The 228,162-nt window shown below is 68.5% G+C and carries 211 protein-coding genes and 2 pseudogenes (2 of these 213 running past the window's edge); 86 read left to right on the forward strand and 127 right to left on the reverse strand.

Features of this window, described 5'->3' with window-relative positions:
• Both ACIGEP_RS06380 and ACIGEP_RS06385 read left to right on the forward strand, forming a co-directional pair.
• Window positions 1-604, forward strand: the 3' portion of a protein-coding gene (locus ACIGEP_RS06380; protein ID WP_396660756.1) for an ABC transporter ATP-binding protein. It extends 206 nt beyond the left edge of the window; the window shows 604 of its 810 coding nt (coding positions 207-810); its start codon lies off the left edge, out of view; it ends in the stop codon at window positions 602-604.
• 19 nt (window positions 605-623) lie between these two features.
• Window positions 624-1,529, forward strand: a complete 906-nt coding sequence (locus ACIGEP_RS06385; RefSeq protein ID WP_396660757.1) for a siderophore-interacting protein — start codon at window positions 624-626, stop codon at window positions 1,527-1,529.
• Window positions 1,530-1,588: 59 nt separating this feature from the next.
• On the opposite strand, the gene ACIGEP_RS06390 is transcribed toward ACIGEP_RS06385, so the two are convergent.
• Genes ACIGEP_RS06390 through sufB form a run of 5 tightly spaced genes read right to left on the reverse strand, consistent with a single transcriptional unit; the run spans window position 1,589 to window position 5,655 of the window.
• The gene (locus tag ACIGEP_RS06390) at window positions 1,589-1,918 is read right to left on the reverse strand and encodes a metal-sulfur cluster assembly factor (RefSeq protein ID WP_064002279.1); all 330 of its coding nucleotides are present in this window, start codon (window positions 1,916-1,918) and stop codon (window positions 1,589-1,591) included.
• 9 nt (window positions 1,919-1,927) lie between these two features.
• Window positions 1,928-2,698 carry a Fe-S cluster assembly ATPase SufC gene (gene sufC, locus ACIGEP_RS06395; RefSeq protein ID WP_396660758.1) on the reverse strand — a complete coding sequence of 257 codons (771 nt, stop codon included), beginning with the start codon at window positions 2,696-2,698 and terminating at the stop codon, window positions 1,928-1,930.
• Window positions 2,699-2,714: 16 nt separating this feature from the next.
• On the reverse strand, window positions 2,715-3,044 hold the full coding sequence (locus ACIGEP_RS06400) for a non-heme iron oxygenase ferredoxin subunit (protein ID WP_396660759.1): 330 nt from the start codon (window positions 3,042-3,044) through the stop codon (window positions 2,715-2,717).
• Window positions 3,041-4,237, reverse strand: coding sequence for a Fe-S cluster assembly protein SufD (gene sufD / locus ACIGEP_RS06405; protein WP_396660760.1), 1,197 nt, complete (start codon window positions 4,235-4,237; stop codon window positions 3,041-3,043). The genes ACIGEP_RS06400 and sufD overlap by 4 nt, the downstream gene beginning before the upstream one ends.
• Complete coding sequence (gene sufB / locus ACIGEP_RS06410) at window positions 4,237-5,655, reverse strand: Fe-S cluster assembly protein SufB (protein ID WP_091352920.1); 1,419 nt, start codon at window positions 5,653-5,655, stop codon at window positions 4,237-4,239. The genes sufD and sufB overlap by 1 nt, the downstream gene beginning before the upstream one ends.
• 221 nt (window positions 5,656-5,876) lie before the next feature.
• On the opposite strand from sufB, the gene ACIGEP_RS06415 reads away from it, so the two are divergent.
• The gene (locus tag ACIGEP_RS06415; protein ID WP_396660761.1) at window positions 5,877-6,794 is read left to right on the forward strand and encodes a heme A synthase; all 918 of its coding nucleotides are present in this window, start codon (window positions 5,877-5,879) and stop codon (window positions 6,792-6,794) included.
• 85 nt (window positions 6,795-6,879) lie between these two features.
• A complete protein-coding gene (locus ACIGEP_RS06420) occupies window positions 6,880-7,290 on the forward strand; it encodes a dinucleotide-utilizing enzyme (protein ID WP_396660762.1) in 411 nt (136 codons plus the stop codon).
• Between the two features lie 22 nt (window positions 7,291-7,312).
• Here ACIGEP_RS06420 and ACIGEP_RS06425 read toward each other — a convergent pair whose 3' ends face one another.
• The gene (locus ACIGEP_RS06425) at window positions 7,313-8,239 is read right to left on the reverse strand and encodes a heme o synthase (protein WP_396660763.1); all 927 of its coding nucleotides are present in this window, start codon (window positions 8,237-8,239) and stop codon (window positions 7,313-7,315) included.
• Window positions 8,240-8,460: 221 nt separating this feature from the next.
• Here ACIGEP_RS06425 and tkt point away from each other — a divergent pair, with 221 nt between their 5' ends.
• From tkt to pgl, 5 genes are read left to right on the forward strand one after another with little or no spacing between them, the layout of a single operon-like run.
• On the forward strand, window positions 8,461-10,542 hold the full coding sequence (gene tkt, locus ACIGEP_RS06430; protein ID WP_396660764.1) for a transketolase: 2,082 nt from the start codon (window positions 8,461-8,463) through the stop codon (window positions 10,540-10,542).
• A complete protein-coding gene (gene tal, locus ACIGEP_RS06435) occupies window positions 10,539-11,651 on the forward strand; it encodes a transaldolase (protein WP_396660765.1) in 1,113 nt (370 codons plus the stop codon). Before tkt ends, tal begins: the two co-directional genes overlap by 4 nt.
• Before the next feature lie 3 nt (window positions 11,652-11,654).
• On the forward strand, window positions 11,655-13,202 hold the full coding sequence (zwf, locus tag ACIGEP_RS06440; RefSeq protein ID WP_396660766.1) for a glucose-6-phosphate dehydrogenase: 1,548 nt from the start codon (window positions 11,655-11,657) through the stop codon (window positions 13,200-13,202).
• Window positions 13,199-14,131 carry a glucose-6-phosphate dehydrogenase assembly protein OpcA gene (locus tag ACIGEP_RS06445; RefSeq protein ID WP_396660767.1) on the forward strand — a complete coding sequence of 311 codons (933 nt, stop codon included), beginning with the start codon at window positions 13,199-13,201 and terminating at the stop codon, window positions 14,129-14,131. Before zwf ends, ACIGEP_RS06445 begins: the two co-directional genes overlap by 4 nt.
• 7 nt (window positions 14,132-14,138) lie before the next feature.
• Entirely contained in the window at window positions 14,139-14,918 is a 780-nt protein-coding gene (pgl, locus tag ACIGEP_RS06450) for a 6-phosphogluconolactonase (RefSeq protein WP_396660768.1), read from the forward strand.
• 36 nt (window positions 14,919-14,954) lie between these two features.
• Here the strand turns inward: pgl and ACIGEP_RS06455 are convergent, their stop codons facing one another.
• The 11 genes from ACIGEP_RS06455 to ACIGEP_RS06505 all read right to left on the reverse strand — a co-directional run bounded on the left by ACIGEP_RS06455 (window position 14,955) and on the right by ACIGEP_RS06505 (window position 26,784).
• Window positions 14,955-15,311 (reverse strand): RNA polymerase-binding protein RbpA, encoded by a 357-nt coding sequence (locus ACIGEP_RS06455; protein ID WP_064002292.1) that lies wholly within the window; start codon window positions 15,309-15,311, stop codon window positions 14,955-14,957.
• The gene (gene secG / locus ACIGEP_RS06460; protein WP_251580534.1) at window positions 15,311-15,559 is read right to left on the reverse strand and encodes a preprotein translocase subunit SecG; all 249 of its coding nucleotides are present in this window, start codon (window positions 15,557-15,559) and stop codon (window positions 15,311-15,313) included. Before secG ends, ACIGEP_RS06455 begins: the two co-directional genes overlap by 1 nt.
• Before the next feature lie 97 nt (window positions 15,560-15,656).
• Window positions 15,657-16,448 carry a triose-phosphate isomerase gene (gene tpiA / locus ACIGEP_RS06465; RefSeq protein WP_396660769.1) on the reverse strand — a complete coding sequence of 264 codons (792 nt, stop codon included), beginning with the start codon at window positions 16,446-16,448 and terminating at the stop codon, window positions 15,657-15,659.
• Entirely contained in the window at window positions 16,436-17,653 is a 1,218-nt protein-coding gene (locus ACIGEP_RS06470) for a phosphoglycerate kinase (protein ID WP_396660770.1), read from the reverse strand. The genes tpiA and ACIGEP_RS06470 overlap by 13 nt, the downstream gene beginning before the upstream one ends.
• Window positions 17,654-17,655: 2 nt before the next feature.
• Window positions 17,656-18,666 (reverse strand): type I glyceraldehyde-3-phosphate dehydrogenase, encoded by a 1,011-nt coding sequence (gene gap, locus ACIGEP_RS06475; RefSeq protein ID WP_064002296.1) that lies wholly within the window; start codon window positions 18,664-18,666, stop codon window positions 17,656-17,658.
• A 137-nt stretch (window positions 18,667-18,803) separates the two neighbouring features.
• A complete protein-coding gene (locus tag ACIGEP_RS06480) occupies window positions 18,804-19,430 on the reverse strand; it encodes a superoxide dismutase (RefSeq protein WP_065570773.1) in 627 nt (208 codons plus the stop codon).
• A 113-nt stretch (window positions 19,431-19,543) separates the two neighbouring features.
• On the reverse strand, window positions 19,544-20,521 hold the full coding sequence (whiA, locus tag ACIGEP_RS06485) for a DNA-binding protein WhiA (protein WP_396660771.1): 978 nt from the start codon (window positions 20,519-20,521) through the stop codon (window positions 19,544-19,546).
• 55 nt (window positions 20,522-20,576) lie between these two features.
• Window positions 20,577-21,449 carry an RNase adapter RapZ gene (rapZ, locus tag ACIGEP_RS06490; RefSeq protein WP_396661026.1) on the reverse strand — a complete coding sequence of 291 codons (873 nt, stop codon included), beginning with the start codon at window positions 21,447-21,449 and terminating at the stop codon, window positions 20,577-20,579.
• A 33-nt stretch (window positions 21,450-21,482) separates the two neighbouring features.
• The gene (uvrC, locus tag ACIGEP_RS06495; RefSeq protein ID WP_396660772.1) at window positions 21,483-23,402 is read right to left on the reverse strand and encodes an excinuclease ABC subunit UvrC; all 1,920 of its coding nucleotides are present in this window, start codon (window positions 23,400-23,402) and stop codon (window positions 21,483-21,485) included.
• Window position 23,403: 1 nt separating this feature from the next.
• A complete protein-coding gene (gene uvrA, locus ACIGEP_RS06500; RefSeq protein ID WP_396660773.1) occupies window positions 23,404-26,289 on the reverse strand; it encodes an excinuclease ABC subunit UvrA in 2,886 nt (961 codons plus the stop codon).
• A gap of 54 nt (window positions 26,290-26,343) precedes the next feature.
• A complete protein-coding gene (locus tag ACIGEP_RS06505) occupies window positions 26,344-26,784 on the reverse strand; it encodes a MarR family winged helix-turn-helix transcriptional regulator (protein WP_396660774.1) in 441 nt (146 codons plus the stop codon).
• A 40-nt stretch (window positions 26,785-26,824) separates the two neighbouring features.
• Here ACIGEP_RS06505 and ACIGEP_RS06510 point away from each other — a divergent pair, with 40 nt between their 5' ends.
• The gene (locus ACIGEP_RS06510) at window positions 26,825-27,061 is read left to right on the forward strand and encodes a hypothetical protein (RefSeq protein WP_396660775.1); all 237 of its coding nucleotides are present in this window, start codon (window positions 26,825-26,827) and stop codon (window positions 27,059-27,061) included.
• A 6-nt stretch (window positions 27,062-27,067) separates the two neighbouring features.
• Here the strand turns inward: ACIGEP_RS06510 and uvrB are convergent, their stop codons facing one another.
• The 6 genes from uvrB to ACIGEP_RS06540 form a co-directional block, all read right to left on the reverse strand.
• Window positions 27,068-29,149: an excinuclease ABC subunit UvrB gene (gene uvrB / locus ACIGEP_RS06515; RefSeq protein WP_396660776.1), complete on the reverse strand. Its 2,082-nt coding sequence runs from the start codon at window positions 29,147-29,149 to the stop codon at window positions 27,068-27,070.
• A gap of 59 nt (window positions 29,150-29,208) precedes the next feature.
• Window positions 29,209-29,805, reverse strand: a complete 597-nt coding sequence (gene coaE, locus ACIGEP_RS06520) for a dephospho-CoA kinase (protein ID WP_396660777.1) — start codon at window positions 29,803-29,805, stop codon at window positions 29,209-29,211.
• Between the two features lie 21 nt (window positions 29,806-29,826).
• Entirely contained in the window at window positions 29,827-31,014 is a 1,188-nt protein-coding gene (locus ACIGEP_RS06525) for a diguanylate cyclase (protein WP_396660778.1), read from the reverse strand.
• Complete coding sequence (locus ACIGEP_RS06530) at window positions 31,011-32,645, reverse strand: sensor histidine kinase (RefSeq protein WP_396661027.1); 1,635 nt, start codon at window positions 32,643-32,645, stop codon at window positions 31,011-31,013. The genes ACIGEP_RS06525 and ACIGEP_RS06530 overlap by 4 nt, the downstream gene beginning before the upstream one ends.
• 178 nt (window positions 32,646-32,823) lie before the next feature.
• Window positions 32,824-34,275: a 30S ribosomal protein S1 gene (gene rpsA, locus ACIGEP_RS06535; RefSeq protein ID WP_064002307.1), complete on the reverse strand. Its 1,452-nt coding sequence runs from the start codon at window positions 34,273-34,275 to the stop codon at window positions 32,824-32,826.
• Window positions 34,276-34,422: 147 nt separating this feature from the next.
• Window positions 34,423-34,740 carry a YchJ family protein gene (locus ACIGEP_RS06540; RefSeq protein WP_396661028.1) on the reverse strand — a complete coding sequence of 106 codons (318 nt, stop codon included), beginning with the start codon at window positions 34,738-34,740 and terminating at the stop codon, window positions 34,423-34,425.
• Window positions 34,741-34,954: 214 nt separating this feature from the next.
• On the opposite strand from ACIGEP_RS06540, the gene ACIGEP_RS06545 reads away from it, so the two are divergent.
• Both ACIGEP_RS06545 and ACIGEP_RS06550 read left to right on the forward strand, forming a co-directional pair.
• Window positions 34,955-35,467 (forward strand): hypothetical protein, encoded by a 513-nt coding sequence (locus tag ACIGEP_RS06545; RefSeq protein WP_396660779.1) that lies wholly within the window; start codon window positions 34,955-34,957, stop codon window positions 35,465-35,467.
• An 899-nt stretch (window positions 35,468-36,366) separates the two neighbouring features.
• Complete coding sequence (locus tag ACIGEP_RS06550; RefSeq protein ID WP_396661029.1) at window positions 36,367-37,284, forward strand: 5'-3' exonuclease H3TH domain-containing protein; 918 nt, start codon at window positions 36,367-36,369, stop codon at window positions 37,282-37,284.
• Between the two features lies 1 nt (window position 37,285).
• Here the strand turns inward: ACIGEP_RS06550 and ACIGEP_RS06555 are convergent, their stop codons facing one another.
• Window positions 37,286-38,278 (reverse strand): PHP domain-containing protein, encoded by a 993-nt coding sequence (locus ACIGEP_RS06555; protein ID WP_396660780.1) that lies wholly within the window; start codon window positions 38,276-38,278, stop codon window positions 37,286-37,288.
• A 7-nt stretch (window positions 38,279-38,285) separates the two neighbouring features.
• The gene (gene trpD, locus ACIGEP_RS06560) at window positions 38,286-39,338 is read right to left on the reverse strand and encodes an anthranilate phosphoribosyltransferase (protein WP_396660781.1); all 1,053 of its coding nucleotides are present in this window, start codon (window positions 39,336-39,338) and stop codon (window positions 38,286-38,288) included.
• Window positions 39,339-39,460: 122 nt separating this feature from the next.
• Here trpD and ACIGEP_RS06565 point away from each other — a divergent pair, with 122 nt between their 5' ends.
• The 5 genes from ACIGEP_RS06565 (at window position 39,461) to ACIGEP_RS06585 (ending at window position 44,373) form a co-directional block, all read left to right on the forward strand.
• Window positions 39,461-40,105: a heme-copper oxidase subunit III gene (locus ACIGEP_RS06565; RefSeq protein WP_064002312.1), complete on the forward strand. Its 645-nt coding sequence runs from the start codon at window positions 39,461-39,463 to the stop codon at window positions 40,103-40,105.
• Window positions 40,106-40,129: 24 nt separating this feature from the next.
• Window positions 40,130-40,930, forward strand: a complete 801-nt coding sequence (locus tag ACIGEP_RS06570; protein WP_396660782.1) for a c-type cytochrome — start codon at window positions 40,130-40,132, stop codon at window positions 40,928-40,930.
• A gap of 40 nt (window positions 40,931-40,970) precedes the next feature.
• Window positions 40,971-42,047 carry a Rieske 2Fe-2S domain-containing protein gene (locus ACIGEP_RS06575; RefSeq protein WP_396660783.1) on the forward strand — a complete coding sequence of 359 codons (1,077 nt, stop codon included), beginning with the start codon at window positions 40,971-40,973 and terminating at the stop codon, window positions 42,045-42,047.
• Entirely contained in the window at window positions 42,044-43,867 is a 1,824-nt protein-coding gene (locus ACIGEP_RS06580; RefSeq protein WP_396660784.1) for a cytochrome bc complex cytochrome b subunit, read from the forward strand. The genes ACIGEP_RS06575 and ACIGEP_RS06580 overlap by 4 nt, the downstream gene beginning before the upstream one ends.
• Window positions 43,868-43,947: 80 nt before the next feature.
• Window positions 43,948-44,373 carry a rhodanese-like domain-containing protein gene (locus ACIGEP_RS06585; protein WP_396660785.1) on the forward strand — a complete coding sequence of 142 codons (426 nt, stop codon included), beginning with the start codon at window positions 43,948-43,950 and terminating at the stop codon, window positions 44,371-44,373.
• A 16-nt stretch (window positions 44,374-44,389) separates the two neighbouring features.
• Here ACIGEP_RS06585 and ACIGEP_RS06590 read toward each other — a convergent pair whose 3' ends face one another.
• The 6 genes from ACIGEP_RS06590 to ACIGEP_RS06615 form a co-directional block, all read right to left on the reverse strand.
• Window positions 44,390-45,187 carry a PP2C family protein-serine/threonine phosphatase gene (locus tag ACIGEP_RS06590; protein WP_396660786.1) on the reverse strand — a complete coding sequence of 266 codons (798 nt, stop codon included), beginning with the start codon at window positions 45,185-45,187 and terminating at the stop codon, window positions 44,390-44,392.
• Between the two features lie 6 nt (window positions 45,188-45,193).
• Window positions 45,194-45,628: a cytochrome c oxidase subunit 4 gene (locus tag ACIGEP_RS06595; RefSeq protein ID WP_251580509.1), complete on the reverse strand. Its 435-nt coding sequence runs from the start codon at window positions 45,626-45,628 to the stop codon at window positions 45,194-45,196.
• Window positions 45,629-47,371, reverse strand: a complete 1,743-nt coding sequence (gene ctaD / locus ACIGEP_RS06600; protein ID WP_396660787.1) for a cytochrome c oxidase subunit I — start codon at window positions 47,369-47,371, stop codon at window positions 45,629-45,631.
• Window positions 47,371-48,270, reverse strand: a complete 900-nt coding sequence (gene coxB, locus ACIGEP_RS06605) for a cytochrome c oxidase subunit II (RefSeq protein ID WP_396660788.1) — start codon at window positions 48,268-48,270, stop codon at window positions 47,371-47,373. Before coxB ends, ctaD begins: the two co-directional genes overlap by 1 nt.
• 114 nt (window positions 48,271-48,384) lie before the next feature.
• On the reverse strand, window positions 48,385-48,750 hold the full coding sequence (gene erpA / locus ACIGEP_RS06610; RefSeq protein WP_396660789.1) for an iron-sulfur cluster insertion protein ErpA: 366 nt from the start codon (window positions 48,748-48,750) through the stop codon (window positions 48,385-48,387).
• 117 nt (window positions 48,751-48,867) lie between these two features.
• Window positions 48,868-50,259, reverse strand: a complete 1,392-nt coding sequence (locus ACIGEP_RS06615) for a dipeptidase (protein WP_396660790.1) — start codon at window positions 50,257-50,259, stop codon at window positions 48,868-48,870.
• Between the two features lie 52 nt (window positions 50,260-50,311).
• On the opposite strand from ACIGEP_RS06615, the gene ACIGEP_RS06620 reads away from it, so the two are divergent.
• A complete protein-coding gene (locus ACIGEP_RS06620; RefSeq protein WP_396660791.1) occupies window positions 50,312-50,872 on the forward strand; it encodes a DUF3043 domain-containing protein in 561 nt (186 codons plus the stop codon).
• Between the two features lie 69 nt (window positions 50,873-50,941).
• Here the strand turns inward: ACIGEP_RS06620 and ACIGEP_RS06625 are convergent, their stop codons facing one another.
• From ACIGEP_RS06625 to dnaE, 5 genes are all read right to left on the reverse strand, one after another.
• On the reverse strand, window positions 50,942-51,961 hold the full coding sequence (locus ACIGEP_RS06625; protein WP_396660792.1) for a quinone-dependent dihydroorotate dehydrogenase: 1,020 nt from the start codon (window positions 51,959-51,961) through the stop codon (window positions 50,942-50,944).
• 37 nt (window positions 51,962-51,998) lie between these two features.
• Window positions 51,999-52,472 (reverse strand): transcriptional regulator NrdR, encoded by a 474-nt coding sequence (gene nrdR, locus ACIGEP_RS06630; protein WP_396660793.1) that lies wholly within the window; start codon window positions 52,470-52,472, stop codon window positions 51,999-52,001.
• Between the two features lie 13 nt (window positions 52,473-52,485).
• Window positions 52,486-53,787: a histidinol dehydrogenase gene (hisD, locus tag ACIGEP_RS06635; protein ID WP_396660794.1), complete on the reverse strand. Its 1,302-nt coding sequence runs from the start codon at window positions 53,785-53,787 to the stop codon at window positions 52,486-52,488.
• A 20-nt stretch (window positions 53,788-53,807) separates the two neighbouring features.
• Entirely contained in the window at window positions 53,808-54,971 is a 1,164-nt protein-coding gene (locus tag ACIGEP_RS06640) for a hypothetical protein (RefSeq protein WP_396660795.1), read from the reverse strand.
• Between the two features lie 65 nt (window positions 54,972-55,036).
• The gene (dnaE, locus tag ACIGEP_RS06645; RefSeq protein WP_396660797.1) at window positions 55,037-58,555 is read right to left on the reverse strand and encodes a DNA polymerase III subunit alpha; all 3,519 of its coding nucleotides are present in this window, start codon (window positions 58,553-58,555) and stop codon (window positions 55,037-55,039) included.
• A gap of 48 nt (window positions 58,556-58,603) precedes the next feature.
• On the opposite strand from dnaE, the gene ACIGEP_RS06650 reads away from it, so the two are divergent.
• On the forward strand, window positions 58,604-59,077 hold the full coding sequence (locus ACIGEP_RS06650; RefSeq protein ID WP_396660798.1) for an NUDIX hydrolase: 474 nt from the start codon (window positions 58,604-58,606) through the stop codon (window positions 59,075-59,077).
• Window positions 59,078-59,080: 3 nt separating this feature from the next.
• On the opposite strand, the gene ACIGEP_RS06655 is transcribed toward ACIGEP_RS06650, so the two are convergent.
• The 20 genes from ACIGEP_RS06655 to ACIGEP_RS06750 all read right to left on the reverse strand — a co-directional run bounded on the left by ACIGEP_RS06655 (window position 59,081) and on the right by ACIGEP_RS06750 (window position 78,080).
• Window positions 59,081-59,650 (reverse strand): GNAT family N-acetyltransferase, encoded by a 570-nt coding sequence (locus tag ACIGEP_RS06655; protein WP_396660799.1) that lies wholly within the window; start codon window positions 59,648-59,650, stop codon window positions 59,081-59,083.
• Window positions 59,651-59,722: 72 nt separating this feature from the next.
• Window positions 59,723-60,646, reverse strand: coding sequence for an RluA family pseudouridine synthase (locus tag ACIGEP_RS06660; RefSeq protein ID WP_396660800.1), 924 nt, complete (start codon window positions 60,644-60,646; stop codon window positions 59,723-59,725).
• Window positions 60,633-61,238, reverse strand: a complete 606-nt coding sequence (gene lspA, locus ACIGEP_RS06665) for a signal peptidase II (RefSeq protein WP_396660801.1) — start codon at window positions 61,236-61,238, stop codon at window positions 60,633-60,635. The genes ACIGEP_RS06660 and lspA overlap by 14 nt, the downstream gene beginning before the upstream one ends.
• Window positions 61,239-61,249: 11 nt before the next feature.
• Window positions 61,250-61,852, reverse strand: coding sequence for a DivIVA domain-containing protein (locus tag ACIGEP_RS06670; protein ID WP_396660802.1), 603 nt, complete (start codon window positions 61,850-61,852; stop codon window positions 61,250-61,252).
• A 114-nt stretch (window positions 61,853-61,966) separates the two neighbouring features.
• Complete coding sequence (locus ACIGEP_RS06675; RefSeq protein ID WP_396660803.1) at window positions 61,967-62,269, reverse strand: YggT family protein; 303 nt, start codon at window positions 62,267-62,269, stop codon at window positions 61,967-61,969.
• A gap of 4 nt (window positions 62,270-62,273) precedes the next feature.
• Window positions 62,274-62,720: a cell division protein SepF gene (locus ACIGEP_RS06680; protein WP_396660804.1), complete on the reverse strand. Its 447-nt coding sequence runs from the start codon at window positions 62,718-62,720 to the stop codon at window positions 62,274-62,276.
• A gap of 32 nt (window positions 62,721-62,752) precedes the next feature.
• The gene (locus ACIGEP_RS06685; protein ID WP_396660805.1) at window positions 62,753-63,439 is read right to left on the reverse strand and encodes a YggS family pyridoxal phosphate-dependent enzyme; all 687 of its coding nucleotides are present in this window, start codon (window positions 63,437-63,439) and stop codon (window positions 62,753-62,755) included.
• A gap of 6 nt (window positions 63,440-63,445) precedes the next feature.
• Complete coding sequence (gene ftsZ, locus ACIGEP_RS06690) at window positions 63,446-64,606, reverse strand: cell division protein FtsZ (RefSeq protein ID WP_396660806.1); 1,161 nt, start codon at window positions 64,604-64,606, stop codon at window positions 63,446-63,448.
• Window positions 64,607-64,764: 158 nt separating this feature from the next.
• The gene (locus ACIGEP_RS06695; RefSeq protein WP_396660807.1) at window positions 64,765-65,769 is read right to left on the reverse strand and encodes a cell division protein FtsQ/DivIB; all 1,005 of its coding nucleotides are present in this window, start codon (window positions 65,767-65,769) and stop codon (window positions 64,765-64,767) included.
• A gap of 2 nt (window positions 65,770-65,771) precedes the next feature.
• Window positions 65,772-67,166: a UDP-N-acetylmuramate--L-alanine ligase gene (gene murC / locus ACIGEP_RS06700; RefSeq protein ID WP_396660808.1), complete on the reverse strand. Its 1,395-nt coding sequence runs from the start codon at window positions 67,164-67,166 to the stop codon at window positions 65,772-65,774.
• A 66-nt stretch (window positions 67,167-67,232) separates the two neighbouring features.
• Window positions 67,233-68,306: a UDP-N-acetylglucosamine--N-acetylmuramyl-(pentapeptide) pyrophosphoryl-undecaprenol N-acetylglucosamine transferase gene (locus ACIGEP_RS06705; protein WP_396660809.1), complete on the reverse strand. Its 1,074-nt coding sequence runs from the start codon at window positions 68,304-68,306 to the stop codon at window positions 67,233-67,235.
• A gap of 10 nt (window positions 68,307-68,316) precedes the next feature.
• A complete protein-coding gene (gene ftsW, locus ACIGEP_RS06710) occupies window positions 68,317-69,531 on the reverse strand; it encodes a putative lipid II flippase FtsW (protein WP_396660810.1) in 1,215 nt (404 codons plus the stop codon).
• A complete protein-coding gene (murD, locus tag ACIGEP_RS06715; protein WP_396660811.1) occupies window positions 69,488-71,029 on the reverse strand; it encodes a UDP-N-acetylmuramoyl-L-alanine--D-glutamate ligase in 1,542 nt (513 codons plus the stop codon). Before murD ends, ftsW begins: the two co-directional genes overlap by 44 nt.
• Window positions 71,026-72,135 carry a phospho-N-acetylmuramoyl-pentapeptide-transferase gene (gene mraY / locus ACIGEP_RS06720; protein WP_396660812.1) on the reverse strand — a complete coding sequence of 370 codons (1,110 nt, stop codon included), beginning with the start codon at window positions 72,133-72,135 and terminating at the stop codon, window positions 71,026-71,028. Before mraY ends, murD begins: the two co-directional genes overlap by 4 nt.
• Window positions 72,132-73,544: a UDP-N-acetylmuramoyl-tripeptide--D-alanyl-D-alanine ligase gene (gene murF, locus ACIGEP_RS06725; RefSeq protein WP_396660813.1), complete on the reverse strand. Its 1,413-nt coding sequence runs from the start codon at window positions 73,542-73,544 to the stop codon at window positions 72,132-72,134. The genes mraY and murF overlap by 4 nt, the downstream gene beginning before the upstream one ends.
• A 28-nt stretch (window positions 73,545-73,572) precedes the next feature.
• The gene (locus tag ACIGEP_RS06730) at window positions 73,573-75,384 is read right to left on the reverse strand and encodes a peptidoglycan D,D-transpeptidase FtsI family protein (protein WP_396660814.1); all 1,812 of its coding nucleotides are present in this window, start codon (window positions 75,382-75,384) and stop codon (window positions 73,573-73,575) included.
• Window positions 75,385-75,388: 4 nt separating this feature from the next.
• Window positions 75,389-75,991, reverse strand: a complete 603-nt coding sequence (locus ACIGEP_RS06735; RefSeq protein ID WP_396660815.1) for a hypothetical protein — start codon at window positions 75,989-75,991, stop codon at window positions 75,389-75,391.
• On the reverse strand, window positions 75,988-76,947 hold the full coding sequence (rsmH, locus tag ACIGEP_RS06740; protein ID WP_396660816.1) for a 16S rRNA (cytosine(1402)-N(4))-methyltransferase RsmH: 960 nt from the start codon (window positions 76,945-76,947) through the stop codon (window positions 75,988-75,990). Before rsmH ends, ACIGEP_RS06735 begins: the two co-directional genes overlap by 4 nt.
• Window positions 76,948-77,052: 105 nt before the next feature.
• A complete protein-coding gene (gene mraZ, locus ACIGEP_RS06745; protein ID WP_396660817.1) occupies window positions 77,053-77,484 on the reverse strand; it encodes a division/cell wall cluster transcriptional repressor MraZ in 432 nt (143 codons plus the stop codon).
• 218 nt (window positions 77,485-77,702) lie between these two features.
• Entirely contained in the window at window positions 77,703-78,080 is a 378-nt protein-coding gene (locus ACIGEP_RS06750; protein WP_396660818.1) for a DUF3040 domain-containing protein, read from the reverse strand.
• Window positions 78,081-78,140: 60 nt separating this feature from the next.
• On the opposite strand from ACIGEP_RS06750, the gene ACIGEP_RS06755 reads away from it, so the two are divergent.
• Window positions 78,141-79,238, forward strand: coding sequence for a polyprenyl synthetase family protein (locus ACIGEP_RS06755; protein ID WP_396660819.1), 1,098 nt, complete (start codon window positions 78,141-78,143; stop codon window positions 79,236-79,238).
• A gap of 21 nt (window positions 79,239-79,259) precedes the next feature.
• Here the strand turns inward: ACIGEP_RS06755 and ACIGEP_RS06760 are convergent, their stop codons facing one another.
• Window positions 79,260-79,586 (reverse strand): Rv2175c family DNA-binding protein, encoded by a 327-nt coding sequence (locus ACIGEP_RS06760; RefSeq protein WP_396660820.1) that lies wholly within the window; start codon window positions 79,584-79,586, stop codon window positions 79,260-79,262.
• Between the two features lie 156 nt (window positions 79,587-79,742).
• Between ACIGEP_RS06760 and ACIGEP_RS06765 the strand changes: the two genes are divergently transcribed.
• Together ACIGEP_RS06765 and pknB are read left to right on the forward strand one after the other, a co-directional pair.
• The gene (locus ACIGEP_RS06765; protein WP_396660821.1) at window positions 79,743-80,945 is read left to right on the forward strand and encodes a LysM peptidoglycan-binding domain-containing protein; all 1,203 of its coding nucleotides are present in this window, start codon (window positions 79,743-79,745) and stop codon (window positions 80,943-80,945) included.
• A 73-nt stretch (window positions 80,946-81,018) separates the two neighbouring features.
• Window positions 81,019-82,977, forward strand: coding sequence for a Stk1 family PASTA domain-containing Ser/Thr kinase (gene pknB, locus ACIGEP_RS06770; RefSeq protein ID WP_396660822.1), 1,959 nt, complete (start codon window positions 81,019-81,021; stop codon window positions 82,975-82,977).
• A gap of 66 nt (window positions 82,978-83,043) precedes the next feature.
• On the opposite strand, the gene ACIGEP_RS06775 is transcribed toward pknB, so the two are convergent.
• From ACIGEP_RS06775 to ACIGEP_RS06785, 3 genes are all read right to left on the reverse strand, one after another.
• The gene (locus ACIGEP_RS06775; RefSeq protein WP_396660823.1) at window positions 83,044-84,372 is read right to left on the reverse strand and encodes a class II 3-deoxy-7-phosphoheptulonate synthase; all 1,329 of its coding nucleotides are present in this window, start codon (window positions 84,370-84,372) and stop codon (window positions 83,044-83,046) included.
• A gap of 71 nt (window positions 84,373-84,443) precedes the next feature.
• Window positions 84,444-85,133: a lysophospholipid acyltransferase family protein gene (locus ACIGEP_RS06780; protein WP_396660824.1), complete on the reverse strand. Its 690-nt coding sequence runs from the start codon at window positions 85,131-85,133 to the stop codon at window positions 84,444-84,446.
• Window position 85,134: 1 nt separating this feature from the next.
• Entirely contained in the window at window positions 85,135-86,070 is a 936-nt protein-coding gene (locus ACIGEP_RS06785) for an ROK family glucokinase (protein ID WP_396660825.1), read from the reverse strand.
• 144 nt (window positions 86,071-86,214) lie between these two features.
• Here ACIGEP_RS06785 and ACIGEP_RS06790 point away from each other — a divergent pair, with 144 nt between their 5' ends.
• Complete coding sequence (locus tag ACIGEP_RS06790; RefSeq protein WP_396660826.1) at window positions 86,215-88,050, forward strand: AMP-dependent synthetase/ligase; 1,836 nt, start codon at window positions 86,215-86,217, stop codon at window positions 88,048-88,050.
• Window positions 88,051-88,102: 52 nt separating this feature from the next.
• On the opposite strand, the gene ACIGEP_RS06795 is transcribed toward ACIGEP_RS06790, so the two are convergent.
• The 3 genes from ACIGEP_RS06795 to ACIGEP_RS06805 are packed head-to-tail and all read right to left on the reverse strand — an operon-like array spanning window position 88,103 to window position 93,443.
• A complete protein-coding gene (locus ACIGEP_RS06795) occupies window positions 88,103-88,597 on the reverse strand; it encodes a peptide deformylase (RefSeq protein WP_396660827.1) in 495 nt (164 codons plus the stop codon).
• On the reverse strand, window positions 88,597-89,982 hold the full coding sequence (locus ACIGEP_RS06800) for a MinD/ParA family protein (protein ID WP_396660828.1): 1,386 nt from the start codon (window positions 89,980-89,982) through the stop codon (window positions 88,597-88,599). Before ACIGEP_RS06800 ends, ACIGEP_RS06795 begins: the two co-directional genes overlap by 1 nt.
• Before the next feature lie 53 nt (window positions 89,983-90,035).
• On the reverse strand, window positions 90,036-93,443 hold the full coding sequence (locus ACIGEP_RS06805; protein WP_396660829.1) for a pyruvate carboxylase: 3,408 nt from the start codon (window positions 93,441-93,443) through the stop codon (window positions 90,036-90,038).
• 97 nt (window positions 93,444-93,540) lie between these two features.
• Between ACIGEP_RS06805 and ACIGEP_RS06810 the strand changes: the two genes are divergently transcribed.
• Window positions 93,541-94,353 (forward strand): ParA family protein, encoded by an 813-nt coding sequence (locus ACIGEP_RS06810; protein ID WP_396660830.1) that lies wholly within the window; start codon window positions 93,541-93,543, stop codon window positions 94,351-94,353.
• Between the two features lie 57 nt (window positions 94,354-94,410).
• Here ACIGEP_RS06810 and ACIGEP_RS06815 read toward each other — a convergent pair whose 3' ends face one another.
• The 3 genes from ACIGEP_RS06815 to ACIGEP_RS06825 all read right to left on the reverse strand — a co-directional run bounded on the left by ACIGEP_RS06815 (window position 94,411) and on the right by ACIGEP_RS06825 (window position 96,219).
• Window positions 94,411-94,956, reverse strand: a complete 546-nt coding sequence (locus tag ACIGEP_RS06815; RefSeq protein ID WP_396660831.1) for a MerR family transcriptional regulator — start codon at window positions 94,954-94,956, stop codon at window positions 94,411-94,413.
• A 97-nt stretch (window positions 94,957-95,053) separates the two neighbouring features.
• On the reverse strand, window positions 95,054-95,686 hold the full coding sequence (locus tag ACIGEP_RS06820) for a MerR family transcriptional regulator (protein WP_396660832.1): 633 nt from the start codon (window positions 95,684-95,686) through the stop codon (window positions 95,054-95,056).
• Window positions 95,687-95,730: 44 nt separating this feature from the next.
• A complete protein-coding gene (locus ACIGEP_RS06825; protein ID WP_396660833.1) occupies window positions 95,731-96,219 on the reverse strand; it encodes an FHA domain-containing protein in 489 nt (162 codons plus the stop codon).
• A 138-nt stretch (window positions 96,220-96,357) separates the two neighbouring features.
• Here ACIGEP_RS06825 and ACIGEP_RS06830 point away from each other — a divergent pair, with 138 nt between their 5' ends.
• Both ACIGEP_RS06830 and lpdA read left to right on the forward strand, forming a co-directional pair.
• Window positions 96,358-96,933, forward strand: a complete 576-nt coding sequence (locus tag ACIGEP_RS06830; RefSeq protein WP_396660834.1) for a copper resistance protein CopC — start codon at window positions 96,358-96,360, stop codon at window positions 96,931-96,933.
• Window positions 96,934-96,962: 29 nt separating this feature from the next.
• Window positions 96,963-98,363 (forward strand): dihydrolipoyl dehydrogenase, encoded by a 1,401-nt coding sequence (gene lpdA / locus ACIGEP_RS06835; RefSeq protein ID WP_396660835.1) that lies wholly within the window; start codon window positions 96,963-96,965, stop codon window positions 98,361-98,363.
• Window positions 98,364-98,475: 112 nt separating this feature from the next.
• Here lpdA and ACIGEP_RS06840 read toward each other — a convergent pair whose 3' ends face one another.
• The 8 genes from ACIGEP_RS06840 to ACIGEP_RS06875 all read right to left on the reverse strand — a co-directional run bounded on the left by ACIGEP_RS06840 (window position 98,476) and on the right by ACIGEP_RS06875 (window position 105,926).
• Window positions 98,476-99,105 (reverse strand): CYTH domain-containing protein, encoded by a 630-nt coding sequence (locus tag ACIGEP_RS06840; protein WP_396660836.1) that lies wholly within the window; start codon window positions 99,103-99,105, stop codon window positions 98,476-98,478.
• A complete protein-coding gene (locus ACIGEP_RS06845) occupies window positions 99,095-99,337 on the reverse strand; it encodes a response regulator (RefSeq protein WP_396660837.1) in 243 nt (80 codons plus the stop codon). Before ACIGEP_RS06845 ends, ACIGEP_RS06840 begins: the two co-directional genes overlap by 11 nt.
• 88 nt (window positions 99,338-99,425) lie before the next feature.
• The gene (locus ACIGEP_RS06850) at window positions 99,426-101,942 is read right to left on the reverse strand and encodes a glycogen/starch/alpha-glucan phosphorylase (RefSeq protein WP_396660838.1); all 2,517 of its coding nucleotides are present in this window, start codon (window positions 101,940-101,942) and stop codon (window positions 99,426-99,428) included.
• 57 nt (window positions 101,943-101,999) lie between these two features.
• Window positions 102,000-103,016, reverse strand: a complete 1,017-nt coding sequence (locus ACIGEP_RS06855; protein ID WP_396660839.1) for a YihY/virulence factor BrkB family protein — start codon at window positions 103,014-103,016, stop codon at window positions 102,000-102,002.
• A gap of 73 nt (window positions 103,017-103,089) precedes the next feature.
• Window positions 103,090-103,611, reverse strand: coding sequence for a prepilin peptidase (locus ACIGEP_RS06860; protein WP_396660840.1), 522 nt, complete (start codon window positions 103,609-103,611; stop codon window positions 103,090-103,092).
• A gap of 4 nt (window positions 103,612-103,615) precedes the next feature.
• Window positions 103,616-103,912: a DUF1905 domain-containing protein gene (locus ACIGEP_RS06865; RefSeq protein WP_396660841.1), complete on the reverse strand. Its 297-nt coding sequence runs from the start codon at window positions 103,910-103,912 to the stop codon at window positions 103,616-103,618.
• 54 nt (window positions 103,913-103,966) lie between these two features.
• Entirely contained in the window at window positions 103,967-104,953 is a 987-nt protein-coding gene (locus tag ACIGEP_RS06870; protein ID WP_396660842.1) for an aldo/keto reductase, read from the reverse strand.
• Between the two features lie 10 nt (window positions 104,954-104,963).
• Window positions 104,964-105,926 carry a LysR family transcriptional regulator gene (locus ACIGEP_RS06875; RefSeq protein ID WP_396660843.1) on the reverse strand — a complete coding sequence of 321 codons (963 nt, stop codon included), beginning with the start codon at window positions 105,924-105,926 and terminating at the stop codon, window positions 104,964-104,966.
• A gap of 80 nt (window positions 105,927-106,006) precedes the next feature.
• Here ACIGEP_RS06875 and ACIGEP_RS06880 point away from each other — a divergent pair, with 80 nt between their 5' ends.
• Window positions 106,007-107,047, forward strand: a complete 1,041-nt coding sequence (locus tag ACIGEP_RS06880) for an aminotransferase class V-fold PLP-dependent enzyme (RefSeq protein WP_396660844.1) — start codon at window positions 106,007-106,009, stop codon at window positions 107,045-107,047.
• Between the two features lie 5 nt (window positions 107,048-107,052).
• Here ACIGEP_RS06880 and ACIGEP_RS06885 read toward each other — a convergent pair whose 3' ends face one another.
• Window positions 107,053-108,720 (reverse strand): cation:proton antiporter, encoded by a 1,668-nt coding sequence (locus ACIGEP_RS06885; RefSeq protein ID WP_396660845.1) that lies wholly within the window; start codon window positions 108,718-108,720, stop codon window positions 107,053-107,055.
• A 36-nt stretch (window positions 108,721-108,756) separates the two neighbouring features.
• Window positions 108,757-109,170, reverse strand: coding sequence for a hypothetical protein (locus ACIGEP_RS06890; protein WP_396660846.1), 414 nt, complete (start codon window positions 109,168-109,170; stop codon window positions 108,757-108,759).
• Window positions 109,171-109,286: 116 nt separating this feature from the next.
• On the opposite strand from ACIGEP_RS06890, the gene ACIGEP_RS06895 reads away from it, so the two are divergent.
• Window positions 109,287-110,309 carry an NADPH:quinone reductase gene (locus ACIGEP_RS06895; protein WP_396660847.1) on the forward strand — a complete coding sequence of 341 codons (1,023 nt, stop codon included), beginning with the start codon at window positions 109,287-109,289 and terminating at the stop codon, window positions 110,307-110,309.
• Between the two features lie 30 nt (window positions 110,310-110,339).
• On the opposite strand, the gene ACIGEP_RS06900 is transcribed toward ACIGEP_RS06895, so the two are convergent.
• Entirely contained in the window at window positions 110,340-111,593 is a 1,254-nt protein-coding gene (locus tag ACIGEP_RS06900) for an MFS transporter (protein WP_396660848.1), read from the reverse strand.
• Between the two features lie 105 nt (window positions 111,594-111,698).
• Here ACIGEP_RS06900 and ACIGEP_RS06905 point away from each other — a divergent pair, with 105 nt between their 5' ends.
• Together ACIGEP_RS06905 and ACIGEP_RS06910 are read left to right on the forward strand one after the other, a co-directional pair.
• A complete protein-coding gene (locus ACIGEP_RS06905; RefSeq protein WP_396660849.1) occupies window positions 111,699-112,877 on the forward strand; it encodes a mandelate racemase/muconate lactonizing enzyme family protein in 1,179 nt (392 codons plus the stop codon).
• A gap of 9 nt (window positions 112,878-112,886) precedes the next feature.
• Window positions 112,887-113,651, forward strand: coding sequence for a FadR/GntR family transcriptional regulator (locus ACIGEP_RS06910; protein ID WP_396660850.1), 765 nt, complete (start codon window positions 112,887-112,889; stop codon window positions 113,649-113,651).
• A gap of 21 nt (window positions 113,652-113,672) precedes the next feature.
• On the opposite strand, the gene ACIGEP_RS06915 is transcribed toward ACIGEP_RS06910, so the two are convergent.
• The 10 genes from ACIGEP_RS06915 to mobF form a co-directional block, all read right to left on the reverse strand.
• Window positions 113,673-114,017, reverse strand: coding sequence for an L-rhamnose mutarotase (locus tag ACIGEP_RS06915; protein ID WP_396660851.1), 345 nt, complete (start codon window positions 114,015-114,017; stop codon window positions 113,673-113,675).
• On the reverse strand, window positions 114,014-114,934 hold the full coding sequence (locus tag ACIGEP_RS06920) for a carbohydrate ABC transporter permease (RefSeq protein ID WP_396660852.1): 921 nt from the start codon (window positions 114,932-114,934) through the stop codon (window positions 114,014-114,016). Before ACIGEP_RS06920 ends, ACIGEP_RS06915 begins: the two co-directional genes overlap by 4 nt.
• A complete protein-coding gene (locus tag ACIGEP_RS06925; protein WP_396660853.1) occupies window positions 114,921-115,766 on the reverse strand; it encodes a carbohydrate ABC transporter permease in 846 nt (281 codons plus the stop codon). Before ACIGEP_RS06925 ends, ACIGEP_RS06920 begins: the two co-directional genes overlap by 14 nt.
• A 155-nt stretch (window positions 115,767-115,921) precedes the next feature.
• Window positions 115,922-117,295, reverse strand: a complete 1,374-nt coding sequence (locus ACIGEP_RS06930) for an ABC transporter substrate-binding protein (protein WP_396660854.1) — start codon at window positions 117,293-117,295, stop codon at window positions 115,922-115,924.
• Between the two features lie 525 nt (window positions 117,296-117,820).
• A complete protein-coding gene (locus tag ACIGEP_RS06935) occupies window positions 117,821-121,777 on the reverse strand; it encodes a hypothetical protein (RefSeq protein ID WP_396660855.1) in 3,957 nt (1,318 codons plus the stop codon).
• 89 nt (window positions 121,778-121,866) lie between these two features.
• Window positions 121,867-122,952 (reverse strand): BsuBI/PstI family type II restriction endonuclease, encoded by a 1,086-nt coding sequence (locus ACIGEP_RS06940; RefSeq protein WP_396660856.1) that lies wholly within the window; start codon window positions 122,950-122,952, stop codon window positions 121,867-121,869.
• Window positions 122,953-122,957: 5 nt separating this feature from the next.
• Window positions 122,958-124,706 carry an Eco57I restriction-modification methylase domain-containing protein gene (locus ACIGEP_RS06945; protein ID WP_396660857.1) on the reverse strand — a complete coding sequence of 583 codons (1,749 nt, stop codon included), beginning with the start codon at window positions 124,704-124,706 and terminating at the stop codon, window positions 122,958-122,960.
• Window positions 124,707-124,987: 281 nt separating this feature from the next.
• Complete coding sequence (locus ACIGEP_RS06950; protein WP_396660858.1) at window positions 124,988-126,451, reverse strand: helix-turn-helix domain-containing protein; 1,464 nt, start codon at window positions 126,449-126,451, stop codon at window positions 124,988-124,990.
• Window positions 126,452-126,946: 495 nt separating this feature from the next.
• Window positions 126,947-127,315 carry a sulfate permease gene (locus tag ACIGEP_RS06955; RefSeq protein WP_396660859.1) on the reverse strand — a complete coding sequence of 123 codons (369 nt, stop codon included), beginning with the start codon at window positions 127,313-127,315 and terminating at the stop codon, window positions 126,947-126,949.
• A gap of 180 nt (window positions 127,316-127,495) precedes the next feature.
• A complete protein-coding gene (mobF, locus tag ACIGEP_RS06960) occupies window positions 127,496-131,008 on the reverse strand; it encodes a MobF family relaxase (protein ID WP_396660860.1) in 3,513 nt (1,170 codons plus the stop codon).
• Between the two features lie 121 nt (window positions 131,009-131,129).
• On the opposite strand from mobF, the gene ACIGEP_RS06965 reads away from it, so the two are divergent.
• Complete coding sequence (locus tag ACIGEP_RS06965) at window positions 131,130-134,177, forward strand: hypothetical protein (protein WP_396660862.1); 3,048 nt, start codon at window positions 131,130-131,132, stop codon at window positions 134,175-134,177.
• A 75-nt stretch (window positions 134,178-134,252) separates the two neighbouring features.
• On the opposite strand, the gene ACIGEP_RS06970 is transcribed toward ACIGEP_RS06965, so the two are convergent.
• Together ACIGEP_RS06970 and ACIGEP_RS06975 are read right to left on the reverse strand one after the other, a co-directional pair.
• On the reverse strand, window positions 134,253-135,074 hold the full coding sequence (locus ACIGEP_RS06970; protein WP_396660863.1) for an SDR family NAD(P)-dependent oxidoreductase: 822 nt from the start codon (window positions 135,072-135,074) through the stop codon (window positions 134,253-134,255).
• Window positions 135,075-135,172: 98 nt separating this feature from the next.
• Window positions 135,173-136,132, reverse strand: a complete 960-nt coding sequence (locus tag ACIGEP_RS06975; RefSeq protein ID WP_396660864.1) for a helix-turn-helix transcriptional regulator — start codon at window positions 136,130-136,132, stop codon at window positions 135,173-135,175.
• A 105-nt stretch (window positions 136,133-136,237) separates the two neighbouring features.
• On the opposite strand from ACIGEP_RS06975, the gene ACIGEP_RS06980 reads away from it, so the two are divergent.
• From ACIGEP_RS06980 to ACIGEP_RS06995, 4 genes are all read left to right on the forward strand, one after another.
• Entirely contained in the window at window positions 136,238-136,696 is a 459-nt protein-coding gene (locus ACIGEP_RS06980; RefSeq protein WP_396660865.1) for an EVE domain-containing protein, read from the forward strand.
• 43 nt (window positions 136,697-136,739) lie between these two features.
• On the forward strand, window positions 136,740-137,087 hold the full coding sequence (locus ACIGEP_RS06985; protein ID WP_396660866.1) for an antibiotic biosynthesis monooxygenase: 348 nt from the start codon (window positions 136,740-136,742) through the stop codon (window positions 137,085-137,087).
• Window positions 137,088-137,164: 77 nt separating this feature from the next.
• A complete protein-coding gene (locus ACIGEP_RS06990) occupies window positions 137,165-139,684 on the forward strand; it encodes an excinuclease ABC subunit UvrA (protein ID WP_396660867.1) in 2,520 nt (839 codons plus the stop codon).
• A 91-nt stretch (window positions 139,685-139,775) separates the two neighbouring features.
• On the forward strand, window positions 139,776-140,429 hold the full coding sequence (locus ACIGEP_RS06995; RefSeq protein ID WP_396660868.1) for an enoyl-CoA hydratase/isomerase family protein: 654 nt from the start codon (window positions 139,776-139,778) through the stop codon (window positions 140,427-140,429).
• Window positions 140,430-140,446: 17 nt separating this feature from the next.
• Here the strand turns inward: ACIGEP_RS06995 and ACIGEP_RS07000 are convergent, their stop codons facing one another.
• Window positions 140,447-141,238 carry an ABC transporter permease gene (locus ACIGEP_RS07000; protein ID WP_396660870.1) on the reverse strand — a complete coding sequence of 264 codons (792 nt, stop codon included), beginning with the start codon at window positions 141,236-141,238 and terminating at the stop codon, window positions 140,447-140,449.
• 52 nt (window positions 141,239-141,290) lie between these two features.
• On the opposite strand from ACIGEP_RS07000, the gene ACIGEP_RS07005 reads away from it, so the two are divergent.
• Window positions 141,291-141,944, forward strand: coding sequence for an NAD(P)H-binding protein (locus ACIGEP_RS07005; RefSeq protein ID WP_396660871.1), 654 nt, complete (start codon window positions 141,291-141,293; stop codon window positions 141,942-141,944).
• A gap of 33 nt (window positions 141,945-141,977) precedes the next feature.
• Here ACIGEP_RS07005 and ACIGEP_RS07010 read toward each other — a convergent pair whose 3' ends face one another.
• Window positions 141,978-142,448 (reverse strand): winged helix-turn-helix transcriptional regulator, encoded by a 471-nt coding sequence (locus ACIGEP_RS07010; RefSeq protein WP_396660872.1) that lies wholly within the window; start codon window positions 142,446-142,448, stop codon window positions 141,978-141,980.
• 62 nt (window positions 142,449-142,510) lie between these two features.
• Here ACIGEP_RS07010 and ACIGEP_RS07015 point away from each other — a divergent pair, with 62 nt between their 5' ends.
• Window positions 142,511-143,059 (forward strand): acyl-CoA thioesterase, encoded by a 549-nt coding sequence (locus ACIGEP_RS07015; protein WP_396660873.1) that lies wholly within the window; start codon window positions 142,511-142,513, stop codon window positions 143,057-143,059.
• 119 nt (window positions 143,060-143,178) lie between these two features.
• On the forward strand, window positions 143,179-144,951 hold the full coding sequence (locus ACIGEP_RS07020) for a PQQ-dependent sugar dehydrogenase (RefSeq protein ID WP_396660874.1): 1,773 nt from the start codon (window positions 143,179-143,181) through the stop codon (window positions 144,949-144,951).
• Window positions 144,952-145,170: 219 nt separating this feature from the next.
• Here ACIGEP_RS07020 and ACIGEP_RS07025 read toward each other — a convergent pair.
• Together ACIGEP_RS07025 and ACIGEP_RS07030 are read right to left on the reverse strand one after the other, a co-directional pair.
• Window positions 145,171-145,338, reverse strand: a pseudogene (locus ACIGEP_RS07025) (transcriptional regulator); the annotation flags it as partial.
• Window positions 145,335-145,892: a MarR family winged helix-turn-helix transcriptional regulator gene (locus ACIGEP_RS07030; RefSeq protein WP_396660875.1), complete on the reverse strand. Its 558-nt coding sequence runs from the start codon at window positions 145,890-145,892 to the stop codon at window positions 145,335-145,337. The gene ACIGEP_RS07030 and the pseudogene ACIGEP_RS07025, both read right to left, overlap by 4 nt.
• Window positions 145,893-145,973: 81 nt before the next feature.
• Here ACIGEP_RS07030 and ACIGEP_RS07035 point away from each other — a divergent pair, with 81 nt between their 5' ends.
• Together ACIGEP_RS07035 and ACIGEP_RS07040 are read left to right on the forward strand one after the other, a co-directional pair.
• Window positions 145,974-148,304 (forward strand): family 78 glycoside hydrolase catalytic domain, encoded by a 2,331-nt coding sequence (locus ACIGEP_RS07035; RefSeq protein ID WP_396660876.1) that lies wholly within the window; start codon window positions 145,974-145,976, stop codon window positions 148,302-148,304.
• 1 nt (window position 148,305) lies between these two features.
• On the forward strand, window positions 148,306-149,244 hold the full coding sequence (locus ACIGEP_RS07040) for an alpha/beta hydrolase (protein ID WP_396660877.1): 939 nt from the start codon (window positions 148,306-148,308) through the stop codon (window positions 149,242-149,244).
• A gap of 78 nt (window positions 149,245-149,322) precedes the next feature.
• Here the strand turns inward: ACIGEP_RS07040 and ACIGEP_RS07045 are convergent, their stop codons facing one another.
• A complete protein-coding gene (locus ACIGEP_RS07045; protein WP_396660878.1) occupies window positions 149,323-151,803 on the reverse strand; it encodes an alpha-L-rhamnosidase N-terminal domain-containing protein in 2,481 nt (826 codons plus the stop codon).
• 21 nt (window positions 151,804-151,824) lie between these two features.
• The gene (locus ACIGEP_RS07050) at window positions 151,825-153,066 is read right to left on the reverse strand and encodes an MFS transporter (protein WP_396660879.1); all 1,242 of its coding nucleotides are present in this window, start codon (window positions 153,064-153,066) and stop codon (window positions 151,825-151,827) included.
• A gap of 306 nt (window positions 153,067-153,372) precedes the next feature.
• Between ACIGEP_RS07050 and ACIGEP_RS07055 the strand changes: the two genes are divergently transcribed.
• Both ACIGEP_RS07055 and ACIGEP_RS07060 read left to right on the forward strand, forming a co-directional pair.
• Entirely contained in the window at window positions 153,373-153,963 is a 591-nt protein-coding gene (locus ACIGEP_RS07055) for a TetR/AcrR family transcriptional regulator (protein WP_396660880.1), read from the forward strand.
• 98 nt (window positions 153,964-154,061) lie between these two features.
• Complete coding sequence (locus ACIGEP_RS07060) at window positions 154,062-155,267, forward strand: alpha/beta hydrolase fold domain-containing protein (protein WP_396660881.1); 1,206 nt, start codon at window positions 154,062-154,064, stop codon at window positions 155,265-155,267.
• A 533-nt stretch (window positions 155,268-155,800) separates the two neighbouring features.
• Here ACIGEP_RS07060 and ACIGEP_RS07065 read toward each other — a convergent pair.
• On the reverse strand, window positions 155,801-156,697 hold the full coding sequence (locus ACIGEP_RS07065; protein ID WP_396660882.1) for a helix-turn-helix transcriptional regulator: 897 nt from the start codon (window positions 156,695-156,697) through the stop codon (window positions 155,801-155,803).
• Window positions 156,698-156,864: 167 nt separating this feature from the next.
• Here ACIGEP_RS07065 and ACIGEP_RS07070 point away from each other — a divergent pair, with 167 nt between their 5' ends.
• From ACIGEP_RS07070 to ACIGEP_RS07085, 4 genes are read left to right on the forward strand one after another with little or no spacing between them, the layout of a single operon-like run.
• The gene (locus ACIGEP_RS07070; protein WP_396660883.1) at window positions 156,865-157,860 is read left to right on the forward strand and encodes an aldo/keto reductase; all 996 of its coding nucleotides are present in this window, start codon (window positions 156,865-156,867) and stop codon (window positions 157,858-157,860) included.
• A gap of 28 nt (window positions 157,861-157,888) precedes the next feature.
• A complete protein-coding gene (locus tag ACIGEP_RS07075) occupies window positions 157,889-158,635 on the forward strand; it encodes an SDR family NAD(P)-dependent oxidoreductase (protein ID WP_396660884.1) in 747 nt (248 codons plus the stop codon).
• A 21-nt stretch (window positions 158,636-158,656) separates the two neighbouring features.
• On the forward strand, window positions 158,657-159,322 hold the full coding sequence (locus ACIGEP_RS07080; RefSeq protein ID WP_396660885.1) for an SDR family NAD(P)-dependent oxidoreductase: 666 nt from the start codon (window positions 158,657-158,659) through the stop codon (window positions 159,320-159,322).
• A gap of 29 nt (window positions 159,323-159,351) precedes the next feature.
• Window positions 159,352-160,176: an SDR family NAD(P)-dependent oxidoreductase gene (locus tag ACIGEP_RS07085; RefSeq protein ID WP_396660886.1), complete on the forward strand. Its 825-nt coding sequence runs from the start codon at window positions 159,352-159,354 to the stop codon at window positions 160,174-160,176.
• Between the two features lie 72 nt (window positions 160,177-160,248).
• Here the strand turns inward: ACIGEP_RS07085 and ACIGEP_RS07090 are convergent, their stop codons facing one another.
• Window positions 160,249-161,184: an NADP-dependent oxidoreductase gene (locus ACIGEP_RS07090; protein ID WP_396660887.1), complete on the reverse strand. Its 936-nt coding sequence runs from the start codon at window positions 161,182-161,184 to the stop codon at window positions 160,249-160,251.
• Between the two features lie 108 nt (window positions 161,185-161,292).
• Between ACIGEP_RS07090 and ACIGEP_RS07095 the strand changes: the two genes are divergently transcribed.
• Window positions 161,293-161,994 carry a TetR/AcrR family transcriptional regulator gene (locus tag ACIGEP_RS07095; RefSeq protein ID WP_396660888.1) on the forward strand — a complete coding sequence of 234 codons (702 nt, stop codon included), beginning with the start codon at window positions 161,293-161,295 and terminating at the stop codon, window positions 161,992-161,994.
• On the opposite strand, the gene ACIGEP_RS07100 is transcribed toward ACIGEP_RS07095, so the two are convergent.
• Window positions 161,892-163,328, reverse strand: coding sequence for an MFS transporter (locus ACIGEP_RS07100; protein WP_396660889.1), 1,437 nt, complete (start codon window positions 163,326-163,328; stop codon window positions 161,892-161,894). The genes ACIGEP_RS07095 and ACIGEP_RS07100 overlap by 103 nt on opposite strands.
• A gap of 195 nt (window positions 163,329-163,523) precedes the next feature.
• Between ACIGEP_RS07100 and ACIGEP_RS07105 the strand changes: the two genes are divergently transcribed.
• Window positions 163,524-165,059, forward strand: a complete 1,536-nt coding sequence (locus tag ACIGEP_RS07105) for an MFS transporter (protein WP_396660890.1) — start codon at window positions 163,524-163,526, stop codon at window positions 165,057-165,059.
• Window positions 165,060-165,081: 22 nt separating this feature from the next.
• Here the strand turns inward: ACIGEP_RS07105 and ACIGEP_RS07110 are convergent, their stop codons facing one another.
• The 5 genes from ACIGEP_RS07110 to ACIGEP_RS07130 form a co-directional block, all read right to left on the reverse strand.
• Window positions 165,082-165,726, reverse strand: coding sequence for a ferredoxin--NADP reductase (locus tag ACIGEP_RS07110; RefSeq protein WP_396660891.1), 645 nt, complete (start codon window positions 165,724-165,726; stop codon window positions 165,082-165,084).
• 15 nt (window positions 165,727-165,741) lie between these two features.
• On the reverse strand, window positions 165,742-166,326 hold the full coding sequence (locus ACIGEP_RS07115) for a TetR/AcrR family transcriptional regulator (protein ID WP_396660892.1): 585 nt from the start codon (window positions 166,324-166,326) through the stop codon (window positions 165,742-165,744).
• Window positions 166,323-167,012: a DsbA family protein gene (locus tag ACIGEP_RS07120; RefSeq protein ID WP_396660893.1), complete on the reverse strand. Its 690-nt coding sequence runs from the start codon at window positions 167,010-167,012 to the stop codon at window positions 166,323-166,325. The genes ACIGEP_RS07115 and ACIGEP_RS07120 overlap by 4 nt, the downstream gene beginning before the upstream one ends.
• Window positions 167,012-167,143, reverse strand: a complete 132-nt coding sequence (locus ACIGEP_RS07125) for a hypothetical protein (RefSeq protein WP_396660894.1) — start codon at window positions 167,141-167,143, stop codon at window positions 167,012-167,014. The genes ACIGEP_RS07120 and ACIGEP_RS07125 overlap by 1 nt, the downstream gene beginning before the upstream one ends.
• A gap of 68 nt (window positions 167,144-167,211) precedes the next feature.
• On the reverse strand, window positions 167,212-167,772 hold the full coding sequence (locus ACIGEP_RS07130; protein WP_396660895.1) for a TetR/AcrR family transcriptional regulator: 561 nt from the start codon (window positions 167,770-167,772) through the stop codon (window positions 167,212-167,214).
• Between the two features lie 86 nt (window positions 167,773-167,858).
• On the opposite strand from ACIGEP_RS07130, the gene ACIGEP_RS07135 reads away from it, so the two are divergent.
• The gene (locus ACIGEP_RS07135) at window positions 167,859-168,242 is read left to right on the forward strand and encodes a hypothetical protein (RefSeq protein WP_396660896.1); all 384 of its coding nucleotides are present in this window, start codon (window positions 167,859-167,861) and stop codon (window positions 168,240-168,242) included.
• Window positions 168,239-169,231, forward strand: a complete 993-nt coding sequence (locus ACIGEP_RS07140; protein WP_396660897.1) for a heme A synthase — start codon at window positions 168,239-168,241, stop codon at window positions 169,229-169,231. Before ACIGEP_RS07135 ends, ACIGEP_RS07140 begins: the two co-directional genes overlap by 4 nt.
• Window positions 169,232-169,241: 10 nt before the next feature.
• On the opposite strand, the gene ACIGEP_RS07145 is transcribed toward ACIGEP_RS07140, so the two are convergent.
• The 4 genes and pseudogenes from ACIGEP_RS07145 to ACIGEP_RS07160 all read right to left on the reverse strand — a co-directional run bounded on the left by ACIGEP_RS07145 (window position 169,242) and on the right by ACIGEP_RS07160 (window position 171,342).
• A complete protein-coding gene (locus ACIGEP_RS07145; RefSeq protein WP_396660898.1) occupies window positions 169,242-169,589 on the reverse strand; it encodes a DUF3817 domain-containing protein in 348 nt (115 codons plus the stop codon).
• A gap of 41 nt (window positions 169,590-169,630) precedes the next feature.
• Window positions 169,631-170,104: a pentapeptide repeat-containing protein gene (locus ACIGEP_RS07150; RefSeq protein ID WP_396661031.1), complete on the reverse strand. Its 474-nt coding sequence runs from the start codon at window positions 170,102-170,104 to the stop codon at window positions 169,631-169,633.
• Window positions 170,105-170,267: 163 nt separating this feature from the next.
• Window positions 170,268-170,669: pseudogene (locus tag ACIGEP_RS07155) on the reverse strand (CarD family transcriptional regulator); the annotation flags it as partial.
• 265 nt (window positions 170,670-170,934) lie between these two features.
• On the reverse strand, window positions 170,935-171,342 hold the full coding sequence (locus ACIGEP_RS07160) for a winged helix-turn-helix transcriptional regulator (protein ID WP_396660899.1): 408 nt from the start codon (window positions 171,340-171,342) through the stop codon (window positions 170,935-170,937).
• 92 nt (window positions 171,343-171,434) lie between these two features.
• On the opposite strand from ACIGEP_RS07160, the gene ACIGEP_RS07165 reads away from it, so the two are divergent.
• Entirely contained in the window at window positions 171,435-172,076 is a 642-nt protein-coding gene (locus ACIGEP_RS07165; protein WP_396660900.1) for an NAD(P)-dependent oxidoreductase, read from the forward strand.
• A 184-nt stretch (window positions 172,077-172,260) separates the two neighbouring features.
• On the opposite strand, the gene ACIGEP_RS07170 is transcribed toward ACIGEP_RS07165, so the two are convergent.
• The 4 genes from ACIGEP_RS07170 to ACIGEP_RS07185 all read right to left on the reverse strand — a co-directional run bounded on the left by ACIGEP_RS07170 (window position 172,261) and on the right by ACIGEP_RS07185 (window position 176,626).
• Window positions 172,261-173,037 carry a FadR/GntR family transcriptional regulator gene (locus tag ACIGEP_RS07170; protein WP_396660901.1) on the reverse strand — a complete coding sequence of 259 codons (777 nt, stop codon included), beginning with the start codon at window positions 173,035-173,037 and terminating at the stop codon, window positions 172,261-172,263.
• Between the two features lie 142 nt (window positions 173,038-173,179).
• Entirely contained in the window at window positions 173,180-173,509 is a 330-nt protein-coding gene (locus ACIGEP_RS07175) for a YciI family protein (protein ID WP_396660902.1), read from the reverse strand.
• 44 nt (window positions 173,510-173,553) lie between these two features.
• On the reverse strand, window positions 173,554-174,909 hold the full coding sequence (locus tag ACIGEP_RS07180; protein WP_396660903.1) for an aldehyde dehydrogenase family protein: 1,356 nt from the start codon (window positions 174,907-174,909) through the stop codon (window positions 173,554-173,556).
• 61 nt (window positions 174,910-174,970) lie between these two features.
• Window positions 174,971-176,626 (reverse strand): FAD-dependent monooxygenase, encoded by a 1,656-nt coding sequence (locus ACIGEP_RS07185; protein ID WP_396660904.1) that lies wholly within the window; start codon window positions 176,624-176,626, stop codon window positions 174,971-174,973.
• A 173-nt stretch (window positions 176,627-176,799) separates the two neighbouring features.
• On the opposite strand from ACIGEP_RS07185, the gene ACIGEP_RS07190 reads away from it, so the two are divergent.
• Genes ACIGEP_RS07190 through ACIGEP_RS07200 form a run of 3 tightly spaced genes read left to right on the forward strand, consistent with a single transcriptional unit; the run spans window position 176,800 to window position 179,304 of the window.
• On the forward strand, window positions 176,800-177,669 hold the full coding sequence (locus ACIGEP_RS07190; protein ID WP_396660905.1) for a fumarylacetoacetate hydrolase family protein: 870 nt from the start codon (window positions 176,800-176,802) through the stop codon (window positions 177,667-177,669).
• 48 nt (window positions 177,670-177,717) lie between these two features.
• Window positions 177,718-178,512 carry a coniferyl-alcohol dehydrogenase gene (locus ACIGEP_RS07195; protein WP_396660906.1) on the forward strand — a complete coding sequence of 265 codons (795 nt, stop codon included), beginning with the start codon at window positions 177,718-177,720 and terminating at the stop codon, window positions 178,510-178,512.
• 3 nt (window positions 178,513-178,515) lie between these two features.
• Entirely contained in the window at window positions 178,516-179,304 is a 789-nt protein-coding gene (locus ACIGEP_RS07200) for an N-acyl homoserine lactonase family protein (RefSeq protein ID WP_396660907.1), read from the forward strand.
• 73 nt (window positions 179,305-179,377) lie between these two features.
• On the opposite strand, the gene ACIGEP_RS07205 is transcribed toward ACIGEP_RS07200, so the two are convergent.
• The 13 genes from ACIGEP_RS07205 to ACIGEP_RS07265 all read right to left on the reverse strand — a co-directional run bounded on the left by ACIGEP_RS07205 (window position 179,378) and on the right by ACIGEP_RS07265 (window position 193,163).
• The gene (locus ACIGEP_RS07205; RefSeq protein WP_396660908.1) at window positions 179,378-180,208 is read right to left on the reverse strand and encodes an SDR family NAD(P)-dependent oxidoreductase; all 831 of its coding nucleotides are present in this window, start codon (window positions 180,206-180,208) and stop codon (window positions 179,378-179,380) included.
• Window positions 180,209-180,233: 25 nt separating this feature from the next.
• The gene (locus ACIGEP_RS07210; RefSeq protein ID WP_396660909.1) at window positions 180,234-180,818 is read right to left on the reverse strand and encodes a hypothetical protein; all 585 of its coding nucleotides are present in this window, start codon (window positions 180,816-180,818) and stop codon (window positions 180,234-180,236) included.
• On the reverse strand, window positions 180,815-181,585 hold the full coding sequence (locus ACIGEP_RS07215) for an SDR family NAD(P)-dependent oxidoreductase (protein ID WP_396660910.1): 771 nt from the start codon (window positions 181,583-181,585) through the stop codon (window positions 180,815-180,817). The genes ACIGEP_RS07210 and ACIGEP_RS07215 overlap by 4 nt, the downstream gene beginning before the upstream one ends.
• Before the next feature lie 49 nt (window positions 181,586-181,634).
• The gene (locus tag ACIGEP_RS07220) at window positions 181,635-182,399 is read right to left on the reverse strand and encodes an SDR family NAD(P)-dependent oxidoreductase (protein WP_396660911.1); all 765 of its coding nucleotides are present in this window, start codon (window positions 182,397-182,399) and stop codon (window positions 181,635-181,637) included.
• Window positions 182,400-182,627: 228 nt separating this feature from the next.
• Window positions 182,628-183,971 carry an MFS transporter gene (locus ACIGEP_RS07225; protein WP_396660912.1) on the reverse strand — a complete coding sequence of 448 codons (1,344 nt, stop codon included), beginning with the start codon at window positions 183,969-183,971 and terminating at the stop codon, window positions 182,628-182,630.
• Between the two features lie 44 nt (window positions 183,972-184,015).
• The gene (locus tag ACIGEP_RS07230) at window positions 184,016-185,440 is read right to left on the reverse strand and encodes an FAD-binding protein (protein WP_396660913.1); all 1,425 of its coding nucleotides are present in this window, start codon (window positions 185,438-185,440) and stop codon (window positions 184,016-184,018) included.
• Window positions 185,437-185,709: a hypothetical protein gene (locus tag ACIGEP_RS07235; protein ID WP_396660914.1), complete on the reverse strand. Its 273-nt coding sequence runs from the start codon at window positions 185,707-185,709 to the stop codon at window positions 185,437-185,439. The genes ACIGEP_RS07230 and ACIGEP_RS07235 overlap by 4 nt, the downstream gene beginning before the upstream one ends.
• Before the next feature lie 466 nt (window positions 185,710-186,175).
• The gene (locus tag ACIGEP_RS07240) at window positions 186,176-186,988 is read right to left on the reverse strand and encodes an SDR family NAD(P)-dependent oxidoreductase (protein WP_396660915.1); all 813 of its coding nucleotides are present in this window, start codon (window positions 186,986-186,988) and stop codon (window positions 186,176-186,178) included.
• Between the two features lie 381 nt (window positions 186,989-187,369).
• Entirely contained in the window at window positions 187,370-188,134 is a 765-nt protein-coding gene (locus ACIGEP_RS07245) for an SDR family NAD(P)-dependent oxidoreductase (protein WP_396660916.1), read from the reverse strand.
• A 139-nt stretch (window positions 188,135-188,273) separates the two neighbouring features.
• Window positions 188,274-189,101, reverse strand: coding sequence for an SDR family NAD(P)-dependent oxidoreductase (locus tag ACIGEP_RS07250; protein WP_396660917.1), 828 nt, complete (start codon window positions 189,099-189,101; stop codon window positions 188,274-188,276).
• A gap of 99 nt (window positions 189,102-189,200) precedes the next feature.
• Window positions 189,201-190,538: an MFS transporter gene (locus ACIGEP_RS07255; protein WP_396660918.1), complete on the reverse strand. Its 1,338-nt coding sequence runs from the start codon at window positions 190,536-190,538 to the stop codon at window positions 189,201-189,203.
• Entirely contained in the window at window positions 190,535-191,947 is a 1,413-nt protein-coding gene (locus ACIGEP_RS07260; protein WP_396660919.1) for an FAD-binding protein, read from the reverse strand. The genes ACIGEP_RS07255 and ACIGEP_RS07260 overlap by 4 nt, the downstream gene beginning before the upstream one ends.
• 217 nt (window positions 191,948-192,164) lie before the next feature.
• Window positions 192,165-193,163, reverse strand: a complete 999-nt coding sequence (locus ACIGEP_RS07265) for a cupin domain-containing protein (RefSeq protein WP_396660920.1) — start codon at window positions 193,161-193,163, stop codon at window positions 192,165-192,167.
• A 54-nt stretch (window positions 193,164-193,217) separates the two neighbouring features.
• Between ACIGEP_RS07265 and ACIGEP_RS07270 the strand changes: the two genes are divergently transcribed.
• Together ACIGEP_RS07270 and ACIGEP_RS07275 are read left to right on the forward strand one after the other, a co-directional pair.
• Window positions 193,218-194,045: an IclR family transcriptional regulator gene (locus ACIGEP_RS07270; protein ID WP_396660921.1), complete on the forward strand. Its 828-nt coding sequence runs from the start codon at window positions 193,218-193,220 to the stop codon at window positions 194,043-194,045.
• A 427-nt stretch (window positions 194,046-194,472) separates the two neighbouring features.
• Complete coding sequence (locus ACIGEP_RS07275; protein ID WP_396660922.1) at window positions 194,473-195,846, forward strand: FAD-dependent oxidoreductase; 1,374 nt, start codon at window positions 194,473-194,475, stop codon at window positions 195,844-195,846.
• Between the two features lie 42 nt (window positions 195,847-195,888).
• Here the strand turns inward: ACIGEP_RS07275 and ACIGEP_RS07280 are convergent, their stop codons facing one another.
• Window positions 195,889-196,374 (reverse strand): hypothetical protein, encoded by a 486-nt coding sequence (locus ACIGEP_RS07280; RefSeq protein ID WP_396660923.1) that lies wholly within the window; start codon window positions 196,372-196,374, stop codon window positions 195,889-195,891.
• Window positions 196,375-196,545: 171 nt separating this feature from the next.
• Window positions 196,546-197,145: a TetR/AcrR family transcriptional regulator gene (locus tag ACIGEP_RS07285; protein ID WP_396660924.1), complete on the reverse strand. Its 600-nt coding sequence runs from the start codon at window positions 197,143-197,145 to the stop codon at window positions 196,546-196,548.
• A gap of 166 nt (window positions 197,146-197,311) precedes the next feature.
• Between ACIGEP_RS07285 and ACIGEP_RS07290 the strand changes: the two genes are divergently transcribed.
• From ACIGEP_RS07290 to ACIGEP_RS07345, 12 genes are all read left to right on the forward strand, one after another.
• Window positions 197,312-197,584 (forward strand): YciI family protein, encoded by a 273-nt coding sequence (locus ACIGEP_RS07290; protein ID WP_396660925.1) that lies wholly within the window; start codon window positions 197,312-197,314, stop codon window positions 197,582-197,584.
• A 43-nt stretch (window positions 197,585-197,627) separates the two neighbouring features.
• On the forward strand, window positions 197,628-198,941 hold the full coding sequence (locus ACIGEP_RS07295; protein WP_396660926.1) for an NtaA/DmoA family FMN-dependent monooxygenase: 1,314 nt from the start codon (window positions 197,628-197,630) through the stop codon (window positions 198,939-198,941).
• Between the two features lie 23 nt (window positions 198,942-198,964).
• Entirely contained in the window at window positions 198,965-200,947 is a 1,983-nt protein-coding gene (locus tag ACIGEP_RS07300; RefSeq protein ID WP_396660927.1) for a primary-amine oxidase, read from the forward strand.
• 86 nt (window positions 200,948-201,033) lie between these two features.
• Complete coding sequence (locus ACIGEP_RS07305; protein WP_396660928.1) at window positions 201,034-201,531, forward strand: flavin reductase family protein; 498 nt, start codon at window positions 201,034-201,036, stop codon at window positions 201,529-201,531.
• A gap of 20 nt (window positions 201,532-201,551) precedes the next feature.
• On the forward strand, window positions 201,552-202,991 hold the full coding sequence (locus ACIGEP_RS07310) for an MFS transporter (protein WP_396660929.1): 1,440 nt from the start codon (window positions 201,552-201,554) through the stop codon (window positions 202,989-202,991).
• On the forward strand, window positions 202,988-203,602 hold the full coding sequence (locus ACIGEP_RS07315; RefSeq protein WP_396660930.1) for a DUF5134 domain-containing protein: 615 nt from the start codon (window positions 202,988-202,990) through the stop codon (window positions 203,600-203,602). The genes ACIGEP_RS07310 and ACIGEP_RS07315 overlap by 4 nt, the downstream gene beginning before the upstream one ends.
• Window positions 203,603-203,736: 134 nt before the next feature.
• Entirely contained in the window at window positions 203,737-205,146 is a 1,410-nt protein-coding gene (locus ACIGEP_RS07320; protein WP_396660931.1) for an APC family permease, read from the forward strand.
• 91 nt (window positions 205,147-205,237) lie between these two features.
• Window positions 205,238-205,756 carry an NADPH-dependent FMN reductase gene (locus ACIGEP_RS07325; RefSeq protein ID WP_396660932.1) on the forward strand — a complete coding sequence of 173 codons (519 nt, stop codon included), beginning with the start codon at window positions 205,238-205,240 and terminating at the stop codon, window positions 205,754-205,756.
• 186 nt (window positions 205,757-205,942) lie between these two features.
• Window positions 205,943-206,878 carry a helix-turn-helix domain-containing protein gene (locus ACIGEP_RS07330; protein WP_396660933.1) on the forward strand — a complete coding sequence of 312 codons (936 nt, stop codon included), beginning with the start codon at window positions 205,943-205,945 and terminating at the stop codon, window positions 206,876-206,878.
• A gap of 209 nt (window positions 206,879-207,087) precedes the next feature.
• Window positions 207,088-208,182 carry a DNA-methyltransferase gene (locus ACIGEP_RS07335; protein ID WP_396660934.1) on the forward strand — a complete coding sequence of 365 codons (1,095 nt, stop codon included), beginning with the start codon at window positions 207,088-207,090 and terminating at the stop codon, window positions 208,180-208,182.
• Window positions 208,183-208,315: 133 nt separating this feature from the next.
• The gene (locus ACIGEP_RS07340; RefSeq protein ID WP_396660935.1) at window positions 208,316-209,458 is read left to right on the forward strand and encodes a hypothetical protein; all 1,143 of its coding nucleotides are present in this window, start codon (window positions 208,316-208,318) and stop codon (window positions 209,456-209,458) included.
• A gap of 43 nt (window positions 209,459-209,501) precedes the next feature.
• The gene (locus ACIGEP_RS07345) at window positions 209,502-210,680 is read left to right on the forward strand and encodes a hypothetical protein (RefSeq protein ID WP_396660936.1); all 1,179 of its coding nucleotides are present in this window, start codon (window positions 209,502-209,504) and stop codon (window positions 210,678-210,680) included.
• Between the two features lie 5 nt (window positions 210,681-210,685).
• Here the strand turns inward: ACIGEP_RS07345 and ACIGEP_RS07350 are convergent, their stop codons facing one another.
• On the reverse strand, window positions 210,686-210,967 hold the full coding sequence (locus tag ACIGEP_RS07350; protein WP_396660937.1) for a helix-turn-helix domain-containing protein: 282 nt from the start codon (window positions 210,965-210,967) through the stop codon (window positions 210,686-210,688).
• Between the two features lie 233 nt (window positions 210,968-211,200).
• Between ACIGEP_RS07350 and ACIGEP_RS07355 the strand changes: the two genes are divergently transcribed.
• The 18 genes from ACIGEP_RS07355 to ACIGEP_RS07440 form a co-directional block, all read left to right on the forward strand.
• Window positions 211,201-212,061, forward strand: coding sequence for a hypothetical protein (locus ACIGEP_RS07355; protein ID WP_396660938.1), 861 nt, complete (start codon window positions 211,201-211,203; stop codon window positions 212,059-212,061).
• Window positions 212,062-212,321: 260 nt separating this feature from the next.
• Complete coding sequence (locus ACIGEP_RS07360) at window positions 212,322-213,203, forward strand: bifunctional DNA primase/polymerase (RefSeq protein ID WP_396660939.1); 882 nt, start codon at window positions 212,322-212,324, stop codon at window positions 213,201-213,203.
• On the forward strand, window positions 213,200-213,916 hold the full coding sequence (locus ACIGEP_RS07365; protein WP_396660940.1) for a DUF2637 domain-containing protein: 717 nt from the start codon (window positions 213,200-213,202) through the stop codon (window positions 213,914-213,916). Before ACIGEP_RS07360 ends, ACIGEP_RS07365 begins: the two co-directional genes overlap by 4 nt.
• On the forward strand, window positions 213,913-214,347 hold the full coding sequence (locus ACIGEP_RS07370) for a hypothetical protein (protein WP_396660941.1): 435 nt from the start codon (window positions 213,913-213,915) through the stop codon (window positions 214,345-214,347). Before ACIGEP_RS07365 ends, ACIGEP_RS07370 begins: the two co-directional genes overlap by 4 nt.
• 248 nt (window positions 214,348-214,595) lie before the next feature.
• Complete coding sequence (locus tag ACIGEP_RS07375; RefSeq protein WP_396660942.1) at window positions 214,596-215,420, forward strand: hypothetical protein; 825 nt, start codon at window positions 214,596-214,598, stop codon at window positions 215,418-215,420.
• A gap of 6 nt (window positions 215,421-215,426) precedes the next feature.
• On the forward strand, window positions 215,427-216,500 hold the full coding sequence (locus ACIGEP_RS07380) for a ParB N-terminal domain-containing protein (RefSeq protein WP_396660943.1): 1,074 nt from the start codon (window positions 215,427-215,429) through the stop codon (window positions 216,498-216,500).
• Window positions 216,487-216,939, forward strand: a complete 453-nt coding sequence (locus ACIGEP_RS07385; RefSeq protein ID WP_396660944.1) for a hypothetical protein — start codon at window positions 216,487-216,489, stop codon at window positions 216,937-216,939. Before ACIGEP_RS07380 ends, ACIGEP_RS07385 begins: the two co-directional genes overlap by 14 nt.
• A gap of 57 nt (window positions 216,940-216,996) precedes the next feature.
• Window positions 216,997-217,695 carry a hypothetical protein gene (locus tag ACIGEP_RS07390; RefSeq protein ID WP_396660945.1) on the forward strand — a complete coding sequence of 233 codons (699 nt, stop codon included), beginning with the start codon at window positions 216,997-216,999 and terminating at the stop codon, window positions 217,693-217,695.
• A gap of 16 nt (window positions 217,696-217,711) precedes the next feature.
• Window positions 217,712-218,884, forward strand: a complete 1,173-nt coding sequence (locus ACIGEP_RS07395; protein WP_396660946.1) for a M23 family metallopeptidase — start codon at window positions 217,712-217,714, stop codon at window positions 218,882-218,884.
• Window positions 218,885-218,952: 68 nt separating this feature from the next.
• Window positions 218,953-219,219: a DUF6112 family protein gene (locus ACIGEP_RS07400; protein ID WP_219869363.1), complete on the forward strand. Its 267-nt coding sequence runs from the start codon at window positions 218,953-218,955 to the stop codon at window positions 219,217-219,219.
• A 7-nt stretch (window positions 219,220-219,226) separates the two neighbouring features.
• A complete protein-coding gene (locus ACIGEP_RS07405; RefSeq protein WP_396660947.1) occupies window positions 219,227-220,066 on the forward strand; it encodes a hypothetical protein in 840 nt (279 codons plus the stop codon).
• An 81-nt stretch (window positions 220,067-220,147) separates the two neighbouring features.
• On the forward strand, window positions 220,148-220,471 hold the full coding sequence (locus ACIGEP_RS07410; protein ID WP_214390145.1) for a DUF6112 family protein: 324 nt from the start codon (window positions 220,148-220,150) through the stop codon (window positions 220,469-220,471).
• 36 nt (window positions 220,472-220,507) lie between these two features.
• Window positions 220,508-222,148 carry a conjugal transfer protein TrbL gene (locus tag ACIGEP_RS07415; RefSeq protein ID WP_396660948.1) on the forward strand — a complete coding sequence of 547 codons (1,641 nt, stop codon included), beginning with the start codon at window positions 220,508-220,510 and terminating at the stop codon, window positions 222,146-222,148.
• Between the two features lie 177 nt (window positions 222,149-222,325).
• Entirely contained in the window at window positions 222,326-223,774 is a 1,449-nt protein-coding gene (locus ACIGEP_RS07420) for an SCO6880 family protein (RefSeq protein WP_396660949.1), read from the forward strand.
• Window positions 223,775-223,822: 48 nt separating this feature from the next.
• A complete protein-coding gene (locus ACIGEP_RS07425; RefSeq protein WP_396660950.1) occupies window positions 223,823-225,355 on the forward strand; it encodes an ATP-binding protein in 1,533 nt (510 codons plus the stop codon).
• Window positions 225,352-225,849, forward strand: a complete 498-nt coding sequence (locus ACIGEP_RS07430) for a hypothetical protein (protein ID WP_396660951.1) — start codon at window positions 225,352-225,354, stop codon at window positions 225,847-225,849. Before ACIGEP_RS07425 ends, ACIGEP_RS07430 begins: the two co-directional genes overlap by 4 nt.
• Before the next feature lie 58 nt (window positions 225,850-225,907).
• Complete coding sequence (locus ACIGEP_RS07435; protein ID WP_396660952.1) at window positions 225,908-227,668, forward strand: TraM recognition domain-containing protein; 1,761 nt, start codon at window positions 225,908-225,910, stop codon at window positions 227,666-227,668.
• A 77-nt stretch (window positions 227,669-227,745) separates the two neighbouring features.
• Window positions 227,746-228,162, forward strand: partial view of a single-stranded DNA-binding protein gene (locus tag ACIGEP_RS07440; protein ID WP_396660953.1) — the 5' portion only. 87 nt of this gene lie beyond the right edge of the window; 417 of the gene's 504 nt are visible here — the first part of the coding sequence; it begins with the start codon at window positions 227,746-227,748; the stop codon falls past the right edge of the window.

Consider the following 228,162-nt stretch of genomic DNA (forward strand, 5'->3'; position numbering starts at 1 on the left):
CATCCACAAGCTGCCCACCAAGCAGGTGGCCCGCGATCTGGGCCTGCTCCCCCAGTCCCCCATCGCACCGGAGGGCATCGTCGTCTCCGACCTCGTCGGTCGCGGCCGTACCCCGCACCACGGCCCCCTCTCCCGGTGGAGCCGCGCGGATGACGAGGCCGTCGCCGCGGCGCTGGACGCGACGGACACCGCGGCCCTGGCGGACCGCGCCGTCGACGAACTCTCGGGCGGCCAACGCCAGCGCGTCTGGATCGCCATGGCGCTGGCGCAGCAGACGGACGTCCTCCTCCTCGACGAACCCACGACGTTCCTGGACGTCAGCCACCAGGTCGACGTGCTCGACCTCCTGACCGATCTCAACCGGCGCGGGGGAACGACGATCGTCATGGTCCTGCACGACCTCAACCTCGCGGCGCGGTACGCCGACCACCTCGTCGCGATGGCCGGCGGTCGACTGTACGCCGCCGGCGACCCGGGTGAGATCCTCACCGCCGAGACCGTCAAGGACGTGTTCGGCATGGACAGCCGCGTCATCCCCGATCCGCTCACCGGCCGGCCGATGGTCCTCCCCATCGGCCGCCACCACGTCCCCGCCGGCGTCTGACCGCACGAAAGCCGAGACCATGTCCCTCAGCACGATGAACTTCTTCCGCGCCCCTGTCGCCGCGGTCACCGACCTGACCCCGAGCTTCCGCCGGTTCACGTTCCGCGACGACTCCCTGGGCGCCTACGGAGACCCCGGCTTCGACCAGCGGGTCAAGATCATGTTCCCGACGCCGACCGCGTCGCTGGCGTCGATGCCGACGGATGCCGACTGGTACGACCGCTGGCGTGCCATGCCCGAGGCGGAGCGCCCGGTCATGCGGACGTACACGACGCGCGCCGTCCGGGGCGCGGCGGGCGAAGTCGACATCGACATGGTGGCGCACGATGTGTTGGGACCGGCTTCGGCCTGGATCGCGGACGCGGAAGTCGGCGACGAGGTCCTGATCCTCGCGCCCACGACCGAGCACACGGGCGTCAGCTACGGCATCGACTTCGTGCCGCCCGCCCGCACCGACGCGATCCTGCTGGCCGGCGACGAAACCGCCGCGCCGGCGATCGCACGGATCCTCGAGCAGCTCCCCGCCGACGCGCGCGGTGTGGTCGTCCTCGAGTTGCCCCACCCGAGCGACGCGGCCTACGTGCCCTCGCACCCCGGCTTCGAGCTCATCATCGAGGCGCGGGACGGAGAGGACCGTCGGCACACCCACCTCGTCGCCGCCGTCGCCGATGTCGCCCGACGCCTCGCTCCCGGCGGAATCGGGGCCGAGGTCGAGGAGATCGACGTCGACCACGACATCCTCTGGGAGGTCCCCCGCACGGCGAAGGGAGGCGCAGCCTTGAAGAGCGCCCCGCTCTACGCCTGGCTGGCGGGCGAGGCATCCGCCATCAAGGCCCTCCGCCGTCACCTCGTCAGCGAGGTCGGGGTCGACCGCCGCGCCGTCGCGTTCATGGGCTACTGGCGTCTCGGCCGTTCGGAGAACTGAGACCGGCACGCGAGAAGGGGCGGTGCGACCAGGTCGCACCGCCCCTTTTCGTCGTGGGGTCAGATCGAGAAGCCGAGGGCGCGCATCATGTCGCGACCGTCGTCGGTGATCCGCTCGGGACCCCACGGCGGCATCCACACCCAGTTGATCCGGAACCGATCGACGACCCCGTCGAGCGCCTGACCGGTCTGCTCCTCGAGCACGTCGGTCAGGGGGCAGCCGGCGGAGGTCAGGGTCATGTGGATGACGAGAGCGTCGTTCTCGTCATCCCAACCGAGGTCGTAGATGAGACCCAGGTCGACGACATTGACGCCGAGCTCCGGGTCCATGACGTCCTTGAGGGCCTCGGTGACCTCGTCGTACTTCTCGGGTGCGAGCGTCTCGGTCATGCGACGATCCTAGGCCTGCTCGCCGCCGACGGGGGCGAGGAAACGGTCGTATCCCTCGTCCTCGAGGCGGGCTGCGAGTTCGGGGCCACCCTCTTCCGCGACGCGGCCGTTCACCAGCACGTGCACGAAATCGGGCTGGATGTAGCGGAGGATGCGCGTGTAGTGCGTGATGAGCAGCACACCCATGTCGCTCTGCTCCTTGGCGCGGTTGACGCCCTCCGACACGATCTTCAGCGCATCCACGTCGAGGCCGGAGTCGGTCTCGTCGAGGATGGCGAGCTTGGGCCTCAGGAGCTCGAGCTGGAGGATCTCGTGGCGCTTCTTCTCGCCGCCGGAGAAGCCCTCGTTGACGTTGCGGGCGGCGAACTTCGGGTCCATGCGCAGGTTCTGCATGGCGCCCTTCACGTCTTTGGTCCAGGAGCGGATCGACGGCGCTTCGCCGTCGATGGCGGTCTTGGCCGTACGCAGGAAGTTCGTGACCGTGACACCGGGGATCTCGACCGGGTACTGCATCGCCAGGAACAGACCGGCGCGCGCACGCTCGTCGACCGACATCGCGAGGACGTCCTCTCCGTCGAGCGTGATCGTACCGCCGGTGACCGTGTACTTCGGGTGGCCGGCGATCGTGTACGCCAGGGTCGACTTGCCGGAGCCGTTCGGGCCCATGATGGCGTGGGTCTCTCCGGTGCGCACCGTGAGGGTCACACCGTTGAGGATGGGGGTCTCGCCGGCTTCCGTCTCGACCGTCACGTGCAGGTCGCGGATCTCGAGGACAGACATGTGTCAGCTACTTCCTTCAGTTCACTTCTTTGGTCACGGCGGGATCGATGAGGATGTCGTCCCCGTCGATCGTGACCGCGTAGACGGGCACCGGCTCGTAGGCCGGCAGGTTCAGAGGGCGACCGGTGCGCAGCGAGAACGCCGAGCCGTGGGCCCAGCACTCCAGCGATTCGCCCTCGACGAAGCCGTCCGCGAGCGAGATGTCGCCGTGCGTGCAGGTGTCTCCGATCGCGTGCACCTCGCCCTGGCCGTCCAGGACCACCGCGATGGGCACCCCGTCGACCTCGACCCGGACGGCGGTGTCTTGCGTCAGGTCGCTGAGCCGCAGCGCCTTCTGCGCGGTCATGCGTCGCTCCCGCCGGCCAGCTCCGCCTCGATCGCCGCGATGAACTCGTCCTCGAGGGCGGGGATGCCGATCTTCTGAACGATCTCGGCGAGGAAGCCGAGGACGACCAGGCGTCGTGCCTGCTCCTCGTCGATGCCACGGGCCTGCAGATAGAACAGCTGCTCGTCGTCGAACCGACCGGTCGCACTCGCGTGACCGGCGCCGACGATGTCGCCGGTCTCGATCTCGAGGTTCGGGATGGAGTCCGCGCGCGCGCCATCGGTGAGGACCAGGTTGCGGTTCGCCTCGTACGAGTCGGTGCCGACGGCATCCGGTCCGATGAGGACGTCGCCGATCCAGACGGTCCGGGCTGAGGCGCCCTGCAGCGCACTCTTGTAGAGCACGTCGCCGTTCGTGTGCGCGCCCTTGTGGTGCAGGTAGACCTGGCTCTCGAGGTGCTGACCCGCGTCGGCGAAGGACAGCCCGTACAGGCGACCCTGCGCGCCGTCACCGGCGAGCTCGACCGACGGGTTGACACGCACGAGGCCGCCGCCGAGGCTCACGACGATGTGCGTGAGCGACGCGTCGCGGTCGACGCGAGCCTGGTGGGCCGCGAGGTGCACGGCGTCGTCGTCCCACCGCTGGACGGACACGACGGTCAGCGCCGCGCCGTCGCGCACGATGATCTCGACGTTCTGCGCCTGCGACGCCGATCCCTCGTGACGCAGGACGACGGTCCCGCGGGAGTTCGGCTGCGCCTCGATGACGACGTGCGCGTGCGCGACGCCCCCGCGACCGGTGAGGGTCACGACGACCGGCTCGTCGAGCTCGGTGTCGGCGGGGATGCGGATCAGCGGCGCCTCGGGCTCTTGCGCCCACGCGATGGCGCTGACGACGTCCTCCGGGCGGAACACTTCGCCCCGCGGCGCCTCGTCCTTCTGCAGGCGGCGGTGCTCCACGGCATCCGGCCCCGACACCTCGACGCCGATGACGTCATGAGGGGCTTCCTCGTCCGCGAGCAGCGGGACGAGGCGGTCGAGGGGCGTGTGCTTCCAGTTGACCTCGCGCCCGGTGGGCGTGCCGAAGTCGGCGGGGTCGAAGGACCACGGCCGCTCCGACCGCGTCTGCACCGGGACGGTGTGCTCGGTCAGCTTCGCCGCAGGGTCGATGTGGCCCTTCGCGTCGGATGCGGGGGCCTGAGTCGCTGTCGTCATCAGCCGACGGATCCTTCCATGCCCATTTCGATGAGCTTGTTCAGCTCGAGGGCGTACTCCATGGGCAGTTCGCGGGCGATCGGCTCGATGAAGCCGCGCACAATCATCGCCATGGCCTCGTCCTCGGGCATCCCGCGGCTCATGAGGTAGAACAGCTGCTCCTCGCTGACCTTGGAGACGGTGGCCTCGTGGCCGAGCTGGACGTCGTCGACACGGATGTCGATGGCGGGATACGTGTCGGACCGCGAGATGGTGTCGACCAGCAGCGCGTCACAGCGGACCGTGTTGGCCGAGTGGTGTGCGTTCGCGTCGACGCGGACCTCGCCGCGGTAGCCGGCGCGGCCGCCGCCACGGGCGATGGACTTGGAGACGATCGACGACTGCGTGTACGGCGCCATATGGATCATCTTGGCGCCGGCGTCCTGGTGCTGACCGGGGCCGGCGAAAGCGACGGACAGGGTCTCGCCCTTCGCGTGCTCGCCCATCAGGTAGATCGACGGGTACTTCATCGTGACCTTCGAGCCGATGTTGCCGTCGACCCATTCCATGGTCGCGCCCTCGTGGGCGACGGCACGCTTGGTGACGAGGTTGTAGACGTTGTTCGACCAGTTCTGGATCGTCGTGTAGCGCACGCGGGCGTTCTTCTTCACGATGATCTCGACGACGGCCGAGTGCAGCGAGTCGCTCTTGTAGATCGGCGCCGTGCAGCCCTCGATGTAGTGGACGTAGCTGTCCTCGTCCGCGATGATCAGGGTCCGCTCGAACTGGCCCATGTTCTCGGTGTTGATGCGGAAGTAGGCCTGCAGCGGGATCTCGACGTGTACGCCCTTCGGGACGTAGACGAACGAGCCGCCCGACCACACCGCGGTGTTCAGCGCGGCGAACTTGTTGTCGCCGGCGGGGATGACGGTGCCGAAGTACTCCTCGAAGAACTCCGGGTGCTCACGGAGTGCCGTGTCGGTGTCCATGAAGATGACACCCTGCTGCTCCAGGTCCTCGCGGATCTGGTGGTACACGACCTCGGACTCGTACTGAGCAGCGACACCGGCGACGAGGCGCTGACGCTCCGCCTCGGGGATGCCGAGCTTCTCGTACGTGTTGCGGATCTCCTCGGGGAGGTCCTCCCACGTCTGCGCCTGCTTCTCGGTGGAGCGCACGAAGTACTTGATGTTGTCGAAGTCGATGCCCGAGAGGTCTGCGCCCCACGTCGGCATGGGCTTGCGCCCGAACAGCTGATACCCCTTGAGACGGGTCTTCAGCATCCACTCGGGCTCGCTCTTGAGGGCGGAGATCCCGCGGACGACGTCCTCGTTGATTCCTCGCTGAGCGACGGCACCGGCGGCATCCGCGTCGTGCCAGCCGAACTCGTACACCCCCAGGCCTTCGAGTTCGGGACGGTCGATGAGCACATCCGACATGAATTTCCTCCTCACGGGCGGCAACGGTGTCATCCGTTCCGGCATTCCCTCCCGTGAGAGGAGTGCACGAGGGGGATGCCGCTGCTGGCCGCTCTGACGACGCGATACCGCGCCTAGAATCGTTGTGCGGGCTGCGATGGGGATCGCGCTCGCCGACAGCTTCATTCTACAGGCACGGCCATCCCCCGCGGCGTGCCGGCCCTCGCCCGGAGGCGACCCCCATGCTGATCACCGCGTCGACACCGACCGCCCCGCCCACGACCCGGGTCCCGCGCCTCCTTCGCGTCGTCGCGTGGCTGTCGTTCCTCGCCGAGACCCTCATCATCGGAACGGGCGGCGCCGTCCGCCTGACCGGGTCCGGTCTCGGCTGCCCGACGTGGCCGACCTGCACGGCGGACTCGCTCGTGGCGACTCCCGAGATGGGGATCCACGGCGTCATCGAGTTCGGCAACCGCACGCTGACCGGCCTCGTCGGCATCCTGGCGCTCGCCGTCGTCGTCCTGGTCTGGCGGATGCGGCGGACACGCCGCGACCTCTTCGTCCTCGCCCTGATCGTGCTGGGCGGCGTGATCGCGCAGGCGATCGTCGGCGGCATCACGGTCCTCACCGGCCTGAACCCCTTCATCGTGGGATTCCACTACGTGGTGTCACTCGTACTCGTGTGCGTCTGCGCCGCTTTCCTCGTCCGCCTCGGTGAGCCTGCCGGCCCCCGCGCGCGCGCCGTTCCCGCGTGGTACGCACGACTGACCCACCTGACGACGGGCGTCCTCGCCCTCACGATCGCGTTCGGCGTGCTCACGACCGGCGCCGGCCCTCACTCGGGTGACGCCGCAGCCGGGCGCAACGGCTTCAACGCCGAGATCCTCGAGCACGTGCACGCCTGGCCCGGGTACGCCCTGCTCGCGCTGACGGTGACCCTCGCCGTGACGGCGTGGCGCCGGAGCCTGCGCCCCCGCCGGTGGGTGACCGTCCTGCTGGCCGTCGAAGCCGTGCAGATCGCCGTCGGGCTCTACCAGGCGCGCAACGGCCTGCCCGAACTCGCCGTCGGCATCCATATGGTGCTCGCCGCCCTCACGGCCGCCGCGATGACCGTGGTCGTCCTGCGACTGAAGGCGCCGGCGCACACCGAAATCTCATAGGCGGCACATCGGTCGCGTCAGGGTGGGCCAGCAACAGTGGCCCGGGTCGTCCGAGACCGGACGGCCTCGACCCCGAGGAGATTCGATGAACACCCGCCCCCGCCTGACCCGCAGCATCCCATTCTGGCTGCTCGTGGCCGGCTCGCTCGCATCCGGAGCCGCCGGCGGCGTCGTCCTCATGGACAAGCTCGCGAAGATGGAGACGGCGCTGACCGCCGGCACCGCGACCGGAGTGGACGTCTACGTCGGCCAGATCTGGGCGGTCCTCGGCGCGATCCTCGTCGGCGTCGGTGCGATCGGCCTGCTGCTCGCGTTCACGCTCGGCGCACTCCGCGCGTTCGCCGTGACGCCGGCTTCCCAGGTCGCCGCGCCCGAGGAGCACGACGCCGACGAGACCACGCCGGAAGACACCGTGACGCAGGACTCTCCGGCATCGTCCGTGGAGGACCCGTCCGGCACGACGCCGCAGCCCGTCCTCGACGGCGCCGCACGCTGATCGCAGCGGTCGGCCCGTTGCGTCAGAAGGGCAGCAGCGGGTCGATCGCGATCGCGACGAACAGCAGCGTCAGGTACGTGATCGATGCGTGGAAGACGCGCATCGGTCGGACCTTCTCGCCGCGGACCGCACGTGCGTAGAGGACGTGCGACTCGTAGATGAACCATCCGCCCAGCACCAGGGCGGATGCGGTGTAGACGAGACCCATGGGTGCGACGGGGATCAGCAGCAGCGAGCTCGCCACCGTGGCCCACGCGTACAGGATGACCTGGAGCCCCACCTGGGCGCCGTTGCGGGTCGCCCCGAGCATCGGGACATCGACCTCGGCGTAGTCGCCCTTGTACTTCATCGAGAGCGGCCAGTAGTGCGGCGGCGTCCAGAGGAAGACCAGCAGGAAGAGGACGAACGGAGTCCACGACAGCGACTCCGTGACCGCCGACCACCCGATGATGACCGGGAAGCAGCCCGCGATGCCGCCCCACACGATGTTCTGCTCGGTGCGGCGCTTCAGCAGCATCGTGTAGATCACGACGTAGAAGAAGATGGCGCCCGCGCTGAGGGCTGCGGCCACCCAGTTGGTGAACACCCACAGCCAGGCCGTCGAGGCGATCGCCAGCGCCCACGAGAAGATGAGCGCACCGCGCGGCGTGACCTCGCCCGTGACGAGAGGACGCTTCTCGGTCCGCTTCATGTGCGCGTCGATGTCGCGATCGAGATACATGTTGAAGGATGCCGCAGACCCCGCGCTCATGGCACCGCCGACGACCGTGGCGAGGATCAGCCACAGGTTGGGCAGTCCGTCGGCCGCGAGGAACATCACCGGGATGGTCGTGACCAGCAGAAGCTCGAGAACGCGCGGCTTCGTCAGCTGGACGTAGGCGCGGAGGGTGCGGCCGAACGACTGTCGAGCGGGCGCGGATGCGCGCGCGCCAGTGTCCGTGAGTGCCATCGCCCCTGCCGTCTTGGTCGTCCGGACGAGTCTACGCCATGACCCGCTGGCCGGTTTCTGCGGGCCTGTCCGCCGCTTCGCTCAGAGCGCACGTCACACAGCGACGACCCGGCCTCGGCGGGGGGCTCAGGTCGATATGCTGAAAATCCCGGCGCCGGGCACCCCTCCTCCTTCCTGAAGAGCGGACGTCCGCGCGGACTCACCGACGAAAGGCTTTTCAGGTGTCAGAGCTGGTTTGGGACGAGATCGATCGGCGTGCGGTGGACACCGCGCGCGTACTGGCGGCGGACGCCGTCGAGAAGGTCGGCAACGGCCATCCCGGCACTGCCATGAGCCTCGCGCCCGCGGCCTACCTGCTGTACCAGCGGGTGCTCCGTCACGACCCGACCGACACCCACTGGCTCGGTCGCGATCGATTCATCCTCTCGGCGGGCCACTCGTCGCTCACCCAGTACGTCCAGCTCTACCTCGGCGGGTTCGGACTCGAGCTCGACGACCTCCAGGCTCTCCGCACCTGGGGGTCGCTGACCCCGGGTCACCCCGAGTACGGACACACCAAGGGCGTCGAGATCACCACCGGTCCCCTGGGTCAGGGCCTCGCCTCCGCCGTCGGCTTCGCCTACGCCGCCCGTTACGAGCGCGGCCTGTTCGACCCTGAGGCCGAGGCGGGCACGTCCCCGTTCGACCACCATGTCTTCGTGATCGCGGGCGACGGCGACCTGCAGGAGGGTGTGACCGCCGAAGCCGGTTCGCTCGCCGGCCACCAGCAGCTCGGCAATCTGATCGCGCTCTACGACTCGAACCAGATCTCGATCGAGGACGACACGAACGTCGCGTTCACCGAGGACGTGCAGAAGCGCTACGAGGCGTACGGCTGGCAGGTCCAGACGGTCGACTGGAAGAAGACGGGCGAATACGTCGAAGACGTGGCCGCCCTGTACGCGGCCATCGAGGCGGCCAAGGCCGAGACGGCAAAGCCCTCGCTGATCATCCTGAAGACGATCATCGGGTGGCCCGCTCCGGGCAAGCAGAACACCGGCAAGATCCACGGGTCCGCGCTCGGCGCCGACGAGCTGGCCGCCACCAAGAAGGTCCTGGGCTTCGACCCGGAGCAGAGCTTCGTCGTGGCCGACGACGTGATCGCTCACACGCGCGCTCTCGCCGATCGCGCGGCCACCGAGCGCGCGGCCTGGCAGGAGTCCTTCGACGCGTGGGCCGCCGCCAACCCGGAGCGCAAGGCGCTGCTGGACCGCCTCGAGGCCGCGGCACTCCCCGACGGCATCGCCGACGCCCTCCCGGTCTTCGAGCCCGGTAAGGACGTCTCGACGCGCGCCGCCTCGGGCCTGGTCATCAACGCCCTCGCCGCCGAACTGCCGGAGCTGTGGGGCGGTTCTGCCGACCTCGCCGAGTCCAACCTGACCACGATCAAGGATGCCAAGAGCTTCATCCCGGCCGAGTGGTCGACCCACGAGTGGTCGGGCGACCCTTATGGTCGCGTGCTGCACTTCGGCATCCGCGAACACGCCATGGGCGCGATCGTCAACGGCATCAAGCTGCACGGGCCCACGCGTCCGTTCGGCGGGACGTTCCTGATCTTCAGCGACTACATGCGTCCCGCGGTTCGACTGGCCGCCCTCATGAACATCCCCTCGGTGTTCGTGTGGACCCACGACTCCGTCGCCCTCGGTGAGGACGGCCCGACGCACCAGCCGATCGAGCAGCTCGCGACGCTGCGCCTCATCCCGAACTTCACGGTCGTCCGTCCCGCGGACGCGAACGAGACGGCCGCGGCCTGGCTCGAGATCCTGCGCCGTCAGGGCGGACCGACCGGCATCGCGCTGACCCGGCAGAACATCGCGGTCTTCCCGCGAGGCGAGAACGGCTACGCCACGACCGAAGGGGTCGCGAAGGGTGCCTACACGCTGCTCGACGCGCCGGAGGGCCAGCCTGACGTGATCCTCATCGCGACGGGCTCCGAGGTGCAGCTGGCGGTCGCCGCTCGTGAGACGCTCGCAGCCGAGGGGATCGGCGCGCGCGTCGTGTCCGCCCCGAGCCTCGAGTGGTTCGCGGAGCAGGATGCCGCCTACCGCGAGTCCGTCCTCCCCGCGACCGTGAAGGCGCGCGTCTCCGTCGAGGCAGGCGCCACCGGTCTGTGGCGCGGTGTCGTCGGCGACACCGGCCGCACGGTCGGCATCGACCACTTCGGCGCCTCCGCCGACTACAAGACCCTGTTCGAGAAGTTCGGCGTCACCGCCGATGCGGTCGTCGAGGCGGCCCGCGCAACCGTCAAGGAGAACGCATGAGCACCCCCACTGAGGACCTGTCCGGCGCCGGCGTCAGCATCTGGCTCGACGACCTCTCGCGATCGCGGATCGACACCGGCAACCTCGCGCAGCTGATCGAGACCCGCGACATCGTCGGGGTCACGACGAACCCGTCGATCTTCCAGGCCGCCATCGGCAACAAGGAGGACGACTCGTACGACGCACCGCTGCAGGCCCTTGCGAAGCAGGGTGCCGACGTCGACACGGCGATCTTCGAGATCACGACGACCGACGTTCGCGACGCGGCGGACATCTTCCGTCCCGTCTTCGACCGCACGAACGGCGTCGACGGACGCGTTTCGATCGAGGTGTCGCCCGACCTCGCCCACGACACCGAGGCGACGGTCGCACAGGCGAAGGAGCTGTGGGCGAAGGTCGACCGACCGAACACGCTCATCAAGATCCCCGCGACGCTCGCCGGGCTCCCGGCCATCAGCGCCGTGCTGGCGGAAGGCATCTCGGTCAACGTGACCCTGATCTTCAGCCTCGAGCGCTACGCCGCGGTCATCGACGCCTACCTCGAGGGTGTGCGGCGGGCGAAGGAGAACGGGCACGACATCGCCACGATCCACTCGGTGGCGTCCTTCTTCGTCTCGCGCGTGGACACCGAGGTCGACAAGCGCCTCGAGGCGATCGGCACGAACGCCGCTGCCGCGCTGAAGGGTAAGGCGGGGATCGCCAACGCCCGACTCGCCTACGAGCTGTTCGAGCAGCGGTTCGCCGAGTCGGCCGCCCTCGAGCTCATCGCGGCCGGCGCCAACGTCCAGCGTCCCCTGTGGGCCTCGACCGGCGTCAAGGATCCCGCCCTCCCCGACACCCTGTACGTGACCGAGCTGGTCGCACCCGGCACCGTGAACACGATGCCCGAGAAGACGCTCGAGGCGACGTTCGACCACGCGAAGATCACGGGCGACACCGTGGCCGGCGCGTACGAGGACGCCCACCGGGTCTTCGACGAACTCGCCGCAGCCGGCGTCGACCTGGTCGACGTGACGCAGGTCCTCGAAGACGAAGGCGTTGAGAAGTTCATCGTCTCCTGGCACGACCTGCAGGGCACGGTGCGCACGGCCCTCGACAGCGCACGCTGACCGATGGTTGCTGAGATCTCGCGGGGGAACAACCCCCTCCGCGACCCCGATGATCGCCGCCTGAACCGCATCGCCGGACCCAGCGCTCTCGTGATCTTCGGCGTGACGGGTGACCTGTCGCGCAAGAAGCTCATGCCGGCGGTCTACGACTTGGCCAACCGCGGGCTGCTCCCCCCGGGCTTCGCGCTCGTCGGGTTCGCTCGACGCGACTGGGAGGACCAGGACTTCGCGAAGGTCGTCTACGAGGCCGTGCGCCAGCACGCGCGCACGCCGTTCCGCGAGGAGACCTGGAATCAGCTGCTTCAGGGCATCCGGTTCGTGCAGGGCGAGTTCGACGACGCGGCATCCTTTGCGCGCCTGCGCGAGACGGTCGAACGTCTCGACACCGAGCGCGGCACCATGGGCAACCACGCCTTCTACCTGTCGATCCCGCCGAAGGACTTCCCGATCGTCGCGCGCCAGCTGCGTGACTCCGGGCTGGTCGACGAGACGGCCGACGGAGACACCTGGCGGCGCGTCGTCATCGAGAAGCCGTTCGGCAGCGATCTGCAGACCGCGCGCGAGCTGAACGAGGCCCTCGAAGTGGCTTTCCCCGCCGACGCGATCTTCCGGATCGACCACTACCTCGGCAAGGAAACGGTCCAGAACATCCTGGCCCTGCGCTTCGCCAACGAGCTCTACGAGCCGCTCTGGAACGCGAACTACGTCGACCACGTGCAGATCACGATGGCCGAGGACATCGGCGTCGGCGGCCGCGCGGGGTACTACGACGGCATCGGCGCGGCGCGGGACGTCATCCAGAACCACCTGTTGCAGCTCCTGGCATTGACCGCCATGGAGGAGCCGATCTCGCTGGACGCGGAGCACCTCCGCGCCGAGAAGGAGAAGGTGCTCGCCGCGGTCACGCTTCCCGATGACCTGTCCACCGCGACCGCGCGCGGACAGTACGCCGGCGGGTGGCAGGGCGGCGAGGAGGTCACCGGCTTCCTCGACGAGGACGGCATGGATCCGCAGTCGCGCACCGAGACGTACGCGGCGCTCAAGCTCGAGATCGCGACGCGCCGGTGGAACGGCGTGCCGTTCTACCTGCGCACCGGCAAGCGCCTCGGCCGCCGCGTCACCGAGATCGCCGTCGTCTTCAAGCACACGCCTCCCCTGCTGTTCCTGCGCTCGCAGGCCCTGCAGCTCGGGCAGAACGCCCTCGTGATCCGCATCCAGCCCGACGAGGGCGTGACGCTGCGCTTCGGCTCCAAGGTGCCGGGCGCAGGCAACGAGGTGCGCGACGTCACGATGGACTTCGGTTACGGCCACGCGTTCACGGAGTCGAGCCCGGAGGCCTACGAGCGCCTCATCCTCGACGTCCTGCTGGGCGACCCGCCGCTGTTCCCCCGCCATGAGGAGGTCGAGCTGTCCTGGCGCATCCTCGACCCCGTCGAGGAGTTCTGGGCGACGCAGGACGAGCCGCTCGAGCAGTACTCCCCCGGTTCCTGGGGTCCCCCGTCCGCCGATGAGCTCTTGGCCCGCGACGGCCGCGTCTGGAGGCGCCCATGATCGTCGATCTGCCCGACACCACGGTCTCCACGATCGCGAAGAAGCTCGTGAGTGTGCGCGAGGAAGGCGGCGCGGTCGCCCTCGGACGCGTCCTCACGCTCGTCATCGTCTCGACGGGCGGTTTCGACGAGGAGGCGATCGACGCCGCCAACGCGGCATCGCGCGAGCACCCGATGCGTGTCATCGTCCTCGTCGTCCAGCCCGACTCCCCGACCGGCCTCGACGCGCAGATCCGCGTGGGCGGTGACGCCGGTGCGAGTGAGGTCGTCGTCCTGCGTGCCCGCGGCGCCGCCGCCGGCAACCAGGAGAGCCTCGTCAACGGTCTGCTCCTCCCCGACGCGCCCGTCGTGGCCTGGTGGCCGGACGAGCCGCCCGCCGCCCCCGCGCACTCCGACATCGGTCGCATGGCGCAACGACGGATCACGGATGCTTCGACGAAGCCGTTCGCGAAGGACCGCCTGGCTCAGCTCGGCTCCGCCTACGCCCCGGGCGACACCGACCTCGCCTGGACCAGGCTGACCCACTGGCGCGAGCAGCTCGCCGCCGTCCTGGACCAGCCTCCGTACGAGCCGGTCACGGCCGTGACCGTCGTCGGCGCCGGCAGTTCGCCCTCCACCGGCCTGCTGGCCGCGTGGCTGCGGATGAAGCTCGACGTGACCGTCGACTGGCATTACACGGATGAACAGGAGTGGGCCCACGGCATCCGCTCGGTCACCCTCTCGCGGGAGTCCGGCGACATCGTCCTCGAGCGCTCCAGCGCCAGCGACGCGACCCTCACCCAGCCGGGACAGCCGACGCACGACATCGTCCTGCCGCGGCGATCCCTGCGCGAATGCCTCGCAGAGGAGCTGCGCCGTCTCGATCCCGACCTCTTGTATGGTCGAGTCATCACCGAAGGGTGGGAGCTCCTCGACCCTCCCACGAGGTAGGAGTCGCATGTCGGAGTTCCGCGCGGAGAAGCGCGTCGTCGTCCGTCCGGACGCGCAGACGCTGGCCGAGGGGATCGCGAAGCGCTTCTTCCAGCGGGTGTCCTCCCGTTCCTCCGAGGGCAAGACGACGCACATCCTCCTGACCGGCGGCAACGCGGGCACCGCGGTCCTGCACGCCGCCGGTGAGAGCGAGCGTCGGCACGACGTCGACTGGTCGAACGTCCACTTCTGGTGGGGGGACGAGCGCTTCGTCGCCTCGGGCGACCCCGATCGGAACGAGACGGCGGCCCGCGCGGCGTTCCTCGACCACATCGACGTCCCCGCCGCGAACATCCACCCGATCGTCGCCTCCGATGCGGGGCGCAGCCACGACGACGCGGCAGCCGAATACGCGGCGGAGCTGGCGGCCTACTCAGCCGACGACCAGGCCTGGCCGCGGTTCACCCTGGCCTTCCTCGGCGTCGGACCCGACGGACACATCGCGTCGCTGTTCCCGGATCGCAGCGAGATCGCCGACACCGAGCACACCGTCCTCCCGGTGCGCCACTCCCCCGTGCCGCCGTCGGAGCGCATCACCCTCACCCGCAAGGTGATCAATTCGTCGCGCCGGGTGTGGCTCGTCCTCCCAGGTACGGACAAGGCGTCCGCGCTGGGTCTTGCCCTGGCCGGTGCCAGCTACCACTCCGTTCCTGCGGCCGGTGCCAAGGGGCGTAAGCAGACGGTGTTCTTCGTCGACGAGGCCGCCGCGCAGGGCGTGCCCGAGGAACTGATCGACCCCGAGTTCTGAGCGAACCCGGGGTCGTATCGGTGTTCGGAGCGGCGATCAGTCCTGACCGCGGCGCTCCCGAAGCTGCTTGAGAGCGTCGTCGAGGATCGATTCCGCCTCTTCGTCGGTGCGGCGCTCCTTCACGTACGCGAGGTGCGTCTTGTACGGCTCGGTCTTGGCCAGCGCCGGCGGGTTCGCCTTGTCGCGACCGGCGGGAAGGCCGGAGTGCGGCGAATCGATCGTCTCGGGGATCTCCTCCTCCGAGATGCCGGCGGCGAAGTAGCGCACCGTCTCGTTGCCGAGCGCATCCCAGTACGAGACGGCCACGCGGTCGGCGTGGTGCCCGTGGTCCTGCTCCCCCATGGGTCCGGCACCCACGCGGGTGCCTCGGATCGCGTTGCCCCCGGTCGCCATCAGATGCTCTGGAACTTGGTGATGAGGCCCAGCGCGACGATGGCGACGAACCAGATGAGCGCGAGCACCACCGTGAAACGGTTGAGGTTGCGCTCAGCGAGGCCGGAGGACCCCATGGCCGAGCTCATGCCGCCGCCGAACATGTCGGAGAGGCCGCCGCCGCGTCCCTTGTGCAGGAGGATCAGGAGCGTGAGCAGGAGGCTGGTGAGTCCCAGCAGCACCTGCAGCACAAGCTGGAGGATGTCCACAGTCGTTGTAAGCCTTTCGGGTCGCCGAGTCGCTCAGCGCTCGGACGAGTATACCGGCTGAACGGTGCGACGCCGTGAGGCGCCGCACCGTTCACGATCACACGCCGACGTGCTTCTGGTACCGGATGATGGCGGCGAACTCGTCGGCCAGGAGGCTCGCGCCTCCGACGAGGGCACCGTCGACATCGGGCTCGCGCATGAAGCTCGCGATGTTGCCGGACTTCACCGATCCGCCGTAGAGGATGCGGGTGCGCTCGGCCACTGCGTCGCCGAGGCTCTCGGCGATCACGCTGCGGAGCGCGGCGCACACCTCTTGCGCCTGCTCGGGCGAGGCCACCTGGCCGGTGCCGATCGCCCAGACCGGCTCGTAGGCGACCACGACGTCGGCGTCCGAGGACACGCCCTCGAGCGCCGCGCGCAGCTGCGAGACAGAAACGGCCGTCGGGCCGGACGCCTCGCGCTGCTCGAGCGTCTCACCGACGCAGATCACCGGGACGAGCCCGTGCCGCAGGGCGGCCTGAACCTTCGCGGCGACGACCTCGTCGGTCTCGCCGTGATACTCGCGCCGCTCGGAGTGCCCGATGAGGACGTAGTCGACGTCCAGCTTCTTCAGGAACGCACCCGAGACCTCGCCGGTGTAGGCGCCCGAGTCCTTCGTCGACACGTCCTGCGCACCGAGCGCGAACGGGATCTTGTCGGCGTCGATGAGCGTCTGCACCGTGCGGATGTCGGTGAACGGCGGGAAGACCGCGACCTCGACCGAGTCGGTCTCGTGTGCGGCATCCTTCAACGTCCAGTGCAGCTTCTGGACGAACGCGACCGCCTGCAGGTGGTCGAGGTTCATCTTCCAGTTGCCGGCAATGAGCGGCTTGCGGGTCACGCTTCCCATCCGAGGATCTCCAATCCGGGCAGCTTCTTGCCCTCGAGGAACTCGAGGCTGGCTCCACCACCGGTGGAGATGTGGCCGAATCGGTCGTCGTCGAAACCGAGCTGGCGAACGGCCGCGGCGGAGTCGCCGCCGCCGACCACCGACAGACCGTCGACCTCGGTCAGCGCCTGCGCGACCGTCTTCGTCCCCTCGGCGAACGCCGCCATCTCGAACACGCCCATCGGGCCGTTCCAGAAGACGGTCTTCGCGCCGCGGATCGCGTCGGCGAAGAGTTCCGCCGTCTTCGGTCCGATGTCGAGGCCCATGCCGTCGGCTCCGAAGGCGGTGTCCTCGAGGGCGTCGGCGGATGCCACGACGTGATCGGCGTCGGCGGCGAAAGCGGCGGCCATCACGGCGTCGACGGGGAGCACGAGCTCGACGCCGCGTTCGCGCGCCGTCTCCATGTACCCGCGGACCGTGTCGAGCTGATCGGCTTCGAGAAGGCTCTTGCCGACCTTGTGGCCCTGAGCGGCGAGGAAGGTGAAGAGCATGCCCCCACCGACGAGGATCTTGTCCACGCGCGGCAGCAGGTGCCCGATGACACCGAGCTTGTCGCTGACCTTCGAACCGCCCAGGACGACCGCGTACGGACGCTCGGGACGCTCGGTGAGGCGGTCGAGGACGTCGACCTCCTTCTCGATCAGCAGACCGGCGGCGGAGGGCAGCAGCTCCGCGAGGTCGTAGACCGACGCCTGCTTGCGGTGAACGACACCGAACCCGTCCGAGACGAGCGCGTCGCCGAGCGATGCGAGCTCCTCGGCGAAGGCTCGGCGTGCAGCGTCGTCCTTGGCGGTCTCCCCCGCGTTGAAGCGGAGGTTCTCGAGGACGGCGACCTGGCCGTCGGCGAGGTTCGCCACGGTGTCGCGGGCCGCGTCGCCGACGGTGTCGGTCGCGAAAGCGACGTCCTTATCGAGCAACTCGGACAAGCGCGTCGCCACGGGGGCGAGGCTGTACTTCGCGTCCGGAGCGCCGTCGGGCCGGCCGAGGTGGGAGACCGCGATGACGCGGGCACCCTGCTCGATCAGCGCCGACAGCGTCGGCAATGCCGCACGCACGCGGCCATCGTCCGTGATGACGCCGTCCTTCAGGGGGACGTTGAAGTCGACACGGACGATGACGCGCTTGCCTGCGAGCGAACCCAGCGAATCGAGGGTGCGCAGAGCCATCGTCAGAGCTTGCTGGCGACGAGCTCGGTGAGGTCGACGAGACGGTTCGAGTAGCCCCACTCGTTGTCGTACCACGACGAGATCTTGACCAGGTTGCCCGACACGTTGGTCTGGCCGGCGTCGAAGACCGAGGAGTGCGGGTCGAGCTGGATGTCGCTCGAGACGATCGCGTCGGTGTTGTACTTCAGGTAACCGACGAGCTCGCCCTCGGCCGCGGCCTTCTCGAACGCGGCGTTGATGACCTCGGCGGTCAGGCCCTCCGTCGGGGTGACGACCGTCAGGTCGACGATCGAGCCGGTGGGGACGGGCACGCGGTAGGACGAACCGCTCAGCTTGCCGTTGAGCTCGGGCAGGACGAGGCCGATGGCCTTGGCGGCGCCGGTCGCGGCGGGCACGATGTTGATCGCGGCGGCGCGGGCGCGGTGCAGGTCGCCGTGGGGGCCGTCCTGGAGGTTCTGGTCCGCGGTGTACGCGTGCGCGGTCATCATGAAGCCGCGCTCGATGCCGAAGTTGTCGTTGAAGACCTTGGCGATCGGGGCGAGGCAGTTGGTGGTGCAGGACGCGTTCGAGATGACGTGCATCGTCTCGGAGTCGTAGGTGCCGTCGTTGACACCCATCACGAACGTGCCGTCGACGTCGGTGCCGGGTGCCGAGATGATGACCTTCTTGGCGCCACCGTCGATGTGCTTCTTGGCGTCGGCGGCCTTGGTGAAACGGCCGGTCGACTCGATGACGATGTCGACGCCCAGCTCGCCCCAGGGGAGGTTGGCGGGGTCGCGCTCTTCGAAGACCTTGATGGTCTTGCCGTTCACGGTGATCGAGTCCTCGGTGTACGAGACCTCGGCGTCCAGGCGACCTCCGACCGAGTCGTACTTGAGGAGATGAGCGAGGCTCTTGTTGTCGGTGAGGTCGTTCACCGCCACGATCTCCAGGTCAGCTCCCTGCGCGAGCGCCGCGCGGAGGAAGTTGCGTCCGATACGGCCGAAGCCGTTGATGCCGATCTTGACAGACACGTTGTCTCCCGTTTTTCTTCGCGCACGCCCCATGGACGGGGTCGACCCGCGATGTGCTGGAAATGAGGGAGGATGCCGGGGCTCGGCCCCCGTTGCCGGGAGGAGCCCGGCATCCTCACCTGTGAACGACCCTACTACTAGAGCAGGCCCGCCGTCTTCTCGCGAGCGGCGTCGAGACGCTGTGCGACGTTCTGCCAGTTGGCGATGTTCCACGCGGCCTTGACGTAGTCGGCCTTGACGTTCAGGTAGTCGAGGTAGAAGGCGTGCTCCCACATGTCGAGCTGGAAGATCGGCACGGTGCCCTGCGCCGTGTTCGACTGCTGGTCGAACAGCTGCTGGATGATCAGCTGCTGGCCGATCGGGTCCCAGCTGAGCACGGCCCAGCCGGATCCCTGGATGCCGGTGGCTGCCGCCGTGAAGTGCGCCTGGAACTTGTCGAAGCCGCCGAAGAACTCGTCGATCGCTGCGCGCAGCTCGCCCTCGGGCTCGCCGCCGCCGCCCTGCGAGGCGGGGGCCAGGTTGGTCCAGAAGATGGAGTGGTTGACGTGTCCGCCGAGGTTGAACGCGAGGTCCTTCTCGAGCTTGTTCACGTTCGCGAGGTTGCCGGTCTCCCGTGCCTCCGCGAGCTGCTCGAGGGCGGTGTTCGCTCCGGTGACGTACGCCTGGTGGTGCTTCGAGTGGTGAAGCTCCATGATCTTGCCGCTGATGCTCGGTTCGAGCGCGGAGTAGTCGTACGGGAGCTCAGGCAGCGTGTACTTCGCCATGTCCTCTTCCTTCTGTCGGTGCCGCGCACACGGCGCGGCCGGTCGGATTCATCCTATTGAGGGCCAACCCGCCGGGCACCCGGTTGCTTCCCGCGAAGAGGGGATGTATCCCGTCAGTCCTCGAGACCGGCGGGGACGGCGGACTCCGTATCGGGGACACCGTCCTGCGCGGCCTTCTTGTCGGCCATGGCGAGCAGTCGACGGATGCGGCCGGCGACGGCATCCTTCGTCAGCGGCGGGTCGGCGTGATGGCCGAGTTCGTCGAGGCTGGCGTCGCGGTGCGCGAGTCGGAGGTCGCCCGCCTGCTTGAGATGTGGCGGAACGGTGTCGCCGAGGATCTCGAGCGCACGCTCGACGCGGGCGCAGGCGGCGACGGCGGCCTGAGCGGAGCGTCGGAGGTTGGCGTCGTCGAAGTTGACGAGACGGTTGACCCCGGCGCGGACCTCGCGGCGCTGACGCATCTCCTCCCACGCGGCGGCGGTCTTCTGGGCCCCCATCATGAGGAGCGTGGCGCGGATCGCCTCACCGTCGCGGACGACGACGCGCGGCACCCCCCGGACCTCCCGCGCCTTGGCGGCGATGCCCAGTCGGTGCGCGGCACCCACCAGGGCCATCGCGGCCTCCCCCGAGGGGCAGGCGACTTCCAGAGCGGCGGACCGACCCGGGTCCGACAGCGTGCCGGCCGCGAGGAACGCGCCGCGCCAGACGGCCGCGAGATCGGGACGGGCGCCGGTCGTGAGCTTGTTCGGTAGTCCGCGGACCGGGCGTCGACGGTTGTCGAGCAGTCCGGTCTGACGAGCGAGGGTCTCGCCGCCCTCGATGACGCGCACCGCGACGAGGTTCGCCGCACGGGCACCTGAGGACTGCACGTGCGCCAGCTCGGGACGAACGCCGTAGATCTCCACGAGGTCGCGGGCCACGCGGCGGGCGAGCAGATCGGTCTCGACTTCGGCCTCGACGGCGACGCGGCCGGCGATGGAATGGAGCCCGCCCGAGAAACGGAGGATCGTGGTGAGCTCTGCGACGCGGGCGGTCGGCCGCGGGTCACGCACCGAGGTGAGTTCCGTCTTCACGTCAGCAGTCAGCGGCACGGCGATCCTTCGGTGGGGGCGAGGGGGACAAAGGATCAGCTTACTCGCGCACCGGTCACTCGCGACCCAGGTCACGGTGCGTGACCCGCACCGCCACACCCGGTTCGGCGGCCAGCCGCTCCGCGAGTTCGAACGACGTGACGACGGATCGATGCTTGCCGCCGGTGCAGCCGATCGCGATCACCGAGTGCCGCTTGTTCTCACGTTGATACCCCTGGAGGACGGGATGGAGCGCGCTGGCGTACGCATCGATGAACTCGCGCGCACCCTCCTGCTCGAGCACGAACTCCCGAACGGCGTCGTCCTCCCCCGTCAGCGCCCGCAGCGTCGGCTCCCAATACGGATTCGGCAGGAACCGCATGTCGGCGACCAGGTCGACGTCCGGCGGCAGACCGTACTTGAACCCGAAGCTCATGACGGTGACCGTGTGGTGCGCGTCTCCGTCGTCGCTGAACAGGTCGACGATGCGATTCGCGAGCTGATGGATGTTGAGACCGCTCGTGTCGACGATGACATCGGCCGCCTCGCGGATGGCGGCGACCCGCTCGCGCTCGCGACGGATGCCGTCAAGGATCGTCCCCTCGCCCTGCAGGGGGTGCGGGCGCCGGACGGCTTCGAACCGGCGGACGAGTACATCGTCGGATGCATCGAGGAAGAGGACCCGCAGCTGTCGTCCGTCTCGCAGCGAACGCGTCACAGACGGGAGTTCGCCGAACAGCTGCCGGCCTCGGACGTCGACGACGGCCGCGACCTTCGGCAGCGCGTCGGCGGCGAGCGCGGTGAGATCGAGCAGGTGCGACAGCATCTGCGGAGGCAGGTTGTCGACGACGTACCAGTCCAGGTCCTCGAGAGCGTTTGCCGCCGTCGTGCGCCCGGCTCCGGACATGCCGGTGACGATCAGGACCTCGCCCGCCGCCTGGCCGTCCATCCGCACCCCGCCTTCCACGCGTGTCATCCCACCCTAACCACCGGAGGGCACGCCATCCGAACCGGCGGCGAGATGCGCATGTATCGTGGCCGCGAGCCGGGGACCGATGCCCGGGAGCTCCTGGATCTCCTCGGGGGTCGCCTGCTTCAAGCGGCTTACCGAGCCGAAGTGGCGCAGCAGCGCCTTGATGCGACTCGCCCCGAGGCCGGGAACCTCCGACAGCACGGTGGTGATGTCGCGACCGCGCTTCTTGCGCTGATGCGTGATGGCGAAACGGTGCGCCTCGTCGCGCAGACGCTGCAGCAGGTACAGCGCCTCAGAGGTGCGCGGGAGGATCACCGGGAAGTCGTCATCCGGAAGCCACACCTCTTCGAGCCGCTTCGCGATGCCGCACAGGGCGATCTCCCCGTGACCGGCATCGCGCAGCGCCCGCGCGGCGGCCTGCACCTGCGGCTGCCCGCCGTCGACGAGGAGCAACTGAGGGCGATAGGCGAAGCGCGGGCGCTTGCGTGTGGCATCCACTTCGCCGTCGGCCGTGGGGTCGATCGCCTCCTGCTCGGCCTCGTCCCGGTCGATGTGCGCGAGCCGCCGGGTGAGCACCTGGTACATCGAGTCGGTGTCATCGGTGGTCTCGGCGACCGAGAACGAACGGTACTGGTCCTTCCGCGGCAGACCGTCCTCGAACACGACCATCGAGGCGACGACGCCGGTCCCACCGAGGTGCGAGATGTCGAAGCACTCGATGCGCAGCGGCGCCTCGGTCATCCCGAGGGCCTCCTGCAGATCGGTCAGCGCCTTCGTGCGGGCCGTGTAGTCGCTGGTGCGGCGCGTCTTGTGCAGCATCAGCGCCTGCTGCGCGTTGAGAGTCGCGGTGCGCATCAGGTCGGCCTTCTGCCCTCGCTGCGCCACCTGCAGCGTCACCTTCTTGCCGCGCCGCGACTGCAGCCACTGCTCCAGCTCGGCGGCATCGTCGGGAAGGGTCGGCACGAGCACCTGTCGCGGGATGTCCTCGGCGGATGCGGCACCGTAGGCGCGCTGCAGGATCTGATCGACGAGCTCGGGTCCGGAGATGTCGAGTTCCTTGTCGATCGTCGTGGCGCGAACGCCGCGGACGCGGCCGCCGCGCACGACAAAGTGCTGCACGGCGGCGGAGAGTTCGTCCTCCGCGACGCCGAACAGGTCGGCATCCGTGTCCTCGCTCAGCACGAGGGCGCTGCGGTTGAGGACGGCGTCGAGGGCCTGCAGCTTGTCGCGGTACGACGCGGCCGCTTCGTAGTCCATCGCGGCGGCCGCCTCGCGCATCCGCGCCTCGAGACGCTTCGTGAACCGCTTGTCGCTGCCCGACATGAACGCGATGAAGTCCTCGACGATCGCGCGATGCTCCGCGATGGTGACCTTCATCGAGCACGGTCCGCCGCACCGGCCGATCTGACCCGGAAAGCAGGGCCGGCCCGTCGACATCGCCTTCTTGTAGGACGAGTCGCTGCAGGTGCGGATCGGGAACACCTTGATGAGCTGATCGATCGTGTCGTGGACGGCCCAGACCTTCGGATAGGGGCCGAAGTACTTCGCGCCGCGAATGCGGCGATTGCGCGTCACGATGACCCGTGGAGCTTCGTCGGCGAGCGTCACCGCCATGTACGGGTACGACTTGTCGTCCTTGTACCGGACGTTGAAGGGCGGCGAGTACTCCTGGATCCAGGTGTACTCCAGCTGCAGCGAGTCGATGTCGGTCTTCACGACGGTCCACTCGACCTTCGCCGCCGTCGTGACCATGCGCCGCGTGCGCTCGTGCAGCGTGTGCAGGGGCGCGAAGTAGTTCGACAGTCGAGCGCGCAGGTTCTTGGCTTTGCCGACGTAGAGGATCCGCCCGTCGGCGTCCAGGAACCGGTAGACCCCCGGATCCGTGGGTATCTCCCCCGGCTTCGGCTTATACGGCAGAGCGGATGCCACGTCAGCCCGCCTTGCGCGCGGGAGTCACTTCCAGGATCTCGGCGAGGAACTGACCGGTGTGGCTCTCCGACACGGAGGCGACCTGCTCCGGGGTGCCCGTCGCCACGATCGTCCCCCCGCCCGAGCCGCCCTCGGGTCCCAGGTCGATGACCCAGTCGGCGGACTTGATCACGTCGAGGTTGTGCTCGATGACGAGCACCGAGTTGCCCTTGTCGACGAGGCTGTTCAGGACCTCGAGCAGACGCTGCACGTCTTCGAAGTGCAGACCTGTCGTCGGCTCGTCGAGGACGTAGATGGTGCGTCCGTTCGAGCGACGCTGGAGCTCGGTGGCGAGCTTCACCCGCTGCGCCTCACCGCCCGAGAGGGTCGTGGCCGACTGCCCGAGGCGGACGTAGCCGAGACCGACGTCGACGAGCGTCTTGAGGTACCGGTGGATCGCCTGGATCGGCTCGAAGAACTCGGCCGCCTCGGAGATCGGCATATCGAGCACCTCGGCGATGTTCTTGCCCTTGTAGTGCACCATGAGGGTGTCGCGGTTGTATCGCTGGCCGTGGCAGACCTCGCAGTCGACGTAGACGTCGGGCAGGAAGTTCATCTCGATCTTGATCGTGCCGTCGCCCGAGCACGCCTCGCAGCGACCGCCCTTCACGTTGAAGCTGAAGCGACCGGGCTGGTAGCCGCGCGCCTTGGCTTCGGTCGTCTCGGCGAAGAGCGAACGGATGCGGTCGAACACGCCCGTGTACGTGGCGGGGTTGGAGCGCGGTGTGCGACCGATGGGGGCCTGATCGACGTGCACGACCTTGTCGAGGTGCTCGAGCCCGGTGACCCGCGTGTGCTTGCCGGCGACCCGCCGGGCGCCGTTGAGCTTCGTGGCGAGGACTTCGTAGAGGATGCCGTTCACGAGCGACGACTTGCCGGAGCCGCTCACCCCGGTGACGGCCGTGAGGACGCCGAGGGGGAAGTCGACCGTCACGTTCTGCAGGTTGTTCGCGCGCGCACCGACGACGCGCAGCTGACGGTTCTTGTCGATCTTCCGCCGCTTCTTCGGCATCTGGATCGCGCGGCGCCCGCTCAGGTAGGCACCGGTGATCGACTCCTCGTCGGTCAGCAGCTGCTCGACGGGCCCCGAGTGCACGACGTTTCCGCCTTCGACGCCGGCTCGCGGCCCGATGTCGACGATCCAGTCGGCGGCGTGGATGGTCTCCTCGTCATGCTCGACGACCACGAGCGTGTTGCCGAGGTTCTTGAGACGCACGAGCGTCTCGATGAGCCGACGGTTGTCGCGCTGGTGCAGTCCGATCGAAGGTTCGTCGAGGACGTAGAGGACGCCGGTCAGCCCCGACCCGATCTGGGTCGCGAGACGGATGCGCTGGGCTTCGCCGCCCGAGAGCGAGCCCGCTGCCCGGCTGAGGCTGAGGTAGTTGAGGCCGACCTGGATCAGGAAGTCCAGTCGCGCCCGGATCTCGCGGAGCACAGCGGCGGCGATCGTCGCCTCGCGGTCGGTCAGCGAGAGCTGCGCGAAGAACCGCTGCGCCTCGCCGAGGCTCAGACGAGACGCATCCGCGATGGAATGGCCGTGCACGAGGACCGAGAGCACCTCGGGCTTGAGGCGGTCGCCGTTGCACACCGGGCAGGGCACCTCGCGCAGGAACTCCGACCACCGCTGACGCTGCGTGTCGGTCTCGGCCTGCGTGAACTGGCGCTCGATGTAGGGGATGACACCCTCGAAGCCCGACGCGTACCGCATCTCACGGCCGTAGCGGTTCTTCCACTTGACCGTGACCTTGTAGTTCTCCCCCGAGAGGACAGCGTCCTGCACGTCCGTCGGGAGGTCCTTCCAGGGGGTGTCGAGCGAAAAGCCCAGGTCGTCCGCGAGACCGACGAGGAGCCGCTCGTAGTACTGGAACAACCCCTTGCCCTGCGTCGTCCACGGGACGATGACGCCTTCGGCGATCGAGAGCTCCTCGTCGCCGAGCAGCAGCTCGGTGTCGACGGACATCCGGGTTCCGAGTCCCGAGCAGGCGGGGCAGGCGCCGAAGGGCGCGTTGAACGAGAACGTGCGGGGCTCGATCTCCGTCAGCGTGAGCGCGTGACCGTTGGGGCAGGCGAGCTTCTCGCTGTAGCTCTGCCAGGCGTCCTCCCCCTCTTCATCGACGAAGTTGACCTGCAGGATGCCGCCGGCGAGCCCCAGCGCCGTCTCCACGGAATCGGTGACACGGCTCAGGATGTCGGGGTTCGCCACGAGGCGGTCCACGACGACGGCGATGTCGTGCTTGTAGCTCTTCTTCAGCGTCGGCGGTTCCGCCAGCTGGACCGACTCCCCATCGACGATCGCGCGGGCGTACCCCTTCGCCGAGAGCTCCTTGAAGAGGTCGACGAACTCGCCCTTCTTCTGCGACACGACGGGGGCGACGATCTGGTAGCGCGTCCGCTCCGGGAGCTCCATGAGCTGATCCGCGATCTGCTGCACCGTCTGCCGCTGGATCTTCTCGCCGCATTCCGGGCAGTGGGGGACGCCGACGCGCGCCCACAGCAGACGCATGTAGTCGTTGATCTCGGTGATCGTGCCCACCGTCGAGCGAGGGTTGCGGTTCGTGGACTTCTGGTCGATCGACACCGCCGGGCTGAGGCCCTCGATGAAGTCGACGTCGGGGCGGTCCACCTGTCCGAGGAACTGGCGGGCGTACGAGCTGAGCGACTCGATGTATCGGCGCTGGCCCTCGGCGAAGATCGTGTCGAACGCGAGGCTCGACTTCCCGGAGCCGGACAGTCCGGTGAACACGACGAGCGAGTCCCGGGGGATCTCGAGGTCGACGTTCTTCAGGTTGTGGACGCGCGCGCCGCGGACACTGAGTTTGGAGGCGTGGGGAACGGGGACGATGGGCACCGGTCAATCCTAGGTTGGGCCACCGACACCGGCTCCGTCCTTCGCTCCCGGCGATCAGCCCTCGAGCGCCGGGCGGCTCCCCGCGAAGGGCTGAAGGCCCTCGCGCAACCGTTCGACGTCCGCGACCCCCAGCCCGACGCGTGCCATGATCTGCCGCGGCACGTCCAGGGCGCGCTCTCGAAGCGCCGTGCCTTCGTCGGTCAACGCGATGTCGAGCACACGCTCGTCCGCGGGGCGCCGGCGCCGGACGACCCGCCCCTGCGCCTCGAGCCGCTTGATGGTCGGCGACAGAGTGGCGGGCTCGACGGCGAGGGCGGTCGCCAGCTCGGAGAGTGACTGCGGCGCCCTCTCCCACAGCGCGAGCATCACGAGGTACTGCGGGTGCGTGAGGCCGAGGGGTTCGAGGACGGGTCGATAGATCGAGACGACGTTGCGCGCGGCGGTCACGATGGCGAAGCAGAGCTGGCTCTCCAGCTTCAGGATGTCCTCGTCCACTCACACCCTCCTTGTCCTAATAGTTAGTACACTAATCATTATGGATGCCGAACAGGAGTCACGTCTCCCGCTGCGGGAACGGATCCGCGCCGCCGGCGGGTTCTACCGCTGGTGGAACAGCCGACTCATCCGGTACGCGGGTCCCGCGTCGGTCGGCCCCTACGAGACCGAGCCCGAGCCGATCCGAAGCGAGCGGGCATGCCCACTGTGCGGCCACCCGATGTCGACGCACACCTTCGACCGCTCGGGCGAGCGCCCGCTGATGCACTGCCCCTGACCGGCGTCAGGCGTGACCGGCCCGTTCCATGGCCCGCAGCTCCTTCTTGAGGTCCTGCACCTCGTCGCGCAGGCGCCCGGCGAGCTCGAACTTCAGTTCGTCGGCTGCCGCGAGCATCTGACGCGTGAGGTCTTCGATCGTCGCCTCGAGCTGGTTCGCCCCCTCGGCCGCGATCCCCTCTCGCCGCAACTGCGGAGTCGGGCTCTTGCCCTTGCCGGACTTGGTCTTTCCCTTGCTCCGGCTGTCCATCATGTCGCGCGTGTCGCTCGCTTCGCGAGCGAGGGCATCCGTGATGTCCGCGATCTTCTTGCGCAGCGGCTGCGGATCGATGCCGTTCTCGAGGTTGTAGGCGATCTGCTTCTCACGACGCCGCTCGGTCTCCTCGATGGCAGCCGCCATCGAATCGGTGATCTTGTCGGCGTACATGTGGACCTGGCCCGAGACGTTTCGCGCCGCACGGCCGATGGTCTGGATGAGGGACGTCCCCGACCGCAGGAAGCCCTCCTTGTCGGCATCCAGGATCGCGACGAGGGACACTTCGGGAAGGTCGAGACCCTCCCGGAGCAGGTTGATGCCCACCAGCACGTCGTACACTCCCTGGCGCAGCTCGGTCAGCAGCTCCACCCGTCGGAGGGTGTCGACATCGGAGTGGAGGTAGCGCACGCGCACGCCGTGCTCGCCGAGGAAGTCGGTGAGCTCCTCGGCCATCTTCTTCGTCAGTGTCGTCACGAGGACGCGTTCGTCCTTCTGGACACGGATGCGGATCTCCTCGAGCAGATCGTCGATCTGCCCCTTCGACGGCTTGACGATGATCTCGGGGTCGATGAGGCCCGTCGGACGGATGATCTGCTCGACGATCCCGTCGGCGATACCCATCTCGTAGCGCCCCGGCGTCGCCGACAGGTACACCGTCTGCCCGATCCGCTGCTTGAACTCGTCGAACCGGAGCGGACGGTTGTCCATCGCGCTCGGCAGCCGGAAGCCATGGTCGACCAGCGTGCGCTTGCGGGAGGCATCCCCCTCGTACATCGCGCCGATCTGCGGAACCGTGACGTGCGACTCGTCGATGACCAGCAGGAAGTCGTCGGGGAAGAAGTCGAGGAGGGTGTGCGGCGCCTCGCCCGGCATCCGTCCATCGAGGTGACGGGAGTAGTTCTCGATGCCCGAGCAGAATCCGAGCTGCTGCAGCATCTCGAGATCGAACGACGTGCGCATGCGCAGTCGCTGGGCCTCGAGCAGCTTGCCCTGCGACTCGAACTCCTTGAGGCGCTCCTCGAGCTCGTGCTCGATCGTGCCGATCGCACGCTGGACCGTCTCCGTACCGGCGACGTAGTGGGATGCCGGGAAGATCGGCACGCTCTCGAGCTTCTGGACCACGTCGCCGGTGAGCGGGTGCAGCATGTACAGCGCCTCGATCTCGTCGCCGAAGAGCTCGATGCGCACCGCGTACTCCTCGTACACCGGGATGATCTCGATCGTGTCGCCGCGGACGCGGAAGTTGCCGCGCGAGAAGTCGACGTCGTTGCGGTTGTACTGCATCGCGATGAACTTGCGGATGAGCGCGTCGCGGTCGTACCGCTCCCCCACCTGCAGGGCGACCATGGCGCGCAGGTACTCCTCGGGCGCGCCGAGACCGTAGATGCAGGACACGGTGGAGACGACGACCACATCACGACGGCTCAGCAACGAGTTGGTCGTGGAGTGACGCAACCGCTCCACCTCGGCGTTGATGGACGAGTCCTTCTCGATGAAGGTGTCCGTCTGCGGGACGTACGCCTCGGGCTGGTAGTAGTCGTAGTAGCTGACGAAGTACTCGACCGCGTTGTGGGGCATGAGGTCGCGGAACTCGTTCGCGAGCTGCGCCGCGAGCGTCTTGTTGTGCGCGAGCACGAGGGTGGGACGCTGCACCTGCTCGATGAGCCAGGCGGTCGTCGCCGACTTGCCGGTACCCGTCGCACCGAGCAGAACGACATCGGTCTCGCCCGCGTTGATGCGGGCGGCGAGGTCGGCGATCGCCTGCGGCTGGTCACCGCTCGGGACGTACTCGCTGACGACCTCGAACGGTCGGACGGATCGGGTGGTCTGCATGATTCCAGCGTAGGCGTGGCCTCCGACACCGGCTCCGGCGTTCGCCGTCGGCGTGGGTCTCAGACGGTCAGTCGGCGCCAGAGCGCGTCCACCTGCGCGACCGTCTCCTCCATCGTGCCCGACGTGTCGATGACGACGTCGGCGATCGCGAGCCGGCGCGCATCGTCCACCTGCGACGCGATGCGGGCGTCGGCCTCGGCGGGGCTCATGCCCCGGAGCGACACGAGCCGCTCCCGACGCAGCTCGACGGGCGCATGCGCGACGACGACGAGCTCCCAGGGGTCCTCCGCCCGAGCCTCCAGCAGCAGGGGGACGTCGTAGACGACGATCGCATCGGGGTCGGCTGCCTGCGCGGCGGCGAAGCGCGCGGCGGACTCGACACGGACCGCGGGGTGGACGATCGCGTTCAGACGACGCACGGCATCTTCGTCGCCGAAGACCCGCGCCGCCAGCCGGGGGCGATCAAGTTCGCCCGCCTCCGTGAGCACGTCGTCACCGAACGTGGCCGCGATGTCGTCGAGCACCGGGGATCCCGGCTGCTGCACCTCGCGGACGATGCCATCCGCGTCGACGACCACCGCGCCGTGCTCGGCGAGTCGGCGTGAGATCGTGGACTTCCCGGAGGCGATGCCGCCGGTCAATGCGATGAGTGTCACCCTCCGAGGATGCCACGGGCATTACTCGCGAGCCGGTCCGCCGTCCTCGATACCGCCGAACAGCACCGACGCCTCGAGGCTGCGCGAGGCACGCACCGCGGCGGCGCGCGCGGCGTTGAGGAGGGTCTCTGGCTCGTACCCCACCGTCTCGGTCAGCGCGACACCGATACCCACGATCGGCAGCAGCCCTGTCGGGTTGCCGGCGAGATCATCGATGCATCCGCGGTAGATGGCCGCCGCCTGCCGTCGGGCTTCCGCCGCCGTGCTGGACACGACGCACACCGACAGCGTCGCGTCGCCGTCCTCCCCGACGAACGCCGAGGCGGGCGCGTGGCGGCGCACGGAACGGCGCCACTGCGCCGCGAGCTCGTCCGCGGCATCCGACCCGAATGCCGCCGCCATCTCCTCCATGCCGTCGATGCCCACGACGACGACGCTGAGCAGCTCCTGGCGCCAGCTCGCCCGTTCGGCGACGTCACGGAGAGCGTCACGGTACGTCCCGGTCAGCATCACGCCGTCGGCCGCGACACCGTTCTCGCTCAACCATTCGAACCGGTGCGTCGCACTCTTGGTCGAGCGCAGGATCGAGGTCACGACGACGGCGACCATGGTCAGCACGACGGTCGCGATGTTGGCCGAGACCGACCCGAACCACGCCGTGAAGAACTCGCCGTCGGGGCCGTCAACGAGGAACGCGACCAGCCGGGCGGCGTAGTAGACGGCTGCGGCGAGGAGCACGAGGGCGAACAGGCGCGCGTTGCCGACCCGCCCCATCGGACGCCGCAGCGCCTCCACTCCCCCCGCAGCGAACAGCCCGACGATGGTGACGACCATCACCGGCCACCCGCCCCAGCTGCCGTCGACGGGGACGCGGATCACGGCGGCGAGGAACGTCGCGACCGCGAGGACAGCGACGGTCACGGAGGACCATGTGATGGGGCGGTCGTTGAAACGTCGGTTCCCCAGCCAGATGAAGGCGGGGGTCAGCGCGAACGACGCGTTCCCGATCGCGATCGCGACAGCTCCCCCGATGCCCGACGCCCACGAGATGTACGCGAAGGTCGTCGCGGTGCCGCACAGGTAGCCGACGGCCCAGAGGCGCCCCGCGCCCGTGTCGCGGCGACGAAGCGTCTCCACGACGAAGATCCCCGCGGCCGTCAGCGCGACGATGGCCGTCATGACGGTCACCGAGAAGAGGTCCATGATCATCGCTCGTCGTCCCCCGACCCAGCGCGCGCGCCACCGTCGCTCGCCGTCTGCGACGTGGCGGGCAGCCGCACCATGAAGGTCGTCCCCAACCCGAGCGTCGAGGTCACCGTGATGTCGCCGCCGTGCGCCCGCACGATCTCGCGACTGATCGCGAGTCCGAGCCCGGTGCCCGGCACCCCGCTCTCGGCACGGAAGAACCGCTCGAAGACGCGCTCCTGATCCTCGGAAGAGAGCCCGATCCCGCTGTCGCGGACGAGGAACCAGGAGTGCCGGCCGTCGGTCGACGAGCCCACCGAGATCGTGCCGCCGTCGCGGTTGAACTTGATCGCGTTGCTCAGCAGGTTGTCGGCGACCTGTCGGACCCGCGCGGCGTCGATGTACGCCGGTGTCTGCAGCAGATCGCTGGTGTCGATCCGGATCGCCCGCTCGCGTGCCACGGGTCCGAGATCGGATGCCGCGGCCGCCACCACCTCGGCGAGATCGGTCTCCTGCGGCGAGACGGTGACCTCGACTGACATCCGCGACGCCGTCGAGGCGGCGAGGATGCCCGACACGATCCCGAGGAGGCGTTCGCTGTTGCGGTAGGCGACGTCGACCTGGCGCGCGACAGCCGGGGGGAGGTCGTCGTTGTCGAGGACGAGCTCGAGATACCCGATGATCGACGTCAACGGCGTCCGCAGCTCGTGGGAGACCGATGCGACGAGGCTGTCCCGGGCTTTGAGGGCGGTGCGCTCCTCGGTGACGTCGCGGGCGACCAGGACGATGCCGGCGGGCCGGCCGTCGGCATCCTTCATCCGCCGGGCGGTCAGGCTGATCGCGGCGCGTCGCGAGTCGGAGACGGGGAACCAGACGACCAGGTCGCTGAAGACGTCGCCCCGGAGGATCCGGGCGAGCGGTCGCTCATCGGGAGAGAGAGGTGTCTCGCCGTCGGCGGCGTAGATCTCCTGTGTGGCGCCGATACGCCCGAAGCTCGGGATGCGCTGCTGGAACTTGCCGAGGGCGTCGTTGACGAAGGTGATCTCGCCGTCGGCGCCGACACGGAGCACCCCGAAGTCGACCGTGTCGAGGACCTCGGTGAGCAGCTGCTCCTGCCGACTGGCGTGCCGCAGGGCGGCCGCCAGGCGGATGTTCTGCTTGTCGAGCAGGCTGCGCTGCGCTTCGAAACGACGCGTGCCGTTGTAGGTGGTGACCCCGATCGCGATGACCACGGCGGGCAGGACGATGATCCCCCACGTGAACTCGAACGAGGGGGCCAAGGCGAGCGCGATCCAGTAGGAGCTGATCGATCCCACGCAGGCGACGATCAGCCAGACCCGCCCCAGGCTCGAGAGCCACATCGTGGGGAACGCCCAGAGCAGAGCGATCCCGGGCACGTCGGAGGTCCGCATCAGTCCGATCGCGACGATGTCCACCAGCGGGACGACCGCGACCCAGGACGGCGGGATGCGGGACCACGGAACGGCCAGGCTGGCGAGCGCGGCGATCACGACCAGCACGACACCGGCCGCGAAGGAGGAGGCCTGTGCGATCCATCCGCCGGGGAAGCCGGAGAGAAAGATGCCCGCGACGATCGCCGTCAGCAGGATCTGATTGTTCGCGACGACGCGATCGCGCAGCTCCGTCAAAGGCACACGCGGGCGGGGCGCCCAGCCGGCGCCGGGTGTGGGCGCATTGTCGGAGGAAGCCTCTCCTTGATCCGCGTGTGCCACACGAGAACGTTACCGGCCCGGGGTCGGCGCGGCATCCACCCGGAAACGACCGAGGGGCCGGAGCACACGGCTCCGACCCCTCGGTGGTGTGGGTTGTCGATCAGCGACCGGACAGCTTCTCGCGGAGAGCAGCCAGCGCCTCGTCGTCGGCGAGGGTGCCGGCACCGCTCGAGACCTCGGACGAGAAGGAGGACGAACCCGAGTCGGCCGGGGCAGCAGCCTCGGCCTCGAGGGCCTTGGCGACAGCGGCCTTGTGAGCCTCCCAGCGCCCCTGAGCAGCGGCGTACTCGGCCTCCCAGGCGAGGCGGGCCTCGTCGAAGCCTTCCTTCCATTGGTTGGTCTCGGGGTCGAAGCCCTCGGGGTACTTGTACTCGCCGTTCTCGTCGTACTCGGTGACCATGCCGTAGAGGGCCGGGTCGAACTCGGTGCCGTTGGGGTCGACCGACTCGTTGGCCTGCTTCAGCGACAGCGAGATGCGGCGGCGCTCGAGGTCGATGTCGATGATCTTGACGAAGACCTCTTCACCGACGGAGACGACCTGCTCGGCGAGCTCGACGTGCTTGCCCGACAGCTCGGAGATGTGCACGAGGCCCTCGATGCCGTCGGCCACGCGGACGAACGCACCGAAGGGGACGAGCTTGGTGACCTTGCCCGGAGCGACCTGACCGATCGCGTGGGTGCGGGCGAAGACCTGCCACGGGTCCTCCTGCGTCGCCTTCAGCGACAGCGAGACGCGCTCGCGGTCCAGGTCGACCTCGAGGATCTCGACGGTGACCTCCTGGCCGACCTCGACGACCTCGGATGCGTGCTCGATGTGCTTCCACGAGAGCTCCGAGACGTGGACGAGACCGTCGACGCCACCGAGGTCGACGAACGCACCGAAGTTGACGATCGACGAGACGGTGCCCTTGCGGACCTGACCCTTGTGGAGGTTGTTGAGGAAGTTCGAGCGCGACTCCGACTGGGTCTGCTCGAGCAGCGCACGGCGCGAGAGCACCACGTTGTTGCGGTTCTTGTCGAGCTCGAGGATCTTCGCCTCGATCTCCTGGCCGAGGTACGGCGTCAGGTCGCGGACGCGGCGCAGCTCGATGAGCGACGCGGGGAGGAAGCCGCGGAGGCCGATGTCGACGATGAGACCACCCTTGACGACCTCGATGACGGAGCCGGTGACGACACCGTCGTTCTCCTTGATCTTCTCGACGTCTCCCCAGGCACGCTCGTACTGCGCGCGCTTCTTGGAGAGGATCAGGCGGCCTTCCTTGTCCTCCTTCTGGAGGACGAGGGCCTCGACCTGGTCGCCGACGTTGACGACCTCGTTGGGGTCGACGTCGTGCTTGATCGAGAGCTCACGCGAGGGGATGACACCCTCGGTCTTGTAGCCGACGTCGAGGAGCACCTCGTCGCGGTCGATCTTCACGACGGTGCCTTCGATGAGGTCTCCGTCGTTGAAGAACTTCAGGGTCTTCTCGACCGCGGCCAGGAAGTCCTCAGCAGATCCGATGTCGTTGATGGCGACCTGCTTGGTGGCCGGGGCGGTCGTTGCGTTAGTCATGTAGGGGGTTGTCCTTGGATGGTGTTGTGTTCGGGCCACGGAGCCAGTCCGCACGAGGACGTGCGGCAGCCGATCGCGGCAGGGTGGTTGTTCGTGCGATGTCACGCGGGCGCGGCACAAGGGCCACGCGTGTGACACTCCAGGGTATCAGAGAGCGTCTGCGTAGTACCAGCGGCCCGCGCGCCTGAGGAAGCGGCTGTCCTCCTCGAGGGTCCCGAGCTCCCCCGTGGCCGCATCCCGCCATCGGGCACGGAACGCGACCCGACCGGACCGGCCGTCGGACGCCTCCTCGGAACTGAGCACCTCGAGACCGAGCCAGGTGGTTCCGGCATCCACCGACACATCATCGGGACGCGTCGCGGGGAACCAGGTGTCGGCGAGGTGCCGGGCGTCCCCCAACGCGAAAGCCGTGTACCGGGACCGCATGAGATCCTCGGGCGTCTCGGCGGGGACTCCGTCGAGGATCGGCCCGCAGCACGCGGCGAACCCGCGCCGGCCGCACGGGCAGGGCGCGTCCGGCGCGGGGCGACGCCCTCGATGAGCGGATGCCGCAGCCCCGAACGACATGTTCCCTCCCCCGCCGCGTGATCGACGCCAATGAGCCTACGCGCTGTGGAGAACCCGCCGAGGGCGCCGCCTCGGTCACTACCGTGGTCGCATGACCGCTCGACGTTCCGCAGTGCTGCTGGCGACGACCGTGCTCGCGGCGACCCTCACGGCGTGCACGCCTGCGAGCGCGCCGACGCCGACACCCACCCCGACCGGGTTCGCGTCGGAGGAGGAGGCGTTCGCCGCCGCCGAGGCGACCTACCGCGCCTACGTCGACGCCCTGAACCAGGTCGACCTCAGCGACCCCGCGACCTTCGAGCCCGTCTACGCGCTGACAACAGGCGAAGCAAATGCAACCGAGCGAAAGGGGCTTAGCGACTATCACGCGAATGGATTGAGCGTGTCAGGTGAGACCGAGATCACACTCCTGCAGGGTTCCGCTTGGAAACCCGAAACTGATCAGGTCCTGCTGGATACGTGCATCGATGTGTCACGAATCGATGTCGTCGATTCCAACGGGATATCGCAGGTCTCGCCCGACCGCCCCGACGTACAGACGCTGCGCGTGACGCTGACCGGCTCAAGCGGAGACGACCTCAAGATAGAAGCGATCGACTCCCGTGACGGGGGGCCAGATTGCTAGCGCTGATGCTGGCAGCAGCGATTTCTACATTTGCCGCTGCCAGCCCCGGAGCGAGCAGTTGCGGTCACCAAAGCTGGACCAGCGACTGTCACGCCGTTAGCAACGGCTCCTCAGTCTCGATCGGCGCCACCCGCACCGAAACCACGACCCCGCGCTCACCTTCGCGCGACACCGACTCCGGCGGCGGAACGAACGCCCCGATCCTGACGCCTCCTCCCCGGCGCGACCCGAACGCCTTCTACCCGGGCGGCCGCACCCGCGAGCAGTGGCTGGACGACTGCGCCTTCGACCTCGCCTGCGCGGCCCCGATCACCGCACCGGGCACCGCTCCGCTGCCCGGCGCCGAGCAGGCGGATCAGGAACCCTCAGAGCCCGACCCCGCGCCCGCGGCACCCGACCCGACGACGGCCACCATCGACGACGTCGCGCGGTTCGCACCCGCACCGCCGGGTGTCGTCGGCGAGCCCGACGGGTTCGGGGTGGCGGGCATGCCGACCAACTTCGTCGTCGCGGCCACCGAGCACACGGTCGACGGCGAGATCTTCGACGTCCCCATGACCGTCCGGTTCACCCCCGTGTCGTTCCTCTTCGACTACGGCGACGGCACCACCCGGGAGACCCGGAATCCGGGGCGGTCGTGGCGGGAGCTCGGCGTCCCGCAGTTCACCGCTACCGACACGAGCCACAGCTACGGCGCACCCGGCGAGTACAGCGCCGACGTCACGATCCGTTACGTCGCAGAGGCCGACGCGGGCGGCGGATGGTTCGCGATCCCCGGGTCCTCGAGATCGACACCCCGTCGACCCTCATCCGGGTGGTGGACGTCGACACGGCCCTCGTGCAGCGCACGTGCGACGAGGACCCGAGCGGCCCGGGGTGCTGAGTGCGAGGATGAGCGCGTGACCGGACGCCTCATGCTGCTCGACTCCGCCAGCCTCTACTTCCGCGCCTTCTACGGCGTGCCCGACACCGTCAAGGCGCCCGATGGGCGGCCGGTCAACGCCGTGCGAGGGTTCCTCGACATGATCGCGAAGCTCGTCGCCACCTACGAGCCGTCCCATCTCGTCGCCTGCTGGGACGACGACTGGCGTCCGCAGTGGCGTGTCGACCTCATCCCGTCGTACAAGGCCCACCGCGTCGCGCAGGAGGTGGAGTCCGCGCCGGATGTGGAAGAGGTCCCCGATCCCCTCGAGATCCAGGTGCCCGTGATCCGCGAGGCGCTCGGCACCCTCGGCATCCCGGTCATCGGGGCCGCGGAGCACGAGGCCGACGACGTGATCGGCACCCTGGCCACGACCAGCACGATCCCCGTCGACGTCGTCACCGGTGACCGCGACCTGTTCCAGCTCGTCGACGATGCGCGCGGTGTGCGCGTCGTCTACACCGGCCGCGGCATGAGCAAACTCGAAGAACTCACCGACGCCGTCATCGTCAGCAAATACGGCATCCTTCCGTCGCAGTACGCGGACTTCGCCGCGATGCGCGGGGATGCCTCCGACGGCCTCCCAGGGGTAGCGGGCGTCGGCGAGAAGACGGCGGCCACACTCCTGGCCACCCACGGCGACCTGGCCGGCATCCGTCGGGCAGCCGACGCCGGCGAAGGGATGAGCGCCGGGGTCAGGACGAAGATCCTCGCCGCCAGCGACTACCTGGACGTCGCCCCGCGTGTGGTCGAGGTCGTCCGCACGCTCGATCTGCCGCAGGTCGATGCCCGGATCGTCGCTTCCGACGAGACCGCCGTCGCGCAGCTCGCCGAAAAGTGGTCGCTCGGTTCCTCCGCGACCAGGGCGGCCGCAGCGCTGTCCGCCCGGGCCTGACTCAGCGCGACGCCTTCCACTCCCGGAGACGCGTCAGCGGCCACGTCGTGATGATCCGGTCCGGGGGAACCCCCGCTCTTTCCGCACGCACCGCACCGTGATCGAGCAGCGACAACTGGCCGGGAGCGTGCGCATCGGAGTCGATCGAGAACAGGCATCCGACCTCGATCGCAAGGGCGAGCAGGTCGTCGGGGGGATCCTCGCGTTCCGGTCGTGAGTTGATCTCCACCGCGGTGCCGTGGGCGGCGCACGCCTCGAAGACCGCACGAGCATCGAAGGTCGACGGCGGGCGGGTCCCCCGTGATCCCGAGACGAGCCGCCCGGTGACGTGCCCGAGCACGTCCACGCGAGGATCGGATGCCGCTGCCACCAGCCGTCGCGTCATCGGGCCCCGTTCCATGCGCAGCGCCGAGTGAGCCGACGCCACCACGACGTCGAGGGAACGCAGGAGCGCGTCCTCCTGATCCAGCGACCCGTCGTCGAGGATGTCGACTTCGATTCCACTCAACAGGGTGAACGTCTCGTCACTGAACCCGGGGATCAGCGTCAGCTGCTCGCGCAGGCGATCCGCCGACAGCCCGCGGGCGACACGGAGGCGCGGCGAATGATCGGTCAATGCGAGGTACTCGTGGCCGAGGGCGCGAGCCGCCTCCACCATCAGGTCGATCGAGGTCAGACCGTCCGACCACTCGGAGTGTGCGTGCAGGTCTCCGCGCAACCGGGCCCGCAGCGCGGACTCCTCAGGAGGTAAGACGCGCTCCCGGAGGTCTGCGAGGTAGGCGGGCACTCGACCCGACATCGCGTCGCTGATCACGGCGAAGGTGGACTCGCCGATCCCCTTCCGCGCGCGGAGGCGAGGCAGGTCGGCCCGCTCGTCCGAAGTCAGGCCCGCGAGCGTCTGAGCAGCGGTGCGGAAGGCCTTCGACTTGTACCGCGAGGCGCGATCGCGCTCGAGGAGCTCCGCGATCTCCGTCAGCGCCTCAATGGGATCCACGGCTGCCTCAACGAGCGGATGCGGCGACCCAGGCGTCCAGCTTGGCCGCCGCAGCGCCCGAGTCGACGGCGGCCTCGGCCTCGGCGTACGCCTCGCCGAGTCGCTCCACGAAGGACCGCTGCAGCTGACCGGCATCCCGGAATAGGCGGTACGACACGATGCCGGCGGCGGCGTTCAGGAGGACGATGTCGCGCACCGGCCCCGCCTCCCCCTGCAGGACGCGGCGGACCACGGCCGCGTTGTGGTCAGCGTCGCCGCCGAGGAGGTCGGCGATCTCCGCGCGCGGGATGCCGAGGTCACGAGGATCGAGGTCATGCTCACGGACATCGCCTCGGCTGATCTCCCACACCCGGCTGTGACCGGTCGTCGTCAGTTCATCCATGCCGTCGTCTCCACGGAAGACGAGCGCCGTCGCGCCACGCGTCTGGAAGACGCCGGTGATGAGCGGCACACGGTCGAGATGCGCCACGCCCACCGCGTTCGCTTCGGCCCGCGCCGGATTGCACAGCGGGCCCAGGAAGTTGAACACGGTCGGGATGCCGAGCTCGGACCGCGTCGGGCCCGCGTGGCGGAACCCCGGGTGGAACGCCGACGCGAAGGCGAAGGTGATCCCCACCTCGTCCAATACCTCGGCGACCCGCTGGGGTGAGCTCGCGAGGTCGACGCCGAGCGCCGCCAGCACGTCCGACGACCCCGACTTCGAACTCGCGGCGCGGTTGCCGTGCTTCACGACCGGGATGCCGGTGGCCGCCACGACCACCGAGGCAGTCGTCGAGACGTTCACAGTCCCGTAACGATCGCCGCCCGTGCCGACGATGTCGAGCACGTCGGCCGGCACCGGAAGGGGCACCGCCGCCTCCAGGATGGCGTCGCGGAACCCGACGACCTCGTCGACCGTCTCGCCCTTCGCGCGCAATGCGACGAGGAACCCCGCGAGCTGAGAAGGGGTCGCGTCGCCCTGCATCACCTGGCGCATCGCCCACGTGGACTCGGACACGCTGAGGTCCTGACCGGAGAGCACCGAGGTGAGGATTTCGGGCCAGGTGTACATGTCCGCCATGCCTCCCGATCCTACTCAGCACTCTGTCAGGCGACTCGCGGCCCGCGCATCGCAGGATCCGATGCCGGAGAAAGGGACGAGTACCTTCAGGAATGCGAAACCCTCCCCCAACATCGGCCATAATGGGGAGCGTGACGACCACTCCCGCGACATACAACCAGGCACTGCGTTCGGTGAAACGACCGGACCCGGTGGCCGTCGGCACGATCGTGTGGCTCGGCAGCGAAGTCATGTTCTTCGCTGGCCTCTTCGCCATCTACTTCACGATCCGCAACACCTCGCCGGAGCTGTGGGCCGCCCGCACCGAGCTGCTGAACATCCCGTTCGCCGCGGTGAACACCCTCATCCTGGTGCTGTCGTCATTCACGGCGCAGGCCGGCGTCTTCGCCGCCGAGCGCTTCCAGCCCTACCGCCGCGGTTCCCTCTGGAACTTCCGCCAGTGGGGCATGGTCGAGTGGTTCTACGTGACCTTCATCATGGGCGCCGTCTTCGTGTCGGGTCAGGTGTGGGAGTACGCCACCCTCATCGCCGAGGGCATGCCCATCAGCGCCGACTCGTACGCGTCGGCCTTCTACCTGACGACCGGCTTCCACGCCCTGCACGTGACGGGTGGCCTCATCGCCTTCCTGCTCATCATCGGGCGCGCCTTCGCCGTCAAGAACTTCGGCCGCAAGGAGATGACCTCCGCGATCGTCGTGTCGTACTACTGGCACTTCGTCGACGTGGTGTGGATCATCCTCTTCGCCGTCATCTACTTCATCCGGTAATACAGAGCGGAGCTGAGTTCCTCAATGGCATCCAAGACCCCGCGTCGGCAGACGGGCCGTCGCAGCAAGTGGGCGGCCGCCGCTCTGATCGGCATCGGCCTGCTGCTCACGGGTGGCATCTACGCAGGTGCGTCCGCCGCCATGGCGTCGACCACGTCCACGGAGTCCTCGGGCACGCTCACCGTCGAGGACGGCAAGAAGCTGTTCCAGGCGAACTGCGCAACGTGCCACGGTCTCGACCTGGAAGGAACGGCCGACGGCCCCTCGCTCTACGGCGTGGGCGAACTGTCGGTCGAGTTCCAGGTCGCCACCGGCCGCATGCCCCTGCAGGCCCAGGGGCCGCAGGCTCCCCAGAAGGCCCCGCAGTTCACCGAGGACCAGATCAAGGCGATGGCTGCCTGGGTGCAGTCGGTCGCTCCCGGCCCGACGTACCCGGACGAGCGGATCCTCGACGGTGAGGGCAACCTCACCGAGGGCGCCGAGCTCTTCCGCATCAACTGCGCGATGTGCCACAACGTCGCCGCCGCCGGTGGCGCTCTCACCGAGGGCAAGTACGCTCCGGCGCTCACCAAGACCAGCCCGCTGCACATCTACGCAGCCATGGTCACCGGCCCGCAGAACATGCCGGTCTTCAACGACATGACGATCACGCCCGACGAGAAGCGCGACATCATCTCGTCCCTGATGTACCTCCAGAAGAGCGAGCCGGTGGGCGGCTTCACGCTCGGATCGCTCGGTCCGGTCTCCGAGGGTCTGTTCATCTGGATCTTCGGCATCGGCACGCTGATCGGCATCGCGGTGTGGATCACCGCGAAGTCCAACTGACCCACCACTGACGCACAGAATTTCACGGACGAGGAGCACAATGTCACACGAGGAAGAGCCGCAGGCGCTCGAGAAGGCTCCTCAGCCTTCGTCGGGTCTCGTCGTCGCGGTCGCCGACCCCGTGCAGAACCCCGGTCTGCCGCCGCACCGCGAGCGCGTGACCGACAAGGACCCGGCGGCCATGGCTCGCGCGGTCCGCACCGTCTACACGCTGTTCTACATCTCGCTCGCCGCCAGCCTCTGGGCCGTCGCGGCCTACATGCTGTTCCCCATCGAGAGCGGCGCCTTCGGCGACATCCGCGCGAACAACCTGTTCATCGGCCTCGGCATCGGCTTCGCGCTGCTCACGATCGGCATCGCCGCGATCCACTGGTCGAAGGCGATCATGCCCGACAAGGAGCACATCGAGCAGCGCCACTCGACCCGCGGCAAGGAGTCGACCCGCGAAGCGGCCGTCGACGTCTTCCGCGAGGCGAACGAGGAGTCCGGCTTCGGTCGCCGTACGGCGATCCGTGGCGGTCTCATCGCTGCCCTGGTCGCCTCGATCGTCCCGGGCGTGACGCTGTTCCGCGGCCTGGCGCCCCACGCCTCTGAGGAGCACCCGCTCGCCGGCGACCCCGTCGCTCTGCTGAAGCACACGATGTGGAAGGAGGGCGAGCGCCTCGCGCACGACCCGTCCGGGCTCCCCATTCGTGCCGCCGACGTCGCGCTCGGTTCCGCTGTCCACGTCATCCCGGAGTCCCTCAAGGACGTCGACCACCTGGATGGATACCTCGAGGAGAAGGCCAAGGCCATCGTCCTCCTGATGCGGTTGCTCCCCGAGCAGCTGCCCGCCGAGTACAACCGCCTCGACTGGTCGTATGACGGGATCGTCGCGTACTCGAAGGTCTGCACGCACGTCGGATGCCCCGTCGCGCTGTACGAGCAGCAGACCCACCATCTGCTCTGCCCCTGCCACCAGTCGCAGTTCGACGTGTCGCGCGGCGCCGAAGTCATCTTCGGTCCGGCCGCCCGCCCGCTCCCCCAGCTGCCCATCACGGTCGACGCAGACGGATACCTGATCGCCAAGAGCGACTTCGAAGAGCCCGTCGGGCCGAGTTTCTGGGAGCGTCATTGAGCACCGTGACTGAATCCTCGTCATCCACCGCGGTGGCCAAGCCGGCTGACAAGCCGCTCGGCGGCCGCTTCATCGGCGCCACCGCCAACTACATCGACGAGCGGACCAGCATCTCCGGCCTCGTCAAGGAGATCGGTCGCAAGATCTTCCCCGACCACTGGTCGTTCATGCTCGGCGAGATCGCACTGTGGAGCTTCGTCGTCGTGTTCCTGTCGGGCTCGTTCCTGACGTTCTTCTTCGAGGCGTCGATGGCGCCCACGCACTACAACGGTGCGTACGCCCCGCTCCGCGGCATCGAGATGTCCGCCGCTCTCGAGTCGACGCTGAACATCTCGTTCGATCTCCGCGGCGGTCTCCTCGTCCGCCAGCTGCACCACTGGGCCGCACTGCTGTTCATCGCAGCGATCGGCGTGCACATGCTGCGCGTGTTCTTCACGGGTGCGTTCCGCAAGCCGCGCGAGCTCAACTGGGTGATCGGCTTCGTCCTGTTCATCCTCGCCATGGCGCTCGGGTTCACCGGCTACTCCCTCCCCGACGACCTGCTCTCGGGCAACGGTCTCCGCATCATCGACGGCATGATCAAGGGTCTGCCGCTGATCGGCACCTGGACCTCGTACCTTCTGTTCGGCGGCGAGTTCCCGGGCATGGCGATCGTCGGCCGTCTGTACACGCTGCACATCCTGCTGCTGCCGCTGATCCTCATCGCCCTGATCGCAGCCCACCTGATGCTGATGATCATCAACAAGCACACGCAGTTCGCCGGCCCGGGCCGCACGAACGACAACGTCGTGGGCTACCCGATGGTCCCGATCTACATGTCGAAGATGGGCGGCTTCCTGTTCATCACGTTCGGTGTGCTCGTCCTCATCGCATCGATGTTCACGATCAACCCGATCTGGAACTACGGACCGTACGACCCCTCCCCCGTCTCCGCCGGCACCCAGCCCGACTGGTACATCGGATTCGCGGACGGTGCCCTGCGTCTGGCGCCGTCGAACCTCGACCTGGTCCTGTTCGACCACACCTTCTCGTTCGGCATCCTGCTGCCGGTCGCCGTGCTCGGTCTGTTCATCGTCCTGGTGGCGGTCTACCCGTTCATCGAGGCGTGGGTCACGGGTGACAAGCGCGAGCACCACATCGCTCAGCGCCCGCGTCACGCGCCGACCCGCACGGCCATCGGTGTCGCCGGTGTCATCTTCTACGCCGTCCTCTGGGCCGCCGCGTCGTCGGACATCATCGCCACGCACTTCCACCTGACGATGGAAGGGGTGATCCACTCCCTCCAGGCGCTGCTGTTCGTCGGTCCGATCGTCGGCTACTTCGTGACGAAGCGGATCGCCATCGCACTGCAGAAGAAGGACCGCGAGATCGCGCTCCACGGCTACGAGTCGGGCCGTATCGTCCGACTCCCCGGCGGCGAGTACATCGAGGTCCACCAGCCGGTCGACGCGTACGAGCGGGTGAAGCTGATCGACTTCGAGGTCCACGAACCGCTGGTGGTCCGTCCCAACGACAACGGTCGTATCCCGTGGCACCAGAACGTCCGCGCCTCGCTGTCGCGCTGGTTCTTCGAGGATCGGCTCTCGCCGGTGACGCAGACCGAGTTGAATGCGGCGATCGCTCACCAGCACCACGCGCTCGATCACATCGCGCATGAGGAGCAGGAGGAGATCCGCGGCGCTCACGAGCGTGCCGGCGTCCCCCACGCTCCGCTGCACCCGATCGACGACGGTCACAACCCTGAGACCGCGAATCGCCCGTCGAACATCATCGTGATCGACGATGCGCCGCGAAAGAAGGACGACGACTCGAAGAGCTGATCGCTGATCTGGCAGTATTGCGGCGGGGTCTGACCGAACGGTCGGGCCCCGCAGCATTCGTGCTCCCGTAGCGTCGAGGAATGACCACATCCCCCGCTGAGACGCTCACCTACTTCCAGTCGAAGCTCCGGCACGAGACGGACCCCAGTGACGTATACGCCGCTCAGAAGGCCGGGGACGCCTTCGTGCTCGTCGACGTCCGCAACCGCGAAGCGTGGGACCAGGGCCACGCCCAGGGCGCCCTTCACATGCCGTACCGGGAGATCGCGACCCGCGCACCGCAGGAGATCCCGACGGATACGCCCGTCGTCGTGTACTGCTGGAGCCCCGGCTGCAACGGCGGCGCCCGTGGCGCGGTCGAGTTCGCGCGGCTCGGCTACACGGTCCGCGAGATGATCGGCGGGTACGAGTACTGGGCCCGCGAAGGGATGCCGGTGGATGCGGCATCCGGCCCACTCCCCCGCGTGTTCGATCCACTCGTCATGCCGGTTCGCGCAGAGGCGTGAGTCGTCACCGGAGCGTTCAGGCGATCGCCAGACCCGCTTCGATGACCTCGGTCCAGCGAGAGGCCGCCGCCCCCGCGATCAACGGCACGGCAGCGACGTCAGGCTGTTCGTCCAGCACGTCGCACACCACCGCCGTGACGTTGTCGCGGGATCCCGCCGCGAGTGCGAGATCCACCACGGCGTGCGCCGCGCGGACCGGATCCGTCACGCCGCGCACGATCTCTGCGAGAGCATCCTCGGGCACGTAGTCGGTGACGCCGTCGCTGCAGAGGAACCAGCGGTCGCCGACGCGAGCATCGCGGGTCTCCACGCGGATGACGTCTTCGTCATTGCCGCCCAGGGACGCGGTGATGATGTTCCGACGGGGGTGCGTCCCGGCATCTTCGGGGCGGCCGAGCCCGCGGTCGACCAGCGCCTGCACAAACGAATCGTCGCGCGTCTGGCGTACCAGGACGCCGTCCCGCAGCAGGTAGGCGCGGGAATCACCGGTGTGCGCGACGACGAGCGCCTCATCCGCGGTCAGCCACACGCCGGTCAGCGTACTCGCCATCCCCGCGAGTGCGGCATCGCGGCGGATGTGTGCACCGATGTCCCAGTTCGCGGCTTTCAGTCGCTCGACGAGTTCCGCCGCGGATGTGAGTGCACCACGCACGGTGATCAGCTTGTGGATGATCGCAGCCGCGGCGAGATCACCGGAGGGACCACCGCCGACGCCGTCCGCCACAGCTGCGGCGAACGGCGATGCGAAGGCGGCATCCTGGTTGACGTCCCGGTAGCCCCCGACGTCCGAACGGACGCCTGCGTGGATGCGCATGGAGGATCAGCGGGCGAAGTAGCCCCGGTAGTACTCGTAGACCCAGCCGACGATGGCGACGACGAAGATGCCGAGCCCGATCGGGATCATGAACTCACCGACGGCCAAGCCGATGAACGCGACGGCTGCCGAACCGGCGAGCACGAGCGGCCACCACGACCACGGCGAGAACTCGCCCATCTCGGGGTCGCCGTCGTCGATGTCGGCCGTGAGCGAATCCTCGGGGAGGACACCGCCCTGGGCCTTCTCGACACGGCTCGTGTAGAACGCGATCATCGCGCCCATCGCGGTCACGAAGACCAGCGCCACAGAGCCGACCCACTCGATCCGGTTGAACACGGGGAGCTGGGGGTGGGCGATGATGTTCCACGCCACGTAGACGACGGCGACGAGGCCGAAGAAGGCGGTCAGGATCCACCAGAGGTTGACGTTGGTCTTCACTTACTTGACCTCACCGTTCGTCAGATCGACCACCGGGGCGTCGGGTGCGTCCTTGGCGGGACCCACACCGACGGGGATGCCGGCTTCGGGGTGGTTCAGGTCGAACGCGGGCCGCTCGCTGCGGATGCGCGGAATCGACGTGAAGTTATGGCGCGGCGGCGGGCAGCTGGTCGCCCATTCGAGCGAGCCGCCGTAACCCCACGGGTCGTTCACGGTGACGCGCGGCGCCGTGCGGGCCGTGATCCAGACGTTCAGCAGGAACGGGACCATGGAGGCGGCCAGGATCATCGATCCGATGGTGGACACCTGGTTCTGCCAGGTCCAGCCGTCCTGCATCGCGTAGTCCGCGTAGCGTCGCGGCATGCCGTCGGCGCCGAGCCAGTGCTGGATGAGGAACGTCATGTGGAAGCCGATGAACAGCAGCCAGAAGTGCACGAGGCCGAGGCGCTCGTTCAGCATCTTGCCCGTCCACTTCGGCCACCAGAAGTAGAAGCCGGCGAACATCGCGAACACCACGGTTCCGAAGACGACGTAGTGGAAGTGCGCCACGACGAAGTACGAGTCCGAGACGTGGAAGTCCAGCGGCGGCGACGAGAGGATGATGCCGGTCAGACCACCGAAGACGAACGAGACCAGGAAGCCCAGCGCGAAGACCATGGGCGTCTCGAACGTGATGGAACCCCGCCACATCGTGCCGATCCAGTTGAAGATCTTCACGCCCGTCGGAACGGCGATGAGCATCGTCATGAGTGCAAAGAACGGCAGAAGGACCGCACCCGTCACGTACATGTGGTGCGCCCAGACCGACACCGAGAGGGCGGCGATCGCGATAGTCGCGTAGACGAGCGTCTTGTACCCGAAGATCGGCTTGCGGCTGAACACCGGGAAGATCTCGGAGACGATGCCGAAGAACGGCAGCGCGATGATGTACACCTCGGGGTGACCGAAGAACCAGAACAGGTGCTGCCAGAGCAGGACACCGCCGTTGGCCGGGTCGTAGACGTGGGCACCCAGGATGCGGTCTGCTGCTGCCGCGAAGATCGCCGCCGCGAGCACCGGGAACGCCATCAGGATCAGGATGCTGGTGACCAGCGTGTTCCAGCTGAAGATCGGCATGCGCCACATCGTCATGCCCGGCGCGCGCATCGTCATGATCGTGGTGATGAAGTTGACGCCACCGAGGATGGTGCCGAAACCACTCATGCCGAGACCCAGCATCCAGAGGTCGCCGCCGGCACCCGGGCTGAAGCTCTCACTCGCCAGCGGCTGGTAGGCGAACCATCCGAACGCGGCCGCGCCCTGGGGGGTGAGGAAGCCGGCGACCGCGATGGTGGAGCCGAACGTGAAAAGCCAGAACGCGAAGGCGTTCAGACGCGGGAACGCGACGTCGGGTGCACCGATCTGGAGTGGAAGCAGCGCGTTGGCGAAGCCGGCGAACAGCGGCGTCGCGAACATCAGCAGCATGATCGTGCCGTGCATCGTGAACAGCTGGTTGTACTGCTCCTTGGTCGGCACGACCTGCATGCCCGGCTCGAAGAGCTCGGCGCGGATGATCAGCGCCATGACGCCGCCGAGCATGAAGAAGAGCACCGAGGCGATGAGGTACATGTACCCGATCGTCTTGTGGTCGGTGGACGTGATCCACTTCACCACGATGTTGCCCTTGTGCTCGACGCGCGAGCGACTCAGCAAGGCTGCCTGGCGCGGAGGAAGGGTCTGGGCCGGAGGCGTGATGGTGGCCATCAGTTGTTCTCTCCCTCAGCGGCAGGAGCGCCGGTGCCCGGTGCGTTCTGCTGACGGTCAAGGACGTCATCGATGTCGCCGGTCTGACCCTTGGCCTCGAGCGACGCGATGTATGTCTCGTATTCGGACTCGGAGACGACCTTCACGTTGAAGAGCATCATCGAGTGGTACTGGCCGCAGAGCTCGGCGCACTTGCCGACGTACTCGCCCTCCTTGGTGGGGACGAACGACCAGTAGTTGTCACGACCCGGGTACATGTCCTTCTTGTAGAGGAAGTCCACGATCCAGAACGAGTGGATGACGTCGCGCGACTCGAGCTGCAGCGTCACCTCCTTGTTGACAGGGAGCACCAGCTCGGGGAGCTCGTTGGTGATGTTGCCCTGCGCATCGGTCTGAGCCTGGACACCCATCGTCCAGACGGACTCCTCGGTGTCGTTGCAGTCCGAGCCGTTGTACTGGAAGTCCCACGCCCACTGCTTGCCGATCGCGGTGATGCAGACGTCGGGGTTCTCGTGCTGCGTCTCGATGATCGTCTGGTCACGAGCAGTGAAGGCGAAGAAGCCCAGGACGAGGATGACCGGCGCGATCGTGAAGAACATCTCGATCGGCATGTTGTAGCGCAGCTGCACGGGCAGACCCGACTGACCCTTGCGACGCCGGTAGGCGATCGCCGCCCAGCCCATGAGGGCCCAGGTGATGACGCCGACGGCGAGGACGACGATCCACGACGTGGTCCAGAGGCCGGCGATCATCGACGTGTGGTTCGTCGCCTGGCCGCCCTCCTCGTCGAAGCCGGGGAGGAAGCCGTTCGCTGTCGTGGGGCTGCAGCCCGCCAGCGCGACCGCGGAGGCGATCGTGAGCGGGAGAGCTACCCAACGGAGTCGGCGATTGACGCGCACGGTGCACCTTTCGGGGACATGAAGGTCAGACTCATGCCAGTCTAGGGCAACCTCTTACGGAGTTCCGGCCATCCGCTCAGGATGCCGGCGCCGACCGAGGGAACCCGGGATGGATCAGTGGAAGCTGTCGCCGCAGGCGCAGCTGCCGGCGGCGTTGGGGTTGTCGATCGTGAAGCCCTGCTCCGAGATCGTGTCCTTGAAGTCGATCTTCGCGCCGTCGAGGTACGGGACGGACATGTCGTCGACGATGACCTCGACGCCGTCGAAGTCGACCGTCTTGTCGCCGTCGAGGTAGCGCTCGTCGAAGTAGAGCTGGTAGATCAGACCCGAGCACCCGCCGGGCTGGACGGCGACGCGCAGGCGCAGGTCGTCGCGGTTCTCCTGCGACAGCAGGCTCTTCACCTTCTCGGCCGCGGCCTCGGTGAGGGCGACGCCGTGGTCGGGAACGGTCTCGGTGGTCTGCGTGGCGATGTCGGTCATGACTCTCCCCATGGTCGGGCCGCCAGTGCTCTTGAGGAACGGGGGCGGCGTGCTCTCTCGATTCTACGTCCCGGCGCGCCCGTCGGCCCGGCGACTCGGGTGGATCGTCGCTGCGGATCAGTCGGATGCATCGAGCGCCGCGAGCAGCAGCGCCTCGGACACCAGCGCCTTGCGGAACGTCTCGACGTGCAGGGACTCATTGGGACTGTGCGCGCGGGCGTGCGGATCCTCGACGCCCGTCACGAGGATCTCGGCGCCCGGGAACTCGCGCACCAGATCGGCGATGAAGGGGATCGAGCCGCCCACGCCGATGTCGATCGGGCTGCGCCCGTAGCCGCTCTCGAGCGCCGCCCGCGCGGCCTCGACGGCTGGTCCGGACGTGTCGACCAGGAAGGGGTTGCCGAAGTCGACGTCACGGAAGGTCAGCCGCGCTCCGAACGGTGCCCGGCTACGGAGGTGGGCCTCGATCGCGGCGAACGCATCGGCGGCGGCCTGGCCGGGGGCGACACGGGTGCTGATGACGACGGAGACCTTCGGCGACAGCGTGTTCGACGCGTTCCGCACGCTCGGCGCATCGATGCCCGTGATGGTGATCGACGGCTTGTTCCAGATGCGGCTGAGGATCTCGTCGCGGCCGATCGGCGATACACCCTCGGGGAGGCCCGCCTCGCTCCGCAGGGTCTCCTCCGAGTACGGCGGCGTGGCCGCATCCCGTGACTCGAGCCCGTCGACGGCGACCGCACCGTCCTCATCCCACAGCGTCGCCAGCAGGGTGACCGCAGCGAGCATCGCATCCGGCACGGCGCCGCCGAACATGCCGGAGTGCGACGCGTGATCGAGCGTTTCGATGTCGAGGGTGAAGCGGACGTTGCCGCGCAGAGACACCGTCAGCGCCGGCGTCTCGGAGTCCCAGTTGCCCGAGTCCGCAACCACGATGACGTCGGCGCGCAACGCCTCGGCGTTGTCGCTCAGGAACTGCGCGAACGACGCCGACCCGGCCTCCTCCTCGCCCTCGAAGAACAGGTTCACCCCGAGGTCGAAGTCCGAACCGACCGCCTCGACCAGCGCACGGAGCGCGCCGATGTGAGCCATGATGCCCGCCTTGTCGTCGGCCGCGCCGCGACCGTAGATGCGGCCGTTCCGCAGGGTCGGCTCGAAGGGCGGGGACTCCCACAGCGAGTCGTCGCCGACCGGCTGCACATCGTGATGCGCGTAGAGCAGGATCGTCGGCCGACCGCTGCGCGCGGGGCGCGTGGCCAGCACCGCCGGCATCCCCTCCTGCCCCGTCTCGGGGATCACCGCGGTCCGGATCTCCACACGCTCAAAGATCCCCAGCCCATCGACGAGCGCCTTGACCGCTTCGGCGCTGCGCTGCACCTCGGCCCGGTCGAACCCGGGGAAGGCGATGGAGGGGATGCGGACGAGCGAGCCGAGGTCGGCGAGGGCGGCGGGGACCTGGGTGAGGGCCGCCTCCCGCACCGCGGAAGACCGGGTGGTGTCGGAAGTCATGCGGGTAATCTTATGTCGCACGCCTTTTTCGCCGATTCCGAGGAACCGCCCCGTGGCAAAGACACCGCCCCCCGCCGACACCGCCCCCGACGCCCCCACCGGCGCCGGGAAGAACCGCCCGACGCCCACGCGCGCCGAGCAGGAAGCGGCGCGCAAGCGGCCCCTCGTGGCGAACACGAAGGAAGCTCGGGCCCGCGCGAAGGCGGAGCTCGCTGCGCAGCGCGATAAGGCACGCATCGGCATGGCCAACGGGGACGAGCGGTATCTGACACCGCGCGACCGTGGTCCGCAGCGACGCTTCGCGCGCGACTATACGGACGCCGGGTGGCACTTCGGCGAGCTCGTCATGCCGCTGCTCGTCATCGTGATCCTGTTCGCGCTCGTTCCGAACACCGCGATCGTCTTTTACGCGTACGTCGGACTCTGGGCGTACCTGCTCTTCGTCGTCGCCGACATGATCATGCTCTCGCGCAAGGTGAAGAAGCTCGCCGCCGCGAAGTGGGGCGACCGCCGCGAGAAGGGCCTCGGTTGGTACGCGGCGATGCGCTCGGTGCAGATGCGCTTCATGCGTCTGCCGAAGCCGCAGGTCAAGCGCGGCCAGTACCCGAGCTGATCGTTCGAGAACGACGACGGCCCCGCACCTCCAGGTGCGGGGCCGTTCTCGTTGCGCGGAGACCAGAACTCAGCGCACCAGGCCGCGGTTGACCTCTCGGGCCCAGAGCGGTCCGCGGTAGATGAAGGCGCTGTACCCCTGGACGAGGTCCGCCCCGGCGGCGAGACGCTCGCGGACGTCCGCCGCGGTCTCCACTCCCCCGGCGGCGATCACGCAGAAATCGGCGGGCACCGCAGCGCGCACCCGGCGGAGCACCTCGAGCGAGCGCTCCCTGAGCGGGGCACCGGAGAGACCTCCGGCGCCCATGGCCTCGACCCGTGCGGCATCCGTCGTCAGCCCGGTCCGGGCGATGGTCGTGTTCGTGGCCACGATGCCGGCCAACCCGGTGTCGACGGCCAGGGCGGCGATGCCGTCGATCTCGTCGTCGGTGAGATCGGGGGCGATCTTCACGAGGAGGGGGGTCGCACCTGCGGCATCCTTCACCGCGGTCAGCAGGGGACGCAGCGTTTCGGCGGCCTGGAGGCCGCGCAGCCCGGGAGTGTTCGGGGACGACACGTTCACGACGAGGTAGTCCGCCACGGGGGCCACCAGGCGGGTGCTCGCGACGTAGTCCGCCGTGACGTCGGCGACGTCCACGACCCGGGACTTGCCGATGTTCGCGCCGAGGACGGGGCGGTGTGCGCGGCGCCGCATGCGCGCAAGACGGCCCGCCACGACCGCCGCGCCGTCGTTGTTGAAGCCCATACGGTTGATCAGCGCGCGATCGGCCGGGAGGCGGAACAGCCGCGGTCGCGGATTGCCGTCCTGCGGGATCGCGGTTACCGTGCCCACCTCGGTGTGGCCGAACCCGAGCGCGTGCAGGCCGAGGGCACCGACCGCATTCTTGTCGAAGCCGGCGGCGACGCCGAAGGGCGAGTCGAACACGAGGCCGAGCGCCTCCGTGCGCAACTGCGGCGCCGGTCGCGTGAGGGCCCGCGCGATCCACGAGAACGGCGGCGCCGCGGCGAGGCGGATGACGACCATGCCGAGATGGTGTGCCGTCTCGGGGTCCAGTCGGCGGAGGACGAGGTCGAAGAGGAGTCGATACATCGGCTCCCAGCCTAGGGCGACGGCGCGGATGCCGCGGTCAGACCTCGTCGCGCGCGACGCGCTCCGCGTGGTCCGCGCGCAGCAGCGCGATCGCCTCGTCGAAGTCGTCGAGCGTCTCGAACGCCTGGTACACGCTCGCGAACCGCAGGTAGGCGATCTCGTCGAGTTCGCGAAGGGGTCCGAGGATCGCGAGACCGATCTCGTTCGTGTCGATCTGGGAGACGCCGGTCTGACGGACGGCCTCTTCGACGGCTTGGGCGAGCATGGCGAGGTCCGCCTCGGTGACGGGACGCCCCTGGCACGCCTTGCGCACCCCGGACATGACCTTCTCGCGACTGAACGACTCGATCACACCGGACCGCTTGATGACGTTCAGGCTCGCCGTCTCGATCGTGGAGAATCGGCCGCCGCACTCGGGGCACTGTCGGCGACGACGGATGCTGAGCCCGTCATCGCTCGTGCGCGAGTCGATGACACGGGAATCGGAGTGACGGCAGAACGGGCAGTGCATGGCGGCATCCAGCCTACGCGTCGAAGCGGGCCGTCACGGCCTCGCCGTGCGCCGGCAGGACCTCGGCACCCGCGAGTGTCACGATGTCGTCGTGCACCGCCCGGAGGGCATCGCGGTCGTAGGTGATGACCTGCTGCGGTCGGAGGAAGGTGGATGCCGAGAGGCCGGACGCGTAGCGCGCCTGACCGCCCGTCGGCAGCACGTGATTGCTGCCCGCGAGGTAGTCGCCGAGACTCACCGGCGTCCAGGCGCCGACGAAGACGGCGCCGGCGTTGACGTAGTGCTCGGGGCGCGGATCGCGCAGGTGAAGCTCGAGGTGCTCGGGGGCGTAGGCGTTGCTGAACGCCGTCGCGGTGGGGATGTCGTCGACGAGGACGACGGCGGACTGCGGACCGGAGAGCGCCTGGGCGACGCGGTCGGCGTGGTGCGTCGCAGCCGCGCGACGTTCCACCTCGACGACGACTGCCTCGGCGAGGGCGGGCGCATCCGTCACGAGGACGGCGGCGGCCTGTTCATCGTGCTCGGCCTGACTCACCAGATCGGCGGCGACCAGCCGCGCATCGGCGGAGTCGTCAGCGACGATGAGGATCTCGGTCGCGCCCGCCTCAGAGTCGGTGCCGACCATGCCCGCCACGACGCGCTTGGCGAGAGCGACGAAGTTGTTGCCCGGACCCGAGATCACGTCGACCGGATCGAGAGCGAGCCCGGGGACGCCGTGGGCGTAGGCACCGATCGCGCCCGCGCCTCCCATCGCGTACACCTCGGTGATCCCGAGGAGACGAGCCGCGGCGAGGATGACCGGGTGGACCCGGCCGCCGTGGTCCCGCTGCGGCGGAGAGGCGAGGGCGACCTGCGAGACGCCGGCGACCTGCGCGGGCACGACGTTCATGACCACGCTCGAGGGATAGACGGCCTTACCGCCGGGCACGTAGACACCCGCCCGGCGCACCGGTCGCCAGTGCTGCTCGACCCGGGCACCGGGACCGATCTCGGTGACGACGGGAGCCGGCACCTGAGCCGCCGACGCGCGGCGCACCCGATCGATCGCGTTCTCGAGCGCACGGCGGATCGCGGGATCGAGCGACGTCAGCGCCTCGTCGAGGTGCGCATCGGGGACGCGGATCTCGTGATCTTCCACGCCGTCGAAACGCGCAGCCTGCTCACGGAGGGAGACCTCTCCCCTGGCGGCGACGTCCGCGACGACGGCCGCGGCCGTGACCAGAGCCTCGTCGCGTGCGGCGGTGGCCCGGGGAACGGCGGCGAGGAGGTCGGCCGGGGTGACGGCGCGACCACGGAGGTCGATCGTGCGGAGCATCCCTCCAGGGTACCGGCGGGTCAGCCCCGGGTGACACCCGAGACGTCCGTCAGGTAGCCGATCCGGCCGTCCTCGTGGCGCACGACGAAAGAGTCGCCGCGGTCCTCGATGACGAGCGCCCACGCGGTCGGCCCGATGCGGAACACGGGGGTGCCGCTCTCGTCCACCACGTCACGCTCGACCGGCGCGAGAGCCCAGAACGCCTGGTGCGCCGACGCCGGGGCGGGCGCGGGCTCGTCATCCTCGATGGGGTCGCCCAGCGGTGCCGGGTCGGGGTCGACCGACGGTGCCGCCATCGTGAAGCGGGCGTCGGAGATCGGGCGCGCCACGACCGGACGGGCACCCCGCGCGACGCGGTGCGAGACGGTCTCACGGCGGTGCAGGAAGTCCTCGTGGAACGGCGGGATGAAGGGGGCGACGACGGTGAGGGCGACACCGGCGGCCATCAGAAGGACCTCGACCCACACGACCCAGCTGCTCAGCCACACGCCGGTGGCCGCGCCGCGGGCGATGTTGGTCCAGAGCCAGCTCAGCCAGATCACCGCCGACACCGAGAAGGCGACCGAGGCGAACTGGTCGATCCCCAAGGAGCCGACCCGTCGGATGCCGTCGGGCGAGAAGCGGCGCAGCACGATGAGGAAGACCGCGACAGTCGGTGCGCCGATGGCGAGGATCCAGTCGATGCCGGAGGTCCAGACGCTCGAACCGCCGAGGAGCTGCGTGTACGGGTTGTCGGCGTACAGCGGGAAGAACGAGAAGAGGAAGGCGAGGAGCCAGACGCCCACCAGCGACACCTCGCGCAGCGAGAACGGTCCGATGCCGTACTGCGGCGGGACGTGCCCGGACTCCGCGTGGTCCGCGACGTCAGTGGTCGCGGCGCCCTCGGCGGGGATGGCTGCTGCAGCCTCAGGTGCGGGGGCGGCCGCGTCGACCGCGGGCGTGTTCTGGGGCTCGATCGCAGCGTTCTCCGCGCCGGCGACCGACGTCTCGGCGTCCGTGGCGGGCGCAGGGGCCCGCTCCTCGGACGCGGCATCCGACGAGAAGTCGTACGCCTCTGTCTCGTTGTCGGCGGACGAGGTGTCGTACACCGCCGTCTCGGGCGCGCGGACGACGGTGATGTCGAGGTCCTCGACAGGGCTGCCGTTCTCTTCGGGCGTCTCGGGGGTCGGCTTCTGGTCGGTCACGATGCTCCTTCCGCACAGCGCCGAGGGGCGCCGCCTGCGATCCTACCCCGCGCGGTGTCAAGGACTCAGCCCAGACACTGGGGTCCCAGCAGACCCTTCAACTCGCCGTAGAGATCCACCGTCACCCCCACCTGCGCCGGGACCTCGAAGACCTTCGCGACGCCGCCACGGTGGAGCTTCAGCGTCACTTCCGTGTCCCCCGGATGCCGCTCCAGCACTGCGGCGAGCTGGCCGATCGTGGTCTCCGTCGCCCGGTGCTCGGGAAGCAGGAGGACGAGCGGCCCGGCGGCATCGACCGACCCGAGGTCGGGCACGAAGGCGGACTGACCGTGCAGGTTGCGACCGTCATCACGCTGCGACACCCGCCCCCGGACGACGAGGATCGAGTCGGCCTGCAGCATCGACTGGAACTCGGTGTACGTCTTGCCCATGAACATGACGGTCACCTCACCGTCGAAGTCCTCGACCGTGATCATGCCGTAGGGGTTGCCGCTCTGCTTCGCGACGCGATGCTGCACGCTCGTGACGAGCCCCGCGATCGTGACGATGTCGCCGTCCGAGATGTCCTCGGACACGAGCAGGTCGTGAATGGACGTGGAGGCGTGCTTGGCGAGCGGGATCTCGAGCCCGGCGAGCGGGTGATCCGACACGTAGAGGCCGAGCATCTCGCGTTCGAAGGCGAGTTTGTCCTTCTTCGTCCACTCGGGACGCTCGGGGACGCGGGCGACCTGCTGCGGCTCGTCGTCGCCCCACAGGCTGTCGAAGTCGAACCCGACCTCGCCGTTGGCCTCACGCCGTTTGTCGAGCACCGCCTGTTCGGTCGCGTCCTCGTGGATCTCCATGAGCGCGCGCCGCGTCGAACCGAGCGAGTCGAACGCACCCGCTTTGATCAGGGACTCGACCGTCCGCTTGTTGGCGACGTGCGCGGGGACTTTCGCGAGGAAGTCGTGGAAGCTCGTGTACGGCCCGTCGGCGCGTGCGGCGACGATCCCGTCGACCACGTTGCTGCCGACGTTGCGGACCGCCCCGAGGCCGAAGCGGATGTCCTCGCCGACGGCGGCGAAGTAGCGGATCGACTCGCCCACGTCGGGCGGGAGCACGCGGATGCCCATCCGTCGGCATTCGTTCAGATACACCGCCATCTTGTCTTTCGAGTCGCCGACGCTGGTGAGGAGCGCGGCCATGTACTCGGCGGGATAGTGGGCCTTGAGGTATGCCGTCCAGTAGGACACGAGACCGTACGCGGCGGAGTGGGCTTTGTTGAACGCGTAGTCGGAGAACGGCAGCAGGATGTCCCACAGGGCCTTGATGGCGCCTTCGCCGAAGCCTCGCTCCTTCATGCCGCCTGAGAAGCCCTCGTACTGCTTGTCGAGCTCGGACTTCTTCTTCTTACCCATCGCACGACGCAGGATGTCTGCTTGACCGAGCGAGAAGCCGGCCACCTTCTGCGCGATCGCCATGACCTGCTCCTGATAGATGATCAGGCCGTAAGTCGTGTCGAGGATCTCGCGCAGCGGCTCCTCGAGCTCGGGATGGATCGGTGTGATCGGCTGCACGCCGTTCTTGCGCAGGGCGTAGTTCGTGTGGGAGTTCGCCCCCATGGGGCCCGGTCGGTACAGCGCGATGACGGCCGAGATGTCCTCGAAGTTGTCGGGCTTCATGAGGCGCAGGAGCGACCGCATCGGTCCGCCGTCGAGCTGGAACACGCCGAGGGTGTCGCCGCGGCTGAGCAGGTCGTACGCCGGTCGGTCGTCGAGCGCGAGGTGCTCGAGGTCGAGCTCCTCCCCGCGGTTGGACCGGATGTTGTCGAGGGCATCCGAGATGATCGTGAGGTTGCGCAGCCCCAGGAAGTCCATCTTGATGAGCCCGAGGGTCTCGCACGACGGGTAGTCGAACTGCGTGACGATCTGGCCGTCCTGCTCGCGCCGCATGATCGGGATGATGTCGATCAACGGCTCGCTCGACATGATGACGCCGGCCGCGTGGACGCCCCACTGCCGCTTCAGGCCCTCGAGACCGATCGCACGGTCGAAGACCGTCTTCGCCTCGGGGTCCGTGTCGATGAGCGAGCGGAACTCGCTCGCCTCTTTGTACCGCGGATGCTTCGGGTCGAACATGCCGCCGAGCTCCATGTCCTTGCCCATGACGGGCGGCGGCATCGCCTTGGTGAGGCGCTCGCCCATGGAGAAGGGGAATCCGAGCACGCGGCCGGCATCCTTCAGCGCCTGCTTGGACTTGATGGTGCCGTAGGTGACGATCTGCGCGACGCGCTCGGAGCCGTACTTCTCGGTCACGTAGTCGATGACCTCGCCGCGGCGACGGTCGTCGAAGTCGACGTCGAAGTCGGGCATCGACACACGGTCGGGGTTGAGGAACCGCTCGAAGATGAGGCCGTGCTCGAGCGGGTCGAGGTCGGTGATGCGCATGGCATACGCGACCATTGACCCCGCACCCGAACCGCGTCCAGGACCCACGCGGATGCCGTTGTCCTTGGCCCAGTTGATGAAGTCGGCGACGACGAGGAAGTAGCCGGGGAAGCCCATCTGGAGGATGATGCCGGTCTCGTACTCGGCCTGCTTGCGGACGCGGTCGGGGATGCCGTCCGGGTAGCGGTAGTGCAGGCCCGCCTCGACCTCCTTGATGAGCCAGCTGTCCTCGGTCTCGCCGTCCGGCACGGGGAAACGCGGCATGTAGTTCGCAGAGGTGTTGAACTCGACCTCGCAGCGCTCCGCGATGAGGAGCGTGTTGTCGCAGGCCTCGGGGTGGTCGCGGAAGAGCTGACGCATCTCCTGCGCCGTCTTGATGTAGTACCCGTCGCCGTCGAACTTGAAGCGGTTCGGGTCGTCGAGCGTCGAGCCCGACTGAACGCAGAGAAGGGCGGCGTGGGCGTCGGCCTCGTGCTGGTGCGTGTAGTGCGAGTCGTTGGTCGCGACGAGCGGGATGCCGAGGTCCTTCGACAGGCGGATGAGGTCGGTCATCACGCGACGCTCGATCGACAGACCGTGGTCCATGATCTCGGCGAAGTAGTTCTCCTTGCCGAAGATGTCCTGGAACTCCGCCGCCGCGGCGCGCGCCGCTTCGTACTGTCCGAGACGCAGACGGGTCTGCACCTCACCGGAGGGGCAGCCCGTCGTGGCGATCAGGCCCTTGCCGTAGGTCTGCAGCAGGTCGCGGTCCATGCGCGGCTTGAAGTAGTAGCCCTCGATGCTCGAGAGCGAGCTGAGGCGGAAGAGGTTGTGCATGCCCTCCGTGCTCTGGCTCCACATCGTCATGTGGGTGTAGGCGCCCGAGCCGGACACGTCGTCGCTCTTCTGATCGGGTGACCCCCAGGCGACGCGCGACTTGTCGCTGCGGTGCGTCCCCGGGGTGACGTAGGCCTCGAGCCCGATGATCGGCTTGACGCCGGCGGACTGGGCCGCGCGGTAGAACTCGAAGGCGGCGAACGTGTTGCCGTGGTCGGTGACGGCGATCGCCGGCATCCCGTAGTCGGCCGCCGCCTGCGTCATCGCGCCGATCTTCGCGGCCCCGTCGAGCATCGAGTATTCGCTGTGCACGTGCAGATGGACGAAGGAGTCGGATGCCACGGGTCGAGTCTACGTTCCGGGTCCGACACCGGACCTAGGCTGGTCGGCATGGCTACTCCCGAGTTCGTCCTCGCCCTGCGCGAGAAGATCGGCACCTCCCCACTGCCTCTCGTGGGGGTCACCGCGATCGTCTTCCGGGACGAGAAGGTGCTCATCGGACGGCGCGCGGACAACGGTTCGTGGCAGCCGGTGTCGGGCATCGTCGACCCGGGCGAGGAGCCCGCCGATGCGGCCGTCCGCGAGTGCCGCGAGGAGGCGGGCGTCGTGGTCCGGGCGACCCGCCTCGCCGCCGTCCAGCAGATCCCGCGCATCGTCTACGCGAACGGCGACGAGGTCGACTACCTCGACCTCGTCTTCCGCTGCGACTGGGTCTCGGGCGAGCCGCATCCCGCCGACGGCGAACTCACCGAGGTCGGGTGGTTCGGGCTCGGCGAACTGATCGACGTCGATCAGACCCACGTCCGCAAGATCGCCCTCGCCATCGCAGAGGACGACCCGGCGAGCTTCGCGGGCGGCCGCTGATCCTCAGCGCAGATCGAGGCGCATCAGGACACGGGGGAATCCGTTCAGCACCGAGTCGGTGTCGGCGGCCTTCTCGAAACCGGCGCGCTCGAACAGACCCCGGGTGCCGACGTACGCCATCGTGAGATCGACCTTCTCGCCTCGATTGTCGACCGGGTAACCCTCGATCGCGGGCGCGCCCTCGGATCGGGCGAAGTCGACGGCTCCCGCGAGCAGCGCGTGGGAGATCCCCTCGCCCCGGTGACCGGGCCGGACGCGGATGCACCAGACCGACCAGACGTCGAGGTCGTCGACGTGCGGGATCCGCCGGTTCGTCGCGAAGGAGGTGTCGGCCCGGCGATGGACCGCCGCCCATCCGACGACGTCGTCACCGTCGTAGGCGAGGACACCCGGCGGACCCTCGGCCACGAGCTCTCGCACGCGGGCACCGCGCGCAGGGCCGGACAGCGACCGGTGCTCGGGGCCGGGGAGCCGATAGCTCAGACACCAGCAGACGTTGGCGTCGGGACGCTTCGGCCCCACCATCGTCGCGACGTCGTCGAAGGAGGTGGCGGGGCGGACGTCGATGGTCATGACAGCAGGATGCCGCCTACCGCCGACGCCCGCACCACTCTCTCGTCCTGGTCGAGATTCCGACCGAACGGCTCACGATTGGTCGCGCAGCATCTCCAGGGCATGCGCAAGATCCGCCGGGTACTCGGACCGGAACGTCGACCAGTCCCCCGTCCCCGGATGCGCGAACGAGAGCTCCCGGGCGTGCAGCCACTGCCGGGTGAGTCCCAGATGCCGTGCGAGTGTGGGGTCGCCGCCGTAGAGGGGGTCGCCGACGCACGGATGCCGGTGCGCGGCCATGTGCACGCGGATCTGGTGCGTGCGCCCGGTCTCGAGGTGCACTTCGAGCAGGGAGGCCCGAGGGAACGCCTCGAGCGTCTCGTAGTGCGTCACCGAATCCTTGCCGTCGGGCGTCACGGCGAACTTCCACGAGTGGTGGGGATGCCGCCCGATCGGTGCATCGATCGTCCCGACCAGAGGATCCGGGTGCCCCTGGACGACCGTGTGATAGATCTTGTCGACCTCGCGCTCCTTGAACGCCCGCTTCAGCGCGGTGTAGGAACGCTCGGTCTTGGCCACCGCCATCAGCCCGCTCGTGCCGACGTCGAGGCGGTGGACGACACCCTGCCGCTCGGGGGCGCCGGACGTGGCGATGCGGAAGCCCGCGGCCGCGAGAGCGCCGACCACGGTCGGACCCTCCCAGCCCAGCGAGGGGTGCGCCGCGACACCTGCGGGTTTGTCCACGACGACGATCTCGTCGTCATCGTGCACGATGCCGAGGTCGGGAACCGCGATGGGGACGATCTCGGGGCCGCGCTTGTCCTCCCAGTCCACCTGCAACCAGGCGCCGGCGACGAGCTTGTCGGACTTGCCGACGGCGCGTCCGTCGAGTTCGACGCCTCCGGTTTCAGCCACCTCCGCCGCGAACGTCCGCGAGAAGCCGAGGAGCTTGGCGAGGGCGGCATCCACCCGCGTCCCGTCGAGGCCGTCGGGGACGGGAAGGCTACGGCTGGGCATGCGGATCGGCGGATGCCGCCGGGGCCTCGTCGTCGGCGGTCGCCGCGGCATCCTTCTCCCGTGATCCGTCGAAGCGGATGCCGAGCAGGACGAGGATGGCGACGGCGAGCATCATCGTGACGATGAAGGAGTCGGCGACGTTGTAGATCGCCGACGGGAACCCGAGCCAGAGCCACGGCGTGTGGATGAAGTCGACGACGTGTCCGACCAGGAAACCGGGAGCCCGGAACAGGCGGTCGCCGAGGTTTCCGAGGATGCCGCCGAGCAGCAGTCCGAGGACGATCGCCCACGCACGCGACCGCACCCGCGTCACCGCGAGGACGATGATCGTCACCGCGGCGGCAGCGAGAACGAGGGTGAAGACCCAGGTGACGCCCTCGCCGAGGGAGAATGCGGCTCCCGGGTTGAAGGTCAGATAGAGCTGGAGGAAGTCCCCGAGCACCGGTACCGCCTGCCGCTCGGGCAGGTTCTCGAGGGCGAGGAACTTGGTGAACTGATCAGCGGCCAGCACCAGCACCGCGAGGATCGCGATGGTGGTGCCGGCCGCTGCGGCGCGCAGTGTCGTCCGCGACGCGGACGTTCGGCTCGACAACGTGCGAGTGGTCAGGACGCGGGGATGGGCGTCGAGCCCGAGGTACCGGCGACGTCGAGGTCGCGCAGCTTCTCCTCGATGAAGCTGCGGAGCTGGACGCGGTAGTCGCGCTCGAACTGACGCAGCTCGCTGATGCGGCCCTCGAGGGTGCCGCGCTCGCTCTCGAGGCGGGAGATCTCGTCGCGGGCCTTCGAGCGGGCCTCGTTGAGGATGGCGTCGGCCTCGGCCTGCGCCTCGGAGATGAGCTTCTCCTTCTGCGCCTTGCCCTCGGCGACGTGCTCGTCGTGGAGACGCTGCGCGAGCTCGATGATGCCGGCGGATGCCGCGGCGGGGGCGGCTGCGCCGGCGGCGGGCGCCTCGGCGGCAGGCTCGGCCGGAGCCGGGGTCTCTTCGACGGCGTCTTCCTGAGGGGCGGGTGCGGCCTCGGGGGCGGGGGTCTCACCGGACTCGTACGCCGCGAGCTTCGCCTTCAGTTCCTCGTTCTCGGCGATGGTCTTGCGCCATTCGACGACGATCTCGTCGAGGAAGTCGTCGACCTCATCGGGGTCGAAACCCTCCTTGAAACGAACATGCTGGAACTGCTTGGTGACGACGTCTTCGGGAGTCAAAGGCATGTGTCTTTCCTCTTTCGGGGCTCAGGAAGCGGGCCGGTCAATGAAGACCCGCGAGGCGCGAGCCGTACCCCGACAGCATAGTCCGCGGCCGTCGTGGGTGCGACGACGGGGCCGTCACACGCGGCTGAGAACCTGCGTGACGGACAGCAGCACGAAGCAGCACAGCATCGTGATGGGGAAGGCGAGATCCAGTGCGACGGGGCCGATGCGCAGCGGCGGGATGAACCGCCGGAAGAACTTCAGCGGCGGATCGGTCACGGTGAACACGACTTCGGCGAAAACGAGCCAGCCGCCGCGCGGACGCCACTCACGGTTGAACATCGGGATGTACTCCAGCACCAGCCGTGCCAGGAGGAACAGCACGTAGATGAGCAGGAGCGCGTTGAGGATCCCGGCGATGAGGCCGACGACCGACACGACGTCAGTGGGTGAAGGGCGTGGAGTCGGCGTCGCCCTGAGCGATCGCCCCCTCGCCGGAGACGGCGACGTTCTCAGGCGACAGGAGGAAGACCTTGCTCGTCACGCGCTCGATGCGGCCGTACAGCCCCAGCGAGAGTCCGCTGGCGAAGTCGATGAGACGGCGGGCGTCGGCATCGCTCATCTGCGACAGGTTGATGATGATCGGGATACCGTCGCGGAAGTTCTCGGCGATCATCTGGGCGTCGCGGTACTGCTTCGGGTGCACCGTGACGATCTCGCTGACGGTGGCCGGAGCGGGCTGACGGACGACGGCGGGACGGTGGATGGGGGTCACCGGAGCGGTCTTGTTCTCGACCTGCATCTCGCGGCGGGGAGCCGGCTCCTCGTAAACCTCTTCCTCATCGGCGAGGCCCAGGTACACCATGGTCTTCTTGAGCGGGTTCGACATCGCATCCTCCGTATTGCTCGTCTGTGTTGAGGCTAACCGTGCACGGGCCTCGGGCCCGTGATTGCCGATCCGATCCGCAGGTGTGTCGCACCCGCAGCGATCGCCTCGGCGAAGTCGCCGGTCATCCCGGCGGAAATCCAGTCGGCATCGGGCACCACACGACGCACGCGCGCCGCGTGGTCGGCGAGCCGCGCGAAGGCCGCGGCGGGCGCCTCGTCGAGGGGCGCGACGGCCATGACGCCTCTCAGCCGCAGCGTCGGGCAGGATGCCGCGACGTGCTCCGCCAGCTCTTCGACACCCTCGGGCCGAACGCCCCCGCGACCGGGGTCGTCGGTCAGGTTGATCTGGATGAGGACGTCCAGGACGCCCTCCTCCCCTTCGGGGGCGGCGGCATGGAGCGCGTCGGCGAGCCGCGAACGATCGAGCGAATGCACGGCATCGGCATCCCGTCGTACGGCTTTCGCCTTGTTCGTCTGGGCCTGACCGATGAAGTGCCAGCGCAGCGGCGATCCCGTGTACGCGGTGCGCTTCGCGCTGAGTTCCTGCTGCCGGTTCTCGCCGACATCGGCGACACCGAGGGCAGCGAGATCCTGCACGAGTTCCACAGGGTGGAACTTCGTCACGACGATGCGGGTGATCGTCGCGGGATCGCGACCCGCCGACCGAGCGGCATCAGAGATGCGCGCATCGATGTCGGCGAGCCGCGAACGCAGATCCACGAGGGGTTACTTCAGGAAGTCGGGGATGTCGAGGTCGTCATCGCCGAACGCCGAGTCGTAGTCGCTCGACGACGAGGCAGGGGTCGACACAGACACCGACTCGCGACCGCTGTTCTCGGCCGCTGCGAGGTCACGGGCGACCGTGTCGGCGGGCAGCGGCGGCAGGACCGGAGCGGATGCCGGACGCGATGCCGTGATCGGCTCCACCTTCACCTGCGGCTCGCCGCCGTCGAAACCGGCGGCGATCACGGTCACACGCACCTCGTCACCGAGGGTGTCGTCGATGACGGTACCGAAGATGATGTTGGCCTCGGGGTGCGCGGCCTCCTTGACGAGCTGCGCGGCGTCGTTGATCTCGAAGATGCCGAGGTTCGAGCCACCCTGGATCGACAGCAGCACGCCGTGCGCGCCCTCGATCGACGCCTCGAGCAGGGGCGACTCGACGGCGAGCTCCGCGGCCTTGATGGCGCGATCCGCGCCGCGAGCGGATCCGATGCCCATGAGGGCCGAGCCGGCGCCCTGCATGACGGACTTGACGTCGGCGAAGTCGAGGTTGATGAGACCGGGCGTCGTGATGAGGTCGGTGATGCCCTGCACACCGGCCAGGAGAACCTGGTCGGCCGTGGCGAAGGCCTCGATCATCGAGATGCCGCGGTCGCTGATCTCGAGCAGACGGTCGTTCGGCACCACGATGAGGGTGTCGACCTCTTCCTTGAGCTTCGAGACGCCGGACTCGGCCTGGGTCTGACGACGGCGACCCTCGAACGAGAACGGCTTCGTCACGACACCGATCGTCAGCGCGCCGATCGACTTCGCGATCCGGGCGACCACGGGTGCGCCACCGGTTCCGGTGCCACCGCCCTCGCCCGCCGTGACGAAGACCATGTCGGCGCCCGCGAGCGCCTCCTCGATCTCCTCGGCGTGGTCCTCCGCGGCGCGTCGACCCACCTCGGGGTCGGCGCCGGCGCCGAGACCACGCGTGAGCTCGCGGCCCACGTCGAGCTTGATGTCGGCGTCGCTCATCAGCAGCGCCTGGGCGTCCGTGTTGACGGCGATGAACTCGACGCCGCGAAGGCCGAGCTCGATCATGCGGTTGACGGCGTTGACACCGCCACCGCCCACGCCAACGACCTTGATCACAGCAAGGTAGTTCTGGTTCTGGCTCACGCCGGCCTCCGTATCGTCCTGAACCTCGAGTGCAAACCTTCAACCTCAACCAGAGGTTTAAAGAATTGCCGAGTATGCAATTCCTGATTCCGAAGGTAAGCGGCACGGCGACGCGCGGGCGCAGCGTCGTGGGCGTGTCGCGCGATCTGACACCGGGGTCAGCGGATGACGACCGCGCCGGGCGAGGAGATGTCGTACTCCTCGACCTCGGAGGGCGGCTTGGCCGCCATCGCGGCCGTGAGCACGCGCGCCTTCTCCACCGGGTCGTCGGAGCTCCCCCACACGACCTCCGCCCCGTCGATCGTGAGGGTCACATCGTCGGGCGTCGTGGCGGCCATCGCGGTCACCTGGTTCCGCAGGCCCTCGGGGAGCGAGCGGTACACGGCGCCGACCGCGCGGAACGCGCGCGATCCGACACCGCCGGACGCCTCGATCACCGGATAGCCCTTCGGCGCCTCCTCGGAGGTCGACAGGACGACCCCGGCGGCATCGACGAGCGAGAAGCCTCCGCGGGTCGAGACCACACCGACCGGGGTGCGTTCGATGATCCGCACCACCAGGTCTTGGGGCGGGCGAGCCTCGATCGAATAACTCTCCACGAGCGGGAAACCCACGAGAGCCGCCTTCACCGCGCTGGAATCGACGAGCGCCAGCGGAGTCCCCTTCTCCCCCGCCAAGGCCGCCGCCACCGCGTCGGGGTCGAGGCGATCCGTCCCCAGGACCGTGATGCGGGAGACGGCGAAGAGGGGGCTGTAGGCGGTTGCCACCGCCCCCAACCCGACGATCAGGACGGCGGCGAGAGAGGCGATCCAGACGTAGCGACGCCGGCGCTGACGCACGGTGAACCGTCGCACCTCGCGACGCAGGGCCCGGCGGCGGGCGCGCGCCGCCGCCCAGACGTCCCGCACGCCGAGAGGGCGCCCGCCGGCATCCGGAGCCTTCTGCTCAGGCGGGTCGTCGTGGGCGGCGACCGCCGGCGCGAACGGGACGAGACGGCCCGGACGAGACGGCTCGATGACCTCGGTGATCTGTTCCGGCGACGGGTCCCGGTCTTGTGCAAACGGTTCCACGCGAGGCGGATCGACCGGCGACGGGTCGACGGGAGGTGCCTCCGGAGCGGATCGACGTTCCGGCGGCGTCGGCAGGGGGGACGGCCGCCGCATCCTCAGTCCTGTCCGAGCGCGTCGAGGACCTGCGGGATGATGCGGTACACGTCGCCGCAGCCGAGGGTGATGACGTAGTCACCGGGGCGCGCGACGGAAGCCGTGTACTCGGCGGCCTGCTGCCAGTCCGCGACGAAGCGGACGCGGTCCGGATCGGTGAACGCGCCGCTGACCAGGGCGCCGGTGACGCCCGGGACGGGGTCCTCACGGGCGCCGTACACGTCCAGGACGACGGTGTGGTCGGCGCGCGACTCGAGGACGTCGGCGAACTCGCGGTACATGGCCTGCGTGCGCGAGTAGGTGTGGGGCTGATGGACGGCGATGATGCGTCCGTCGCCGACGACCGTGCGTGCCGCCGCCAGAGCGGCGTCGACCTCGGTCGGGTGGTGCGCGTAGTCGTCGTATACCGCCACCCCGGCTCGGACGCCGTGGAGTTCGAACCGACGGATGGTGCCGCCGAACTGCTCGACGGCGCGCAGCGCCGGCTCGAGCTCGTATCCGAGGGTGAGGAGGACGGCGACCGCACCGGCGGCGTTGACGGCGTTGTGCGCGCCCGGAACGCTGAGCGCACCGGACGCCGACTGCCCGCCGTGATGGAGCGTGAAGGAGACCGGCCCGTCGGTGACGATGTCGCCGACACGGACGTCTGCCTCCGCAGCCGCTCCGAACGTCACGACGTTGCCGTGCGAGAGCGATGCGGCGACCTCGCGGGCTCCCGGATCGTCGGCGGAGATGACGACGGCCTGCGAGGCGGCATCCGCAAAACGGACGAAGCCCTCGTAGAACGCCTCGCGCGATCCCCAGTGGTCGAGGTGGTCGGGATCGACGTTGGTGATCAGCGCCACGGCGGTGTCGTAGAGCAGGAAGGACCCGTCCGACTCGTCGGCCTCGATGACGAACAGGTCATCCGAACCGGTGCCGCTCGAGACGCCCAGGGAGGCGATGACGCCGCCGTTGACGAATGTCGGGTCGGCGCCGATCGCGCGGAGGCCGGTGACGATCATGCCGGTCGAGGTGGTCTTGCCGTGCGCGCCGGCGACGCTCACCAGGCGGCGACCGCCGACGAGCCAGTGCAGCGCCTGCGACCGGTGCAGAACGGGCACGCCCCGTTCCTTCGCCAAGAGGTATTCGGGATTCTCGGGCCAGATCGCTCCGGTGAACACCACGGCATCGACGTCATCCGGCAGATTCGCGGCGTCGTGCCCGACGTGGACCTCCGCTCCGCGCGCCGCGAGCGCCTGCATCGCCGCGCTGTCGGATCGGTCCGAGCCCGAGACGCGGATGCCGCGATCGAGGAACATGCCGGCGAGGCCCGACATCCCGGAACCGCCGATCCCGATGAAGTGGGCGGCGGTGATGTCCGCGGGGATGGGGAGCGTGAGATCGGGGCGAATCATGGCCCGACAAGTCTAGGTCGGGCAGACTGCGAGGTCGCTGCGGCGCGCTGGCCCGTCGCTGCCTGCTCAGCGGGCGAGAGCGCGGTCGATCAGGCGGATGACGTTCTCGCTTCCCGAGCGGGTGCCGACCTGTGCGGCGGCCGCGCGCATGCGCTCGAGTGCGGATCCGTCCGTCAGGAGGGGGACGACGCTCGAGCGGATGCGGTCGCCGGCCAGTTCCGCATCGGGGATGATCACGGCCGCCCCGGCCGCGACCGCCGACGCCGCGTTCAAGGCCTGCTCCCCGTTGCCCACCGCATAGGGCACGTAGACGGCCGGGAGTCCGAGCGCGCTGAGCTCGCTGACCGTCGCCGCGCCGGATCGCGAGACGACGGCGTCGGCGAGGGCGAAGGCGAGGTCCATACGGTCGATGTAGGGCACGATCCGGTAGGCCGGGTCGCCGGGGTCGGCGATGTCGTTGCGCTCCCCCGCGGCGTGCAGAATCTGCCAGCCCGCGCCGACGATGTCCTGCCACGCGTCGGCGAACGCTCGGTTGAGCCGGACGGCGCCGAGCGATCCGCCGAACACGAGCAGGACGGGGCGGGCGGGGTCCAGTCCGAACTCCGCCGCCGCAGGGGCTCGGAGGGCTGCCCGGTCGAGGTTGACGATCTCGGGGCGCAGCGGCATCCCGACGACCTCGGCACCGCGCAGCGGGGTTCCCTCGAAGGCGACACCGGATGCCGCGGCTCCGCGCGCGCCCAGGATGTTGGCGAGTCCCGGCTTGGCGTTCGCCTCGTGCACGACGACCGGGATGTGCGCGCGGCGCGCGGCGACGTAGGCGGGAGCCGAGGCGTACCCGCCGAATCCGACGACGACGTCGACCGAGCGCTGGCGGATGTGGCTGCGGACCTGACGCACCGCGCGCGCGAACCGCGCCGGGAACCGGAGCGCCGCGGCATCCGGTCGACGCGGGAACGGGACCTTGTCGACGACCAGCAGCTCGTATCCGCGCTGCGGGACCAGCCGGGCCTCCAAGCCCTCGCGGGTGCCGAGGACGAGGACCGTGGCGCCCGGGTCGCGGGCGATCAGCGCATCGGCGACAGCGAGCAGCGGATTGACGTGGCCCGCGGTGCCCCCGCCGGCCAAGAGGTAGGTGGTCACCGGATCGAGCCTACCGGCGGGTCGGAGCGGTGACCGGCGCCGAGGTGGGGAGCGTCCGCGCGAAGGCGAGGAGCACACCGCAGGCCATCAGCACCGAGACGAGGGAGGTTCCTCCCTGCGACATGAAGGGCAGTGGAACGCCGAGCACCGGGAACACGCGCAGCACGACGCCGATGTTGATGAGGGCCTGTCCGACGACCCAGACGGTGATGCCGCCCGCCGCGATGCGGATGAAGGGGTCGTGGGTCTTGCGGATCACGTGGAAGGCGCCGACGGCGAACAGCGTGAACAGCGCGAGGACGACGACGCATCCGATGAGGCCGAGTTCCTCGCCGACGATGGCGAAGATGTAGTCGTGGGATGCCGCGGGCAGCCACGCGTACTTCTCGCGCGAGTTGCCGAGCCCGAGACCGAAGACGCCACCGCTCGCCAGACCCCAGATCCCGTGCAGCGGCTGGTAGCAGGAGGTCAGGTAGTCGTCGATGCAGTTCGGGTTCAGGAAGCTCGCGATGCGCGCCATGCGGTTGGCGCTCGTGAGGGCCAGCACCGCCACGACCACGACGGCGACCACCACGGGGATGATGAACACCCGCAGCTTCACGCCGGAGAAGAACAGAGCGCCGAGCAGGATCAGGACGAGGATCATGGCGGTGCCGAGGTCCCGACCCGCGACGACGGATCCGATGACGATGGCACCGACGGGGACGACGGGGATGAACACGTGGCGCCACAACCCGAGCAGCGTGTGCTTGCGGTAGAGCACGTAACCGAGCCACAGCGCGAAGGCAAGTTTGAGGAACTCCGATGGCTGCGCCTGGACACCGGCGATGGAGATCCAGTTGCGGTTGCCGTCGAACTCGTATCCGAGCGGCGTGAAGACGAGGAGCTGGAACGCCAGCGCCACACCGAGTGCGAGCCACGAAATGCGCTTCCAGAACGTCACCGGCAGTCGGCTGAAGACGAACATGAGAGGCACGCCGAGGATGGCGAACATCGCCTGGCGCATGACGGTCTGGAACGGCCCGCCCTCACCCGAGGTCGCCATCGTCGCCGACAGCACCATGACGAGTCCGAAGATCGTGAGGATCAGCGCCGTCGAGGCGATGAGCAAGAACTCGCTCGGGACCGGGGCGAATACCTTGCCGAGGGCGACGCGCGCCGTGAAGGCGGACGAGCCGCGGTCAGCCGGATCCGACGGGGCCGGACGGTCGGTCGTGGTCGTCACCGGCGTCCTTTCCCCTCCGTGCGTTCACCGCGTCGGCGAAGCGCCGGCCGCGATCCGAGTACGAGGCGAACTGGTCGAAGGATGCCGCGGCCGGAGCGAGGAGGACCACGTCTCCGTCCTGCGCGACGCCCGCCGCCAGCGCGACGACCTCGGTCATGACGTCCTCAGTCTGAGCGTGGTCGACCTCGAACAGCGGCACCGTCGGCGCGTGTCGCGCGAATGCCGCGACGATCGCGGACCGGTCGACGCCGATGACGATCGCCGCCTTCACGGCGGGACCGCGTGCGGCGACGAGCTCGTCGATGTCGACGCCCTTCAGCTGGCCCCCGAGGACCCAGACCGCCCCGGGGTACGCCTGGAGAGAGGATGCCGCGGCGTGCGGGTTCGTCGCCTTGGAGTCATCGACCCATGTCACGCCCTCGGCCACGGCGACGACCTCGATCCGGTGGGGATCCAGGCGGAAGCCGCGGAGGGCGTCGCGGATCGCCGCCGGCGGCACATCGAGCGAGCGGGCGAGCGCGGCGGCCGCGAGGATGTTGGCGACGACGTGCGGCGCTGTCAGCCCCGCCTGCGCGAGCTCTTCCAGGGTGGTGAGTTCGAGGGCGTTCGTCCTCCGCTCCTCGAGGAAGGCACGGTCCACGAGGATTCCGTCCACGACGCCGAGATCGCTCGGCCCCGGCACCCCCAGATCGAAGCCGATCGCGCGGCATCCCTCGACGACCTCGGCGTCCTCGACCATCTCGCGCGTCGCGACGTCGCTCTTGTTGTAGACGCACGCGACCCGGGTGTTCTGGTAGACGACAGCCTTGGCGTCGCGGTAGGCGTCGAAGGATCCGTGCCACTCGAGGTGGTCGGCGGCGAGGTTCAGGCAGACGCTCGCGTACGGCGAGACCCGATCGGCGCCGTTCTGCAGGCTCAGATACCAGAGCTGGTGGCTGGAGACCTCGATCACCAGGACGTCGAAGCCGGCGGGGTCGCGCACCGCGTCGAGCACCGGCACGCCGATGTTGCCGCACGGCGCCGCGCGCAGTCCGCCCGCCACAAGCATGGTCGCCGTCAGCTGCGTCGTGGTGGTCTTGCCGTTCGTCCCGGTGATGAGGACCCAGTCCGCCGGCGATCCGTCGGCGCGCAGCACCTTGTCGCGGACGCGCCACGCGAGCTCGATATCTCCCCAGACGGCCACCCCCGCCTCGCGTGCCCACGAGACGACGGGGTGATGCGGCGGGAATCCGGGGGACGCGATGACCACATCGGGCCGGTGGGCGACGAGGTCGTCCGGGACGGTGTCGAGCCGGCCCTGCCAGAGCCGCGCTCCGATCACGGGAAGCAGCCGCGCGTATTCCTCGTCGGCGTTCTCGGTGACGACGAGGACGTCCGAGCCGAGCTCCGCGAGCGTGTCCGCGACAGAGAACCCGGTCATCGACAGGCCGAGCACGACCACCCGCAGATCCGACCAATCGGCGTGCCAGCTGGTGAGCCGGCTGAGGTCGGCCGTCATACGGCGGCCAGCCAGCCGACGTAGAAGAGCGCCACGCCGAAGATCGCGAAGATGCCGGCGATGACCCACATGCGCACGACGATGGTGATCTCGGGCCATCCGCGCATCTCGAGGTGATGGTGGAACGGGCTCATGAGGAAGAGGCGTTTGCCGCCGGTCGCCTTGAAGTAGTACCGCTGCAGGATGACCGACGCCGGGGCGATGATGAAGACGCCGGCGAGCAGGACGGACAGGATCTCGGTGCGGCTGAGGACGGCCATCGCGACGATGACACCGCCGATGGCCATCGACCCGACGTCGCCCATGAACATCTTCGCTTTCGGGGCGTTCCACCAGAGGAAGCCGACGAGGGCGCCCACGAAGGATGCCGCCACGATCGTCAGCCCCATCGGGTCGCGGGTGTCGTAGCAGGCGGCGGTGTACTCGGTGGCGAGTGCGGCGGAGTGGCAGCGCTGCTGCAGCTGCCAGAAGGTGACCAGCGCGTAGGCGGACACGCTGAAGATCCCCGCACCGGCGGCGAGGCCGTCGAGCCCGTCGGTGAGGTTGGTGGCGTTGGACCACGCGACCGACATGAACGAGATCCACAGGAGGTAGAGGATCCAGCCCGCGACGGCCCCCAGTGCCATGAAGGACAGCGTCGGGATGTCGCGGAAGAAGGAGATGTAGGCGGAGCCCGGGGTTTCGCCGTACTGGTTCGGGAAGCTCAACGCCATGACGCCGAACGGGACGGCGACGGCCACCTGCCCGACAATCTTGCGCCACCCGGACAGTCCGAGGCTGCGCTGCGACCTCACCTTCATGTAATCGTCGATGAAGCCGATGATGCCGAGACCCACCATCATCCACAGGACGAGCAGCCCCGACACCGTCGGTTCGGTTCCGCCCGTATAGCTGCCGACGAAGAACCCGACCATCGTCCCCAGGATGAAGACGATGCCGCCCATCGTCGGCGTCCCGCGCTTCGTGTGATGACTCGGGTTGTTGATGTCCTCCGGCGTGCGGATGACCTGACCCCATCCGATCTTCCGGAAGAGCCGGATGAATAGGGGCGTGAGGAAGAGGGTGAATGCCAGCGAGATCGTCGCAGCGGCCAGCAGAGATCTCACGAGAACGATTCTCCCAGACGATCGCCGAGGAACCTGAGTCCCGCGGCGTTCGAGGACTTCACGAGCACCCGGTCGCCGTCGCGGAGCTCGGTCATCAGGTAGTCGTACGCCTCGTCCGCGGTCTCGAAGAACACCGCCTCACCGTCCCAGGACCCTTCGCTGATGGCGGCCAGGTAGAGGCGTCGCGCCGCTGAGCCGACCACCACGATGCGCTCGTAGCGCAGCCGGACGGCTTGGAGTCCGATGCGGTCGTGCTCCTCCCCCGCCTGCTCGCCGAGCTCGGTCATCGCCCCGAGGACGGCGACCTTGCGCTGGCCGGGCTCGGTGATCTGGGCCACGGTGCGCAGAGCCGCCGCCATCGAATCGGGGCTCGCGTTGTACGCATCGTTGATGATGCGTACACGGTCGCTCCCGAGGGGCTGCATCCGCCACCGCTCGGCGATCTCGACGGTACCGATCCGCTCGACCGCGTCCGCGGGATCCACCCCGAGAACGTGCGCGACGGTGATGGCAGCCAGCGCGTTCATGACGTGGTGCTCGCCGAGCACCCGCAGGTGCAAGGGCAGGCGTCGTCCGTCGACGAGGATGGTGGCGGTCGTTCCGGATGCCGTGACGTCCACGTCCACGGCACGGACATCGGCAGAGGGGCCGCGCCCGAACCACCGCACGTCGGCGCCGCGCTCCGCGGCTGCGGCGGCCATCGCCGCCACCCGCGCGTCGTCGGCGTTGAGAACGGCCGTTCCGCCCGGGCGGAGGGCCTGCACGAGCTCCGTCTTGGCCTTCTGCGTCGCCTCGACTCCGCCGAAGCCGCCGGCGTGGGCGAGGCCCACCATCAGTACGGCACCGATGTCGGGGGTGATGAGGCCGGCGAGTTCCGCGATCCGACCGGGGCGCGATGCACCGAGCTCGCTCACGAGGAATCGGGTGTCCTCGGTGACGCGGAGCATCGTGACCGGTGCACCGACCTCGTTGTTGAACGAGGCACGAGGCGCGACGGTCGGCCCCTCGTCCTGAAGGATCCGGGCGAGCAGGTTCTTCGTCGTCGTCTTGCCGTTCGACCCGGTGATGCCGACCACACGAAGCTCCCCCCGCATGCGCACGCGGGCGACGACCTCCCGGGCGAGCGCGCCCAGGGCGCGGACCGCGTCGTCGACGACGACCTGGGAGACCGCGACGTCGACGGGTCGCTGCACGATCGCCAGCGAGGCACCGGCGGCGACGGCGTCATCGACGAACAGATGGCCGTCCGTCGCGTCGCCGGGCTTGGCCACGAAGACGGAGCCGGGCCCCATCTCCCGCGAATCGGTGTCGACTGTTCCCGAGACCACCATCTCCGGGGTGTCGGTGCCGTGGAGGTGCAGGGTGCCGCCGACGGCGTGCGTCACCTCGGCGAGCGTCATCCGGATCATGCTGGGGTGTCTCCTCGTGCGCTCGGGTTCAGCCTGTGACGGGCAGGAGGGGGGTCTCCGAACCCGACGGCATGACACGGTAGTGCGTGAGCACCTGCGTCATCGCCTTCTTGAACACCGAACGGTTGGCCGACGACATGCGCTGCTTCTTGGGCTCGTCGAAGACCGTCAGGACAACATACTTCGGATCCTCCGCCGGGGCGAAGCCGACCAGGGAGGTGAAGTACGTGTTCGGCTTGTATCCGCCCTTGCCGTCGGAGATCTGGGCCGTGCCGGTCTTACCCCCCATCCGGTAGCCGGGGAGGGCGATGTCGTCGGCGAGCGTCCCCTGCGCGAAGACGTTCTCGAGCATGAGCGAGACCTCGTCGGCGGTCTCCTTCTTGATGACCTGCTCGGGCTCGGCGAGGTCGGGCTTCACTACCGTGCCGTCGGGCTTCGTACACGACTCGACGAGCGATGCCGGCATCCGCAGACCGTGGTTCGCGAAGGTCTGATAGGCGCTGGCGACCTGGACGGCGGTGACGGTGAACGCCTGCCCGAAGGTGGTCGCGTACTTCGTCTGGTTGTCCCACGTGTCGGCGGGCGCGATCGTCGTCTTCGGCTCTCCCGACCAGTCGAGACCGGTCGGCTGGCCGGCGCCGAACCTGGTCAGGTAGTCGTAGCGCGTCTGGGGGTCGACCATCCCGCCGAACTGCGACATGGCGACGTTCGACGATGTCACCAGACCGCCGTTGAGGGTCAGGTTCTCCGTCGCGTGCTTCTCGGAGTCGTTGACGACCGCCCCGTTGTCGAAGACCATCCGGTCGGGCACGGTCACGGTCGATTCCGGCGTCACGCCGGCCTGCTCGATGGCCGTCGCGGCGGTCACCGGCTTGAACGTCGAGCCGGGTTCGAAGGAGAACCGGAGCAGCCTGGAGCCACGATCCTCGGGCTCACTGGCGCCGGGGTCGTTGGGGTCGACCGTCGGGGTCTCCGCGAGAGCACGGATCTTGCCCGTCGCGACCTCCATGACGATGATCCCGCCCCAGTCCGCCTGGTAGCGCTCTGTCTCTTCGGCGATCAGCTGCTGCATGTACCACTGCAGGTCGGCGTCGATGGTGAGGGCGAGGGTGCCGCCGTCCTCAGCGGGCTGCTCGACCGCCGTCCCCGGGATGACCACCCCGTCGGCGCCCTTCTGGTAGCGGATGCTGCCGCCGGTGGGCTCGAGGCAGGAATCCTGCAGCGCCTCGACGCCTTCGAGCGGCTTGCCGTCCGATCCGACGAAGCCCAGGATGTTCCCGGCGACGGCGCCGTTCGGGTACGACCGCGAGGCGACCGGTTCGAACGAGATGAACGGGATCTGAAGGTCGGCGAGGGCGCGGAACTCCGCGGTGGACACCGATCGCTTGATTCTCGCCCACCGCGAGCCTGCGTCCTTCGCGATCGCGTCGTCGGCGACCGCCTGGACCTCGGCGGCATCCTGTCCGGTGACCTCGGCGATCTGCGCCGCGATCTCCGGCCACGTGACGCGGACGGTCTCGCCGTCGTCGTCCTTCACGAGGGAGCCGTCCTCGTCACGAAGGGACATGCCCTTCTCCGCCAGCATGGGATCCACGACGACGTCGTAGCGCAGGATGCTGGTGGCCAGCGGCGTGCCGTTCGTGTCGACGATGGAGCCCCGGGCGCCCTCGAGCGTCGAGGTGACCTGCATCCCCTTGCTGAAGGCGTCGTCGACGTGCTGGCTCGCGTTGACGACCTGGATGTCGATCAGCCGGGCCACGAAGGCGATGAGGACGACCAGGACGACGGCGAGGGCGACGACGGTACGACGGCGCGGGCCTCGGGTTGCTCGTGTCGTCATGTTCTCAGTGTGTGCTCGGGGTCGGCAGTCCGTCGGTGATGGAAGGGGGTGTCGGCGTATTGGCCAGCAGCTCCTGATCGATGGAGACACCGGAGTCCAGGCTCGCCTCCGGATCGGTCACGAGCGGGACGCCGGCGACGAGTGCGTTCGAGACCGCGGCGCGCGACAGCGCCTCGATCGAAGAGGCATCCGATGCGCCCTTCTGCGGTCCGAGGGTCGTGCCGTCGCTCAGGCGCAGATAGTTCGGCTCGCCCCCGGCGACGAGTCCGAGGGCGGCGGCGTTCGCGGCGAGGAACTGCGGCGAGCTGAGCCCGGCGATCTCCTCTTCGAGGATCTGCTTCTGGTAATTCGCGTCCCGCTGCTGTGCGGTGAGGTCCTTGACTTCGTACGCGCCCTGCGTCGTGACGATCGACAGCCCCATCTGCACTCCGGCGATCGCGAGCGCACCGGCGACCGCGACGATGCCGAACACGAGCCGCGGGCGACGGCGGGGCTGCGGCGAGGCACCGGGGCGACCGAGGGGGCGCAGGACCGGGGGCGCCGGGGCAAGGACGGCCTCGTCCCGTGCACGGTCGATGGCAGTGGTGGCCAGGGCCGGAACGGTCATGACGCCTCCCTCACTCGCTCTGCCGCACGGAGGCGCACCGGAGTGGCGCGCGGGTTGCGGGACTTCTCTTCGTCTGATGCCACTTCCGCGCCCTTGGTGAGCAGGCGGAAGCGGGGGGCGTGCTCGGGCGGCTCGATCGGCAGGCCCGCGGGCGCCGTGGAGCGCGTCGCCTCGGCGAAGACCCGCTTGACGAGCCGATCTTCGAGCGACTGATACGACATGACGACGATCCGGCCGCCCACCGGCAGGATGCCGAGGGCCTCGGGAAGGGCACGTTCGAGTACGGCCAGCTCGCCGTTGACCTCGATGCGCAGCGCCTGGAACACCCGCTTGGCGGGGTGCCCACTGAGCGCGCGCTGGACGGCCACCGGTGTCGCACCGATGAGGATCTCGACGAGCCGCCCGGATCGGTCGATGGGCGCCTCTTCGCGTGCCGCGATGATGGCGCGGGCGTACCGGCCGGCGAGCTTCTCCTCGCCGTACCGCTCGAAGATCCGCCGCAGGTCGCCCTCGCCGTAGGTGGCGACGATGTCGGCCGCGGTCGTCGGAGCGGTCTGATCCATCCGCATGTCCAGCGGCGCGTCCTTGGCGTACGCGAAGCCGCGCTCCGCCTCGTCCAGCTGGAGGGAGGACACTCCGAGGTCGAAGAGGATGCCGTCGACCTTCGGCGCGCCTGCGCTGCGCACAGCCTCGCCGATGCCGTCGTACACGGTGTGCACCAGAGTGACGCGGTCACCGAAGCGCGCGAGCCGCTCCCCCGCGATCCGGAGGGCGTCGGTGTCGCGGTCCAATCCGATCAGGCGCACACCGGGGAACCGCTCGAGAAGGGCTTCGGAGTGCCCGCCCATGCCCTCGGTCGCGTCCACGACGACGGCGCCCTCGTGCTGCAGCGCGGGCGCGAGCAACTCGACGCAGCGGTCGAGGAGGACGGGGGTGTGGATGTCGTCGTGGCTCATGATGCATTCGGTTCTGTGAGAGGCCCTCGGCCCCGATCCCCATCCGCTCCGACCTGGCGCCGGGGAAGTGCGTCAGGGCGAGCGGCTGGGAGTCGCGGTCGAGGATCAGAAGAGTCCGGGGATCACCTCCTGCTCCATGTCCGAGTAGGTGTCCTCGTTGCTGTCGGCGTAGGCGTTCCAGGCGTCGGCGTTCCAGATCTCGGCGTGCGCACCGACACCCGTCACGACGAGCTCGCGGTCGAGGGCCGCATAGGTCCGCAGGTGCGGCGGGATCGTGATGCGGTTCTGGGAGTCGGGCTTCTCGGCACTCGCACCGGAGAGGAACATGCGCTGGAAGTCGCGCGCCTGCTTGTTCGTCAGCGGCGCCTCCCGGATGCGCTCGTACACCCGCTCGAACTCCGCCGAGCTGAAGACGTACAGGCAGCGTTCCTGACCGCGGGTGATCACGACGCCCGGGCCGAGGTCGTCGCGGAACTTGGCAGGGAGGATGACCCGGCCTTTGTCGTCCAGCTTCGGGGTGTGGGTGCCCAACAACATCGCTCGGTCACCCCCTTCGTCCGGCCCGCTCCAGGATGACGCCACTTTACTCCACTTTCCTCCACTTAGCGACTGATTCGCGCCCCAGCGCTCGTGTTGAGGCAGATGTCCGCATCGCCGGCGTCGACGGCCACGCGCGGCATCCCCGGATGGGCACAAAAAAAGCACCGACCCGGAGGTCGGTGCTTCAGAAGTGGAGGGGGGTGGAGGGACTCAGATCATCGATCGTCGTTCCGGCGGTCCCAGCGGTCGTTCATCCGGTCCATGAAGGACGCGGACGCCGGTGCCTTCGCGGCGCGCGGCTTGCGGGAACCCGATGCGGCGCTCACGGCGGCGGCTCCCTTCGCCGGAGTGAAGGCGAGGACAACGCCGCCCACCATGATCACGAAAGCGAACACACCGATGATCGTGAGAGACGTGGCGACGCCGACGACGAGTCCGGCGATACCGAGCAGCACGATGACGGATCCGTACACGATGTTGCGATAGCTGAGGGGGGCGGCTCCCCGGTCCGCGCTGACAACATCGGCGTCGTTGCGCATGAGATGGCGTTCCATCTCGTCCAGCAGACGCTGCTCCTGCTCTGACAGTGGCATGCATCCCCCTCGGGTCGGTCCATCAAGTGTACGCGTGCGCGCGATCACTAGGCTAGGCCCGTGTCCTCTTCCCCCGACCCGATCGTGGCCGTTTCCCAGCGAGTCGAGAGGTTCCTGCAGGACCAGCGCGATGCCGCCGCAGGATTCGGTGACGAGGCCCGCTCCTTCGTCGATTCCGGAGCCAGTGCTGCAGCGGGCGGGAAGGGCTTCCGCGCCCGCTTCTGCCTGGCCGGATGGCGCGCAGTGGCCACGGCCGGTGCGGCGGATACCGGGGGCGTTCCAGACGTCGTGACCGCGGCATCCGCCGCCCTCGAGATCTTCCACGCGGCGGCGCTCGTCCACGATGACGTCATCGACCGCTCCGACACCCGACGGGGCCGTCCCGCCGCACACCGCGCATGGGAGGCGACGCATCGCGCGGGGCGGTGGGCCGGTGATGCCGCGGACTTCGGAACGTCGGCGGCGATCCTCTTGGGCGACCTGCTCGTGGCGTGGAGCGACGACCTCCTCGAAGAAGGGCTCCTCGCCGCAGAGCCGGCGGCGGCCGCTCTCGCCCGCGCCGAGTTCGGCCGCATGCGCCGCGAGGTCACCATCGGCCAGTTTCTCGACATCGCGGAGGAATCGGTCTTCGTGATCGCCCCGGTCGACACGCACCCCGACCGGGCTCTCCGCGTGGCCTCCCTCAAATCCGCGCGCTACAGCGTGCAACACCCGCTGCAGCTCGGCGCCGTGCTCGCCGGCGCCGATGAGGATCAGTACGCCGCCCTCGCCGCGTTCGGACATCCGGTGGGTCTCGCGTTCCAGCTGCGCGACGACGTGCTCGGCGTGTTCGGCGACACGGCCGTGACCGGCAAGCCCGTCGGCGACGACCTGCGCGAAGGCAAGCGGACACTCCTCATCGCGTACACGCGCGCCGCCCTGACCCCGGGGACACTCGCCGTCTTCGACGAGCTCATCGGCGACAGGGAGCTCACGCCGGAGCAGGTCACGCACCTGCAGCAGACGATCGTCGACACGGGGGCGCTCGCTCGCGTCGAGGAGCGGATCACACAGTGGGCGGCCGAAGCGGACCGGGCGCTGCGCGGCGCTCGTCTCGGGCATGCGGCCGTCAGCGAGCTCCGCGACCTCGCGCGGGCCGCGACGGTCCGAGCCGCCTGAGGGTTCGGTGCGGAGGAGCGCTCAGGCGAGCGACTGAGCGACGCGGCGGACCTCGCTCTTGCGGCCCTGACGGAGAGCCTCGATCGGTGCGGAGCCGATCGACTCCTCGGGGGCGAGCAGCCAGTCGATCGCTTCGTCGTCGGAGAAGCCGGCATCCTGCAACACGATGACCGTTCCCCGGAGCGACGAGATCGGTGCCCCGTCGACGAGGAAGACGGAAGGGACGCGGGGCGCGCCGAAGCGGCGCGACGCCACGAGCTGGTGCTCGTCGAGCATCCGGCGCACGCGCCCGAGGGGCTCACCCGTCAGTTCGACGAGCTCGGGAAGACTCAGCCAATCAGTGGACACGGACGCATCGGAACTCACCCGTCCACTATCGCATCCACGCCTCGGGTGGCGTGAATCACAACAGCCACATGCGCCACATGCATTGACACCAGCAACAGAGCCGTGACACGGTTTCTGCGGGGGATCGACGAGCTGGGACCGAACGAAGGAACACCTGTGCGCCGCAACGACGTCCTCACCACCGCCCTGCGCGACAAGCGCACCCCCGCCGTGATCGGCTCGATCGCCCTGTCGATGTCCCTGATGCCCCTCGATGCGGCTCAGGCTGAGGACCGCCACCGGACGGCCCCCGAACCGGCCGCCGCGCGGGCTCACGCTCACGTCGCGTCGTCGACGGCGGTGGTCGTCGGCACACCCGCCGCGCAGACGGCCGTGAAGACCCACATCGTCGCCCGCGGCGACACCGTCAGCGCGATCGCCGCTGCGAACGGCGTCCGCACCGCCGACGTCCTGGCCTGGAACGGACTCGGCTGGACGTCGATCATCCGCCCTGGAGACGTCCTCCGACTGGGACCGAAGACATCGGATGCCGGTGCCCCGCGCACGCCCGCGGCTGCCGCCCCGGCATCCACCTACACCGTCCGAAAAGGCGACACGCTGTGGGCCATCGCCGCCCGCCACGGCATGAGCGTCTCCGCACTCTCCCGCGCGAACGACCTCGGATCGTCCACGACGATTCACCCGGGTCAGAAGCTGCGCGTGGGAGTGCTCGCCGCCTCGCCCGCTGCCGCCTCACGCCCCACGGCACCCCGTCCCGAGGCGGCCGGCCCCGTGCACGAGGTCGCGACGGGCGAGACGCTCTGGGCGATCGCGAAGCGCAGCGGAGTCAGTCTGGCGCGCCTGCTCGCGGCCAACGGCCTCGACGAGCGCTCGATCATCTATCCCGGCCAGAAGCTCCGCATCCCTGCGGCTGCGGCGGCGACGCCCGCGTCGACCGGCGCGGCCGACGTCCGCCTCGATGCGGAGCAGATCGCGAACGTGAAGACGATCATCTCGGTCGGGCGCGAGCGCGGGGTGTCGCGCGACGGCATCGCCCTCGCCCTGGCGACGGCGATGGTCGAGTCCTGGATCCGGAACCTCGAGGGCGGCGACCGCGACTCGGTGGGGCTGTTCCAGCAACGACCCAGCGCAGGATGGGGCACGGTCGCGGAGATCCGCGACCCGCGTCGGTCCGCTGCGGCGTTCTTCGGCGGAGCGGGCGACCCCAACGGCGATCGCACCCGCGGACTCCTCGACATCGACGGGTGGGAAGACATGGCCTTCGGTGACGCCGCTCAGGCCGTGCAGATCTCCGCCTATCCCGAGCGATACGGCCCGTGGGAGGAACAGGCATACCGCTGGCTCGACACCTACGGGTGAATCGCCGCCCCATGCCCGCGTTGGGGGTGAGCCGTTACCCGGGCTCGCAGGGTCGGATCCGTAGACTTCTGACGTGAACGCCACCCCGCAGACCGACCCGCTGATCGGCCGCCTGGTCGACAGTCGGTACCGGGTTCGCGGGCGCATCGCACGCGGCGGCATGGCCACCGTGTACGTGGCGACGGATCTGCGCCTCGAACGCCGTGTCGCGCTCAAGGTGATGCACGGGCACCTCTCCGACGACACCGTCTTCCAGAACCGCTTCATCCAAGAGGCACGGTCGGCGGCACGCCTGGCGGACCCGCACGTGGTCAACGTGTTCGATCAGGGCCAGGACGGCGAGATGGCCTATCTGGTCATGGAGTACCTTCCCGGCATCACCCTGCGCGAACTGCTGCGGGAACAGAAGCGACTGACCCTCCCGCAGACGATCACGATCATGGACGCGATCCTCTCGGGCCTCTCGGCCGCCCACCGCGCCGGCATCGTCCACCGTGACGTCAAACCCGAGAACGTGCTCCTGGCCGAGGACGGTCGCATCAAGATCGGGGACTTCGGGCTCGCCCGCGCGACGAGCGCGAACACGGCCACCGGCCAGATGCTCCTCGGGACGATCGCCTATCTGGCACCCGAGCTCGTCACGCGCGGGACCGCGGACGCGCGCAGCGACATCTACGCCCTCGGCATCATGCTGTACGAGATGCTCGCCGGCGAGCAGCCCTACAAGGGCGAGCAGCCGATGCAGATCGCCTACCAGCACGCCACCCATTCGGTCCCTCGGCCGAGCGTCAAGAACCCCGGCATCCCGGAGCAGCTCGACGAGCTCGTGCTCTGGGCGACCGAGCGCTCCCCCGAGGACCGCCCCTCCGACGCGCGCGAGATGCTCGAGCGTCTGCGCGAGATCGAGAAGCAGCTGGGCGTCTACCCGCAGGTGGTGCGCTCCACACCGACCGGGACGAAGGTCGTCGTCGACGACTCGCTCGACTCCGACGAAGTGACGCGCGTGATGCCGGGAACCTTCACTGCCCCCAGCGTCACGACCGAAGTGGACAACGCGACGCGCCTGCGCCGCCGGACGCATCGCAACGCGGTGAAGGGCGGATGGCTGCTCGCGATCGTCCTGGTGCTCGCGGCCGGGGCTGCGGCCGCCGGCTGGTGGTTCGGCAGCGGGCCCGGGTCGCTTGTGAGCGTGCCGGCCGTCTCGGGGATGAGCTTCGATGACGCGGAGGATCTCCTCGCCGACAACACGCTGGTGGCGCTCCGCAACGAGGTCCACAGTCTCGACGTTCCGACCGGCGACGCGATCGGAACGGACCCCGGCACCGGCGTCTGGGTGGACCGCGACTCGACGGTCACCGTGAACATCTCCTCGGGACCCGCCACCGCCGAACTCCCGACGCTGCAGGATCGGGCAACCTCGGAGGTCGAGGCGCTCCTGCAGGAGAACGAGATCACGGTCGCCGCGACCAAGAAGTACTTCACGAGTTTCGCACCGGACCGGGTCGTACGCGTCTACGTCACGCAAGAGGGCTCGGCCGACCCGGTCGAATGCACGGACGGGTGCTCGGTCCTGCAGGGCTCGACCGCCGAACTCCGGGTCTCCCTCGGTCCGCTCCCCGATGTCGTCGGTGAGCCGGCTGCCGAAGCGGCGCAGACGCTCGAGGATGCGGGCATGGACGTCGAGCAGACGCGCGAGTACAGCAGCGACGTCGCCGATGACCTCGTCATCCGTGTCGCCGACCGTCCCGGCGGCGGGTCCTGGCAGCAGGGCGAGAAGCTGACCCTCGTCGTCTCCGACGGCCCGCGGCCGGTGGAGGTTCCCAACGTCGTCGGCGAGACCGTGCGAACGGCGGTCGAGCGCCTCCAATCTGCCGGGTTCAAGGTCAACCCCAACATCGAGGACGCGGAGATCCCGCTCGGCGGCCGCTACTGGGATGTCTATCGCGTCCGTTCCATGACACCCGAAGGCGGCACCATGCAGCGCCCAGGGATCACCGTCAGCCTGACGCCGCAGTTCCAGCCGTTCGGCTGACACGCCACCGCGCGACGTACGACGAAGGCCCGGCAGTTCATACCACCGGTCCTTCGTCGTACGTGATCAGCGGTTGCCGAGCTCCTCGGCCACGAGGAAAGCGAGCTCGAGCGACTGCATGTGGTTCAGTCGCGGGTCGCACAGCGACTCGTACCGGGTCGCGAGCGTCGCCTCGTCGATCATCTCGGACCCACCGAGGCACTCGGTGACGTCGTCGCCGGTGAGTTCGACATGGATGCCGCCGGGGAAGGTGCCGACCGCGCGGTGCGCCTCGAAGAAGCCGCGGACCTCGTCGACGACGTCGTCGAAGCGACGCGTCTTGTACCCCGTCGGCGTCGTGATCCCGTTGCCGTGCATCGGGTCCGTGACCCACAGCGGCGTCGCCCCGGCATCCTTGACGGCCTCCAGCAGCGGCGGGAGCGCATCGCGGATCTTCCCCGCACCCATCCGCGTGATGAATGTGAGGCGTCCGGGCTCACGCTCGGGGTCGAGCTTGTCGATGAGAGCCAGCGCCGTCTCGGGGCTGGTGCTCGGGCCGAGCTTCACGCCGATGGGGTTGCGGATCTTCGAGAAGTAGTCGACGTGGGCGCCGTCGAGCTCCCGGGTACGCTCGCCGATCCACAGGAAGTGCGCGGAGGTGTTGTACGGCGTGTCCGTGCGGGAGTCGATGCGCGTCATGGGGTGCTCGTAGTCCATGAGCAGGCCCTCGTGACCGGTGTAGAACTCGACGCCGCGCAGCTCGTCGAAGTTCGCGCCGGCGGCCTCCATGAACTTGATGGCGCGGTCGATCTCACCCGCGAGACGCTCGTACCGCTGGTTGGCCGGATTCTTGGCGAAACCCTGGTTCCAGCTGTGCACCTCGCGCAGGTCGGCGAAGCCACCCTGCGTGAAGGCCCGGACGAGGTTCAGGGTCGATGCCGCGGTGTGGTACCCCTTCAGGAGCCGCTGCGGATCGGCCGTGCGCGAGGCCTCCGTGAAGTCGTAGCCGTTGACGATGTCGCCGCGGTACGCGGGCAGTGTGACGTCGCCGCGCGTCTCGGTGTCGCTCGACCGGGGCTTCGCGAACTGGCCGGCCATGCGGCCCATCTTCACGACCGGCATCGACGCGCCATAGGTGAGCACGACCGCCATCTGCAGGACCGTCTTGATGCGGTTGCGGATCTGCTGCGCGGTGGCACCGGCGAAGGTCTCGGCGCAGTCGCCGCCCTGCAGCAGGAACGCCTGGCCGGATGCCGCCTTCGCCAGGCGCGCGCGGAGGTTGTCAACCTCACCGGCGAAGACGAGGGGCGGAAGGGTCGCGATCTCGGCGGACACGGCAGCGACCGCATCCGCGTCGGGCCACAACGGCTGCTGCTTGATCGGGAGCGAGCGCCAGTGGTCGAGAGGAGTGGGCATCCGCCAATTCTAGCGGCGGCGGACACCGCCCCCGGTCGTGTGACGGGTGCCCGGCATGCCGTGACGTGTGGTCAGGACGCGGATGCCGGGCGCCGGTGCTTCACAGTGGAGGCGTACACGTCCTCGTACTCCTGCTCCCCCATGCGTTGGAGTGCCACCATGATCTCGTCGGTCACCGAGCGCAGGACGAATCGATCGGACTCCATGCCGTAGAAGCGGCTGAAGTCGAGCGGCTCGCCGATGACCATCCCCACCCGGCCGACGCGCGGGATCGACCGTCCGATCGGCATGACGTCGTCGGTGCCGATCATCACCACCGGGATCACCGGAACGCGGGCCGTGAGAGCCATGCGGGCGAGTCCGGTACGACCGCGGTAAAGCTTGCCGTCGGGGCTGCGGGTGCCCTCGGGATAGATGCCGAGCAGGTCACCCCGCCCGAGAACCTGCAGTCCGGTGTTCAGCGACGCCTCGGAGGCCTTGCCCCCGGTGCGGTCGATCGGGATCTGGCCGGTGCCCTGCATGAACACACGCGTGGCCCATCCCTTCAGGCCCTTACCGGTGAAGTAGTCGCTCTTCGCGAGGAAGGACATCGGTCGATCGATCATCAGAGGCAGGAAGATCGAGTCGCTCACCGACAGGTGGTTGCTGGCGATGATGGCGGCCCCGGTCGTCGGGATGTTGCTCCGACCCACGATCCACGGACGGAAGATCGCCTTCACGATCGGTCCGATGATGAGGTATTTCAGGACCCAGTAGACCATCTCAGACCCGGCCTCCCGCGAGGTCGGCCACGCCGATGAGGCCCGCGTCGTTGCCGAGGGTCGCGATCGCGAACGAGGCGATGGGTCGCTCGCCGTAGCCGGGGAGTGCCGTGGCGTACGCTTCGCGCACGGGATGCAGGAGCCGCTCCCCCAGGTCGGCGACACCGCCGCCGATGACGAAGAGCGCAGGGTCGAGGACCGCCTGGAAACCGCCGCACGCCTCGCCCAAGGCGGTCGCGACGCGGTGAACGGCTTCGAGCGCACCGGCGTCACCCTGCGCGATGAGCGCCGCCATGGCCGCCGCGGGCACGATGCCGTCCGCGGTGCGCGCGGCCGCGAGACCCGCACCGAAGTCACCGGACGCCGCGATGTCCGCAGCCTCACGCTGCAGCGCGCGGCCGGACGCGTACTGTTCGAGACATCCTCGCTGGCCGCACCCGCACGGACGACCGCCGCGTTCGAAACGGATGTGGCCGAGCTCACCGCCGATGCCGTTCCCGCCCACGAGCAGTTCGCCGTCGATGATGGCCGCGCCGCCGACACCCGTGCCGAGCGTGATCATCACCATGTCCCGGGCGTCTCGACCCGCGCCGAACCGGAACTCGCCCCATCCGGCTGCGTTCGCGTCGTTCTCCAGGGTCACGGGACGACCGATGCGGCGCTCCAACTCGTCGCGGAGCGGCTCGTCCGTCCAGTCGATGTTGGGCGCGTGCAGGATGACGGAACGACTCGCATCGATGAACCCTGCAGCCGCCACGCCGACCGCGTGGACGACGCGGTCGGTCACGAGGTCGTCGACCATCGCCGCCACGGCGTCGGCCAGCGCGTGGGGGTCAGCCGGAGTGGGAACGCGACGGCGATCGACGATCGTCCCGTCGGGGTCGACGACACCTCCGGCGATCTTGGTCCCACCGATGTCGATGCCGACGTTGAGCACACCACTCCCCTCCGCGCGTGCGGGCGCACGGCATCCGAGAGTCTAATGGGGCCGGGCGGACGGCCGAGGCCGTGGGATCGAGGATCACGATGCCCTAGACTCGGTCGCACCTGACGCCACCCGGTACCGAAGGAGTTGCCGCCCATGAGCGCCGTACAATTCGACGTCCCCGCCGTCGTCCCCGCGGACCCGACCGCGAACACATCGGACATCCTCATCGAACGGGTGAAGGCCACGCCGTCGCTGGCGCTGTTCGCCGTCCCGGACGGCGACGGGTGGCGCGACATCACCGCGGCCGAGTTCCAGCGCGAAGTGATCGCGCTTGCGAAGGGCTTCGCCGCCAGCGGCATCCAACCCGGTGACAAGGTCGCCTTCCTGGCGCGGACCACCTATGACTGGAGCCTCGTCGATTTCGCCCTCTTCTTCGCGGGCGCCGTCATGGTCCCGGTGTATGAGACCAGCTCCGCCTCGCAGATCAACTGGATCCTCACCGACTCGGGCGCCACGGCGATGATCGTCGAGAGCCGTGCTCACGCCGAACGCGTCGCTGAGATCCGTTCCGAGGTGCCGCTCGTCCGCGATGTCTGGACGATGGGCGCAGGCGACCTCGACGCGCTCCGGACGCGAGGGACCGAGATCAGCGACGACGAGATCGAGCGTCGCCGTTCGCTCGCCAACGAGGACGACATCGCGACACTGATCTACACGTCGGGCTCGACTGGACGACCCAAGGGCTGCGTGCTCACCCACAAGAACTTCGTGGAGCTGTCGCGCAACTCCGCGAAGGCACTGCACGAGGTCGTCGAGCAGCCGGGCGCAGCGACCCTCCTGTTCCTGCCTCTGGCGCACGTGTTCGCGCGGTTCATCTCGATCCTCAACATCCACGCGGGCGTGAAGACGGGCCACGAGCCCGACACCACAAAGCTTCTCGCGGGCCTCGGCTCGTTCAAGCCGACGTACCTGCTCGCGGTACCCCGTGTGTTCGAGAAGGTCTACAACTCGGCGGAGCAGAAGGCCGAGGCGGGCGGGAAGGGCAAGATCTTCCGCGCCGCCGCCGCCGTCGCGGTCGAGCACTCGCGTCGCCTGCAGGACGGCGAGAAGATCCCCCTCGGGATGAAGATCAAGTTCGCGCTGTTCGACCGCCTCGTCTACAGCAAACTGCGTACGGCGATGGGCGGGCGTGTCGAGCACGCCGTCTCGGGATCGGCGCCGCTGGGTCCCCGCCTGGGTCACTTCTTCCACAGCCTGGGCGTGCAGATCCTCGAGGGCTACGGCCTCACCGAGACCACGGCCCCAGCGACGGTGAACCTCGTGACGAAGTCCAAGATCGGCACAGTGGGGCCGGCCCTCCCCGGCGTCGGCGTGCGACTGAGCGACGACGGTGAGATCGAGGTCCGCGGGATCAACGTCTTCAGGGAGTACTGGCGCAACCCCGAGGCCACCGCCGAGGCGTTCCACGACGGCTGGTTCCGCACCGGCGACCTCGGGTCGTTCGACTCAGAGGGATACCTCACGATCACCGGCCGGAAGAAAGAGATCATCGTCACCGCGGGCGGTAAGAACGTCGCGCCCGCCGTGCTCGAAGACCCCATCCGCGCCAACCCGATCGTCGGGCAGGTGGTCGTCGTCGGCGACCAGAAGCCGTTCATCGGCGCGCTGGTCACCCTCGACCGCGAGATGCTCCCCACCTGGATGGGCAACAACGGTCTCGCCGCCGACATGCCGATGTCGCAGGTGATCACCCACCCCAAGGTGCTCGCTGAGGTGCAGTCCGCCGTCGACCGCGCCAACAAGCTGGTCTCGCGCGCGGAGTCGATCCGCAAATTCGTCATCCTCGACACCGAGTGGACCGAGGCATCCGGACACCTCACCCCGAAGATGAGCATCAAGCGCAATGTGATCCTGTCGGACTTCGCCGCCGACATCGACGAGCTCTACCAGGCCAACGTCTCGACGACGAACATCTCACTCGGGCACTGACCCGGCCGGCACACGAGGAAGGGCCCCGGAGATCCGGGGCCCTTCCTCGTCGTCAGCGTCGAAACCAGTCGGACTCCCGCACCTCGCGCATCGCCTGCCGGCGGGCATCCTTCGGCAAACGGTCGAGGTACAGCATCCCGTCGAGGTGATCGCACTCGTGCTGCAGCGCCTGAGCGAGCAGCCCGTCGCCCTCGATGATGAGCTCCTCGCCCGTCAGGTCGATGCCCGTGACCCGAGCCCACGGGTGCCGGAGGGCGTCGTGCCAGAGCCCGGGCACCGAGAGGCATCCCTCCCCTGTCGGGACCGGGTCGCCTGCGACCTCGAGCGTCGGGTTCAGGATGTACCCGATGACGCCGTCGACGTTGTAGCTGAAGGCGCGGAGCCCGACGCCGATCTGCGGGGCGGCGACACCGGCACGGCCCGGTTCGGTGACGGAGTCCACGAGGTCGGTGACGAGGGCGATGACTCCCTCGTCGATGTCGTCGATGGGTGCGCTCACGCTCCGCAGGACCGGGTCGCCGAAGAGCCGGATCGGACGCACAGCCATCAGCGGGCCGATCCCGGCGCGCGGAGGCCCTCGACGACCACCGCTGCGAGCTCGCGGGCGGCCAGACGCGTCGCAGCGGCGAGCTCGCGGAACGAGATCGGGCCGCCGGTCGCGATGTGCGCGTCGTACGGGATCGTCACCACGGCGCGTACGCGGGTGCGGAAGTGGGCCTCGAGCTCGCTGGGCTTGATGAGGCTCGCGCCGGGACGGGACGTGTTGAGGACCACCACCGCGCCTCGCGCGAGTTCGCCGTACCCGTTCGTCTCGAGCCAGGAGAGGGTCTCGGAGGCGAGCTTCGCCTCGTCCACGCTCCGCCCCGCGGCGATGAGAAGCTGATCGGCGAGCTCGAGGGTCGCGTCCATCACGGAGTGCACGATGCCGGTACCGCTGTCGGTGAGGACGATCGAGTAGTAGTGCGCCGCGATCGCCGCGACGTCGTGGTAATCGCGATCGCTGAAGGCCTCGGACAAGTGGGGGTCGGCATCCGATGCGAGGATGTCGAGGCGCGTCTCATCGCGCGCGACGATCGCAGAGAGGTCGTTGAACCCCGTCACGTCCGCTCGGGCGCGGACGAGATCGCGGACGGTCTTGCCGCTCCTGCGCTCGATGCGCTCGGCCAGGGTGCCACGGTCGGGGTTCGCGTCCACGGCGATGATGCGGTCCTCGCGTGCGTCTGCGAGGGCCATGCCGAGGAGCGTGGTGACGCTCGTCTTGCCGACACCGCCCTTTCGGGAGAGCACCGGCACGAACTTCGCTCCGCCGGCGAGGGGTGCGGAGATGCGCCGGTCGAGCTCTTTGCGCGCGCGCACGCGCGGGCTGTCCTCCAGGATGACGCGACGGAACGTCGCGCCGTAGACGAAGCGCTGCCACGCCCCCTCGGGCTCCGGCGCCGCCACCCGGGACCGGTCGATGAGGCGGTCGGCCGTGAGGAGGTCTGGGCTCTCGCGGTCGGCTCCGAGCTGGTCCAGACGGCGCGACTGCAGCGGCTCGTCCTCGACCCGTACAGCGCGCACCCGCTCGAGAGCATGCTTGTCGGGACCGGCAGGGTGATGGATCGCACGCCGCGTGACACCCGTCGGCGCGGCGTCCGTCGGGGTCGACACGACCTCCGCGTCAACGACGTCGTCGCGGGCCCCCGCCGCGGGCTCGGGCGACATGTGCTCCTCGGCGGCGTCGGCCGGCGCCGGCTCACTCTCGTCGTGCACCGCAGGCGCCAGGTCGGCCTCGTCGACGTAGTCGTCGTCGTCTGCGAGCACCGGCAGGGTCAGATCGATCTGGGCCGTCGTGCCGTCGACGATGCCGATGCCCGTCGTCTCGAGGTTGTCGGTGCGCTCGAGCACACCGTTGTCGACGTCCTCGGACATCTCATTGTCGCGCTCACGCATCACGGGGGTCACTCCTGGTGGTTCCGGGGCCTCGAAAAGCCCGACGCACCAGGTTAGTCCGCGGGACGGACCACGAGCAAAAGGTCGCCGGCCTCCACCTGCGCGGTTGCGGCGATCGCGATGCGCTCGACCACGCCGTCGACGGGGGCGGCGATGGCCGCCTCCATCTTCATCGCCTCGATGGATGCCACGGGCTCACCCGCGCGAACCTTCGCGCCCTCCTCCGCCTTGACGGTGACGACGCCGGAGAACGGCGCGGCCACCTGACCCGGCTTGGACGTGTCCGCTTTCTCGGCCCGGCGGGCTTCGACGGTGACGGAACGATCGCGGACGGTGACCGGTCGCAGCTGCCCGTTGAGGGTCGCCATGACCGTCCGCATCCCCTTGTCGTCGACCTCGCCGATGGCCTCGAGCCCGACGTAGAGCTGGACGCCCCGTTCGATCTCGACGACGTGCTCCTGGCCGGGCTTCATCCCGTAGAGGTAGTCGATGGTGTCGAGGACGCTGAGGTCGCCGAACGTGTCACGGACCTCGTGGAACGCCTTCGTGGGCGCCGGGAACAGCAGACGGTTGAGCTTGTCGCGTCGCGTCGCGGAGTCCGCGTCGAGAGCCTCCGAGTCCTCCGGCGAGATCTCCGTGACACCGACCTTGACGGAACGGCCCGCGAGGACCTTCGACCGGAAGGGCTCCGGCCATCCGCCGGGGAGGTCGCCGAGCTCGCCGGCCATGAAACCGACGACCGAGTCCGGCACGTCGTACTTCTCGGGATTCGCCTCGAAGTCCGCCGGGTCGGCCTTCACCGCTGCCAGATGCAGCGCGAGGTCGCCGACCACCTTCGACGACGGCGTCACCTTCGGCACACGACCGAGGATGCGGTTGGCCGCCGCGTACATGTCCTCGATCAGCTCGAAGTCCTCGGACAGCCCCAACGCGATCGCCTGCTGGCGGAGGTTCGACAGCTGCCCGCCGGGGATTTCGTGGTGGTAGACCCGACCGGTGGGACCGGGCAGGCCGGACTCGAACGGCGCGTAGAGGTTGCGGACGGCTTCCCAGTACGGCTCGAGGTCCGAGACCGCCTGCAGATCGAGACCGGTCTCGCGCTCGGTGTCGGTGAGGGCGGCGACCAACGCCGAGAGGGAGGGCTGACTCGTCGTACCCGACATCGGGGCGGCGGCTACGTCGACGGCATCCGCTCCTGCCGCACTGGCTGCGAGGAGCGTCGCCAGCTGACCGCCCGCCGTGTCGTGGGTGTGCACGTGGACCGGCAGGTCGAACCGCTCCCGAAGGGCCGTCACCAGGCGTGCCGCCGCGGCGGGACGCAGGAGTCCTGCCATGTCTTTGATGGCGAGGATGTGGGCGCCGGCGTCGACCACCTGCTCGGCGAGGCGAAGGTAGTAGTCCAGCGTGTAGAGGTCTTCGGCGGGGTCGAGGAGGTTGCCCGTGTAGCAGATCGCCGCCTCGGCGATGGCGGTGTCGGTGGCCAGGACGGCGTCGATCGCGGGACGCATCTGGCTGACGTCGTTGAGGGCGTCGAAGATGCGGAAGATGTCGACGCCGGATGCCGCAGCCTCGGCGACGAACGCGTCCGTGACCTTCGTGGGGTAGGGCGTGTAACCGACGGTGTTGCGACCGCGCAGCAGCATCTGGATCGCGACGTTGGGGAGGGCGCTCCGGAGGGCGTCGAGGCGCTCCCACGGGTCCTCGCCCAGGAACCGGAGGGCGACGTCGTACGTGGCGCCACCCCACGCCTCGACCGACAGCAGTTGCGGTGTCAGACGGGCGACGTGCGGCGCGACGCGCACGAGGTCCTTCGTCCGCACCCGCGTCGCGAGGAGCGACTGGTGCGCGTCGCGGAAGGTCGTCTCGGTGACGGCGAGCCCGGTTTGGGCACGCAGGGCCTCGGCGAAGCCCCGGGGGCCGAGCTCGAGCAGACGCTGCCGGGAGCCCGGAGCGGGCTCGGCGCGCAGGTCGACGACCGGGAGCTTCGCCGCCGGGTCGGTGTGGACCGGGCTGTCGCCGTTCGGCCGGTTGACCGTGACGTCGGCGAGCCAGGACACGACCTTCGACCCACGGTCTTTGGACTCCCGCCCCTGCACGAGCTCAGGACGCTCGTCGATGAAGGCCGTGCTGAGGTCTCCGGCGGCGAAGGCCGGGTCGTCGAGCACACGCTGCAGGAACGGGATGTTCGTCGAGACGCCGCGGATGCGGAACTCCGCCAGTGCACGACGTGACCGGATGACGGCCGCCTCGAAGTCGCGACCGCGGCAGGTGAGCTTCGCGAGCATGGAATCGAAGTGCGGGCTGATCTGTGAGCCCGCCGCCGTGGTGCCGCCGTCCAGGCGGATGCCGGCGCCGCCAGGCGAGCGGTACGTCGTGATCTTGCCGGTGTCGGGACGGAACCCGTGCGCGGGGTCCTCGGTCGTGATGCGGCACTGCAGGGCGGCACCGCGCAGGTGGATCTGCTCTTGGCGCAGACCGAGGTCGTCGAGTGTCGCGCCGGCGGCGATACGCATCTGCGATTGCACCAGGTCGACGTCGGTCACCTCCTCGGTGACCGTGTGCTCCACCTGGATACGCGGGTTCATCTCGATGAAGACGACCTCGCCCGTGCGCGGGCCCGCCGTCTCGAGCAGGAATTCGACCGTGCCGGCGTTCTCGTACGAGATCGACTCGGCGAACGCGACGGCGTAGGCGTGCAGGTTGCGGCGGATCTCATCGGACAGGTTGGGGGCCGGCGCGATCTCGACCACCTTCTGGTGACGCCGCTGCACCGAGCAGTCACGCTCGAAGAGGTGCACCGTGTTACCGGCCTTGTCGGCCAGGATCTGCACCTCGACGTGGCGTGGCCGTTGGACGGCCTGCTCGAGGAAGACGCGGGGGTCGCCGAACGCACTCCCGGCTTCGCGCATGGCTTCCGACAGTGCCGGCGGCAACGCGTCCGGGTGCTCGACCCGACGCATCCCTCGCCCGCCGCCGCCTGCGACGGCCTTGACGAAGATCGGGAAGCCGATCTCCGGCGCCTGCGCCACCAGTGCGTCGATGTCGTCCGACGCATCCGTCGAGCGCAGGACGGGAACACCGGCCGCGATCGCGTGCTGCTTCGCGGTCACCTTGTTGCCCGCCATCTCGAGCACCGCCGAGGACGGACCGATGAAGGCGATTCCGTTGGCTGCCGCCTGTGCGGAGAGCTCCGGATTCTCGGAGAGGAATCCATACCCGGGGTAGATCGCGTCGGCGCCGCTCTCGAGCGCGACACGGATGATCTCGTCCACGTCGAGATACGCGCGCACCGGGTGGCCGACCTCGCCGATCTGATAGGCCTCGTCGGCTTTCAGGCGGTGGAGCGAGTAGCGATCCTCGTACGGGAAGACGGCGACCGTCCGGGCACCGAGCTCATACGCGGCACGGAATGCGCGGATGGCGATCTCTCCGCGATTGGCGACCAGAATCTTGCGAAACATGCTCTTCACCTCTGCTGGGTGCGGGGCCACTCCGTCGGGGCCGCCGAGGTACGGGCTGAGTACCCTCACAGCCTAGGGGACGGTAACGTGGTCGCTTGTGCACGTACTCTCCGTCAGCTCCCTCAAAGGTGGCGTCGGCAAGACGACCGTGACCCTGGGCCTCGCCTCCGCGGCGTTCGCGCGCGGGGTGCGGACCCTTGTCGTCGACCTGGACCCGCAGTCCGACGTGTCGACGGGGATGGACATCCAGGTGGCGGGCCGACTCAACGTCGCCGACGTCCTCGCCAATCCCAAGGAGAAGGTGGTCCGCCAGGCCATCACCTCGAGCGGGTGGGCGAAGGTGCACCCCGGCACGATCGACGTCATGATCGGCAGCCCGTCCGCCATCAATTTCGACGGCCCGCACCCGAGCGTGCGCGACGTCTGGAAGCTCGAAGAGGCTCTCGCGACCATCGAGGCCGACTACGACCTCGTCCTCATCGACTGCGCGCCGTCGCTGAACGCGCTCACGCGCACCGCGTGGGCGGCATCCGACCGCGTCGTCGTGGTGACCGAGCCCGGCCTGTTCTCGGTGGCCGCAGCCGACCGCGCACTCCGGGCGATCGAAGAGATCCGTCGCGGCCTCTCCCCGCGACTGCAGCCCCTCGGCATCGTCGTGAACCGGGTGCGCCCCCAGTCCATCGAGCACCAGTTCCGCATCAAGGAACTCCGCGACATGTTCGGACCCCTGGTCCTCACCCCGCAGCTGCCCGAGCGGACCTCCCTGCAGCAGGCACAGGGTGCGGCGAAGCCCCTGCACATCTGGCCGGGCGACTCCGCGCAGGAACTCGCCGCCGATTTCGACTCGTTGCTGGACCGGATCGTCCGCACGGGTCGCATCCCGGTCACCGGGACCGCCTCCCCCGCCTGATCGCCGTCGTTCCGGCACGCAAGAGCGACGCGCACGGATGCGCGAGGCGAGGTGGGGTCAGGCCGAGCGGGCGGCGCGACGTGCGGCGAGTTCGTCCATCTGGTCGGACTGCTGGGCGTCGAAGTCGATCAGCGTGGTCTCGACCTCGCGGAGCACCTTGCCGACGGCGATGCCGAAGACACCCTGCCCGCGACTCACGAGGTCGATGACCTCGTCGTTCGAGGTGCAGAGGTACACCGAAGCCCCGTCGCTCATGAGGGTCGTCCCCGCGAGATCCCGGATGCCGGCTGCGCGCAGCTGATCGACGGCGATCCGGATCTGCTGGAGCGAGATCCCGGTGTCGAGGAGGCGCTTCACGAGCTTCAGCACGAGGATGTCGCGGAATCCGTACAGCCGCTGCGATCCAGAACCGCTCGCCCCACGGACGGTGGGCTCGACCAGCTCGGTACGCGCCCAGTAATCGAGCTGGCGGTAGGTGATGCCGGCCGCTCGTGCGGCCTGTGCGCCGCGGTAGCCGACTTCGTCGTCCATCTCGGGGAGGCCGTCGGTGAACAGGAGTTCGGTCGAGAACTTCTGCTCGCCCAGCGCATCGTGCGCGGTCATCGGGGCCTCCTGCGGGTAATGGGTACTCCCACGCTAGAGGAGGGAGTGGTCACCGGCAATGACATCCGACTCGTAGGCCCCGGCGTGTCGCGGGTACTCACGGCGTCAGTCTGTCGAGAGCGGCGGCGACGAAGACCTGCCGGATCTCCTCGAGGCGACGGGCGAGCTCCGGCGCGATCTCGCTGGCTTTCGCACGCGATCCGGCGTCGGCGCGGCGCAGCAGCGGGGCGATGGCGCTCTCGATGAGCGAGACCTCACGTTCAGCGCTCTGTCGGATGGTGCGGATGTGGCGCGGCTGGATTCCGTGCGCGTCCAAGGCGACGAGCGACCGCATCACCCCGAGTGCCCGCTCGTCGAACGAGTCGGCGGGGGTGATCAGACCTGCCGAGACCGCCTCGTTGAGCAGGGTGGCAGAAGCCCCCGCCGCGCTGAGCAGCTCGTCGCGGCGATAGCGCCGGGACGTCTGCACGATCGACGCCGGCGGCACCGGAACGATCTCGTCGCCGTGCTCTTCGAGATACTCACGGATCCGTGCCAGCGGGATGCCGAAGTCGCGCTGCATGCTCAGGGCGGTGCGGAGGCGTTCGACGTCCGCGGTGGAGAACTTCCGGTACCCGGAGTCGGTGCGGACGGGCGTCACGATCCCCTGCACCTCGAGGAAACGAAGCTTGCTCGCGGTGAGGGCGGGGAATTCCGGACTCAATCGTGCGAGGACCTGGCCGATGCTCAAGGAGCCCGAAGACGCTGCTCGTCCCCGGGTCGCGGCAGCCGGGCTCACGCGCCGATCGCCCGCTCTGCGGGCGCGACGAAGAAGTTGAGGCGGAACTTTCCGACACGCACTTCGGCGCCGTCGGTCAGCGTCGCACGGTCGACACGCTCGCCGTTGACGTACGTGCCGTTCAGGGAGCGCTGATCGATCAGTTCGAAGGTGGCACCGGTGCGCGTGATCTCGGCGTGACGGCGTGACACGGTCACGTCATCGAAGAAGATGTCGGCCTCGGGGTGGCGCCCCACGGTCGTCACATCGGTGTCAAGGAGATAGCGGGCACCCGCAGTCGGGCCGGAGCGCACGATCAGCAGCGCGGCACGTGCCGGAAGCGCGTTGATCGCCTCGACCTCGGCCGCCGTCAGCTCTGCACCGAAGGGCACGAAGGACAGGTCCGAGTCGTGCCCGAACGTCTGCGTCGAATCCACGAGACGCGGGTGCGCCGACGTCTCGGCACCCCGATGGATGTCGCCGCCCGGTCGCTGGTTCTGGTCCACGATGTCCTCCTTCTTCCACAGTAACCGATCGCTCACGCTCGCGGTGGCCGCGTCGACTGCGAGGCGACATGGTAGCGGGCGGCTCTCGCGGACGACAGTGGCGTGGAGCCGCGACATCCGCACACTAACGTCGCCGCCATGTCCCCTACCAGTCGACCCCGCGCCCTGCGCCGGAGTGCCGCGGTCGCGGCCTCGGTGCTTGCCGCACTCGTGTTCCTCTCCCCCGCCTCCCCCGCCGCGGCCCACGACGAGTTGCTCAGTTCGGACCCCGCCGCCGACGAGATCCTCGGCACCACTCCCGACGAGATCTCGCTGACCTTCAGCGCGCCGCCCTCGACGGAGCCGGGATCCGCGGTGATGGTGGTGTACGACGAAGCGTGCCGGTCGATCGCCGACGGAGACCCGGTGATCACCGACAACACCGTCGCTCAGGCGATCAGCGGTCCTATCGAGGGGGCGGTACTCGTGCAGTGGCGGGTCGTCTCGAGCGACGGGCATCCGATCTCGGACGAGTTCACCTTCTCCGTCGGCGAGGACGGCAAGACCGCCGCTGCCGAGGAGTGCGGGGAGTCGGCGGCGGAGCAGTCCGAAGGGTCGTCGGAGGGGTTCAACGCGGTGCCGTACGCCGTGGGTGGAGGCATCATCTTCTTGGCCGTCGGCATCGTCATCGCGGTCGCGATCGTCCGCGGTCGCCAAGGCGCGACGAAGGAGTGAGGGCACCGGCGGCGGACTAGGCTGGGAGCATGCCTCACTACGACGTCGTCATCCTCGGTGCCGGCCCCGGCGGCTATGTCGCGGCCGTCCGCTCAGCACAGCTCGGACTGTCCACCGCCATCATCGAAGAGAAGTATTGGGGCGGTGTGTGCCTCAACGTGGGCTGCATCCCCTCCAAGGCCCTCCTGAAGAATGCGGACCTCGCGCACACCTTCACCCACAAGGCCGATCTGTTCGGCATCAGCGGTGACGTCTCCTTCGACTTCGGCACCGCGTGGGATCGCAGCCGCAAGGTCGCGGACACCCACGTCAAGGGCATCCACTTCCTCATGAAGAAGAACAAGGTGACCGAGTACCAGGGCCGCGGGTCGTTCATCGACGCGAAGTCCATCGAGGTCACCAAGGAGGACGGCTCGAAGGAGACCGTCACGGCCGACAACGTGATCATCTCGACCGGATCGACCGTGCGCCTGCTGCCCGGCGTGACCCTCAGCGAGAACGTCGTGACGTACGAGGAGCAGATCCTCACGCGCGAGCTCCCCGGCTCCATCGTCATCGTCGGTGCCGGCGCCATCGGCATGGAGTTCGCCTTCGTCCTCAGCAACTACGGCGTCAAGGTCACCATCATCGAGTTCCTCGACCGCGCCCTCCCCAATGAGGACGTCGAGGTCTCCAAGGAGATCCAGCGCCAGTACAAGAAGTACGGCATCGAGATCCTCACCTCGACCAAGGTCGAATCGGTCGTGGACTCCGGAGACAAGGTCACCGTGTCGTACTCGGCCAACTCCGACGGCGCAAAGGGGCAGATCGAGGCCGACAAGGTACTCATGTCCATCGGCTTCGCCCCTCGCGTCGAGGGCTTCGGTCTCGAGAACACCGGTGTGAAGCTCACCGACCGCGGTGCGATCGAGATCGACGACTACATGCGCACGAACGTCGAGGGCGTCTACGCCATCGGTGACGTCACCGCCAAGCTGCAGCTCGCGCACGTCGCGGAGGCCCAGGGTGTCGTCGCGGCCGAGACCATCGGCAAGGCCGAGACCCAGACGCTCGGCGACTACCGCAACATGCCCCGCGCGACGTTCTGCTCCCCGCAGGTCGCGTCGTTCGGCCTCACGGAGCAGCAGGCACGCGATGCCGGCTACGACGTGAAGGTCGCGAAGTTCCCCTTCTCGGCCAACGGCAAGGCGAACGGCCTCGGCGAGCCCGTCGGTTTCGTCAAGCTCATCGCGGATGCCGAGCACCTCGAGCTGCTCGGTGGCCACCTGATCGGCCCCGACGTGTCGGAGCTCCTCCCCGAGCTGACCCTGGCGCAGAAGTGGGATCTGACCGCCCTCGAGGCAGCCCGCAACGTGCACACGCATCCCACGCTGTCGGAGGGTCTGCAGGAGGCCTTCCACGGCCTCGCGGGACACATGATCAACCTGTGACCCTCGCGCAGGACCTATCGGATCGCACAGGTCTTCAGTAACCTGGCGAAACGACTGACGCCGCCCCGAACGAAGCCGGGGGCGGCGTCAGTGCGTTAACGTCGGGCTGCTGTCACAGGCCGAGGGCACGCTCGAGCTTCGAACCCGACCCCGAGACCTCACCGCCGACGCCCCGGACGAGCTCATCGGCCGCGGTGAACAGCGCGTCCCGCCCCGCGGCATCCGCCGGCGCCGCGGGTCCAAGCTCGAGCTCCCACTCGCGCCAGGAGGTCTCGACACCGCGTCGTAGGTCGGTGGCGGTGACGCGGTCGTCGACGAACTCGGCGAGCAGACCACCCGCGGCGTCGAGAAGCGCATAGGCGGTGCGCGCGTTGCGGATGCGCGCGAGCGGCGCGAATGGCGGCGCGGCGATGGGTGCGAGTGCGGCTTCGATCGCTGCCGGCACCACGATCTCGTCGGTCCCGCCGTTGTCGAGCGGCCAGCGGGATTCCGCCTTGCCGTCGGCCGTCACGCGCTTGATGTGCCAGCCCTCGTCGGGGCCGCCGCTGCGACGGCGGAGCGCAACCCGTGCCTGCCCCAGCGCACCATCGGACGTGTCCAGGTAGTGCGCGTCGAGTTCTCGCGGTTCTGCCGCCCCGACGGCGGCGACGCCGGGAAGCCTCGCCCAATCGGGCAGTGGCGTCCCGGCGTCGACGTCGTACGTGCGCTCGATCTCGAGCGAGTGCTCCGGCTCAGTCGTCAAGGGTCGGACGGTCGTCGCGCTCGTCGGCGGACGGATCGATGTCGTCCTGCGCGGCGACGAAGCGGAAGTCGGCGGACGTGGGTCCGTCGTGCTCTCCGGTGTTCTCGTCGGCGCCCGCGCGCTCATAGGTGATCTGCGTCTCGCTGTAAGGCAGGATCAGTCGGTCCGTGTCCTCCTCGAGCGGGATGACCTGGCCGTCGAGCGGGCCGCCGTGAAGTCGTGCGATTGCCATGATGTACCTCCGACACCGACTTTAGCCCGGCCCCCCACCCGCTCCGCCGCGCCTTGTCACACCGTCTGCGCGGTGCTATCCGGGGGCGTCAGACGAGCGGCGGCGTGTGCCAGATGCGATCGATGTAGTCGCGCATGGACCGGTCGGAGGAGAAGAACCCGCACCGCGCGACGTTGAGGATCGCGGCCCGCGTCCAGGCGTCCTCATCCGCGTAGAGCGCGTCGACCCGCTTCTGCGCCGCGACGTAATCGGTGTAGTCCGCGAGGGCCATGAACGGGTCGTGGTGGATGAGGTTCGACACGACTGGTTCGAACACCGATCCGTCTCCTCCCGAGAAGGCGCCCGACGAGATGAGATCGAGCGCCCGCGACAGGTTCTCGTCGGCACGGACGAAGTCGATCGGGTGGTAGCCGCGGGTCTGCAGATCGGCGACCTCGGGCTCGGACATCCCGAACAGGAAGAAGTTCTCGTCGCCCACGAGCTCGCGGATCTCGACGTTGGCCCCGTCGTCCGTGCCGATCGTGAGAGCGCCGTTGAGGGCGAACTTCATGTTGCCCGTCCCCGATGCCTCCTTGCCGGCGAGCGAGATCTGCTCCGAGAGGTCCGCCGCGGGGACGACCCGCTCGGCCAGGGTGACGTTGTAGTTCGGCGGGAAGAGGACGGCGAGACGGCCCTCGACCCGCGGGTCCGAGTTGACGACGGAGCCCACGGCATTGATGAGGTGGATGATGCGCTTGGCCATCGCATACCCGGGCGCCGCCTTCGCCCCGAACACGAATGTGCGCGGGGTCACCTGATCGGGGGTGACACGACCCGAGGCGATGGCGTCGTACTCCGTGATGATGTGGAGGAGCTTGAGCGTCTGCCGTTTGTACTCGTGGAGCCTCTTGACCATGACGTCGAGGAGATGGTCGTCGGCGACGGTGAACCCGTCGCGCTCGGCGAGCGTCCGCGCCAGCACCCGCTTGTTCGACGCCTTCACGGCGCGGAACGCGGAGCGGAAGCCGGCATCGTCGGCGTGGTCTTCGAGCTCACGGAGTCGGTCGAGGTCGGTGAGCCAGCCCGGACCGATCGTGTCGGTGATGAGGCGCGAGAGACCGGGGTTCGCGAGCCGGATGAATCGACGGGGGGTGACGCCGTTCGTCACGTTCGTGAACTTGCCCGGGTAGAACTCGTCGAAGTCGGGCAGCACCTTCTCGCGCAGGAGCTGGGAGTGCAGTTCGGCGACGCCGTTGACCTTGGATCCCGCGACCGTGGCGAGGAAAGCCATCCGCACGGAGCCGTCGGGCGAGATGATCGACATCCGCCGGATCCGGTCCTCGTCATCGCCGAAACGCTCGCGGACCTCTTCGAGGAACTCGTCGTTGATCCGATAGATGATCTCGAGGTGCCGCGGCAGCAGGCGGCCGAGCAGGTCGGCCGACCAGACCTCGAGGGCCTCGGGGAGCAGCGTGTGGCACGTGTAGGCGAAGCACTGCTGCGTGATCCGCCAGGCGGCATCCCACTCGAGCTTGCGCTCGTCGACGAGCACACGCATCAGCTCGGGCACGCCGATGACCGGATGGGTGTCGTTGAGCTGGAAGATGACCCGTTCGGGCAGCTTCTCGAGATCGAAGTCGCTCGGCAGGATGAGGTTCACGAAATCGCTGATGGATGCCGCGACGAAGAAGTACTGCTGCTGCAGACGCAGCTCCTTGCCCTGCGGGGTGGAGTCCTCGGGGTACAGCACCTTCGAGATGTTCTCGGCGTAGGTCTGGGCGCGCACCGCCTCCTGGTAGTCGCCGGCATTGAAGACGCGGAGGTCGAAGCCCTGCGTCGCCTGTGCGCTCCACAGCCGCAGAGTGTTGACGCGACCGTTGTGGTACCCGGGGACCATGTAGTTGTACGGCACCGCCAGGACGTTCCAGGCCGGTACCCACCGCGAGCGCGGGACGCCCTCGTCGTCGTAGGTCTCGGTGTGGCCGCCGAAGGAGATCGTCTGCGCGGCCTCGGGGTGCGGGAACTCCCACGGCGAGCCGAGTGCGAGCCACGAGTCGGCTTGTTCGACCTGCTGGCCGTCGACGAAGGTCTGCCGGAAGATGCCGTACTCGTAGCGGATGCCGTACCCGATGCTCGGCACGCCGAGCGTCGCCAGCGAATCGATGAAGCACGCCGCGAGCCGGCCGAGACCGCCGTTGCCCAGACCGGGCTCGACCTCGAGCGCGCGGACGTCCTCCAGATCGAGGCCGCAGGCGACCAGGGCCTCGGCCGCGATGTCGGTGAGCCCGGTGGCGAGGAGGTTGTTGTCGAGCTGTCGCCCGAGGAGGTATTCGGCGGAGAGGTAGGCGACGCCCTTGGCCTGAGTGGATCGCTGGCGACGGACGTCCTCCAGCCAGCGGGCCATGAGGTAGTCGCGCACGGTGGCGGCGAGCGCGAAGTACCGGTCGTTGACCGTCGAGGTCGACAGGGCCACTCCGCGACCGTTGTTGAGGTTGCGCAGGTACTGCGTCACGAAGCCGTCGACCGTCGGCTCCGGTGACTGCACGGGTGCGAGGGCGATCGGGTGGCTCGGCTGAAGTCGCGGGTTCTTCACGGTACGACGGTACACACCCCGACCCGGCGGCATCGAGTGGATGCGCCAGAGTTCACACAGCGGTGACGAGGCGGTGATGCGGCGACGGGCTTAACCCGACGCGCGCTCGGCGGCCAGAGCCTCACGGGCGGCGTGCAGTTCGTCGGTGGCCGCTGTCAGCTGATCCTCAGCCGTCTGCACGCGACGCTCGATGAGCGTGGTCGCGCCGTGGACCCGGCGCATGCGGTCCTCACTCTCGAGCGTGGCCGTGACGATGTAGGCCGACGCGATGAGGATCACCTGGCACGAGAGGTTGATCCACAGCAGCAGCGCGATGAGCGCGGCGAACGTCGCGAGCAACGGGTTGGAGCCCGCGCCGCCCACGAACAGGCTCGAGAGCTGCTGCAGCACGGTCAGGCCGAATCCTCCGAGCAACGCCCCCGTCCACAGCGCCCGCGCGGGGGGACGGATGCCCGAGAGCGCACGGAACAGGAGCGCGACCACGGCGGTGTCAAGGATGAACGTGACCAGGATGCCGAGGGCGGCGCTCACGCCGACCGTCACCGGGCTCTCGGCGGAGACCCCCAGAACGCCGGCCACCAGTCCGACGCCGGCAGTGCCCAGTACCGTCGCGACCGCGGCGGCAGCCAGCCCGGCGCCGATGACGATGGCAAGGACGAGATTGCGGCCGAGAACGATGAAGATCAGGGTGTCGTCGTGGACCTTGTCGGCGATGACCCGCAGGGAGGTCCGCAGCGACCCGATCGCACCGATCGCCGCGAGGATGAGACCCACCAGGGAGAACACGCCGGCCACGGAGAACGCGATCGGGCGACCGAGGTCCTCGGTGTCGATGATCCCGCCCTCGCCGACGAGCCCGGGGATGACACCGTCCACCGCGTCGATGAGACTGCGCCACGCCTGGGGGTTGCCGGAGAGCCAGAGTGCGGCGACCGAGAAGCCGAGGAGAACACCCGCGAACACGCTGAACAGTGTGCGGTAAGTCACGCTGTCGGCGAGGAGGGGTCCTCGTCGCTCGCTGTACCGGAGGTAGGCCCGGACGATCCGCCACGACAGCGCGCGGGCGATCAGGCGCGGGACGAGCGGGGTCTTCGTTTCGTCGGCCATGGTCTCACGGTAGCGAAGCTCCGGCCGCGACCCGGGTCCCTTGCGCCCGAGCCGTCGATCTGGCATCGAGAGCTCAGAGACCGAGACGGGCCGCCGTCTCGGCGCCCCACAAGATGCCGGTCCACGCGCCCAGCAGCATCCATGGCCCGAAGGCGACGGCGGTGCGACGGTGGGCGCGCCGGGCGGCGAGCAGGATCGCGCCGTAGACGCCGCCGAAGACGAAGCCGGCGAAAGCTCCCACGGCGAGCGCGGGCCAGCCCGTCCATCCGAGGGCCATGCCGAGGACGCCGGCGAGCTTCACGTCTCCGCCGCCCATTCCGCCGCCCGCTGCGCGCAGGACGAGGTAGAACGCGAACAGCACCAGGCCTCCGATCACCGCCCGCAGCAGCGACGACCACGGCGCTCCGGCGAGACAGGCGACGAGCAGCAGTCCGCCGAGGATCGGATACCCGGGGAGGACCCACGCGTTCGGCAGACGGTGGGTGCGGACGTCGATGAGGGCGAGCGCGACGGAAGCGACGCCGAGCCAGCCGAAGGCGAGCGCGACCGCGGTGACCGCGACAGGACCCGCGACCTCGGCAAAGGGGGCCGGCACGGTCTCAACCGTCCAGGACGTCGAGCCGTGCGCGCACGGTGTCTCCCTCGGAGATCCCCTCGCGCTCCCGCACCGACCGCTTGAGTGGCAGCACGTAGACGCCACGGGCTGCGTCGGGGAAGATCGACGTCCGCCAGGACGACGAGCCCACGGACACGAGCACCGGGATCGACCCGAATCCCCGCTCGGGTCGCGGCACCTCGCGGATGTCGTCACTGGCCTCCCGCGTGAGGGGCACGAAGTACCAGTCGTCCCTCCGCGCGTCCCTGCGGAAGAGCACCCCGGCGGTCTCGACGATCATGCCCTCACGGTAGCGACGTCGCGCACGCGGCGGCGCGCGGCATCCCCACCCCGATCACCACTGCGGGTGGATGTCCTCCCGCAGCCGTCGGTCGTACACGTCGACCACGGCGGAGGCGAAGGTCTCGAGCACGGCCGGGTCGATCGATCCCGCATCGGCGTTGCTCCGCGCCTGCGCCGTCGTGCGGGCACCCGGGATGACGGAGGTGACTCCGGGACGGGAGGCGATCCAGGCGAGGGATGCCGCAGGCAGCGACACCCCGTCCGGGAGAGCCGCGCTCAACTCCTCCGCCGCGACGAGTCCGGTCTCGAAGTCGACGCCCGAGAACGTCTCGCCACGGTCGAACGCCTCGCCGTGACGGTTGAAGGTGCGGTGGTCGTTCGCGGCGAAGGACGTCGACGCCGTGTACCGCCCGCTGAGAAGTCCCGACGCGAGCGGCACCCGCGCGAAGATCGCGACACCGGCGGCCTCGGCGGCAGGCAGCACCTCGTCGAGCGGCTTGAGTCGGAACGGGTTGAAGATGATCTGGACGTTGCTCACCCCGGGACGCGCGATCGCGGAGAGCGCCTGCGCGCAGGTCTCGACGGAGACGCCGTACGCGGCGATCGCACCGTCGTCGACGAGGGCGTCGAGCGCGTCGTAGGTCTCGTCCGCCTCGATGACGGCGGACGGCGGGCAGTGCAGCTGCACGAGGTCGAGCGTGTCCGTGCCGAGGTTCTTCCGCGAACGATCCGTCCACTCGCGGAAGTGGGCGGACGTGTAGCTCTCGGGCTCCTGCGGCAGACGCCGCCCCATCTTCGTGGCGACGGTGACGCCGTGTCCCGGGTGTGCGGCGAGGAAGCGGCCGATGAGACCTTCGCTCCGACCGTCGCCGTAGACGTCGGCCGTGTCGAAGAGGGTGACGCCCGCCTCGACCGAGGTCGCCAGGACATCGAGCGCGTCGACTTCGGACACATCGCCCCAGTCGGCGCCGAGCTGCCAGGTGCCGAGGCCGATGGCGGAGACGGAACGGCCGGTGGCGGCGAGAGGACGCTGATGCATGGGGCTCACCCTACTTCGCCCGCGCGGCTGCGGGATCGGCACCCGTCATCTCGCTGACGGCCTCGGCGAGGTGGTGGAGCACCGTGGCGACGGCGGGGACCCGCGCCGCACCGCGCGCGGAGACGGCGTGGAGCTCCCGCCGGTCCCCGGACGACAGGGGGCGGGTGACGATCCCGGCCACGAGGGGGAAGGATGCCACGGCCAGGCGCGGCAGCGTCGCGACGCCGACCCCTTGCGCGACGAGCTGTTCGACGGCGGCCACGTTGTCGGTCTCGAAGCGGATGCGCGGCACGAATCCCGCTCGCGAGCACGAATCCAGCAGATGGCTGCGGCATCGGGGGCACCCGCTGATCCAGTCGTCGTCGGCGAGACCACCGAGGTCGACGACGTCCTCCACGACACGCGCGTGCCGGTCCGGGAGCACGAGGAGCAGATCCTCCGCGCCGATGCGCCGGGCGTCGAGCCCGCGGATGCTGTCGCCGTGCGCGTCGGTGCCGTCGCCGGAGTGGCTGAAGGTGAGGGCGATGTCGGCCCGGTCGGCGCGGACGGCCGCGACCGCCTCCGGGGGCTCGGCCTCGACGTAGGTGAGCGACAGACCCGGGTCCGACTCGGCGAGGCGCCGCATGAGTCGCGGCAGGACGGTCGGTGACGCGGACGGGAACCCGACCAGCCTGACGGTGCCGATGCGCCCTCCGCCGAGGTCGGCGAGTTCGCCCGCCACGGCACCGAGCGCCGTCGTGATCGAGACGGCATGACGGGCGAGGATGCGGCCCGCCTCGGTCAGCCGCATCCGCCGCCCCACCCGCTCGACGACCGCCATCCCCAACCGCGCCTCGAGTCGGCGGATCTGCTGGCTGACGGCGGGTTGGCTGTAGCCGAGCTCCGCCGCCGCGGCGGTCACGGATCCCGTGTCGGCGAGGGCTTTCACGATGCGCAGTTCTGCGACGGACAGGTCGGGAACAGGTTGGGGCATGCGGACATATAACGCGACGTCATGCACAAGATGCAATACCTGCCGTGGTGCACTCGATCCCCGGCCGGGACGATGGAGGCATGCCCCTCTCCCCCGCGACCGTCCGCGCGGCGTTCCCCGACTCCCGCGGATACGTCGCGGCCTGCACCGCCGGCATCCCACCCCTCGCGACGCGGGACGCCGTCCGGGCGGACCTCGACGCCTGGCCGGATCCGATGCGCTACGCCGCGAGCGCCGAGCGGTGCCGCGCGTCGTTCGCCCGGCTGGTGGGGGTCGATCCCGCCGCCGTGGCGCTCGGGGCGCAGACGTCGGCGATGGTGAGCCTCGTCGCGGCATCCCTCCCCGACGGCGCGATCGTCCTGTGCCCGGACGGGGAGTTCTCGTCGCTCGTGCTGCCGTTCGTCCACGCCGGCCGCGGCATCACCGTGCGCACGGCGCCCCTGGACGACCTCGCCGACACGATCAGCGACGACACGACCCTCGTCGCTTTCTCGATCGTGCAGTCGGCGACCGGCGCGGTCGCCGATGCGGACGCGATCGTCGCAGCCGCACACCGCCACGGGGCGCGCACCCTCTGCGACGCGACGCAGGCGATCGGATGGATGCCGGTGGCCGCCGACGCCTTCGATGCGCTGGTGTGCCACGCCTACAAATGGCTGTGCGCGCCGCGTGGAGTCGCGTTCCTCACCCTCCGTGAGGACTTCGCGACCTCGATCGGGCCGCGCCAGGCGGGCTGGTACGCAGGCGCCGATCCGTGGGCGTCGTGCTACGGCACGGACGCGACGCTGGCGGCATCCGCTCGACGGTTCGACGTCTCGCCCGCCTGGCAGGCTTTCGTCGGCGCGGAGCCCGCGCTCGCCTTGTTCGCGGCCGCCGATCCGCAGGGGCTGCGCGACGAGGTGACCGGGCTAGCCGATGCCCTCCGCCGCCGACTCGACCTGCCGACGCCGGCACGGGCGACGCCGATCGTCACATGGCGCGATGCGGGCGGCGCGGATGTCAGCCGGTTGCGCGCAGCGGGGATCGTGGCGTCCAGCCGCGCCGGAAACGCCCGCGTGGCCCTGCACGTGTTCAACGACGACAGGGACGTCGAGGACCTCGCGCGGGCACTCGGCCGCTGAGACGATCAGGCGCGACCTGTGCGCAGCTCGATGGCGATCTGCGAGGCGTCGACCACCGCCAGTTCGTGCGCGAGGACATCCGCGTCGAATGTTCCGGTGTCGCGCGCGTCGAGCAGAGCGCGTCGCTGCGCGTCGATGACGGCGAGTCGGTGGGTGCTCTCGATCTCGAAGATACGAGCGCGATCGGCATCGGTGGGACGCTCGGGAGCGGGCACGGACGCCGCGCTCTCGCGCAGGAGCTCGAGGATGTGCCGACGCTCTTGCCGCTCGCGCTCGCTCGTCTCGTCCGCCGACGCCGCAGGGGTCAGCGCCTCGACGAGGGGGGCGACCGACGCCCCCTGACCGACGAGCGAGACGACCGCGACGCCGAAGGCGACGAGGACGAGCACGGAACGCAAGGGCGTGTCCTCGGGGAGCGTCTGCGCGGCCGCCAGCGTGATCGCCCCCCGCATGCCCGCCCACACCACCAGGGTGCCCTCGCGCCAGCCGAGCGGCGCCTCTTGGAAGTAGCGGATGTCGGCGAGGCCGCGCGTGACCCGTGGACCGAAACGGCGGACGGTCCCCCGCGAGACGCGACGTCCACGGCGGGCGAACGCGTCGACGAGCTGCGCTTCCCCTTCCTCGCTCTCGAGGCGTTGCGCGATCGTCTCGAGCCGCGGCTGGAGACGGCGCATGCGGCGGGCGCTCATCGACAGGAGTGCGAGCAGCGGCGCGACATAGGCCGCGCGGACGACGACGGTGAGGAGCCAGGCTCCGGCCGCGATCAGCAGTGCGGGCGCGATGCCTTCGTGCGCCTTCTCGACGTCCGAGAGGATCGAGGTCAGCTGCAACCCCATGAACAGGAACACGAACCCTTCGAGGATCAGCTCGATCGTCCGCCAGTTCTGCGCGTCGGAGAGCCGGTTACGCGCCGAGAACACCCTGGGGCCGCCCACCCCCGTGATGATGCCCGCGACGACGGCCGCCACGAGCCCTGAAGCGCCGAGGAGTTCAGCGGGGACGGCCGCGAGGAAGGGCACCGTGAACGAGAGGACGGTGTTCACCGTCGGATCGGTGGCCCGCTTGCGGACCGTCAGGTTCAGCCACCCGAGCGCGGCGCCGATGAGGACCGCGACGACGACCGAGTAGGCGAACGTGCCGACCGCACCCCAGAAGGAGAAGGATGCCGCGGCCGCCGCGACGGCGGTGCGCAGGAGGACGAGCGCGGTGGCGTCGTTGAGCAGGCTCTCGCCCTCGAGGATCGCGATCACCCGTTTGGACACCGGCGTCCGTTTGATGATCGCGGTCGCGACGGCGTCGGTCGGGCTCACGATCGCACCGAGGGCGACCCCCCAGGCGAACCCGAGTTGCGGGATCACGAGCATGAAGAAGAGGCCGAGAGCGAGGGCGGTGCCGATGACCAGGAAGATCGAGAGCCCGGCGATCGCGCCGAACTCGCGTCGGAAGTGCATGGCGGGCATCGAGACCGCAGCCGAGTACAGCAGGGGCGGCAGGATGCCGAGAAGGATCCACTCCGGATCGAGGACGAAGTCGTCGAACATCGGGAGGAAGCTGCCGCCGACACCCACCGCGACCATGAGGATCGGCGCGGCGATGCCCGCCCAGCGGCCGACGACGGTGGTCAGCGCGACCACCAGGAGAGCGACCACCAGGCCGACGAGCGTCTCGATCACACCGAAAGCCTGTCAGAGGGAGCCGGGTGACGGCGATCAGCGGGCCGAGCGTCCGCTCCGCACGGCGAGGGATCGCATCGCATCGGCCGTCGGCAGATCGACGCGCAGCCGGGTCGTGCCCGGACGAGGCCCGGCGCCGTTGACGATCGCGGCGCCGCCGAGGCGGGCGAGCGGTTCGGCGAGCGTCGTCGCGGAGTCCGTGGAGAGGAACCCGATGACGCGGCCGTGGGAGTGGACGGCGACGTCGCGTCCGCGGCCGCCGTGACCGCGTCCGACACGGAGGACGTAGAGCCGGTCGTCGCGAGAGCGCCGCTCCGGGTCGTCGACGAGGTAGTAGGTGCGCGTGACATCCTCGCGGGATGTCGGGAGCACGCGGAGGTCGGGAAGATCGTCGTGCGATCGGGTCCGGCCGATGAGGGAGTGGAAGAGGTGTTCGAGCCAGGTGGGCACGGGGCCCCCTTTCCTGCACGCGGCACGAAGCTCGTGCCGCTCCCCGACCCTGTCACATCGCGCCTGGCAATCCCCCGGTCCGGAATGCTCGGCGTCGGGAGGCGGTTGAGGTCGGTATGAAGGCGATCGTCTACCGTTCCCCGGGCGCATCCGACGTCCTGTCCCTCGTCGACCGTGAGGTGGCCGCCCCCGGCCCCGGTGAGGTGCGCGTGCGCATCGCCGTCTCGGGCGTGAACCCGACCGACTGGAAATCGCGCTCCGGCGGCACGACGCGCGGGTCCTTCGCCGAGACGGTCCCTAACCAGGACGGAGCCGGCGTCGTCGACGCCCTGGGCGAGGATGTCGCAGGCCTGACGGTCGGCGACAGCGTGTGGGTGCACTTGGCGCAGCATCAGCGCCCCACGGGCACCGCGCAGGAGTACACGGTGGTGCCGGCATCCCGCGCCATCCGCCTGCCCGAGGGCATCGACTTCGCGACCGCAGCCAGTCTCGGCGTGCCGGCCGTCACGGCGCATCGCGCGTTGACCGTGCACGAGGACGGTCCCGCGCGCCTGGCACCGGGCGCGCTCGCCGGGCGCACCGTGCTCGTCGCGGGCGGGGCCGGCGCGGTCGGCCACGCAGCGATCCAACTCGCCCGATGGGCGGGCGCGACCGTGATCACGACCGTCAGCTCGGACGCCAAGGCGGAGCTCGCCCGCGCCGCCGGCGCGCACCACGTCATCGACTACACGCAGGGCGATGTCGCATCGAAGGTGCGCGAGATCGCCCCCGGCGGGGTGGACCAGATCGTGGAGGTGTCGCTCGCCACCAACGCCGCACTCGACGCCGAGGTCGCGGCTGGCCACGCCGTGATCGCGTTCTACGCCGACGACAACGGTGACACCTTCAGCATGCCGATCCGCCCGACGTTCGCGAAGAACATCCGGGTGCAGGGGGTCCTCCTCTACACCGTCGGAGAGCCCGCCCTCGACGCCGCGGTCGCCGACATCACGCAGGCCCTCGAGGACGGCGCGCTCCCGGTCGGTGAGGAGCACGGTCTGCCGTTGACGTGGTTCACGCTGGAGCAGACCGCCGCCGCCCACGACGCCGTCGAGGCGGCGACCGTCGGCAAGGTCCTCATCCGGGTCGCCGACCTCTGATCGCACGGATGCCGCGGGCCACGAGAGCGCTCAGCCCGCGGCATCCGTCTCGTCGTCGATCCGCGCGGCCGCGATGTGACTGATCGGTCGCCAGACGAGTACGAGGGTGATCGCGGCTCCCGTGAAGGCGAACCACCACGGAGCGGTGAGGCCCCACACCTGCGCGATCACTCCGCCGATCGCCTGGCCGATGACGAGTCCGCCGAAGACGCCGACCATGTTCACCGACGCGATGCGGCCCTGAAGCTCGTGCGGGACGAGCCGCTGACGGACGGTGGTGGAGATCGTGCCCCAGACGAAGGCATAGGCGCCGAAAGCGACCATGATCACGAAGGCGACCGTGCCCGAGGTGGTCAGCGCGAACGCCAGGTGCATCGCCACCTCGGCACTGAGACAGACACGCATGAGGGTCGCGAAGGAGAATCGCCTTTCGAGCCATCCGAATGAGAAGGTGGCGAGGAGGCCGCCGATGGCCGAGGCCGTCTTGAGCGCACCGTAGCCGACCGGCCCCATCCCCAGATGGTCCGTGGCGTACAGCACGAGGACCCCCCAGGGCGCCGCCCACGTCACGTTGAAGGTCAGGATGATGAGGACGAGGGTCCGCACCGGCGGATTGCGCCACAACCAGCGGATGCCGACGGCGATGTCGGTGTGGACGGGCGTCCGGGGCGAGTCCGTGGCCTTCTTCGGCGCAGGTGTCGCGGCGATCCGCGAGATGAGGACGACGGCGAGCGCGACAGACACCGCCTGAACGCTGAACGGCCAGAACGACCCCAGGGCGAACAAGAAAGCGCCGAGCGGGGGGCCACCGAACTGATTGGCCACGAGGAAGCCCGCCTGCAGCCGGGCGTTGCCGACACCCAGGTCCGCCTTGCGGACCATCATCGGCAGGAGCGTGCTGCTGGTGGTGTCGACGAAGACCTCGGCGCATCCGTACACGAACGCCACGATCAGCACGAGCCAGATGCTTGCGGCACCCGTCACGAGGAAGGCGCACAACGCCACCAGGACGAGGGCCCGGACGCCGTTGGCGACCATGATGAGAAGCCGCCGGTCGAGCCGGTCGGCGATCGCCCCCGCATGCAACCCGAACAGCAGCCACGGCAGGAACTGCAGGACGGCGCCGGCGGCGACGAGGATCGGCGAATCCGTCATCGACGCGATCAACAGGGGCGCTGCGGCGAGCGCGATGCCGTCGCCGATGTTGCTCGTCCAGGACGAGGCGAGCAGCCAGCGGAAGTCCCGCCCGAGCCGCGTCGGCGCGACCCACTCCCCGATGCCCACCGGACGAGCTTAAGGCGGTCGGACCGGTGACGAGATGCTCGCTGCTCATCGTTCATATGATGTATGCTCTATCGCAGACCATCCCTGAAGAATGTCAAGGTTGATATGAAGATCACGGGCTACCGCACGGTCCGCACCCACCGCGATTGGGGTCGGCCCGTCGGCGACGTCAACGGCTACATCGCATCCGGCGTCACCGAGGTTGCGATCGTCATCCTCGAGACCGACGACGGCGTCGAGGGTGTCGGCATCGGCAGCGACCATGACATCGCTCGCATCTTCCCCGCCCTCGAGGGCCAGGACCCGCGGGGGGTCTCGTCGCTGTACGACGGGATGCTCGCCCACGTCTTCAAGGCCGGCCACAACGGGGCGACCTTCGGCGGTATCGCGACGCTCGACGCGGCGCTCTGGGACATCAAGGCGAAGCTGCTCGGCGAACCGCTGTGGCGTCTCCTCGGCGGCCGCGACCGCTTCGTGCCGGGCTACGCCTCCGGGTTGGACATCGCCCTCAGGGATGACCAGCTCGCCCGGTTCTATGCGGACATGGCCGAGCGTGGCTTCACGAGCGGCAAGCTCAAGGGCGGTCGCGACCTCGACGCCGACATCCGCCGTCTGGGCGTCGTCCGCGATGCGCTGTCGCGCAACTCCCGCCATCCGGCACTCATGCTCGACGCCAACGAATCGTGGAACCTCAAGCAGGCGATCCGGTACGTCGCCGCGGTGGAGGCTCAGCTCGACCTCACCTGGATCGAGGAGCCACTGCGCCGGTGGGACGCCCGCGGGCACGCCCGGCTCAGCCAGTCGGTGAAGGCGGCCGTCGCGACCGGGGAGAACCTCACCGGACTCGAGCAGTTCCGTGAGCTGTTCGACCTCGGCGCCGTCGACATCGTGCAGACCGGTGCCGTCTGGGGTATCACCCACTTCCTCCGGCTCGCCTACGCCGCGCACGCCCGCGACCTGCCGATCAGCCCGGTCGGGCTGACGAGCAATCCAGCGGTCGCACACGCGGCGGCGTCGGTCCCCAATCACCTCACTGCAGAGGTGCAGGACCTCGGTGCGCCGTTCGGTGTCACCGTCGACGAGCAGATCGCCGACGGGGGGATCGTGCTCGGCGACTCCCCCGGCAGCGGCATCGAGATCGACGAAGCGGCGATCGCGGCGGTGCATCATGACGGCGACTGGCTGCAGTCGGCCGGGCCCCACGTCCGCCCACTGCGCGCCGGTCTCACGCTCACCGGGGACGCGAGCCCCGCGCTCCCCGACGCCGAACCCCACCGTGCATAGAATGCTCAGATGAATGATGTTCGTGCGGACGGATCGCCCGCTCGCGTCTTCGACCGCCAGGCGGCCCGCACGCCGGTCACCCGCCTCGGCGTCGCCGTCGTCCACGATCTGGTCACCGCGATCATCACCGGCGAGATCGCCGAGGGCGCCATGCTGCCCATCGAGACGGAACTGAGCGCCCACTTCGGCGTGAGCCGCACGGTCATCCGTGAATCCATCAAGCGCATCGAGGAGAAGGGTCTCGTCGCCGTCGTGCAGGGAAGCGGCACGACGGTGAGGACTCGGGAATCCTGGAACGTCCTCGACCCCGTCGTCCTGCAGGTGATGCTCGAGAACGACGCATCCCTCGGTGTCCTCGACGACCTCGCCGTCGTGCGCGGCGCACTGGAGGGCGCGATGGCGGCCGCCACCGCCGGCCGTCGGACACCCGACGAGCTGGCCGCACTGCGGGCCGCTTTCGAGCACATGGAATCGACCATCGAGCACGAGGACGAATACAACGAAGCGGACATGCGGTTCCACCTCGTCGTCATGCAGCAGTCCCAGATCCCCCTCGCCGAGAGCATCACCCGCACCCTGTATTCCCGTGCGCGCGAGTCGGCACGGTTCACGACGAACCCGTCGAAGGACGTCTTCCACCTGACGCTCGACGAGCACCGGAGGGTCCTCGAAGCGATCGAGGCCGGTGATGCCACCGCTGCCGAGGCCGCCATGCGCGCCCACATCCTCGATGCGTGGCAGCGCCGCCGCCAGCCCACCGCTCGCAAGCCCTGAGAAGGCTGCGAACGACGCGCGTCAGTCCTGGTGCCACACCTCGACGAAGTGCTCCCAGTTCGGAGCGTCGGAGCCGGGTCGGAACGGCAGCTGGCACGGCGCGGTGTACGACCACCACTTCTGCGTGACGGGGTCCTCGGCCATCCGGGCCTGATCAGCCTCATAGTCATCGCCCACGTACTCGTAGTATCCGAGGATCACGTCGTCGAGAACGAAGATCGTGAAGTTCCGGATGCCGCACGCCGTGATCGTGGCTTCGACCTGCGGCCAGACATTCGCATGCAACTCGAGGTACTCGGCACGCTTCTCGGGGACGAGGCGGGCGGCCATGCCGAAGCGGCGGACGGCGGGGATGTCGGGCGTCATTCCTTCGTCCCTCCGGCCGTCATGCCCGTCACGAGGAACCGCTGCGAGAACAGGAAGATGATCAGCACGGGGCCGACCGACACGAGTGTGGCGAGCGCGAGCACCGGCAGCGAGATCGTGATCGACGCGGAACTGGTGGGATTGAACAGCGGCACGTTGGAGAGCAGCTCGGCGAGACCGACCTGGACAGGTGATTTACGACCAGGCGCCATGACGAACGGCAGGAAGTAGTTGTTCCAGTTGCCGACGACGTTGAAGAACCCCACGAGGGCGATGACGGGCGTCGCCAGCGGCATGGCCACTCGGGCGAACACGCGCCACTCCCCTGCGCCATCGATGCGTGCGGCATCCAACAGGTCCCTCGACACGCTCGTCGAGAAGTAGATGTACGTCAGGTACACGCCGAACGGGAAGAAGGAGAACGGCAGGATCACCGCGAGCGGATTGCCGACCAGGCGGAGGGCCGACATCTCGAGGAAGATCGGCAGCACGAGTGCGGTGCTCGGTATGAGCATGACGACGAGGGTGATGACCAGCAGCGACTTGCGCATGCGGAACTCGGTCATCGCGAGGGCGTAGCCGGCGGGGATCGTCACCACCAGGGTGAGGACCAACGCAGCGCCCGTGTACAGCACGGAGTTGCCGATCCAGGCCCAGACGACGCCGTTCTGGAACTGCATCAACTCGGTCCAGTTGCTCACCAGAGTCCCGAAGCTGCCGAAAGCGAACGGCCCGTCGAGCAGGAGCTGACGCGCGGTCTTCGTCGGGGCGAGCAGGAGCCACACGATCGGGACGGCGAAGAAGAGCACGAACACGGCCAGGATGACGACGACCAGCGCGCGCCCGATCCACCGGGCTGGCGAGAGGTCGGCGCGCTTCGCCGAACGGGCACGGGTGGCGAGATCAGTCGCGTTCAAAGAGTCCTCCTCGGAAGACGAAGATCGCCGACAGCGCCGCCGCGACGACGAGCAGCAGGAGGGAGATCGCCGCGGACCCGTTGAAGTCACCCTGACGGAAGGCATAGAGGTAGGCGAGCTGATTGATCGAGTAGTCCGGCGGTACGACCCCCTTCGAGGCCTGCGACAGGACGCGGGGCTCGACGAACAGCTGAGTGCCTGCGGCGAGGGACATGATCGCCATGTAGGAGATCCACTTGCGCAGGAGCGGGATCTGGATGTGCACAGCGGTCTTCACCGGGCCCGCACCGTCGATCCGGGCCGCCTCGAGGACGTCGCCGGAGATGTTGTTCAGCGCTCCGTACATGATCACGACCCAGCCGCCGGCACCGGTCCAGAACGCGATGACGGTGAAGATGATCGGCAGGTTGTCGACGGAGACGGTCTGCACGAAGCTGTCGAGTCCGAAGCCGCGCAGGAGGAAGGCGACCGGACTCACCGTCGGGTCGAGCAGGAACAGCCAGAGCATGACGCTCGACGCACCCGCGAGGGCGCCGGGGATGTAGAAGACGAAGCGGTGACCCGTGGAGAGCCAGCGCCGTCCGAGACCGTGGACCAGGAGGGCCAGCAGCACGACCAAGACCAGCAGGGCAGCCAGGTAGAACACGAGGTAGACCGCGACGTGGGACACCGCCGGCAGGAACCGGTAGTCCGAGAAGACGCGGACGAAGTTGTCCAGTCCTGCGAAGACGCCGTCCTTCGTGAAGGACAGGAACACGGCGTACAGCGTCGGCAGGAGCCCGAACGCCAGGAGGAGCAGGCCGTACCCCGAGACGAAGACGTATCCGATCACGCTCTGCGAGCGGTCGGGGCGACGGCGGATGACACGGGGCTCCCGCCCCCGCCGGGCCTCCGAGGAGACCGCGGCGGCGGCGGGAGCGATCAGTGGAGTGGTGATGATGCTTTCCTCTGTTCGGGCGGCGCCGCGTGACGCCGCCCCTCCGGCGATTAGTTGACGGTGTAGCCCTGCACGGTGGCCTGGTTCTCGTACTCCTTTTGGAGCGCGGGGACCAGTTCCGCCATGGTCTTTCCGTCGGAGATTCCCGGGATGACGACCGATGCGTAAGCAGTCTCCACGCTGAACGAGGGGTAGCCCCACCCGCTCCACACACTGGAGGCGGCCGTCGACACGGCCGAGGCGAAGTCGCCGACGTAGTATCCGGAGCCGGCCTGCTGGTCGAGCCAGGTCTTGGCGGCGGAGTCGTAGGCCGGGAGGCCGGACGCGAGCTTCACCGCGTCATCCGAGCTCGTCACGAACTCTAGGAGCTTCGCGACGGCCTCGAGGTTGGTGGAGTGGCTCGATCCGTACCAGACACCACCGCCGACGTTGCCGGTCACCTTGTCGGAGCCGTCCCAGTAGAGCGGCGCCGAGGCGCCGATCGTGCCGGCCGGCGAGTTGAGGCTGTCCTTGTTCTGGAACAGCGCGCCGGAGTACCAGGCCGGGCCCGGCATTCCGAGGATCTTGTCACCGTACTTCTGCACGAACTCCGCCCCGAAGACGCTGTCGTTGACGAGCGTCTTGTTGGCGATCATGTGGTCGAGGAGCTCGGTGACCTTCTCGGAGTTCGGGTCGGAGAAGTCGCTCGTGAAAGCGCCGTCCTTCACCTGGAAGATCGGGGCCTCGCCGCCCCAGTAGTAGATGTACGGGCCCTGGAAGCTGTCGCCGACCGAGCCGAGGATGTAGCCGGGGTGCTCCTCGGCGACCTTGTCGCTGAGGGCCTCGTAGTCCTCCCACGTCTGCGGGACGTCGTAGCCGAACTCCTTCATGAGAGCGTCGTTGTACCAGTAGACGACGGGGGCGAGGTCGTTGCGCACACCGAACACATTGCCGTCGACCGTCATCGGGTCGAGCGCGCCCTTCGTGAAGCCGTTCAGGAAGTCGTCCGAGAGAAGACCCTTGTTGAGGACCGCGGCGAAGGGCTTGCCGCCGTTGTTCGAGACGCTGGTCCACGAGGTGTCGTTCTGCTGGGTCGAGAAGACGACGTCCGGCCAGCCGGAGTCGGACTGGTCGAAGAGCGCGATCTTGGTCTTGAACGAGTCGCTGCCACCCGAGTTGCCGTCGTAAGTCTCGATGTTGACCGTGATGTCGGGGTTCGCGGCCTGGAACGCCTTGGCGATGGGCTCGCGCGAGGAATCCACCCAGACGGTGATGGGGGCGGATGCATCCTGCTCGACGGTTTCGAAACCATAGTCCGAGGAGGAGTTGTCACCGGGGGCTGCCGACCCGGCTGAGCAGGCAGTCAGCGCGACGAGCGCGGCGATGCCGGTGGCGAGGGCGATGGTGCGGGGAACGAGGCGTGAGCGTCGAAGCTGTGATGCCATTGCGCGTCCTTTTCTGGTCGACGTCGTTGACGACAGGGCCGTCGGGCGACGGCGAGAGCTAGTACATCATACATCTCACCTAAGTGCAATCGCATGGCGAGACATCGCAGACCGTCGGCGCCGGAAGCGCTGCGCGACAGACGATCTCCCCCACCCGTCGTCCTGATCGGACGGGTATCCGTCGGGTGGTCGACATCGAGGCGGTCGTCGCGTGGCAGGGGCAGCGGGCAGAGCGAGCAGATGCGAAAGGCCCGGAACCTCGATTGAGATTCCGGGCCTTTCGTGACCGTCGGGATGACAGGATTTGAACCTGCGACCCCTTGACCCCCAGGTGCCCGTGTCAGGCCGGTTCCTTCATTTTCCGGGCCTCCTGCATTGCAGAGGGCCCTTTTTCGCGTCATGCGTTGCATGGATTGCATGGTTCTGGTCCCGGATTGGTCCCGGCTCATCCCCAGCCGCTCCGCCTCCGTAGCCTCGTCCGGCTCGACGAGCCGCCCGGCGCCTCCTAACCTAGGTACGAATCCGCTATTGAATCGCAGGAGCCTGCTTGAGGTTCGCCTCGAGCTTCCTTCCGTGTCTCAGCGTGACCCCCTCTTTCGCGCCGGTGTGCGTCGTCCCGTCGAGTCGGGCGAGCACGGCTCGATGGTTGTCGTCGACATCAAAGCGCACGATACCGTTCCCGCCTGCTGCCAGGCGCTGGTACTCCCCACCCATCGCGAGCAGAAGCGTTCTGAGCTCTGCGGTCGACAGGCCGTCGCCTTGAACAGATGCGAGATGCACGAGGGAACGGTGGGTGGCGCCCGATGCGCGTAGCGACTCGATCCGTTCGAGGTCGAGCTGCTTGCCCTGTCGTGCGAGCCCGTTGGCAACGGCGGTGGCATCGGCTCCTGTTGCACCGACAAGCAAGGTAGTCAGCTTCGCGGCCAGTTCGTCCCGAACGTCCGCTGCGACGTTGTTGCTGGCGAGCGCCGCGGCCAGGTGGCGGGGAGGCAGAGTGGTTGCGTCAGCAAACCCGGCAAAGCTCTCGGAAGCTTGGATGGCGCTCTCGAGGTCGCCCCAGTCTGAGAGCAGTTCCGCGGAGAAGGTGGCCGGTTCGTCCGCTAGTAGGCCTTCGCTGAGTAGTAGCCCGACAAGTGCGCCGTCCTGTGGTCCAAGGTGCGTGATCGGAAGCACGCCCGGGTCGATGGACGCCACGAGCTTGACTCGCGTCGCGGGGTCGGTGAGCGAGTCCCGGGCGGCGAGGATCTTGGCAGCCAGCGCTGACTTCGCAGCCTGCGGGGTCGCGGCCGCCGTCGTGACGCTTCCGCGTTCCGAGAGGAACTCACCGAGCGTGACGTCGAGCTCGTGCTCGTTCACGTAGCGGTCGATGTTCTCGAACGTTGCGCCGGTTCTCCTATTCCTGACGATGGCTGGCCATGCTGATGGAGCCGCGTCGTCGAGGCTGGGAACCATGCATGTGCCGTCGGTGGCGGAGATGAACTCGTCGAGGAGGGTGCCCGCCGGTCTGGCAGCGATTTCGTTGAGAACCGCGATGAAGTTCGCGGGGTCTTTGATTGGCGTAGCGGGAGGGTCGAGCGCGCTGAGAGCTTCGAGATAGTCGGCCAGATGCGTGAGCATGTGTTCGTAGATCTGCGTGCCGTCTGCCCGAGAACGCAAGACGTCGAGGGGAACCACCTCGGCGCCACCGATTGCCTGCAGGTTCGGGGCGGTCACCGGGTAGATGCTCAGTCGTGTCGCCGCGTTGATCGCGTCGAGATTGAGCGGGCTGAGGTCGGCGATCGTGGAGCCAGCCTCAGCGAGAACAGCCATCACGGTTGAGGCGAGCTCGGGAGTCGAAGGCGCGATGACGGTGGCGAGCTGCTGGTAGTTGGCGGATAGGTACTGCCCGACCTCAGGCCCGAGTTCATCTCGCTCCTCTGCGCCGATGGAGCACAGGACGGCGTCTGTCAAACGAAGCCGGGAGGCCGGTGCGAGTTCGGCTTCTTCGACGGTGAATTGAAGCGCGTTCTGCCACTTGGGAGCCATCATCGACACGAGCTCGGCTGCATGGTCGATGTCGGCCCGCTGGAAGAACCGGCTGACGAAGGTCTGTTCGGTCTCACCCCATCTTGTAGCGAGGTGATCAGCTACCCGCTGCGCGGCTCGCTGCCGGTGGGTGATGAGGTAGTCGACGATGTCGAGGTTGTAGATGCTCGGGTCGTCGAACAAGTCCGCGTCGTCAGCTATCGCTTGCTGCTCTGCGAGCACCTGGGCGATGTCCTTCTCGCTGAGTTCGTATTCGGTGATTGGCACGCCTGGCTCGATCGCCCGCGAGATGAACTCGGTGGCATTGAGTCCGACGACCCTGCCGTAGAAGGTCGATGCGTATCTTGCGAAATGGCGCGGCAAGTAGCCGTGCGCGATCAAGTCGGCGACAAGTTCACTCGGCGCATACTCCTGAACGAGTCCTCCGAAACTGAGCCGGTCCGAAGCCGCAGATCCCGCCCGGGTCAGGGCCTCATCCGGTGGCCTGCGCCGAGCTTCATTCGCAGCCTCTTTCTCAAGCGCACGAACGGTGAGATCGGGACGCCTGTGGATCTGGGCCCAGGTGTGGTGCCTCAGGAACGTGATCTCCGCCTCGGTGGACGTGATCTGATCGTTGAGGTCCTTCACGTCAGCGGTCCGCCATGAGTCCGGTGTGATCGGCATACCCAGGAGACGCGCGAGCACGAGGCGCCCAACCGTGGACGACCTCGATTGGCGCTGTCCAAATCGATCCGGCTTGGAAAAGAAGGTCAGGCTGAGCATCTGCCCGTCGGCGATCTGCTGCCATCCCGTCAGGTTTGCCAAGTTGTCGTCCGCCAGCGGGCCGCCGAACTGGACTCGCTCGGGGGTGAGCCCTTGTGCAAGCTCGAAAAGTTCGGCGCGGCGCTCGTCGAGTGCGGCTGCGGCCTGCTCAAGACGGAGATTGAGGGCGGCGCCGGTCTCAAGTTGGGTTCGAAGCTGGGTCAGCTTCGCGGTGAGCGACCCAAGGTTGTCATCGACAAGCGTCAGCCAACGGGCGTTCAGGTCGTCCAGCGGACTGGTCTTGAGTCGAATCCCTTCGTATGTGTCGGGACTCGTTGCACGCACGAGCACGAGAGAGAAGACGATGTCGTGGCTGATGTCCGGCATCGGTGACCGCGCGGAAGTCATCAGTCGGTCCAGGTGAACTTCGAACTCATTCCGAATCGACAGCAGCGTGCGCATGTCGGCAACATGCCGCGCTGCAAGCCGGATGACCGCCGGTGAGATCCCCGGTGACCCCTCGCTGCGCGCGAGGTGCGGTCGCATGATGTCCATCATGAGATCTCGGGCGTTGTCGGCTGTGACGAACGGAACGATCGGGATGATCACGTCGAAGTACTTTGCCCGATTCGCTTTGTCGATCTCCAGGGTGGTTGGAGTCGTACCGACCGCGGCTGGGTCGTGAGGAGTGGACTGTGTCGTCGTCTTCCTCGCTCCGATGCGCCCGAGCACGCTGTCCCGGATCGCATACACGAATATCACTCGCCGACCCACCTGGCGCGAGCTGTTGATGAGGGTGTTGAGGGCGCGCAGCGTGTCGAAGACGACGGCGTCGTCAAACCGGTCGACGTCCTCAATGAGCACGATCCGGGCCTTGCTGACCTGGAAGAAGTACATGATCTCGTCGAGATACTGATCGAAGTAGCTCGACGACGTTGGGGCCAGGCTGACGGTAACCGCTCCGGCTTTCAGCCCCGCTTGGAGCGCGTAACGTCCCGCGAGCACCCGCCACGCCGCGGTGGCAACAAGTGCAGCGACCGCTGCGGCAGCAGCCCAGAACCAGGGCGCGGACCACCCAACTTCCTCGATCCGCTGCGTGATCCCTGAGTTCCATCCCGCGAGAAGAGCCACAACCCAGACGATTCCGACCGTCGTGGCCGCCGTGGCCGCCACCAGTAGCCCCATGCGCCAACTGGGCTTTGAGGCACGCGGGAAGCGCGAACGCGGAGTTCGCCCGGGCGGCAGTCGGTACAGGAGCTGCTTGACGAGCTCCTTCTGGATCTGGTTGCTCTTCTCGCGCTCCGCCGGGTTCTGCACCTGGGCAGGAGGGACGAGGTCAGGATCGAGTGTCGAGAGCGAGAGCTCCACGATGCGCCGTCGGCGCCACCACCTGCGGCCGAGTGCCCGCAGAACGCTCGATTTCCCGGAGCCGTATGAGCCAGTGAGAGCGATGCTGCGCGTGTCCGGGTGACGCAACGCCCGTTCGAGGAGGTCGAGATATACCTGGTGATGCTCGCGCTGGTAGTCGGGCGCCAGGGCCTTGAGCGGGATCGTATTGCCCGGTCGCTTCGGCCGACGCGAGCGAATCTGCTGCCTCTCACCTCGTGGAGAGATGAGGGCGCGCCATCTGCGACCGAGCCAATCGCCGCCTGCGGCGGGAGCTGCACCGTCATCACCCACATCGACGGGCGACGCCGTCGGAACGCTCTCGGACATATCAGATCCCTACCCGTGGCAGGCAGACACGAACGAAGGAGCGCTCGAAGCGGCAGGGGCGAGACAAGACGGGTTCTTTCGCGGCACGATCACTCCGACCTGCCTCCGCGATCGCCCACGATCGCGTACCAGGCGAGTTCGTGGCCGGGCTCGTCGGCGAAGTAGGCGTAACTGCCTTCCGCGAGATCCTTCAGACGCTTCCTTGCGGCGGGGTCGTTGCGGGAGCTGAACGCGGTGAGGAACCGGCACCGATCGGTCTCGATTCCTTGCTGCCGTGCCCATTCCAGGAAGTCCCGCTTGCGGGCCTCGTTGATCTCGCCGTCGGTGTTGACCGCCTCGATGAACCAGAAGTCGACCGCGCTGTCTCCGACGTCGGCGATCAGCGCGTCGGGAAGCAGGCTCGAAACGTTGATGGTCACGCCGAGGTAGGACAGGAGCTTCGCGTCCGCGGTGAAGACCTTGTCGCCGGGCTCGCTGACGGAGACCACGTACGGGTTACGCAGACGCGCGGGCGCCCAGTTCTCGACGACGCCCTTGAGGATCAGCGACGCGCGTCCGACTTCCAGAGTCCGGGTGCCGGCATTGTTCGGGAGCGCGACCGTGACGGCGTGGCTTGCCTGCTCGCCTTCGATCGCGAAGCGCACCCGAAGCTTCGCGGCCGGTGACAGATGCGCTTCGCGCCATTCGGCGGCGGCGATCTCCACATTGGAATCACTCAGGCCGGGATCGAAGAGGTCCGCAAAGTGCGGCTCCATCGTCCAGCGCCCGGCACCGGACGTTTTCGGCAGATCCAGTCGCTCCCGGAGCGCACCGTGCTCGCGCCACTTCCGGAACGTCTCGTCGCGGAGCGTCTCCCGGGAGTTGTCCGCGTAGCCGGGACTGTCCGGAACGCCCCAGGCTTGTAGGAGACCGGAAAGCGCCTTGGCGCCCTTCGCCGCTTCCTGACGCCAGGCAAGCCGATCCTCGTCGCTGTTCTGCTCCCGCATAGCCTCAGACATCCACGTCACCATCGACGGGCGCGCCCAGAAGAGATCGCTTGGATCGTCGGCGACCGCATCGACATAGATCAACGCGGCAACGGCCGCGCCGGCGAGCGGGCTGGACATCACGGCATCGAACGCCGTGCGCGGGAAGACAACGAGCAGACGCTTGGTGGCCTCTTCGGCCGTGATCACGGGCCTCATTTCGTCGGCTGTTCCGGGAGCCCGTAGGTCCGGGCGACCGCCCGCTCGAGCTCCTCGTCGGACAGCGTCTCCCAAGCCTCGAGGGTCTGAGCATCGGGAAGCGTGATCGACTCAAGCTCGTAAGCGGACAACGCGACAGAACCGGAGATGCACCGGATCAGCTTGTCGAGGGCTCTCGTTGACAGGAGCCTGGTCAGCAGGTGCCGGCTCAGCAGCTGCGTGTCACCGACGGGGCGGATGACGTTGACGTGATTCTCGACGACGACGCCCGCGGCCCGAGACAGGTCGTCCTCGGTGAGTTCGGCCACGACGAGGCGCCGCTGCTGCTCTGGCGCGGTCGTGCGCTGAACGAGGACTGCAGGGTCGGCCAGCACCATGACCTGTCGGTCTCGCTCGGAGTGCAGCGCCAGGTACCGCGTCGAGGCCCGGCTGGCGTCACGGTGCACGGCACCGCCGTCGATGTCAGCTGCCCAGATGATCGGGTGACGACCGTTCGCGGGCCTCGCGAAGAGGTCGTCCTTCCTCCGGTTCCACACCAGTGGCCCCGTGCTGACCTTCCAGCCCGCGGTGGCGAGCGTGTTCGGCAGCTTCGCCGCCGCCGCAGCCACGGGAGCCAGATCCGAGCGGCGAGGCAGGATCCAGGGGTTGCCCCCTGTCGGCGAGGAGATCGTTGCGACCTCTTCCACCGCTGAACCGATCGCTCGCACCGAGACCTTGCGTACCCGTCGTCGGGTGAGCGTCGCCAGGCAGGTCTCCTGCAGGACGGAGGTGAATACACCGGAGCGGTCGGCGACGAACGCCACGCTTTCCAGCCGCAGCTGCGATGTCAGGTGAGTTCGGAGCGCCTCGAAGTAGCGTCCGGCCGTGAACGATGTCGGGACGAGCGCAGAGAGGACACCGCTGGCATCCAGCGATTCGGCGCCGACCGCCATGAACATTCCGTAGAGGTTCGCGTGGCCATAGAGCGACTTCGCGAACCGTGCCCGATCGGCCTCGCTCAGCCGCACTCGCCCATAGGGCGGGTTCATCAGCACCGCTCGCGCCGGTGCTCGATCTGGCGCCAGACCGTCACCGACATGCGCGAGCGCTGGAAGCGGCCGCCGATTGGCTTCCGGGATCCGGGCGAGCATCGGCAGCATCTCGGCTGCGAGCACGACGTTCGCCACCCATACCGCGGCCGGATCCGAGTCGATGCCTTCGATCAGAGTAGGCAGCCGGTTCAGGACCAGACGTGGATCGATCGCGGCGCTTGCCGCGAGGTGCTCCCTCAGCGCTGGCAGCAGCAGGGCGCCCGCGCCGCAGGCGGGATCTCGGATGAGGCCCGGCAACGACATGACCGGCTGCTTCATCCCCAGAGCGGCCTTGGTCATCGACCAGAGCTCTGCGGCGAGTTCGTGCGGGGTGTAGTGGCGTCCGTGTCGGGCACGAGTTTCCGACGCGAGGGACTCGACGTAGGCGGCGCCGACCTGCTCGCCGGTGAGCAGCCCCCAATCCGGCTCCAGCGGTGGCGTCTCTCCCAGAACGAGCGGGGGCAGCACATCGACGGCGAAGTGAACGTCGGTCCACTCACCGGCGAGTCCCGCTCGCGTTGCTCGCGCGGACCACCACGCCGGGATCGCGGCCAGCACCGCAACCGCAACCGGGGTCAGTTCCGCAGCGGGATCAGCGGATCCGACCAGCCCGCGCGACCCCCGCGGGCCGAGGGGCCGGGCGAGGATCTGGGTGACGTCGGCGAGGGTGCTCACGTCCCCAGGGTATCCAGGAGCCTCCGACATGGGCGGGCGGCTCACCGGCGGGGTGTTCCGAAGCAATGGCGGTCCGTGGCGCCCCGCACTCTCGCTGCTTCGAAGATGGGCGCTACTGCTGTTCGGGCCCGAACGCCTCTATCTGGAGGCCTTGCAGGAGTTCTCGAGTCACGCCCCGCCAGTTGAAGCGCTGGAGGAAATCGAGCGCAGCATCGACTGCGAGTTCGCGCGGGTTGATGAGTCCGTCTTCGGGCGACAGGCGGATCTCGTGGTCCCAGATGTCATCGTTGTAGGCGGTTGTAGGCGTAGGTGCCGTGGAGGCCGGAGCGCTCGCGATGCGCGACGACGAGCACGAATCGGCGGATGTTGTGCAGCGCGAGGTTGACGTTGAGGTCTTCTTGGGCGAAGTGCGCGCGTTGGAGCCGCCCGGCGAACTCGATCACTTCGGTGAAGTGCAGAAGCGGCAGCCAGACTGGGAGGTAGCCGTTGACCGGCTGCTGGCTGTCGAGGAAGCCGTCGGAGTCGGGGCCGTAGTCGCCGATGGTGCGGCAGTCGAAGAATTGCCCGCTCTCGAAGAACTGCCATGTCTCGGGATGCATGCTGGTGACTTGCTCGCCGACCCAGTCGCGTCCCGTTGTCGGCTGCTGCACCCACGGGAACGGCCAGCCGCGTCTGCGCACGGTCGCACCCTGAACGGCGGGAAGCAGCTCAGGGAACGGGATGCGACGTGCGTCGAAAGTCTCGGGGCGAATCGTGGTGACCAGCTGCGGCAGGGTCGCATCGAGGTGGAATCCGCTGTCGCGCGCCTGCTGTGTTTGAGCGATGAACTTGTCTCGGGCTGCGGTGGCCGCGGCTTGGCCGAGTTCGATTCCGGCTCGCTGCGCGGTCTCGAGGAATCTCGCGAGTTGCTTCTCGGTCGCCAGGGTGATCACTTCGCGAAGCTCGTTCTGGGTGAGGGACGCGGAACTCTCCGGCTTCGCCATCGAGCGGGTGTAGAGCTGCTTCGCGACGATGCGCTGCGGGTAGTCCTTCTTGCTGAGGATCGGGATCTCAGAGAACTCGGCGACTTCGATGATTGCGACGTGACGCCCGTTGGGCAGCTGGCCTTGGCTGAGCTGAATCCGGACGGGCGGGTCGGCGTATGCGTTGATCTGGTCCGAGACGTCGTCGAAGGACAACCACTGTTCGAGCTGCTCGTCACTGAGCCCCGTCCCGAGGGCATCGATCCCGTCCTCGCTGAGGCCGACAATGACGTGGCCGCCATCGCGCTGGTTCGCGAGCGCAAGGACAGCACGGGCAACGTTCGCAAAGAAGGCGCGATCGGCTCGGTCGCCTGCGCTCTTGAACTCGACGCCGCGCTGTTCATAGCCGATCTCGATGATCGCTGCGAGCTGTTCGTCGTCGAGCATGTTTTCCCCTCGTGCGCGACGTCGCACGAGGTCGCGTGGCCCGTCGTTGATTGGTCTCAGGGTACCGGGGTGGCGCTGCCCGACGTGCTGTTCCATGCGCGGGTGCAACGCTTGCGCGTACCTGTCGCCTATGGATCGATCGTTGCCCGGTAGCCCCGACCACGGGCACGGTGAGATGTACGAGTTGCAGCCACACGATCTGGCGAGAGGAGTCCCGATGCGAGACTCCCGACAAGGCGGTGTGCCACTGGTCCGGTGGGAGGACCTCGCGGTGGGTGCGGCCCGCAACGACAAGCCGGCGATCCTGCTGCAGGCGATGTCGATGGCGGTGCTCACGGATCCGCAGCAGATCCGGATCGGTCTCGAGGATGCCTGGACGACGTGCGAGTGGCCGGGCCGCGCGGCCGACTATGACGTGTGGCTGTTCGCGTTCGATGTGGCGTCCGCCGACGATGACCACTACCTCCACGAGCATGAGCTGCGGGAGCAGTCGAGCCTGCCGGAGACGCTGACGCTGTACCGGGCGGCGGCGGAAGGCCACGAGCGTGGGCTGTCGTGGACGACGAGCTTCGAGCGGGCGCACTGGTTCGCGACACGCCTGGGCGCGCTTGCCGGGTTCCGGCATCAGATCTTCGAGGTCGAGGCGCCACGCGAGCTGGTGCTGGCCTACTTCCATGAGACGCGCGGCGAGAGCGAGTACGTCATCGACGCTCCCGAACTGCTCGACGACGACCTGCGCGTCGTCGAGCCGGTCGAGTGGAGTACCTGCTCGAGCACGAACGGCAGTCCCGGGACGCTTCCAGATCGAACCGCGAGGAGTGACGCGCCGCGTCAGCGCCCTGCGCGAGTCAGCTCGCGCCGAGCACTGTCGGCACGCTGCTGCTCCGGGCGAGCTGCTGCGTTGCGGATGCGGGCGACGGCGTTCTGGAGGTGGGTGATGGCGATGAAGAGGATGAACTTCGACGCGTTCCAGAAGCACAGGAGAACGCCGAGGTTGAGCCACTCCGTCCGGCCGTGCTCGACCGCCCCGGCGCACGCGATGGCGAGGCCGAGGTAGCCGAGGCCCACGCCGAGAGCGATCAGGTCGCGGGAGCGTGCACGGCGGGTGCGGAGGTGGTCGAGCAGGATGTTCGTCGGCATCCAGATGCGCATGAACTGGCGGACGCGGACGGCGAGCGCCCAGAGCAGGTAGAAGAGCACGGCATTCTCCTCATCGCGTTGCCGGGGCACAGTCCCGAGTGGCCGGTGAGGTCTTGTGCTGATGAGGGTTTCCCCTTGCGGGGCTACCGCGCTGCCTCTGCGAGGCTGGCGCGGCCAGTGGGTCTTCCTACCGTTGCCATTGAGGGTACGCCGACCCGGCGACGTCCGGTAGAGGCACCGTCAGAGTCCTCGCGTCGGGCTCTCTCGCGTCGTCGCGGGCGTGCTGTTCTCCTCCGTGGCGGCGGCGCTGCTCAGGGTGAGAATGGCGGCGCGGGCCCGCTCGTACTCCAGGCGTTCGGCGTCGCGCTCCGGGATCGGCCCCAGTGGGCTCGAGGCGTGCGCGATCCCGTACCGGTCGCGGTAGGCGAAGACCGTCATCAGCGCGGCGATCCGCTCGGGTCTCGCAGTGGCGTCGTCGGCGGTGATGCCGAGGTCTCGTGCCCACGCGGGCTGCTCGGTGGCGGCCTCGGTTGCGAGGGCGTGGGCGCGCTGCACGATGTGGTGTTCGCGTTCGGCGAGTGCCTGTGCCATGTCGGCTGCCATCGGGCCGGTGGCCTTCGGGATGAGGCCCGCGATGAGTTGCCGGCGTCGGGCGGTGGGCTGGTAGCGGGCGGTGACGACCTGGACGCGGTAGCGCAGCAGCGAGCCGAGATCGTCCACGCCGTCGAGGCCGCCGGCACGGACGACGCGCGGCAGCAAGTCGTCGATGTTGTGGCCCTCGGCTTCCAGGCGGCGCAGCTCGGTGGTGAGGATGCCGTAGGCGTCGGTGTCGATGAGCTCGTCGATGGTCGCCCCGTCAAGCCCGCCCTGCTCGAGCAGTCTGATCCAGCGGTCGTGCTGCGCCGTCTGCGCGATGGTGTCGTACTCGCCGGCGAGTTGGGCGATCGAGGCCCATTCGTCGTGCTCGGCGGTGATCGCCTCGTGCGCGGAGAGCTCGGCGCCGGAGTGCTGGAGGATGCCGAACAGGATCGACCGGGCAGTCATCTGTAGATCAGGCCGATGCTGGTGCTCCTCGAGGTGCTCCTCGTCGGTGGCGACGTAGACCCGGTTCGACTCCCGGCCGCGGGTCATCGCGACATACAGCGCTTCGCGCGTCATCTCCGGCGAGGACACGACGGCGTGCGCGGTGTCGACGGTGGCGCCCTGGGCCCGGTGCGCGGTGATGGCGTAGCCGAGTTCCACGTTCTCGGCGACGTAGGCGGCGGGCAGGGTGAGGGTGGTGCGCCAGCGAGACTTCTCCCGCCGGATGGTGAGCGACCCATCGTCGCCTGCTGCGGTGACGATCCAGCGGTCGTTGTTCTTCACCCAGCCTCGGCCGAGGCCCAGGCGGCGGTCGTTGCGGCGGGTGATTACGATGTCGCCGCGGGATGCCCGGGTGCCGTCGTGCAGGCGCACGCCGCCTTCCTCGACGACGCCCGCGAGGATCCGGTCGGTGCGGGCGCGGTCGTTGAGGTCGCTGACCGTCTCGCGGGCCTCGGCGATCAGCACGCTGCGCTTGCCGGCCCGCTGATCGGTCAGCCATGCCCGGTAGGCGGCGTCCAGGACGCCGTCACGGCTCGTGCCGACGACCCGGCCGTGGGCGAGGTAGGTGTCGATGACGTCGGTGTCGCCGATGCGTAGCTGCAGGGAGGCGTGCTTCTCCCACTCGTTCTCGAACCGGCGCACATCGAGCAGCTCGGGGGCGTCGTCGCGGGCGCGCACGAGCAGCCCGAACGCCCCGCCGGCGTCCACGGCCTGCAGTTGCGCCCAGTCGCCGACCAGCAGGAGCTTCGCGCCGACCTCGGCCGCATGCGCGGCGAGCCGGTCCAGCGCGAACGTCCCAGCGAGGGACGCCTCGTCAACGATCACCAGCTGCCCGCGGGTGAGGTTCCAGGTGCCCCGCCGGTGCTCGAAGAGCCACTTGGCCGTGTTCTCCGTCGGGATTCGCAGCTCCTCGCCGAGTACCTGCGCGGCGGCCGCCGACGGGGCCAGCCCGAGGACCGAGCCGCGCCCGTGCTCGGTTTCCCACGCGCGGCGCAGCGCGCTCATCGTCGTGGTCTTGCCCGCACCCGCCGGACCGACGAGCACGTCGACGACCCGGGCGGAGACGGCGATCTTCGCGATCGCGTCGAGCTGATCCGCCGACAGCGCCCGCCGCTGCGTTCCCGATGCCCGCGACGCTCCCTCCACCGCAGCCAGGTCTAGCGTGGGCGCGGCGCGCTGCTCGGCGAGCGCGAGCAGGCGGTCTTCGGCGGCGAGGACCGCCTCCGACGAATAGACGGTGGATGCCTTCGGCCGGAACACACTGACCCCATCGGCACGGCGGAACCGAGCCGGGCTGCTCGCGAGCTCCGGCGGTGTCAGCCGCAGCGACGCAGCCTCGGCACCATCCACGATGAGGCCGACGACCGCTTCCCGGTCCGTCGTTGATGCGAAGCGCAGGTCCATCGTCTGCCGCACCGCCTCGGCGTGCAGGTTCCAGCGCCGCCAGGTCGAGCGCCGGTCCGCGACCTGCTCCACCACGACCAGCGCAAGCCGGTCGATCTCCTCCAGGGTGACGTCGTCCGCGCGCAGCAGCGCCTCCCGGGAGCCGGCGGCGACGACCTTGCGTGCCCAGCCGAGCGGGTCTTCGTCCAGCACCCGATGTGCGCGGCGGCGCCACTGGAAGGTGAGGTCGGCCAGGGAGTGCTTCTGCTTCTCGGGCCGGGTCTCCAGCGTCGCCTGCTGCCGGATCTGCCACAGCATCTTCCGCGACGGGGCCCGCCCGTGCCGCTCCGTGTACTCGGCGACCAGCCGGTCCTTGCTGCGCTCGATGTCACGAGTGCGAGAGGAGAACTCGTCCACCAGCTCCTGTGACACCCCGGCGATCTCCCACGCCGTCATCCGCCCCGCTCCGCGCTCCCGTGCCTCCCACCCGACGCCGAGCAGACGGCCAAGGTGATCCGACAACAGCGCGTTGTAGTGCTCCGACAGGCCGCTGACCGCGGCATGCAAGGCCCTGGAATCAAGAGTGCGCCACTTCCCGTCATGGGCGCCCTGCACCCGGTTGGCGACCACGACATGGGTGTGCAGCTGCGGGTCGGCGGCCCTCGAGTCGTAGTGGTCGTAGGCGGCCCCGATGACTCCTCGGATCTCGACCTGCGCGACCGCACCTCGAGGGCCGGCCGCACCGATCCGCGTCATCGCAACGTCCCGCTCGACCAGGTCGATCACGTCGCGCATCGCGGCGTGATGCGCCCGAGCGATCAGCGCCTGCGTGCCCGCGTCCGCGACCGCCCACAGCGTAGACACCGACTTCGGCGCCGAGAACGTCAGATCGAACCCCGCCACCGGCGCACCCGTGACCTTCGCGTGCTCCTCCACCTCAATCAACGCCTGCTGCTCCGCCCGGTCGGCCGGATCCAGATCATCCGGCAGGCTCGTGATTCGCCGTTCGATGCGCTGCTGGGTGGTGGCGAACTTCCGATACGGGCGCCCGAGCTGCGCGCCCGTGACGGGGTCCTGCCCGAAGCCCATCAGCCGGCGCAACTGCTCCTCCGTGATGTCGGCCTCGCCGTCGAGGCCATCGAACCCGGCCACACCGGCGCCGACCCAGCGGCCCGGCGGGGTCCCGGACTCGTTGTAGTAGCGGGTCAGCGCCTGAGCGGCGTCACGCTGCCCGTCGCCAGCGACGACCGAGTCCAGCAGGTACCTGTAGCCCTGCCCTGCACTCATCACCCGGATCGAAACCGTCACACCCCCAGGTGCGCCCCGGCGCACGGCAATCAGCAGGTCGGCCCGACCTCCCTACCTCCCCTCCGCGGCAACGTCCGCGCACCAGAGGGAGAGGAACCGCATGTCATCTGCACCCACCGTCGGATCCCCAGGGATCGGCGACCCGTCCACGCGCCGAAGGGGCGCCCGGCTCGTCGCCGCCATCGTGACGCTCATCATCGCGATCGGCACCATGCTCGCCGGCGCCTCCCCGGCGCACGCGGGCAGCCACGGCGTCGGCTACGACATCGGCTACGGGTGGCTCGGCTCCTACGCGACCGACTCCGACGGACGCCAGGCGTACTGCATCGACCTCGGGATGAACGCCCCGTTCTCGCCGACATCGGGGCCGCAGACGATCACCTCGCTGGATTCGCTGAGCCGCCAGCAGATCGCCGAGCTGAACTACGTCCTGGCCCGCTGGGGTCAGAGCGGCGACCCGAACGTGACGGCCGCGGTCGCCCTCTACGTCTGGTCCGTCGCGGACGCCGGCACCTACAACAGCCACGGCATGTCCGGCGACGCCTACTACGTCGCCCGCGCCCCTTCGAGCGCCAGGCCGACGATCCTGGCGAACCTGGCGACGATGCGCGCTGAGGCGCCCGTCTACGCGGTGACCGATCCATCGCTCTCGCTCTCACTCGACATGGCCGACCAGTACCAGGGCACGCTGACCGTCGCGGCGAACCCGTCGCACCTGCAGGGCACGGTGAACCTGACCGGCGCGGTATTCGGCAACGGATCGGCCAGCCGGACCGTGGGCGCCGGGCAGTTCGGCATCATGGGCACCCCGGCCGACGGCGCGCCGTCGTACCAGATCGGCGCGTCGATGAGCCTCGCCGCGGACGGGTACGGGTCGCAGCTGTCGCTCTACACCTCCGGCGGCGGCGAGCAGCGGATCATCGCCTCGGTCGCCGGCTCCCCGGCGTCGCTGTCCGCGACGGCGCAGACCCCCGTGATCGACCTCGACTTCCAGCCGGTGATCGCCACCCAGGTCGCCTCCCGCTTCGTCGAGGAGGGCGACGCCTTCGTCGACCAGCTCGAGGTGACGCTGACGAAGGGCACCTGGACGAGGCTGGGCGGCGCGCGCATCCCGATCATCGCCGAGGGCACCCTGTACGGGCCGTTGGACCAGCAGCCCGCCGAGGCGGACTCGCCGCCGCTGGGCTCCCCGGTCGCCGGCGTCGAACGGGTCACGCTGAACAGTGCGGGCTCCTACACGTCGCCGGGCACGATCCAGGCGCCGGCCTCCGGGTTCTACACCTGGGTGTGGAAGATCGACCAGGCCGCGCAGGGCGACTACAGCCGCTACCTGACCGGCTCGTTCACCGACCGCTTCGGCCGAGTCGCGGAGACCTCCATCACCCCGTTCCAGCCCGAAGCGGTCTCCACCGCCGACCAGCACCTCGCGGTCGCGGGCGACCCGCTGACGGACACCATCGTCGTCTCCAGCAGCAACGGCTCCTGGCTGCGCGTGGACGGCCAGCAGATCCCGGTCGTGTTCGAGGGCACCCTCTACCGGGTGCCGGGCGTGCGCCCGCCGGGCGAGTCCGCGACGGTCGACCCGGACGCGGTGGCGATCGGCACGGTGACGATCACGGCGAACGGCCCCGGCCGCTACATCGCCCCGATGGTCACCGCCCCGGCAGGCGGCTTCGTGACCTGGGTGTGGGAGATGAAGAAGTCCTCCCAGCCCGAGTGGGTGCGCCCGTACCTCGCCGACGACTGGGCCGACCGCTACGGCATCCCCGTCGAGTCGACCTCCGTGCGGTGGCCGCTGCACACCAGCTCGCTGCTGCGCGAGTACAACGTGCACGAGCAGGGCCGAGCCTTCGACACGGTGACCGTGAGCGGGTTCCCCGCCGACCACGGCGACTTCCACGGCGACGGCTACTGGCAGACCGACGTCGACGAGCTCACGCACACCGTCTACGGCCCGTTCGCCAGCGACACCGAGCTGACCGACGACCTCGACCTGTCGACGGCGCCGGTCCTCACGACGCTGACGACCCCCGCCCGCAACGGCGTCTACCAACTCGGCTACACCGACACCGACCGCATCACCCCGACCGAGCCCGGCTACTACGTCGTCGTCACCAGCTTCCCCGGCGACGACCGCGTGCAGCCCTACACCTCGAGCCCGGCGGACGTGCTGGAACGCTTCTACGTGCCGCCACCCGCACCGCCGGGGCTCCCGGTGACGGTCATCACGCAGGCGACCCCCGCGGCGCTGGCCGGTGAACCGTTCGAGGACCTCGCGCTCGTGCAGGGCAGCATCCCGGACGGGGCGAGCCTCGTGTTCCGCGCCTACGGGCCGCAGTCGGCGGATGAGGTGCCGGTGTGCGAGGAGGCGTTCTACGTCTCCGAGCCGAACGCCGTCACCCAGGCCGGCGTCTACCGTTCCGGCGCGACCAGCACCGACCAGGACGGCGCGGTCTACTGGGTCGAGACGCTCTCCGACGCCGACGGCGATGTGCTCGTCGAAGGCGCCTGCGGTGCTCCCGGCGAGACGACCGTGGTCACCGTGCCGCCGGAGCCGCTGGCGGTGACGACGACCGCGACGCCCGCCGTGGAGCTCGGCGAGCCCGCGACCGACACCGCGGCCGTCACGGGTACCGTGCCGGCAGGCTCGACGCTGGTCTTCGAGGCGTACCTGCAGGACGGCGACAAGCCGACCTGCACGGCCGACGAGATCGTGCGCACCACCGAGCCGATCCCGCTCGAAGCGGCTGGCGAGTACGTCAGCGAGCCCGTCGTGTTCGAGAGCGCCGGGACGTACTACTGGGTCGAGACCATCCGCGACGTCGACGGCGCGGAGCTCGTCCGCGGGGTCTGCGGCGCTCCCGGCGAGACGACCGTCGTTACGGAGACCCCGCCCTCGACGCCCACGCCGGAGCCGACGCCGACCAGCACGCCGCCCGGTGAGCTGGCCTACACGGGCAGCGGCGACTGGATGCTCCCCTTCGGGATCGCCGCCGGCATCTTCCTGCTCGCCGGTGTCGGCGTCATGTGGTTCGGCCGCAGGCTGGCAATCTACCGCGAGCGCAACGGCTACATTCGGGACGAGGACATGGACTACCACGCTCTCACGGGCAGAGAAACGATCGACCCTGAGCGGGACCAATCCTGACAATCGGACGCGGGTCTGCCCTTTGACCGAGAAGGGCAGACCCGCGCCCGCCAAGGGCAACCGCTCGAAGACTTGTTAACTATCGACACCGAACGCGCGGACAGCTCGGTCTTGTCCAGCGCGCCACTCAGCGAGGCGCGACTCGTAGTCGGCCGTAGCGACATCGAGCGGGGTTTTCCCGAAGAACTGACGAAGCGGCGGCTGCTCATCGTCCACAAGCTCGAGCAGCGGCCCACGGGTTGCCTTCGGATCGCCCGACTCTCCCCCCTGGAGCGCAGCGAATGCCTTCGCTCGGAACTCGTCGTAGGCGGGATGAGACTCGGTGAAGTGCGCGGAGGTCCCGCTGAACTCGGTCGAATAGCCCTCCGGCTCGAGGATCGTCACCTTGATGCCGAAGTCGCCGACCTGCTGCGCGAGCGCCTGCCCGATTCCTTCGACCGCCCACTTGGAGGAGTTGTAGATGCTGACCATCGGGAACGTCGTGATGCCACCGATGGAGCTGAGTAGGAGGATGTGCCCACTTCGCTGCTCGCGGAGGAAGGGAAGTACCGCCTGGATGACCCAGATCGTTCCGAAGACGTTCGTCTCGTACTGGTCGCGAACCTGCTGCTCGGTCGCCTCTTCGATCAGGCCGAACTGGCCGTATCCCGCGTTGCTGATGACGACATCGAGCCGGCCGAAGTGCGCATGCGCTCTGGCGACCGCCTCGAATACCGCGGGACGATCGGTGACGTCGAGGGGCAGCACGAGCACGCTGTCGCCGAACTGCTCGACCAGGTGCTCGAGCTTGGCGACGGTCCTCGCGGTGGCGACGACTCGATCGCCTCGCTCAAGCGCGGCTGTCGCCCATTCGAGCCCGAACCCGCCGGACGCCCCCGTGATGAACCAGACCTTCATGTGTGACCACGCTTTCTCGAACCCTGCGCCTCGCACGGGCGCCTCGTAGTCGACGCTACGAGCGGATCGAGTCGCTATCCAGGCATCGCTAGGGACCCTCAAGGGACGCTGTAGAGCTGGGTCACGCGGCGGCCAAGATCCGCGAAACGGTCGCGGAGCTCCGAAGGCTCGAGGACCTCAACTCCATCCGCGTGCGCGAGAAGGGCTTGCGCTGCCTCGATCCGGGGGAACCGCAGAGTGAGCTCGACCCACTCGTCCGGTGGGCCGTCCGCCGCGGGAGCCGGGGTGCCGCCGCCGTGCATGCGGAGCACCCGAGGCAGGATGCGCCGCCGGACCCGGAGAGAAACCGAGACCGCGCTGAGCGATGTCGCGTAGTCGCGCTGCAGTGCGCTCCAGGTGTCAGCGAGGTCGAAAGCGGCCGGTCGACGAGCGGGCGCATCGAGGATAGCGGCGTGGCGCATCCGGTCGATGCGGAAGGTCTTGAGCGTCTTGCGGTGGGCGGCGACGAGGTACCAGGTGCCGGCTTTGCTGATCATGCCCAGAGGATCGAGGGCGTAGCTGCGCTCTGCCCCGCCGCCGGAGCGGTACCGGACGCGGAGCCTTCGCTCGTCGAGCACGGCGGCCTGCACCACGTCGAGATGTTCGGGCCGGGGATCCGGGGCACCCCATCGGTCCGGGTCCACGAGGACGCGCGTGGCGACGAGCGAGGCCGCGTCACGATGTGCTTCGGGCAGTGAGGCCATCACTTTCCGCAGGGCGGAACCGAGCGCGTCGCCGAGACCGAGGTCGGCATGCGGCGCGCCGGTGAGCGCCACGAACAGGGAACGGGTCTCGTCGGCGCTGAGGCCGGGCACCTGGGTGCGGTAGCCCGGCAGCAGCGCGATCCCGCCCGCCCGCCCGCGCTCGGCATACACCGGGACCCCAGCCGAGGAAAGCGCTTCGGCGTCGCGGTAGACGGTGCGTACCGACACCTCCAGCCGTTCGGACAGCTCGGTCGCCGAGATCGGGCTGCGCGTCTGGAGCAGCAAGAGCATCGCGAGGAGCCGGTCCGAGCGCATGAACCGAAAATACCGCTAATACCTGTCATCTAGTGACAGGTATGTGGACACAGACTGGTCGATGCCGCGCCCGCCGAGAACACATGCGCCGGCGGGAAGGACTCCGTGCACGACATCTCGAACGTTGCCTTGGCGCTCCCGGAGCGAGCGTGGCTGGGGGTTGTCTCGGCCGAGCACGCCGCCTACGGCGCCGAGCGCGGCTGGATCCAGCTCAACCACGGCAAGCGCAACAACCTCGCCCGGCTGCGTCGAGGAGACGGGTTCGTGTTCTACTCGCCGACGCAGCGCCTGGGCGACAAGACACCGCTGCGCGCTGTCACCCAGCTCGGCATCGTGGCCGACGAGGAGCCCCATCTTGCGGACGAGCTGATGGAGATGGGAGCGCACGGCGCGTTCCGGCCGTGGCGACGGGACGTCGACTTCGCGGCGACGCATCCGGTTGCCGTGCATGATCTGCCGCTCGAGCTGACCCGAGACCGCGGCTGGGGGTATTCGCTGCGGTTCGGGCTCGTGCCGCTCGCGCCCTCCGACTTCGCGCTGCTGCGCGATGCGATGACCTCCTGACCTGCACCGGGGACAGGCGGCACCACAAGGAAGGAACCCCACCATGACCAGTCCGGTCGATTTTGTCATCCGCTTCACCCTCGCCGATGGCGCCGCCGAGGCGTTCGACGCGTGGGCCGTCGGACAGCTCGCCGCCGCGCGGGCCGCCGACGGTGTGCTCGACTATGCGATCCACGAGGGGGCAGACGGCACCTTCGTCCAGCACGAGCGGTACGCCTCCGAGGCCGCCGCGAGCGCGTTCGCGCAGGAGCGCGGCCCGGCGCTGGGAGAGTGGAGCCAGCTCGCCCGCCCGTCCGAGCTGCTCGTGCTCGGCGGGATCAGCGAGCAGTTCCGCGCCGCGCTGCCGCCGTTCGGCACCGCCTTCGCGCCAAAGCACCGCCTCGCGCGCTGACCCGGCCACGCGGGGAACGCCGGACCCGAAACGGCGTTCCCCGCGACCACCCCGCCCTACCGAGGAGAATCCACGTCATGCCCGACACCGCAGACCCCAGCCCCGCCGTCTTGCCGCGGGCGATCGAGGTGCGCGGGGCGCGGGTGAACAACCTGCGCGACGTATCGGTCGACATCCCGCTGAACACCTTCGTCGCGTTCGCCGGCGTGTCCGGGTCGGGCAAGTCGTCGCTGGCGATGGGTGTGCTCTATGCAGAGGGGTCGCGCCGCTACCTGGACGGGCTGTCCACCTATGCCCGCCGACGCATCGACCAGGCGGCCGCGCCCGATGTCGATTCCATCGGGCACCTGCCGGCGGCGATCGCGCTCAAGCAGCGTCCGCCGGCGCCGGGGCCGCGCTCGACGGTCGGCACGCTGACGGAGGGGTGGGCGGTGCTGCGGCTGGCGATGTCGCGGTTCGGCACGCACCGCTGCCCGAACGGGCACGCCGTGACCCCATCGGCGGAGATCCCCGTCACCGGCGACATGGTGTGCCAGGACTGCGGCGTGCGCACGCCCGCGCCCGGTGCGGAGGACTTCGCCTTCTCCACCCTCGGCGCCTGCCCGGAGTGCCGAGGGCTCGGCTACTCGCGCGAGCTGGACGAGACGGCGATCGTCGCCGACGAGGCCCTGTCGATCGACGACGGCGCGATCGCTCCCTGGCGGGTGCTCGGACGAACCATGCAGCCGCTCATCGTGAAGGAGCTCGGGGTCCGCACCGACATCCCGTGGCGTGATCTGACCGATGCGGAGCGGGATGTCGTGCTGCACGGGCCGGAACAGAAGGTGCGCGTCTCCTACCTCTCCGGCCGCGGCCGGGTGCTCGAAGGAGATCTACGGTACGAGAACGCGACCGAGAGCGTGAAAGCGCTCGCCGCCTCGTCGAACCAGGATGTCGGCGAACGCGTGGCCGACCGGTTCATGACGCAGCGCGTATGCGCGCTGTGCGAGGGCACTCGGCTGAGCCCGAAGGCCCGATCGTCCCGCCTCGGCACCTGGAGCATCGACCGGCTCGCCGCGCTGCCGATCCGCGACCTGCCCGCCGTCGTGCCCGATCTTTTCCTCGCCGCCTCCGAGGCCGACGCCGCGCTGCACGCTCCCGCACTCAGGCTCGGCGCCGAACTGCACAAGGCCCTCGACCCCGTCACCGAACTGGGCCTGGACTACCTGGGCCTCGACCGGTCCGGCGACACCCTCTCCACCGGGGAGCGGCAGCGCATCCAGCTCGCCGCGACCGCGCTGCGCCGTACCACCGGGATGCTCTACGTCCTCGACGAGCCCACGATCGGGCTGCACCCCTCCGCGATCCCCGGTCTCATCCGCATCATGCGGGGGCCTGGTCGCCGAGGGCAACTCCCTCGTCGTCGTCGACCACGACCTCACCGTCCTCGCCGCCGCCGACGAGCTGATCGAACTCGGCCCCCGGGCAGGCAGCGGCGGAGGCACGATCATCTCCCACGGCACCCCCGCCGAGGCCGCCGCAGACCCGGCCTCGGTCATCGGCCCGCACCTGGCCCGCACCGCCGACCCGGTGGTGCGGCACCGCTCGGACCCCACCCGGACCTCGGTGTCATCCACGTCGCTGTCTCGGAGCTGTTCACCCTGCACGATGTCGAGGCCGAGTTCCCCGTCGGGCGGCTCACCGCCGTCACCGGGGTCTCCGGGGCGGGCAAGACCGCGCTCGTCCTCGATGCGCTCGTGCCCGCGCTCACCGCGCACCTCGACCGTCAGCCTCTGCCGACGCACATCGCATCATTCGATGCCGGCGGGATCGAACGACTCGTGATGGTCGATGCGACCCCGATCGGGTCAAACGCCCGCTCCACCCCGGCAACCTACTCCGGCGCGTTCGACGAGCTGCGCAAGCTCTTCGCCGCGACGCCCGAGGCGAAGGAACGCGGCTGGAAGGTCGGCCGTTTCTCCTACAACGTGCCTGAGGGCCGCTGCGCCACCTGCGAAGGCCTCGGCGAGCTCTCGCTCGACCTCCAGTACCTGCCCGACCTGCCGGTGCCCTGCCCTGACTGTCACGGCGACCGCTACAACCCCGAGACGCTCCGAGTCACGCTCGCCGGGCGCACCATCGCCGACGTGCTCCGCCTCACCGTCAGCGAGGCTCGACACGAGCTCGACTCCGTGGCGTCACGCAAGCTCCGGCAAGTGCTCGCCTCGCTGGAAGAGGTGGGCCTCGGCTACCTCACCCTCGGCGAGTCGACTCCCGCGCTCTCCGGCGGCGAAGCCCAGCGACTCCGGCTGGCGACCGAGCTGCGCCGCGGACAGACCGGCAGCCTGTTCGTCTTCGACGAGCCCACCATCGGCCTGCACCCCGACGACGTCGCCGCCCTCGTCGGCGTCTTCGACACCCTCGTCCGCGACGGCGCGACTGTCATCGTGATCGAGCACGACCTCGACCTCATCGCGAACGCCGACCACATCATCGACGTCGGGCCCGGCGCAGGGGAAGACGGCGGACGGATCGTTGCCACCCGCGGCGTGGACGACGTCATGCGAAATCCGGCATCGGTGATCGGCCCCTGGGTCGCCGCCCACCTGAGCCGATAGCAGAAGGCGGATTGAGTGGATCGCTCCCGTCCTGAACTCCCAGACCCGCGATCCGCGAACCTCTGTCAGGGTGTCATATGAAGGAGTTCGCATGCCGGTATCGCTGATTCACGACGTCGACGTGTCGATCCTGCACCTGGGCGACGACGAGAACTGGTTCACCTCGGCTTGGCTCGACCGTGTCGAGAGCTGCCTCGACGAGGCGGTGCATCGAGCACCGGCTGCCCTCGTCACTGTCGGAGACGGCAAGTTCTACTCCAACGGGCTTGACGTCACCCTCCTGACCGGCGATCCCGAGGCGGCAGCTGCCTATTCAGCTCGCGTCCAGCGCTTGTTCTCGCGGATTCTGACCGCCCCGATCCCCTCGATCGCGGCCGTGAACGGACACGCCTTCGGCGCTGGAGCGATGCTCGCCCTCGCACACGACTTTCGCCTCATGGACGCCGAGCGGGGCTTCTTCTGCTTTCCCGAGGTCAACATCAAGATCCCGTTCACCTCTGGCATGGCGGCGCTGATCCAGTCCAAGCTGACCCCGGCAGCCGCGGTCGAGGCGATGACCACGGGCAGGCGCTACGGCGGTCCCGACGCGCTGATGCGCGGCCTCGTCGACCGTACTGTCGCACCCGAGCAGCTTCTCGCCGCGGCGATCGAGACCGCGCAGGCGCTGGGTGGGAAGGATGCCGCAACCCTCGGTGCGATCAAAGCGATGATGTTCGCTTCGCCTGCGTCGGCTCTCGCCCGTTAGCTCGGGACTTCGATACCCTACTCGTATCGCAGAGACTCCACTGGATCCGCCCGCGCTGCCCGTGCCGCGGGCAGCGTCCCGGCGAGGAACGCGATTCCCATCACGACGAGCACGATGCCAGTGATCGAGACCGGGTCGAAGGCGATCAGTGTCAGGCCGGGCAGGTCGGCGAGCAGGGCACCGGAGAGGGCTGTTCTCGTCGCTGAGCCGACGCGCATGCCGAGCAGCACGCCGATGACGCTCCCGAGGAAGCCGATGAACACCGCTTCCAGGCTGAAGAGCCCGAAGATGCGGCCGCTGCCCATGCCCATCGCTTTCATGAGCCCGATCTCGCGCGTGCGTTCCTGCACACTCATCAGCAAGGTGTTGACGATGCCGAAGCTCGCGGCGAGGAGGGCGATGATCGCGAAGGCGTTGAGCACGAGGACGATCGCGTCGATGACCGCTGTGAAGGTTCCGAGCTGGTCGGCGATCGTGGTGGAGTCGTACCCAGCGTCCGCGAGACGCTCCTGGAGGGCGGCGGTGTCGTCTGCGGACGCATCGGGGTCGAACCACACGCTCGCCTGCGCGTATCTGTCGCGCTCCTCATCGCTCAGACCGGTGCTCTGCGCGTCGTAGAGCGCGTCGGCGAGCGCATCATTCGGGATCGCGTTGCCCGCCCCGCCGGTGGTGAGCGTCTCCTCGGCGACGCCGACGACGGTCGCCTCGATCCGGTGCTGCTCGCGCTGGGCATCCGTGAGGACGAACACGACTCGCGCACCGAGGGCTGCCTCGCCGTCGTCGAAGCCGAGCGGTTCGAGGTAGGACACGGGCTACTGGGCGCGACCGGAGGTAGGGTCGGAGCAGACGAAGGGATCCGCATTGTCACGGGTGTTGATCGTCGGTGGCCACGGCAAGGTGGCACTCCGGCTCGCCTCGCTGCTTGCGGCCCGAGGGGACGCCGTCACCGGGCTGATCCGGGATCCTTCGCAGGCGACTGATGTCGCGTCGACCGGGGCCGTCGCCGTGATCGGCGACGTGGAGCGGCTCGGCATCGAAGAGCTCGTAGAGCTACTGCGCGACACCGACGCGGTCGTCTGGTCGGCCGGAGCGGGAGGCGGGGATCCCGCACGAACCTATGCGGTCGATCGCGATGCGCCGATCCGCTCAATGACGGCCGCTCAGCATGCTGGCGTCAGCCGCTTCGTCATGGTCTCGTACATCGGCTCACGCTCTGACCACGGCGTGCCGGCGGGGGACCCGTTCTTTCCGTACGCCGAGGCGAAGGCTGCGGCTGACGATCATCTGCGGACGACGTCGCTGGATTGGACGATCCTCGGCCCCGGACCGCTCACATGGGATGAACCGACCGGCCTCATCGATCCGGCTTCTGGTGCCACGCCGGGAGCCGGCCGCGTCTCTCGCGGCGACGTCGCGGCGGTCGTCGCGGCCGTTCTCGCAGATGCTTCCACGATCCGTCGAACGATCCGGTTCGGGAATGGACTCACGCCGATCACCCAGGCGATCAGCGCCTGAGCGGTTTCCCTCGTTCGAGTCGCACGGTCGGTCTCATCGAGACAGGCGGATGGCGAGTTCATCCAGGGGCACCTCGTGGCCGCGCGTGCACCGAGTCTCCACCCGCACGTCAGCGCCGCACGCCGCGTGCGCGACCGTCAGCCCGTCGGGGACCGCCCGATACTTGGCTCCCCATTGGAACAGGGCGAGGATGACCGGTACGAACGCAACCCCGGACTCGGTGAGCCGATACTCGGCACGGCGACGGGCGCCCGGCTCCTGATAGGACTCGCGAGAGAGCAGTCCCGCTGCCACGAGCTCGGCGAGGTGTGCGGAGGCTGTGGCCGGGGCCATTCCCGCGCGTTCGGCGAAATCGTCGAATCGGGTGGTGCCGTAGGAGGCCTCGCGCATGATGAGCATCGCCGCGCGCGAGCCGACGATCTCCATCGTCGCCTCGATCGGGCAGCTGCCCGTGGCCGCCCAGAGGGCACGGTTGTCCAGCGGGGGCATCAGCTGTGCGGGCATGACTCGTCTCCGATCACGTGCAGGTGCGATGCTATCGTCACACCTGACTTCAGTTTTCCGAAATGAGTGACGAGGCTCCCGTGAACCTGTACTTCCGCCTAGTGCTCCTTCGCCTCGGTCTCCGACGGCGCGGCCGCTTGAGCCTCTGGGACACCGCACGCACGCCCTTCCGGGTCGCCCTCACCGACCTCGACGTGCTGCGGCACATGAACAACGGCAAGTACCTGTCGATCCTCGACCTCGGCCGAATGGATCTGATGCTGCGCGCCGGATTCTGGGAGACGATCACAGGCCGCGGCTGGTACCCCGTCGTCGCGGGCCAGAGCGTCACATATCGCAAGTCCCTCACTCTTGGGCAGCGCTTCACCTTGGAGACGCGCGTGCTCGGCTTCGACGACCGATGGGTCTACATGGAGCAGCGTTTCGTCGGTGGAGATGTGCTCTACGCGGACGCCATCGTGCGTGCCCGCTTCCTGAAACGGGGCGGCGGGTCGGTCGGCCACGACGAACTCGAGGCTGCTGTTGGTGGATTCCCGCCAGACCGACGAGTTCCGTCGTGGGTGCTCGACTGGAACGCCGCATCAAGCACCCACGGCAAGTCGGCGAGCTGAATCCCGCCCGGCGCGTTTCGTCCCGTCACCGCGAGGGGGTCACTGCCCGTGCCTGCCTCGACCGCCGCCGCGCTGCCTACGCTCGTCGGGAGCTGATCGCTCCACGACGAAAGGCAACGATGGATCACCACACCGCACGCCGGCGGCTCCTCGTCGTGCTGAGCCTCGCCATCTCGGTCGCTGCTCTCTCCGGTTGCACGAGCTCGCCATCGACGCCGATCGCGGTACCGTCCGTCTCCCCATCCGAGAGTGGCGCCGCCGCTCAGCCGACGGGCCCGGAGACGATCGTCACCGGTCTCAACGTGCCCTGGTCTGCGGTGACGGTGAACGACGAAGTGCTGATCGCGGAGCGTGACACGGATCGCCTGTTCGCGCTGGACGCCGACCGCTCGCTGCGCGAGCTCGCCACGGTGCCCGGCGTCGAGCAGTCTGCGGAACAGGGCGTCATGGGCCTCGCCTTCGACGGCGAAGCGGGCCTGTTCGTCTACTCGACCGGCGCCACAGGAAACCGGGTGCAGCGCTTCCCGGTCACCCAATCGGGCACCGGAGTCGCACTCGGCGAGCCGGTCACGGTGGTCGACGGGCTGCCATCGTCGATCTTCCACAACGGCGGACGGATCGGATTCGGCCCCGACGGAATGCTCTACGTCTCGGTTGGCGACGTCCAGGAGGGCAGCAACGCACAGGACCTCGACTCCCTCGCCGGGAAGATCCTCCGCTACGCCCCGGACGGCAGCATCCCCACCGACAACCCCTTCCCCGGGTCCCCCATCTACAGCTATGGGCACCGCAACGTGCAGGGCATCGCCTGGACGGAGGACGGCCGGATGCTGTCGACCGAGTTCGTCGGCGATCACGCCTGGGACGAGCTCAACGAGATCGTGCCAGGCGGGAACTACGGCTGGCCCGAGATCGAGGGCACTGGCGGCGAGGCACGGGGCTTCATCGACCCGTTGCAGACCTGGGCCCCGGCCGAAGCGAGCCCGAGCGGCATTGCGATCGCCGGCGACACGCTGTTCATCGCGAACCTGCGCGGCGAGACGCTCCGCGCCGTCCCGCTCGATGATCTCACCACGTCCACGACGCACTTCACCGGCGAGTTCGGACGCCTCCGCGACGTGCTCCTCGGGCCGGATGACCGCCTCTGGTTCCTGACGAACAACACCGACGGCCGCGGCACGCTCCGTGAAGGCGACGACCGGATCATCGCGATCGACCTCGCCACCGTTGGCGCGAGCGCGGCGATCGGGGTCGCGCCCGCCGGAACCGGCGACCCCTCCTGCACGGCAGCGGCCGTGGTCACCGTGCGCGGCACCGGCGAGCCGCTCGAGACCGGGCTGCTGGGACCGGTCGCCACGGCGATCTCGGACGCTCTGCTGGGTGACGTGACGGTCATCACCCTGCCGTACCCGGCGAGCTTCGCTTTCGAGGAGAGCCTCCCCAGCGGGCGATCCCTGCTGAGGGACACCCTCGTTGGCCAGGCAGAAGCCTGCCCCGCGCAACGCACGGTCGTGGCCGGCTACTCCCAGGGCGCGGTCGTGGTCGGCGATACCCTCGCCGAGGTGTTCACAGATCCCGAACCAGGAACACCGGAGGCCATTGCCGCCGACAACATCGCGGCGGTGATCCTCTACGGCGACCCCCGATTCCTCGGCACGGAGCCCTACAACGCCGGCGACTTCGACCCCGCCGTCAACGGCGACTCGCCGCGGCAGCCCGGCGAGCTGTCGGTCTTCGCCGACCGCATCCGGAACTACTGCGTCGCCAGCGACTTCGCCTGCCAGTCCGGGGTGGGCTCGGATGCCGGACACGTCGCGTACTTCCAGAACGGCATGCGCGAGCAAGGTGCCCGCTTCGGACTCGACCGACTCGCCGGCGCCGGCGTCAGCTGACCCGTCACGAACGAGCCCCTCCGGGCAGATCCAGCGCTTCAGCGCTCCGTCGCCGACCGGCGGTGTTCGATCATCACCTCGCGCTTTCGCGCGAGGTTCAGCCGTGCTCGGCGAATCGCGGTCGATCAGCGGCCAACATCCCGTCCTGGCCCAGATGCCGAGCAGGCGCATCGCGTCAGCGGACGGGGTGCCCGGCTCGGGGCCGAAGGTGAGGAGCGAGAGGTCTGGGTCTGCCGGGAAGTGCATGTTCTCGTAGATGAGGTCCATGCGTCCGACGACGGGGTGGTCGACCCGTTTGAGTCCGGAGGTGTGCAGGCGCTCGCCCTGGGACTCCCAACGAGTACGGAACTCTTCGACTGTGAGGAGTTCGGCGACGAGTTCGTTCAGCCCGGGCTAGTCTCCTGACGAACCTGGCTCGCGGAGATGCCGTCGACAAACCTGCTGAGCATCGCGGTGAATCGGGTGATATCAGTCGGGTCCCAGCCAGCTAGGGCAACGCCGATCCAGTGACGTTCAATATCCACGAGCCGACTAGCGATCACTCGGCCATAGTCGCTCAGAGCGACCAAGACGCCCCGTTCGTCACTCGGGTCCGCCACTCGAACGGCCAACCCGAGAGTTTCAAGCCTCTTCACGATCTTCGTGACGTTAGGTCGTCCCGTCTCAAGGCGCTCGGCCAGGTCTGTCGGCCGCAAGGCGCCGTGCAGGGCGACCTGGTTGAAAACCAGGAACGACGAGATCTCGCTACTGGGAAAGCGAGCAGCCTCTATCAACGCCCGTCGCGCCGCCTCACTGTTGGCCACGCGGATCAGACGCTCGAACAACTCGAGTAACGGCTCTCGCTCCTCCGGGAGGACGGCAGAGGAGTCCACACTCGACCGCGGCACGAGCACTTGCTGCGGCGGCCTAGGCACGATGACGTCTCTTTTCCATCCTCCCACTGTAACGATGGCAACTGTTTTCTTTGGTGAAATAGTTGCTAGGATACTGTGACCCGCCAATGACGTCGAGGAGCACGGACGATGAGCACCGAAGCCCACTGGATCACCAACTCACACCACCCAGGCAAGAAGAACTTCACAGCCTTGTATCTGCGCGGCGCCGTCCGCGTCGACCGCGAGGTCGCCTCTGCCAGCGCAGAAGTGTCAGCTCTGGGTTGGTACAGGTTCTTCGTCAACGGCGCGGATCTCACCGGCCCCGCACTCGTGCCGAGATGGACGCCGTTCGATGAGTACGTCGAGTACCAGGAGTACGACGTGACCGAACACCTGCGGTCGGGCGAGAACGTGCTGGCGATCGCGGTAGGCGACGGGCGATTCCGCGGGCGCAATGGCGCCCTGAACCACCAGGCGGTTTACGGTGACCGCCTCGCAGGCTGGGCAAGGGTGACGATCCGCTACACGGACGGGACAGAAGACACCGTCATCACCGACGGAAGCTGGCTGGCGGGAACGGGACGGATCGGGGCGACCGACCCGAAGCACGGCGAGAACGCCGACCTCCGCATCCCCGACGCCGACTGGCTGGCCGGCGAGGAAGCTCCTGCCCGCCTGAAGCCGTGCGAAGTGCTCCGCGCTCCGCGAACTCTGATACCAGAGGAGGTGGCGCGGGTGGAGCAGATCGCCCGCATCAGCCCGGTGAGCATCGCACGCACCCCGGCCGGAAAGCAACTGGTGGACTTCGGGCAGAACGCCGCGGGCGTCGTTCGGATCCGCCTGCGCGGGCCCGTCGGGCGAGCGGTGCGACTCACCCACAGCGAGGTCGTCGGCCGGGATGGTGAGATCGACACGCAGTACCTCGCCCTGCTGCCCGTGGGCAAGCAGTGGACGCAGACCGACACCGTCGTCCTCGATGGCACGGACACGTGGTGGCAGCCCTGGTTCACGATCCACGGTTTCCGCTACGTGGAGGTCGACGGCCTGGACGAGGCACTGACACCCGACGACATCGAGTTCGTCGTCCTGTCCACGGCGCTTGAGGAGACGGGGTCGTTCTCGTGCTCCGACCCGCGCCTGGAGAAGCTGTTCGAGAACGTGCGGTGGGGTCTGCGCTCCAACTTCACCGACACCCCCACCGACTGTCCCACACGGGAAAGGTCCGGGTGGACCGGCGACCTACAGGTCTTCACCTCCACCGCCGCTGTCTACGCAGATGTGTCCGCCTATCTCGGCCGGTATCTGCGCAATCTCGCTGCCGAGCAGCTCGAGGATGGCAGGGTTCCGATGATCATTCCGGCGGAGGCTTCCGCCTTCTCCGGCGGGTTCCCTTCCGCGTTCCGGTTCTTCTCCAGTTCGGCCGGGTGGGGTGACGCCAGCGTGCTCGTCCCCTGGGACCTGTATCGCTACTACGGCGAACCGGCCGTGCTGGAGCAGGGATATCAGGCCGCGGCCCGCTGGATCGAATTCCTCCTCGGCCGTGGCGAGAAGACCCGACGGAAGAAGCGCGGTCGCCGCGGCGCTGTCCCGTCGAGTCTCGAGCGATTCATCGTCGACCACGGGTGGGACTTCGGCGAATGGCTCCGCCCGGGCGAGGACTTCCTCGGCTCCGCGATGGACTCGCTGCGACGCTCCGCCCCCGTCGTCGCGACGGCCTACCTCGAGCACTCGGCCCGGCTCCTGTCGCAGATCGCCACCATCCTCGATCGACCAGACGACTCCGCCCGGTATCGTGAGCTCGCCGACAACGTCCGTCTCGCGTGGCGTGCCGCGTTCTTCGGTCCCGACGGGCGGATCGGGCTGGATCGTCAGGACGACTACGTCCGCGCGATCGCCTTCGACCTGCTCGACGAGGCAGAGAAGCCCGCCGCCGCAGCCCGCCTCGCGGAGGTCGTGAAGGACGCCGGTTACCACCTCGGCACAGGTTTCCTCTCCACCGGGGCGCTGCTGGACGTCCTCGTCGACCACGAGCACGCCGACACCGCATACCGGGTCCTGTTCCAGGACACCAGCCCATCCTGGCTCTATCAGGTCGACCACGGTGCGACGACCGTGTGGGAGACCTGGGAAGGCCACGACAAGAAGGGCAACGCGAAAGCTAGCCATAACCACTACAGCTTCGGCACAGTAGCCCGCTTCCTCGTCGAACGCGTCGCCGGCATCCGCCCCGCCGAACCCGGCTACCGGCACATCCTCCTCGAACCCGGGCTCACCAGCGGCCTCACACACGCCTCAGCCACCGTCGGCACCCCGCACGGCCCCGCGTCGATCTCCTGGGCATCAACCGATGCCGGGCTCGAAATCACCGCCAACGTCCCAGACGGCGCGACCGCGACGCTCATCGTCGGCGACCATCACCATGACCTCGCCGATGGAAAGTCGACCATCACCGTTCCCACCAGTGAGAGGACCCGCTGATATGCCGAAGTCACCGTGGCGGCAGGCCCTGCATGCCGCCGACCCCGCCCTGATGTCCCCGCTGCTGCGGTTCCCCCTTCACATCCGCGGGCCGCGCATGCTGAAGTTCCTTCGAAAGGTGAACGGAACGCCCTCGAAGATCCGCGAAGGCGTCATCGACCGCGAACTCACGGTCGCCCAAGACGGGGTCGACGCGGTCCTGTACGAGTCGTCCGCTCGCTCGACTCCGAGCCCGGCTGTGGTGTGGATCCACGGCGGCGGGATGATCTCCGGATCATCCCGCAACGTCAACGCATGGGCGTCCGGATTCGCCGCCGACCTCGGCGCCGTCGTGATCGCCCCCGACTACCGGCTCGCCCCCGAACACCCGTACCCGGCGGCGATCGACGACTGCTTCACTGCACTGCGATGGCTGATCGACCGTGCCGAAGAACTGAACGTCGACCGGAGCCGCATTGCCGTCGGTGGAGAGAGCGCCGGCGGAGGCCTGGCCGCCGCGCTCGCGCAACGCGCCCACGACGCTGGCATCCCGCTGCGCCTCCAGGTGCTCGTCTCCCCTATGCTCGACGACCGCACCGTGACCCGGGCCGAGTCCGACGGCACCGTCGCGCTCGCCTGGACCGTTCCCTCCAACCGGTACGGCTGGACCGCCTACCTCGGACGCGAGCCCGGCAGCGACTTCGACCTCCCCTACGCCGCTGCAGCCCGCAGGGAGAACCTCAGTGGGCTCGCCCCCGCATGGATGATGATCGGCTCCGTCGACCTCTTCTACCCGGAGACGATCGAGTACGCGAGACGGCTCGAGGACGCCGGCGTCCCCACCGAGGTCGTCACGATCCCTCGCGCCCATCACGGTGCCGAGGTCATCAAGCCCGACCACCCCGCCGTCGCCCAAGCCCGGGAACGCCGCCTCGAAGCGCTGCGAACGGCTCTGGCCTGACCACGAGACAGCGACCTCCTCAGGGTAGATGCTCGAGGGCTCGGCGACCGGCAGAACGGTCACCGAGCCCTCGACATGTCATCGGAGCGTCAGCGTGTGCTCTCCGGGAGCGAGCGTCTCCGACGTGCCATCGGTGTGGACGAACTCGGTCTCGATGGGAGTGACGAGGTGGACAGTCCCGTTGTCGACGCGCACCTCGATCGGTCCATGCGGAGTCGGCGCAACGCCCGCGATGACTCCGATGCTGCCTGGACGCGGCGCGACGCGGGCAGTGCGGAACCCGGGCGTGGCGGGCTGGATACCGAGCACGTAGGCGATGAGGTCACGCGTCGGGGTTGCGCTCCACCCGTGTACGGGTGTCCCCCATCCCCAGCATTCACCGAGGGTGTCGTACCCGTCGGTGAGGAACTGGCTCCACCGGCGCAAGAGGTCGGGGAGTTTGTCGGCGTGGCCGGCGAGGGCGACGGCGTCGTGGGTGACGTAGCTGAAGAACGGTTGCCCGATGACGATCTCGTTCTCGACGTCCCAGTCCGCATCCGACAGGCCGCGGGCTTGCGCCATCATCTTCTCGATGTCGTAGGTGCCGTCTTCGCGGCCCAGCCAGGAGCGCACCACGAGACGGGCGGGGTCTGTGATCTTCTCGACGATCGCTGACCATCGTTCACGGGGCGCGAGCCCGGAGACGATCGCGGTCGCGTTCGCCGCCTGTGAAGTGGGGCGCTCCGGGTCGCCGTCGACGATGTGGTCGATGTACAGCCCACGCTCCGCATCCCAGAAGTCCTCGAACCCGGCCCGCGCGTCCTCGTAGAGGCCACGAGCCCAGGAAGCCCGACCGTGGTCACCGAGCGCGTCGGCGATCTCCGCGAACTCGCGCAGACCTCGCGCCCACAGGGCGGTGAGGATGGAGCTGCGTCCGTTCAGGTAGATGCTCGCCCAGTCGACGAGGTTCCATTCGGGGACATCGGTGAGGGTACCGTGTTCGTCGATCGAGCGTGCGTACCAGCGGAGGATACCTTCCGCCGTGCCCAGGTGTGCGCGGAGGAACTCGAGGTCCCCTTCGTAGCGAAACAGGCTGTGCAGGCCGTGGATCCAGCTGAGTGACCAGTCGCCAATGGTGACGCCGCCGCCGGCCTCGATCTCGCCGACCACGCTCATCGGGAGGATGCCGTCGGAGCGGGGTGAGTCGCTGAGCACGATGTAGTTGCGTGCCAACCCCCGATCCTCGTTGGTGGTCAGATCGACGAGCTGGTGGACGATGGCGTCGCCGACCCAGGCGCGCTGCTCACGGGTAGGGCAGTCCATGTAGGCGTCGAACGAGTTCAACTGCACGGTGCGGACACCCGCGTGGAACAGACGGACGAGCTCGTCGTCATCGGAATCGAATTGCGAAGGACCAGTCCGGGGATACAGGCGCTCGTCAATCGTAAGTGCGTTCACCGTGGCGCTGCCACCATGAACGATGACGTGAGCGAACCGGAACCCGTTGGCTTCCTGAGCATCGAAGCCCGCGTCGTCACCGCGAGCGATGAAGCGCGCACCGGTGGTGGGGTCGGTGAAGGACGCGGCGGCGTCTGGGTCGAATGGCTTCTCCCGGTAGTACAGCTCGACCGTGGTTCCAGGGCCCGCCGTGACGTCGAGATGCACGTAACCGGCGACGATCCGACCGAAGTCGAACGTCAGCAGTGTGACATCCTCGCCCTCCACCGTCACAGGCAGCCCTCCCGGCAGCTCCTCAACAGGGGAAGAATGCAGCACCTGGAGAGCACGTCCGATCGGGCTGTCCGAGTCCCACTCGGGCAACGGGTACCGAGTAGCCGCGGTGAGCTCGGCGGTAAGCGTGTCGCCTTCGAGGAAGGAGATGGCGCGGGGAAGCAGCGGACCGTACGGGTAGGCGGGGGGTCGGGTGCGGCCCTGCGCGCCGGTGTGGGTAGTGGCGGTGACGGATGCGTTCGCCCAGTCCGAGTCGTCGAAGGCGCCCGTGATCCAGTCGGGATCGAGAAGGCGGGCGTCGAAGATCTCCACGGGGACACCGTGGGAAGGGCCGGTCGGCTGGGTCCACGCGGCGGACTTTGTCGCCTTCCACTGCTCGTCGCTGACGATCTTGTCGTCGTCGATATCGATCTCCGCGACGAGGACACCGTCCTGGCCCAGGGCGGAGCCGCCGGCGGCGGGCATCCACCACGATGTGGCCTTGCCGTAGTAGGTGACGATGATCGCAACGGTGTTCCGGCCCTCAATGAGCGCCGTCGTGATGTCGTACTCGTCGTAGCGCAGTCGATTCGGCTGCGACCGTACGGGGCCGCGTCCGATCTGCTCGCCGTTGACCCACAGCGCGTAACGGGAGTCCGCAGTCAATCGGATCCGGGCGGCCTCGGGGGCGGTATCGAGTTCGAACGCCCGTCGGAACAGGGTCCGGGAGAAGTCAGCGTGCTGCGCGGCGCCGAGCATCCCGATCGGGTCGTCGTTGGCGGTGGCGGATCCGGCCGAGATCCACTGGCCCTTCCATGCAGAGGCGGATGCGGTGTGCAGAGCGGGACGGGTGGGAGCGATGCTAGTCATAGGGTTTGTGCCTTTCGTGGATCAACGGGACTGCACCGAGGGCGCGTCATCGACGGCCTCGGGGTCGAGCTGTTCCTCGACGTCGAACTCGTTGTGCTGGTCGCGGGTGCGGAACACGAAGTACGCGATGAGGAAGCCGACGGCGCTGACGATGGCCAGGAACCAGTACAGGACGCTGACCCCGGCGGCGAGGATGAGCGGGGTGAAGGTTGCCAGGCCCGCAGCGGAGAAGCGGGCGACCGCGATGATCGTGCCCTGTGCGGTGCTGCGCAGAAGGGTCGGGAACTGCTCCTGCGTCCAGACCTTCATGATCGTCTCGAACGCGAACGCGGCGCCGATCGAGCCGACCACGCCACTGATCAGCATCGTGGCTACGGAGTAGCCGAAGATTGCGGGCACCAGCTGTGCGGCGACGTAGAGGAGGGCCCCGACGACGAAGTAGTTGAACCGGTAGGGCTTGTCGGCGATCTTCATGAACCACCCGTATCCGATGAGGATCACCGGGAAGGACACGAGCCCGAGAAGGGAGGCCGTGGACACGTCGACGCCGGCCTCGTTCACGAGCAGGTAGGTGCCGAACTGGCCACCCGTGTTCGCGGCGAGGTTCACCAGCGCGTAGAAGAGGATGAGGCCGAGGAAGGGAACAACGTAGCGGCGGCTGAACAGCTGCCGGATGCTGCTGTTGTCCGCCCGGATCGTTGCAACGCCGGCTGCGCGCTCTGCGCGGGACTCGCGCCAAGCGTCGGACTCCGGAATAGTGAGCCGGCCCAACAGGACGAGGACGGCGACCACCGCGACGTGTCCGAGCAGGATCTGCGCGCCGAGCACGCCGAGGTTGCCGAACAGAGTGCCGCCGATCATCGAGATCAAGACCCCTCCGATCCACAGGATGTTGGAGAAGGAGATCAACCGGCCTCGATTCTCGTCATTGGCGGCTTCCGCGATCGTGGAGAGAGAGACCGGCAGGTCGGCGCCGGCACCGAGCCCCAGGAGGAGGACGCCGATAGCCAACACCGGGAACGTGGTGGAGAACATCATCACCAGAAGGCCGACGATGATGATGACCATGGTCGCCACGAATACCGGCCGACGACCGAACCGATCCCCGAGACGGCCCCCGATCAGCGCGCCGATGGCGATGCCGAACGCGATGGCGCCCGCACCGAGTCCGACCTCCTCCGGGGTGAACTGGAACACCGCCGCGTAGATGGTCAGGACGATGCTGAAGCTGATGATGGCGGCCGCGTCGATGTACGACGCCATCCCGGAGACGACAGCTACCCACCATGGATTCGGGCTTCGCCGGGTACGAGTGACAGACATAATTCTTCTTCCTCGAAGTCGGCCCGCGGCTGCGCGGGCGCCTGGATCGTGCTCGTCAGATAATACCTACCAACATGTAGGTATGCAATGAATAGATGATCCGATCGAGCTCTGCGCCGCGGGCCGGGCTTCCGCACGATGTAGCCGGCCGCACCGTCTCGGCGGACCGACGCCAACGAATCGATCTCGCCGATGCTCGAGCTATCGCGCCGCGCCTCATCGTCGCCGGCGCCCTAGGCTCGAGCCATGACGACGGAACAGGTCACACCTCGCGTACGCATCCTCTCCGTAGCGAAAGACGTGTTCGCCGAGGGTGGGTACCGAGGGGGATCCCTCAATGAGATCGCCAAACGCGCCGGCTACACCCGAGCCGGAGTGCTGCACTATTTCCCGAGCAAGAACGCAATCCTTCTTGAACTGCTCAAGTCGCGAGACGAACGCCTTTCAACCTTCGACGACGCCAACTCCGAGCTGAACATCCTGGAGACCCTGGAGGATCTGCCGAACCTTGTTGGACGCGTCATCGAGGACCGACCCCTCGTCCAGCTCGCTCACGCGCTGACAGCGGAAGCGTCGGATCCTGCCCATCCCGCACGAGAATGGGCGGCAGCCCGACATCGCGCGCTCCGGGAACTGACCGCGCAGGAGATCCGCACCTCCATCGCCGAAGCCGACCTCGATCCCGACACGGATGTCGAGGCGCTGGCCGCCGTCTTGCTCGGTGCAGTCGAGGGCGTCGAAGCGCAATGGCTCATCGACGACAGTATCGACCCGGTCCGCTGCGCCAGCATCCTCCGAGACATGCTGAGGGCGCTCTCCAAGAGAGACTCCCGCTGAGACGGATCTCGACTGAGCCGTCCTGCGAAGTCGCACCGGAGCTCTGGCATATATTGTCCTCACGACAATACTTTTGATGTGCAGTGAAAGGCTGAGCGATGTCCGATTCCCCGCGACCGCAGTCCGGATGGCGTGTGCCTGTCCGCCGTATCCTCATCGTCCTCGCCTCGGCGATCGCGGCGTGCGTCGCACTCGGCGTCGGTGGACTGCTGCTCCCCGGGCTGCCCGTGGTCGGCACGCTGGGCACGATGGTGTGGTCGATGATGCTCGTGCCACTGATGCTGCTGGCGATACTCGGCCTGGTTAGCGCCCTCGTCGCCTGGAAGCTCGGAGTACGGAGGATGGGCGTGATCGTCAGCGCGGTGACCGTGCTCTCGCTCGTCGGCTCCTCGGTCGTTCTCGGTGACCAGCTGACCACGGCCTCCCGCTACGAGGTCGACGCGAACCTGGCTTCCGCGCTCTCTCCCGCGGTCTACGGAGACTCCGGCCAGCCCGACGCGACACTCGAGTACGGCACTGACGACGGCGAACCGCTCGAGCTCGACCTGTACCGGCCGGTCGAGACCGAGGACCCCGCTCCCGTCGTGGTCTACGTGCACGGCGGCGGCTGGATCATCGGGGACAAGGCGGCGCAGTCGAGCAATCTCGAGTGGTTCGCCGAGCAGGGCTACCTCGCCGCGGGCATCAACTACACCCTCGCCACCGAGGACCACGCGACCTGGGACACCGCCATGCCCCAGGTCGCCTGCGGTCTCGGCTGGCTCGCCGAGCACGCCGCCGAATACGGCGGCGACCCCGACCGCATTTTCGTCTACGGCGAGTCCGCGGGCGGTGCCCTCACGCTCGGCACCAGCTATGCGCTCGCCGCCGGCGAGCTCGAGCCCTGGTGCGACACCGAGATCCCGAGCATCCGAGCCGTCGCCGCGCAGGTCCCCGCCGTCGATCCGGTCAGCTTCTACGACAACGACGACGACGTGCTCGGCGACTGGTCTCGCGAGATGGTCTCCCATTACCTCGGCGGAACCCCGTCGGAACACCCCGACCGCGTCGCCGTCGTCTCGCCGATCAACTACCTCGACCCCGCTGTGACCCCGCCGACGCTGGTGTTCACCAGCGAGAGCGACCACCTCGTCCCGGTCGCGGGGGTCGACGAGTTCATCAGCGAGGCGACCGACGCGGGAATCGATCTCACCGTGGTCCGCAGGAACTTCTCCGACCACACCGTGGACCTGCAGTACGGCGGAATCCCGAACCAGCTCGTGCTGCAACTGATGGATCGCCACTTCCGAGCCAACGGAGCGTGAACCGCTCGACGACCTGACCTCCCGCGGCGGCGTCGCGGGAGGTCAAGGGCTTCGTCCATCAGCGCGCGGACAACGCAGCCGGCGATGCCTTCCCGGGCTTCCGACTGGGAGCGGAACACGTCGCTGCTACGCGCCGTCTATTCGCTCCACGGTCACAGACGAGCCCAACCTCAGCGCGGTTTGGAGCACGTCTACGTAGCGCCGCGGACCCCAGCGCAGGTGCTGACGCGGGAGAAGTCGGACAAACGTAGCGACGACCCCCGCCCTCGGAGTCCGAGCCAAGAGGTAGGCTGCTCGAACGCGGCGTTCGTCCTCTCAGTGCGCTCGGCAAGCACCGCCGCCGCCGGCACCCCGCCCATGCGACTACGCCTGGTCGACGCGAACTTCCTCATCGCGATCCTCGACGGGGCTCCGCCGACTTCGAGCAGCGCTGGGAACGGTTCTTCCGCTCAACAGAGGGATGCCGCCCAGCTTCGAGGGGCTGTTCTGCGACAACTTCTTTGTGGAGCCTGTCGCCGATCGGTGCATGACCGTCAGCCGTGCTCGACGAATCGCGGCCGGTCGGGGACCAGCATCCCGTCCCTGGCCCAGATGCCGAGCAGGCGCATCGCGTCAGCGGACGGGGTGCCCGGCTCGGGGCCGAAGGTGAGGAGCGAGAGGTCTGGGTCTGCCGGGAAGTGCATGTTCTCGTAGATGAGGTCCATGCGTCCGACGACGGGGTGGTCGACTCGTTTGAGTCCGGAGGTGTGCAGGCGCACGTTCTGGGATTCCCAGCGGGTGCGGAACTCCGGGGCGGCGAGGAGTTCGGCGACGAGTTCGTTCAGCGCGGGGTTCTCGCGGCCGGCGCCGACTTCGGCGCGCAGGATGTGGACGCCGTTGTCGGCGATCACGTCCCAGTCGACCCAGAACTGACGCGATTGCTCCTGCCGCATGAACTGGAACCAGGTGTGATTGATCGGGTTGCGGCCGTCATCGTAGAGCTGCACGTAGAACGCCCGGCCCACGGTGTTGGTCGCGACGATATCGCCGATCCGGTTCACCGCGAACGCCGGGATGGCCTCGATCGAGTCCAGCAGCCACTGCACCGACGGACGCACGTCTCTGACCGTTCGCACCGCTTCCGCCTTGTCGCCCGCGGCGAGCGTCGCGTAGAGGCGTCGCAGGTGTTCGCGTTCGATGTCTGAGAGCCGCAGGACGTGGGAGATCGCGTCGACGACCGAGTCGGAAGCGCCCGCGGCGTCCCCCCGCTCGAAGCGCGTGTAGTACTCGACGCTCACGCCCGCGAGCATCGCCACCTCTTCACGTCGCAGGCCCTTGACCCGTCGGCGCGCACCACCCTCGCGGATGCCGACATCGCCCGGAGAGACCCGCTCGCGGCGCGAGACGACGAAGTCGCGGATCCGGCCGCGGACCTCCTGCTCGTTGCTCATGACTCCAGGGTAGATCGGCTGCGGCGCGCAAGGGAGGCCTTCGCGGTGCCCTCTGCGCAGCCGGGCTGGGGGTCACTCAGCGGAACTCCCTCGGAACTGGCGACCCTCGTACCGTCGAATGCGGACGGATTCCTGACCGTCCGAGAGCCAATGAACGGGAGCAGACAATGCGATATCGCCGACTGGGAACATCGGAGCTCGAGGTCTCCGAGATCGGTCTCGGCTCGTGGCTGACGATCGCCGAGGGCGACGCGCTGGAGAAGACCCGCGCCGTGACCGACGCCGCCTTCGATGCCGGGATCACCTTCTTCGACACCGCGAACATCTACGGGCAGGGAGCCGCCGAGGAGGCGTGGGGGCAGATCCTGTCCTCGCGGCCGCGCGACTCCTACGTCCTCGCGACGAAGGTGTGGGGCCGGATGTCGGACACGGATTCCGGCCTGTCCTCCGCGCAGATCGCCAAGCAAATCGACGCGTCGCTGACGCGTCTGCGCACCGACTACGTCGACCTCTACCAGGCGCACCGCTTCGACTCGGCCGTGCCGATCGAGGAGACGCTGGAGGCGTTCGCGAAGGTCGTGGAGCAGGGCAAGGCGCGTTACCTCGGCTTCAGCGAGTGGACCGCCGAGCAGATCGAGGCCGCGATCGGGATCGTGGGCGAGGGCTTCTTCGTCTCCTCGCAGCCGCAGTACTCGATGCTGTGGCAGGCGCCCGAGGCGGAGGTCTTCCCGTTGACGGCGGCGCACGGGATCTCGCAGGTGGTGTGGTCGCCGCTGGCGCAGGGCATCCTCACCGGGAAGTACAAGCCGGGCCAGCCCGCCCCCGAGGGCAGCCGGTTCGCCAACGAGGCCACGAGCGTGACGAAGGACGTCAACTGGAGCGAGGCGGCGCTCGAGGCCGTGCAGCGCCTCGCCCCCATCGCAGAGGGCCTCAGGATCACCCTCCCGCAACTCGCGCTGGCGTGGGTGCTGCGACGCCGCGAGGTCGCGTCCGCGATCATCGGCGCCTCCCGGCCCGAGCAGGTGCACGGCAACGCCGTCGCGAGCGGCGTCGAGCTGAACCCCGACACCATCGCCGCGATCGATGCCGCCCTGGGCGATGCCCCCGTGACCGGCCCCGTGCTCGCCACCGCCGCGACCGCCGGCATCACCCGTCGCGGCTGACCCGGACCATCGGAAGGAACCGACCACTATGACCCTCGCCGACAAGGTCGCGATCGTCACCGGCGCCTCGAAGGGCCTGGGCGCCGCGATCGCCGACGCCCTCGCCGCAGGCGGAGCCCGCGTGGTGGTGAACTACGCCTCATCGAAGGAGGCCGCCGAGCGCGTCGTCGCCCGCATCACGGCGTCCGGCGGTCACGCGATCGCGGTACGCGGCGACGTCAGCGTCGAGACGGACGCCGACGCGCTCATCGCTGCAGCGATCGCCGAGTACGGGCGGCTCGACATCCTGGTGAACAACTCCGGCGTGTACGAGTACGCCGACCTGGCCGACGTGACCGCGGCGAGCTTCCACCGCGTGTTCGACATCGACGTGCTCGGGCTCATCCAGGTCACCCGCGCCGCCTCCGCCCATCTGGGACACGGCGGCAGTATCGTGAACATGAGCTCGCTCGCCTCGACGATGAACCCGCCTGGCGCCCTCGTCTACACGGCCGCGAAGCACGCCGTCGACGGCATCACCGCTCAGCTCGCGAACGAGCTCGCCCCCCGGGGCATCCGGGTCAACGGCGTCGCCCCCGGCCTGGTCGACACCGAGGGCACCCGCGCGGCCGGCTACTTCGACGACAGCACCGAGGGCTTCGCCGGCGAGACCGACCTCGGCACACCGGGCAGGCCCGGGGACATCGCCGCCATCGTGGCGTTCCTCGCCTCCGATGCCGCGGTCTGGGTCACCGGGCAGACCCTCGTCGCCAACGGCGCCCAGCCCGGCAGCTAACCCATCACCGGAAGGAACACCATGACCACCATCGCCATTGTGGGGGCCGGCGCCGGCCTCGGTCTCGCTGTCGCCCGCCGATTCGGGCGCGAGGGCTTCGCTGTCGCCCTGATCTCACGCAGCCAGGACCGCCTCGACGGAATCGCCGCCACGCTGTCCTCGGAAGGCATCACGGCGAAAGGCTACGTCGCCAACGTCCGCGACCCCGCCTCGCTCACCGCCGCACTCGTGGCCGCGGACGAGCAGCTCGGCCGCATCGAGGTGCTGCAGTGGAGCCCGCTGCCCGCCAAGGAGTTCATGCGGCCCGTGCTCGAGACCGTCGCCGACGACCTCGTCGGACCGGTGGAGTTCTCCGTCTACGGCCCCGTCACCGCCGCCCATCAGGTCATCCCCGGCATGCGGTCCCTCGGGCGCGGCACGATCATCCTCATCAACGGCGCCTCCGCCGTCAGACCCGGCGCGAAGGTCACCGGCACCTCCGTCGCGTTCGCCGGCGAGAGCGCCTACGGGCAGCTCCTGCACGACGCCCTCGCACCCGAGAACATCCACGTCGCGCAGCTCATCATCCCGCGCGGCATCGGCGGCGGAGAGCCCAGCCACGAGCCGACCGCCCTCGCCGAGCGCATCTGGACCCTCCACACCGAGCGTGGCGCCTTCCGCACCTTCGCCGCCGACCTCGACAACTAACCACCGCTTCCACGAAAGAGAGACCACACATGAGCAAGATCTGGTTCGTTACCGGAGCCTCCCGCGGCTTCGGCCGCCAATGGACCGAAGCAGCCCTCGAACGCGGCGACTCCGTCGCCGCCACCGCCCGCGACATCAGCGCGCTCGACGCCCTCGTCGAGCAGCACGGCGACCGTGTGCTTCCGCTGCCCCTGGATGTGACCGACCGCGACGCCGTCTTCGCGACGGTCGCCGCCGCGCACGCGCACTTCGGCCGCCTCGACGTCATCGTCAACAACGCCGGCTACGGCCTCTACGGCACCGTCGAAGAGCTCAGCGAAGAAGGCCTCCGCGCCGTCGTCGAGACCAACCTGTTCGGCTCCGTCTGGGTCAGCCAGGCCGTGCTGCCGTTCCTGCGCGAGCAGGGCTCCGGTCACATCCTGCAGGTCTCCTCCACCGGCGGCGTGCTCACCTTCCCCTACGTCGGCGCCTACAACGCCTCCAAATGGGGCATCGAAGGCATCACCCAAGCACTCGCGGCAGAGGTGGCGCCGTTCGGCATCAAGGTCACCCTCGTCGAGCCGGACTCCTTCGCGACCACCTTCGGCGCCGTCTCGGCGAAGTTCGCCGACCCGCTTCCCGCCTACGACGGCCTCCGCGCCGCGATGGGCGACTTCAAGACCGCGATCTCCGGCGGCGGCGCCCCCACCGCCTCAGCCCGAGCCGTGCTCGAGCTCGTCGACCTCGACGAGCCCCCGCTCCGGCAGCTCTTCGGCAGCAAGCCCCTCGGCTATCTGAAGGACGAGTACGCCAGGCGTCTCGCCACCTGGGAGGCAGGGCAGGATCTCGCCGTCCGCGCCGGCGGCGGGTTCTGAACGTCTGTCTCCGGCGCGCATGATCGAGGGCGCGGTCGCGGCGAACAGCCGGGGCCGCGCCCTCGCTCGCTGTCAGCGCGGGAGGAGTGCCACGCGTCCGTGGATCTCGCCGGAGAGCTTGGCGCGGAACGCCTCCGCGGCGTCGCCCAGCGGGTAGCTCGCGGCGACGTGCGGCGTCACGACCCCCGTCTCGACGAGTCCACGAAGCGCGTTCAGCTTCTCTGCGGTGATGACGGTGAACGACTGCGAGGCGAGGAGCTCGCGCTCGGCGACCACCCCGGCGTCGGGTGCAGAGGTCATCGAGACGACACGGCCTCCGGCCCGCGCGACGCCCAGAACGGCATCCGGACCGACACTGGACGCGTCGAAGATCGCGTCGAAGTCGGCAGTCAGCCCCGCAAGCCCCTCGGGTGAATAGTCGACGACCTGATCGGCGCCGAGGGCCAGCACCCGCGAGTGCGCTCCGGCAGAGGCCGTTCCGACCACGGTGGCACCGAGATGCTTGGCGATCTGCACCGCCGCAGCGCCGACGTTCCCGCTCGCTCCGTGGATGAGGATGCGCTCGCCGGCGGTGAGGCGCAGCTCGTCACGCAGCACCTGCACGGCGGTGACCCCGGCCAACGGCAACGCCGCAGCGAGCGCGAGGTCGATCCCGCCGGGCGCCTTGGCGACCTTGTCAGCGGGGACGGCGACGAACTCCGCCAGCGCTCCGCTGCCACCGAACAGCGTGTTCGCCTGGCCGCCGAAGACGGGATCGCCGACCGCGAGATTCCCCACCCCCTCGCCGAGCTCGGCGACCACGCCGGCGAAGTCCCCGCCAAGAGTGGCGGGGAAGGCCAGCGGCATCTGGTCGGCCATCCAGCCCGCGAGCACGATGCCGTCGAAGGGGTTGATGCCGGAGGCGTGGACCTCGATGACCACCTGGCCCGCGCCGGGGGCCGGACGGGCGACCTCCCGAACCTGGATCGCGGTGTGGTCGCCATAGGAGTCGATCTGAGCAGCGCGCACGAGTTGCCTTCTTCTTGTGTCGGTGAGGGAAAAGGCGCAAGCCCACGCCGGTAAACAGCGCAGTTGCGCTGTTTACTCTATCGGTCGGCTCGGCGTAGCGTGTGCGGGATGGGCGCTCCGATCGATCAGCACACCGGGAAGCGGGTCCACTACGGGCACGGCCGCCAGGCGCTCATCGAGGCAACGGTCCGCCTCGTCGCACGAGACGGGCTCAGCCGCCTCACGACGCGAACGCTCCTTGCCGAGGCGCAGGTGAGCCAGGGCAGCCTGCACCACCACTTCCGGTCGCTTCAGGACGTCCTCGGAGCCGCGCTCGACCATGCCGCCGATGTCAGCCTGGCGTACCTCCCGATGCCAGCGATCCCACGTGCCGTGTTCGACGGCATGCTCGCTCTGTTCACCGAACGCCCGGAGGTCTCCGCGTTCCGGACGGAGATGTTCCTGGAAGGCAAGCGCCGACCGGAGGTCGCCGCGCTCGTGCGCGCTCATCAGGCGAGGTTCGAGGAGGTCGTCCGGGCGATGCTCGCCGCGTCAGGACGCGCCGTCGATGAGGGCCTGGTCTCATTCGTCGCCGGGGCCATCGATGGGTTCGCATACCAGGCTGCCGTGTTCGGGCCCGAACACTTGACCGTCACGAAGCGTCAGCTCGATGAGCTCCGAAGCCTCGTAGAGTACTTGCTGGTCTCTGAGCCGTCGAGTGAGCGGCGTCATCGGCGCTCGACCTTCGTGTCCGAGAAAGAGGCGACGACGAGTGCAGCGAGCGCGAATCCTGCGGTGACGAACGCCGAGGCCGAGGCCGACGCCAGATAGCCCGGCCCCTCGACGGCAGCGGCGAGGACAGCAGCCACCAGGCCGATTCCCAGTGCCGTGCCGGCTCGCTGAGCGGTGCCGAGCAGTCCGCTGGCGACTCCGGCGTCCTGCCGGTCAATCGAGGTGACGGCGGCGTTCGTGTTCGGACCGACGAAGAGTCCGGAGCCGATGCCCGTGAGAAGCAGCGGCGCGGCCAGGATCCAGGAGCTCAGCGCGTCGGCCGTGACAGTGGCGAGCAGGACGCCGACGACGGCGAGCCCCAGGGTGATCGCCGCGAGGCCGACCGTGACGGTGTGGCGGCCGATCCGGTGCCAGACGCGATCGCTCAGGCCGCCCGCGACGATGCTGCCGATCGCGTACGGGAGGATCAGCAGCCCCGACTCCAAGGCGGAGTGGCCGAGCCCGTCCTGCCACAGCAGTGCCAGGACGAGGAAGGAGGCGGTGAAGCTCGCGAACCCGAGGAACATCGTGGCGACCCCGATCGGGAACGAACGATGCGCGAACATGCGGCTCGGCACGATGGAGACGAGCCCTCGACGACTGCGGCTCCGCTCCCACAGTGCGAAGGCCACCAGCAGGGCGACGCCGCCGAGCAGGAGCAAGATCCCGGTGACGTCGAGCCCTCGCCCGATCGTGAAGGGAAGCAGCAGGAGGGCGACACCGGCAATGAGCAGGAGCAGGCCGAAGGCGTCGCCACGCGGCGCGCCGCTCGGTCGGTCGCGAGGGATGAGGAAGACCGACAGGACGGCGACGGCGATGCCGACCGGGACGTTCACCAGGAACGTGAGGCGCCAGCCGAGATCCGGGCCGATGGCGACGAGCAGCCCGCCGAGGAGCGGGCCAACCGCGGTCGACACGCCGAAGACGGCGCCCATGATCGCGAAGGGGCGTGCTCGCTCAAGACCGGCGAAGAGCAGTTGGATCAGGGCCGCGACCGGGGTCAGCGCAAACCCCGCACCGATGCCGGCGAGGAGCCTGGAGATGACGAGCTGCACCTCATCGCCGGCCAGCCCGGACCAGGCGCTCGCCGCGACGAAGACCAGCACGCCGGCAATGAAGACCAGCTTGTGGCTGTGCTGGTCCCCCCATCGGCCGGCGGGAACCAGCACCAGCCCGAAGGCCAGCGCATACCCGGTGAGGACAAGCGACGCCGCGGCGTCGCTGGCGTCCACGCCGTCGCGGATCGCGGGGAGAGCGACGTTGACGCTGGTGACGCTCATCAGCGTGAGCGCCACCGGAATGAGCAGGATGGCCAGAGCGATCCAGCGCCGTGCTCCGTGGGCCGTGCCCTCGAAGTCGCGCGTACCGGGCGGGTTCGTCGTGGCGTCCGACATGGGAATCCTCCTTCTGGTCAGGAGGGCCCGCAACGCGTAAGCACCCCGTGACCGTCTCCGTGATCAGGGAATGCCGTGGACGCTGGAACGTGGCATGTAGCTACGAAGACCCGACCAACCAACCGGGCGCTTCATGCCTTTTCGACATCCTCATTCTAGCGGACGCCAAACCTACCAAAATGTATAGTTACGGCGGTGAGCCACCCAGTACCCCCTTTCGAAACGACCGCACCCTCCCCTCGACGCTGGCTGCTCCTGGCCGTCGTGTCCGCCGGGCTGCTGCTGATCACCCTGGACAACTCGATCCTCTACACCGCCCTGCCGACCCTCACCCGCGAACTCGACGCGAGTGCGACCGAGAGCTTGTGGATCATCAACGCCTATCCCCTGGTTATGGCCGGCCTGCTGCTCGGCAGCGGAACGCTCGGCGACCGTATCGGCCATCGACGCATGTTCCTCATCGGACTGGTCGTCTTCGGCCTGGCATCGGCGGCCGCCGCATTCGCCCCCACGGCGGCCGCCCTGATCGCCGCGCGCGCCCTCCTGGCGGTGGGCGCTGCCGCCATGATGCCCTCCACCCTCGCGCTGATCCGCGTCACCTTCCACGATGAGCGCGAACGCAACATCGCGATCGCCGTGTGGGGCAGCGTCTCCGTCCTCGGCATCGCGCTCGGCCCGATCGTCTCCGGGCTTCTCCTCGAGTTCTTCTGGTGGGGGTCGGTGTTCCTCGTCAACGTCCCGGTTGTCCTCGCCGCCGTGATCGCGACGCTGCTCGTGACGCCCGCGAGCACCGCCGATCGCTCGAAGCGATGGGATGCGGTCTCCTCCGCGCAGGCGATGATCGCCTTGACCGCGGCGGTCGTCCTGATCAAGGAGCTCGCGCACACGCCGCCGAACGGAATCGTCGTCGCGATCTCGGCCAGCGCCGCCGTGTTCGGGTTCTGGCTCTTCGCTCGCCGACAGCGGCGTCTCACGGAACCCTTGCTGGAGTTCTCGATCTTCCGCAACCCGGCCTTCGCCTCGGGCGTGCTCGCTGCGGTCGTCGCGATGTTCGCGCTCGCCGGCGTCCAGCTCATCACCACGCAGCGCTTCCAGCTCATCGAGGGGTTGAGCCCGCTGCACTCGGGCCTGCTGGTCGCGATCGTCGCGCTCGGGAGTCTGCCGAGCGGACTGATCGGCGGCGCGATCCTTCACCGAGCCGGGCTCCGGATGATCATCTCCGGTGGTTTCGCCGTAGCGCTGGTCGGCACGATCGCCACGCTCTTCGGCGTCCTCGGCCCGATGTGGCTGCTCCTCGTCGGCCTGGCCGTGATGGGTGCGGGCTTCGGCGCGACAATGTCGGTCGCCTCGACCGCGATCGTCGGGAACGTCGCCCGGCGTCGCGCCGGGATGGCCTCCGCCGTGGAGGAGGTCTCCTACGAGTTCGGCAGCCTCGTGGCCGTCGCACTGCTGGGGAGCCTGGTGTCGCTCGTCTACTCGACCTCGATCCAGCTTCCCGACGGGGCACCGCCTGTGGCTGCGGAAAGCCTCCTCGACGCCGTCTCCGTGGGAGCCGGCGACCCCGCGCTCCTCGCCGCTGCCGCCACCGCGTTCGACGCGGGGAGCACCTCGGCCCTGGCCATCATCGCACTCGTCGTCGCGGCCGCGACGGTCACCACCGCGCGGCTCCTCCGGCGGCACGGTCCCGGAACCTCGGCTTCGCAGTCATCCGAGCCAGACACGGGACGCTGACGGCGCGTGACGTGACGGGTGGTCAGTGCCAGGTCTTGATGTGCTGATCCCGTTTGTCGATGCCGGCGGCGCTGATCCGCTCGGCGGCCGCGGTGGCGAAGCGGGTCGACCCGCAGGCGTAGACGATGGCGTCGGGTGCGTCGGCGACGGCCCGGCCGATGCCCTTCGCGAAATCGTCGGGATGGACGGCGTCGTATCGGCTCACGATCGGCTCGAGCTCACCGCGGTAGAGATGATCACCACGCTGGACCTGCACGACCCGAAGGTCGTAGCCGCCGCGCCGCTGCGCTTCGAGGATGAGGGAGCGCAACGGTGCGGCGCCGACGCCGCCGGAGATGAAGACGAGCGGCCGGTCGGTCTGATCCGGCAGGAGCGGTTTGCCCCCGGTGAAGAACAGCCCGACGGTGTCTCCGGGGCGCAGCGCCTCCAACCGTTGCTTGTAGCCGCTGCCGGAGCCGACGTGGACCGTGAACCGGAGCTCGTCCTCATGCGGCGCCGAGGCGAAGGACAGTTCCCGCACGCCCTGGCGGGACCACGCAGGGCCTGCCTGGACGTGCGTGTACTGCCCGGCGATGTAGCGCACTGCGGCGCGCTCGAAGAAGTAGGAGTAGACGTCGTCGTATTCGTGGGTCTTGCGGGTGAAGGCGACGCGGGTCAGGAAGGCCATTTCGTCCTCTCAGGGTCAGCGGCGGGCGAGGAGTCCGTCGATCAGGTATCGGCGGTGCCGCTCGTCGTCGGAGCGATCCGGCCGGCCCTCGGCGCGGAAGACGATGCCGCGATCCCGGATGAAGCGGAAGACATCGGCGCTGGTGAGCTCAGGGCGGATACTGCCGCCCGCCTGCGCGTCGGAGAGGTAGCGCTCGGCTACGCCGCTGGCGCGGGCGCACAGCTCGCTCAGCTGGGCGGAATCGGGCACCTGGCGGGTGACGACGTCACAGACGGCGGGCTCGTCGTACTGCAGCCGCCACATGCCGTCGAGGTAGTGCTCGAAGCGGTCGGCCGGGTTCACGATGGCATTGCAGTCGGCGATCAGCTCATCGATGTGCAAGCGGGCGAGGTCGTCGATCACCGCGTCGACGAGCGCATCACGACCGGCGAAGCGGTGGTAGATCGTGCCCTTGCTCACCCCGGCGGCCTTGGCGACGAGTTCGAGAGGCACCGTCAGACCTCCCTCCCGGAACACGGCGAGCGCTGCGCGGCGGATGTCCTCGTGGTTGCGCTGCGCATCGGCCCGCAAGGCTCGACGCCGTGGCTCACCCTGCGTCACGATCCGACCGCGGCCTTCTCGCTCCACACCGTGCCGAGCGCCTGGAGGAAGGCCTCGACCGGTTGAGCGCCGGAGATCGCGTACTTGCCTTCGAAGACGAAGAACGGCACCCCGCGCACCCCGAGATCCCGAGCCTGCTCGATGTCGGCGGCGACCCGCTCCTCGTAGGCGCTGGAGGTCAGAGCCTCCAGCGCCGAGGCACGGTCGAGCGCTACCTCCGCCGCGAGATCGGCAAGCGCCTCGTGGTCGCTCACGTCGATGCCATCGTGGAACTGCGCCCGGAACAGCCGTCGCACCATCGGGTACTGCTGTCCCTGCTCCGTGGCGAAATGGATGAGCCGATGCGCCGAGCGGGTGCCCGCCACCACCATGACCTCGTGCCGATACTCCAGGCCGAGGGTCGCGAACCGTTCGGCGAGCTGCTGGTTCATCGCCTTCGCCTGGGTGATGGGCACGCGCTGCTCTTCGGCGAGAAACTCGTCGATGCTGCCCTCGAAGCGACCGGTGAGCTGTGGCACGAGCTCGAAGCTGTGATAGGTCACCTGCACCCTGTCGGGGTGCTCAGATCGTGCGATCGCCTGGCTGAGCGCGGTGGTGCCCATGTAGCAGAACGGGCATGCGATGTCGCTCCACACGTCCACCTGCACCGGAGCCGACGCCTTCCCGAATGCAGTTCCACCGGCCATCAGCGGCACGTCCCATCGACATCGCAGACCTCGGCGGTCCCGGCGCCGGGAAGCGCCTGCAGCGCGACCCGGTCGATTCCGGTCGTGTGCGGCACCGGCTCGGCGGCGCTGACCTTATATCTTGACTCCATAGTTCAGAAATCTAGGTTTTCTGTACGGTTTAGTCAAGTTATCGAGTGCCGGCCTTGAAGCGAATCCGTCAATGGTCTGGCGGGGAGAGTATCTCGAGGATCCGCTCGGCGATCTCCCGGCGCAGGGCCTCCGGCAGCTCGACGCCGGAGAACGTCTCATACCCCCAGAGGCCGTCCGCAGCGATCCGCGCCAGGAGCGCCCGCAGCGGCCCCTCCGGGTAGCGTCCGCTGCGCGCCGGCGCGGGGACAGCCGGCGACCAGCGTTCAGCGATCCGCGCCCACGGGGCGAACAGCTCCGGGTCGGGTCCGGCCTCGGCGATGTAGAGAACCTCCGCGCGCGTGGCGGGTCTGGCTGCGACCCGGACATAGGCGGCGACCTTCTCCTCATCGCTCGCCTCCTCGGGCTGCTTGCCGAGAGCGGCGATCATCTCCCGCTCCCAGGACTCCGCAAGGTGCGCGTGCACGCCGACGAGCAGGGCGGAGCGATTCGGGAAATGGTAGAGCAGCCCGCCCTTGGTCAGGCCCGCCTCGGCCGCCACGGAGTCGATCGTGACCGCAGTAATGCCCTGCGCCTCTGCTACTCGGATCGCGGCCTCAACGATCGAGGAGCGGTTGCTCGGTCGAACCATCTCCGCTCGGACCTCCTGACTCGGATGCCGTGTAACTATACTTTTTGGTACAGCAACATCGGCGGAATGAATGTAGGAGCAACCGTATGACAGTCGTGACCTTCATCGTCGGAGGCATCCTGACCGCCACCGGCGTCGTCGCCTACGCCGTCTCCGGGGCCGCGAGTCTGACTGCCCTGATCCCTGCGGCGATCGGCGTGCTCATCGTGATCGCCGCGTTCATCGCGCGCAGCCCGAAGGCGCACCGGCATGCGATCCACGCCGCTCTGGCCATCGCGCTGCTCGGCATCATCGGAACCTTCTCGAACGTCCTGAAGGTCGGCGAGCTGTTCGCCGGCGCTGCGGAGCGTCCGCTCGCGATCGTCGCGAGCATCATCACGTTCGTCGTCCTGATCGTCTATCTGGTGCTCGGCATCCGGTCGTTCGTGAACGCGCGTCTCGCCCGCGCCCGTGCTCGCAAGGCGGCATGACCGCGCCCTTCGAGACGCGCGATACCGCGTCCGCGGTGGGAGCCGCCGAGACTCCCGGCAGGTTCCGCAGAGCGTTCGCTAAGACCGCTGGCCACCTTGCGCCGCACGCCCGGTTGCTGTCCTGGCTGTCGCTCGCGGCGAACATCCTGATCGTCGGCACCGGCGGGCTGGTGCGTCTGACCGCCTCGGGGCTGGGCTGCCCGACGTGGCCGCTGTGCACGGAAGAATCGCTCGTGAACACCCCGGAGATGGGCATCCACGGGATCATCGAGTTCGGGAATCGGCTGCTCACCGTCGTGCTGATCGCGATCGCCGTGGCCGCCTTCCTCAGCGTCGCCGGCCGCCGACGCGAACGGCCGGATCTCGTCCGGCTCACCCTGGCGATCGGGATCGGGATCATCGTCCAAGCGGGTGTGGGCGGGATCACGGTGCTGCTCGACCTGCACCCCGGCGCGGTCGGCGTGCACTTCATCCTGTCCGCGGTGCTCGTCTCGATCGCTGCGACGTTCGTCTACAGGGTTTACGCAGGACCGGCGGGGCCCCGGCGCACGGGGCGGGTGATGACGGGGCTTGTCGCGATGCTCGTCGTCAGCGCTGTCGTAACGATCTACCTCGGCACGCTCACCACGGGCGCCGGCCCGCATGCTGGAGACAGCGCGGCCGAGCGCAACGGCCTTGACGCATCGGTGCTGCAGCACTTCCATGCTTGGCCATCCTACGCGCTGCTGGGTCTGACCGTGCTGCTCGTCAGCATCGCAGCGTGGCGCCGAGTGCCTGTGCCGGATCCGCGGCTGTTGCTGCTCCTGCTCGGAGCCGAGCTCGTGCAGATGGCGATCGGGATCGCGCAGGCCCGGCTCGGGCTGCCCGTGTTCCTCGTCGGGGCACACATGGTGCTGGCCTGTGTCCTGGTGGCCGCCCTGACCTGGGTCGTTCTCTCGACCCGGGCTCGTTCGCCAAGAGCGGTCGAGGCACCTACGCCGGGAGCGTGACGCCGCTCGGCTACTGCGAGCCCCGTCGTTGGAGCCGGCCGGTGCGCTCCATCCAGAGGTCGAAGGGCACGGTGAGGAACGGCAGGACCGACATCGCGAGGCCGAGGACGGCGATCCACCACTTCCAGCGGAAGGTGATCGCGGCGAGCAGGCAGGAGACGACGAAGACGATCCAGGCGATGCCATGCACCCAGCCCCAGATGGTCACGCCGAGCGGGGTGCCCGCGAGCGGATACTTGATGATCAAGGCGGTGATCATGCCGATCCACGAAACCGCCTCGACGATCGCGGCGGTGCGGAAGACAACCCGGACGAACCGGTCGAGTCCGGCGGGTGCATGGCTGGCGTTCGCAGACAATTCGCTCCTCCTCGGGGCGTGGCGGTGGAATCGGGACGTGGTCACGGCGTCGTATGGATGCCAAGCATCTCGGCGAACACTTCGGCCAGGTCGGCGATCTGGGAGCTGCTCATCGTCGCGCCGCGGAGTCCCTGGATGCCGTCGATGCGACGCAGCGAGGCGTCGCGCAGGTCGACGTCCGTCAGTGCGGCATGGGCGGCGATCAGGGTGTCGATGCGGGTGCGTTCACAGGCGGCGCGGGTGAGTTTCGCGTCGGAGACGTCGAGTTCTTCGATCGTGCAGTCGGTGATGAGCAGGTCGTGGATCTCGGCGCCGCGCAGGTTGAGGTACCCGAGCTTGCAGCCGGTGAACCGCACCGATCGCCAGGAGGTGCCGTGGAACTCGGCGGAGGCGATCCGGGATCCGGTGATCTCGACGTCGCGCAGCGAGCTGTTCGCCGCACGGAGCACGGGCGCATTGAGACGGTCGATGACGGAGTCGGCGATGGACGCACCGCGCAGTCGGGTCTCGTTCATCGTCACGCTGACGAGCCGCGCCTCGGCGATGTCTGTGCCGGTCAGGTCGCGACCGGGCCATCGAGATCTGCATGAGGTCGATGACCTCGCCTCGCGCCGCAGCGTCGATGACTGCCTCGGCTTCCGCCTGGCTGACGTCGAGCGCGACGCTGAACTCCAACGCGAGCGCAGCGCGGTTGCTCCGGAGCATGAGGCCTTCCGCGGATGCCGGGGCTTTGCTCCCCGAGCGGGTGATCTCGCGAATCACGATGCAACGCTCCTCGAGCTGCCCGGTCGCCAGCCGGATCTGATAGTCCTCGAGCCGCCGGGACCATTGCATGCCTGACGCGGTGCTGGGCCCGCGCAGGAGCTCCAAGAGCTGCAGCACGCGCTCCGGCGAGCAGACTTCTCGGAGGCCGAGCTCGTCGGCACGGTCAGCGGGAACGCTGATCTCTAGCGGCTGGGCGACGGAGGCGAGGTCGAGATAGCGGGTGGCAACCCCTCGCACTAACCGTTCGGTGATCTGCTTCACCCGGACGAGTCCGTGGAAGGGGTGGACGATGAGCTGGCCTTCGCTGAAGGGCATTCTTCACCTCGAATGAGTGTGCGGAATGTCCGGCTCGTCATCTCGTGCCGACCAGAAGAGGTCAGCGAGTCGGCGACGGCGGAGCACCAGCGACGCGTCCGCGAAGCACGGGAGGCGCTTCGCGGCTCGGGCCGCGCGGCGCACTCCTGCGAGTGAGACCCGCCAGTTTTACCGTACGCGATCCTCTGGGCGACCGCGCCCGGCGCTCACCACGCGGCCGCAAGGCCAGTGTCGAACGCCGCTGATGAGGTCTGCGCGCATGGGCTCAGCCTGCCTTCGCGGCACCTTTCTGGTCATATTCACCCTGCGACACGAGGACGCCGCCCAGATGCTCGATGGACCATTCCTCAAGCGCCTTGAGCGGTGCACGAAGGCTCCTCCCGGCATCGGTGAGCGCGTACGCGACCCGAACGGGCACTTCCGGGTAGACGGTGCGGATGACGAGTCCGTCGCGCTCCATCTCGCGGAGCGTCTGCGTGAGCATCTTCTGGGAGATCCCGTCGATGCGGCGCTTCAACTCGGAAAAGCGCGCCGTGCCCTCGCCGAGCACGCCGACGACCAAGACCGTCCACCGATCGCCGATCCGGTCGAGGATGCGACGGGTCGGGCAGCCATCGAGATACGGATCGATGACTCTGGGATTCCCATCTGCGTCATACACCGTGGTTACCAACGAGTGCCTTCTTCCCGAATGCGCCTAAGTCACCTAGGGTAACCACTCATGGCGCGTGGCGCCAGGCAACGATCGAAGGAGAGCACATCACCATGACCGACATCACCGTCATCGGAGGCACGGGCTACGCAGGCGCGGCAATCGTCAAGGAAGCGGTCACGCGCGGCCACCGCGTCACGTCCCTGAGCCGGAGCCTTCCAGCCGACAGGATCGACGGAGCCACCTACGTGCAAGGCGACGCGCGCGATGCAGCCGACGCCATCGCCGGCGCGCAGGTCGTGGTCGGAGCACTCTCGCCGCGTGCCGGCACTGAGGGCACGCTGGTCGCGACGTACACGGCGATCGCAGAGCAGGCCGCGGCCGCCGGCGCGCGCCTGCTGATCATTGGCGGCTTCGGCTCCCTGCGCCCCGCGCCCGGCGCTCCGCGCTTCGCCGAGGGCGACCAGATGCCTCCCGAGGTGATCGTCGAGGCGCGCGAGGTGAACTCGGTGCTGACGGCACTCGAGTCGGGCGCCCCCGTTTCCCTGGACTGGGTCTTCATCAGCCCGGCCGCTGTGTTCGGCGGGTACACGCCGCAGGGCGATCCGCACGGTACCTACCGCACGAGCACGGGGATCGCGCTGTTCGACGAGCAGGGGAACTCGGCCATCGAGGGCGCGGACTTCGCGCTCGCCGTCGTCGACGAGATCGAGAAGGCCGAGCACCACCGCAGCCAGCTCAATTTCGCATACTGAGTTGGACTTGTTCAGCCGCCGCGGTCGCCCGACTGCGGGCCATCCCGGCTACCGAGCTGAGTCGGCTCACCCTCAGCCCGGAGAGTCGCCGCGCTCCATCACCTACCAGAATCGAATGGCGGTTGAGCACGAAGCGGCCGGTCCATGCCGCCGACGACCATGATCAATGGCGGTACGGTCTACATCACTTCATCGAGTCTTCGAGTGCCCGAAAGTGTGCTGTCAGCTCTCGAATCGCCGCGTCGGCGTCCTTGTGGCGCACATACTCAACGATTCGACGTCGCAGCACTCCTATGTCTCGATTGACGGGGGGCCCACCCCTTATGAGCCGCACGTAGACTGCCTGGGCGAGCGCGTCGTTCAGCATCACGAGCACCTCGTTGTGCGTTGCCTCGGCGAGCAGGCGGTAGAAGCGAGAGATCTGCTGCGTCCGGTCAGCACCGGGGTTCGAGTAGCGCTCCTCGGTGATCACGATGTCGGCCTCGATGCGGCGGAGGTCCTCTGCCGTCGCGCGCTGGCAGGCGAGGCGGATCACATCGGAGGTGAGCAGAATCCGCGCCTCGAGCACGCTCTCCGGAGTGAGGGCGTTGAGCGAGGCCATGTTGCTCACCGCCTGCGAGACGACCCGCAGGTCCCCGTCGCTCACGAAGGCGCCCCCGTGCACCCCGAGCCGCGTTTCGATCATGCCGTTCGACTCGAGGCCGCGGATCGCCTCGCGGACGGCCTGCCGACTGACCTTGAAAACCTCCGCCAGATCGCGCTCGGCGGGGAGCTTGTCACCGGGCTTCAGCCGCTCTGCCTCGATGGCTCCCCTGATGCTCTCGTAGATGTACTCGTATGCCCGCTTCGTGCGCACGGCCTTGAAGCCGAGAGAGGTCGGATCGCTCGCGGGAACGAACTTGAGAACACTGACCTCTGGTTGCGCGGCGTCAGAGTCATCGATCGGAGGTGCGGCGCTCATAATGGTCTAACCTATTCGACGCTCGACTCGTGCAACAAGCGCGATGGTCGTTCAGCCTGCGGCAGGCTCAACATGAACTCTCCACCCTGGAGCGCGCCGGCTTCGGGTTCGTAAGCATGGTCGAGCCTCGGCGCAAGCGGACTCAGACGGAGGAGGCCACGCTCGCACCGAGGCTCGGCAGAGCGGTTCCGAGCCGCGCGGCCCACGGGTGGATCTCCCGGTCGACGATGACGGCGCCGAGGTGGAACGGGTCGCGGTCGAGCAGGTCTTCGAGCACGAGCAGGCTCGGCGCCCGGAGCAGCAGCAGCCCGCCGTTCGAGTCGAGGAACGCCCCGGCCGCGAGGAGGCTGCCCTCCTCGGTGAGCGCCCCGAGATAGGCGCGGTGCGCGTCGAGCAGCTCCGCCCGTTTCTCGCCGACGCCAGCCGCATAGGTGTAGAGGACGACGAAAGTCCTCGTCTCGGTCGATGCCACCTTGTCTGCTCCCTGTCTCATCTGTCTCTGCGAGGCCGTGCGCCTCACGGCCTGTGGATCAGCTTGTTGTTGACGAACCCGTAGATGCCGTCGCGACCGAGTTCCGTGCCGTATCCCGAGGCCTTCGTGCCCCCGAAGGGCAGGCTCGGAGCGGTCCCGGCGACCTGGTTGATCCACACCATTCCGGTGTCGATGCGCCGGGCGACGTCTTCGGCGAGCTCGACGTTGGCACTGAAGACCGATCCACCGAGCCCGTACTTCGTGTCGTTGGCGATGCGCACGGCGTCGTCGACGTCTTTGGCCCAGAAGATCTCGGGCACGGGGCCGAAGATCTCCTCGTAGTAGACAGGGTTCTCGGCGTCCATTTCGAGCAGGATTGTGGGCTGGACGAAGGCACCGTGCGCGGGAACCCTGCCGCCGACCGGGATCGCCGCTGCTCCCCCGGCGACCGCGCGCTCGATCTGGTCGGAGACGATGTCGGCCTGCGACTGCGACGAGAGCGGGCCGATGCTGACCCCCGGCTCAAGCGGATCGCCGGGCACGAGCCGCGCGGCCTTGTCGCGGAACCGCTTGATGAAGGCGTCGTATGCGGCGTCGACGACGATCATGCGCTTGGGCGAGACGCAGATCTGACCGCACATCCGGAAGCGGCTCATCGCGGCGTCGGTCGCCTTCTCGATGTCGGCATCGCCGAGGACGACCATCGCGTCGGCTCCGCCCAGCTCGAGTACGGCGGGCTTCACGGCCGCAGCCGCCGCGGCCGCGATCCTCCGCCCGGCCTGGTCGCTGCCGGTCATCGTCACCCCGCGCACGCGCTCATCGGCGATGATCCGCGAGGTCTGCTCGTGCGTCGCGTACAGGTTGGTGAAGACCCCGGCGGGCAGCCCGGCGTCGGCGAAGAGCCGGGCGACGGCCGCCGAGCTCTGCGGCACGATGCTCGCGTGCTTGAGGATGACGACGTTTCCGGCCATCAGGTTGCCCGCGGTCGCGCGAATGGGCTGGTAGTAGGCGGCGTTCCACGGCTCGATCGCGAAGACGATGCCCGTCGGCTCCCGCACGACGAGGGTGTGCTCTCCGAGGCGCTCGGGGGCGAGGAACGCCTCAGCGTTGTCGGCGTAGAAGTCGAGGATGCCTGGCCCCACCGTTCCCGCGTGCACGAGAGAGCTCTCGTAGACGATGCCCATCTCGAGCGTCGCGATGCGCGCCAGCTCCTCGCGGCGCTCGCGCATGAGCTCAGCGGCCCGGCGCACATACACCGCGCGCTCGGCGACCGGCAGCCGCGACCAGCTCTCGAAGGCGCTCTGGGCCGTGGCGAGTGCGGCGTCGACCTCCGCGTCGCTGGCGTAGGGGAACTCGGCGAGAAGCTCGTTCGTGTACGGGTTGGTCGATGCGTATGCCATTCTTCGTTTCTCCACTCTCCTTTGAGTCCTCATACTGGCCTGCCTCATGGGCCGGCCGACGTCACACCGCGCTGACGGAGCGCGCGAGCGCCCCGGTTCCGACCGCGACGGCGAGGATCCGCTCCGCGTCATCGACGCGCTCCCCGCGCCACGCGACCTGCCCGTCGGGGCGGACGAGGACCGCGGGAAGCTCGTACACCTCGGCGACGCGCGGGTCTCGCAGTTCGACGACGCGCAGCGGAACGCCCGCCGCGGCCGCCGCTGCGGCGAGCGCCTCGGCCCCGGTGCCGTCGGCGAAGCTGAGCAGCACGAAGTCGAGCCCGAACTCGTCGATCGTCGAGCGGGTCTTCTTGTCGTCGAGCCAGACGTGCGGAGCTCGGGAGCCCGGGCGCGAGGTCTGCGCATACCTCGACGGCGAGAGCTCGGGCGCCGGGCTGCCGTCGGCGACGATGACGGGCGAGCCCTCATAGAGGTAGCCGAGGTGGATGCCGATGGTGTGCCACTCTCGGCTCATCGCCTCGGTGTACGCCGCACCGAACTCCTCGCGCGCCGAGGCGACGGCGGGCGAGGTGTCGGCCTCGTCGAAGAGAGCGGGGTCGGTCTCGATGAGGCGAGGGGCGAGCATTCTGCGAAGGTTCTCGCTCGCCTCCCCCACGTTGCGCACGGCGACCGGTCGCTGCTCGATCTCGTAGCTGTCGAGCAGTGTCTCGCCGCCCCAGCCCTGCACGACGGCGGCGAGCTTCCACGAGAGGTTGACGGCGTCGAGGACGCCCGTGTTCATTCCGAAGCCGCCGGTCGGCGAGGTCAGGTGGGCGGCGTCGCCCGCGATGAAGACCCGTCCGGCGCGGTAGCGCTCGGCGACGAGCTGTCGGCGCTCCCACGGCAGGATCGAGAGGATCTCGAAGTCGAAGTCGCGGCCGACGGCGCGCACGATCGCCTCACGCATCTCCTCCTCGGTCGCGGCGCGCTGGATCGTGTCGCCGATGAGGGAGAAGCGCCACTCGTCGCGGCCGTTGATCGCAACGAGCGTCGCCCAGGTTCCCTCCGCGCCGATGAAGATGTAGCGGTAGGCGGGCGGGGTGTCGTGGAGCTTCTCGAGGCCGGCCCTGCGGAAGATCGCGTTGGTCGTGTAGGTCAGGGTGCCCTCGCCGAGCATCGGGATGCCGAGCGCCTGGCGCGCCGTGCTCTCGCCGCCGTCGGTCCCGACGAGGTAGTCGGCCTCGACCGTGAACTCCGTGCCGTCCTCGACCGAGCGCAGCGTGGCGATGACGCGGTCTCCCCGGTCGACGAACGAGACGAGCTCGGTGCGGTAGCGGAAGTCGACGAGCGGGGTTCGCGAGGCGAAACGCTTGAGCACGGGGTCGAAGAAGTTCTGCGGGCAGCGCTCGCGGTGCTGCGGGCTCTGCGGGGGCGCCGGCTCGTCGGCCGGCGCCGGGAACGCCTCGCGGCCGAACTCGATGCCGTTGAGCGTTGTCACCCAGGCGTTGTCCTGCACGTAGTTGCGGTTGTATCCGGCGGCCTCGACGTCTGCGACGAGGTCCCAGCGCCGGCAGAACTCCATCGTCCGCACGCCGACCATGTCCATCTTGGGCTGATAGATCGTGCCGTTGCGGCGCTCGACCACGATCGACGGGACGCCTCGCCAGGCGAGATCGCCTGCGAGCGCCAGTCCGACGGGTCCGGCTCCGACGATGAGTACGGGCGTCTTCTCGGACATTCGGCACTTCCCTCCACGACGGTCTCTGTCTCCGGTGCGAGAGAACGGTGCTGGCACGGTCGCCGTCGTCGTGTCACCGGGTGGGGCGAGTTGACATCACGCCCCTAGGCAAGGAACATAATGGTCAATCCATTTTATGTCAACGTGGCCAAGGGAGACCAATGAGACTCGTCGTGTTTGATGACCTGCGGATCGGCGTCGTCGCCGGCGAGCGGGTCGCCGACGTCACCGGGGCGCTCCCCGAGCTGCTCGCGAGCTGGCCGGAGCAGCGGATGAACTGGGTGATCCGCAACTGGGCGGAGCTCCAGGCGCAGCTCGGCGACCTCGACGCTTTCCCGTCCATCGCCCTCGATGCGGTCCGTCTCCGCGCCGTCAATCCCGCTCCCCCGCAGCTGTTCGCGATCCCCGCGAACTTCCACGAGCACATCGGAGAGCTCGCCGACCGGGCAATCACGCCGAAGGGCAAGTCCGGCGCAGACGCCCGCTTCTTCCTCAAGGCAGCCGGATCCGTCAGCGGGCCGAGCGACGGGATCCTCCTCCCGAACGGCTCCCTGCGCCGCTTCGACCACGAGTGTGAGCTCGGCGTCGTCATCGGCGTCGGCGGCGCGAACATCCGTCAGGAGGACGCGCTCGATCACGTCTTCGGCTACACCTGCCTCATCGACATGACCATGCGCATCGAGAAGGGGAAGTTCGAGGAGGACCGTTCGCTGCGCAAGTCGTTCCAGACCTTCACACCCGTTGGCCCCGCCCTCGTCACGGCCGACGAGGTGCCCGATGTCACGGCACTGCGCTCGAGGCTCTTCGTCAACGACGATCTGCGGCAGAGCGCACACCTGGCCGACATGATCGTCTCCGTTCCTGAGGCGATCGAGCTCATCTCCTCGGTCGTGGCGCTGCAGCCGGGCGACATCATCGCAAGCGGCACTCCCAAGGGCGTCGGACCCGTCGGCATCGGCGACTGCGTCAGAATCGAGATCGACACCATCGGCGCCATGACCCTGGCCGTCTCCGAGGCGCCGCCGAGTCCGCGGCCGTTCTGACCTCCGCACACATCCACCCATCAGCGTTGATCCATGGAAAGGCAGACAATGACGGAATTCGAAGGCACACGCTTCGTCGTGACCGGCGCGGCATCGGGCATCGGGGCGGCGACGGCGGCGCAGCTGCGGGCCGCGGGAGCATACGTCGCGGGGCTCGATCGCTCCGCCCCCGTCGAGGGGCTCGTCGACGAGTTCCACGCGGTCGACCTCTCCGATCCCGCCGCGATCGACACGGTCGTCGCGGGCCTCGACGGCGTATGGAACGGCCTGCTCAACATCGCCGGCGTCTCAGGCGAGGCGCCCGCCGAGCTCGTCATGAAGGTGAACTTCCTCGGCCTGCGCCACCTGACGGAGGCTCTCTGGCCGAAGCTTGCGAAGGGGGGTTCGGTCACGAACGTCGCCTCCGCGGCCGGCGTCATGTGGCGCAGCCGCCAGGAGTTCGTGCAGCAGCTCGTCGACACCCCCGACTTCGCGGCCGGGCTCGACTGGTTCCACGCCAATCCCCCCGAGGGCAAGGTGTACAACTTCTCGAAGGAGGCCGTGATCCTCTGGTCGATGTGGCGGGCGCTTCCGGCGTTCCGCGACGGCATCCGCGTCAACGCCGTCGCGCCGAGCCTGACGAAGACCCCCCTCTTCGCCGACTTCGAGAAGTCGATCGGCGCCGAGCGGATCAAGGGCATGGAGGAGTCGCTCGGCCGCTTCGCGGAGCCGAGCGACGTCGCTCGCGCACTCCTCTTTCTTGCAAGCCCCGCGACCGAGTATGTCGCCGGGCAGATCCTCGGCGTCGACGGCGGCACGACAGCGGCCATGGTGAGCGGCGTCATCCCGCTTCCGGGGTACTGATCGATGGGTGAAGCAACAGTCCTCGCCCTGCGGGTCGGATCCCAGCGGACGACAGCCTCTCGGAGCTACTACCGCCACGCCAGCTACGGTGAGCCAGACGTCGAGCAGACGCTCGATTTCTACTTCTGGCTCGTCCGCACGCCGACCCACACCATGCTGGTCGACACGGGGTTCAGCGAACGCGGCACCGCGCATCGCGCCGGCGTCGAATGGCTCATCGATGCGCGAGAAGCCGTGATCGCCGTCGGTGTCGACCCCGACGAGATCACTCACATCATCGTCACGCACCTGCACTATGACCACGTCGGCAACCTTCACCAGTTCCCCTCAGCGCGACTGCTGATCCAACGCCGCGAGATCGAGTTCTGGAACAGCTGGTACGCGGCGTATCCTCCGCTCGCATCGACCGTGGAGCCCGAGGAGCTCGCCTACATCCGCGAGCGCATCGCGGCGGGCACGGTCGACGTTCTCGACGGATCCGTCGAGCTCGCGCCCGGGATCAGCGTCATCGAGGTCGGCGGCCACACCCCAGGCCAGCAGGTCGTCGTCGTCGAGGGCAGCCGGCCCATCGTCCTGGCATCGGATGCTCTGCACTTCTATGAGGAGATGGATCGGGACCTCGCCTTCAATGTCTATTCGGACATCGCCGATCTCTATCAGGCGCTCGCCACCTTCCGCGAGATGCGTCGCAACGGTGCTGTGATCGTCGCTGGGCACGACCCCGCGGTCATGACGATGTTCGAGACCGTCTGCTCGGTGGACGGGGTCGCGTTGGCGGTTCAGATCCGCTGACCGGATGTTCGCCCGTGAGCTGTTGGGCGGGAGGATCCCGCCCAACAGCTCACGGGGACAAGCGCCAAGAGCCTCACTCGGGAACGTCGCCGAAAGCCCGCACCGCGCGTTCCTGCCCGCTGCGCCATTCGGCCAGGCGCCCCTCGTATTCCTTGGCCGCCACGTCGAACGGCGTGACTCCGAAGAACTGGCGCAGCGGCGGTTGGTCGGAGTCGACGAGCTCCAGGAAGGGGCCTCGGGTGGCGGCCGGATCCCCGCGACGGGTCGAGAACGGGGCGGCCGTGCTGCGGTAGTCCGCGTACTCGGGCATCGGCAGCGCGCGCTTCGCCGATGAAGCGCTGAACTCTGTCGAGTAGCCCTGCGGCTCGATGATCGTCACCTTGATTCCAAAGCCGGCGACCTGAGCGGCCAACGCCTGCGCGATCCCTTCGACCGCCCACTTGGACGAGTCGTAGATGCTGACGAGCGGCGATGTGGTCACGCCTCCGATCGAGCTGATCTGGAAGATGTGGCCGGAGCGCTGAGCGCGCAGATACGGCAATACGGCCTGGATCACCCAGATCGAGCCGAAAACATTGGTCTCGTACACTGCGCGGATGTCGTCTTCGGAGAGCTCCTCCACCAGACCGTAGTGGCCGTATCCGGCGTTGCTGACGACCACGTCGAGCCGCCCGAAATGCGCGTGTCCGGTCTCGACGGCCTCGAACACCGCCCGCCTGTCGCTGACATCCAGCTCGATCGAAAGCACGCGCTCGCCGAAGCGGTCGACGAGCGCGTCGAGCTTTGACGGCGTTCGGGCCGTGGCGACGACCCGATCGCCGCGTTCAAGGGCCGCCTCCGTCCACTCTCGTCCGAACCCTCCGGATGCCCCGGTGACGAACCAGACCTTCCCAGAACCCGACATGTCGACTCCTCTCGTCTCCAGCAGGTCAGGCGAGCGCGCCCGCGTCGAACTGCGCGAGGTTGATGAGCTCCGCGATGAAGCGGTAGTAGCCGGCGAGCGCCACGAGTTCGACCAGCCCGCGCGACCCAAACATCCCGGCGGCGAGCGCGTAGCTCGCGTCATCGACGCGTCCGGAGGAGGCAACCTGCCGGGCGATGCGTGCGGCCAGCGCGTCGTCTTTCTCCACCTCTGTGGGGTCGTCTCCCTTGCGCAGCCTCTCTGCGTCGGACTCCGAAAGTCCCGCGGCAATCGCCGGGCCGTGGTGGTAGCCCCAGACCTTCGAGCACCCGACGACTGCTGCGACGACGAGAATCACGATCTCCCGTCGCAACGGCGGCAGCTCGAGGCCATCTCGCACGAGGTCGGCGAGCGGCATCATCGCCCGCGCGAGCGCTGGACTCTGGAGCGTCACGTCGAACGGACCCCCGAGCGAGCCATCTGGCGCCTCGACGACGGATCGCCAGCTTCGGCGGTAGTCGGCGACGAGCGCCGCCTGCTCCTCGCTGTACATCGAAGACGGGGTCGGCGCCAGCCGGTACGTCTGCGCGTTCGCGCCCTCCGTGCCGTTCATCGCATCACCACCCCGCCGTCGACGCTCATGACCGTGCCCGTGATGAAGGAGGCCTCGTCGGAGCTCAGGAATGACACCATCGCCGCGATGTCCGTCGGCTGACCGTATCGGCCGACGGGAATCATCGCGACGGTCTTCGCGATCGTCTCGGCTGAGCTCTGAGCTGTGAGCGCGGTCTCGACCGGCCCGGGGGCAACGCAGTTGGCGGTGACGCCGAATCTGGCCGCCTCCTCTGCGACCGTGCGGGTCAGCCCGATGAGCCCGGACTTACTGACCACGTAGCTCGCGGCCGAGTTGAGGGTGTGTCCGAGCGCACCCGCGGACGCGATGTTCACGATGCGTCCCCAGCCGGCGCTCTTCATCGGGGGGAGAAGCTCTCGCACGAGCAGGAACGGAGCACGAAGGTTTACCTGCACAACCGCGTCCCAGAGTTCCCGAGAGATCTCCTCGACGAGATACTTTCCGCCATCCTTCTTCGGGTTGATCCCTGCGTTGTTGACCAGGATGTCGACCGAGCCGAACTCCGCCACCAGTTCGGCGGCGGCCCCGATGACCGCCTCGTCGTCCATGAGATCGAGTTGGAGCGGGCGAAGACGGCCCGATGCGAGCAGCTCGGCCGGGAAGGCCGTATGCACGCTCGGGCTCGCGTCGACGACGACGACGGTGCAGCCGTCGTCGAGCAGCCGGTTGGCAATCGCGAGACCCATGCCGTTCGCGCCGCCGGTCACGAGTGCGGTCCGGGCTTTCTTCTGACTGTCGGGTGTCATCGGTTCTCTCCTCTTCCGTCGTGTGGGGTCGACGCGTGAACGGTCAGGCTCAATAGGTGGCCCGGCCGCCGGAGAGGTCGAACGGCAGACCCGTCGTGAACGAGCACTCCTCGGAGCTCAGCCACGCGATCATCGCCGCCGCCTCCTCCGCCCGGCCGAGACGCCCGAGCGGGATTCGCGAGCTGACCCATTCGGTGATCTGATCCTCCTGGGTCTCAGCCCAGGAGTGGAAAAGCGGCGTCTCGAACGTCGTCGGCGTGATCGAGTTCGCGATGATCCCGGCGCCCGCGAGCTCTCGCGCGATCGTCTTGGTGAGCGCGATGACGCCTGCCTTCGCAGCGACATAGCCCGCCTGATGGGGGTTCCCCTCCTTGCCGGCGATCGATGCGACATTCACGATGCGGCCGTAGCTGTTCTCGATCATTCCCGGGATCAACGCCCTGCAGGTGAGGAACACCCCCGTCAGATTGAGCGCGAGCTCGCGGTCCCAGTCGTCGTCTGGGTACTCCTGCACGGGCTGATGACCGAAAGGTCCACCCGCCGAGTTGACGAGGATGTCGACGGGACCGCCCTGCGAGGCGGCGTGGGCCGCCGCAGCGACCGCCGCGCGATCGGTCACGTCGAGCTCGTAGGTCTCAACCCCGTCGGGCCCGAGCCGCTCGGCGAGCAGCCGCAGCGCCTCCTTCGACCGGTCCCAGACCACGACGTTCGCCCCGGACTCGCGGAACCGCTCGACGGTGGCAAGCCCCATGCCACTCGCGCCACCGGTGACGACGGCCCGACGGCCCTGAAGGTTGATGCCGTTCTTCTGCACTGCGATGCTTCCTTTCCATCTTTTCTTGCGGACCCGATCGGTGATGCGGGCCGCCTGATCGTCTTGCTCACGTGATATAACGTCGAAGAAGCGCTCGGACGGTGGGGTCACACGACGAGGCGTAACCGATGAGACTCTCTCGGTTGCGTTGCTCCGCCTCGCCAGCTCCCGTCGCGCGACGCGCAAACGAGGGCATCGAGCTTGAACGACGATTCCCCACCGCAGACGCTAGGCCGTGCTCACGGTTTCGCCAGCGGGAACCACGTTCCGTTCGCCCGCTGCGGCAAGGTCGATGTCCTTGCGTCGTGGCGCGAAGAATCCGCCGACAAGTCCCATCACCACAAACCCTGCCATGACAAGCGCCACTCCCAGGATGCCTCCGCCCGCGGCGTAGATCGCAGAGGAGATGAGGGGGCCGAGGCCGCCGATCAGTGCGCCGATCTGGTAAGCGACAGAGATCCCGGTGTACCGGACGTTGGTCGGGAACATCTCGGTGAGCAGACCGGCCTGCGGCGAGTAGGCGAACGCGTGGACGCAGTAGACCGAGAGGAACGCAAGGAAGAACAGCAGGTAGACTCCTGTGCCGATCAGCGGCCAGACGATCACCGCGTTGACCAGCTGCAGGCTGAGTGCGACGAGCATCACTTTGCGTCTCCCGAATCGGTCTGCGAGCATGCCCGCGAAGGGGATCAGGCACGCGTTGATCGCCGTAGGAATCGTCGTCGCGACGAGCACCGCAGCGGTGGGGAACCCGAGGGTGCTCGTCCCGTAGGAAACCGCGAAACCCTGCATGACCTGCTGGAAGCCGAGCTCTCCTCCGGCGAAAGCGAGACCGATGAGGACCGCGCGCCAGTGATAGCGAAGGACCACCCCGAGCGGAACCCGAACCTTCTGCGACCCGTCGGCGAGCACTCCCTTCATGAGCGGGCTCTCCTGCACGCGAAGGCGCATCCAGATCGCGAAGACGAACAGGATCGCTGCCGACCAGAAGGGGATCCGCCACCCCCAGGTGACGAGCTCATCGCCGGTGATCCATGCGACCAGTGCGAACACGCCGTAGCCGACCGCGAAACCCATCGCGGCGCCGCTGCTCGTCGAAGCCCCGAAGAGCGCGCGGCGCTTCGCCGTGGCATGCTCGGTCGCAAGCGCGACGCCGCCTCCCCACTCCCCTCCGACAGCGACACCCTGCAGAAGGCGCAAGACGATGAGGAAGATCGGAGCAGCGTCTCCGATCTCGGCCGCCGTCGGGAGGAAGCCGACGAGGACGGTCGCGATCGCCATGATGATGAGGGTCATGATCATCGTCGACTTGCGGCCGACACGATCTCCGATGTGACCGAACAGAATGGCGCCGATCGGGCGAGCCGCGTAGCCGATGGCGAGCGTCATGAACGAGAGCACGACGGCGATCTCCGGGGTCGCCTTGCTGAAGAAGAGGGGGCCGAGGATCGTCGCCGAGGCCGCGGCGTAGATCGCGAAATCGTAGTTCTCGATGACGCCGCCGATGAACGTCGACCACCAGGCGACGGCAGGTTGACGGCCGTTGCGCGCAGCCGTTGCTGCTTGAGTCATGCGTATTCTCCTTTGAACTGCATTCGAACGATGGGACGAGAAGGTCAGCGCGCGGGTCGGTCAGGATCCGTCGCGGCCGGGGCACCTGCCATCGAGGGAGGACCGCTCGCGAACGCGCTCGCGGCGGCTCCCGCCCAGGTTCCGGTGATGAAGCCGGGAGCCAGACCGCCCGCGTAGTCGACGAAGGAGATCCCCCCGATGTCCGAGCCGCTCGCGTAGAGACCGGGAACCGCTCGACCGTCGCGGTCGACCACCTCGCCCTCGAGCGAGGTCCGGATCCCTCCGTGGGGGAAGGTGATCGCCGACTGCACCGCGAGGGCGTGGAAGGGAGCGGTCTGCGGCGCGCGGGCATCAGCCGAGACGGGGACACCGGAGGCGAGGCCGCCGCCGGACGATGCGGTCGCGATGTAGCCCGTGAGCGTCCGCTCGAGCGACGCCGAGTCGAAACCCCACTCCCCGAGGAGCGCCGCGAGGTCTTCGATGGTGTCGGCGACCGCATACCGGGCACCGGCCTCGATCGCGAGCTGCAGGCGATCGACGGCACCGACTCCGAGCCCGGGGAACGGTTCCTCGATGACCTCGTTGTTGCGCACATGGTCGTCGAAGATCAGCGCGCCTCGGCCGTCGGGAGCGCGGAGAAGCGCTTGCGCGAGCACCGGGTCACCTCGCCGTTCGTCCGCGAGACGGCGTCCGTCCGAGCCGATAAGCACCGAGGAGACCGAGTGATACTGCGTGAGTGGGCGGAAGTCGGGAATCTCGAAGCGGTTCAGCGGGTACGGGATGAGGTGACCGTAGAACGCCGCCATCCCCTTCGACGTCGCGGCACCGGCCGACTGCGAGAGCCGCAGTCCGTCTCCGACCGAGCCCGGGTTCGAACGCACGAGGAGATAGTCGGCCGCTGGCCCGATGTAACGGCTGAGCAGCTCGCGATCACCTTGGAACCCGCCGGTGGCGAGTACAACGGCCCTCCCGCGGACCTCTTGCTCCCGACCGTCGGAGAGGCGGGCGACGACGCCCGCGACGCGTTCCTCGTCCCTGATGAGCCTGACCGCGGGGGTTCCGAGCAACACGCGACCGCCCGACTCGACGACGAGCCGACGCGCGGTCTCCATCAGACCGACCACGTCGATCTTGTAGCCCGCGCCCGTTCCCTCGTTCACGACCATCGCGCCGAACACCGCGACGCCCAGCGACTCGATGAGCCTGACAGCGTCCTCGAGCCCGTCATAGACCTTGTACTGCTTGTCCCGTTCGCCGAACTCCGCCGTCTGGGCGTAGCGCTCCCGCTCCCGGAACGTCCAGAACCCGCCGGCCGAGAGCGCTGCGGATCCTCCCCATTCGTCTCGCTTCTCGAGCATGACGACTCTCGCGCCGGCCCGAACGGCGGCGATCGCCGCGCCGCTCGCGGACACTCCGCTGCCGACGACGACGACGTCTGCGGAAATAGAGCTCTCGTTCACGACGGTCATGGTTCCTCTTCCTTGAGCAACTGGTCTCCACCAACCACGGTCCCGGTCGCGCCCACCATGATCGATGCTGCCTGCGGGATGAGCTCCACCATATGGTCAAACCATTCCGTTGCGCAAGCCATTCCGACGCTTCCGGTGCGCACGAAGCGGATCCGGGCCAAGAGAGGCAGGCGCGCCGCCTCCCCGGGCGGCATATCCGGCACGATCAGCAGGGCGCCGCGACCCCGCGTCCCCTCTCGAAGAGCACCGTCGATGACGGCCTCACCCATTCCCGGGGCACGATGGCAAACGACGAGGACCCCGGTTCCTTCTCCGAGAGAAGGTCGTTCGGGACCGCTCCGCGTCGGCGCCGCCGATGACGCGCACCATCCGCACCCGACCACCCGCCGGCTGCATTCGTTGCGCCCCGTTCCCCACATCGGAGGCGCACTCGCCGAAGGCCAAGGTGGCACGCTCCCCGCATGACACCGGCTGCTTCCCGTGCCGCGAATTCCCGAGGCGAGCGCGGGAGCGGACGCGTCGCGAGCGGGTCATCCGCGGCGACGCGAGCACGACCCGCTCGACGACGATCAGCACTCGCGTGCTCGTCGGAATCCCGAGCCTCCGGCGCGCCGCGCACGTCGCGCCTCACAGCGCACCCCGCTCCCAGCTCCCCGCACCTCCGATCAGCGCCCGACCGCCCGAGACGGGCGATCACAGACGGGCGACGACAGATGGGCGACGACAGATGGGCGATCAGCGATCGCCGAACGCGCGCACCGCCCGATCCTGCCCGGCACGCCATTCGGCGAGCCGGGCTTCGTATGCCTCAGAGACCACGCCGAGCGGAGTTATTCCGAAGAACTGCCGCAGGGGCGGTTCGGCCATGTCGACGAGCTCCAGGATCGGCTGCCTCGTCGCCTTCGGGTCGCCTCGACGCGCCGAGAACGCCTCAAGCTCAGCCCGGTAGCCATCGTATTCGGGCATCGGCGCGGACCGGCGCGCGGATGAGCCGCTGAATTCCGTGGAGTAGCCCTGCGGCTCGACGAGCGTCACCCGGATTCCGAATCCAGCCACCTGACCCGCAAGCGCCTCGACAACGCACTCGATCGCCCACTTCGTCGCGTTGTAGATCCCGACCTGCGGGGCTACTGTGACACCGCCGATCGAAGACACTTGGATGACGCGTCCCGATCGCTGGGCCCTCAGGATCGGCAGCACCGCCTGCAGAACCCAGATCGATCCGAAGACGTTGGTCTCGAACTGGTCGCGGATCTCCCGTTCCGTGACCTCCTCGATGAGCCCGTACTGTCCGTACCCGGCGTTGCTGACGACCACATCGATCCGACCGAATCGCTCGACTCCCGCCGCCACCGCGTCGAAGACCGCCGTGCGGTCATCGACGTCGAGCCGTAGCGGCAGAACCAGCTCGCCGAAACGCTCGACAAGGTCGGCAAGCTTCTCCACGGCCCTCGCCGTCGCGATGACGCTGTCTCCCCGCTCAAGGGCGGCGATCGTCCATTCGCGGCCGAAGCCGCCCGATGCGCCCGTGATGAACCAGACCTTCATCTCTTATCCCTCTCCGAAAAACAACTCGATCGATGTCCTTGGCACAGCAGCGTCGCGCTAGTACTGCCGCATGGCCTCGGCGCAGCCGTGTCACCCCGGGCGGCAGAACCCGACCGGCGGATTGAGTGCATCCACATCGGTGTGCCCTGCCCTCGTCAGACCGTTCGCTCTGCCGGACGTGGGGCCGAGGCGGCTGCACCGATCTATCGCCTGTATGGCCCTCGCGACCGGTCGCGCCGCGTTCGCATCCGAGCTCACGAGGCTCACGCGGTGGGCGGCTGGCGGCGTCAGGTCGTCAGGCCGACACCCCGTTGCCGCGCGGCAGCGGATCAGCGCCGGCGCGGCCGATCGATGCAGCACCGCGCCGGCGCGGCACGTTCGTCAGAAGGCCGCTCGCCCGCCGCTGAGATCGAAGGTGTATCCGGTCGTATAGGACATATCTTCCGAGACCATCCACGCGAGCGTCCCAGCGGCCTCCTCTGCGCTTGCCACGCGACCGAGCGGAATCGTCGACGTCGCGCGCTCGATCACCTCGGGAGACTGTCCATCCCGCCAGCTCCGGTAGAACGGGGTGTCCATGACCCCCGGGCAGAGGCAGTTGACCAGCACACCCGTTCCTGCCGTCTCGAATCCAAGTGACTTGGTGAGCGCGATGAGCGCGCCCTTCGCCGCCACATAGCCGGACTGGTTCTTCGCCCCGGACTTCGCCGCCATAGACGAGAAGTTGACCACCCGCCCGTATCCACCCGCGAGCATGTAGGGGAAGACCGCCTTGCACCCATAGAACACGCCCGTGAGGTTGACGGCGATCTCACGATCCCAGTGCCCCAAGTCGTAGTCCTGCACGGGCGCCTTGCCGACGGACATGCCCGCGGAGTTGACGAGGATGTCGATCTTCCCATGGGCCGAATGCGTCTGCTCGGCGGCGGCCTTGACCGATTCCCAATCCGACACGTCGACAAGATACGTGTCCACACGATCCGCGATCTCCGGGCTCACGATCCCGTCGAGCCTCGCGCGATCGAAGTCCCATGCCGAGACGGTCGCTCCGGAATCGAGGAACCGGTGCAGTGCCGCGACCCCGACGCCGCTCGCCGCGCCGGTAATCACAGCGTGCCTGCCGCTGAGATCTATCGAGTTCACCATGATTCACGCACTCCTTCGTCGTTACGGGGCTCGCTGTCGAGTCGCCCGATGATCCCGGCGCCTCTGCGCCGCGAGTATCCTATTGGTCAAACCATTTCATGGCGTGGCGGCGTCTGCGGCCTCGCTCCAGATCAACGGCTCACGAGCCCATGACCGAGCCTCCGTCCACGGCGACCGTCGCACCCGTGACGAACGCGGCGGCATCGGAGCAGAGATAGTCGATCATCGACGCGATCTCATCCGGCTCCGCATATCTGCCCACGGGAATCCCCTTGCTCAGCTCGGAGATCGTCTCGGCCGAGCTCAACGCCGTCAGTCCCGTCCGGGTCGGCCCCGGCAGGACGGAGTTCACCGTCACGCCGTGCGGCGCCGCTTCCTCAGCGACACAGCGGGTGAGCCCGAGCACTCCGGCCTTGCTCGCAACGTAATAGGCGCTTGCGACGGGCGGACGACCGAGGGCGGCTGACGAGGCGACGTTCACCACGCGGCCCCACCCTCGCTCCTTCATCTGAGGAAGCAGAGCTGCCATGAGCAGGAACGGTGCGGTCAGGTTGACGGCCAGCACCGCCTCCCATATCTCAAGCGGGATGTCCTCAGCCTGATACTTGCCACCGGTGTGCTTGGGGTTGATGCCAGCGCTGTTCACGAGGACGTCGACCCGGCCGAACCTTTCTAGGATCGTGCTGCTCGCGCGCCGCACGTCATCTGAGTGCGCAAGATCAACGCGGATCCCGCTGAGATGCGCGTCAAGAGCGTCATCCCCGACGCGCAGTTCCTCCACGGCCGGGTTCGCGTCGACGACCACGACTTCCGCTCCCGCGATGAGCAGCCGCTTCACGGCCGCTGCGCCAATCCCGCTGACGCCCCCCGTCACCACCGCTACCCTCCCGAGGTGCGGAGGGCCTCCAGCAGCACCGGCAATGTCTGCTGCGGTCATAGCGTTCTGTCCAATCTTCTCGTGTGCCACGACGTCACGCCCGGCGCGACCGCGAGGCACATCCGGTCGCGTCCTTCCCCGCCCGGGGCGGGCAGGGAAGGACGCGCTCACGAGCCCGCCTCGCGAGGCTCAGGATGTGGCGGCTTGTGCCGTCGAGTTCTTCCCCACCCGTGCGACGTTCGCCAGGTCGGTGTCGTTGTGCTTCGGAACGAAGAGCAAGGCCACCGCCGATACCGCCAAGAGCAGGAAGATGTACAGCACGATCGAGATCTCGCCTAGGCCGCCGGCGATCAGTGCGGAACAGACGAGAGAGGTCGTTCCGCCGATGATCGAGGCGAGCTGGTACGCGATGCTGATCCCGCTGTAGCGGATCTGAGTCGGGAACAGCTCGGTCAGAATTCCAGCGACCGGCCCGTAGGTGAGTCCATAGATGGTGTACATGAGGCAGAAGGTGAGCAGCACGATTCCGAAGAGCCCGGTGTGCATCAGTGGCCACATGAACACCGTCAGCAACGCGAGCAGGCCGATCCCGGTGAGCACAACCGTCCGGCGCCCGAGCTTGTCTGCGATCAGGGACGCGATCGGACCGGCAAAGACGTTCAGGCCGGCCGAGATCGTCGTCGCCAGCAGCATCTGCGCGGCGGTGTAGCCGAGATTCGAGACACCGTATGCGACGAGGAAGCCGACATAGGCCTGGGAGGTCGCGAACATGCCGGCGACGACGAACACGCCGATGATGACCTGCCTCCAGTGCCGCCCGAAGACGACGGCGATCGGCACTCGCACCCGCTCATTGCTCTCGAGCATCGCCTTCATGATCGGGGTCTCTTCGACCCGCAGTCGCAGGAACAGCGCGATGGCGAACATGACAACGGTCAGCAGGAACGGCACACGCCACCAGCCGTCCGCGATCGCATCGCCGGCGAGCCACGCGACGAGCGCGAACACCCCGAACCCGATGGAGTATCCTGCAGACGCTCCCGCTGCGGTTGCCGCCCCGGCGAACGCTCGTCGCTTCGTGCCGCTGTGCTCGGTTGCGAGCGTGACCGATCCACCCCACTCTCCGCCGACGGCGAACCCTTGAACCAGGCGCAAGACAACGAGCAGGACCGGAGCGAGTGAGCCGATGTCGCTGGCAGTCGGCAGCACGCCGATACCGAGCGTGGCGATCGCCATGACGATCATCGTCCAGATGAGCACCGACTTCCGCCCGATCCTGTCGCCGAAGTGTCCCCATACCACCGCTCCGATCGGCCGGGCGACGTAGCCGATGGCCAGCGTCGCGAACGAGAGGATCGTTGCAATCGCGGGTTCGGCCTCGTTGAAGAAGAGCGGTCCGAGAATCACGGCGGAAGCCGCGGAGTAGACCGAGAAGTCGTAGAACTCCATTGCGGACCCTGCGAAAGCCGACCACCAGACTCGGGCCGGGCTGCGGCTCGGCTTCGTTGCCAGAGCACTCGTTGTCATCTGAATTCCTCCTGATTGATGTGCGCCGACAGGACGCCGGCCCTTCGAGCGGCTGACGAGCCAGCCCACTCGCCCGTGATGAACCCGGGACCGATCCCACCCGCGTAGTCCCCCTGTGAGATGCCGCCGATGTCCGAGCCCGCAGCGAACAGACCGGAGATCACTCGGCCATCGCGGCTCAGCACCGCGCCATCCGCATCCGTCTCGATGCCGCCGTACGGGAAGGTGATACCGGGCGAGACCTGCAGCGCGTAATAGGGCGGTGTCTGCGGAGCGCGGCCCTCAGGCGACACGGCCACTCCACGCGACCAGCGACGACCGCCCTCAAGCGCCTCGATGTAGTCGGCAACGGTGAGGCGGAGTTCGGCCACGTCAATCCCCCACTCGCCGAGCCCATCGATCAGCTCATCAAGCGTTTCGGCGACGAGCGTTCGCGCGCCGACCTCTTGCGCCAAGGCGAATCGATCTCCGCCGCCGACCCCGACGCCCGGCACGGGCTCAGCGATCACATCGTTCTCGCGCAGATAGTGATCGAAGATGAGGACGCCTCGCGCCTTCGGCTCGCGCGAGAGCGCCTCGGCCAGGGCCTGGTCCCCGTCCACCTCGTCGGCGAACCGACGGCCATGCAAGCCGACCGCGAGCGTCGAGGTCGAGTAATACTGCGTCAGCGGTCGGAAGTCCTCAGGGCGCCAGCGCGACGTCGGATGGGGGATGAGGTGCCCGTAGAACGACGACGTGCCCAGGCTCGTCGCCGCACCGACCGACCACGCGAGCCTCAAGCCGTCGCCAACGCTGCCTGGGTTCGAGCGGATCAGGAGGCGGTCGGCGTTCGCGCCGATGAACCGCGCAAGCAACTCACGATCGCCCTGAAAGCCACCCGTGGCGAGGACTACCGCAGAGGCGCGGATGGCGAGCACGGAGCCGTCAGATCGCCGCGCCGCAACGCCGACGACGGCGTCATCCTGCTGCAGCAGCTCGGTCGCCGTCGTCTCGTTGAGAACGAAGCCGCCCGAGGCCACCGCGCTCTCGCGCGCTGCCCCCATGAGCGCCGTGATGTCGACGAGGTGGCTCTTGCCACGACCCCGATCCACCGGGATCGGCCCGGCTCGGTAGTGGCCGAGATCACGGATGCGCTGAACGGCGGGCTCATAGTCGTCGAAGAGCTTCTGCTGCTTCGCCCGGTTCCCCAGCGGCACGAGACGCTCGAACCAGTCCATGCTTTCGAAGGTCCAGAAGCTGCCCGCAGAGAGAGCGGCCGAGCCGCCCCAGACGGCCTGTTTCTCGATCATCGCGACCCGGGCGCCGAGCGACGCCGCTGCGAGCGTCGCTCCCGAACCCGCCGCGCCCGACCCGACCACGATGACATCGACGGCCCAGGCATCGACGTCGGTTCCTCCGCATGAGCTCATCGACGCGTTCCTCTTCCTCGAGTAACCGGCCGCGGCGTGCGCCCGGCCCAGACGATCACCCGTTGATCACCTGCTTGCTTCGAGCATTATATGGTCAAACCATTTCGTGCTGCAAGTGGATCGTTCATAAATTGGAGGCGGTTCCGAGCACGATGACGCACCCCGGATCGGGCAGGTTCTCACCGCCGGTTCCGGGGTGCGCCGTTCAGTGAGCGCCTCAGGCGCCGACGCGGTACGCCTTGTTGCGCGTGTCCTCGTGGGCTTCCGCAGCGCTCTCCTCGCGGAAGTACTTGCAGTACTGCTGCAGCGGCTCGTCGCTGATATTGACGAGGATCGCGCCGTCGTCACTGCGCAGCGAGCGGAACTTCCACGCGGGAGCCACGAAGGCGTCTCCGCGCTCGAACGGGATCTCCTGGCCGTCGATCTCGGCAACGCCGCTGCCCTCGATGACGACGAACTGGTGGTTCGACGTGGTGCGGAACTTTTCGGTCGACTCGCCCGGGCGAAGCTGGACGGCGTAGAGCCCGATCGTCGGCATGAGGTCGGTATCGAACTTGATCCGGCGACCGTGGAATGGGCTCTCGATCTCCGCCGAGGCCAGGCGCCCGTGCGTCTTCTCGATGGGGAACACAAACGGCGAGTCACGCGTGATCGTCTCCCACATCTGGAACTCGGTCTCGTCGTCGTACGGCTCGAAGTACATCGGCTCGAGCAGCTGCACGAGCGGGATGTCGAGGAAGTCGACCCAGATGGCCGGCTCCGTACCCTCGTGCCCGTGGCCGTGCCAGTGCATCCCGGGAGTGAGCAGAATATCGCCGGGCTTCATGTCGATACGTACCCCGTTGACGACCGTGAACGCACCCTCGGACTCGAGGATCACACGGCCCGCGTGCGGGGCGTGACGGTGAGTTCGGGCGATGTCGCCCGGCACGACCATCTGGTAGGCCATGACGAGCGTCCGCACCGACGGGTAAATGTTGCCAGGCGCAGGGTTGGTGAGGATGAGGTTGCGGCGCTCGGTGAGCTCGAGGGGGACCACCTCTCGCGATTCGTTGAGATAGCGGTAGGCGTCCGCCGACTTCCAGAGATAGGGCACGAAGCTCGTCTTCGGCTCGGACCACATCGGCGGATTGCCCTGCCGATCCCAGCCCGGTGTGAAGTGGTCGCCGCGCGCCGTTGTGTTCAGCGTGGCGAGTTCGGTTGTTGCAGTACTCATGGGACCCTCCATTGTGTCCATCAGGTGGTCACAGATAACCATGCTGCGGATGTATTGCGCAAGTGGGAGCATGGAATCACCATCCGAGAGAGGAAGCCAGTGGAGCAGACTGAAGCCAGCGCCATCCGGAGCGTGAGCCGAGCACTGTCCCTGATTTCGCTGTTCACGCGGGATCGACAGGAGCTCGCGCTCCGCGAACTCGTCGAGCTCTCGGGACTGCCCAGGACGACCGTGATCCGACTTGTCGCTGCACTCGAGGACGAGGGGCTGCTCTGGGCCGTGGGGACGAACAGCTACGCGGTCGGGCCGGGCCTGCTCCGATGGGCGGATCTCGCCGCCTCCGCCTTCCGAATGCCGGCGGAAGTGCGAGAGGCGCTCGTCGACCTCGTATCGAGAGTCGGAGAGACGGCGAGCATCTACATCCGCGATGGCGAGCGCCGCGTCTGCATCGCGTTCGAGGAATGCGACCAGGTGCTGCGGCATGTGGCCGTGCTTGGCCGGGAGGGGCCGCTCTGGCGAGGTGCGAGCGGTCGCGTCCTCCTGCGGGACCTCGAAGATGACGATCTCGAACGGATGGCCCGTCGAGCCCCGCTCGAGGCCGGGATCGACCTTGCCGATCTGAAGGCCTGGCGAGCATCCGTCGCCGATTTAGGCTTCTCCCTCACGCACAACGAGCGACGGGATGGCCTCTCGGTCGCGGCGGTGCCCCTGATGAACGAGTCCGGTCGCGCCTTCGCCGCGCTGAGCGTTGCGGGACCGACCGGGCGGGTCACGTCGGACCGTAGCGACGAGTTGAGAATCGCGCTGAATCAGGCGAAGTCGGTGATCGATGCGAGTCCCTTCGCGCGATTCGGCCGCTTGGGGGGGTTTGTCCGACATTGACCTCGAATGGTCAAATCATTTAGTCTCGACGTAGGCAACGTCGCCGACGCGCTGGGAGCGTCCTCATGTCGTCGACGGTTAGAGACATGCAGAACAGAGGTGATATCCCCATGACCGGTGCCGAAGCGCTCCGCCTCAGGATTCTTCCGACAGATGGGATGCGCGCCGACCGGCGCTGGTTCGCCGCGGACCAGCGCCGGATGGCTATAGAGGACAACCCTGCTCCGATCCACGACTGGGGGGATGTTCGAACCCGCGTGGCCTATCTCGAGCATCCGATGGGAGCAAGAGGACCCCTGACATACGAAGTCCTCACAGAGCACACGACCGAAACAGGCTCAGTCCCGGACGGGGTCGCCGCGGCCAGTTTGCATCGCCGCCAGAGTTCCTCACCAGAAAGCTCAAGCGGAAAGGGTCAGGCCCAGCAGTGAAGCGAGAATACGACCTCATCGTCGTCGGCAGCGGCATCGCCGGGCAGACCACAGCACTCGCAGCCGCCGAAGCCGGACTCGACACGGTCATCTTCGAGAAGCAAAATGCTCCGGGCGGCACCACTGTCATGAGCGGTGGGTGGTTCGCCTTCACGGGCACCGAAGAGATGGCCGCTGCAAGAGTCGAGGACTCACGCGAAGCGTTCCTGTCCGAGATGATCGAGGTCGGCGGCGGACTCAATGACCGCGAGCTCCTCGAGACCTACCTGGATCATCAGCACGGCACTTACGAGTGGCTCAAGGGCCACGGCGCTGTGTTCCAGGAACTCGACTGGGGCGCCGGCCTGTCGGTGCGGCGCAGCCACTACACGCCGATCGTCGAACTCCTCGACAGGCTTCGCGCGGACTATCTCGCTGCAGGTGGCGAGCTCCACACCAAGAGCCACGTCACCGCGCTTCTTACCGACGGCCCTGACCACGTCACCGGTGTGACCGTGGCGACATCGAACGGGCCTGTCGAGGTCATCTCTCGCGGCGGCGTCGTGCTCGCCACGGGCGGGTTCACCCGCGGCACCGACTTCCTCCGCATCTTCGCTCCGAAGCAACTGCAGGCGCTGCCTTTCGGTGGCCGCGGCAACACCGGAGACGGGCTCCGCATGGCCTGGGCACTCGGCGCCGGGCTCGCAGATATGTCCTTCGTCAGCGGAACGTTCGGCTCGCATCCCGAGACGGGCGATGTCCAGGAACTTCTCACGGCCTTCTACATGGGAGCCATCGTCGTCAACCAGCAAGGCCGCCGTTTCATCGACGAGTCGGTCTCGTACAAGCTCATTGGCAACGCCGTCCTCGACCAGCCGGACGGCCTGGGCTTCGAGATCTTCGACGCAAAGATCCGCGCACAGTCCCACCGCGGCGTGCCGGTCAAGGACATCGACACCCTGGAGGAGAAGGGTCATGTCCTCAGGGCCACCACGCTTGAGGAACTCGCCGAAATCGCCGGCATCGATCAGGCCGGGCTCGTCGCCACCGTCGCCCGCTACAACGAGGCGATCGCCAGCGGTCGTCCCGATGACGTCGGCCGCAACAGTATCTCCAGCGGCGCCGGCGAACTCGTCCCCATCGACGAGCCGCCCTACTACGCCTACCCGGCGAAGTCCCTGCTCACCTCGACCTACTGCGGCATCACTGTCACCCCCGAGGGCGTAGTCCGGACGATCGACGGGCGCACGCTCGACGGCCTCTACGCAGTCGGCGAGATCGTCGGCGGATTCCACGGCGCGGCGTACATTTCCGGCACCTCCCTCGGTAAGGGCGCCGTCTTTGGCAGGATCGTTGGGAACCGAGTGTCTTCCTTGCTCCACGCCCGGTAGGTCGCCGGGCCGCCTCGGTTTCTGACGCCTGCCTGAAGACGGCTAAGGGATGAGGGTTGTCGGGAATGCTGCGGCGGTTGCACCAACATGGGACAGGGCGGTTCGGTAGGAGTGGGCGCTGCCTTCGAGCCGAAACCCGAGATCATGATCGCCGGCGGATCCGATGCGAAGCGTGCGCCCGAGAACGGTGGCACCGCGATCCAGGAGCGCCTCTCCGATCGAGATGCGGCGAGAGTCAGTCGGCGCCTGGTGGCGCTGACCGATCACGAGCGGTATTGCGGCCACGCCGTTGAGCGCGTCAACCGGCAGCAGGCTGAGCGCCTTGCAGATGGAGCGCCTCTCGGCCGTCGGCGTCACCCCGGCGATAACAATGAGGAGGATTTCGCAGCTGGCGAGGGCCCGTTCCAATGGTTCAGGGGCGGTCTCACGGAGGACGGAGTGCTCATCACCCTCATCCGGCAGGTGGCACAGTTCGGTTTCGTGCTCTATCCCGGCAAGCAGCGCCCGCGCGAAGGTCGTGGCGATCATGGACGTGTCGTCGCTCCCTGTGGGATCGTCGATAACGACGGCGACTCGGATCACGCTGCCTCAGCGCCAGACATGCGCCGCCCTCCGCTCGAATAACAGTGCAATCGCACTATTGCCGCTGAGTCAACCAGGCTCATGTTTCGGTCGTGGCCGTCGAACGTTTCGTCGCAGTTACAGATCCAGATCGCGGACGTACGCCCCGAGAAGCCGCCGCATGGCGCTCACCTGTTGCTCGATCCGGGGGAGCTGGGCTGGCCCGACCATCGCATACTCGTAAGCGATCCCGTCGCCGAACGCCATCAACAACTGCACCAGCTCCTCATCGGGGTTAAGCCCGAGATCGGCAATGATCGTCCGGAGGTTGTCACTGTAGGCCTCTTGGTGCCGCGTGACGACCTCCAGAAGGGCGGGGTGTCTCCGAGCCTCGAGGAAAACCTCCGTCTGGAACGCCGATTCTTCCGGATAACTGCGGAAGGCCCCCTCGAGTTCGTCGAAGACGGAGGCGATCGATGTAGGGCGGCCGACGTGGGACAACGTGATCGAGACACAGTGCTCCAGGGCTGCTCCGAGGATGTCGGGCATCGTCGGGAAATGATGTTGCAGACTGCCTTGGCTCACTCCCGCCTCGGCCGTCAGCGACCGCGTCGTCAGTCGACTCAAACCATCTCGCGCGACAAGTCGGATCACCGCTTCGATGAGAATCTGCCGACCTTCTCCGTAGGGGATTCGGGTGCGTTTGTCGATGTCGCTCACTGCCGTCTCGCTGCCCATCACGTTCACCTCGTGCGTCCTCTCGAAACCTCAGACTACCGTCGGGCGCTTGGGCGGCCCAGGGACGATCGGTCCCGAACCGCCCTGTTTCTGTCGCGTTACGGGCGTGTAAAAGGTTGAATAGTGCGCTTGCACTAATCTCTGATTCGCCGTGAGACTCATCCGCATGTCCACGAAGTACGCACTGATCTACCGTCCCGCCCCCGACACCGACGAGCTCGCCGGCCAGCACTTCCAGGCTCACTTCGGCCTCTACCAGCGGTTCCTTGCCGAAGGACGGATCGAGGCCTTCGGCCCGTTCGAGCCGACCAGCGAAGGCTCGCTGGCGATCTTCCCGACCAGGGAGGACGCCGAGGCCTTCATGACGGAGGACCCGTTCCTGAACAACGGCGTGATCGCCGAGCACACGCTGCGTACCTGGAACGCCGTCACGGCCTGATCCGTTCACGCGACCCGACCCCACCCACGAACACGGAGCATCCATGACCCACATCCCCTTCAACCTCGGCCTGTTCGCCTCCTTCGGCCCGCCGGCCTGGCAGGCGCCGGACGACCGGCTCAACGGCGGCGACTGGTGGACGGGCGAGTTCCTCGTCGACGTCGCCCGACGTGCCGAGGCGGCGAAGTTCGACTTCATCTTCTTCGAGGACACCTCGACGGTCACGACCGTGCTCGGCGGCTCGATGGATGCCGATCTGAAGAACAACATCTACGCGCCCAAGCAGGATCCGTTGCAGCTGCTGCCCCTGCTCGCCGGCGCGACTGAGCACCTCGGGCTCATCGCCACCGCGTCGACCACGTTCTACCCGCCGTGGATTCTCGCGCGCTTGTTCTCGACCCTGGACAGCATCTCGAGCGGCCGCTCCGGCTGGAACATCGTCACCAGCGCCGACTCCGAGGCGGCGCTCAACTTCGGCATGGATGACCTGCCCGATCACGCGACCCGGTACGCGATGGCCGACGACTTCCTCGACGTGACGAAGAAGCTCTGGGGTGCCTGGGAGCCCGGCGCCGTGGTGCGCGACCTGGCATCGAACACGTACATCGACCCGTCGAAGGTGCGCCACGTCGACCACGAGGGCCCGTTCTTCAAGGTGCGGGGCCCGCTCAACACCGTGCCGTCCCCGCAGGGCCATCCGCTGCTCGTGCAGGCCGGCTCCAGCCCCCGCGGGCGCGACTTCTCTGCCAAGCACTCCGAGCTGATCTTCGCCCCGACCGAAGGAGGCGTCGCCGGCATGAAGGCCTTCCGCGACGACATCCGCGAACGGGCCGCCAAGTTCGACCGGAACCCCGACGACATCAAGATCATCTTCGCCTCCTTCCCTCTGTTCCTCCCCGAGGGGGTCACCCTGGCGGATCTGCCGGAGCCGACCGATGACGAGCTGATCTACTCGATGGCGTTCCTGTCCGCCACGCTCGACACCGACCTGTCGCAGTTCGACCTCAACGAGCCGCTGCCGGCCGACCTCACGCCGCGGGGTCACACCGGCCTCTTCGTCGAGATGCAGGAGGCCGGCAAGCGCGGTCAGTCGCTCCGCGACAGCATCAAGGCGTTCCGTGAGGGCAACGGCCTATCCCTCGTCGGCACGCCGGAGGAGGTCGCCGAGCAGATGGCGGCGGCGATCGACGAGGTCGGCGGCGACGGCTTCATGATCATCACCTCCAACATGCTGACCGCCGAGTACCTCGACAACATCACCAACCGGCTCGTGCCCGCCCTGCAGAAGCTCGGTGTCACCCGCACGGAGTACGTCGAGGGCGCCACGCTGCGCGAGCAGCTCGGCCAGATTCGCTGAGATCCCGAGAGGAAAACTGTCCCATGACCATTGAGAACCCCGTCGCGACTGCGGTCGCGCACCCCCTGGAGCCGATGACCACCGCGGAGATCGCCCGCTTCGGCGACGTCGTCGCCGCCGCCGGTCTCGTCAACGAGAACGTCCGCTTCGGCTACGTGCTGCTGCGCGAGCCCTCAAAGAGCGATGTTCTGGCCTGGCAGCCCGGCGACCCGATCACCCGGATCATCTCCGCCGTCGTGCTCGATGTGAAGACGCTCGTGCAGCATTTCGTCGCCGTAGACGTCACCGCCGGCGCCATCATCGAGCAGCGCGAGATGGAGCCCGCGACGGAGGGGTGGGCGCCGTTCCTCGATGAGGAGCTGTTCGCCACGCAGGAGATCATCATGTCCGACGAGGCGGTGATCGCCGCGCTCGAGGCCCGCGGCCTGCCGCTGGACAGGATCCGGTGGATGGCGCTCTCGGCCGGGCACTTCGGGTACGAGGACGAGGTCGGCATCCGTGCCGCCCGCGCCACCGCGTACATCGCGCCGGAGCCTGAGAAGGACATGGGCACCCTCGCCGAGTTCTTCGGCACCCCGGTTGAAGGCATCGCCGTGCACCTCGACCTCACGAACTTCAAGGTGTTGCGCGTCGTGGAGACCGGGCACTTCCCGCTGCCGGAGAACACCCGCAGCAACTTCTTCGACCCCGAGATCCGTGGGACCGAGCGCACTGGCACCGGCCTCAAGCCGATCGAGATCACCCAGCCGGAGGGCGCCAGCTTCATCCTCGACGGGCACGCGATCGAGTGGGACAAGTGGAAGCTTCGCATCGGGTTCACCGCCCGAGAGGGTGTCACGCTGCACCAGCTCAGCTACGACGGCCGGCCGATCATCTACCGTGCCTCCGTCTCGGAGATGGTCGTCAACTACGGCGAGCTGAGCCCGATCCGCTCCTGGCAGAACTACTTCGACAACGGCGAGTATCAGTTCGGCCGCAATGCCGCCTCGCTCGATCTCGGCTGCGACTGCGTCGGCGAGATCACCTACCTGCCCGCGGTGTTCGCCGACGACTTCGGCCAGCCGACGGTGCGCCCGAATGCGATCTGCATCCACGAGGAGGACTTCGGGATCGGCTGGAAGCACACCGATCCCATGACGCAGATCAAGCAGGTGCGCCGCCAGCGCCGCCTGGTGATCTCCACGTTCCTCAGCGTCGGCAACTACGACTACGGCTTCTACTGGTACCTGTACCTCGACGGCAAGATCGAGCTCGAGGTCAAGGCCACCGGAATCGTCTACACGTCCGGGGTGCGCGACGGCGACTACCCCTTCGCCCCGCAGGTCGCACCGGGCCTGGGTGCCCCCGTGCACCAGCACCTGTTCAATGTCCGCCTGGACATGACCGTCGATGGCATCAACAACGCCGTCGACGAGATCGACGTTGTCGCAGTCCCGAAAGACCGCGACAACCCGTGGGGTGCCGCGTTCCGCGCCAAGGAGACCCGCCTGCACAACGAGCGCATCGCCCAGCGCTACACGAACCCCGACGCGGGCCGCGTGTGGCGGATCTCCAGCACCGAGACGGAGAACTACCTCGGCAAGGCGCCGTCGTACGTGCTGCACCCCAAGGGCGGCCCGCTGCTGATCACCCCGGAGGACGCGCCGATCACCAAGCGGGCCGTGTTCGCGACCAAGGCGCTGTGGGTCACGAAGTACGACCCGACCGAGCTGTGGCCCGCCGGGTACACCCCCAACCAGCACCCGGGCGGCGCCGGCCTGCCCACGTACGTCGCCGACAACGAGAACATCGACGGCGAGGACATCGTGCTCTGGCACACCTTCGGCTTCACGCACATCCCCCGCGTGGAGGACTGGCCCGTCATGCCCGTCGACTACTCCGGATTCACGCTCACCCCGAACGGGTTCTTCGAGCGCAACCCCGTCCTGGACACGCCGGACCCGCACGCCGACGCCGCATGCGCGGTGCCAGCCGAAACCGGCCACGACGGACATCACCACCACTGATGACCGCCGGTGTCGGGCGGGCGGCTTCGCCGCTCGCCCGACACCGACCCTTCTCCTCGCAGATGACTCTCCCCAGGGACGACCACATGACCACCGCAACCGCACGCGTGCTCGACGCTCAGGACCTCCGTCGGGCATTCGCCCACTACCCCTCCGGCGTCGCCGCCTTGTCCGCCCACATCGACGGCGAGGACCAGGTGCTCGTTGCTTCCAGCTTCACCGTCGGAATCTCGATGAGCCCCGCGCTCGTACTGTTCGCCGTGCAGCACAGCTCGACCACCTGGCCGCTGCTGCGTGGTGCGTCACGGCTCGGGATCTCGGTGCTCTCCCAGGAGCACGCACCGCTGTGCCGGCAGCTCGCATCGAAGGATCGTGACACGCGGTGGCAGGGGGTCGACGTCATCCGAACGCCGGGCGGTGCCATCCTCCTTGAGGGCGCGGCACTGACGTTCGAGAGCACCATCCACTCTGAGTTCACCGCGGGCGACCACGACGTGATCGTCCTTGAGGTCTCTGAGATCACGACCAACGATCACATCGAGCCGCTGGTCTTCCACGGCTCCCGCTTCCGCGCCATCGCCTGACTTTCGGAGCTCACCGAGTCATGACGCAGACCCTCGCCTCATCGTCGCTCCCGCCTCGCACCGCCTACCGTTTTCGCTGGGTCGCGCTCGCCGCACTGCTGGCGGCCGAGGTCATGGACGTGCTCGACACGACGGCGGTCACCATCGCTGGTCCCGCGCTCGAGCGAGAGCTCGGCGTATCCGGCGCTACCCTGCAATGGATCATCGGCGGCTACGCGCTCGCGATCGGGGCCGGGCTGGTGCTCGGTGGACGCCTCGGCGACAGATTCGGCCGGCGCCGCGTCTTCCTCATCGGAGTCGCCGCCTTCACCCTCGCCTCCCTGCTGTGCGCGCTCGCTCCGGGTGCCGGATGGCTCGTCGCCCTCCGACTGATCCAAGGGGCTGCCGGTGCTCTGATCCTCCCGCAGAGCTTCGGCATCATCCGAGTCATCTTCCCGCCCGAACAGCGTGCGGCGGCGCTCGGCACCATCGGGCCGGTGATGAGCCTTGCCAGCGTGCTCGGCCCGGTGATCGGAGGACTGCTGCTGCAGGCCGACCTGCTCGGCACCGGCTGGCGCGCCATCTTCCTCATCAACATCCCCGTCGGGCTCGCGGTGTTCGCGCTGGCCTGGCGGCTGCTTCCCGCAGAGCAGCCGGACCGTACTGCTCGCATCGACATCACGGGCGCCGTGCTGCTGGTGGCCTCCTGCACGACGCTGGTGTTCCCACTCATCCAGGCGGAGCAGGCCGGCTGGACGATCTGGTCTTGGGCATGCCTCGCCGGCGCACTGGCTGGATTCGTCGCGTTCGCCGCCTATCAGCGGCGTGCCGCGGCCCGCGGCCGCGCCTATCTCGTCGTGCCCTCCATCCTCAAAAAGCGCGCCTTCATCGTCGGCGTGCTCGGCACGCTGCTGTTCTTTGCCTGCCAGGTCGGCACACAGCTTGTCCTCACCTTGCACCTCCAGCTCGGGCTGGACTACTCAGCAGGGGCCGCCGGCATCGCAGGGATCCCCTTCGCGATCGGCATCGCCATCGGCGCGGCGCTCGCCGGCGCGGTCCTGGCCAAGCGCCTGGGGCGCCGAGCACTGCTGCTCGGCGCCTCGACACAGGCTCTCGGCACCGGAAGTCTCATCCTCTGCCTCGCCCTCCCGCTTGGCAGAGGCATCTGGCCCCTCGTTCCGGGCCTCGTCCTTGCGGGCGTCGGCGCAGGAATCGTGTTGGCCACGCTCTTCGATCTCGTCGTCTCTTCCTTCGAGGACAACGAGGTCGGATCCGGATCAGGCATGCTGTCCGCCTCGCAGTCCATCGGCTCCGCGATCGGTGTCGGCGCGTTCGGCTCGATCTTCTTCACGGTGACCGCGAGTTCCGCCTCCGCGTCCGGCTTCATTGCAGCACTCGTCGCCTGCGCCGTCATCCTTGTGCTTTTCGCAGCCCTCACCTTCCTGCTGCCCAAGGCCCTGCGAAACGAGGAGACACCGTGACGATCGCGCTCGCCGTCGTAACATCGCTGATCTTCGCCGGCACCAGCCTTTGGTGCCTGTTCCGTCTCGTCACGCGCGGCTCCGCGCTCGCCGACCGGATACAGGACCTCGGGCATCTCGTCATGAGCTTGCTCATGATCGCGATGCCCTGGAGTTGGCACCCGCTCCTGCCACCGCTCGTGTCGCTGGCAGCCGTCGCCATCATGTGTGCGACGACATTCGTCTCAATGCTCCTCCATCGCGTCCAGAGACGTCGAGCGGCGGGGTGGGCGGTGCCGCCCCGGCTACTCTGCGACGTGCTGATGAACACCACGATGATTTGGATGCTGATCCACATGGTCGTCGGCACAACCGGCTCAACGGTCGGCACGGTCGAATCGGAATCTCATCATGGGCACCAGGGCACGGGCGGCGCGACGCTCATGGAGACAGCTCCGATCATGCTCGGCGCGCTCCTCGTCGTCGCGACGGTGGCCTTCGTCATCGCAGGGGTGAAAAGAGCCCGAACTGCGTCGCGCCCAAGTCGCCCTGCTGAACACGCGGGAGCCACGACAAGCTATGCGGTGATGAGCGCGGGGATGGCGCTCGGCGTGCTCGGAATGACGATCTGAGATCAAGAACGCTCTCACTTGAGCACCGGGAGACTTCGCTGATTGTTACAGGCCCGTAAAAGGTAGATTAGTGCGCTTGAACTAATCTATTCCTCGGCCCAAGACTGTGACCCACATCACAGGAAAGGTCACCAATGAGCGCAACACGATCGGCCGCCGAGCCGTCCACCGGCACCTCACTGCAAGGCGCAGAGCCCGAGCTCGCCAAAGGCAAGATCAGCGCGGGCCAGGCACTGTTCTTCGGGCTCACCGCGCTCGGCATCGCGTCGGTCATCTCCGGCTTCGGCGCCACGCTCGTCGTCGCCTCCGGCAACAGCTCCTGGCTTGCGATGATCATCGGCGCCGTCGTCGTCTTCCTCCTCGGCTTCATCGTCGTGCGCTTCTCCAAGCGCCACCTCACCACCGGGTCGATCATGTCCTACCTCGACCTGGAGATCGGACCGCGCGCCGGCGTCCTCGGCGGCGCTGCGCTGTTCGTCGGATACATCGCCGTCATGATCCTCTTCGTCGGCCTGTCGCTGATCTTCCTGGTCAGCTTCCTCGGCGGATTCGGCATCGATATGTCCAGCACACCGCTGCAGGCCCTCCTCGGAGCCGTGCTCGTCGCAGGATGCGTCCTGCTCGCCCGCTGCGGTGTCACCGTCTCGGTGAACACCTCCATCGTGCTCGGCTGGATCTGCGTGCCGTTCGCGATCTTCATCCTCATCGCGGCCGTCGTCCACAGCGGCATCGACTTCACAGCACAGCTCAGCCTCGAAGGCTTCAGCCTAGAGACGTTCATCCCCGGCTTCATCCTCGCCTACGGCGCCTTCGCCGGATTCGAGGGCTTCACCGCGCTCGCCCAGGAGACTGCCGACCCGCGCCGCACGATCCCCAAGATCGTCATGTCGATCATCGCCGTCATCGCGGGCGTCGGCATCGTCTCCGTGTTCCTCACCGTCCCGATCATGACCGCCAACATCGACCAGGTCCTCGCCGGAGCATCACCCCTCTACCTGCTCTCCCAGGTCGGCCAGGTCGGCGGCCTCGGAACCTTCACCGACGCGCTCATGTTCCTCGCTTCCGTCGGCTCACTCCTCGCCTACATCACCGATGCTGGGCGCATCTTCGGCACCGCCGGACGCGACGGAATCCTGCCGAAGTCGCTCGGCCACATCCACGAGAAGCATCGGACCCCTGCACGAGCGATCGCCTTCGTGGGAACCTCCGGCATGCTCGTCTTTGTCGCCTACCTCCTCATCACCGGCGAGCCGATCTACCTCGCGTTCGTCAACTTCGCTCTCGTCACCTCCTACTCCTGGTCCGTCGCCTACCTCGCGCTCACCTGGGCCGGCGTCGTCGACGGGGTGCGTACCCGCAGCCCGTGGTTCACCACGGGTTCCATGATCGCCGGTCTCGTCGTGCTCTTCGCGCTTGTCATGAGCGTGGTGAGCGGCAACATCGCCGTCCCGATCGTGACCCTGGCGGTGATCGCCGCACTCTGGATCGCGGGCATCGTCTCGCGCCGCAGCGTGAGGGTGACCGAAGCATCCGAGACGCTCTGATGAGAGCGACGCGCGGCCTCGAGCAAGCTTCGTTCGAGGCCGCGCACCCCTCCCGCCAGAACACGAGCATTCGCAAGAACAGGAGATCCTGATGAAGGTCGTCGCTGTCGTCGGCAACCCGAAGCCGCGTTCACGAACGGCAGACGCTGCCGCCCTGCTTGCGCGCGCGCTTGGCGCAACGCAACTGACGGTGCTCGAGCTGAGCGAGTTGGGGCCGGCGCTCTTCACCCCAGACGATCGATCGGTTTCGAGAGCCGTCCGTGACGTCCAAGAGGCCGACGTAGCCATAGTGGCTTCGCCGACGTACAAAGCGACTTACACGGGTCTGCTCAAGCTCTTTCTTGATCGCTTCCCGTCAGGCGACGGGCTCAAGGGAGTCGTGGCAATTCCGCTCATGCTCGGTGCCGGGCAGGCTCATGCGCTTGCTCCTGAAATCCACCTCAAGCCCGTACTGGTCGAGCTCGGTGCTATCTGCCCGACGCCGGGGCTGTACCAGCTGGATTCGAACTTTACCGATCCCGCGACAGTTTCTAGGTGGACCGAGGCTTGGGGCGGCGTAGTCCAGACCATAGCGAGCGCGCTACGAGAACGAACGGTGGAGTCACGCTGACTCGCTCTTCTTCGTGCGATCTCCTCCGGCGCGGGCATGTCGATCCCGTCTGCAGATCGGCAGTCTGTCTGCGCGCATTCCTTGCGCCCGATGGCCGAATCTGGTGCTCTCTGGTCTCTGGGGAGATCGCTCTGATTCCTCGGAGGAGAAGTGAGTGCCCCGGCAACAAGATTCGCGGCGCTTGACGTGAACTACCGTCACAAACCAAACAAGACCGTGACCGTCTGTCTCTCGAATCGGGCGCTATTCGACGGACTTTCGTTACCTATATCGGTGACGGATCTCCATGCCGACCAGCCTGCAAGATTCTTCACAGAAAGCATGCAGGTCGCGTTTGTGACGGCGGGCTGGTCGAGACTCGGGTACGCGGATCAGGAGGAAACTCTTTCGCCAGGAAGCGTTCTGGTGCTTCCTGGGAATGTCTGGTTTTCCGCGAGACCAGTTGGCTTTGTGCGGACCACCTCCATCTATCTCGATGCGGAATATCTGCGGGTGCATCTCCGCTGGCTGCCGAGCACCAATCCGCTGGTGTACCGCCTTCGGCTTGCAGAAGTCGATACCCGACCGAGCGTGATGAGTATTGGCGAAGAAGGTGTGCGTGCTTTGCAACCGAAGCTCAGCGTGCTCGCGGCCGTGTCCCATACTCCGACGAATGAGTTCGCAACGCTTGCCCGCGTCGCAGATGCATTCGACGCACTGGCGACGCTGATCGCTCGTAACGGCGTCATGGCCGCTGCTCGTTCAATCATTCCCCGAGAGCCGGTTGTGCGTGCGGTAAGGGCACTCCACGGCAGGCTGGAGCATAGGTGGAGCGTTGGGGAGTTGGCTCGAGTTGCAGGCCTCTCCGAGTCTCAGCTCTCGCGGCTGTTCCAGCAGGATCTCGGCACGAGTCCGGCCGCGTACTTGTGGGAAGCACGAACGGACCGAATTGCGGAGCTTCTCGCCTCGACTGAAGTCACCTTCGCCCAGGCCGCAAGCCAAGCAGGCTGGGCGAGCGTGTCAGCAGCCGGCCGAGCGTTCAAGCGCCGATATGGTCAAGGCGCGAGGTCTTTCGCGTTCAACGCCAGAGCCAGAGACCGCTCGTCTGCGCTTCGCGATGCGCCTGATCTCCTCGATCGATGATCACGCAGGGCCCGGCGGCTCGCTCCCTCGTCGATTGCCGATCGTGTGGAGCACTTGGAGTGGGGCTCGGGCGTCCGCTGGGTCGACGGCGGAAGGGGTGATCGGGAAGCGGCGGCGTGGGTGCTCGGCGGGCGTCCGGGTGGGCGTACCTGGCTGGCACGGGTTTCGTCGGGCAACGGCGGCGAACATGCTCTGAGAGCAGGTACTCCATGCCGCACGAGGTTCCGCATGCCTACGGGGCCGGTGATCTTCCTGTCGAGATCGACCGGGACGGAGCGGTCATCCTGGGTGGGGACTCTGTCGCGGTCCTTCCCCGACTGGCCGCCGGAGTGGCGGATGCGCTGGTGACCGATCCGCCCTATGGCCTGGAGTTCAACGGGCACGCGTGGGACGGAGCCGCGGGGTTCGCGGAATCACTGCCGGACATCGACCTGTCGACAATGACCGGGCCGGAGGTGTTCGAGTCGTGGTGCGCGGCGTGGGCGCGCGGCGCATTGCACGCGTTGAAGCCGGGCGCGCACCTGGCTGCGTTCGGCGGCACCCGCACGTGGCATCGGATGGTGCGCGGGATCGAGGACGCGGGATTCGAGGTGCGCGATCAGATTGCGTGGCTGTACTCCTCGGGGATGCCTAAGAGCATGGATCTCGCGTATGCACTGGACAAGCGCAACGGGGTGCTGCGCCCGGACCGGGTGGTGCAGGAGTCAGAGCTGGAGGGAGTGCTGGGCGCGACACGTCGTGTCGTGCAGCAGGGCGCACCGGTCAGCGAGGACGCGAAGCAGTGGGCGGGCTGGGGAACCGGGTTGCGGCCGTCGTTCGAACCGATCATCATCGCCCGTAAGCCCGTCTCGGGCACGGTGGTCGATAGCGTGCTGACGCATGGTACCGGGGCGTTGCACATCGACGCGGCACGGTTCGGTGAGGGCCGGTGGCCGGCCAATGTGGCGCTGGATGGCGCGCAGGCCGAGGCGCTGGATCTGCTGACCGGCTCTTGGCGCGGAACGCCGGCCTCGAGTCGGTTCCCGATCTTCCGTTACGAGCACAAGGCGCCGGGATCGGAGCGGCCGCGCGCGTTCGGGGTTTCGCATTCGACGGTGAAGCCGCTGTCGTTGATGCGGTGGCTGGTGCGCCTGCTCACCCCGCGGGGCGGCCTTGTGCTGGAGCCGTTCGCCGGCTCGGGTGCGACGGTGGAGGCGGCGCTGGAGGAAGGGATGCGGGTGGTCGCGATCGAGAAGGACGCGAGCTTCGTCCCGCTGATCGCCTCACGCATCGATCGCGTCGCGATGCGGCACGCCGACCCCTGACCCGCCGGCCGGGCGAACACCCGGAGTGGGTTGAGAAGACCGCGGAAGGAAGCGACCATCGAACGCTCGTGAGCGGCGCCTACCTCTGTGATGTGCGCGAGGCGTGCGCACCAGAGAGGTAGGAGGGACCATCATGGCGGAGCTTCCCGATGACGGCGACCGTGGCGAGCTGTGGCGCGTGCGGGTACCGGTCGTGTTCGAGATCGCCGCACGCTCATGGGCGCAGGCTCGCGGGATCGTCGATCAGGCGCTCACCTCGAGGTCTATCGGAGCGCTGGCCGCGACCGAGGGACGCGAAGGCATCCGCGGCTGGTCGCATCAGGAGGACTCCTACCCGGGGTTGAACACGTCGGCGTCCACGCAGCAGACGTTCCTCGCAGACCTGACCACGATCGAGGTGCTCCGCACGCTCGTGGAGACCGAGGCGCAGGAGCCGGGCACGCTGCGCGTGCTGACCGATGCGGAGCTGCAGCAGCTGCGCATCACTTTGGCTGCGGCGGACCGGTACGTGGAGATCCCGAACCCGGAGTACCCCGAGTCCGATCCGCTGTTCGCCGGCCACGCCAGCGAGGCGGCGCCCGAGTTGCCCGACGGGTTGTACGAGGGCAAGGACTTCAGCGGGCGGCCGGTCCGACTCGCTGTGGGCCCGTCCCGCCTGAGCCCGCTCGGGCGCACGGCCGCAACTCTGCCGGTGGGCAACGTGGACTCCCGTGCCTTGGCCCAGATCGCCGAGGCGCTGCAGGACTACGACCGCACCCAGCACCCGTCCGCCGCACTGGAGCAGATCTCCCACCTGGTGCGGGCCGCAGGTCACGACGGCCTGGACTCCCGGGAGCTGCTCGCCAACCGCGCGGCGAGGACGCGGCCGCAGGTCGTCACGGTCGGGGTGATCACGTGGACCGATGACCCCGACGTCGAGCCCTCGATCCTCATCGGCTCCCGCAGCACCGATCTTGCCCGCCGTGTCGCGACCCAGCTGTACGAGGAGCTCGCCGAGTCCGAGGCCTTCGCCGGCGGCCGCGAGTTCATCGACAAGCACACACCGATCCAGCAGTGGAACACCCCCGAGGATGTCGATCAGTGGCTCGAGGCTCTCGCCGAGGAGACCCCGATGCCGCGGGCGACCATTACCCAACTGCCCGTCGCCGACCTGACCGGTCCCGGTGGGCAGTACGAGCGGGACCTGTCCTACGCGCTCGCCCGCCGTGCCTCGCAGCTCGCCGCGGGAGAGGCAGCTCCGTCTCGCTCGGACGCCGGGCCGGCACGCGAGCTGTGACCTACCTGACCCTCAGCAACCACGGTAGGACGAGGAGCACACCGTGACCGAATCAGAGCAGAATTTCACCATCCCGGTCGTCTTCGAGGTCGCCGGGACGACGCGGGAGCAGGCGGCACAGGTGCTGCACACGCTGCTGTCCCGAGCGGACCGCATGTTGACCGACGCTGCACCCCTGCGCGAGCTCGGCGACGTCTTCTACCCGCTGGAGGATCGATGGTTCCCCGAGGCCGGGTTGAAGCACATCGACGGGAACAGCCACGCCGACCTGCGGCTGCGAGAACCGCACGCGTTCGCCGACATCTATGCGGAAACCCCCGTGTTCGACATGCTCGCCGAGATCTTCCCCGAGGAGCCGGACCCGGATGCGTTCCGTGATGAGCACGGTGAGGTCGATGAGAACGCCTACGGTGCGGCGTTCGACGAGTTCACCGAGCAGGCACTGGACATCGCCATGTACCTGCGGCGTCCCACCTACCTCCTCGAGCGCGTCGAGGAGGTCCAGCGGCTACGCGAGGGCATCGCGGCCCTGCTCCAGGAACACCCGTTGCCGGCGGAGCCGCGCCGCCAGGACTACCTGGTCACGATCACACCCGGCTACGAGGGCGAGATCGAAGGAGCCCGTTACGCCTGGGACCACACGCAGTGGCAGGCAGACTTCAACCGGATCGCTGAGGCCCGCGAGCAGCGGCTGCGCCTCCTCCTCGACACCGACACCGTGAACGCGACCTCCTCACCGCCCAACCATCGCTTGGCGCCAGCTCAGCAGGGTGAGGGAGCCGAGCCAGAGACGAACGCGACGACGCGGTCTGCTCGATCGACCACACCGGCCGTCGACGCCTCGCCTGCGCCTGCCCGCCCATCCGCAACGAAAGAGCTGTGGACCTACCGCGTTCCAGTTGAGTTCGAGGTCTCCGCGCACACCGCAGACGAGGCCCGCATCCTGGTCGACGACGGCCTGACTGGCGACGCTCCCGCAGGAACACCCGCGGCCGTCCAGCGGCGGCAACGTGTACTGGCGGATGGCGACGTGCACGGAGTGCTCGGCTGGCGCCACCTCGGAAACCACGACACACCCCCGGCGCCCTCCTCACGCCTCGAGCGGGGAGCGCTGCTGTCAGACCTGCTGCGCGATCGCAGTCACCGGCTCACCGGGCACGAGGCCACCGGTGACCCGGAGGCAGACGGCCGCGGACTGCACCCGGATCAGCCCGGCCGGTGACCCGGCTACGTGTCCGGCCACTCGACGTCGCGTCCGGACGGGAGCAGCTCGGCAACCTCGAGCTGGAGTGCCTGCGCCAGGCGCACGAGCATCTTCAGCGAGGGGTTGGCCGGTGACCCCGGCTTCCAGAACCCGCGTTCGAGCTGCTGGTAGTGCGTGCGGGTGAGACCGGCACGGTGGGCAAGGTTCTCCTGCGTGATATCCAGCGCGATCCGCCGACGCTGCAGTTCGATTCCGAGGTTCTTGGCGTACTCCTCCCAGGACGAAGGCGCAGTGGAGGAGGGCATCCCTCTACGCTGACGAGCCTGCCGCGCTCCCGTCAGCCAGAAATATCCGGCATAATCTATCTGGCTTCGAACGGCGGTGTCTCAGGCACGTCCCCGGCTGGGCGCGGTGCGTTGCGTCAGGCCACCTGGGTGCGGGGCTCGGCCGGTTGCCCCGCGCACCTTCCCTGCGCACTGGTCAGCGCCCCGGAGGACCTGCAGGGTCGCGTCCGGGCATCGCAGGAGGGACGAAACCCATGAGCGACACCGGCGACACGCCACCCCTGGGATACACCCCGGACCCGCTGGAGCATCACCGCGTCGTGATCGAGTTCGACGTGGTCGCCCGCTCCGCGGATGAAGCCGCCTACATCATGCGCGAGACATTGATCGAGGACCTCGCCGCACCCGACCAGGACCTGCTTGCCGATGGCGACTGGCTTCTCGGGGAGCCGTTCGACGACGACGTTCCGGGCATCCGCCGATGGAAGCCGGCCGCGCCCGAGCCGTGGCTGCCCACGGACCTGCTGGCGCTGCAGACGCTGCGCGCCCTGGTCGATCCGGAACGATCCGATGCGTCGTCCCCGCTGCTGGCTCCCGAAGAACGTGCCCGGCTCGCCGAGATGCTCGACGCCGCCGACATCGATGTGATCGTGCCCGATCCAGACGCGCCGGAGGAACCACCGATCTACGAGGGCCCAGCCTCCGACGCGCACAACTGGATCCCTGCCGGCGTCTACGACGCCACCGGCGCCGACGGGCAGGGGCAGTTGTGGGTCGTCGTCGGGAGCGCGCCAAGGGGCAAGACACTGACGGCGTCGGCCGCGTTCGCACACGCGGGCGCGGACAGGGACGCTGTGGCGATGAACCAGATCTCCGCCGTCCTGGACCGCCTCGAGGTGGGGGCCTCCGCACTACGCGCACTCGACGCGATCAGCCAGATCGTGGTGTCCTCCGGACGTCCCGGGTTCGATGTCCACGGCCGGAGCGGAACGGACACACCGCACGAACACCGAGTGAGCCTGGGAGACTTGCTGGCTCGCCGCGAACGCAACGTGGACGGCGACGATCCGCATCCCGGGTCCGGCAGGTCGGACGCGCCCGGTCGATCACTCTAGGCCGGCGCACGGGCGATCGCCGGGATCGTCGGGAAGATGCCTGGGCCGCGCGTGTTCATTGCTCAAACACGCATCGTCGGACGAAACGCTGGACGGAACTTGACGATCGAGGTCCGATCGGTAGACGCCGCACCTGCGTGCTCGAGGCAACCAAGGCCCTGCGTCGAGGCCAGGCTAGCGGCTCCGGGTTACCGGCTAGTGACGCGCACCTGACTCTTGCAGTTCGGCGCTCGTCGCCTGAGCCGCGGGAGGAGGCGAACATGATCGAGACGCTGCACGAGACCCTGAGCGCCGTGCGTGCGCATGACGGCACCCTGCGTGAAGCCGCCCTGATGTATGCGGCTGCCGGCCTGGACGTGTTCCCCTGCGTCCCGGGCGGCAAGCAGCCGCTGACCAAGCGCGGATACCGGGACGCGACCACCGGCGCACGCCGCATCAGAGGATGGTGGGCATGGAAGCCCGAGGCGAACATCGGCATCGCCACGGGACACGGCCTGGACGTGCTCGACATCGACGTGCATGCCGGCGGCGACGGCTACCGCACCCTCGAACGCCTCCACCGCGCGGGTATGGTCCCCGGAGCGCTCGCCGCGGTGCGCACACCGTCCGGCGGCACGCATCTGTACTTCCCCTCCGATCCCGACCGGCCACAACAGACGTGGTCCCGCGGCACGCGGCACGTCGACTTCCGCGGCACCGGCGGCTACGTCCTCGCCCCACCCTCGACGGTGATCGATCAGGGCAGGCGAACGGGATACACGATCCTCACGCTCAACGCGGAACCGCGCCCGGTCGACGGCGACCGGATCCGCGACCTACTCACCCCCATCCGCCCCCGCGTCACCACACCACGAAGCGACGCAGCGTCACGGGGCGGCGAAGAACTGACCCGCTGGCTCTTCGGCGCGGCCGAGGGCAACCGGAACGCCAGCCTGTTCTGGGCATCGTGCCGCCTGGCCGAGCAGGGCTTCGACGAGCAGGGCATCCACGATCTGCTCGACCGGCCCGCGCTCGCCGTCGGGCTGGGTGCCCGGGAGATCGAGGCGACCATCCGATCCGCCTGGCGCACCATCCAGCTCACACCCGCGGCCGATGACGGGGGCCGATCGTCCAGTGCGATCCGGGGAGCCGTGCGGCGATGAGCACGCCCGCCGCGCCCCGCACCGCCCGTCCGGCGGATGCAGGCGTGGCCGGGCCTGGAAGCGGGGTGCCGCGACTGGTGGTCGCCAGCAGCGTCACCGGCACCCTGGTGCTCGCGCTGGGCGCGTTCTGGCTGTCGTTCACCACGCTGCAGGACCTGGCGATCATGGCCGGCATTCCCGCCGGGCAGGCGTGGGTGTGGCCGCTGATCGTGGACGGGGTGATCCTCGAGGCCACCATCTCGGTCGTCGCGCTGCGCAATCAAGCACCGGCCGCGCGCCGCTACGCGTGGCTACTGCTGGCCTCCGGCGCCGGCGTGTCCGTCGCGGCGAACATCACCCACGCGATCGTCGCCGCCGACGCCCGCGTGCCCGCGGTGGTCGCGGCACTGGTCGCCTCGGTCCCGCCCCTGGTGCTGTTGGCGATGACCCACCTGACCGTCGAGCTCACCCGCAACGCCGCCCCCACCCGCAGCGACGCGACACCGCCGGCTCGTGAGGATGAGCGCGCCAAGCCGCGGCCCGAACGGACGCGGCCAGTGTCCGCGGGGCGGGAGCGAGCGCGCGGCGATCGGGAGACGCGGGAGCAGGCGGCGCGGCTCGCAGCCGACGGGATCTCGAAACGGCAGATCGCGGCGCAGCTGGGCAAGCATCCGACCACGATCTGCCGATGGCTGGCCGTACCTGACGAGGACACGGAAGGAGACCCGTCATGACCGACCCCACATCCTCTGATCCCGCAGGCAGCGGGAACCCACCCGACACCGAGCGTCCAGGTCCGGAGCGTGCCGACACCGAGCGTCCAGGTGCGGAGCGTGCCGACACCGAGCGCCCTAATACGGAGGGCGCGCACGTGATCGCCCGCCACGGCGACCCGAGCGTGGGCCGCATGCCCGCACCGGCCGGACACCCGGAGACTCATGTGGAGTGGGTGCGTCCCACCGACATGGCCGCCCGTGCCGGCGCGCGGGTGATGGAGAAGACCGCGGACGTGAACCAGGACGTTCACGAGCTCGTCCGCCAGGCTTCGCGCGACGGCGCGGCCCGCATCCGCCGTGCGCTGTCACACCGCGAGGCGGATCTCGTCACTGATGCATCGACCAGCCCCGCGCGGCCCGTGCTGGGCAGGCAGGGGGTGAGCCGGTGACCTCTGCCTGCCCGGGCAGCCACCCGACGCCCGGCCCCGCATCCATCTCCTGACAGACCACCTCGCCGCCGCCTGATCGCGGCGGCACTGCGGACCGCGATAGCACGGCTGTGCGTCGCGGCGCGGCTCAGTGACGCCTGAAACGAGCGCCCCGCATGGAGGCACATGCCACCGCTGAGGGCGCGGCTGGTCTTTCGCGGATGCGGGTTCATACCTCGCTTGCACCCAGATCCGTTGAGGGAGTCGCTATGCATGATCTATCCGTCCCGGACCAGACGAGTCCGGACTTCACTACCCCGGAGGGCCTGCGCCAGGTCCTCATCGACCTGAACACGCACAACGCGTGGACGACCAGCTCGGTGGCCGCCGAGCTCATGGTGTACGCCACCGCGAAGTACACCCCGGTCGCCCGCGCCTGGCACCGCGACCCGGCCGACGCCGCCTACGAGGCTTTCATCGCCATGCGGCAGTCCACCACGGTGAAGGCCGACGACCCGTGGGCGGTGGTGACCCGCGCGGTCGCGCTCGGCATCGCCGCCGAGGCGCACGCCGACCGGGACCTGACCAGCCAGGACAAGGCCCGCCGCCCCTCCAAGCGCCCGAACGAAGAGCCGGTACGTGCGGGGCACTACGAGGAGTTCTTCTACGACGTCCACCCGCACGCCACCGAGCTCGTCGGCGGCGCCGGCCGTGACGATGACGGGTCCGCGGACCCGGTGATCCGCACCGTGTGCGTGTTCCTCGTCGTCGCTGGGTGGCCTGCCCGGCAGGTCGAGCAAGCGGTGGACTACATCGCCCACCGCGTCGCGTCTCTGTCCTCGGGCGGGTCCGCGGTGGAGATCGTCTCGAAGGACCTCAGCATCGCGGTGCGCTTCGGCTACCGGCGGGAGGAGTGGGCCGAGCTCGTGCGCCTGCTCGTGGGGATCCCGGCCGGGCGCCGGCGGGCCGGGCGGTACGGGTTGCTGGCGCGGGTGCTGCTCGGTGACGACGTCGCGGACCTGCTCTCCGATACGGCGCTGGTCGACGTGGTGCGTCGGATGGCTCCCGTACCTGACGTGCGGGAAGGACGGTGAGCCGAGGTGGCGCGCGGGCATCTGGTGCTGGAGCAGGCGATCGATCAGATTCGTCGCGGCTCGCAGTACCGGCGCGACCCGGACGAGGACCTCGACGAGCTGTGCGGGTCGCTGGAGCGGGTCGGGATCCTCAACCCGCCGGCGATCACCGAGGACGCGGTGCTGATCACCGGGAACCGGCGCCTGGCGGCGATGGAACGCCTGGGCTGGCGATCCACACCCGTGTGGGTGGTCCCGGACGTGTCCGACAAGCTCTCCTACGTCCTCGCGATCCGCGACGAGCAGACCTTACAGAAGGCCCTCAAACCTCTGGAGCAGGCCGAGCTGTACGAGGAGCTGAAGGCGCTGTACGCGGAGGACGCGCAGCGTCGCGACGCCGCCACCCGCTTCGGTTCCCCGGATCGTGACGCCCGCGTCGCCGAGGCACGGGACGGGGGTGCCGAATCGGCACCCCCGTCAGGCGGCGGCAAAGCCCGAACGCAAGCGGCCCGCGCGGTCACCGGGCGGGACTCGCGGACCATGCTCGAGCAGATCAATGAACTGCGCCGCATCGCCGCCGACGACACCGAGGACCCGTACGTGCGGCAGGAAGCAGCCGAGGCGCTGATCGAGCTGAACACCGACGGGAAGGTCAACGGCCGCTACCTCGCTGTCAAGACCGCGCAGAACCTCGCTGGCATCCGCCGTGCCGCTGACGACTCCGACGCACCGGACACGGTGCGTGCGTCGGCGCGGCAGGAGCTGCAGACCTTGGAGAAGCTGGAGCGACCTGCCGAGGTCGCGAAAGAGTCTGGGCTGGCTCTGGCCCGCCTCACCCACCTGCGCGAGAGCGCCGCTGGCGTGGAGCGGGTGGGGTGGAAGGATGCCGACCCGCTGCTGCGGGAGAAGCACCAGATCCGCAAGCTCGTCGATCTGCTGCGCCGCGAGCACGGCTGGTGGGACAGGTTCGACCCGTCCGACTTCGGCCGCCACGCCGAGCCGGACCAGTGGGAGCTCGTGGAGACCTACATCGATGCATCCGCGGCATTCCTGGACGCGGCGCGCACGGCCCGGGAGGAGACGGCCGATGCCGACGTTTGAGGACCCGGCCAAGGATGCCGACGAGCTCGGCGAGGCCGCCCGCGGGCTGGCCTACGCCACCCGCCGCATCTCCGTGCCGGATGACACCTACCGGGTGCTGGGCTCGATGCACTCCGCGCTCACGAGCGTGCAGCAGTCGCTTCGGCAGCTGGCGGACTGGCACGAACGGCACAGCCCGTTCGCGGCGACCGATGATGGAGACCCAGCTGCGGGCCAGGAGCAGGCGGCCAAGGCGTCGGGTTGGCTGACGATCGCCGCCGCGTCGCTGGACCAGGTCGTCCAGCTCGTCATGACCGCGCAGAGCGAGAACGGACGGATCGCTTGGCACCCCGAGCCCAGCCCGCTCGATCAGGCCCTTCAGGAGCGTTCCGCGGCCCTGGACGCGGACGCTCCGGCAACCGAGCAGGCGCGTGAGGACATGGGGCGCCGGTTGGAGTGACCTGCGCGGGTGCGCACCTGTGAGGTGCCAGACGAATCGGACAGGAGGCACCCCGTCATGACCGACCCCGCCCGCACCGGCCCGGACCGGACCCGCCGGCTTCGGCTGATCATCTCCCTCGCCGCCGCCGGCGTCATCCTCGCTGTGCTGACCGGCGTCGGCATCTACGGCCTCGTCGCCGGCCCGCCCAGCCCACGCCCGGGACCGGCCGACCCCACGGGATCGTCGACGCCAGGCGCCGTGGCGCCGACGTCTCCGACCCCCGGCGCCACGGAGCTGGAGCCGCTGCCGGAGACGAGGAGCCCGGAACGGTTCGCCGAGGCGGTCGCCGAGGCGCTGTTCGTGTGGGACACGTTCACCACCCTCGGCCCCGACGATCACCGGGCGGTGCTGCTGGAGGCAGCGGCCCCGTCCGGCGCGGAGACACCGGGACTGATCAGCGACCTGACCCGCTACCTGCCGTCGGATGCGACGTGGCGGGACCTGCAGGAGTACCGCACCGCGCAGTGGATCGACATCGACCGGCTCTACGTCCCCGACCAGTGGTACGAAGCCGTCGCCGCCGCCGACGGACAGCTCGCCGACGGTCTGGTCGCCTACACCGTCGAAGGCACTCGGCACCGCACCGGGGTCTGGTTCGACGAGCAAGTGACCTCGGCGCATCCGGTGGCGTTCACGATGTTCCTCTCCTGCCCGCCGGCCACCGACCGGTGCGTCCTGCTGCGCCTGTCGCAGCTAGACAACCCGCTGCGCTGAACCCGGGAGCTGCGTGATGAAGAAGGCCCTGGTCGCCCTCGTGGCGTGGGTGATGCTGGCACCGATGCTTGCCCTGGTGGGCGTGGGGGTGCTGGTCAACCCGGCGGTGACGAACCAAGCGATGTGCATCGCCAGCGGCGTCGTGCTCGGACCCGTCCCCGACGAGCTGGAGGTCTCCACCGCGGACGGGGCGACGTTCACCCTGAACCGGCAGCAGCTCACCCACGCGGCCACGATCATCGAGACCGGCGCCCGCACGCCCGGAGTCGGACGCGACGGGATCCTCATCGCACTGATGGCGGCCCTCACCGAGTCCACGCTGCGGCAGCTCGCCAATGCGGGCTCCTACCCCGAGTCGGGCGAGTACCCGAACGACGGCAACGGGTCAGACCATGACTCGCTCGGGCTGTTCCAGATGCGCCCCGCATCCGGGTGGGGCACGGTCGCCGAGCTGATGGACACCGGCTACCAGGCGCGCGCGTTCTACGGCGGACCGGACGGCCCGAACTATCCGTCGCCGCGGGGGCTGCTGGATATCCCTGGGTGGCAGCAGATGGACAAGGGCGAGGCCGCCCAGGCCGTGGAGGTCTCGGCCTACCCGGACCGGTACCGCAACTACGAGCCCACTGCTCGGACGATCCTGCAAGCCCTCACCACCGGCAGGAGCAGCGGAGGCGGGTCGGGGGTTCCCGGCGACGCGGACATCCCGGAGACCACCGCACTGGTGTTCCCGCTGCCCAACGGCACCTACACGCACACCTCGGACTTCGGATGGCGCAGCGACCCGTTCACCGGCGAGCGGAGCTTCCACGCCGGCACCGACTGGGCCGCCGCCGACGGCACACCGATCTTCGCCCTCGCCGACGGCGTCGTCACCTACGCCGGGATGGTCGGAGGCACGTCCGGGCAGATCACCATCGAGCACACCATCGACGGCGAACGCATCGCGAGCGTCTACATCCACATGTGGGCGCACGGCATCCACGTCCAAGCCGGCGACCGGGTCATCGCCGGGCAGCACATCGGCGACGTCGGCTCCAGCGGCCGCTCCACCGGCCCGCACCTGCACTTCCAGCTGCACCCCGGCGGCGCCGGCGCCTCCCCGGTGGATGCGATCCCGTGGCTGGCCGACCACGGCGTCGAAGGCCTCGACGCCCCCACCAGCGGCGGCCCAGGCTGCGCCTTCTAGGACCGCACCACCGGGGCCGGGTGCGCACCTGTGCGGTGACCAGCGTGCTGTGACGGAGAGGAACCGCTGTGGATGTGTACCCGGACTTCGATGCCGTCGGCGGCCGCTCGACCCTGATCGGCATCGTCGGCGCCCTGCTGACGATCACCCTCATCATCGCGGTGCTGATGCTGATCATCTGCGCCATCGTGTGGGCCGTGTCGTCCTCCACCGGCAACGCCACCTCCGCCGCCAGAGGCCGGGTCGGGGTGTTCGTCTCCATCGGCGCGGCCGCGCTCGCCGGTGCCGGAGTGGCGTGGCTGAACTTCCTGCTGCGCGTGGGCACCACTCTCTGAGGACGCCATGGCCGATACGCAGCCCCAGCCCACCAGTCATCGGCTCCTCCAGGTCCTCGAAGAGGAGCACCGTCCCGGCGGGGCGTGGATCTACCACGCCGACCCGGACTGGTCACCCAGCGCGGCGATCGTGTTCCCCGAACGGATCCTGCTGCGCATCACCACAGCGGCAGGCGGTGCCGGATACGTGTGGGGCGTCGAGGAGTGGGACGGACGCGATGAGACCTACCGGCCCGTCCCGGGCGGCGCCGGGTCGGCGGACACCCCGGAGGAGATGATCGGGATCGCTGCGACGTTCATCGACGAGGAGAACATCGGCGAACCTCTCCCGCTGACCACCTACCCGTTGGCCGAAGAGCTGGCCGAACGCATCACCGCCGGCTACCCGCACGCGCACTGGCGCTCCTACGTCAACAACGACTACGGCAACGTGCTCGAGTACCCCGAACGGCAACGGCTGACGTTCTGGGACGACGCGAACTTCATGGGCTCCATCGACGGGTACACCTGGGTGATGGAGGTCTGGTCGACCCGTCAGCAGAACTGGGTCGAGGTCGAACCATTCAGCGACGTCCTCTCCATCACCGAGCTGCGTGCGGCCATCAGCACCTTCCACGACGAGAACGAACGCGACCTCGCAAACGAACGAGCCCTGCTCCGGGCCGGCGGCGAACCGACGGCACGGGCACTGGCCCGCGATGCCGTGCACGCCTCACACCGAGCGACCCGGCTCACCGAACAGCTCGCCGCACGCGCCGAAGAACTCGACCCAGGCTCCACCGGCGCGAGCGGCCTGCGGGCAGGCGTCTCGCGCACGTCGCCCGCGGTACGCTGGCTCGGCTTGTAACCAGAGGGAAGGGCGGGGTCCGCACCTGTCGCGATGAGCCCCGCACCGGGCAGGGCTCACCCATTCGTGAAGGAGCCCCGCATGACCCTCATCCTCGACGCCCTCGCCCAGACGGCGACCGTGCTGCCGGCGCAGATCGACATCAACCCCAACGATTCCGGACTGCCGGGCATCGCAGCTCTGCGCACCATCGTCGGCGCCGTGATGACCGTCGGACTCATCCTGTCCGTCCTCGCCCTAATCATCTCGGCCGTGGTCTGGGGCTTCGGTGCCAACAGCTCCAACCCGCACCTCGCCTCCCGCGGGAAGCTCGGCGTGCTGATCTCCTGCGGTGCCGCGATCATCACCGGCGCTGCCGTCACGCTCATCAACTTCTTCTGGAACGTCGGCCAGACCGTCTCCTGACCCGCCCCCTTCGACTCATGAGAGGAGGGGAACGGTATGGACGGGATCTGTGACGTCCCCATCATCAGCAACGTCTGCGACGTCGCCGGCGAGACCGCCGCGACGCTGATCAGCGCCCCGTTCGACTGGCTCGCCCAGGCCGTCGGGCAGGCCGCGTCCTGGATGTTCCAGGGCGTGTGGTGGCTGTTCGACACCAGCACCCTGGTCGACCTCACCGCACCCGGCTACATCACCGTCTACAACGTGATGTTCGGGATCGCGATCTTCATCATGCTGATCTTCTTCTGCCTGCAGCTGATCACCGGTCTCATCCGCCGCGACCCGTCCGCGCTGTCCCGCGCCGCCCTCGGACTCGCACGCAGCGTGCTCGGCTCGTTCCTGGTGCTCACCCTCACCACCACGCTGCTGGAAGTCGTCGACCAGCTCACCATCGGAGTCATCCAGGCCACCGGCACCACGTTGGAGGAGATGGGCGCGAAGATCGGGCTGCTGGTCGCCGGGCTCACCGCGATCAACCTGACCGCCCCCGGCGCCGGGGCGATCATCACGATCTTCCTGTCGTTCCTCGCGCTCACCGCCGCGGCAATCGTGTGGTTCAGCCTACTGATCCGCAAGGCGCTCATCCTCGTCGGAGTCGTGCTCGCCCCGATCGCCCTGTCAGGCGGGTCCTGGGACGCCACCCGGGGATGGTTCGGGAAGTGGGCGAGCTTCGTGCTCGCACTGATCTTCTCCAAGCTCGTCATCGCGGTGGTGTTCCTCGTCGCGATCAACCAGACCAACGCGCCGATCGACTTCGACCTCGCCTCGATCGCCGACCCGGTCGCGGGAATCGTGCTGATGTTCGTCGCTGCGTTCGCCCCGTACATGGTGTACAAGTTCATCTCGTTCGTCGGCTTCGACATGTACCACGTGATGTCCGCCGAACAAGAGGCGAAGCAGTCCATGAACCGGCCGCTGCCGATGTCCGGCAAGCCCGACGGACCCGCCCCCAAGCAGGTCCTCGACGGCGCCGGCGACGACGGACCCGGCAGCGCCGGGGGTGGTGGCGGGCCCGGCGGACCACCGCCACCGCCGCCCGGAGGCGGCCAGACGGCCCCCGCCGGGCAGAGCGCGGGGGCTGGTGCGGGTGCCGGGTCCGCCGCGGGTGGAGGCGGTGCCGGTGCGGGGGCAGGCGGAAGTGCGGCGGCGGGCGGTGGTGCAGCTGCCGGTGGAGGCGGTGCCGCAGCGGGTGCCGGCGCGGGCGCCGCGGCCGGGCCGATCGGGATCGCCGCGGTGGCCGGCGCGAAGATCGCCAAGGGCGCCGCGGAAGCCGGGCCCAAGCTCGGCGGCGCGATCGGCCGCAGCGCCGAAGGACACGCCTCCGCGGCGCAGGAGAGCCAGAGCCCGCCTCCCGCCGGTGCCCAGCAGCAGCGTCCGGACACCCCGCGCCCCGCACCATCGCAGAGCGGGGCCGCTGCCCAGCCGGCCACGCCTCCGGCGAGCAGCGAGCAGGGTGGGCAGCCTCCGGCGAACGCCCCGTCCCAGCCGCCCGCGCAGCGACGGTCCCAGTCAAGTTCCCCCTCCCAGCCGACCACGTCGGCGCCGGCGCAGCAGGCGTCGTCCCCGCGGGCCCCGGCAGAGCCACGCACCTCACCACCACCAGCGGCGCCGCCCCCGACGGATCCGGGCAAGCGGTAACGCCCATCGGGCACGTCGAGAGGAGGTGAACCGCCCGCCCCGGAAGCGGCGGCGCACCCGGCTCGGTCAGCTGTAGCGACCTGACCCAGCCACGGAGCGTCGCCGCTTCTGCTCGTCCGGGGGCGCGATGCGTACCTGGCAGACGACTACACCGTATGCGTCGTCCGAAGGAGCGTCATGGCCACCACCGACTACGAGCTGAGCCCGGTGAAGTTCTCCCGGCTCACCACCCGCGGCATCATCCTGGGCCTGTCGCTGCCGCAGGTGATCGCCCTCGCCACCGGCGCGGTCGTCTTCATCGCCGCCCTCTACGCCGGCGGCCCCGCAGCTCTCTACACCGCCCCAGCGTGGCTGTCGTTCGCGGCACTCGCGGTCGTCGGAGTCGGCGGGCGCAAGCTCATCGAGTGGGTCCCGATCACCGGGCACTGGGTCTGGCGCAAGGCTGCCCGGCAGACCGCGTACCGGCGCCGGATCGTGAGGCCCCGCCCCGCAGGCACCCTCGCCCTGCCCGGTGACGCGGCCGCGCTGCGCCAGTACGAGGATCCCGAGTCCGGGGCGGTGATGGTGCACGACCCGCACGTGCAGACCCTGACCGCGATCCTCGAGGTGACCCACTCCGCGTTCGTGCTGATGGACCCCGGTGAGCAGGAGCGGCGCGTGCACGGCTGGGGCCGGGTGCTGTCCACCGTGTGCCGCTCCGGGCGCATCGCCCGCGTGCAGGTCCTCGAGCGCACCGTCCCGGACTCCGGCTCCGGGTTGTCGCAGTGGTGGGCCGAGCACGGCCGCGACGACGGGTCGTGGGTCGCGAAGACCTACGCCGAGCTGATCGAACGCGCCGGCCCCGCCGGGGAACGCCACATCACCACGCTGTCCCTCGCATTGGACATGCGCGCCGCCTCCCGGCAGATCCGTTCCGCCGGTGGCGGGATCAAAGGCGCCGCCGAGGTGCTGCGGCAGGAGATGCACACCCTGACCACCGCGCTGCGCGCCGCGGACCTGAAGCCCTCCGACTGGTACACGCCTGGGGATCTCGCGGTGATGCTCCGCACCGCCTACGACCCGCAGATCGCCGCCACCCTCGACCGGGCAGGCGACATCGGCCGCGACCTCGCTACCGCGGGCCCCGTCGCGGTCGAGGAGACCTGGGCCAGGCTCCGGTCAGACTCCGCGCACCACGCGGTGCTGTGGGTGTCGCAGTGGCCCCGCTCCCAGGTCTACCCGGGATTCCTCGCCCCGATCCTGCTCTCCAGCGGCATCCGCAGGGCCGTGACGCTGCTGTACGACCCGGTGCGCTCGGACCAGGCCGTACGGGACATCCGCAAGAAGAAGACCGAATACATCAGCGACCAGAGCCAGCGGCAGCGGATCGGTCAGATCGAGGATGCCTCCCAGTCCGCCGAGTACGCCGACGTGCTCCAGCAGGAGGCGGACCTCACCGCCGGGCACGGCGTGCTGCGCTACACCGGGCTGATCGCCATCTCCGCCCCGAGCATCGACGAGCTCGACGCCGCGGTCGCCGCAATCGAGCAGGCCGCGATCCAAGCCTCCTGCGAAACCCGCCTGCTGGTCGGGCAGCAGGCGCAAGCGTTCGTCGCCGCAGCCCTGCCGCTGGGCCGCGGCCTGTGATCCGCACCTGACCACCGGAAATCACAGGCGAACAGAACGAGGTGCGCGATGGGCGCGGACGACACACGCAGGAAGCTGTACTCGACCGTCCTGGTCGAGACCGGCAAGGGCGACCGGAAGGCCAGACGGCAACGGCAGCGCGCCGCACGTCAGGTCCTCGCGCAGGACCAGGCCACCACACGCGCCGAAGCCAAGGCGCGATACGAGGCGGAACGGGCCGAGGCCCGCGCGACCACATACCTGCCGCGTGGCGGTGAGCCGGGGCCGGCGGCGCTGCGCTCACCGCGACGGTTCCGGGTCCCTGCCCACCAGGACACGTCCGCGGCGTTGCAGGGCGCGTACCCGTTCCTCGCCGAGGGCGGGCTCGGCTCGAACGGGGTGTTCGTCGGCCAGGACCTCTACAGCTCCGGGTCGTTCGTCTACGACCCGTGGGTGCTCTACCAGCGCGGCATCATCACCGCCCCCAACCTTGTGCTGGCCGGGATCGTCGGCAGCGGCAAGTCCAGCCTGGCGAAGTCGCTCTACACCCGGTCGATCGCGTTCGGTCGCCGCGTGTACGTGCCCGGTGACCCGAAGGGCGAACACACCCCGGTCGCCCGCGCCGTGGGCGGGAAGGCGATCATCCTCGGCCACGGGCTCGGCGCCCGCCTGAACCCGCTGGACGAGGGCTACCGTCCTGCCGGGGTCGCCGACGACGAATGGGCCACTACTGTCGCTGCCCGCCGGCGGGATCTGATCGGCGCGCTCGCCGAAACCGTCCTGGAACGGTCGTTGACGCCGTTGGAGCACACCGCGATCGACGTCGCCCTGCGCGCCACCGTCTCACAGAGCTCGGTACCGATCCTGCCGATGGTGGTCGACCGCATCCTCGCCCCCGACCGCGCCGAGGACACCGACGGCCGGTTGGCCGAAGACGGGCGACTGGTCGGGCACGCGCTGCGGCGCCTGGTCGCCGGGGACCTGCAGGGCCTGTTCGACGGCCCGTCCACGGTCCGGTTCGACCCGTCGCTGCCGATGCTCTCCCTGGACCTGTCCCGCGTCGTGGAGAACAGCACCCTCATCTCCGTGCTGATGACCTGCTCCTCAGCGTGGATGGAATCCGCACTGCTGGACCCGAACGGTGGGCAACGGTGGGTCGTGTACGACGAAGCGTGGCGGCTCATGTCGCACCCGTCATTGCTGCGCCGCATGGACGCCCACTGGCGCCTCGCGCGCCACTACGGCCTCGCGAACCTGCTCATCTTCCACAAGCTCAGCGACCTCGAGAACGTCGGCGACCAGGGGTCGGCGATGCGCGCGCTGGCGTCCTCGCTGCTCGCGAACGCGGAAACCAGGATCATCTACCGGCAAGAATCCGACCAGCTCGGCGCCACCGCGCAGGCGCTCGGACTGACCGGCACCGAGCGCAAACTGCTGCCTTCCCTGGGCAGTGGGCAGGGGCTGTGGCGGATCAAGGAGTCCTCCTATGTCGTGCAACATCAGTTGCATCCTGCTGAGTTGCAGGCCTTCGATACTCGGTCTCGGATGCTTGATTCCACCGCCGGACGAGCCCGCGGTGACGGCACGGGAGGTGCTCTGTGATCGGCCGCGGGCGACGGGCCGAGCCGCCCGGGTCGGTGCCGCCGGTGCTGCCGCAGATCATCGCCGAGGTCGTCTCCGCGGAGCACGTCGTGCTCACCGTGAACGGCAAACGGCTGCCCGCGATGCCGACGCGCCGCGATGAGCTCGGGCCGGCGATCGCCGAACTCATCGCCCGGTTCGCCAGCCCGACCCGGGTCGAGGTCCGCGAGCTCGACGGCAGCGTCTACGCCGACATTCTGACTCCCGACCCCGATGGCGCAGCACCACTCGACGAGTCGCCGGAGCGGCCGCGGCCGGAGCTGGTGGAGTTCACCGCGGACGGGTTCGTGCCCGGTGAGGACGTCGCGATCGCTCTCGTGCTGCGCCATACCTCCGCCGCAGGCAACGGCACGGCCCGGGCGCTGCTGGACCGTGCCGAACACGCGACTGTGACCGGGGAGCTGATCCTGCTGGGCCGGATCTCCGGGACCACCACGGTGCGCCGCATCGACTGAACTCCGCACCTGCCTCCTGAGCTCGCCGACACGCGGCGAGCTCAGGAAGGACCCGCCCATGCCCTCCGCTCACCCCAGGCCCGCGAACGACGCCTTCTTGAACATCGCACTCGGCGGCCTGGTCGCCGTCGTCGCCTTCGGCGGGGTACTCGGTCTGGCCGGCAGCATCGCCGCGTTCCTCACCGGCCACCCGCAACCGACCGCCGGCATCACCGACGGGCTCGGCGTGCTCGCGAGGCCTGCCGACCCCGGCACCGCCCTGGGAGCACCAGGACTGAACCCCTTCGCGTACTGGGCGGTCGTGGTCCTGCTGCTGGGAATCCTCGCGACCGCGGGGGTGTTCGTGTGGCGGGCGATCAGCCGCGCACGCGCCGCGACGAACCCGCACCACCTTGCCGGCACTGCCAGCGGCGCCGAGGTCGCCCGCGTCGCGTCTCCGAAAGCGCTCGTCAAGCGGGCCGGCACGCTCCGCCCGTCCCTAACCGGCAAGCCCGAGCCGGGCGATGTCGGCTACCTGCTCGGGACGAGCAAGGGCGGGCAGGTGTGGGCGACTGTCGAGGACAGCATCCTCCTGATCGGACCGCCCCGCTCCGGCAAGGGCCTTCACGTCGTCATCAACAGCGTCCTCGACGCGCCCGGTGCCGTGATCACCACTTCCACCCGGCCCGACAACCTCACCGCGACCCTCCGCGCCCGGGAACGCAAGGGGCCCGTCGCGGTGTTCGACCCGCAGCAGCTCGCTCCCGGCCTGTCCGCGGGGATGCGGTGGTCGCCGGTGCGTGGCTGCCAGGACCCGCTCACAGCGATGATCCGCGCCAAGGGGCTCGCGACGGCTACGGGGTTCGGTGGGGTGCAGGACGCCGGCTTCTGGGAAGGCAAGACCACTGCCGCCATCCAGGCGCTGCTGCACGCGGCCGCGCTCGAGGGCCGCGACGCGAGAACCCTGTACCAGTGGGCGCTGAACCCGACCCTCGCCGGTGACGCCGTCCGCATCCTGTCCACCCATCCCGGTGCCGCCGACGGGTGGGCGGACTCGCTTGACGCGATGGTGCAAGCCGACCCCCGCACCCGTGACTCGATCTGGCAAGGCGTATCCCTCGCCCTCGCTGCCCTCGCCGATCCTCGCGTGCTGGACGCCGTGTCTCCGGCGGTCGGTGAGGAGTTCGATCCGGAGTCGTTCCTGCGCGACGGCGGCACCCTCTACCTGCTTGCCACGGGTGCGGGGGCCGGGGCATCGGCTGCGCTCGTGGCGGCGTTCATCGAAGACCTCGTCGAGGCAGCGCGGAAGATCGCGGCACGGTCACCCGGCGCGCGGATGGACCCGCCGTTGCTGCTCGCCTTGGACGAGATCGGGAACCTCTCGCCGCTGCCGTCGCTTCCCACACTCATGGCAGAAGGCGGCGGCACCGGCATCACCACCTTGCCCGTGCTCCAATCGCTCGCTCAGGCGCGGGAGAAGTGGGGCGAGAACAACGCCAACGCGATCTGGGACGCCTCCATCGTGAAAGTCATCCTCGGCGGTGCATCCAACAGCCGCGACCTGCAGGACCTCTCCACGCTCATCGGCGACCGCGACGAGACCACCGACAGCGTCACCACCGACGCCTACGGCTCGCACTCCACCCAGCGCTCCGTCCGGCGGGTCCCGATCCTCCCACCAGACGTGCTGCGCACCCTGCCGTTCGGCACCGGCGTCGTCATGCTCCGCACCGCCCGCCCGATCATCACCACCCTGCGCCCCTGGCCGAAGCGCGCCGACGCCGCCCAGCTGCGCGAGGACCGCACCCACATAGAACGCCTCCTCCGGCCAGGCGCGTGACCTGCCGGTCGCCGGCCGTACCTGACCTGTGACCCCGCAGCAGCGGGCGAACCGATCAAGACCCTGAAGGAGGGTTCATGGCCATTCCCACCCGCGAGGCCCTGTCGGGATTCATCGCCACCGACCCGCAGCTGACCGAGACCAGCAACGGCGGGCACCGCTTTTATGCCCGCGTCGGGATCGAGCAGTTCCAGCGCAACGAGGACGGCTCGTTCACGCAGCTGGAGAGCGTGTTCACCAACCTCGTCATGTTCGACAAGGCCGCCGAACGCGCGCACGAGAAGTTCCAGAAGGGCGACAACTTCATCGCCGAGGGCCGCAGCAACGTCCACGAGTACCAGGGCGAGCAGCGCGAGCAGTTCATAGCCTCCCGCATCGGCCACGACAACAACCGCACCACCTACACCGTTGACCGGACCCGCCAGGAGCGCGCCGGCGCGGACCGCGAGGCGCCGGAGCGAGCGGCCGGGGAACGAGACCCGGCCGCGGTCGCG

It is taken from the genome of Microbacterium sp. NPDC077663, assembly GCF_044542795.1.
Lineage (GTDB): Bacteria > Actinomycetota > Actinomycetes > Actinomycetales > Microbacteriaceae > Microbacterium.

What these genes read in the sequence shown, in the direction of transcription:
- ACIGEP_RS06965 (WP_396660862.1), top strand. Translation starts at nt 131,130, where the DNA reads ATGTCATCTGCACCCACCGTCGGATCCCCAGGGATCGGCGACCCGTCC.
- ACIGEP_RS07185 (WP_396660904.1), bottom strand. Translation starts at nt 176,626, where the DNA reads ATGTCCGAGAAGACGCCCGTACTCATCGTCGGAGCCGGACCCGTCGGA.
- ACIGEP_RS07420 (WP_396660949.1), top strand. Translation starts at nt 222,326, where the DNA reads ATGGCCACCACCGACTACGAGCTGAGCCCGGTGAAGTTCTCCCGGCTC.
- ACIGEP_RS06850 (WP_396660838.1), bottom strand. Translation starts at nt 101,942, where the DNA reads ATGCCGCCGGGTCGGGGTGTGTACCGTCGTACCGTGAAGAACCCGCGA.
- ACIGEP_RS06780 (WP_396660824.1), bottom strand. Translation starts at nt 85,133, where the DNA reads ATGGTCTACTGGGTCCTGAAATACCTCATCATCGGACCGATCGTGAAG.
- ACIGEP_RS06575 (WP_396660783.1), top strand. Translation starts at nt 40,971, where the DNA reads ATGTCACACGAGGAAGAGCCGCAGGCGCTCGAGAAGGCTCCTCAGCCT.
- mobF (WP_396660860.1), bottom strand. Translation starts at nt 131,008, where the DNA reads ATGAGTGCAGGGCAGGGCTACAGGTACCTGCTGGACTCGGTCGTCGCT.
- ACIGEP_RS06425 (WP_396660763.1), bottom strand. Translation starts at nt 8,239, where the DNA reads ATGGCACTCACGGACACTGGCGCGCGCGCATCCGCGCCCGCTCGACAG.
- ACIGEP_RS07435 (WP_396660952.1), top strand. Translation starts at nt 225,908, where the DNA reads ATGCCCTCCGCTCACCCCAGGCCCGCGAACGACGCCTTCTTGAACATC.
- ACIGEP_RS06875 (WP_396660843.1), bottom strand. Translation starts at nt 105,926, where the DNA reads ATGCCCCAACCTGTTCCCGACCTGTCCGTCGCAGAACTGCGCATCGTG.
- ACIGEP_RS07370 (WP_396660941.1), top strand. Translation starts at nt 213,913, where the DNA reads ATGACCGACCCCACATCCTCTGATCCCGCAGGCAGCGGGAACCCACCC.
- ACIGEP_RS06730 (WP_396660814.1), bottom strand. Translation starts at nt 75,384, where the DNA reads ATGACGACACGAGCAACCCGAGGCCCGCGCCGTCGTACCGTCGTCGCC.
- ACIGEP_RS07035 (WP_396660876.1), top strand. Translation starts at nt 145,974, where the DNA reads ATGAGCACCGAAGCCCACTGGATCACCAACTCACACCACCCAGGCAAG.
- murC (WP_396660808.1), bottom strand. Translation starts at nt 67,166, where the DNA reads ATGATTCGCCCCGATCTCACGCTCCCCATCCCCGCGGACATCACCGCC.
- ACIGEP_RS07150 (WP_396661031.1), bottom strand. Translation starts at nt 170,104, where the DNA reads ATGAACGAGACCCGACTGCGCGGTGCGTCCATCGCCGACTCCGTCATC.
- ACIGEP_RS06625 (WP_396660792.1), bottom strand. Translation starts at nt 51,961, where the DNA reads ATGTATCGACTCCTCTTCGACCTCGTCCTCCGCCGACTGGACCCCGAG.
- ACIGEP_RS06585 (WP_396660785.1), top strand. Translation starts at nt 43,948, where the DNA reads ATGACCACATCCCCCGCTGAGACGCTCACCTACTTCCAGTCGAAGCTC.
- ACIGEP_RS06695 (WP_396660807.1), bottom strand. Translation starts at nt 65,769, where the DNA reads ATGCGGCGGCCGTCCCCCCTGCCGACGCCGCCGGAACGTCGATCCGCT.
- ACIGEP_RS07165 (WP_396660900.1), top strand. Translation starts at nt 171,435, where the DNA reads ATGACCGACATCACCGTCATCGGAGGCACGGGCTACGCAGGCGCGGCA.
- ACIGEP_RS06915 (WP_396660851.1), bottom strand. Translation starts at nt 114,017, where the DNA reads ATGACGCCCGACATCCCCGCCGTCCGCCGCTTCGGCATGGCCGCCCGC.
- erpA (WP_396660789.1), bottom strand. Translation starts at nt 48,750, where the DNA reads ATGACCGACATCGCCACGCAGACCACCGAGACCGTTCCCGACCACGGC.
- ACIGEP_RS07085 (WP_396660886.1), top strand. Translation starts at nt 159,352, where the DNA reads ATGAGCAAGATCTGGTTCGTTACCGGAGCCTCCCGCGGCTTCGGCCGC.
- ACIGEP_RS07425 (WP_396660950.1), top strand. Translation starts at nt 223,823, where the DNA reads ATGGGCGCGGACGACACACGCAGGAAGCTGTACTCGACCGTCCTGGTC.
- ACIGEP_RS06910 (WP_396660850.1), top strand. Translation starts at nt 112,887, where the DNA reads ATGAATGATGTTCGTGCGGACGGATCGCCCGCTCGCGTCTTCGACCGC.
- ACIGEP_RS07015 (WP_396660873.1), top strand. Translation starts at nt 142,511, where the DNA reads ATGAGTGACGAGGCTCCCGTGAACCTGTACTTCCGCCTAGTGCTCCTT.
- sufB (WP_091352920.1), bottom strand. Translation starts at nt 5,655, where the DNA reads ATGTCGGATGTGCTCATCGACCGTCCCGAACTCGAAGGCCTGGGGGTG.
- ACIGEP_RS07120 (WP_396660893.1), bottom strand. Translation starts at nt 167,012, where the DNA reads ATGGCCGGTGGAACTGCATTCGGGAAGGCGTCGGCTCCGGTGCAGGTG.
- ACIGEP_RS06865 (WP_396660841.1), bottom strand. Translation starts at nt 103,912, where the DNA reads ATGATCGTCGAGACCGCCGGGGTGCTCTTCCGCAGGGACGCGCGGAGG.
- ACIGEP_RS06400 (WP_396660759.1), bottom strand. Translation starts at nt 3,044, where the DNA reads ATGACCGCGCAGAAGGCGCTGCGGCTCAGCGACCTGACGCAAGACACC.
- ACIGEP_RS07320 (WP_396660931.1), top strand. Translation starts at nt 203,737, where the DNA reads ATGAGCGCAACACGATCGGCCGCCGAGCCGTCCACCGGCACCTCACTG.
- ACIGEP_RS06895 (WP_396660847.1), top strand. Translation starts at nt 109,287, where the DNA reads ATGAAGGCGATCGTCTACCGTTCCCCGGGCGCATCCGACGTCCTGTCC.
- ACIGEP_RS06470 (WP_396660770.1), bottom strand. Translation starts at nt 17,653, where the DNA reads ATGGCTCTGCGCACCCTCGATTCGCTGGGTTCGCTCGCAGGCAAGCGC.
- ACIGEP_RS06590 (WP_396660786.1), bottom strand. Translation starts at nt 45,187, where the DNA reads ATGCGCATCCACGCAGGCGTCCGTTCGGACGTCGGGGGCTACCGGGAC.
- ACIGEP_RS07410 (WP_214390145.1), top strand. Translation starts at nt 220,148, where the DNA reads ATGACCCTCATCCTCGACGCCCTCGCCCAGACGGCGACCGTGCTGCCG.
- ACIGEP_RS06750 (WP_396660818.1), bottom strand. Translation starts at nt 78,080, where the DNA reads ATGCCACTGTCAGAGCAGGAGCAGCGTCTGCTGGACGAGATGGAACGC.
- ACIGEP_RS07095 (WP_396660888.1), top strand. Translation starts at nt 161,293, where the DNA reads ATGGGCGCTCCGATCGATCAGCACACCGGGAAGCGGGTCCACTACGGG.
- ACIGEP_RS06855 (WP_396660839.1), bottom strand. Translation starts at nt 103,016, where the DNA reads ATGGCCGACGAAACGAAGACCCCGCTCGTCCCGCGCCTGATCGCCCGC.
- ACIGEP_RS07340 (WP_396660935.1), top strand. Translation starts at nt 208,316, where the DNA reads ATGGCGGAGCTTCCCGATGACGGCGACCGTGGCGAGCTGTGGCGCGTG.
- ACIGEP_RS06800 (WP_396660828.1), bottom strand. Translation starts at nt 89,982, where the DNA reads ATGCGTGAGCGCGACAATGAGATGTCCGAGGACGTCGACAACGGTGTG.
- ACIGEP_RS07325 (WP_396660932.1), top strand. Translation starts at nt 205,238, where the DNA reads ATGAAGGTCGTCGCTGTCGTCGGCAACCCGAAGCCGCGTTCACGAACG.
- ACIGEP_RS07295 (WP_396660926.1), top strand. Translation starts at nt 197,628, where the DNA reads ATGACCCACATCCCCTTCAACCTCGGCCTGTTCGCCTCCTTCGGCCCG.
- ACIGEP_RS07415 (WP_396660948.1), top strand. Translation starts at nt 220,508, where the DNA reads ATGGACGGGATCTGTGACGTCCCCATCATCAGCAACGTCTGCGACGTC.
- ACIGEP_RS07365 (WP_396660940.1), top strand. Translation starts at nt 213,200, where the DNA reads ATGAGCACGCCCGCCGCGCCCCGCACCGCCCGTCCGGCGGATGCAGGC.
- ACIGEP_RS07010 (WP_396660872.1), bottom strand. Translation starts at nt 142,448, where the DNA reads ATGCCCGCACAGCTGATGCCCCCGCTGGACAACCGTGCCCTCTGGGCG.
- ACIGEP_RS07395 (WP_396660946.1), top strand. Translation starts at nt 217,712, where the DNA reads ATGAAGAAGGCCCTGGTCGCCCTCGTGGCGTGGGTGATGCTGGCACCG.
- sufC (WP_396660758.1), bottom strand. Translation starts at nt 2,698, where the DNA reads ATGTCTGTCCTCGAGATCCGCGACCTGCACGTGACGGTCGAGACGGAA.
- ACIGEP_RS07390 (WP_396660945.1), top strand. Translation starts at nt 216,997, where the DNA reads ATGACCGACCCCGCCCGCACCGGCCCGGACCGGACCCGCCGGCTTCGG.
- ACIGEP_RS06790 (WP_396660826.1), top strand. Translation starts at nt 86,215, where the DNA reads ATGAGCGCCGTACAATTCGACGTCCCCGCCGTCGTCCCCGCGGACCCG.
- ACIGEP_RS07305 (WP_396660928.1), top strand. Translation starts at nt 201,034, where the DNA reads ATGACCACCGCAACCGCACGCGTGCTCGACGCTCAGGACCTCCGTCGG.
- rsmH (WP_396660816.1), bottom strand. Translation starts at nt 76,947, where the DNA reads ATGAGCCACGACGACATCCACACCCCCGTCCTCCTCGACCGCTGCGTC.
- ACIGEP_RS07230 (WP_396660913.1), bottom strand. Translation starts at nt 185,440, where the DNA reads ATGACCGTCGTGAACGAGAGCTCTATTTCCGCAGACGTCGTCGTCGTC.
- ACIGEP_RS06420 (WP_396660762.1), top strand. Translation starts at nt 6,880, where the DNA reads ATGAACACCCGCCCCCGCCTGACCCGCAGCATCCCATTCTGGCTGCTC.
- ACIGEP_RS06735 (WP_396660815.1), bottom strand. Translation starts at nt 75,991, where the DNA reads ATGACCGTTCCGGCCCTGGCCACCACTGCCATCGACCGTGCACGGGAC.
- ACIGEP_RS07080 (WP_396660885.1), top strand. Translation starts at nt 158,657, where the DNA reads ATGACCACCATCGCCATTGTGGGGGCCGGCGCCGGCCTCGGTCTCGCT.
- ACIGEP_RS07020 (WP_396660874.1), top strand. Translation starts at nt 143,179, where the DNA reads ATGGATCACCACACCGCACGCCGGCGGCTCCTCGTCGTGCTGAGCCTC.
- ACIGEP_RS07385 (WP_396660944.1), top strand. Translation starts at nt 216,487, where the DNA reads ATGCCGACGTTTGAGGACCCGGCCAAGGATGCCGACGAGCTCGGCGAG.
- sufD (WP_396660760.1), bottom strand. Translation starts at nt 4,237, where the DNA reads ATGACGACAGCGACTCAGGCCCCCGCATCCGACGCGAAGGGCCACATC.
- ACIGEP_RS07360 (WP_396660939.1), top strand. Translation starts at nt 212,322, where the DNA reads ATGATCGAGACGCTGCACGAGACCCTGAGCGCCGTGCGTGCGCATGAC.
- ACIGEP_RS06935 (WP_396660855.1), bottom strand. Translation starts at nt 121,777, where the DNA reads ATGTCCGAGAGCGTTCCGACGGCGTCGCCCGTCGATGTGGGTGATGAC.
- ACIGEP_RS06655 (WP_396660799.1), bottom strand. Translation starts at nt 59,650, where the DNA reads ATGACCATCGACGTCCGCCCCGCCACCTCCTTCGACGACGTCGCGACG.
- ACIGEP_RS06385 (WP_396660757.1), top strand. Translation starts at nt 624, where the DNA reads ATGTCCCTCAGCACGATGAACTTCTTCCGCGCCCCTGTCGCCGCGGTC.
- ACIGEP_RS07060 (WP_396660881.1), top strand. Translation starts at nt 154,062, where the DNA reads ATGTCCGATTCCCCGCGACCGCAGTCCGGATGGCGTGTGCCTGTCCGC.
- ACIGEP_RS07285 (WP_396660924.1), bottom strand. Translation starts at nt 197,145, where the DNA reads ATGGGCAGCGAGACGGCAGTGAGCGACATCGACAAACGCACCCGAATC.
- ACIGEP_RS07245 (WP_396660916.1), bottom strand. Translation starts at nt 188,134, where the DNA reads ATGGTGAACTCGATAGATCTCAGCGGCAGGCACGCTGTGATTACCGGC.
- ACIGEP_RS07280 (WP_396660923.1), bottom strand. Translation starts at nt 196,374, where the DNA reads ATGATCGCCACGACCTTCGCGCGGGCGCTGCTTGCCGGGATAGAGCAC.
- ACIGEP_RS07335 (WP_396660934.1), top strand. Translation starts at nt 207,088, where the DNA reads ATGCCGCACGAGGTTCCGCATGCCTACGGGGCCGGTGATCTTCCTGTC.
- lpdA (WP_396660835.1), top strand. Translation starts at nt 96,963, where the DNA reads ATGCCTCACTACGACGTCGTCATCCTCGGTGCCGGCCCCGGCGGCTAT.
- ACIGEP_RS06680 (WP_396660804.1), bottom strand. Translation starts at nt 62,720, where the DNA reads ATGTCGAACCCGCTCAAGAAGACCATGGTGTACCTGGGCCTCGCCGAT.
- tal (WP_396660765.1), top strand. Translation starts at nt 10,539, where the DNA reads ATGAGCACCCCCACTGAGGACCTGTCCGGCGCCGGCGTCAGCATCTGG.
- ACIGEP_RS06880 (WP_396660844.1), top strand. Translation starts at nt 106,007, where the DNA reads ATGCCCCTCTCCCCCGCGACCGTCCGCGCGGCGTTCCCCGACTCCCGC.
- ACIGEP_RS07200 (WP_396660907.1), top strand. Translation starts at nt 178,516, where the DNA reads ATGGGTGAAGCAACAGTCCTCGCCCTGCGGGTCGGATCCCAGCGGACG.
- ACIGEP_RS06565 (WP_064002312.1), top strand. Translation starts at nt 39,461, where the DNA reads ATGGGGAGCGTGACGACCACTCCCGCGACATACAACCAGGCACTGCGT.
- ACIGEP_RS07180 (WP_396660903.1), bottom strand. Translation starts at nt 174,909, where the DNA reads ATGGCATACGCATCGACCAACCCGTACACGAACGAGCTTCTCGCCGAG.
- ACIGEP_RS07290 (WP_396660925.1), top strand. Translation starts at nt 197,312, where the DNA reads ATGTCCACGAAGTACGCACTGATCTACCGTCCCGCCCCCGACACCGAC.
- ACIGEP_RS06845 (WP_396660837.1), bottom strand. Translation starts at nt 99,337, where the DNA reads ATGGCAATCGCACGACTTCACGGCGGCCCGCTCGACGGCCAGGTCATC.
- ACIGEP_RS07045 (WP_396660878.1), bottom strand. Translation starts at nt 151,803, where the DNA reads ATGACTAGCATCGCTCCCACCCGTCCCGCTCTGCACACCGCATCCGCC.
- ACIGEP_RS06830 (WP_396660834.1), top strand. Translation starts at nt 96,358, where the DNA reads ATGTCCCCTACCAGTCGACCCCGCGCCCTGCGCCGGAGTGCCGCGGTC.
- trpD (WP_396660781.1), bottom strand. Translation starts at nt 39,338, where the DNA reads ATGGCGGACATGTACACCTGGCCCGAAATCCTCACCTCGGTGCTCTCC.
- ACIGEP_RS06570 (WP_396660782.1), top strand. Translation starts at nt 40,130, where the DNA reads ATGGCATCCAAGACCCCGCGTCGGCAGACGGGCCGTCGCAGCAAGTGG.
- ACIGEP_RS07100 (WP_396660889.1), bottom strand. Translation starts at nt 163,328, where the DNA reads ATGTCGGACGCCACGACGAACCCGCCCGGTACGCGCGACTTCGAGGGC.
- ACIGEP_RS06390 (WP_064002279.1), bottom strand. Translation starts at nt 1,918, where the DNA reads ATGACCGAGACGCTCGCACCCGAGAAGTACGACGAGGTCACCGAGGCC.
- ACIGEP_RS07240 (WP_396660915.1), bottom strand. Translation starts at nt 186,988, where the DNA reads ATGAAGGTCTGGTTCATCACGGGCGCATCGGGCGGCTTCGGCCGCGAA.
- ACIGEP_RS07170 (WP_396660901.1), bottom strand. Translation starts at nt 173,037, where the DNA reads ATGAGCGCCGCACCTCCGATCGATGACTCTGACGCCGCGCAACCAGAG.
- ACIGEP_RS07350 (WP_396660937.1), bottom strand. Translation starts at nt 210,967, where the DNA reads ATGCCCTCCTCCACTGCGCCTTCGTCCTGGGAGGAGTACGCCAAGAAC.
- ACIGEP_RS06775 (WP_396660823.1), bottom strand. Translation starts at nt 84,372, where the DNA reads ATGCCCACTCCTCTCGACCACTGGCGCTCGCTCCCGATCAAGCAGCAG.
- ACIGEP_RS07205 (WP_396660908.1), bottom strand. Translation starts at nt 180,208, where the DNA reads ATGTCGGGTTCTGGGAAGGTCTGGTTCGTCACCGGGGCATCCGGAGGG.
- ACIGEP_RS07055 (WP_396660880.1), top strand. Translation starts at nt 153,373, where the DNA reads ATGACGACGGAACAGGTCACACCTCGCGTACGCATCCTCTCCGTAGCG.
- ACIGEP_RS06455 (WP_064002292.1), bottom strand. Translation starts at nt 15,311, where the DNA reads ATGGCGACCGGGGGCAACGCGATCCGAGGCACCCGCGTGGGTGCCGGA.
- ACIGEP_RS06415 (WP_396660761.1), top strand. Translation starts at nt 5,877, where the DNA reads ATGCTGATCACCGCGTCGACACCGACCGCCCCGCCCACGACCCGGGTC.
- ACIGEP_RS07135 (WP_396660896.1), top strand. Translation starts at nt 167,859, where the DNA reads ATGACAGTCGTGACCTTCATCGTCGGAGGCATCCTGACCGCCACCGGC.
- zwf (WP_396660766.1), top strand. Translation starts at nt 11,655, where the DNA reads ATGGTTGCTGAGATCTCGCGGGGGAACAACCCCCTCCGCGACCCCGAT.
- ACIGEP_RS07260 (WP_396660919.1), bottom strand. Translation starts at nt 191,947, where the DNA reads ATGAGCTCATGCGGAGGAACCGACGTCGATGCCTGGGCCGTCGATGTC.
- ACIGEP_RS07050 (WP_396660879.1), bottom strand. Translation starts at nt 153,066, where the DNA reads ATGGCGTCGTACATCGACGCGGCCGCCATCATCAGCTTCAGCATCGTC.
- ACIGEP_RS07300 (WP_396660927.1), top strand. Translation starts at nt 198,965, where the DNA reads ATGACCATTGAGAACCCCGTCGCGACTGCGGTCGCGCACCCCCTGGAG.
- ACIGEP_RS07140 (WP_396660897.1), top strand. Translation starts at nt 168,239, where the DNA reads ATGACCGCGCCCTTCGAGACGCGCGATACCGCGTCCGCGGTGGGAGCC.
- ACIGEP_RS07225 (WP_396660912.1), bottom strand. Translation starts at nt 183,971, where the DNA reads ATGACTCAAGCAGCAACGGCTGCGCGCAACGGCCGTCAACCTGCCGTC.
- ACIGEP_RS07215 (WP_396660910.1), bottom strand. Translation starts at nt 181,585, where the DNA reads ATGACACCCGACAGTCAGAAGAAAGCCCGGACCGCACTCGTGACCGGC.
- ACIGEP_RS07235 (WP_396660914.1), bottom strand. Translation starts at nt 185,709, where the DNA reads ATGGGTGAGGCCGTCATCGACGGTGCTCTTCGAGAGGGGACGCGGGGT.
- ACIGEP_RS06805 (WP_396660829.1), bottom strand. Translation starts at nt 93,443, where the DNA reads ATGTTTCGCAAGATTCTGGTCGCCAATCGCGGAGAGATCGCCATCCGC.
- ACIGEP_RS07195 (WP_396660906.1), top strand. Translation starts at nt 177,718, where the DNA reads ATGACGGAATTCGAAGGCACACGCTTCGTCGTGACCGGCGCGGCATCG.
- ACIGEP_RS06510 (WP_396660775.1), top strand. Translation starts at nt 26,825, where the DNA reads ATGGATGCCGAACAGGAGTCACGTCTCCCGCTGCGGGAACGGATCCGC.
- ACIGEP_RS07070 (WP_396660883.1), top strand. Translation starts at nt 156,865, where the DNA reads ATGCGATATCGCCGACTGGGAACATCGGAGCTCGAGGTCTCCGAGATC.
- ACIGEP_RS06975 (WP_396660864.1), bottom strand. Translation starts at nt 136,132, where the DNA reads ATGCGCTCGGACCGGCTCCTCGCGATGCTCTTGCTGCTCCAGACGCGC.
- ACIGEP_RS06870 (WP_396660842.1), bottom strand. Translation starts at nt 104,953, where the DNA reads ATGCATCAGCGTCCTCTCGCCGCCACCGGCCGTTCCGTCTCCGCCATC.
- murD (WP_396660811.1), bottom strand. Translation starts at nt 71,029, where the DNA reads ATGACGGCCGACCTCAGCCGGCTCACCAGCTGGCACGCCGATTGGTCG.
- mraZ (WP_396660817.1), bottom strand. Translation starts at nt 77,484, where the DNA reads ATGTTGTTGGGCACCCACACCCCGAAGCTGGACGACAAAGGCCGGGTC.
- ACIGEP_RS06615 (WP_396660790.1), bottom strand. Translation starts at nt 50,259, where the DNA reads ATGACTTCCGACACCACCCGGTCTTCCGCGGTGCGGGAGGCGGCCCTC.
- murF (WP_396660813.1), bottom strand. Translation starts at nt 73,544, where the DNA reads ATGATCCGGATGACGCTCGCCGAGGTGACGCACGCCGTCGGCGGCACC.
- rapZ (WP_396661026.1), bottom strand. Translation starts at nt 21,449, where the DNA reads ATGGACGGCCAGGCGGCGGGCGAGGTCCTGATCGTCACCGGCATGTCC.
- ACIGEP_RS06670 (WP_396660802.1), bottom strand. Translation starts at nt 61,852, where the DNA reads ATGCCTTTGACTCCCGAAGACGTCGTCACCAAGCAGTTCCAGCATGTT.
- ACIGEP_RS06985 (WP_396660866.1), top strand. Translation starts at nt 136,740, where the DNA reads ATGACCAGTCCGGTCGATTTTGTCATCCGCTTCACCCTCGCCGATGGC.
- ACIGEP_RS06990 (WP_396660867.1), top strand. Translation starts at nt 137,165, where the DNA reads ATGCCCGACACCGCAGACCCCAGCCCCGCCGTCTTGCCGCGGGCGATC.
- ACIGEP_RS06995 (WP_396660868.1), top strand. Translation starts at nt 139,776, where the DNA reads ATGCCGGTATCGCTGATTCACGACGTCGACGTGTCGATCCTGCACCTG.
- ACIGEP_RS07130 (WP_396660895.1), bottom strand. Translation starts at nt 167,772, where the DNA reads ATGGTTCGACCGAGCAACCGCTCCTCGATCGTTGAGGCCGCGATCCGA.
- ACIGEP_RS06905 (WP_396660849.1), top strand. Translation starts at nt 111,699, where the DNA reads ATGAAGATCACGGGCTACCGCACGGTCCGCACCCACCGCGATTGGGGT.
- ACIGEP_RS06445 (WP_396660767.1), top strand. Translation starts at nt 13,199, where the DNA reads ATGATCGTCGATCTGCCCGACACCACGGTCTCCACGATCGCGAAGAAG.
- ACIGEP_RS06525 (WP_396660778.1), bottom strand. Translation starts at nt 31,014, where the DNA reads ATGATCATGGACCTCTTCTCGGTGACCGTCATGACGGCCATCGTCGCG.
- rpsA (WP_064002307.1), bottom strand. Translation starts at nt 34,275, where the DNA reads ATGACTAACGCAACGACCGCCCCGGCCACCAAGCAGGTCGCCATCAAC.
- ACIGEP_RS06795 (WP_396660827.1), bottom strand. Translation starts at nt 88,597, where the DNA reads ATGGCTGTGCGTCCGATCCGGCTCTTCGGCGACCCGGTCCTGCGGAGC.
- ACIGEP_RS07310 (WP_396660929.1), top strand. Translation starts at nt 201,552, where the DNA reads ATGACGCAGACCCTCGCCTCATCGTCGCTCCCGCCTCGCACCGCCTAC.
- ACIGEP_RS07355 (WP_396660938.1), top strand. Translation starts at nt 211,201, where the DNA reads ATGAGCGACACCGGCGACACGCCACCCCTGGGATACACCCCGGACCCG.
- uvrB (WP_396660776.1), bottom strand. Translation starts at nt 29,149, where the DNA reads ATGCAGACCACCCGATCCGTCCGACCGTTCGAGGTCGTCAGCGAGTAC.
- ACIGEP_RS06930 (WP_396660854.1), bottom strand. Translation starts at nt 117,295, where the DNA reads ATGGCATCACAGCTTCGACGCTCACGCCTCGTTCCCCGCACCATCGCC.
- pgl (WP_396660768.1), top strand. Translation starts at nt 14,139, where the DNA reads ATGTCGGAGTTCCGCGCGGAGAAGCGCGTCGTCGTCCGTCCGGACGCG.
- nrdR (WP_396660793.1), bottom strand. Translation starts at nt 52,472, where the DNA reads ATGCACTGCCCGTTCTGCCGTCACTCCGATTCCCGTGTCATCGACTCG.
- ctaD (WP_396660787.1), bottom strand. Translation starts at nt 47,371, where the DNA reads ATGGCCACCATCACGCCTCCGGCCCAGACCCTTCCTCCGCGCCAGGCA.
- ACIGEP_RS06970 (WP_396660863.1), bottom strand. Translation starts at nt 135,074, where the DNA reads ATGAAGGTCTGGTTCATCACGGGGGCGTCCGGCGGGTTCGGGCTCGAA.
- hisD (WP_396660794.1), bottom strand. Translation starts at nt 53,787, where the DNA reads ATGCTCCGCACGATCGACCTCCGTGGTCGCGCCGTCACCCCGGCCGAC.
- ACIGEP_RS07065 (WP_396660882.1), bottom strand. Translation starts at nt 156,697, where the DNA reads ATGAGCAACGAGCAGGAGGTCCGCGGCCGGATCCGCGACTTCGTCGTC.
- ACIGEP_RS07040 (WP_396660877.1), top strand. Translation starts at nt 148,306, where the DNA reads ATGCCGAAGTCACCGTGGCGGCAGGCCCTGCATGCCGCCGACCCCGCC.
- tpiA (WP_396660769.1), bottom strand. Translation starts at nt 16,448, where the DNA reads ATGGGAAGCGTGACCCGCAAGCCGCTCATTGCCGGCAACTGGAAGATG.
- ACIGEP_RS06815 (WP_396660831.1), bottom strand. Translation starts at nt 94,956, where the DNA reads ATGACCGCGCACGATGCGCTGGGCGAGCAGAAGTTCTCGACCGAACTC.
- ACIGEP_RS07255 (WP_396660918.1), bottom strand. Translation starts at nt 190,538, where the DNA reads ATGACAACGAGTGCTCTGGCAACGAAGCCGAGCCGCAGCCCGGCCCGA.
- ACIGEP_RS06480 (WP_065570773.1), bottom strand. Translation starts at nt 19,430, where the DNA reads ATGGCGAAGTACACGCTGCCTGAGCTCCCGTACGACTACTCCGCGCTC.
- ACIGEP_RS07375 (WP_396660942.1), top strand. Translation starts at nt 214,596, where the DNA reads ATGCATGATCTATCCGTCCCGGACCAGACGAGTCCGGACTTCACTACC.
- ACIGEP_RS07075 (WP_396660884.1), top strand. Translation starts at nt 157,889, where the DNA reads ATGACCCTCGCCGACAAGGTCGCGATCGTCACCGGCGCCTCGAAGGGC.
- ACIGEP_RS07110 (WP_396660891.1), bottom strand. Translation starts at nt 165,726, where the DNA reads ATGGCCTTCCTGACCCGCGTCGCCTTCACCCGCAAGACCCACGAATAC.
- ACIGEP_RS07210 (WP_396660909.1), bottom strand. Translation starts at nt 180,818, where the DNA reads ATGAACGGCACGGAGGGCGCGAACGCGCAGACGTACCGGCTGGCGCCG.
- ACIGEP_RS07265 (WP_396660920.1), bottom strand. Translation starts at nt 193,163, where the DNA reads ATGAGTACTGCAACAACCGAACTCGCCACGCTGAACACAACGGCGCGC.
- ACIGEP_RS07125 (WP_396660894.1), bottom strand. Translation starts at nt 167,143, where the DNA reads ATGGAGTCAAGATATAAGGTCAGCGCCGCCGAGCCGGTGCCGCACACG.
- ACIGEP_RS06650 (WP_396660798.1), top strand. Translation starts at nt 58,604, where the DNA reads ATGGCTACTCCCGAGTTCGTCCTCGCCCTGCGCGAGAAGATCGGCACC.
- ACIGEP_RS06660 (WP_396660800.1), bottom strand. Translation starts at nt 60,646, where the DNA reads ATGCCCAGCCGTAGCCTTCCCGTCCCCGACGGCCTCGACGGGACGCGG.
- ACIGEP_RS07405 (WP_396660947.1), top strand. Translation starts at nt 219,227, where the DNA reads ATGGCCGATACGCAGCCCCAGCCCACCAGTCATCGGCTCCTCCAGGTC.